The 219,760-nt window shown below is 68.3% G+C and carries 220 protein-coding genes, 4 tRNA genes and 1 other RNA gene (1 of these 225 cut by a window edge); 104 read left to right on the forward strand and 121 right to left on the reverse strand.

All coding sequences use genetic code 11. The features are described from left to right. A partial coding sequence (locus tag ACI2KI_RS09760) for a hypothetical protein (protein WP_404620245.1) occupies positions 1-99 on the forward strand: 99 nt, incomplete at its 5' end. Positions 100-175: 76 nt separating this feature from the next. Here the strand turns inward: ACI2KI_RS09760 and ACI2KI_RS09765 are convergent. Continuing rightward, on the reverse strand, positions 176-619 hold the full coding sequence (locus ACI2KI_RS09765) for a surface-adhesin E family protein (RefSeq protein WP_292085203.1): 444 nt from the start codon (positions 617-619) through the stop codon (positions 176-178). A 102-nt stretch (positions 620-721) separates the two neighbouring features. On the opposite strand from ACI2KI_RS09765, the gene ACI2KI_RS09770 reads away from it, so the two are divergent. After that, on the forward strand, positions 722-1,600 hold the full coding sequence (locus ACI2KI_RS09770) for an alpha/beta fold hydrolase (protein ID WP_404619623.1): 879 nt from the start codon (positions 722-724) through the stop codon (positions 1,598-1,600). A 4-nt stretch (positions 1,601-1,604) separates the two neighbouring features. Here the strand turns inward: ACI2KI_RS09770 and ACI2KI_RS09775 are convergent, their stop codons facing one another. After that, the gene (locus tag ACI2KI_RS09775) at positions 1,605-3,119 is read right to left on the reverse strand and encodes a peptidase S41 (RefSeq protein WP_404619625.1); all 1,515 of its coding nucleotides are present in this window, start codon (positions 3,117-3,119) and stop codon (positions 1,605-1,607) included. A gap of 85 nt (positions 3,120-3,204) precedes the next feature. Next, positions 3,205-5,079, reverse strand: coding sequence for a DNA helicase RecQ (gene recQ / locus ACI2KI_RS09780; protein WP_404619627.1), 1,875 nt, complete (start codon positions 5,077-5,079; stop codon positions 3,205-3,207). A gap of 215 nt (positions 5,080-5,294) precedes the next feature. Between recQ and ACI2KI_RS09785 the strand changes: the two genes are divergently transcribed. The 8 genes from ACI2KI_RS09785 to ACI2KI_RS09820 all read left to right on the forward strand — a co-directional run bounded on the left by ACI2KI_RS09785 (position 5,295) and on the right by ACI2KI_RS09820 (position 12,535). Continuing rightward, on the forward strand, positions 5,295-6,194 hold the full coding sequence (locus tag ACI2KI_RS09785) for a class I SAM-dependent methyltransferase (protein ID WP_404619629.1): 900 nt from the start codon (positions 5,295-5,297) through the stop codon (positions 6,192-6,194). Beyond that, on the forward strand, positions 6,195-6,932 hold the full coding sequence (locus ACI2KI_RS09790) for a pseudouridine synthase (RefSeq protein ID WP_404619631.1): 738 nt from the start codon (positions 6,195-6,197) through the stop codon (positions 6,930-6,932). 199 nt (positions 6,933-7,131) lie between these two features. Next, the gene (locus ACI2KI_RS09795; protein ID WP_404619633.1) at positions 7,132-7,782 is read left to right on the forward strand and encodes a phosphoribosylanthranilate isomerase; all 651 of its coding nucleotides are present in this window, start codon (positions 7,132-7,134) and stop codon (positions 7,780-7,782) included. Positions 7,783-7,814: 32 nt separating this feature from the next. Next, on the forward strand, positions 7,815-9,029 hold the full coding sequence (gene trpB, locus ACI2KI_RS09800) for a tryptophan synthase subunit beta (RefSeq protein ID WP_404619635.1): 1,215 nt from the start codon (positions 7,815-7,817) through the stop codon (positions 9,027-9,029). A gap of 2 nt (positions 9,030-9,031) precedes the next feature. Continuing rightward, positions 9,032-9,511 carry a hypothetical protein gene (locus ACI2KI_RS09805; protein WP_404619637.1) on the forward strand — a complete coding sequence of 160 codons (480 nt, stop codon included), beginning with the start codon at positions 9,032-9,034 and terminating at the stop codon, positions 9,509-9,511. Continuing rightward, positions 9,508-10,350, forward strand: coding sequence for a tryptophan synthase subunit alpha (gene trpA / locus ACI2KI_RS09810; RefSeq protein ID WP_404619639.1), 843 nt, complete (start codon positions 9,508-9,510; stop codon positions 10,348-10,350). Before ACI2KI_RS09805 ends, trpA begins: the two co-directional genes overlap by 4 nt. 10 nt (positions 10,351-10,360) lie before the next feature. Next, on the forward strand, positions 10,361-11,251 hold the full coding sequence (locus ACI2KI_RS09815; RefSeq protein ID WP_404619641.1) for an acetyl-CoA carboxylase carboxyltransferase subunit beta: 891 nt from the start codon (positions 10,361-10,363) through the stop codon (positions 11,249-11,251). A gap of 9 nt (positions 11,252-11,260) precedes the next feature. Further along, entirely contained in the window at positions 11,261-12,535 is a 1,275-nt protein-coding gene (locus ACI2KI_RS09820) for a bifunctional folylpolyglutamate synthase/dihydrofolate synthase (RefSeq protein ID WP_404619643.1), read from the forward strand. A 77-nt stretch (positions 12,536-12,612) separates the two neighbouring features. Here ACI2KI_RS09820 and trxA read toward each other — a convergent pair whose 3' ends face one another. From trxA to ACI2KI_RS09855, 7 genes are all read right to left on the reverse strand, one after another. Next, complete coding sequence (gene trxA, locus ACI2KI_RS09825; protein WP_404619645.1) at positions 12,613-12,945, reverse strand: thioredoxin; 333 nt, start codon at positions 12,943-12,945, stop codon at positions 12,613-12,615. 124 nt (positions 12,946-13,069) lie between these two features. Further along, positions 13,070-16,525 (reverse strand): double-strand break repair helicase AddA, encoded by a 3,456-nt coding sequence (gene addA / locus ACI2KI_RS09830; protein ID WP_404619647.1) that lies wholly within the window; start codon positions 16,523-16,525, stop codon positions 13,070-13,072. Then, positions 16,522-19,602, reverse strand: a complete 3,081-nt coding sequence (gene addB / locus ACI2KI_RS09835; RefSeq protein ID WP_404619649.1) for a double-strand break repair protein AddB — start codon at positions 19,600-19,602, stop codon at positions 16,522-16,524. The genes addA and addB overlap by 4 nt, the downstream gene beginning before the upstream one ends. Positions 19,603-19,604: 2 nt before the next feature. After that, positions 19,605-20,297, reverse strand: a complete 693-nt coding sequence (murU, locus tag ACI2KI_RS09840; protein WP_404620247.1) for an N-acetylmuramate alpha-1-phosphate uridylyltransferase MurU — start codon at positions 20,295-20,297, stop codon at positions 19,605-19,607. Positions 20,298-20,326: 29 nt separating this feature from the next. Continuing rightward, positions 20,327-21,415, reverse strand: coding sequence for an N-acetylmuramate/N-acetylglucosamine kinase AmgK (gene amgK / locus ACI2KI_RS09845; RefSeq protein WP_404619651.1), 1,089 nt, complete (start codon positions 21,413-21,415; stop codon positions 20,327-20,329). Further along, positions 21,408-21,869, reverse strand: coding sequence for a tRNA (adenosine(37)-N6)-threonylcarbamoyltransferase complex ATPase subunit type 1 TsaE (tsaE, locus tag ACI2KI_RS09850; protein WP_404619653.1), 462 nt, complete (start codon positions 21,867-21,869; stop codon positions 21,408-21,410). The genes amgK and tsaE overlap by 8 nt, the downstream gene beginning before the upstream one ends. Further along, complete coding sequence (locus tag ACI2KI_RS09855; protein ID WP_404619655.1) at positions 21,866-22,705, reverse strand: GNAT family N-acetyltransferase; 840 nt, start codon at positions 22,703-22,705, stop codon at positions 21,866-21,868. The genes tsaE and ACI2KI_RS09855 overlap by 4 nt, the downstream gene beginning before the upstream one ends. On the opposite strand from ACI2KI_RS09855, the gene ACI2KI_RS09860 reads away from it, so the two are divergent. Next, a complete protein-coding gene (locus ACI2KI_RS09860; protein WP_404619657.1) occupies positions 22,704-24,902 on the forward strand; it encodes a prolyl oligopeptidase family serine peptidase in 2,199 nt (732 codons plus the stop codon). The two genes, ACI2KI_RS09855 and ACI2KI_RS09860, sit on opposite strands and share 2 nt — an antisense overlap. Before the next feature lie 71 nt (positions 24,903-24,973). Continuing rightward, a complete protein-coding gene (locus tag ACI2KI_RS09865; RefSeq protein WP_404619659.1) occupies positions 24,974-27,079 on the forward strand; it encodes a prolyl oligopeptidase family serine peptidase in 2,106 nt (701 codons plus the stop codon). Between the two features lie 70 nt (positions 27,080-27,149). Here the strand turns inward: ACI2KI_RS09865 and ACI2KI_RS09870 are convergent, their stop codons facing one another. After that, positions 27,150-27,482, reverse strand: coding sequence for a hypothetical protein (locus tag ACI2KI_RS09870; protein ID WP_404619661.1), 333 nt, complete (start codon positions 27,480-27,482; stop codon positions 27,150-27,152). Positions 27,483-27,673: 191 nt separating this feature from the next. Here ACI2KI_RS09870 and ACI2KI_RS09875 point away from each other — a divergent pair, with 191 nt between their 5' ends. Beyond that, complete coding sequence (locus tag ACI2KI_RS09875) at positions 27,674-28,348, forward strand: alpha/beta hydrolase (RefSeq protein ID WP_404619663.1); 675 nt, start codon at positions 27,674-27,676, stop codon at positions 28,346-28,348. Here ACI2KI_RS09875 and ACI2KI_RS09880 read toward each other — a convergent pair. Then, positions 28,345-28,872 (reverse strand): SRPBCC family protein, encoded by a 528-nt coding sequence (locus ACI2KI_RS09880; RefSeq protein WP_404619665.1) that lies wholly within the window; start codon positions 28,870-28,872, stop codon positions 28,345-28,347. The two genes, ACI2KI_RS09875 and ACI2KI_RS09880, sit on opposite strands and share 4 nt — an antisense overlap. Before the next feature lie 109 nt (positions 28,873-28,981). On the opposite strand from ACI2KI_RS09880, the gene ACI2KI_RS09885 reads away from it, so the two are divergent. After that, complete coding sequence (locus ACI2KI_RS09885; RefSeq protein WP_404619667.1) at positions 28,982-30,427, forward strand: AMP nucleosidase; 1,446 nt, start codon at positions 28,982-28,984, stop codon at positions 30,425-30,427. Between the two features lie 175 nt (positions 30,428-30,602). Here the strand turns inward: ACI2KI_RS09885 and ACI2KI_RS09890 are convergent, their stop codons facing one another. Continuing rightward, positions 30,603-31,349, reverse strand: coding sequence for an SAM-dependent methyltransferase (locus tag ACI2KI_RS09890; RefSeq protein ID WP_404619669.1), 747 nt, complete (start codon positions 31,347-31,349; stop codon positions 30,603-30,605). A 101-nt stretch (positions 31,350-31,450) separates the two neighbouring features. Here ACI2KI_RS09890 and ACI2KI_RS09895 point away from each other — a divergent pair, with 101 nt between their 5' ends. Genes ACI2KI_RS09895 through ACI2KI_RS09910 form a run of 4 tightly spaced genes read left to right on the forward strand, consistent with a single transcriptional unit; the run spans position 31,451 to position 34,520 of the window. After that, positions 31,451-32,077, forward strand: coding sequence for a hypothetical protein (locus tag ACI2KI_RS09895; RefSeq protein WP_404619671.1), 627 nt, complete (start codon positions 31,451-31,453; stop codon positions 32,075-32,077). After that, positions 32,077-32,391: a winged helix-turn-helix domain-containing protein gene (locus tag ACI2KI_RS09900; RefSeq protein WP_404619673.1), complete on the forward strand. Its 315-nt coding sequence runs from the start codon at positions 32,077-32,079 to the stop codon at positions 32,389-32,391. The genes ACI2KI_RS09895 and ACI2KI_RS09900 overlap by 1 nt, the downstream gene beginning before the upstream one ends. Before the next feature lie 33 nt (positions 32,392-32,424). Continuing rightward, complete coding sequence (locus tag ACI2KI_RS09905; RefSeq protein WP_404619675.1) at positions 32,425-33,201, forward strand: tyrosine-protein phosphatase; 777 nt, start codon at positions 32,425-32,427, stop codon at positions 33,199-33,201. Next, positions 33,198-34,520, forward strand: coding sequence for an anthranilate synthase component I family protein (locus ACI2KI_RS09910; protein ID WP_404619677.1), 1,323 nt, complete (start codon positions 33,198-33,200; stop codon positions 34,518-34,520). Before ACI2KI_RS09905 ends, ACI2KI_RS09910 begins: the two co-directional genes overlap by 4 nt. On the opposite strand, the gene ACI2KI_RS09915 is transcribed toward ACI2KI_RS09910, so the two are convergent. Genes ACI2KI_RS09915 through ACI2KI_RS09925 form a run of 3 tightly spaced genes read right to left on the reverse strand, consistent with a single transcriptional unit; the run spans position 34,517 to position 36,024 of the window. Next, a complete protein-coding gene (locus tag ACI2KI_RS09915; protein ID WP_292085236.1) occupies positions 34,517-35,074 on the reverse strand; it encodes a TadE/TadG family type IV pilus assembly protein in 558 nt (185 codons plus the stop codon). The two genes, ACI2KI_RS09910 and ACI2KI_RS09915, sit on opposite strands and share 4 nt — an antisense overlap. Beyond that, a complete protein-coding gene (locus ACI2KI_RS09920) occupies positions 35,071-35,619 on the reverse strand; it encodes a TadE/TadG family type IV pilus assembly protein (RefSeq protein WP_292085238.1) in 549 nt (182 codons plus the stop codon). Before ACI2KI_RS09920 ends, ACI2KI_RS09915 begins: the two co-directional genes overlap by 4 nt. 3 nt (positions 35,620-35,622) lie before the next feature. Then, positions 35,623-36,024 carry a pilus assembly protein N-terminal domain-containing protein gene (locus tag ACI2KI_RS09925; RefSeq protein ID WP_404619679.1) on the reverse strand — a complete coding sequence of 134 codons (402 nt, stop codon included), beginning with the start codon at positions 36,022-36,024 and terminating at the stop codon, positions 35,623-35,625. A gap of 285 nt (positions 36,025-36,309) precedes the next feature. On the opposite strand from ACI2KI_RS09925, the gene ACI2KI_RS09930 reads away from it, so the two are divergent. From ACI2KI_RS09930 to ACI2KI_RS09970, 9 genes are all read left to right on the forward strand, one after another. After that, positions 36,310-36,492 (forward strand): Flp family type IVb pilin, encoded by a 183-nt coding sequence (locus ACI2KI_RS09930; protein ID WP_292085240.1) that lies wholly within the window; start codon positions 36,310-36,312, stop codon positions 36,490-36,492. Between the two features lie 133 nt (positions 36,493-36,625). Then, complete coding sequence (locus ACI2KI_RS09935; RefSeq protein WP_404619681.1) at positions 36,626-37,138, forward strand: prepilin peptidase; 513 nt, start codon at positions 36,626-36,628, stop codon at positions 37,136-37,138. 107 nt (positions 37,139-37,245) lie between these two features. After that, positions 37,246-38,199: a Flp pilus assembly protein CpaB gene (cpaB, locus tag ACI2KI_RS09940; RefSeq protein ID WP_404619683.1), complete on the forward strand. Its 954-nt coding sequence runs from the start codon at positions 37,246-37,248 to the stop codon at positions 38,197-38,199. An 11-nt stretch (positions 38,200-38,210) separates the two neighbouring features. Next, the gene (locus tag ACI2KI_RS09945; RefSeq protein ID WP_404619685.1) at positions 38,211-39,764 is read left to right on the forward strand and encodes a type II and III secretion system protein family protein; all 1,554 of its coding nucleotides are present in this window, start codon (positions 38,211-38,213) and stop codon (positions 39,762-39,764) included. Between the two features lie 5 nt (positions 39,765-39,769). After that, positions 39,770-40,462: a CpaD family pilus assembly protein gene (locus tag ACI2KI_RS09950; protein WP_404619687.1), complete on the forward strand. Its 693-nt coding sequence runs from the start codon at positions 39,770-39,772 to the stop codon at positions 40,460-40,462. 5 nt (positions 40,463-40,467) lie between these two features. After that, positions 40,468-42,024, forward strand: coding sequence for a CpaE family protein (locus ACI2KI_RS09955; protein WP_404619689.1), 1,557 nt, complete (start codon positions 40,468-40,470; stop codon positions 42,022-42,024). Positions 42,025-42,028: 4 nt separating this feature from the next. Next, positions 42,029-43,603, forward strand: a complete 1,575-nt coding sequence (locus ACI2KI_RS09960) for a CpaF family protein (RefSeq protein ID WP_292085247.1) — start codon at positions 42,029-42,031, stop codon at positions 43,601-43,603. 6 nt (positions 43,604-43,609) lie between these two features. Continuing rightward, on the forward strand, positions 43,610-44,584 hold the full coding sequence (locus tag ACI2KI_RS09965; RefSeq protein ID WP_404619691.1) for a type II secretion system F family protein: 975 nt from the start codon (positions 43,610-43,612) through the stop codon (positions 44,582-44,584). Positions 44,585-44,597: 13 nt separating this feature from the next. Next, positions 44,598-45,584 (forward strand): type II secretion system F family protein, encoded by a 987-nt coding sequence (locus ACI2KI_RS09970; RefSeq protein ID WP_292085251.1) that lies wholly within the window; start codon positions 44,598-44,600, stop codon positions 45,582-45,584. 13 nt (positions 45,585-45,597) lie between these two features. Here the strand turns inward: ACI2KI_RS09970 and ACI2KI_RS09975 are convergent, their stop codons facing one another. Both ACI2KI_RS09975 and ACI2KI_RS09980 read right to left on the reverse strand, forming a co-directional pair. Continuing rightward, positions 45,598-46,029, reverse strand: coding sequence for an SRPBCC domain-containing protein (locus ACI2KI_RS09975; RefSeq protein ID WP_292085254.1), 432 nt, complete (start codon positions 46,027-46,029; stop codon positions 45,598-45,600). A gap of 28 nt (positions 46,030-46,057) precedes the next feature. Then, positions 46,058-46,429, reverse strand: a complete 372-nt coding sequence (locus ACI2KI_RS09980; protein WP_404619693.1) for a hypothetical protein — start codon at positions 46,427-46,429, stop codon at positions 46,058-46,060. Positions 46,430-46,510: 81 nt separating this feature from the next. Here ACI2KI_RS09980 and ACI2KI_RS09985 point away from each other — a divergent pair, with 81 nt between their 5' ends. From ACI2KI_RS09985 to ACI2KI_RS10000, 4 genes are all read left to right on the forward strand, one after another. Beyond that, the gene (locus ACI2KI_RS09985; RefSeq protein ID WP_404619695.1) at positions 46,511-47,824 is read left to right on the forward strand and encodes an amidohydrolase; all 1,314 of its coding nucleotides are present in this window, start codon (positions 46,511-46,513) and stop codon (positions 47,822-47,824) included. A 66-nt stretch (positions 47,825-47,890) separates the two neighbouring features. Then, entirely contained in the window at positions 47,891-48,031 is a 141-nt protein-coding gene (locus ACI2KI_RS09990) for a hypothetical protein (RefSeq protein WP_292085258.1), read from the forward strand. A 30-nt stretch (positions 48,032-48,061) separates the two neighbouring features. After that, a complete protein-coding gene (locus tag ACI2KI_RS09995) occupies positions 48,062-48,403 on the forward strand; it encodes a RidA family protein (protein ID WP_404619697.1) in 342 nt (113 codons plus the stop codon). Continuing rightward, positions 48,403-48,612, forward strand: a complete 210-nt coding sequence (locus tag ACI2KI_RS10000) for a hypothetical protein (RefSeq protein WP_404619699.1) — start codon at positions 48,403-48,405, stop codon at positions 48,610-48,612. The genes ACI2KI_RS09995 and ACI2KI_RS10000 overlap by 1 nt, the downstream gene beginning before the upstream one ends. On the opposite strand, the gene ACI2KI_RS10005 is transcribed toward ACI2KI_RS10000, so the two are convergent. The 3 genes from ACI2KI_RS10005 to dapE form a co-directional block, all read right to left on the reverse strand. Beyond that, positions 48,609-49,514, reverse strand: a complete 906-nt coding sequence (locus ACI2KI_RS10005; RefSeq protein WP_404619701.1) for a sigma-70 family RNA polymerase sigma factor — start codon at positions 49,512-49,514, stop codon at positions 48,609-48,611. The two genes, ACI2KI_RS10000 and ACI2KI_RS10005, sit on opposite strands and share 4 nt — an antisense overlap. Further along, positions 49,501-49,965: a carboxymuconolactone decarboxylase family protein gene (locus ACI2KI_RS10010; protein WP_404619703.1), complete on the reverse strand. Its 465-nt coding sequence runs from the start codon at positions 49,963-49,965 to the stop codon at positions 49,501-49,503. Before ACI2KI_RS10010 ends, ACI2KI_RS10005 begins: the two co-directional genes overlap by 14 nt. Before the next feature lie 78 nt (positions 49,966-50,043). Beyond that, positions 50,044-51,237, reverse strand: coding sequence for a succinyl-diaminopimelate desuccinylase (gene dapE / locus ACI2KI_RS10015; protein WP_404619705.1), 1,194 nt, complete (start codon positions 51,235-51,237; stop codon positions 50,044-50,046). Positions 51,238-51,286: 49 nt separating this feature from the next. Here dapE and ACI2KI_RS10020 point away from each other — a divergent pair, with 49 nt between their 5' ends. Together ACI2KI_RS10020 and ACI2KI_RS10025 are read left to right on the forward strand one after the other, a co-directional pair. Then, the gene (locus ACI2KI_RS10020) at positions 51,287-51,763 is read left to right on the forward strand and encodes a cupin domain-containing protein (protein WP_404619707.1); all 477 of its coding nucleotides are present in this window, start codon (positions 51,287-51,289) and stop codon (positions 51,761-51,763) included. A 47-nt stretch (positions 51,764-51,810) separates the two neighbouring features. Further along, positions 51,811-53,064, forward strand: a complete 1,254-nt coding sequence (locus ACI2KI_RS10025) for an MFS transporter (RefSeq protein WP_404620249.1) — start codon at positions 51,811-51,813, stop codon at positions 53,062-53,064. Positions 53,065-53,245: 181 nt separating this feature from the next. Here ACI2KI_RS10025 and ACI2KI_RS10030 read toward each other — a convergent pair whose 3' ends face one another. Further along, positions 53,246-54,280 (reverse strand): 2'-deoxycytidine 5'-triphosphate deaminase, encoded by a 1,035-nt coding sequence (locus ACI2KI_RS10030; protein WP_312064211.1) that lies wholly within the window; start codon positions 54,278-54,280, stop codon positions 53,246-53,248. 104 nt (positions 54,281-54,384) lie between these two features. Here ACI2KI_RS10030 and apaG point away from each other — a divergent pair, with 104 nt between their 5' ends. Further along, entirely contained in the window at positions 54,385-54,792 is a 408-nt protein-coding gene (gene apaG / locus ACI2KI_RS10035) for a Co2+/Mg2+ efflux protein ApaG (RefSeq protein WP_404619709.1), read from the forward strand. A gap of 254 nt (positions 54,793-55,046) precedes the next feature. On the opposite strand, the gene ACI2KI_RS10040 is transcribed toward apaG, so the two are convergent. Then, positions 55,047-55,592 (reverse strand): GcrA family cell cycle regulator, encoded by a 546-nt coding sequence (locus ACI2KI_RS10040; RefSeq protein WP_313101283.1) that lies wholly within the window; start codon positions 55,590-55,592, stop codon positions 55,047-55,049. 231 nt (positions 55,593-55,823) lie between these two features. Between ACI2KI_RS10040 and ACI2KI_RS10045 the strand changes: the two genes are divergently transcribed. The 4 genes from ACI2KI_RS10045 to argF all read left to right on the forward strand — a co-directional run bounded on the left by ACI2KI_RS10045 (position 55,824) and on the right by argF (position 59,862). Then, positions 55,824-56,648 carry an ABC transporter permease gene (locus tag ACI2KI_RS10045; protein ID WP_404619711.1) on the forward strand — a complete coding sequence of 275 codons (825 nt, stop codon included), beginning with the start codon at positions 55,824-55,826 and terminating at the stop codon, positions 56,646-56,648. A gap of 49 nt (positions 56,649-56,697) precedes the next feature. After that, a complete protein-coding gene (locus ACI2KI_RS10050) occupies positions 56,698-57,594 on the forward strand; it encodes a M20/M25/M40 family metallo-hydrolase (RefSeq protein WP_404619713.1) in 897 nt (298 codons plus the stop codon). A 132-nt stretch (positions 57,595-57,726) separates the two neighbouring features. Further along, entirely contained in the window at positions 57,727-58,902 is a 1,176-nt protein-coding gene (locus tag ACI2KI_RS10055) for an aspartate aminotransferase family protein (protein WP_404620251.1), read from the forward strand. A 42-nt stretch (positions 58,903-58,944) separates the two neighbouring features. Further along, a complete protein-coding gene (gene argF / locus ACI2KI_RS10060) occupies positions 58,945-59,862 on the forward strand; it encodes an ornithine carbamoyltransferase (RefSeq protein WP_404619715.1) in 918 nt (305 codons plus the stop codon). A gap of 97 nt (positions 59,863-59,959) precedes the next feature. Here argF and ACI2KI_RS10065 read toward each other — a convergent pair whose 3' ends face one another. Further along, on the reverse strand, positions 59,960-60,172 hold the full coding sequence (locus tag ACI2KI_RS10065; protein ID WP_404619717.1) for a hypothetical protein: 213 nt from the start codon (positions 60,170-60,172) through the stop codon (positions 59,960-59,962). A 221-nt stretch (positions 60,173-60,393) separates the two neighbouring features. On the opposite strand from ACI2KI_RS10065, the gene ACI2KI_RS10070 reads away from it, so the two are divergent. From ACI2KI_RS10070 to ACI2KI_RS10080, 3 genes are all read left to right on the forward strand, one after another. Beyond that, positions 60,394-63,225, forward strand: a complete 2,832-nt coding sequence (locus ACI2KI_RS10070; protein WP_404619719.1) for a hypothetical protein — start codon at positions 60,394-60,396, stop codon at positions 63,223-63,225. A 117-nt stretch (positions 63,226-63,342) separates the two neighbouring features. Next, a complete protein-coding gene (locus tag ACI2KI_RS10075; protein WP_404619721.1) occupies positions 63,343-64,266 on the forward strand; it encodes a sulfite exporter TauE/SafE family protein in 924 nt (307 codons plus the stop codon). Next, on the forward strand, positions 64,266-65,087 hold the full coding sequence (locus ACI2KI_RS10080; protein WP_404619723.1) for a TIGR02186 family protein: 822 nt from the start codon (positions 64,266-64,268) through the stop codon (positions 65,085-65,087). The genes ACI2KI_RS10075 and ACI2KI_RS10080 overlap by 1 nt, the downstream gene beginning before the upstream one ends. Positions 65,088-65,352: 265 nt before the next feature. Here ACI2KI_RS10080 and ACI2KI_RS10085 read toward each other — a convergent pair whose 3' ends face one another. From ACI2KI_RS10085 to ACI2KI_RS10095, 3 genes are all read right to left on the reverse strand, one after another. Next, positions 65,353-67,527, reverse strand: coding sequence for a 3-hydroxyacyl-CoA dehydrogenase NAD-binding domain-containing protein (locus ACI2KI_RS10085; RefSeq protein WP_404619725.1), 2,175 nt, complete (start codon positions 67,525-67,527; stop codon positions 65,353-65,355). A gap of 16 nt (positions 67,528-67,543) precedes the next feature. Next, entirely contained in the window at positions 67,544-68,749 is a 1,206-nt protein-coding gene (locus tag ACI2KI_RS10090) for an acetyl-CoA C-acetyltransferase (RefSeq protein ID WP_404619727.1), read from the reverse strand. Positions 68,750-68,930: 181 nt separating this feature from the next. Next, entirely contained in the window at positions 68,931-70,151 is a 1,221-nt protein-coding gene (locus tag ACI2KI_RS10095) for a PQQ-dependent sugar dehydrogenase (protein WP_404619729.1), read from the reverse strand. A 195-nt stretch (positions 70,152-70,346) separates the two neighbouring features. Between ACI2KI_RS10095 and ACI2KI_RS10100 the strand changes: the two genes are divergently transcribed. Beyond that, a tRNA-Met gene (locus ACI2KI_RS10100) sits at positions 70,347-70,423 on the forward strand. A gap of 685 nt (positions 70,424-71,108) precedes the next feature. Here the strand turns inward: ACI2KI_RS10100 and ACI2KI_RS10105 are convergent. Then, complete coding sequence (locus ACI2KI_RS10105) at positions 71,109-71,333, reverse strand: hypothetical protein (RefSeq protein ID WP_404619731.1); 225 nt, start codon at positions 71,331-71,333, stop codon at positions 71,109-71,111. An 82-nt stretch (positions 71,334-71,415) separates the two neighbouring features. After that, positions 71,416-72,000, reverse strand: a complete 585-nt coding sequence (locus tag ACI2KI_RS10110; protein ID WP_404619733.1) for a manganese efflux pump MntP family protein — start codon at positions 71,998-72,000, stop codon at positions 71,416-71,418. Between the two features lie 292 nt (positions 72,001-72,292). Here ACI2KI_RS10110 and rlmN point away from each other — a divergent pair, with 292 nt between their 5' ends. After that, the gene (gene rlmN / locus ACI2KI_RS10115; protein WP_404619735.1) at positions 72,293-73,468 is read left to right on the forward strand and encodes a 23S rRNA (adenine(2503)-C(2))-methyltransferase RlmN; all 1,176 of its coding nucleotides are present in this window, start codon (positions 72,293-72,295) and stop codon (positions 73,466-73,468) included. Between the two features lie 18 nt (positions 73,469-73,486). Here the strand turns inward: rlmN and ACI2KI_RS10120 are convergent, their stop codons facing one another. Further along, on the reverse strand, positions 73,487-74,392 hold the full coding sequence (locus ACI2KI_RS10120) for an acyl-CoA desaturase (RefSeq protein ID WP_404619737.1): 906 nt from the start codon (positions 74,390-74,392) through the stop codon (positions 73,487-73,489). 90 nt (positions 74,393-74,482) lie between these two features. Between ACI2KI_RS10120 and ACI2KI_RS10125 the strand changes: the two genes are divergently transcribed. The 3 genes from ACI2KI_RS10125 to ACI2KI_RS10135 all read left to right on the forward strand — a co-directional run bounded on the left by ACI2KI_RS10125 (position 74,483) and on the right by ACI2KI_RS10135 (position 76,213). After that, entirely contained in the window at positions 74,483-74,803 is a 321-nt protein-coding gene (locus tag ACI2KI_RS10125; protein ID WP_404619739.1) for a metalloregulator ArsR/SmtB family transcription factor, read from the forward strand. A gap of 125 nt (positions 74,804-74,928) precedes the next feature. Further along, positions 74,929-75,372, forward strand: coding sequence for a DUF350 domain-containing protein (locus ACI2KI_RS10130; protein ID WP_292085385.1), 444 nt, complete (start codon positions 74,929-74,931; stop codon positions 75,370-75,372). A gap of 13 nt (positions 75,373-75,385) precedes the next feature. Further along, positions 75,386-76,213 (forward strand): serine protease, encoded by an 828-nt coding sequence (locus ACI2KI_RS10135; RefSeq protein ID WP_404620253.1) that lies wholly within the window; start codon positions 75,386-75,388, stop codon positions 76,211-76,213. Between the two features lie 173 nt (positions 76,214-76,386). Here the strand turns inward: ACI2KI_RS10135 and ACI2KI_RS10140 are convergent, their stop codons facing one another. Further along, positions 76,387-79,245 carry a M16 family metallopeptidase gene (locus tag ACI2KI_RS10140; RefSeq protein WP_404619741.1) on the reverse strand — a complete coding sequence of 953 codons (2,859 nt, stop codon included), beginning with the start codon at positions 79,243-79,245 and terminating at the stop codon, positions 76,387-76,389. Positions 79,246-79,363: 118 nt separating this feature from the next. After that, positions 79,364-80,251, reverse strand: coding sequence for an isoaspartyl peptidase/L-asparaginase family protein (locus ACI2KI_RS10145; RefSeq protein WP_404620255.1), 888 nt, complete (start codon positions 80,249-80,251; stop codon positions 79,364-79,366). 184 nt (positions 80,252-80,435) lie between these two features. On the opposite strand from ACI2KI_RS10145, the gene ACI2KI_RS10150 reads away from it, so the two are divergent. Genes ACI2KI_RS10150 through ACI2KI_RS10160 form a run of 3 tightly spaced genes read left to right on the forward strand, consistent with a single transcriptional unit; the run spans position 80,436 to position 82,861 of the window. Then, entirely contained in the window at positions 80,436-81,113 is a 678-nt protein-coding gene (locus tag ACI2KI_RS10150; RefSeq protein ID WP_404619743.1) for a 2OG-Fe(II) oxygenase, read from the forward strand. A 6-nt stretch (positions 81,114-81,119) separates the two neighbouring features. Then, a complete protein-coding gene (locus ACI2KI_RS10155) occupies positions 81,120-82,121 on the forward strand; it encodes an NADPH:quinone oxidoreductase family protein (protein WP_404619745.1) in 1,002 nt (333 codons plus the stop codon). Further along, the gene (locus ACI2KI_RS10160) at positions 82,118-82,861 is read left to right on the forward strand and encodes a 2OG-Fe(II) oxygenase (RefSeq protein WP_404619747.1); all 744 of its coding nucleotides are present in this window, start codon (positions 82,118-82,120) and stop codon (positions 82,859-82,861) included. The genes ACI2KI_RS10155 and ACI2KI_RS10160 overlap by 4 nt, the downstream gene beginning before the upstream one ends. On the opposite strand, the gene ACI2KI_RS10165 is transcribed toward ACI2KI_RS10160, so the two are convergent. Beyond that, positions 82,858-83,265, reverse strand: coding sequence for a YkvA family protein (locus tag ACI2KI_RS10165; protein WP_404619749.1), 408 nt, complete (start codon positions 83,263-83,265; stop codon positions 82,858-82,860). The genes ACI2KI_RS10160 and ACI2KI_RS10165 overlap by 4 nt on opposite strands. Before the next feature lie 55 nt (positions 83,266-83,320). Between ACI2KI_RS10165 and ACI2KI_RS10170 the strand changes: the two genes are divergently transcribed. The 6 genes from ACI2KI_RS10170 (at position 83,321) to ACI2KI_RS10195 (ending at position 91,584) form a co-directional block, all read left to right on the forward strand. Further along, complete coding sequence (locus ACI2KI_RS10170; RefSeq protein ID WP_404619751.1) at positions 83,321-84,103, forward strand: SDR family oxidoreductase; 783 nt, start codon at positions 83,321-83,323, stop codon at positions 84,101-84,103. A 275-nt stretch (positions 84,104-84,378) separates the two neighbouring features. After that, positions 84,379-84,453: transfer RNA gene (locus tag ACI2KI_RS10175), tRNA-Gly, on the forward strand. 250 nt (positions 84,454-84,703) lie between these two features. Continuing rightward, the gene (locus ACI2KI_RS10180) at positions 84,704-87,502 is read left to right on the forward strand and encodes a TonB-dependent receptor (RefSeq protein WP_404619753.1); all 2,799 of its coding nucleotides are present in this window, start codon (positions 84,704-84,706) and stop codon (positions 87,500-87,502) included. 205 nt (positions 87,503-87,707) lie between these two features. Further along, the gene (gene lpdA, locus ACI2KI_RS10185) at positions 87,708-89,120 is read left to right on the forward strand and encodes a dihydrolipoyl dehydrogenase (RefSeq protein WP_404619755.1); all 1,413 of its coding nucleotides are present in this window, start codon (positions 87,708-87,710) and stop codon (positions 89,118-89,120) included. A 222-nt stretch (positions 89,121-89,342) separates the two neighbouring features. Next, positions 89,343-90,476, forward strand: coding sequence for a methyltransferase domain-containing protein (locus ACI2KI_RS10190; RefSeq protein WP_404619757.1), 1,134 nt, complete (start codon positions 89,343-89,345; stop codon positions 90,474-90,476). 316 nt (positions 90,477-90,792) lie between these two features. Beyond that, complete coding sequence (locus tag ACI2KI_RS10195) at positions 90,793-91,584, forward strand: SDR family oxidoreductase (RefSeq protein ID WP_404619759.1); 792 nt, start codon at positions 90,793-90,795, stop codon at positions 91,582-91,584. Here the strand turns inward: ACI2KI_RS10195 and ACI2KI_RS10200 are convergent. The 4 genes from ACI2KI_RS10200 to fsa all read right to left on the reverse strand — a co-directional run bounded on the left by ACI2KI_RS10200 (position 91,571) and on the right by fsa (position 94,959). Further along, positions 91,571-92,590 (reverse strand): aspartyl protease family protein, encoded by a 1,020-nt coding sequence (locus ACI2KI_RS10200; RefSeq protein WP_404619761.1) that lies wholly within the window; start codon positions 92,588-92,590, stop codon positions 91,571-91,573. The genes ACI2KI_RS10195 and ACI2KI_RS10200 overlap by 14 nt on opposite strands. Before the next feature lie 77 nt (positions 92,591-92,667). Next, positions 92,668-93,597, reverse strand: coding sequence for a tyrosine recombinase XerC (locus tag ACI2KI_RS10205; RefSeq protein ID WP_404619763.1), 930 nt, complete (start codon positions 93,595-93,597; stop codon positions 92,668-92,670). After that, on the reverse strand, positions 93,579-94,280 hold the full coding sequence (locus ACI2KI_RS10210; RefSeq protein ID WP_404619765.1) for a DUF484 family protein: 702 nt from the start codon (positions 94,278-94,280) through the stop codon (positions 93,579-93,581). The genes ACI2KI_RS10205 and ACI2KI_RS10210 overlap by 19 nt, the downstream gene beginning before the upstream one ends. 25 nt (positions 94,281-94,305) lie before the next feature. Next, positions 94,306-94,959: a fructose-6-phosphate aldolase gene (gene fsa / locus ACI2KI_RS10215; RefSeq protein ID WP_105563152.1), complete on the reverse strand. Its 654-nt coding sequence runs from the start codon at positions 94,957-94,959 to the stop codon at positions 94,306-94,308. A gap of 30 nt (positions 94,960-94,989) precedes the next feature. On the opposite strand from fsa, the gene ACI2KI_RS10220 reads away from it, so the two are divergent. Further along, the gene (locus ACI2KI_RS10220) at positions 94,990-97,152 is read left to right on the forward strand and encodes a primosomal protein N' (RefSeq protein WP_404619768.1); all 2,163 of its coding nucleotides are present in this window, start codon (positions 94,990-94,992) and stop codon (positions 97,150-97,152) included. A gap of 188 nt (positions 97,153-97,340) precedes the next feature. Here ACI2KI_RS10220 and ACI2KI_RS10225 read toward each other — a convergent pair whose 3' ends face one another. Continuing rightward, positions 97,341-98,114: a glutaminyl-peptide cyclotransferase gene (locus ACI2KI_RS10225; RefSeq protein ID WP_404620257.1), complete on the reverse strand. Its 774-nt coding sequence runs from the start codon at positions 98,112-98,114 to the stop codon at positions 97,341-97,343. A 26-nt stretch (positions 98,115-98,140) separates the two neighbouring features. Then, entirely contained in the window at positions 98,141-98,968 is an 828-nt protein-coding gene (locus tag ACI2KI_RS10230) for a TerC family protein (protein ID WP_312062972.1), read from the reverse strand. Positions 98,969-99,292: 324 nt separating this feature from the next. Here ACI2KI_RS10230 and ACI2KI_RS10235 point away from each other — a divergent pair, with 324 nt between their 5' ends. The 5 genes from ACI2KI_RS10235 to ACI2KI_RS10255 all read left to right on the forward strand — a co-directional run bounded on the left by ACI2KI_RS10235 (position 99,293) and on the right by ACI2KI_RS10255 (position 104,205). After that, positions 99,293-99,847 carry a F0F1 ATP synthase subunit delta gene (locus ACI2KI_RS10235; RefSeq protein WP_404619770.1) on the forward strand — a complete coding sequence of 185 codons (555 nt, stop codon included), beginning with the start codon at positions 99,293-99,295 and terminating at the stop codon, positions 99,845-99,847. A 67-nt stretch (positions 99,848-99,914) separates the two neighbouring features. Next, a complete protein-coding gene (gene atpA, locus ACI2KI_RS10240; protein WP_105563148.1) occupies positions 99,915-101,447 on the forward strand; it encodes a F0F1 ATP synthase subunit alpha in 1,533 nt (510 codons plus the stop codon). Positions 101,448-101,477: 30 nt separating this feature from the next. Continuing rightward, positions 101,478-102,356 (forward strand): F0F1 ATP synthase subunit gamma, encoded by an 879-nt coding sequence (locus ACI2KI_RS10245; RefSeq protein ID WP_292085412.1) that lies wholly within the window; start codon positions 101,478-101,480, stop codon positions 102,354-102,356. A gap of 37 nt (positions 102,357-102,393) precedes the next feature. Further along, positions 102,394-103,932 carry a F0F1 ATP synthase subunit beta gene (gene atpD, locus ACI2KI_RS10250; RefSeq protein WP_404619772.1) on the forward strand — a complete coding sequence of 513 codons (1,539 nt, stop codon included), beginning with the start codon at positions 102,394-102,396 and terminating at the stop codon, positions 103,930-103,932. Positions 103,933-103,935: 3 nt separating this feature from the next. Further along, positions 103,936-104,205, forward strand: coding sequence for an ATP synthase F1 subunit epsilon (locus ACI2KI_RS10255; RefSeq protein WP_404619774.1), 270 nt, complete (start codon positions 103,936-103,938; stop codon positions 104,203-104,205). Between the two features lie 152 nt (positions 104,206-104,357). Here ACI2KI_RS10255 and ACI2KI_RS10260 read toward each other — a convergent pair whose 3' ends face one another. Beyond that, positions 104,358-104,840: an RNA pyrophosphohydrolase gene (locus ACI2KI_RS10260; protein WP_404619776.1), complete on the reverse strand. Its 483-nt coding sequence runs from the start codon at positions 104,838-104,840 to the stop codon at positions 104,358-104,360. A 77-nt stretch (positions 104,841-104,917) separates the two neighbouring features. On the opposite strand from ACI2KI_RS10260, the gene ACI2KI_RS10265 reads away from it, so the two are divergent. Continuing rightward, the gene (locus ACI2KI_RS10265; RefSeq protein WP_404619778.1) at positions 104,918-105,322 is read left to right on the forward strand and encodes a Tat pathway signal protein; all 405 of its coding nucleotides are present in this window, start codon (positions 104,918-104,920) and stop codon (positions 105,320-105,322) included. A gap of 52 nt (positions 105,323-105,374) precedes the next feature. Here the strand turns inward: ACI2KI_RS10265 and ACI2KI_RS10270 are convergent, their stop codons facing one another. Next, a complete protein-coding gene (locus ACI2KI_RS10270) occupies positions 105,375-106,349 on the reverse strand; it encodes an ABC transporter ATP-binding protein (RefSeq protein WP_404619780.1) in 975 nt (324 codons plus the stop codon). Between the two features lie 187 nt (positions 106,350-106,536). Here ACI2KI_RS10270 and ACI2KI_RS10275 point away from each other — a divergent pair, with 187 nt between their 5' ends. From ACI2KI_RS10275 to ACI2KI_RS10325, 11 genes are all read left to right on the forward strand, one after another. Continuing rightward, complete coding sequence (locus tag ACI2KI_RS10275; RefSeq protein ID WP_404619782.1) at positions 106,537-106,830, forward strand: hypothetical protein; 294 nt, start codon at positions 106,537-106,539, stop codon at positions 106,828-106,830. A gap of 58 nt (positions 106,831-106,888) precedes the next feature. Continuing rightward, the gene (locus tag ACI2KI_RS10280) at positions 106,889-107,125 is read left to right on the forward strand and encodes a zinc-finger domain-containing protein (RefSeq protein WP_292035349.1); all 237 of its coding nucleotides are present in this window, start codon (positions 106,889-106,891) and stop codon (positions 107,123-107,125) included. A 3-nt stretch (positions 107,126-107,128) separates the two neighbouring features. Further along, positions 107,129-107,569 carry a VOC family protein gene (locus tag ACI2KI_RS10285; RefSeq protein WP_404619784.1) on the forward strand — a complete coding sequence of 147 codons (441 nt, stop codon included), beginning with the start codon at positions 107,129-107,131 and terminating at the stop codon, positions 107,567-107,569. A 1-nt stretch (position 107,570) separates the two neighbouring features. Next, on the forward strand, positions 107,571-108,188 hold the full coding sequence (locus tag ACI2KI_RS10290) for a DUF6655 family protein (protein WP_312062990.1): 618 nt from the start codon (positions 107,571-107,573) through the stop codon (positions 108,186-108,188). A 102-nt stretch (positions 108,189-108,290) separates the two neighbouring features. After that, on the forward strand, positions 108,291-108,965 hold the full coding sequence (locus ACI2KI_RS10295) for a nicotinate-nucleotide adenylyltransferase (RefSeq protein ID WP_313101199.1): 675 nt from the start codon (positions 108,291-108,293) through the stop codon (positions 108,963-108,965). A 118-nt stretch (positions 108,966-109,083) separates the two neighbouring features. Further along, the gene (gene rsfS, locus ACI2KI_RS10300; RefSeq protein WP_292085429.1) at positions 109,084-109,515 is read left to right on the forward strand and encodes a ribosome silencing factor; all 432 of its coding nucleotides are present in this window, start codon (positions 109,084-109,086) and stop codon (positions 109,513-109,515) included. Between the two features lie 21 nt (positions 109,516-109,536). Next, entirely contained in the window at positions 109,537-110,001 is a 465-nt protein-coding gene (rlmH, locus tag ACI2KI_RS10305; RefSeq protein WP_404619786.1) for a 23S rRNA (pseudouridine(1915)-N(3))-methyltransferase RlmH, read from the forward strand. Beyond that, entirely contained in the window at positions 110,001-111,095 is a 1,095-nt protein-coding gene (locus ACI2KI_RS10310; protein WP_404619788.1) for a murein hydrolase activator EnvC family protein, read from the forward strand. The genes rlmH and ACI2KI_RS10310 overlap by 1 nt, the downstream gene beginning before the upstream one ends. A 145-nt stretch (positions 111,096-111,240) precedes the next feature. After that, entirely contained in the window at positions 111,241-112,665 is a 1,425-nt protein-coding gene (locus ACI2KI_RS10315; RefSeq protein WP_404619790.1) for a S41 family peptidase, read from the forward strand. A gap of 127 nt (positions 112,666-112,792) precedes the next feature. Next, positions 112,793-113,989: a divergent polysaccharide deacetylase family protein gene (locus ACI2KI_RS10320; protein ID WP_404619792.1), complete on the forward strand. Its 1,197-nt coding sequence runs from the start codon at positions 112,793-112,795 to the stop codon at positions 113,987-113,989. Positions 113,990-114,037: 48 nt separating this feature from the next. After that, on the forward strand, positions 114,038-114,442 hold the full coding sequence (locus tag ACI2KI_RS10325) for a hypothetical protein (protein ID WP_404619794.1): 405 nt from the start codon (positions 114,038-114,040) through the stop codon (positions 114,440-114,442). A gap of 72 nt (positions 114,443-114,514) precedes the next feature. Here ACI2KI_RS10325 and ACI2KI_RS10330 read toward each other — a convergent pair whose 3' ends face one another. Together ACI2KI_RS10330 and ACI2KI_RS10335 are read right to left on the reverse strand one after the other, a co-directional pair. Further along, positions 114,515-115,861, reverse strand: coding sequence for an amidohydrolase family protein (locus ACI2KI_RS10330; protein WP_404619796.1), 1,347 nt, complete (start codon positions 115,859-115,861; stop codon positions 114,515-114,517). A gap of 73 nt (positions 115,862-115,934) precedes the next feature. Beyond that, positions 115,935-117,419 (reverse strand): globin-coupled sensor protein, encoded by a 1,485-nt coding sequence (locus tag ACI2KI_RS10335; protein WP_404619798.1) that lies wholly within the window; start codon positions 117,417-117,419, stop codon positions 115,935-115,937. A 233-nt stretch (positions 117,420-117,652) separates the two neighbouring features. On the opposite strand from ACI2KI_RS10335, the gene ahcY reads away from it, so the two are divergent. Beyond that, positions 117,653-119,044 (forward strand): adenosylhomocysteinase, encoded by a 1,392-nt coding sequence (ahcY, locus tag ACI2KI_RS10340; protein ID WP_292085440.1) that lies wholly within the window; start codon positions 117,653-117,655, stop codon positions 119,042-119,044. 72 nt (positions 119,045-119,116) lie between these two features. Here ahcY and ACI2KI_RS10345 read toward each other — a convergent pair whose 3' ends face one another. Further along, positions 119,117-120,238: a hypothetical protein gene (locus tag ACI2KI_RS10345; protein ID WP_312064828.1), complete on the reverse strand. Its 1,122-nt coding sequence runs from the start codon at positions 120,236-120,238 to the stop codon at positions 119,117-119,119. A 101-nt stretch (positions 120,239-120,339) separates the two neighbouring features. Next, positions 120,340-122,499 (reverse strand): TonB-dependent receptor domain-containing protein, encoded by a 2,160-nt coding sequence (locus tag ACI2KI_RS10350; protein ID WP_404619801.1) that lies wholly within the window; start codon positions 122,497-122,499, stop codon positions 120,340-120,342. Between the two features lie 149 nt (positions 122,500-122,648). On the opposite strand from ACI2KI_RS10350, the gene ACI2KI_RS10355 reads away from it, so the two are divergent. Both ACI2KI_RS10355 and ACI2KI_RS10360 read left to right on the forward strand, forming a co-directional pair. Next, positions 122,649-122,852 (forward strand): twin transmembrane helix small protein, encoded by a 204-nt coding sequence (locus ACI2KI_RS10355; RefSeq protein ID WP_292085444.1) that lies wholly within the window; start codon positions 122,649-122,651, stop codon positions 122,850-122,852. A gap of 20 nt (positions 122,853-122,872) precedes the next feature. After that, complete coding sequence (locus ACI2KI_RS10360; protein ID WP_404619803.1) at positions 122,873-123,445, forward strand: cob(I)yrinic acid a,c-diamide adenosyltransferase; 573 nt, start codon at positions 122,873-122,875, stop codon at positions 123,443-123,445. Positions 123,446-123,464: 19 nt separating this feature from the next. On the opposite strand, the gene ACI2KI_RS10365 is transcribed toward ACI2KI_RS10360, so the two are convergent. Next, positions 123,465-124,259, reverse strand: a complete 795-nt coding sequence (locus tag ACI2KI_RS10365; protein WP_404619805.1) for an SDR family oxidoreductase — start codon at positions 124,257-124,259, stop codon at positions 123,465-123,467. Beyond that, positions 124,256-124,549 carry a 4a-hydroxytetrahydrobiopterin dehydratase gene (locus ACI2KI_RS10370; RefSeq protein WP_404619807.1) on the reverse strand — a complete coding sequence of 98 codons (294 nt, stop codon included), beginning with the start codon at positions 124,547-124,549 and terminating at the stop codon, positions 124,256-124,258. Before ACI2KI_RS10370 ends, ACI2KI_RS10365 begins: the two co-directional genes overlap by 4 nt. Positions 124,550-124,726: 177 nt before the next feature. Between ACI2KI_RS10370 and ACI2KI_RS10375 the strand changes: the two genes are divergently transcribed. The 3 genes from ACI2KI_RS10375 to ACI2KI_RS10385 are packed head-to-tail and all read left to right on the forward strand — an operon-like array spanning position 124,727 to position 127,559. Beyond that, positions 124,727-125,509: a class I SAM-dependent methyltransferase gene (locus ACI2KI_RS10375; protein ID WP_404619809.1), complete on the forward strand. Its 783-nt coding sequence runs from the start codon at positions 124,727-124,729 to the stop codon at positions 125,507-125,509. Next, positions 125,497-127,080 (forward strand): 2-polyprenylphenol 6-hydroxylase, encoded by a 1,584-nt coding sequence (gene ubiB, locus ACI2KI_RS10380; RefSeq protein WP_404619811.1) that lies wholly within the window; start codon positions 125,497-125,499, stop codon positions 127,078-127,080. Before ACI2KI_RS10375 ends, ubiB begins: the two co-directional genes overlap by 13 nt. A gap of 23 nt (positions 127,081-127,103) precedes the next feature. Further along, entirely contained in the window at positions 127,104-127,559 is a 456-nt protein-coding gene (locus ACI2KI_RS10385) for a hypothetical protein (protein WP_404619813.1), read from the forward strand. Positions 127,560-127,573: 14 nt separating this feature from the next. Here the strand turns inward: ACI2KI_RS10385 and arfB are convergent, their stop codons facing one another. The 7 genes from arfB to ACI2KI_RS10420 all read right to left on the reverse strand — a co-directional run bounded on the left by arfB (position 127,574) and on the right by ACI2KI_RS10420 (position 133,666). Continuing rightward, a complete protein-coding gene (gene arfB, locus ACI2KI_RS10390; protein ID WP_404619815.1) occupies positions 127,574-127,975 on the reverse strand; it encodes an alternative ribosome rescue aminoacyl-tRNA hydrolase ArfB in 402 nt (133 codons plus the stop codon). Beyond that, positions 127,972-128,430 (reverse strand): YaiI/YqxD family protein, encoded by a 459-nt coding sequence (locus ACI2KI_RS10395; RefSeq protein WP_404619817.1) that lies wholly within the window; start codon positions 128,428-128,430, stop codon positions 127,972-127,974. Before ACI2KI_RS10395 ends, arfB begins: the two co-directional genes overlap by 4 nt. Before the next feature lie 84 nt (positions 128,431-128,514). Further along, positions 128,515-129,858 carry an amidohydrolase family protein gene (locus ACI2KI_RS10400; protein WP_404619819.1) on the reverse strand — a complete coding sequence of 448 codons (1,344 nt, stop codon included), beginning with the start codon at positions 129,856-129,858 and terminating at the stop codon, positions 128,515-128,517. Positions 129,859-129,861: 3 nt separating this feature from the next. After that, on the reverse strand, positions 129,862-131,352 hold the full coding sequence (locus ACI2KI_RS10405; RefSeq protein ID WP_404619821.1) for an amidohydrolase: 1,491 nt from the start codon (positions 131,350-131,352) through the stop codon (positions 129,862-129,864). A gap of 87 nt (positions 131,353-131,439) precedes the next feature. Next, on the reverse strand, positions 131,440-131,721 hold the full coding sequence (locus ACI2KI_RS10410; RefSeq protein ID WP_404619823.1) for a DUF167 family protein: 282 nt from the start codon (positions 131,719-131,721) through the stop codon (positions 131,440-131,442). Between the two features lie 251 nt (positions 131,722-131,972). Further along, positions 131,973-132,902, reverse strand: coding sequence for an electron transfer flavoprotein subunit alpha/FixB family protein (locus ACI2KI_RS10415; protein WP_404619825.1), 930 nt, complete (start codon positions 132,900-132,902; stop codon positions 131,973-131,975). Further along, positions 132,902-133,666, reverse strand: coding sequence for an electron transfer flavoprotein subunit beta/FixA family protein (locus ACI2KI_RS10420; protein WP_404616751.1), 765 nt, complete (start codon positions 133,664-133,666; stop codon positions 132,902-132,904). The genes ACI2KI_RS10415 and ACI2KI_RS10420 overlap by 1 nt, the downstream gene beginning before the upstream one ends. A 124-nt stretch (positions 133,667-133,790) precedes the next feature. On the opposite strand from ACI2KI_RS10420, the gene ACI2KI_RS10425 reads away from it, so the two are divergent. Beyond that, positions 133,791-134,132 carry a hypothetical protein gene (locus ACI2KI_RS10425; protein WP_312064850.1) on the forward strand — a complete coding sequence of 114 codons (342 nt, stop codon included), beginning with the start codon at positions 133,791-133,793 and terminating at the stop codon, positions 134,130-134,132. Between the two features lie 75 nt (positions 134,133-134,207). On the opposite strand, the gene thrS is transcribed toward ACI2KI_RS10425, so the two are convergent. The 4 genes from thrS to ACI2KI_RS10445 all read right to left on the reverse strand — a co-directional run bounded on the left by thrS (position 134,208) and on the right by ACI2KI_RS10445 (position 137,991). After that, positions 134,208-136,148, reverse strand: coding sequence for a threonine--tRNA ligase (gene thrS / locus ACI2KI_RS10430; protein ID WP_404619827.1), 1,941 nt, complete (start codon positions 136,146-136,148; stop codon positions 134,208-134,210). Beyond that, a complete protein-coding gene (gene yidD / locus ACI2KI_RS10435) occupies positions 136,145-136,393 on the reverse strand; it encodes a membrane protein insertion efficiency factor YidD (RefSeq protein ID WP_105562548.1) in 249 nt (82 codons plus the stop codon). Before yidD ends, thrS begins: the two co-directional genes overlap by 4 nt. Before the next feature lie 81 nt (positions 136,394-136,474). After that, complete coding sequence (locus ACI2KI_RS10440) at positions 136,475-136,945, reverse strand: iron-sulfur cluster assembly scaffold protein (protein WP_404619829.1); 471 nt, start codon at positions 136,943-136,945, stop codon at positions 136,475-136,477. A 209-nt stretch (positions 136,946-137,154) separates the two neighbouring features. After that, positions 137,155-137,991, reverse strand: a complete 837-nt coding sequence (locus tag ACI2KI_RS10445; protein ID WP_404619831.1) for a tetratricopeptide repeat protein — start codon at positions 137,989-137,991, stop codon at positions 137,155-137,157. Between the two features lie 94 nt (positions 137,992-138,085). Here ACI2KI_RS10445 and ACI2KI_RS10450 point away from each other — a divergent pair, with 94 nt between their 5' ends. Then, positions 138,086-139,471, forward strand: coding sequence for a leucyl aminopeptidase family protein (locus tag ACI2KI_RS10450; protein ID WP_404619833.1), 1,386 nt, complete (start codon positions 138,086-138,088; stop codon positions 139,469-139,471). A gap of 145 nt (positions 139,472-139,616) precedes the next feature. After that, complete coding sequence (locus ACI2KI_RS10455) at positions 139,617-140,354, forward strand: C40 family peptidase (RefSeq protein WP_404619835.1); 738 nt, start codon at positions 139,617-139,619, stop codon at positions 140,352-140,354. A 130-nt stretch (positions 140,355-140,484) separates the two neighbouring features. Here ACI2KI_RS10455 and ACI2KI_RS10460 read toward each other — a convergent pair whose 3' ends face one another. Continuing rightward, positions 140,485-141,186: a cytochrome c family protein gene (locus ACI2KI_RS10460; RefSeq protein WP_292085477.1), complete on the reverse strand. Its 702-nt coding sequence runs from the start codon at positions 141,184-141,186 to the stop codon at positions 140,485-140,487. Between the two features lie 143 nt (positions 141,187-141,329). Between ACI2KI_RS10460 and ACI2KI_RS10465 the strand changes: the two genes are divergently transcribed. Next, on the forward strand, positions 141,330-142,052 hold the full coding sequence (locus ACI2KI_RS10465; RefSeq protein ID WP_404619837.1) for a 3-deoxy-manno-octulosonate cytidylyltransferase: 723 nt from the start codon (positions 141,330-141,332) through the stop codon (positions 142,050-142,052). A 183-nt stretch (positions 142,053-142,235) separates the two neighbouring features. Here the strand turns inward: ACI2KI_RS10465 and nudC are convergent, their stop codons facing one another. After that, complete coding sequence (gene nudC, locus ACI2KI_RS10470; protein WP_404619839.1) at positions 142,236-143,153, reverse strand: NAD(+) diphosphatase; 918 nt, start codon at positions 143,151-143,153, stop codon at positions 142,236-142,238. Between the two features lie 73 nt (positions 143,154-143,226). On the opposite strand from nudC, the gene ffs reads away from it, so the two are divergent. After that, an RNA gene (gene ffs, locus ACI2KI_RS10475) (signal recognition particle sRNA small type) lies at positions 143,227-143,320 on the forward strand. A gap of 103 nt (positions 143,321-143,423) precedes the next feature. Here ffs and ACI2KI_RS10480 read toward each other — a convergent pair. From ACI2KI_RS10480 to ACI2KI_RS10515, 8 genes are all read right to left on the reverse strand, one after another. Next, positions 143,424-143,885, reverse strand: coding sequence for an Lrp/AsnC family transcriptional regulator (locus ACI2KI_RS10480; RefSeq protein WP_292085483.1), 462 nt, complete (start codon positions 143,883-143,885; stop codon positions 143,424-143,426). A 47-nt stretch (positions 143,886-143,932) separates the two neighbouring features. Further along, positions 143,933-144,007 (reverse strand) — tRNA-Gly (locus tag ACI2KI_RS10485). 87 nt (positions 144,008-144,094) lie between these two features. Next, complete coding sequence (locus ACI2KI_RS10490; protein WP_404619841.1) at positions 144,095-145,042, reverse strand: TraB/GumN family protein; 948 nt, start codon at positions 145,040-145,042, stop codon at positions 144,095-144,097. 7 nt (positions 145,043-145,049) lie between these two features. Then, entirely contained in the window at positions 145,050-145,244 is a 195-nt protein-coding gene (locus ACI2KI_RS10495; RefSeq protein ID WP_105562535.1) for a helix-turn-helix transcriptional regulator, read from the reverse strand. Positions 145,245-145,254: 10 nt separating this feature from the next. After that, positions 145,255-145,713, reverse strand: a complete 459-nt coding sequence (locus ACI2KI_RS10500; RefSeq protein WP_292085495.1) for a hypothetical protein — start codon at positions 145,711-145,713, stop codon at positions 145,255-145,257. A gap of 61 nt (positions 145,714-145,774) precedes the next feature. Then, a complete protein-coding gene (locus tag ACI2KI_RS10505; RefSeq protein WP_404619844.1) occupies positions 145,775-146,992 on the reverse strand; it encodes a DNA recombination protein RmuC in 1,218 nt (405 codons plus the stop codon). Positions 146,993-147,192: 200 nt separating this feature from the next. After that, positions 147,193-147,795, reverse strand: a complete 603-nt coding sequence (gene recR / locus ACI2KI_RS10510; RefSeq protein WP_296172525.1) for a recombination mediator RecR — start codon at positions 147,793-147,795, stop codon at positions 147,193-147,195. Beyond that, positions 147,795-148,124, reverse strand: a complete 330-nt coding sequence (locus ACI2KI_RS10515; RefSeq protein WP_292085502.1) for a YbaB/EbfC family nucleoid-associated protein — start codon at positions 148,122-148,124, stop codon at positions 147,795-147,797. The genes recR and ACI2KI_RS10515 overlap by 1 nt, the downstream gene beginning before the upstream one ends. Positions 148,125-148,283: 159 nt before the next feature. Between ACI2KI_RS10515 and ACI2KI_RS10520 the strand changes: the two genes are divergently transcribed. Continuing rightward, entirely contained in the window at positions 148,284-148,898 is a 615-nt protein-coding gene (locus ACI2KI_RS10520; protein ID WP_404619847.1) for a malonic semialdehyde reductase, read from the forward strand. A 21-nt stretch (positions 148,899-148,919) separates the two neighbouring features. Here the strand turns inward: ACI2KI_RS10520 and ACI2KI_RS10525 are convergent, their stop codons facing one another. The 4 genes from ACI2KI_RS10525 to ACI2KI_RS10540 form a co-directional block, all read right to left on the reverse strand. Further along, positions 148,920-150,767 carry a DNA polymerase III subunit gamma/tau gene (locus ACI2KI_RS10525; RefSeq protein ID WP_404619849.1) on the reverse strand — a complete coding sequence of 616 codons (1,848 nt, stop codon included), beginning with the start codon at positions 150,765-150,767 and terminating at the stop codon, positions 148,920-148,922. Positions 150,768-150,823: 56 nt separating this feature from the next. Then, positions 150,824-151,225 carry a DUF3597 domain-containing protein gene (locus ACI2KI_RS10530; RefSeq protein WP_404619851.1) on the reverse strand — a complete coding sequence of 134 codons (402 nt, stop codon included), beginning with the start codon at positions 151,223-151,225 and terminating at the stop codon, positions 150,824-150,826. 75 nt (positions 151,226-151,300) lie between these two features. Next, a complete protein-coding gene (locus ACI2KI_RS10535) occupies positions 151,301-152,476 on the reverse strand; it encodes an aromatic amino acid transaminase (protein WP_404619853.1) in 1,176 nt (391 codons plus the stop codon). Further along, the gene (locus ACI2KI_RS10540) at positions 152,469-152,726 is read right to left on the reverse strand and encodes a DUF6356 family protein (RefSeq protein ID WP_404619855.1); all 258 of its coding nucleotides are present in this window, start codon (positions 152,724-152,726) and stop codon (positions 152,469-152,471) included. The genes ACI2KI_RS10535 and ACI2KI_RS10540 overlap by 8 nt, the downstream gene beginning before the upstream one ends. Before the next feature lie 785 nt (positions 152,727-153,511). Between ACI2KI_RS10540 and ACI2KI_RS10545 the strand changes: the two genes are divergently transcribed. Continuing rightward, the gene (locus tag ACI2KI_RS10545; RefSeq protein WP_404619857.1) at positions 153,512-154,183 is read left to right on the forward strand and encodes a response regulator transcription factor; all 672 of its coding nucleotides are present in this window, start codon (positions 153,512-153,514) and stop codon (positions 154,181-154,183) included. Here ACI2KI_RS10545 and ACI2KI_RS10550 read toward each other — a convergent pair. Both ACI2KI_RS10550 and ACI2KI_RS10555 read right to left on the reverse strand, forming a co-directional pair. Further along, positions 154,180-154,458 (reverse strand): hypothetical protein, encoded by a 279-nt coding sequence (locus ACI2KI_RS10550; RefSeq protein WP_404619859.1) that lies wholly within the window; start codon positions 154,456-154,458, stop codon positions 154,180-154,182. The genes ACI2KI_RS10545 and ACI2KI_RS10550 overlap by 4 nt on opposite strands. Before the next feature lie 90 nt (positions 154,459-154,548). Continuing rightward, on the reverse strand, positions 154,549-155,070 hold the full coding sequence (locus tag ACI2KI_RS10555) for a hypothetical protein (protein WP_292085510.1): 522 nt from the start codon (positions 155,068-155,070) through the stop codon (positions 154,549-154,551). Positions 155,071-155,218: 148 nt separating this feature from the next. On the opposite strand from ACI2KI_RS10555, the gene ACI2KI_RS10560 reads away from it, so the two are divergent. Further along, positions 155,219-156,421 (forward strand): threonine ammonia-lyase, encoded by a 1,203-nt coding sequence (locus tag ACI2KI_RS10560; protein WP_404619861.1) that lies wholly within the window; start codon positions 155,219-155,221, stop codon positions 156,419-156,421. Continuing rightward, positions 156,402-156,944 carry an FKBP-type peptidyl-prolyl cis-trans isomerase gene (locus ACI2KI_RS10565; protein ID WP_404619863.1) on the forward strand — a complete coding sequence of 181 codons (543 nt, stop codon included), beginning with the start codon at positions 156,402-156,404 and terminating at the stop codon, positions 156,942-156,944. Before ACI2KI_RS10560 ends, ACI2KI_RS10565 begins: the two co-directional genes overlap by 20 nt. A 158-nt stretch (positions 156,945-157,102) precedes the next feature. Here the strand turns inward: ACI2KI_RS10565 and queG are convergent, their stop codons facing one another. Genes queG through ACI2KI_RS10580 form a run of 3 tightly spaced genes read right to left on the reverse strand, consistent with a single transcriptional unit; the run spans position 157,103 to position 159,959 of the window. Further along, positions 157,103-158,218, reverse strand: a complete 1,116-nt coding sequence (gene queG, locus ACI2KI_RS10570; RefSeq protein ID WP_404619865.1) for a tRNA epoxyqueuosine(34) reductase QueG — start codon at positions 158,216-158,218, stop codon at positions 157,103-157,105. A gap of 25 nt (positions 158,219-158,243) precedes the next feature. After that, positions 158,244-158,930, reverse strand: a complete 687-nt coding sequence (locus ACI2KI_RS10575; protein ID WP_404619867.1) for a glutathione S-transferase family protein — start codon at positions 158,928-158,930, stop codon at positions 158,244-158,246. Positions 158,931-158,990: 60 nt separating this feature from the next. Beyond that, positions 158,991-159,959, reverse strand: coding sequence for a cation diffusion facilitator family transporter (locus ACI2KI_RS10580; RefSeq protein ID WP_404619869.1), 969 nt, complete (start codon positions 159,957-159,959; stop codon positions 158,991-158,993). A 115-nt stretch (positions 159,960-160,074) separates the two neighbouring features. Between ACI2KI_RS10580 and ACI2KI_RS10585 the strand changes: the two genes are divergently transcribed. After that, entirely contained in the window at positions 160,075-160,881 is an 807-nt protein-coding gene (locus ACI2KI_RS10585) for an undecaprenyl-diphosphate phosphatase (RefSeq protein WP_404619871.1), read from the forward strand. A 72-nt stretch (positions 160,882-160,953) separates the two neighbouring features. Here the strand turns inward: ACI2KI_RS10585 and ACI2KI_RS10590 are convergent, their stop codons facing one another. Both ACI2KI_RS10590 and ACI2KI_RS10595 read right to left on the reverse strand, forming a co-directional pair. Next, entirely contained in the window at positions 160,954-161,928 is a 975-nt protein-coding gene (locus ACI2KI_RS10590) for a complex I NDUFA9 subunit family protein (RefSeq protein ID WP_404619873.1), read from the reverse strand. 115 nt (positions 161,929-162,043) lie between these two features. Beyond that, positions 162,044-163,711, reverse strand: a complete 1,668-nt coding sequence (locus tag ACI2KI_RS10595; RefSeq protein ID WP_404619875.1) for an amidohydrolase — start codon at positions 163,709-163,711, stop codon at positions 162,044-162,046. Positions 163,712-164,131: 420 nt separating this feature from the next. On the opposite strand from ACI2KI_RS10595, the gene ACI2KI_RS10600 reads away from it, so the two are divergent. After that, positions 164,132-164,563 (forward strand): DUF488 family protein, encoded by a 432-nt coding sequence (locus ACI2KI_RS10600; RefSeq protein WP_292085523.1) that lies wholly within the window; start codon positions 164,132-164,134, stop codon positions 164,561-164,563. Between the two features lie 170 nt (positions 164,564-164,733). Here the strand turns inward: ACI2KI_RS10600 and ACI2KI_RS10605 are convergent, their stop codons facing one another. The 14 genes from ACI2KI_RS10605 to hppD form a co-directional block, all read right to left on the reverse strand. Then, positions 164,734-166,698: a M1 family metallopeptidase gene (locus tag ACI2KI_RS10605; RefSeq protein WP_404619877.1), complete on the reverse strand. Its 1,965-nt coding sequence runs from the start codon at positions 166,696-166,698 to the stop codon at positions 164,734-164,736. A gap of 52 nt (positions 166,699-166,750) precedes the next feature. Further along, positions 166,751-168,007, reverse strand: a complete 1,257-nt coding sequence (locus tag ACI2KI_RS10610) for a multidrug effflux MFS transporter (RefSeq protein WP_404619879.1) — start codon at positions 168,005-168,007, stop codon at positions 166,751-166,753. A 244-nt stretch (positions 168,008-168,251) separates the two neighbouring features. Continuing rightward, entirely contained in the window at positions 168,252-169,373 is a 1,122-nt protein-coding gene (locus tag ACI2KI_RS10615; protein WP_404619881.1) for an HlyD family secretion protein, read from the reverse strand. Positions 169,374-169,386: 13 nt separating this feature from the next. After that, on the reverse strand, positions 169,387-171,072 hold the full coding sequence (locus tag ACI2KI_RS10620; RefSeq protein WP_404619883.1) for an MFS transporter: 1,686 nt from the start codon (positions 171,070-171,072) through the stop codon (positions 169,387-169,389). Then, positions 171,069-171,632, reverse strand: a complete 564-nt coding sequence (locus tag ACI2KI_RS10625) for a TetR/AcrR family transcriptional regulator (RefSeq protein WP_313471920.1) — start codon at positions 171,630-171,632, stop codon at positions 171,069-171,071. Before ACI2KI_RS10625 ends, ACI2KI_RS10620 begins: the two co-directional genes overlap by 4 nt. 185 nt (positions 171,633-171,817) lie before the next feature. Beyond that, a tRNA-Leu gene (locus tag ACI2KI_RS10630) sits at positions 171,818-171,902 on the reverse strand. 65 nt (positions 171,903-171,967) lie between these two features. Then, positions 171,968-172,780, reverse strand: a complete 813-nt coding sequence (locus tag ACI2KI_RS10635) for a hypothetical protein (protein WP_404619885.1) — start codon at positions 172,778-172,780, stop codon at positions 171,968-171,970. Beyond that, entirely contained in the window at positions 172,777-173,298 is a 522-nt protein-coding gene (locus tag ACI2KI_RS10640) for a CcdC protein domain-containing protein (protein WP_404619887.1), read from the reverse strand. Before ACI2KI_RS10640 ends, ACI2KI_RS10635 begins: the two co-directional genes overlap by 4 nt. Positions 173,299-173,361: 63 nt before the next feature. Continuing rightward, complete coding sequence (locus ACI2KI_RS10645; protein ID WP_404619889.1) at positions 173,362-174,369, reverse strand: fumarylacetoacetate hydrolase family protein; 1,008 nt, start codon at positions 174,367-174,369, stop codon at positions 173,362-173,364. 67 nt (positions 174,370-174,436) lie between these two features. Further along, positions 174,437-174,727: a hypothetical protein gene (locus tag ACI2KI_RS10650; RefSeq protein ID WP_292085535.1), complete on the reverse strand. Its 291-nt coding sequence runs from the start codon at positions 174,725-174,727 to the stop codon at positions 174,437-174,439. After that, positions 174,718-175,188, reverse strand: coding sequence for a methyltransferase family protein (locus tag ACI2KI_RS10655; protein ID WP_404619892.1), 471 nt, complete (start codon positions 175,186-175,188; stop codon positions 174,718-174,720). Before ACI2KI_RS10655 ends, ACI2KI_RS10650 begins: the two co-directional genes overlap by 10 nt. Then, positions 175,185-175,553, reverse strand: a complete 369-nt coding sequence (locus ACI2KI_RS10660; protein ID WP_404619894.1) for a cupin domain-containing protein — start codon at positions 175,551-175,553, stop codon at positions 175,185-175,187. The genes ACI2KI_RS10655 and ACI2KI_RS10660 overlap by 4 nt, the downstream gene beginning before the upstream one ends. Beyond that, positions 175,550-176,629, reverse strand: coding sequence for an isoaspartyl peptidase/L-asparaginase family protein (locus tag ACI2KI_RS10665; RefSeq protein ID WP_404619896.1), 1,080 nt, complete (start codon positions 176,627-176,629; stop codon positions 175,550-175,552). Before ACI2KI_RS10665 ends, ACI2KI_RS10660 begins: the two co-directional genes overlap by 4 nt. Positions 176,630-176,956: 327 nt before the next feature. Further along, positions 176,957-178,042 (reverse strand): 4-hydroxyphenylpyruvate dioxygenase, encoded by a 1,086-nt coding sequence (hppD, locus tag ACI2KI_RS10670; protein WP_404619898.1) that lies wholly within the window; start codon positions 178,040-178,042, stop codon positions 176,957-176,959. 193 nt (positions 178,043-178,235) lie between these two features. Between hppD and ACI2KI_RS10675 the strand changes: the two genes are divergently transcribed. The 3 genes from ACI2KI_RS10675 to ACI2KI_RS10685 are packed head-to-tail and all read left to right on the forward strand — an operon-like array spanning position 178,236 to position 179,994. Further along, positions 178,236-178,817 (forward strand): YqaA family protein, encoded by a 582-nt coding sequence (locus ACI2KI_RS10675; RefSeq protein ID WP_404619900.1) that lies wholly within the window; start codon positions 178,236-178,238, stop codon positions 178,815-178,817. A 36-nt stretch (positions 178,818-178,853) separates the two neighbouring features. Then, complete coding sequence (locus tag ACI2KI_RS10680; RefSeq protein ID WP_312064642.1) at positions 178,854-179,393, forward strand: disulfide bond formation protein B; 540 nt, start codon at positions 178,854-178,856, stop codon at positions 179,391-179,393. Between the two features lie 10 nt (positions 179,394-179,403). After that, positions 179,404-179,994 (forward strand): demethoxyubiquinone hydroxylase family protein, encoded by a 591-nt coding sequence (locus tag ACI2KI_RS10685; protein WP_404619902.1) that lies wholly within the window; start codon positions 179,404-179,406, stop codon positions 179,992-179,994. Between the two features lie 160 nt (positions 179,995-180,154). Here the strand turns inward: ACI2KI_RS10685 and ACI2KI_RS10690 are convergent, their stop codons facing one another. From ACI2KI_RS10690 to ACI2KI_RS10700, 3 genes are read right to left on the reverse strand one after another with little or no spacing between them, the layout of a single operon-like run. Beyond that, positions 180,155-181,126, reverse strand: a complete 972-nt coding sequence (locus ACI2KI_RS10690; protein WP_404619904.1) for an esterase-like activity of phytase family protein — start codon at positions 181,124-181,126, stop codon at positions 180,155-180,157. Next, entirely contained in the window at positions 181,123-182,994 is a 1,872-nt protein-coding gene (cobT, locus tag ACI2KI_RS10695) for a cobaltochelatase subunit CobT (protein ID WP_404619906.1), read from the reverse strand. Before cobT ends, ACI2KI_RS10690 begins: the two co-directional genes overlap by 4 nt. Before the next feature lie 45 nt (positions 182,995-183,039). Next, positions 183,040-183,834, reverse strand: a complete 795-nt coding sequence (locus ACI2KI_RS10700) for an NYN domain-containing protein (RefSeq protein ID WP_404619908.1) — start codon at positions 183,832-183,834, stop codon at positions 183,040-183,042. A 62-nt stretch (positions 183,835-183,896) separates the two neighbouring features. Here ACI2KI_RS10700 and ACI2KI_RS10705 point away from each other — a divergent pair, with 62 nt between their 5' ends. Next, positions 183,897-184,325, forward strand: a complete 429-nt coding sequence (locus tag ACI2KI_RS10705; protein ID WP_404619910.1) for a hypothetical protein — start codon at positions 183,897-183,899, stop codon at positions 184,323-184,325. A 62-nt stretch (positions 184,326-184,387) separates the two neighbouring features. Here the strand turns inward: ACI2KI_RS10705 and ACI2KI_RS10710 are convergent, their stop codons facing one another. Together ACI2KI_RS10710 and ACI2KI_RS10715 are read right to left on the reverse strand one after the other, a co-directional pair. Then, a complete protein-coding gene (locus tag ACI2KI_RS10710; protein WP_404619912.1) occupies positions 184,388-187,240 on the reverse strand; it encodes a M16 family metallopeptidase in 2,853 nt (950 codons plus the stop codon). Positions 187,241-187,337: 97 nt separating this feature from the next. Then, the gene (locus ACI2KI_RS10715) at positions 187,338-188,066 is read right to left on the reverse strand and encodes a hypothetical protein (RefSeq protein ID WP_404619914.1); all 729 of its coding nucleotides are present in this window, start codon (positions 188,064-188,066) and stop codon (positions 187,338-187,340) included. A 170-nt stretch (positions 188,067-188,236) separates the two neighbouring features. On the opposite strand from ACI2KI_RS10715, the gene ACI2KI_RS10720 reads away from it, so the two are divergent. Then, the gene (locus ACI2KI_RS10720) at positions 188,237-188,533 is read left to right on the forward strand and encodes a DUF3883 domain-containing protein (protein ID WP_404620259.1); all 297 of its coding nucleotides are present in this window, start codon (positions 188,237-188,239) and stop codon (positions 188,531-188,533) included. 50 nt (positions 188,534-188,583) lie between these two features. On the opposite strand, the gene ACI2KI_RS10725 is transcribed toward ACI2KI_RS10720, so the two are convergent. The 3 genes from ACI2KI_RS10725 to lepA all read right to left on the reverse strand — a co-directional run bounded on the left by ACI2KI_RS10725 (position 188,584) and on the right by lepA (position 192,473). Then, the gene (locus ACI2KI_RS10725; protein ID WP_404619916.1) at positions 188,584-189,786 is read right to left on the reverse strand and encodes a helix-turn-helix domain-containing protein; all 1,203 of its coding nucleotides are present in this window, start codon (positions 189,784-189,786) and stop codon (positions 188,584-188,586) included. 77 nt (positions 189,787-189,863) lie between these two features. After that, positions 189,864-190,571, reverse strand: coding sequence for a hypothetical protein (locus tag ACI2KI_RS10730; RefSeq protein WP_404619918.1), 708 nt, complete (start codon positions 190,569-190,571; stop codon positions 189,864-189,866). Positions 190,572-190,664: 93 nt separating this feature from the next. Next, complete coding sequence (lepA, locus tag ACI2KI_RS10735; protein WP_404619920.1) at positions 190,665-192,473, reverse strand: translation elongation factor 4; 1,809 nt, start codon at positions 192,471-192,473, stop codon at positions 190,665-190,667. Between the two features lie 308 nt (positions 192,474-192,781). Between lepA and ACI2KI_RS10740 the strand changes: the two genes are divergently transcribed. From ACI2KI_RS10740 to ACI2KI_RS10755, 4 genes are read left to right on the forward strand one after another with little or no spacing between them, the layout of a single operon-like run. After that, complete coding sequence (locus ACI2KI_RS10740) at positions 192,782-193,681, forward strand: hypothetical protein (protein ID WP_404619922.1); 900 nt, start codon at positions 192,782-192,784, stop codon at positions 193,679-193,681. A gap of 54 nt (positions 193,682-193,735) precedes the next feature. Next, positions 193,736-194,116, forward strand: a complete 381-nt coding sequence (locus ACI2KI_RS10745; protein WP_404619924.1) for a hypothetical protein — start codon at positions 193,736-193,738, stop codon at positions 194,114-194,116. Then, positions 194,113-194,850, forward strand: a complete 738-nt coding sequence (locus ACI2KI_RS10750) for a C39 family peptidase (RefSeq protein ID WP_404619926.1) — start codon at positions 194,113-194,115, stop codon at positions 194,848-194,850. The genes ACI2KI_RS10745 and ACI2KI_RS10750 overlap by 4 nt, the downstream gene beginning before the upstream one ends. A gap of 5 nt (positions 194,851-194,855) precedes the next feature. Beyond that, a complete protein-coding gene (locus ACI2KI_RS10755; RefSeq protein ID WP_404619928.1) occupies positions 194,856-195,794 on the forward strand; it encodes a hypothetical protein in 939 nt (312 codons plus the stop codon). A 36-nt stretch (positions 195,795-195,830) separates the two neighbouring features. On the opposite strand, the gene ACI2KI_RS10760 is transcribed toward ACI2KI_RS10755, so the two are convergent. From ACI2KI_RS10760 to ACI2KI_RS10780, 5 genes are all read right to left on the reverse strand, one after another. After that, positions 195,831-197,228 (reverse strand): transporter, encoded by a 1,398-nt coding sequence (locus tag ACI2KI_RS10760; protein ID WP_404619930.1) that lies wholly within the window; start codon positions 197,226-197,228, stop codon positions 195,831-195,833. A 28-nt stretch (positions 197,229-197,256) separates the two neighbouring features. Further along, positions 197,257-198,012, reverse strand: coding sequence for a Crp/Fnr family transcriptional regulator (locus ACI2KI_RS10765; RefSeq protein ID WP_404619932.1), 756 nt, complete (start codon positions 198,010-198,012; stop codon positions 197,257-197,259). A gap of 188 nt (positions 198,013-198,200) precedes the next feature. Continuing rightward, a complete protein-coding gene (locus ACI2KI_RS10770) occupies positions 198,201-198,971 on the reverse strand; it encodes a sulfite exporter TauE/SafE family protein (protein ID WP_404619934.1) in 771 nt (256 codons plus the stop codon). A gap of 2 nt (positions 198,972-198,973) precedes the next feature. Then, positions 198,974-199,504 (reverse strand): rhodanese family protein, encoded by a 531-nt coding sequence (locus ACI2KI_RS10775; protein WP_404619936.1) that lies wholly within the window; start codon positions 199,502-199,504, stop codon positions 198,974-198,976. Positions 199,505-199,514: 10 nt separating this feature from the next. Further along, positions 199,515-199,835, reverse strand: a complete 321-nt coding sequence (locus ACI2KI_RS10780; RefSeq protein WP_404619938.1) for an ArsR/SmtB family transcription factor — start codon at positions 199,833-199,835, stop codon at positions 199,515-199,517. Between the two features lie 71 nt (positions 199,836-199,906). Here ACI2KI_RS10780 and ACI2KI_RS10785 point away from each other — a divergent pair, with 71 nt between their 5' ends. Beyond that, positions 199,907-200,785 carry an MBL fold metallo-hydrolase gene (locus ACI2KI_RS10785; RefSeq protein ID WP_404619940.1) on the forward strand — a complete coding sequence of 293 codons (879 nt, stop codon included), beginning with the start codon at positions 199,907-199,909 and terminating at the stop codon, positions 200,783-200,785. A 27-nt stretch (positions 200,786-200,812) separates the two neighbouring features. Here ACI2KI_RS10785 and ACI2KI_RS10790 read toward each other — a convergent pair whose 3' ends face one another. The 6 genes from ACI2KI_RS10790 to ACI2KI_RS10815 form a co-directional block, all read right to left on the reverse strand. Then, positions 200,813-201,559, reverse strand: coding sequence for a DUF4908 domain-containing protein (locus tag ACI2KI_RS10790; RefSeq protein ID WP_404619942.1), 747 nt, complete (start codon positions 201,557-201,559; stop codon positions 200,813-200,815). Positions 201,560-201,688: 129 nt separating this feature from the next. After that, positions 201,689-202,414 (reverse strand): acetoacetyl-CoA reductase, encoded by a 726-nt coding sequence (gene phbB, locus ACI2KI_RS10795; protein WP_404619944.1) that lies wholly within the window; start codon positions 202,412-202,414, stop codon positions 201,689-201,691. Between the two features lie 98 nt (positions 202,415-202,512). Then, entirely contained in the window at positions 202,513-203,583 is a 1,071-nt protein-coding gene (locus ACI2KI_RS10800; RefSeq protein WP_404619946.1) for an NAD(P)-dependent alcohol dehydrogenase, read from the reverse strand. A 77-nt stretch (positions 203,584-203,660) separates the two neighbouring features. After that, on the reverse strand, positions 203,661-204,410 hold the full coding sequence (locus ACI2KI_RS10805) for a DUF72 domain-containing protein (RefSeq protein ID WP_404619948.1): 750 nt from the start codon (positions 204,408-204,410) through the stop codon (positions 203,661-203,663). Between the two features lie 69 nt (positions 204,411-204,479). Further along, positions 204,480-205,085 carry a hypothetical protein gene (locus ACI2KI_RS10810; RefSeq protein WP_404619950.1) on the reverse strand — a complete coding sequence of 202 codons (606 nt, stop codon included), beginning with the start codon at positions 205,083-205,085 and terminating at the stop codon, positions 204,480-204,482. A gap of 21 nt (positions 205,086-205,106) precedes the next feature. After that, the gene (locus tag ACI2KI_RS10815; protein ID WP_404619952.1) at positions 205,107-205,316 is read right to left on the reverse strand and encodes a hypothetical protein; all 210 of its coding nucleotides are present in this window, start codon (positions 205,314-205,316) and stop codon (positions 205,107-205,109) included. A gap of 133 nt (positions 205,317-205,449) precedes the next feature. Between ACI2KI_RS10815 and ACI2KI_RS10820 the strand changes: the two genes are divergently transcribed. Further along, positions 205,450-206,241 (forward strand): TSUP family transporter, encoded by a 792-nt coding sequence (locus ACI2KI_RS10820; RefSeq protein WP_404619954.1) that lies wholly within the window; start codon positions 205,450-205,452, stop codon positions 206,239-206,241. A gap of 6 nt (positions 206,242-206,247) precedes the next feature. On the opposite strand, the gene ACI2KI_RS10825 is transcribed toward ACI2KI_RS10820, so the two are convergent. From ACI2KI_RS10825 to ACI2KI_RS10835, 3 genes are all read right to left on the reverse strand, one after another. Continuing rightward, positions 206,248-207,837, reverse strand: a complete 1,590-nt coding sequence (locus ACI2KI_RS10825) for an ATP-binding protein (protein WP_404619956.1) — start codon at positions 207,835-207,837, stop codon at positions 206,248-206,250. Between the two features lie 92 nt (positions 207,838-207,929). Continuing rightward, a complete protein-coding gene (locus tag ACI2KI_RS10830; RefSeq protein WP_404619958.1) occupies positions 207,930-209,291 on the reverse strand; it encodes a glutamate--cysteine ligase in 1,362 nt (453 codons plus the stop codon). 70 nt (positions 209,292-209,361) lie between these two features. Then, the gene (locus ACI2KI_RS10835; RefSeq protein WP_404619960.1) at positions 209,362-210,081 is read right to left on the reverse strand and encodes a 16S rRNA (uracil(1498)-N(3))-methyltransferase; all 720 of its coding nucleotides are present in this window, start codon (positions 210,079-210,081) and stop codon (positions 209,362-209,364) included. Positions 210,082-210,371: 290 nt separating this feature from the next. Between ACI2KI_RS10835 and ACI2KI_RS10840 the strand changes: the two genes are divergently transcribed. Beyond that, entirely contained in the window at positions 210,372-210,575 is a 204-nt protein-coding gene (locus ACI2KI_RS10840; protein WP_404619962.1) for a hypothetical protein, read from the forward strand. A 13-nt stretch (positions 210,576-210,588) separates the two neighbouring features. Here the strand turns inward: ACI2KI_RS10840 and ACI2KI_RS10845 are convergent, their stop codons facing one another. The 6 genes from ACI2KI_RS10845 to ACI2KI_RS10870 all read right to left on the reverse strand — a co-directional run bounded on the left by ACI2KI_RS10845 (position 210,589) and on the right by ACI2KI_RS10870 (position 217,432). Further along, positions 210,589-211,476: a bestrophin family protein gene (locus tag ACI2KI_RS10845; RefSeq protein ID WP_404619964.1), complete on the reverse strand. Its 888-nt coding sequence runs from the start codon at positions 211,474-211,476 to the stop codon at positions 210,589-210,591. 31 nt (positions 211,477-211,507) lie between these two features. Beyond that, on the reverse strand, positions 211,508-212,671 hold the full coding sequence (locus tag ACI2KI_RS10850; RefSeq protein ID WP_404619966.1) for an acyl-CoA dehydrogenase family protein: 1,164 nt from the start codon (positions 212,669-212,671) through the stop codon (positions 211,508-211,510). A 111-nt stretch (positions 212,672-212,782) separates the two neighbouring features. Next, complete coding sequence (locus ACI2KI_RS10855; RefSeq protein ID WP_404619968.1) at positions 212,783-214,564, reverse strand: acyl-CoA dehydrogenase C-terminal domain-containing protein; 1,782 nt, start codon at positions 214,562-214,564, stop codon at positions 212,783-212,785. Between the two features lie 2 nt (positions 214,565-214,566). Further along, on the reverse strand, positions 214,567-215,052 hold the full coding sequence (locus ACI2KI_RS10860) for a MerR family DNA-binding transcriptional regulator (RefSeq protein WP_313103457.1): 486 nt from the start codon (positions 215,050-215,052) through the stop codon (positions 214,567-214,569). A gap of 149 nt (positions 215,053-215,201) precedes the next feature. Further along, entirely contained in the window at positions 215,202-215,612 is a 411-nt protein-coding gene (locus ACI2KI_RS10865) for a DoxX family protein (protein WP_404619971.1), read from the reverse strand. 359 nt (positions 215,613-215,971) lie between these two features. Next, positions 215,972-217,432: a protein adenylyltransferase SelO gene (locus tag ACI2KI_RS10870; protein ID WP_404619973.1), complete on the reverse strand. Its 1,461-nt coding sequence runs from the start codon at positions 217,430-217,432 to the stop codon at positions 215,972-215,974. 226 nt (positions 217,433-217,658) lie between these two features. Here ACI2KI_RS10870 and nhaA point away from each other — a divergent pair, with 226 nt between their 5' ends. Further along, on the forward strand, positions 217,659-218,870 hold the full coding sequence (nhaA, locus tag ACI2KI_RS10875; RefSeq protein ID WP_404619975.1) for a Na+/H+ antiporter NhaA: 1,212 nt from the start codon (positions 217,659-217,661) through the stop codon (positions 218,868-218,870). A gap of 231 nt (positions 218,871-219,101) precedes the next feature. After that, positions 219,102-219,760, forward strand: partial view of a TonB-dependent receptor gene (locus ACI2KI_RS10880; protein ID WP_404619977.1) — the beginning only. The gene runs 1,972 nt beyond the window's last position; only the first 659 of its 2,631 coding nucleotides appear in the window; it begins with the start codon at positions 219,102-219,104; its stop codon lies off the right edge, out of view.

Here is a 219,760-nt window from a genome sequence, read left to right on the forward strand (position 1 = left end):
GTGGTCGGCAACTCCGTCGCCGCCGCCGTGGTCGCCAAGTGGGAAGGCGAGCTGGACGACATCCCTGAAGGGGACGCGCCCAAGCCCGCCGCCGCTTAAGGCGTCAGACGCACCTAATGAAAAGGCCGCCCCATCGCTGGGGCGGCCTTTTTGCTGGGCGATGATGTGCGCTCGGCTACTGGCCGCGCCCGCTGTCGATATAGGCCTTGATGGAGCTTGCGTTGGGGCCGTCCGCGCGGGCGCCCTCGCAGACGATGGGCTGGATATAGGCGCTCAGGCTGGTGGGGCGAATGTCGTCCCAGGCGGGGTCGGCCTCGGGATAGCGCTCGACTTCGGCGCCGTCGGGTCCGTACTCGATTTCGGCCAGGATGCGCGCCTGCTTGGCGGCGCAACGGATCTCGTATTCATCGATCTTGTGGCTGTAGTCCCCGGCGGGAGACTGCAGCGAGACGCGGGCCACGCGGATGCTGGACGCGTCGCCGACCGTGGCGATTCCCCCGACATCGGCGAGATAGACCAGTCGGGCGTTGCGCGAAAAGGCGTTCCATTCTTCGGCGGACGCTGCGCCCGCAGATACGGCGGCGGCGGCGAGAATGGCGGTCAATAGGATGGGCTTCATAGGATCCTCCCCAGGATGAGACGATTTCACACCCGAAACGGCGAAAATTCAACTAGCTCCCTCTGCCGACTCTTCGCCGTGATCCAAGGCTAGGTTTTTCTGATGACGCGCTTTCTTTTGAGTCTTCTGGTCCTGTTGTGGAGCCCTGCGTTGGCTCTGGCGGCGGCTCCCGGCGCCTTCCAGTCTGACCGGATCGTGGTCGAGACGCGCGGTTCCGGTCCGGACGTCATCCTGATCCCTGGCCTGGCTTCGACATCGGCCGTCTGGACGCGCACGGCCAGCGCTCTGGAGGGGCGATACCGGGTCCATCTGGTGACGGTGCGCGGTTTCGGCGACGTGCCGGCCCTGGCCAATGATGCGGGTTTGATCGGCGCTCCGGCTGCAGCCGAGATTCGGCGCTACATCGCCGAGCGGGAACTGACCCGGCCTGCCGTGATCGGTCACTCTATGGGCGGCCAAATCGCCCTGCGGGTCGCCGCCGACGCCGGGCCGCGGGTGGGCCGGGTCATGGTGGTGGACGCCTCGCCCTTTTTTCCGTCGCTGATCAGCGCGGACGCCACGACGGGGGATGTGGAGCCTCTGGCGCGGCTGGCCTATCAGGGCCTGCTGCTGTTCGGCGACGAAGCGTTGAAGACCCAGGCCCAAGGGATGGGGGCCGATATGGGCGGCGCGGCGGACAGTCTGTTCGGCACGCTCGGCTGGCAGGGCGGCGACCGACGCACCCTGGCGCAGGGCCTTTACGAGGTGATGACGGTGGACCTGCGTTCGCGCCTGCCTTTGATCACCGCCCCTGTCACCGTCGTCTATGGCTGGAGCGCCGACGACCGCAGCCCCCGCAGCCATATCGACGGCCTGTTCCGCGCCGGTTATCGCAGCCTGCCGCGCCCCGCCGCCTTCGAGCGGATCGAAGGGGCCGAGCACATGGTCATGATCGACCAGCCGCGCCGTTTCCAGGCGGCGGTCGAACGCTTCCTGCGCTGAGGCTTCAGTCCGGCTGAAGCCTGCGGATCGCGGCCAGCAGGGCCGCGTCGTCGCTCATGTCGCCTGCGATGATATACTGGGGGCGTTGCGGCTCGTTGTTGCCGCGCGCGCGGCCGCGATAGACCTTCATCGGCACGGCGATCTGGGCCAGGCCGCTGGGCAGGACGGGTTCGCGGATCTCCATGTAGACGGTGTCGGCCGAGGTCTCGCGCCCGACCTGGAGGGCGCCTGCGGTCTTCCACAGATCCACGGCGTCGAGGCAGGCGGAACCGCAGCTGGAATCGGTCAGGACATAGACCCGGCCGGCCATCAGCTGCGGCGCGGGCGGCGGGGGGGCGGCGTCGGCCGGCTTCTCGTCATTGGCGCTGCGCCAGTAGACCTGACCCGCGGCGTGGGCGGCCTTCATGCCGTTGATGGCGTCTTCGGCCCAGGCGATCAGCTCGGGTTGCCCGTTCGTGGCGCGCAGCTTGTCGAGGAAGGCGGAGATTTCGGCGATATTGCCGTCCGAGGCGCGCCACTCGACGGCCTCTATCGCCGGCTCGGGATGGGCGGCCATCCAGGCGTCGCCCCACAGAACCTGGGCCATCAGCTGGCTCCAGTGCGAGGAGCCGCCGCCGTTGCCGCGCAGGTCCAGCACCACATAGGGGGCGGCGCGCAGGGCGTCCTGTTTGGTCTTCATGTCGGCGATCAGGGCGGTCAGCTCGGCAAGGGTTTCGCTGGACGGATCGCCGTTGAACGAGGGCGTCGAGATCCAGAAGCCGCCGTCGTCGAAATGCTTCAGGCCGAAGTCGGTCGCGGCGCGCTGGGCCAGCTTGGCGCGACGGGCGTAGATGTCCTCGGGCGTGGCGCGCCAGTTCAGGGCGTAGGTCTTCGTCGCGCCGTCGGCCTCGAATCGGCACTGGCGCATCTCTCCGATCCACGGGTTTTGCGCGCTGAGGAACTGCCAGTCGCCGTAGAGGGTGCGTTGGGCTTCCAGGAACCAGCGGCCCCGGAACTGGCCGATGCGCTGTTCCGCCAGGGCCTCGGCGGCCACGCCGTCGCAGTCGATCAGTCGGGCGCCGAGGGGCGGCGTCGCGGCGTCGGCGGGTTCGCGGTCGGCCACCACCTGATCGGCGCCGCGATAGACGGTGAGGAAGCCGGGCCAGCGGGTGGGGAAGCCGTAGTTCGGCTGGGTGATGCTGATGCCGACATGGCCGTCCTCGAAGCTGGCGACATAGGCGCGCAACGCCCACCACCAGCCGCCTGCGTCGGTGGTTGTCTTGGCCCGCTCCAGGGCGACGGTCAGGCCTTCCTCCAGTCGGGGTTTGAAGGCCGGGTTGAGCGGGTCGTGCACGCCCGGGTGGCTGTCAATCATGATGTCATGCAGGCCGGTAGCGTCCTGCGTCAGGGTTGCGGACCAGTCGCGCGGCAGGTCCATAGGCTTGGGCGCGTCGGCCGGGGCGTCTTGCGCCAAGGCCTGAGTATGAACCGCGCTCGCCATCGCCAGACAGGCTGCGCCCGCCGTCAGAAACCGCTTCATGCCCAATCTCCCCTCTGAATGTAGAGGCGAGAAATGGCAGGGCGACGAGGGGTCTTCCAGTTACGCTTTGGTCATGGAACGCGGATCAGTCCGCCGCACGAAGGGCGTCCAGCACGCCCTTGCCGTAGCGTTCCAGCTTGCCGGCGCCGACGCCGGAGATGCGGCCCAGGGCGTCGAGGTTGCGCGGCTCGCTGAGGGCGATCTCGACCAGGGTCTTGTCCTGGAAGATGACATAGGGCGGAACGTGCTGCTCGGCGGCGCGGTCGCGGCGCCAGGCGCGCAGGACCTCGAAGCGGGCGCGCACGTCGGTGTCCAGCGCCTCGGCGGCCAGGTTGCGGCCGGCGTTGCGACGCGGACGTTCGGCCTCGACCACGCGGACCGGGGCCTTGCGCACCAGAACTGGGCGCTCGCCGCGATAGACGGCGCGGACGGCCTCGGGGTCGCCCAGCTGGATGATAGGCTTTCCCTCGTTCGGGTCCTCGACCAGCAGGCCCTCGAACAGCAGGTGGTCGATGACGTCGCGCCAGGCGGTCAGCGACAGGTCGGCACCGATGCCCCAGGTGGACAGGTTCGCCTCCCACGGCTGGACATCCTTGGTCTTGCCCAGCAGGTGGTCGACGATGCGGGTCCGGCCGAAGCGTTCGCCGAGGCGTTGCACCGCCGCCAGAGCCTTTTGCGCCGGGACCACGGCGTCGAAGGTGGCGGGCGGGTCGCCGCAGATGTCGCAGACGCCGCAGGGTTGGGCGTCGGTTTCGCCGAAGTAGCGGCGCACGGCCTGAGGGCGGCAGACGGCGCCGTCCAGCATGGCGAACAGCTGGCGCACCTTGCGCGTCTGGACCTGCTTGACCTCCTCGGCCATCGGCCGGCCTTCGAGGCGGCGCAGGGACCAGGCGATGTCGGACGGGCCGTAGAGGGTGATGCCCTCGGCGGGCTCGCCGTCGCGTCCGGCGCGGCCGATCTCCTGCCAGTAGGCTTCGAGGCTGCCGGGCGGATCGGCGTGGATGACGAAGCGGACGTCGGGTTTGTCCACCCCCATGCCGAAGGCGATGGTGGCGACCATGACGGCGCCGTCTTCGGCCAGGAAGCGCTCCAGCCGCTTGTCGCGTTCGCGCGCGTCGAAGCCGGCGTGATAGGCGATGGCGTTGGTCCCGGCGTCGCGCAGGGTCTGCGCCACGCGCTCGCAGCCGTCGCGGCTGCCGCAATAGACCACGCCGGACTTGCCGCGTCGCTCGCGCACCAGATCAACCACGGCGGCGTCGGTGCGCGCACGGCTGCCGTTGATCTTGCGCTCGGCGGACAGTTGCAGGTTGGGGCGGGCGAAGCTGTCGACGAAGACGCGGGCCTCGCCGAGGCGCAGCGAGGCGAGGATGTCGTCGCGGGTGCGGGCGTCGGCGGTGGCGGTGACGGCGATGCGCGGGACGCCGGGGAAGATCTCGGCCAGACGGCCCAGCGAGCGATAGTCAGGGCGGAAGTCGTGGCCCCACTGACTGACGCAGTGGGCCTCGTCGATGGCGATCAGGCTGAGGTCGATCTCGGACAGGCGCTCCAGCATGGAGCCCGCGGCCAAGCCTTCGGGCGAGACGTAGAGCAGGTCCAGTTCGCCCGAGCGGGCGGCGCGCCAGATGGCGGAGCGCTCCTCCATCGGCACGCCGGAATCGAGACGGGCGGCGGCCACGCCCTGCTGCTTCAGGGCTTCGACCTGATCGGTCATCAGGGCGATCAGCGGCGACACCACCAGGCCGACGCCGGGGTGCAGGATGGCGGGGATCTGATAGCAGACGCTCTTGCCGCCGCCGGTCGGCAGGACGGCCATGACGTCGCGCCCGGCCAGAACCTCGGCCACGACCTGGGCTTGCAGGCCGCGAAAATCGGCATGGCCCCAGACCCGGCCCAGAACCTCGCGCGCGGCGCCCAGGTCGAGCGAAGCGGGCGAAGCGGAACGGACGGGGTCTGCAAGCATCGGCGGGTTGTGCCTGATCCGTTCGGGGGTGTCACCCTCGCTCAGTCCTGCCGTCATCCCGGACGGCCGCAGGCCGATCCGGGACCCAGGCGGTGGATCATGGCGGACCCTCGCCGCAAGAGCAGGCGTCTGGTCCAGGGTTCTGCTGCGCAGCCCCGGGATGACGGAGGCGTGAGAGCTACGCGACGACGAAGAAAGCGTTTAAGGAGCGCCCCATGACCACGATCCTTTATGGCCGCCCGCCGGCGGTGTTCGACGTGCCGACCGGCGCCGTGCAGACCTCGCCCCTGATCCCCGGCGCGACGGCGCTGGAAGCCCTCGCCCCGGGTTCGGTGGACGAGGCCATGATCTACGCCCCGCCGGGCGTGGTGGAGCGGCGCTACACCTTGGCTCTGGCGCTGCGGGCGCTGAAGGTCGGCGGACGCCTGGACGTCATGGCGCCCAAGGACAAGGGCGGCTCGCGTCTGGGCAAGGAGCTGAGGGGTTTCGGCCTTGAGGTCGGGGAGACGGCCAAGGCCCACCATCGTCGCTGCGTCGTCATCCGTCCCGAGACCATCGCGGGGCTGGACGCGGCGATTGCGGCAGGCGCCCTGCAGCAGGTCGAGGGTCTGGACGCCTGGTCGCAGCCGGGCGTCTTCGCTTGGGACCGGGTTGATCCGGGCACGGCCCTGCTGGCCGGGGTCATGCCGCCGCTGAAGGGCGCGGGCGCCGACCTGGGCTGCGGTTTCGGTGCCCTGTCGCTGGTGGCGCTGCGGTCGCCGGCCGTGACGAGCCTGCGCCTGGTCGACATCGACCGGCGCGCCATCGCGGCGGCGCAGAAGAACGTCGAGGACCCGCGCGCGACCTTTGAATGGGCCGATGTGCGCACCCTGCCGACGGCGGGCGAGCTCAACTTCATCGTCAGCAATCCGCCCTTCCACGACGGCGGAACCGAGGATCGACGCCTGGGCCAGAACTTCATCCGCCAGGCGGCGGCCCTGCTGAAGACCGGCGGCGTGGCCTGGCTGGTCGCCAACAGGCACCTGCCCTACGAGGCCGAGCTGAACGCCGCCTTCAAGCGGGTGCGGATGGTCGCCGATCAGGGCGGCTACAAGATCTTCGAGGCGGTGAAGTAGGTGGCGGGCAAGGTTCCTACCTCGCGGGTGGACAAGCTGCTGGGGTCGATGGGCTACGGCTCGCGGGCCGAGATGGCGCGGCTGGGCAAGGCGGGCGGCATCGTGCTGGACGGCGCCGATCTGACCGATGTGTCGAAACGCATTCCGGTGACGCCCGACCTGCCGACGCGGATGGAGATCGACGGCGAGCCGCTGGACCCGGTGGCCGGTCTGGTCATGCTGTTGAACAAGCCGCTGGGCATGACCTGTTCGCGCAAGGAAGACGGGGCGCTGGTCTATGACATCCTGCCGGATCGGTGGAAGCGTCGCGACCCGGCCATCTCGACCGTCGGGCGGCTGGACAAGCAGACCTCGGGCCTGCTGCTGCTGACCGACGACGGCGACCTGCTGCACCGGGTGATCAGCCCCAAGCGCCACGTGGCCAAGGTCTATCGCGCGACGCTGGCGCGGCCGCTGGTCGGAACCGAGGGGGCGCTGTTCGCCTCGGGCGACCTGGTGCTGGAGGGCGAGGACAAGCCCTTGTCGCCCGCCACTCTGGAGGTGGTGTCGCCGACCGAGGCCCTTCTGACCGTGACCGAGGGGCGCTATCATCAGGTGCGCCGTATGTTCGCGGCGGCGGGCAACCACGTCGAGGCCCTGCACCGCGAGCGTCTGGGCGGACTGGTTCTGCCGGACGATCTGGGGCCGGGCGAGTGGAAGCTGCTGACGCCGGACGAGATCGAGCTGATCTTCGCCTGAAGCTCTTCCTCGCCGACATCCCGGACAAGGCTCGCTTGCGAGCCGCCGATCCGGGACCCAGGCGGCGGGTCTATCCGCCGATGTCGAACCCTGTATCTGGCGTCTGGGTCCCGGATAGCCCTGACGGGCTTCCGGGATGATGGCGTGAAAGGGAAGGGCGGCGCTTGACCTCTTCGCCCCCCTCGCGCACCTCCATCCCATGACCCAGCCGACGACCTTGGCCAAGATTTGCGGACTGACGACGCCTGAGACGCTGGACGCAGCCCTGCACGGCGGCGCGGCCTTTGTCGGGGCGGTGGTGTTCGAGAAGAGCCCGCGTCACATTCCGCCGCTGCACGCCGCGACCCTGTTCGACCGGGCGAGGAAGCGGGCCAGGATCGTCGCGGTGCTCGTCGATCCCGACGACGGCCTGCTGACCGAGGTGGGGCTGATCCTGCGGCCCGACCTGATTCAGCTGCATGGTCATGAGACGCCGCAGCGCGCCGCCGAGGTGCGGCGTCTGACGGGGGCGGGGATCATCAAGGCCCTGCCGATCCGCAGCGAGGCCGACTTCGCCTCCGTGCCGGATTGGGCGGGCGTGGCCGATCATCTTCTGTTCGACGCCAAGCCGCCCGAAGGCTCCAGCCTGCCCGGCGGCGTGGGGGCCTCGTTCGACTGGTCGCTGATGCAGAACCGGGCGCTGCCGGCACGCTGGTTCCTCGCAGGCGGCCTCGACCCGCAAAATGTCACCGAGGCGGTGCGGATTTCGGGGGCGCCCTTGGTCGATGTCTCCTCTGGCGTCGAAAGCGCGCCCGGTGTTAAGGACCCTGACCTGATCCACGCCTTCCTCAAGGCCGTATCCCGGTCCTGATTTCGTCGCCTTCCCGCGAAAGACTGCCGCTCGTGAACGCAATCCTCTCGAATTCCTACGCCTGGCCTGACGCCGAGGGCCGTTTCGGTCCCTATGGCGGCCGCTTCGTGCCCGAGACCCTGATGCCGCTCATTCATGAGCTGAATGCGGCCTATGAGGCGGCCAAGGCCGACCCCGGTTTCCAGGCCGAGCTTGACGGCTTCCTGACCCACTATGTCGGTCGCGAGAGCCCGCTCTATTTCGCCGAGCGCCTGACCGATCACTTCGGCGGGGCGAAAATCTGGCTGAAGCGCGAGGACCTGAACCACACGGGCGCGCACAAGATCAACAACTGCATGGGCCAGATTCTGCTGGCGCGGCGCATGGGCAAGACGCGGATCATCGCCGAGACCGGCGCCGGTCAGCACGGCGTGGCCTCGGCTACCGTCTGCGCCCGCTTCGGCCTGCCCTGCACCGTCTATATGGGCGCGGTGGACGTCGAGCGTCAGCAGCCCAACGTCTTCCGCATGAAGCTGCTGGGGGCCGAGGTCGCGGCGGTCACGGCGGGGGCGGCGACGCTGAAGGACGCCATGAACGAGGCGATGCGTGACTGGGTCACCAACGTCGAGGACACCTACTACATCATCGGCACGGCGGCGGGCCCGGCCCCCTATCCGGCCATGGTGCGCGACTTCCAGTCGGTCATCGGCAAGGAGATCAAGCGCCAGTCTCAGGCCCAGATCGGCCGTCTGCCCGACGCCGTGGTGGCCTGCATCGGCGGCGGCTCCAACGCCATCGGCGCCATGCACCCCTTCATCGAGGACGAGGGCGTGCGCCTGATCGGCGTCGAGGCGGCGGGCCATGGTCTGGACACCCCCGAACACGCCGCCAGCCTGAAGGGCGGCCGCCCGGGCGTGCTGCACGGCAACCGCACCTATCTGCTGCAGGACGCCGACGGTCAGATTCTGGAAGGCCACTCCATCTCGGCCGGTCTGGACTATCCGGGCATCGGGCCGGAGCACGCCTGGCTGAACGACCTGGGGCGCGGCGAATACCTGTCGGCCACCGACGACGAGGCTCTGGAGGCCTTCCAACTTCTGTCGAAACTGGAAGGCATCATCCCGGCGCTGGAGCCCTCGCACGCCCTCGCCCGCATCGGCGAAGTCGCGAACGACGTGGGCAAGGGCGGCGATGTCGTGCTGGTCCTGTCGGGCCGGGGCGACAAGGATATTTTCACTGTGGCCAAACATCTCGGCGTGGAGCTTTGAGCATGAAGACCCTTTTGATCGCGGCCCTGGTCGCCGCCGTTTCGCCGACGCTGACGATGGCCAAGACCCAGGCGGCCCCCGCCGCGCCGGCTCCGGTTCAGGCGGCGGCCACCGGACCGCAAGGCGTGCCCGCTGCCGACACCCCGCTGCTCGGAGCCGCCAAGGCCGCGCCCGACTGCGGCAACCTGCATGGACTGAACGGCCGCGCCTTCTGCGTCACCGCGCCCCTGGCTGGCGTCGGCGCCCTGGCTGAAGCCTATATCGCTCATTTCGAGAGCCAGGGCTGGTTGGCGGCGGGCGGCGACGACAACCGCGTGGTCCTGATCAAGCGCAAGGACGGCGGCGTCTGCGACGGCCTGCAGATGGTGGCCTTCTATGACACCTCGGGGCCTGCCGCGCCGGAATCGCCGGGCTATCTCGGCTTCGCCACCATCCCCGGCAATGTCTGCGCCGCCCAGCCGGCGGGAGCGACGCCCCAGTGACGACGGCCCGCATCGACGCCCGTTTCGCCGCGCTGAAGGCCGAGGGCCGGGCCGGGTTCATCCCCTATGTCATGACCGGCGATCCCAGCCGCGACGAGGCGCTGGAGATCCTGCGCGGCCTGCCCGCCGCAGGGGCGGATCTGATCGAACTGGGTCTGGCCTTCTCCGACCCTATGGCCGAGGGGCCGCCGATCCAGCGCGCCGCCCTGCGCGGGCTGGCGGCGGGGATGACCCTGCGCGGCACCCTCGATCTGGTGGCCGATTTCCGGGCGGGCGACGACGCCACCCCGGTCATCCTGATGGGCTATCTGAACCCGGTCGAGAGCTATGGCTATGAGGCCTTCGCGCACGACGCCGCTGAGGCCGGCGTGGACGGTCTGATCGTCGTCGATTGTCCGCCGGAAGAGGCTGGGCCCCTGGCGGCGGCGCTGGACGCGAAGTCCGTGTCGCTGATCCGTCTGGCCACGCCGACCTCGGACGACGACCGGCTGAAGGTCATCGCCCAGGGCACCTCGGGCTTTGTCTACTATGTCTCGGTTGCGGGCGTGACGGGCGTGAAGGAGGCGCAGGCCGCGTCCGTCGCCCCCGCCGTCGAACGGGTCCGCAAGGCTGCGAACCTGCCGGTCGCCGTCGGCTTCGGCGTCAAGACGCCCGAGCGCGCCGCCGAAATCGCCCGCGTGGCCGATGCGGTGGTGGCGGGGTCCGTCTTCGTCGATGAAGTAGCCGCCGCTTTGGCGGCGAACGAACCGACCGTCCCCCGCGTTCTGGCCAGGGTGAAGGCCCTGGCGGACGCGGTGAAAACCGCCAGAACTAGTGCTTCCGTCGCGGAAACCGTCTAAAGGCGCGCTCATGGTCGACAAGAATCCTGAGAACAAGCCGCGCGGCGGCTGGCTGTCCCGCTTCGCTCCGGGCGTGCGCAAGATCGTCAGCCGGCGCGACACGCCCGACAACCTATGGGTCAAGGACCCGGACAGCGGCGAGATGCTGTTCCGCACCGACCTGGAGGCGGCCCTGTGGGTCACGCCGTCGGGCCGTCATATGCGGATCAATGCGCCGACGCGCCTGAAGGCCACTTTCGATGACGGCGTGTTCGAGAGCATCGACACCCCGGATGTGCCGGAAGACCCGCTGAAGTTCTCGGACGGCAAGCCCTATCGCGATCGCCTGAACGCGGCGCGCAAGGCGGCGGGCCGCAAGGACACCATGGCGATCGGCTTCGGCAAGATCGACGGCGTGGCCGCGGTCGTCATCGTCCAGGACTTCACCTTCATGGGCGGGTCGCTGGGCATGGCGGCGGGCGAGGCCTTCGTCGCCGCCGCCCGTGAGGCGGTGAAGCGCGGCGTGCCCTTCGTCTGCTTCACCGCCGCCGGCGGCGCGCGGATGCAGGAAGGCGCCCTCAGCCTGATGCAGATGGCGCGCACGACCCTGGCCGTGCAGGAAGTGAAGGCGGCGCAACTGCCTTACGTCGTCGTCCTGACCGACCCGACCACGGGGGGCGTGACCGCTTCCTACGCCATGCTGGGCGACGTCCATCTGGCCGAGCCGGGCGCCCTGATCGGCTTCGCCGGTCCGCGCGTGATCGAGACCACCATCCGCGAGAAACTGCCGCCGGGCTTCCAGCGCGCCGAGTATCTTCAGGGCAAGGGCATGGTCGACAAGGTGGTGGCGCGCGGCGATTTGCCGATGACGCTGGGCCAGATCATGTCCATGCTGATGGGCGGCAAGCGCAAGGCGGCCTAAGGGCGCCTGATGGACCCGATCTCGGAACGCCTGCGCGCCCGCCATCCCCAGCGCATCGACCTGTCGCTGAACCGGATGCGGGCGCTGTGCGCGGTTCTGGGCGACCCGCAGGATCGGTTGCCGCCGGTGGTCCATGTCGCCGGCACCAACGGCAAGGGTTCGACCGTCTCCCTGATCCGGGCCATCGCCGAGGCGGCGGGCCTGCGGGTCCATGCCTACACTTCGCCGCATCTGGTGCGTTTCAACGAGCGCATCCGTCTGGCCGGGACCCTGATCAGCGACGACTATCTCAACGACGTGCTGAATCGGATCGAGGCGGTGTCGGGTGAGGCCACCGTCTTCGAAAGCACGACCGCCGCCGCTTTTGTGGCCATGAGCGAGACGCCTGCTGATCTGGCCATCATCGAGGTGGGCCTGGGCGGATCGCTGGACGCCACCAACGTCATCGACCGGCCTCTGCTGAGCGTCATCACCCCCGTCGATCTGGATCATGCGGAGTTCCTGGGCGACAGGATCGAAGGCGTCGCCGCCGAGAAGGCGGGCATTCTGAAAGCTGGGGCGCGCGGCGTCGTCGCCCGTCAGTCCGAGGCCGTCATGGCCGTGATCGAGCGACGCGCGGCCGAGGTTCGATCGCCGCTGACCGTCATGGGCGTGGATTTCGACGCCTGGGCCGAGCGCGGCGGGCTGGTCTATCAGGATCAGGAGCGTTTCCTCGACCTGCCGGCCCCGGCGCTGAGCGGCCCGCACCAGTTCGACAACGCGGGCGTGGCCGTGGCCGCCGCCCTGGAGCTGGACCTGCCCGAAGCCGCCATCGCCGAGGGGCTGAAATCCGTGCGCTGGCCCGCGCGGATGCAGCGGCTGACGGCGGGACCCTATGCCGAGAAGGCGCAAGCGGCGGACGCAGAGCTGTGGCTGGACGGCGGACATAATCCTCACGCCGGAAGGGCCTTGGCCCGGACCCTGGCCGAGCGTCAGGCGCGAGCGCCGCGGCCCACCGCCCTGATCGTGGCCATGCTGGCCAACAAGGACGCGGGCGGCTTCTTCGAGGCGCTGAAGGGCGTGGACGCCCAGGTCTTCACCGTGGCCTTCGACGGTGCGGCGGCGGACCCGGCGTCCTTGGCCGCCGTGGCGCAGGGGCGCGGCTTCGGCGCCCTGCCGACGACCTCGGTGGACGAGGCTCTGGACCGGGCCCTGGCGCTCGGCGCCGGCCGCATCGTCATCTGCGGCTCGTTGTATTTGGCCGGCGAGGTGCTGGGCGCCAGTCCCGAGACCTGGCCCGTCTAGGCGCCGGTCTGAAACGCGCATGAAAAAAGGCGGCGGGCCTTTCGGCGCCGCCGCCCGATCTCATCAACTGAGACGGACTACTCCGCCTTGACGCCGGCCTCGGCCAGCCATTCGACGATCTTGCCCTTGGGCATGGCGCCGACCTTCATCGAGGCCAGCTGGCCGTCCTTGAACAGCATCAGGGTCGGGATGCCTTTGACGCCCATCTTGGAGGGGGTCATGGGGCTGTCGTCGATGTTGACCTTTGCGATCGTCACCTGACCGGCCAGTTCGTCGGCGATCTGCTCCAGCGCGGGGCCGATCTGCTTGCAGGGGCCGCACCACTCGGCCCAGAAGTCCACCAGGACGGGGGTCGAGGATTTCAGGACGTCGGCGTCGAAGCTTTCGTCGGTGACTTTCACGGTCGCCATGAATGGCTCTCCTTAAGGGCGCTATCGCTCGGCCTGCGAGGCCTCGCTGTTTGAGCGCGTTTAGCGGCGCGCCGAATGGAAGGCTCGGCGTTCCCGGCAGATGTGGGAGCGATTTGCGCACAAATCAACGCGCATCTGAAAGCGCGGCGTCCATCAGGCCTTGTGGGATCGCCATCAGCTTCGGTCCATCGGTCCACACCAGGGCCGCCTCGACGGCGCGGTCGGGGTAGAGGCGACGCAGTACGGCCGTATAGACCGCCATCTGCAGCACATAGGCCGGGTCGGCGTCCTCGATCCTGTCTGGGGCCGGGCGGTTGGACTTGAAGTCCACCACCAGCACCCGTTCGGGCGTGACCACCAGCCGGTCGATGCGGCCCGAGATGGAGACGCCGGGCGGCAGGTCGGGCGAGGAGCCGGTCACGGCCACCTCGGCGCGGGAGCCTGCGCCGAAGACGGGGTTGAAGCGGGCATCGTCCAGCACGGCGAAGGCGGCGCCGATCATTTCGGCGCGCTGCTCGTCCGACAGGTCGCGTTCGCGGGCCAGCATCCGCACGGCGGCGTCGGGCCGGTCGGACGGGGCGATGTCGGGCAGGCGTTCCAGCAGGCGGTGGATCAGGTCGCCGCGCCGGAACCGGCCCAGACCGGCGCCGGGCCCTTCGCCACGCGCGAGCGGAGAAGGCGCCGGGATGCGTTTCTGCTCCTGCATCTGCGACGGCGAGGCGAAGCGGGCGCCGGCGTCGCGGGCGGGGGTCGTGCGGGTCCAGCCGGGGGCTTCCGGGCAGGCCTCGGTCGCGGCGGTCACGGCGGGCAGGACGTCGAGATCGACGCCGTAGCGGCGGACATTGTTGTCGAGCGTGCGGACCTCGTCGCCGAGCCGGTCAAAGGTCTCTTCGATGACCGACCACCAGTCGCCGGGCTCGGGCGACCGCTTGGAGCCGCGACCCATGACGATGACGCGGTCGCGGGCGCGGGTCAGGGCGACGTAGAGCAGGCGCAGGGATTCGTCGCTGACGCGGGCGTCGCGCGCGGCGCGGGCGGCCTCGGAGGCGGAGCAGTCCTCCTTCGACGAGCCGGGGCACATCAGCCAGGCCTCGCCCTCGCCCATGCCGATGGCGTCCAGCGCGACGGGCATCAGGCTCGGCCCCTGCGCCTTCGCCTTCATGGTAGTGTCGGGCAGGATGACGACGGGCGCCTCCAGCCCCTTGGCGCCGTGGACGGTCATGACGCGAACCTCGCCGCGCGGGCCTTCCAGTTCGCGCTTCACCTCGACGTCGGCCGCTTCCAGCAGGGCGAGGCAGGTCTCCAGATCGACCCCGCCCCGGTTTTCGGCGGCCAGGACCTGATTGAGGGTCTCGTCGATGGCTTCCTCGGCCTCGCGCCCCAGACGCGTCAGCACGCGGGCGCGGCCCGAGACGCCCATGTCGTCCACCCGGTTCAGCAGGGTGGAGAAGAAGGCGAAGGGGGCGCTGTCGCGCGCGGCGCGGGCGCTCAGGCACAGCTCCAGCGCGCGGCGCCATTCGGGGCGTTCGTCGGCGCGTTGCTTCAGCTCGCGCCACAGGCCCTGACGCTTCTCAAGCCCGGCCAGATCATAGAGCGAGGCCTCGTCCACGTCGCAGAAGGGGCTGCGCAGCACCTCGGCCAGCGACAGGTCGTCGCCGGGGAAGAGGGCGAAGCGAGCCAGCGCCTTCAGGTCGTCGAAGACGATGTGGCTCGACAGCTTCAGCCGGTCGGCGCCCGCGACGGGCACGCCCGCGCTCTTCAGGGCGCGGATGATCTCTTCGAAGGTGGCGTCGCGGCGGCGCACCAGGATGAGGAAGTCGCCATAGCCGCTGGCGCGCGGCTGGCGCGTGTTGCGGTCATAGACGGTCGCCCCGGTCTCGACCTGACGCTTGATCTCCTGGGCCAGGGCGGCGGCCATGCGCTTGCGGGCGCCGGCGATGCCTTCCTGATCGACGGGATCGTCCCAGGCGTCGCGCTCGGGCGGGGCCTCGTCCATAAACAGGGGCCAGAGATCGACGCTGCCGCGCTGGTCGACGCGGGCGGGCAGGTGGCGGGGGATGTCGCCCGCTTCGCCGACCAGGGCGCGGGTGCGCGCGGGATCATTGAAGGCGTGATCGACAAAGGCCAGCACATCCTCGGTCGAGCGATAGGAGGTCTCCAGCGGGACGCCCTCGAAGGCGGAACCGGAGGCCCGGATCAGGGCGTCATAGACTTGGGATTCCTGACGCAGCCGTTCCGGCCGGGCACCCTGGAATGAGTAGATCGACTGCTTCTCGTCACCGACGGCGAAGACGGTGCGGTCGGTTTCTTCGCCAGAGAAAAACTCGCCGGTCAGGGCGCGCATGATGGCCCATTGCTCGGGCGCGGTGTCCTGGGCCTCGTCGATCAGGACGTGGTCGATGCCGCCGTCCAGCTTGTACAGCACCCAGGCGGCGGTCGAGCGCGCGGTCAGCAGGTCGACGGTCTTGGCCACCAGATCGGAGAAATCCAGCGCCCCGCGCTCGGCCTTGGCCGCCTCGTAGAAGGCGGCGTGGGCCACGGCGAGCGTCAGCAGCTTGATGGTGTCGGCGGCGACCTTGGCGGCGCGCACCACGTCCAGCGTGGCTAGATATTTGGCCTGAAGATCGGTCAGCCAGCCGCCGGCGTCGGGCGGGGCCTGCTTGGTCGCCATCGACTTGCGCGGCGATCCCGTGCCGGTGAGGAAGACGACGCCGAGGCCGTGGAAGCTCCATTCGTGATCCAGAGCGTGGATCAGTTCGGCGGCGCGATCCTTGTCGGTCTTGCCCCCGGTCGCCATCAGCTCGGCCATGCGGCGGGCTTCGCCCCGGTCCAGCCAGCGGATGAAGTCGGCCTCGATCTCGTCGTGCGACTGTTCGGGATCGGCGCCGGTCAGGGCGTGGGGACCGGGAGCCGAGCCGTCGCCGACGCGGGCGACATAGTCGGTCAGGTCGGCGCGTCTGGCCTCGATCATGGCCAGCAGGCTTTCGAAGCGGCCCCAGTCCAGCTCGACGGCGAAATGGCTGTAGGCCTGACCCACGGGGCCGTCGGGATCGCGCAGCGCGGCGCGGGCCAGTTCTTCGCGCGCGGCGTGGCTGAGGGCGATGGCGGCCTCGTTCTCCAGCACTGTGAAGCGCGGCGAGACGCCCGCCTCGATGGGGAAGCGGCGCAGCAGCTTTTCGCAGAAGGCGTGGATGGTCTGGATCTTCAGACCGCCGGGCGTCTCCAGCGCGCGGGCGAACAGACGGCGCGCCTCGGACAGGCGGGCGGGGTTGAGGCCGGCGGGATCGCTGGCGTCCAGCCGGGCCAGTTCGGCGGACAGGGCGGCGTCGTCCATGACCGCCCACTTGCCCAGGGTCTCGAACAGGCGGGCCTGCATCTCGGCGGCGGCGGCCTTGGTGTAGGTGACGCAGAGGATGGCCGAGGCCCCGGCTCCGCCCAGCAGCAGGCGGGCCACGCGGCTGACCAGGGTGGTGGTCTTGCCCGAGCCGGCGTTGGCGGTGACGAAGACCGACAGGGCAGGATCGGCAGCGCGGATCTGGGGATCGGGCCGGGCGGTCATGCTCGGAGTGGCGATGTTCATTCGCTGTCGCCTTCTTCGCCGCCGACGACGTGCCATTCCCAGACCCGGGCCAGATGGTCGTAGTTGCCGCCGTAGTTGCCCATGAACTGGGGCGCGGCCCAGGAGACATAGGGGGTGTTCGGGTCATCGAAGCGGGCCACCCGCTTCTTCAGGCCTTCGAGCGCGGCTTCGCCCAGAGCGGCGGCTTCGGCGCCGGAGGCGCGCACCGCGACCTCGCCCGCCTTCTTGCGCCCGACGACGCGGACATAGGTCAGTTCGTCGGCAGGCACGGGACCATTGGTGTCCTTGAAGCCGCCATCGGCGAGGATGGCGGCGGTCAGGGTCAGTTGGGGCGCAAAGCCCGCCTTGACCTGTTTGCCCGACGGCACGCCGCCGGTCTTGAAGTCCATGATGGCGGCCCCGCTTGCGCCCACCTCGATGCGGTCGGCATAGGCCTTCATGGTGAAGGGGCCGGCGGGAGCGTCGAAGGTCATGGTCCCCTGCTGCTCGATCAGCAGGGTGACGCCGCGCGCCCGGCGCTCGGCCTCGAACCCGGCCAGCCAGCGGGCGCAGTTCTTCGCCAGCGGCGTCTCGCGCGCCATGGCGGCGTCCTCGAAGCCGTGGGCGGTCAGCTCCTCGATCAGCAACTGTTCGATCTGGTCTTCGCAGTCGTCGGGCAGGACATGGGGCCACATCAGGGTCATGCGCTCGATGGCCTTGTGCACCGCATTGCCGCGCGCCATCGCCTCGGCCGAGGCGCCGGGGCGGTCCATGATGTTCAGGCCCAGCACCCACTGGGCGTAGATGGCGTAGGGGTCGCGCACCCAGCGTTCGATGCGGGTGACATAGAGGCTGCGCGGACGGCGCTCGACCGGGGGCTTCGGCATGGGGCGCGGCGCGAAACGGGCGGCGCCGGGCGGCGGGGCGTCCAGCGCCCGGGTCCAGTCGGCCAGACCGGCGGCCGCGGGGATGGCGACCGGGGTGGCGGGGGCGTCGGCTCCGCGCGTCAGCATTTCCAAGCGCCACAGCCAGCGTGAGCGCACGGCGGGCTGGCCGCCGCGGCGTTCGCAGTGGATCAGGATGGCCTCGTCGGCGCAGGCGGCCTGGACGAAGTCCTGCGCCGTCTGGCCCAGACGCCGCTCGGGCGTGGGCAGGCCGAGGGTCTTGCGCATGGGGCGCGACAGGAAGGGATCGACCGGGGCGGGACGGGGCCAGACGCCTTCCTCCAGCCCGGCCAGGATCATGCGGTCGGCGCGGGTCAGGCGGGCCTCGATGGCGCCCAGAATGCGCAGACGCGGGTGGGTGGCGCCGCCGGTGCGCACCGTCTCCTCGCCCAGCAGGCCGGCGATCAGGGCGGCGAAGTCGGCGCGGCTGACCGCGCCCAGCGACCCGCCGCCGTCGATCAGGGCCGACAGCAGAGAGGCGGCGGCCTCGCCGTCGGGACCGGCCCAGGCGTTCTGGCCGGCGAGCGCCTCGATCAGGGCAGTCAGGGCGCGCGCGGCGGCGTCGGGGGCGGCGGTGGGCGTGAAGACGGACAGGGCTTCGGCGGCGAGTTGCTCAAGACGCGCGGTCAAGGCGCGGGCGCCGGACAGGCGGGCGGCTTTCCACTCGGGCAGGGGCTGGCCGCCGCGACCGGGCTCGGCGGCTTTCAGCAGGCGTTTGTGCACCTCAGCCCAGTCGCGGGGACGCGGGCCGCGCAGGGCGTGTTCTTCCAGCGCCGAGGCGGCGTCGGAGAGAGACGCGCCGCCAAGATCCAGCCGGGTCAGCGGATGTTTGATCAGGGCCAGCAGGGTCTGGGGCTTCAGCGGGGTTTCGATGAAGCGGGCGGCGAGGTCGACCAGAACCCCCGCGCTCATCCGCGACAGCGGGGCGCCGGTCGAGGCGTCGGGGACGATGCCCCAGCGCGCCAGCCGGGCCTCGACCCGCCGCGACAGGTCCAGATCGGGGGTGACGAGGGCGCAGGTCTGGCCGGGCCGTTCCAGGGCCTCGCGCATCAGCAGGGCGATGGCCGTGGCGGCCTCTTCCTCGGCGCGGACACTGAGGGAAGACAGGCCCTTCAGCCCCTCGTTGATGGGGTCGGCGGCCTGCCCCGCCTCGGCGGCGTCGGCGCGCAGGCGGGCGATCTCGGCGCGCCAGTCGTCGGTGGCCTCGGCAGGGCGCAGGGCCTCGTTGATCAGGCGCTGGCGGGCCAGACCGCGCGCTTCGATGCGCGACTCGACGGCGGGCTTGAACCAGGGGCGGACCTGATCGCGCGAGATGTCGGCGCGGGTCAGCAGGGCCTTCAGCGCGGCCTGCGGGTGCTGGTCGTCGATGCGGTCCCAGACGTCGTCGGCCAGATCGAGGTCGAGACCGGGCAGGACGACCACGCCCTGAGGCGCGCGGGCCACGGCGGCCAGGACGTCGGCGGCTGCGGGGACGGTGCCGGTCGAACCGGCGGCGATGACGGGCTGTTGCGGCGGGCGCGCGTCCCAGGCCTCGGCCAGCCGGCGCAGCAGGGTGGCGCGGCGCCAGGCGGAATCGACCAGGCCGAGCGCCTCCAGCCGTTTCGGCCAGGCCTCGACGGCGAGGCCGAGGAAGCGGGCGCTGTCCTGCCAGTGGGCAGCCAGATCCTGTTCGGCCAACCCGGCGATGCGTGACAGGTCGGAGACTTCTTCAAGCTGGCAGGAATCGAGGAAGCCGCCCAGGGCATCGGCCATTTCGAGGGCGCGCAGGGGCTTCATCCCCGGCTCGAACTCTTCGACGATCATCCGCGCCATCTCGAAACGGCGGGTCAGGGGGGCGATGGCGGGGGGCAGGTCCAGGCCCAGTTCGCCGGGAGCGAAGGGCGGCTCGTCCTCTTCCAGATCGCCGAGCGGGCGCACCTGGGGCAGCAGGACGGGGCGGTCGCCGGCCTGCTTGCCCAGCGCCGAGGAGAAGGCGCGGGCGGCGCGGCGGTTGGGCAGCAGGATGGTGGCGTCGGTCAGGGTTTCGGGCGTCTGATCGCCCAGCCAGTGGAGCACGCCCGCCGCGAGGTCTTCGAGGAAGGGCCGCCAGGCGGGCACGGCGCGCCAGCGCGGCCCGGTTCCGGCGAACGGATCGAAACGGCCCCTCTCCGACATGGTCAGCCCTCGTCCTTCAGTCGGGCCTCGGCCTCGTCGCGGGCCTGAGGGTCGCCGACGTGCATCCAGTCGCCGTCCAGCACGCAGCCGTAGAGGCGGCCTTGGGCGGCGGAAGCGCGCCACAGGGGGCTGAGCGAGAAGGGGCCGTCGGGACCCTGGTCGGCATAGTCGGGGCGGGTGATGTGGACGCCCATGTAGGCGTAAGGCGCGGAGGCGGCCTCGCCCCGGAAGGTGAGTTGGCCGTCGTCGCCGAGGAAGAAGTCGCCGCCGCCCTCGAAGCCGATCGAGCCTTCGCGTTTGGCCAGCAGCAGGGCGGCGTCCATGCGCTCGGGGTCCCACAGACGGATCAGGTCAGACAGGGCGTCGCCGCGGTCTATCCAGACGCTGTCGATATTGGCCACGAAGACGGGATCGTCGCCGAGCAGGGGCTGCGCCTTTTTCAGCCCGCCGCCGGTTTCCAGCAGTTCGGCGCGCTCGTCGGAGATGACGACCGCCGGACGGGTGCGGGCGGCCAGATGGTTTTCCAGCCGGTCGGCGAACCAGTGGACATTGACCACGGCCTTTGTGACGCCTGCCTCGGCCAGCCGGTCGAGGACGTGGTCGATCAGGGCGCGGCCGCCGACCTCGACCAGGGCCTTGGGCCGGTCGTCGGTCAGGGGGCGCATCCGCGTGCCGAGCCCGGCTGCGAGGACCATGGCGGTTGTGGGGGCGGTCTTGGGAGCGGTCATCGGCGGACGTCCTCGGGCACGTGGCGGTCCATCCAGGCGGCGACGGGCTCGAGGCCGGGGGCCTTCAGGTTGGCGTTCAGGTGGGCCCACATGCGCGGCATGAAGGCGGCGTATTTCCGCTTGGCGTCGCGGGCGATCAGGCGGGCGAAGACGCCGAGGATGCGCGCCTCGTTCAGCGCCGCCAAACCGGCGTAGGCCGCCATGAAGGCCTCGCGGTCGGTGTCGGGGCGCAGGGTGAAATAGTGGTCGAGCGCCACGGCCTCCAACTCGGGCGAGACGTCGCGGCGAGCGTCCTGCAACAGGGAGTGGAGGTCCCACGACGGGTGGGCCTTCACCGCGTCCTGGAAGTCGATCAGGCCGACCGAGGCGGCGCCGGTCCGGTCGGCCAGCCGGATCAGGTTCTCGGCGTGATAGTCGCGGTGGGCCATGACGGTGGCCCCCGCCTCGCCCGCCGCCGTGATCGGGGCCCAGACGGTGCGCCATTCGGCGACGGCGTCGTCATTGAAGGCCAGCGACGGGATCAACTTCGGCAGCCATTCGACGAACAGATCGGCCCCGCCTTGCAGCGCCGTCTGGTCATAGGTCAGCAGGGGCCAGTCGCCCGCGGCTCCGCTCAGGACCTCGGGCGTCGGGGCGGCGTGCAGGACGGCCAGGGCCTCGACGGCGGCGCGATAGAGGGGGGCTTCCTCGGCGCCTTCGTTGATGACATTGGCGAACAGGGCGTCGCCGAAGTCCTCGATCACGGCCAGGCCGTTGGGGGCGTCAACGGCGACGATCTCAGGCGCGGACAGGCCGAGCGACTTCAGGTGGGCGGCGACGGCGGCGAAGGCCTCGATGCGGCCGGCGGACAGGCGGGCGACGGCGTTCCAGCCGTGGGCGTGGCGCTGTTCCGGCGTCCACGACGGATCGCAGGGCTGGCTCTCGGCGGCGGGGGCCTGATCCATCAGCATCAGGGTCGCGCCCGAGGCCGTGGTCAGGCGCTCGTAGCGGCGCGTCGAGGCGTCGCCGGGAAGGGGCGCGCGGACGGCCTCGGCCAGCCCGGCCGAGCGCAGAAAATCGAGACGGAGGGCTTCGCGGTCAGACATGGACTTCCTTCAGTTTCGCTTCCCACGACCCTGCGCCAGAAACGGTCGCAAGGCGGCCTTCGCCGTCTTCGGCGATGGTGATCGTCAGCCGGTCGGGGCCGAGCATCCGGCCCGGATCTTCGCCCAGACGCTCGGGCCATTCGATCAGGGCGCAGCCCTCGTCCAGGGCTTCGTCCAGCCCGATCTCGAAGGCCTCCTCGGGACGGGTCAGGCGATAGAGGTCGAAGTGGGCGATGGGCGGATCGCTCTCATAGAACTGGACCAGAGTGAAGGTGGGGCTGGGCACGTCCTCGTCGGGCGAGGTCAGGGCGCGGATCAGGCCGCGCGCCAGCGTCGACTTGCCCATGCCGAGCGGGCCGTAGAGCAGGACGGCTTCGCCGGGCGCCAGCAGGGGGGCGATGGCCTGGCCCAGACGGGTCGTGGCCTCGGCGTCGATCAGTTCAAAGGTCGTCATGCGAACACTGCGTCGGGGTCGGTCGAGAGGACGCGCTCGACAAAGGTTTTCAGCGCCTCGGTGGCGCGGGCGGCGTCGATGTCGAGCCGTTCGGACGGAATAGGATGGCCGACGCTGAGGTCGAAGGCGCGCCCCTGCTTGTTCAGCAGTTCGTGGAAGAGGGTGATGTCGCGCAGTTCCTGGGAGAAGCGGTCGAACAGGTGGAAGAGGCGGCTGGTCGGCCCGGCGACGTGGATCGGGACCACCGGGGCCTCGTACTTGCGGGCGAGCGAGGCGGCGGTCGTGGCCCATTCGGGATCGGTCAGGCGACCTTGCTCGTCCACGCGGGCCAGCCGCCCGGCAGGGAACATGACGACGCAGCGCTCGGCTTCGAAGGCGTCTTTCGCCGATTGAAGTGTGGCGCGGGTCTTTTCGCGGGTGCGCTTGGCCGTGACCCATTCGACCGGGACGACGGTTTCCGCCAGGCGCGGCGAGACCCGCAGGGCGTCAGCGTTGGCGAAATAGATCAGGTCGTCGCGCACGGTGCGCAGGGCGTCGTGGACGGCCAGGCCGTCGGCGATGCCGGTCGGGTGGTTGCAGATGACCAGGCAGCGGCCCGCAGCCGGCAGACGGTTCAGATTCTGCGTCTCGACCGTCAGTTCCAGCAGGTCCGAGACATAGTCCAGCGCCTGACGCCCTCCCATCGGGCCGATGGCGTCGGCCATGCGCCGGGCCTTGGCGTAGTCCAGCAGGCCGTAGAGGGCGGGGCGGACCAGCGGCCAGGCGGCGGAGCGCGTCAGGCGCGGCGCGCGCTCGGCGATCAGCACGTCGACGATATGGGACGAGGCGGGACTCATGACCCTGCTTGTCGCCGCTCCCGGCGGCGGCGGCAAGCGGCTTGGCGCGCGGGATTCGACGGCCTATCAATCCTGCGACGCTGTTTCAGGGATGGGTTGGAAGATGCAATCACGCTGGATGCTGGCCGCCGCTTTCGGCGCCTTGATGACGGCGGCTTCGCCCGCCACCGCCCTGAGTGAAGCGGTTCAGACCGCCGCTGCGCCTGTCGCCGAGGCCCCCGCCGCCCGCGCCGGGCTCGGGGTCAAGGAACTGGCGATGATGGAGCGAGTCAGCGATCCGCGCGTCTCGCCCGATGGTCGCCGCATCCTCTACGCTGTGCGCACCACCGACTGGGACGGCAACAAGGGCGTCAACGCCCTTTGGCTGGCCGACGTCGACGGAGCGACGCCGCCTCGCAAGCTGGCGGTTTCCGAGGGCGGCGTCTCGGGCGCGCGCTGGGCGCCGGACGGTCAGGCCATCTATTTCCTGTCCTCGCGCGGCGGATCGAACCAGGTCTGGCGCGCCGATCGTGAGGGCATGGCGGCGGCCCAGGTGACGACCCTGCCGATCGACGTCTCGGGCTTCCGCATCGCCGAGGACGGGCGTTCGTTGATCCTGGCGGTCTCGGTCTTCACCGACTGCGCCACCTTGCAATGCGTCAAGGATCGGCTGGCCGAGCGGGCCAAGAGCGGGCTTCAGGCCTATGACCGCCTGCCGCTGCGGGTGTTCGACCGCTGGGCCGACGGGCGCCGCACCCACCTGTTCAGCCAGCCGCTGAACGGCTCGGGCCTGGCCGGCGGCGAGGCGCGTGACCTGATGCCGGGTCTGGACGCCGACGTGGCGGCGGGCGACGGCGACTTCACCCTGTCGCGCGACGGCAAGACCCTGATCTACAGCACCCAGAAGCAGGGCGCGGGCGAGCCCTTCACCAACAACAGCGACCTCTACCGCGTGTCGCTGGACGGCGGAGCGCCAGTCAACCTGACCGAGGGCAACAAGGGCGCGGACGGCAACCCGGCCTTCTCGCCGGACGGTCGTCGCCTGGCCTGGCTGGCCTCGCCGCGCGAGAACGTCGGGGGCGATCAGGCCGTGGTCATGATTGCCGACGCCAGCGGGGACAACGCCCGGCAACTGACCCACTGGGATCGCGGGCCGTCGGGCCTGACCTGGCGCTCGGACGGTCGCGCCCTCTACGTCACCGCCGCGGACGAGGGGCAGAATCGTCTGTTCGAGATCGACGCCCGTACCGGTGCGGTGAAGGCCCTGACCGGCGACGGCGCGGTCAACGCCTTTGACGAGGCGGCGGGCGTCCTCGCTTACGCTCAGGACAGCTTCACCGCCCCGACCCAGGTCTTCGTGTCGAAGAACGGCGGCGCGGCGCGTCAGGCGACCCAGCACAACGCCGAGGTTCTGGCGCGCCTGGATCTCCCCGAGGCCGAGCCTATCAGCTTCGCTGGCTGGAACAACGAGACGGCGCACGGCTGGGTGTTCAAACCGGCTGGCTATGTTGAGGGCCGCCAGTATCCGGCGGTCTATCTGATCCACGGCGGGCCCAAGTCGCCGTGGACCGAGAGCTGGTCCTATCGCTGGAATCCGCAGGTCTATACGGCGGCGGGCTATGCGGTGGTGATGGTCAACTTCCACGGCTCGCCGGGCTATGGCCAGGCCTTCACCGACGCCATCAACGACCACTGGGGCGACCGCCCGCTGGAAGATCTGCAGAAGGGCTGGCAGGCCGCGCTGGCGGCCAATCCGTGGATCGACGGCGACCGGGCCTGCGCGCTCGGCGCCTCCTACGGCGGCTATATGGTCAACACCATCGCGGGCAAGTGGAACGGGCCGTGGCGCTGCCTGGTCAACCACGCCGGAGTGTTCGACGTTCCGCAGCTGATGAACGCCATGGACATCGGCAACTTCATCCACGAGTTCGGCGGCCCCAGCTGGACGCGCAAGGACCTGTACGACGCCTTCAACCCCGAGACCTATGTCGCGGACTGGAAAAAGCCGATGCTGGTGCTGCACGGATCCAAGGACTTCCGCGTGCCGATGGAGCAGGGTCTGGCCACCTTCTCGGCCCTGCAGCGCGAGGGCATCCCCAGCCGCTTCGTCCACGTCCCGGACGAGAACCACTGGGTGCTGAAGCCCCGGACCTGGGTCGACTGGCAGCAGGAGATTCTGGACTGGACCGCGCGCTGGACGGCGGAGGGGCGGAACTAAAACGGGACTTTGCGGGCGGCGCATGGGGGTATAGGCCTTCTGGCAGATCGAAATCCGCTTGAGGAGCGTCCATGCGCCGCCTGCCCCATCTTCTGTCTGGCCTCAGCGCCGTCGCCCTGCTGACGGCCTCGGCCCTGCCGGCCCTGGCCGAGGCGCCCGCGCCCGCCGCAGTCTCGGCGCCGGCGGCGTCGAACGCCTTCACCTATCAAGACATGATCTCGGCCAACCGGCTGGGCGATCCGCAGGTCTCGCCGGACGGCGACTGGGTGGTCTATGCCCTGACCCAGACCGACGTGGCCGCCAACCGTCGCTCCAGCGCCCTCTACATCCTGAGCCTGAAGGGCGAGGGCGAGGCGCAGAAGCTGGCCATCTCCGAAGGCGGCGCCAACACCGCGCGCTGGGGCGCCGACGGCAAGCTCTACTTCCTGTCGGGCCGTTCGGGGTCGAGCCAGGTCTGGGTGTCTAGCGACCGGGGCGCGACGGCCACGCAAGTCACCAGCCTGCCGACCGACGTCAACGCCTACCGCGTCAACGCCGCGGGCGACGCCGTGGCCGTGTCCCTAGCCGTCTATCCCGAAGCGGGCGACCTGAACGCCTCGGTCGAGCGCGCCAAGGCCGCCGCCGACGTGAAATCGACGGGTCAGGTCTATGACCGGATGTTCGTGCGCCACTGGGACACCTGGAGCGACCACACCCAGAACCACCTCTTCGTCCAGACCATCGGCGCGGACGGCAAGGCCGCCGGCGATCCGGTCTGGGTCACCAAGGGCTTTGACGGCGACACCCCCTCCAAGCCGTTTGGCGATGAGAGCGAGTTCGTCTTCGCCCCGGACGGGCAATCGCTGGTCTTCTCGGCCCGCAAGGCCGAGAACAGCGAGCCGTGGAGCACGAACTTCGACCTCTACAGCGTTGCTGTTTCCGCCCCGGGCCAACTGACCAATCTGACTGAGAGCAACCCCGCCTGGGACACCGGCCCGGTCTTCTCGCCGGACGGCCAGACCCTGGCCTATCGCGCCATGGCCCGCCCGGGCTTCGAGGCCGACAAGTATTCGATCTTCCTGCGTGACATGGCCACCGATCAGACGCGCCAGATCGCGGCCAACTGGGATCGCTCGGCCGACGGCCTGCAGTGGTCGGCGGACGGCAAGACCCTCTACACCACCGCCGGCGACGTCGGTCAGACCCGCCTGTTCGCCATCGACGCCCGCAACGGCTCGGTCATGCCCCTGACCGGCGAAGGCCACGTCGGCGCCTTCCAGCAGACGCCCTCGGGCTTCGTCATGTCGGTCGACACCCTGACCTCGCCCGCCGACCTCTATTTCAAGACCTGGCGCGGTCGCGAGATGCCGCGTCGCCTGACCAATGTGAACCCGCAGCTGGCGAACAAGGCCTTCGGCCAGTTCGAGCAGTTCAGCTTCCCCGGCTGGAACGACGAGACGGTGCACGGCTTCGTCATCAAGCCCGCCAACTATGTCGAAGGTCAGAAGTATCCGGTCGCCTTCCTGATCCACGGCGGGCCGCAGGGCTCGTTCGGCAATAGCTGGTCCTATCGCTGGAACCCCGAGACCTATGCGGGCGCGGGCTATGCGGTGGTGATGATCGATTTCCACGGCTCGACCGGTTACGGCCAGGAGTTCACCGACGCCATCAGCCAGCACTGGGGCGACCGCCCGCTGGAAGACCTGCAAAAGGGCTGGGCCGCGGCTCAGGCCAAGTACGGCTTCCTGGACGGCAATAACGCCTGCGCGCTCGGCGCCTCCTACGGCGGCTACATGATCAACTGGATCGCCGGCAACTGGTCGGACGCCTTCAAGTGCCTGGTCAACCATGACGGCGTCTTCGACACCTTTGGCATGGGCTATTCGACCGAGGAGCTGTGGTTCACCGAGTGGGAATACGGCGGCACGCCGTGGGAAAACCCGGAGGGCTATCAGAAGTTCAACCCGGCCAACCACGTCCAGAACTGGAAGACGCCGATGCTGGTGGTCCAGGGCGACCTCGACTACCGCATCCCGACGGCCCAGGGCCTGTCGACCTTCACCGCCCTGCAACGTCGCGGCATCGACAGCCGGCTCGTCTTCTTCCCCAACGAGAACCACTGGGTGCTGAAGCCGGCCAACAGCCTGCAGTGGCACAACGAGGTCTTCGGCTGGCTGGACAAGTATCTGGCCAAGTAGCCGGACATTCGGCCATGAAGAAGGGCGCGGCCAGCGATGGCCGCGCCCTTTGTCGTTCTGCAGCGGCGGCCTAGTGGGCGGCGTAGGCCTGGGTCAGCTGGACGTAACGGCCATGCTCGCGCTCGGTCATGCAGCGCGGGGTGGCCCAGCCCTGACCGGCGGCCTTGGCCTCGACGGCTTCGCGCGCGGTCAGGAAGACCGGCTCGGCGCCGTACTGCCGGTTGAAGGCGGTGCGGGTGGCGGCGTCGGTCTCGCAAATCAGCACCACGCGCTGCGGCTGGACGGCCGAGACGCGCGTCGGCTGCGTTCTCTGGCTCTGCGGACTCTGTTCGGGCGACTGGGCCAGAACAGGCGCGGCTCCGGCGAGCAGCAGGGTCGAGACGGCGACGGCGATCAGGCGCATGCGATATCCTCCCTTGGCCGAAATTCGCTCCGGCCTCAGAGCGAATTATGCGCTCAATTTTTTCAATGTAAATATTTTACGACAAAACGATGAGTGAAACGTGACATTCGACCCGAAGGCGACCGAGTGGGATTGAGCAAACGTCTCGCCTCATGCCTAAAAGGGCGAGTTTTCCTGATCGTCGGAGCGCCATGACCCGCAGAGGCCTGTTCGTCTCCCTGCTTGGCGGTCTGCTGGTCGCGCCGTTTGGCGCGACGGCCGCAAGTCGGAACAGTCGCCTGCGCTATGGCGAGGATCCGCATCAGACGATCGAGGTCCATGCGCCGCGCGGCGCGCGGGGGCTGCCGGTTCTGGTGGTGTTCGGCGGGACACGATTCGCGGCGCTTCGACTGATGAGGGGCGGTGTCGTCGTGGTGTCGGCGGGCTTGCGGATGGCGGGGACGCCACCGCGAGCCGTAATCGCAGATGCGGCCCAGGCCACGTCATGGGTCGCCGAGCGGGCGCAGACATTCGGGGGCGACGCCGCGCGATTGGGCGTGCTGGGTCTGGGGGCGAGCGCGGACGTCGCCCTGATGCTCGCCCTTGACCGACGCTACATGGCCGCGCGGGGGCGGCCCGATCTGATCCGGGCGGTGGGGGCGATGGACCGGCCGGCGGCTTCGGCGCGGGACCTGACCGCGACGCGGCCCGAGGCCTATGTCCGGTCCGGCGGCCCGCCGCTCTGGCTGGGCGGCCGGGACCCGGCCTCGGTCATGCTGGCGCGCCGGATCGAAGCGGTCGGCGGCCAGGTGCAGAGCCTCGTCCGGTCGGACGACGCTGGTTTGACGCAGGCCGCAGCGGCCTTCTTCCGCCGCGAACTGATCTAGTCGCCGGACTCGGCGCGGGTCTTCAGATTGACCAGTTGCGCCGACAGGACACCGTCAACCGGGGCGGCCCAGGCTTCAAGCCCCCCGGGCGTATAACCGCCCACGATATAGGACCAGGTCAGGACGCTGTCTTCGCCCTCGGCCTTGAGGGCGAAGGTCAGGCCGCCGGTCGCGCCCTGACCCTGAAGCGGTCCCAGCCCCCCGCGCAGCACCAGCCTGGCACCCGGCTCGACCAGGGCCGTCTCCAGATGGCGCGAGGTCCGGCCGTCCGCAGCCTTCTCGCACCAGCAGCCGCCGGGCGCCAGGTCCAGGGACAGGACCGAGTGACTGAACCAGCGATGGTCGCGGCTCCACCAGGCGTCGGGCGTGCTCAGCACGGCCCAGACGCGGGCGGGCGGGGCGCTGATCGTCACCGACCCGCCGACTTCGAATCCGCCGGGCGTCGCCGACTTCACCTCGGCGATGGCGGGCGCGGCGCTCAGCGTCAGCAGGGCGACGGCGGCCGAAATCAGGCGTCTGGACATGGGTTCCTCCCGGGTGACAGCGGAACGCCTTCCGCGCCGTCCGGTCAACAGTCGTGTCCTTGTGTTTCCCCCGTCTCGCCATGGTCACGGTTTTCCGCTAGAGGAAATCATGACAGACAAGATGACCCCCCATGCGGCGCTGGACCGCCTCGAAACCCTCTACAATCAATCCGTCGCCAACCTGCGCACCGCAGTGAAGCGCTTCCTCGAGACCGGCGAGCGCGCCGATCCCGAAGCGCGGGCCGCCGGCCTGTTCGCCTATCCGCGGCTGACCGTCAGCTGGTTCGGCGACCGCCCCCATGATCTCGAGATGCGGGCCTTCGCCCGCCTGTCGCGCCCCGGCGTCTATACGACCACCGTCACCCGTCCCGACCTGTACCGAGACTATCTGCTGGAGCAGCTGACCCTGCTGACGACCGAGTTCGGCGTCACCATCACGGTCGAGCCTTCGGATCAGGAAATCCCCTTCCCCTATGTGCTGGACGGCTCGGGCGTGGCGCTGGACAGCACCATGACGGCGGCTATCGCCCGCTGGTTCCCGACCACGGATCTGGCCCACATCGGCGACGAGATCTCGGACGGCCTGTTCGCGCCGGGCGAGGACTTCCCCCTGGCCCAGTTCGACGGTCTGCGCACCGACTTCTCGCTGGCACGCCTGCGCCACTACACCGGCACGCCGGTCGAGGACGTGCAGTCCTATGTCCTGTTCACCAACTATCATCGCTACGTCGATGAGTTCGTGCGCTGGGCCTGCGCCCAACTGGCCGATCCGACCAGCGTCTATCAGACCCTGTCGTGCGCCGGCGGCGTGGTCATCGACCGCGAGACCCCCGACCCGGAACGCGCCATCATGGACGCGGCCTGGCGCCGCCATCAGATGCCCGCCTATCACCTGACGCGGGCCGACGGTCAGGGCATCACCCTGGTCAACATCGGGGTGGGACCGTCGAACGCCAAGACCATCTGCGACCATCTGGCCGTCACCCGTCCGCACGCCTGGATGATGATCGGCCACTGCGGCGGTCTGCGCGCCAGCCAGACCATCGGCGACTACGTCCTGGCCCACGCCTATCTGCGCGACGACCACGTGCTGGACGCGGTCCTGCCCGCCGACATCCCGGTGCCGAACATCGCCGAGGTGCAGCGCGCCCTCTACGACGCGACCAAGCTGGTGTCCGGCGCGCCGGGCGAAGAGGTCAAGAAGCGACTGCGCACCGGCACCGTCGTCACCACCGACGACCGCAACTGGGAGCTGCGCTATTCCAAGTCGGCCCTGCGCTTCAACCAGAGCCGCGCGGTCGCCATCGACATGGAATCGGCCACTATCGCCGCCCAGGGCTATCGCTTCCGCGTGCCCTACGGGACCCTGCTGTGCGTCTCGGACAAGCCGCTGCACGGCGAGATCAAGCTGCCGGGGCAGGCCAACCGCTTCTATGAAGGCTCGATCTCGGAGCACCTGCAGATCGGCATCCAGGCGGTCGACCTGCTGCGGGCCGAGGGCGCCAAGCTGCACTCGCGCAAGCTGCGCGCGTTTGATGAGCCGCCATTCCGGTAAGAAGAGAAGGGCGCGCTTTCTCCCTCCCCTTCATGGGGAGGGTGGTCGCGTCAGCGACCGGGTGGGGAGGGCGTGGCGAAACGGGCGCGGCGCTTGAACGGCCGAAGCGCCCCCACCCGTCTGCCGCTTCGCGTCAGCCACCCTCCCCATGAAGGGGAGGGAGAGATGATGTGCGTCAGCCCTTACGGAACAGATAGAGGCCGAAGCCGAGGTAGTCGGCGCCGAAGTCCAGCATCATCTTGATGCGATGCGCCGTGGCCGCCACCGACGGGGCGTCGGCGTGGTCGGGGCAGGCGTCCAGCCAGTCGGCGATCGCCGTCTCCATGCCGGTGCGATAGGCGGCCCATTCGGCCTCGCCGCTGATCTCAGCGACGACGACCTCGAGCCCCGCCTCGCGCGCGGCGGCCTGCCATTCGTCATGGCTGACGTAGTAGCCGCCGGTCTCGACCAGTTGCCGCAACGGCGCGGGCGGCTCCTCCTTCCAGAACAGGTCGCCCCACAACAGGGCGCCGTCCGGCGTCAGATGCCGGCTCAGGGCGGCGAAGACGGCGGCGGGCTCGCGCAGGCCCTTGCCCGCCGGTTCGGTCGAGCCGATGGCGACGATCAGATCGAACGGGGGCAGGGCGGCCAGCGCCGCCGCAGAGGTCTCGCGCCGCACGGCGACCCGCTCGGACAGTCCCGCCGCCTGGACCCGCGCCTCTGCGCCTTCGGCCATGACAGGATCCAGTTCGACGGCCGTGACGCGCGCGTCCATGGCGCGGGCCAGATGTATCGACACCTCGCCATAGGCGCAGCCGATGTCCATGACCGCCGCGCCGGGTTTGAGCCCGGCTCGACGCACGGTTGCTTCCAGCCGGTCGATCGACAGGGCGTTGCAGACGGACAGGGGCTGATAGGCGATGTGATGAAAGGCGACGCGCATGGCCAAGGCCTGCCATGCGTCGCGCGCCTCGTCCTAGAAAAAGAACTTTACAACATAAAGTTCTTGTCGCACTATCCGTTCAACAGGCAGGGAGAAACGCCATGACCCGCGATCAAGTGCAGTCCGTCCACGACGACATCGCCTATATGAAGGCCCTGGCCCAGGAAGGGCGTCAGGCGCCGCTTCTGGGTGGTCGAATTCTGATTTCGGCGGGTCTGATCTTCGGCCTGGCCTCGGTCGTGGCCTATGGCATCGACAGCGGAATTCTCGCCGTGCCGCCCGTCGCCTACGCGGTCCTGTGGGGCGGAGCCATGCTGGCCTTCTGTGCAGTTCTGATCTGGCAGATCCGCCAGACTGACGGTAAGCCCGGTGCGCAGTCGGCGGCCAATCGCGCCTCGGGCGCCGGCTGGATGGGCGTCGGCCTGGGCGTCTTCGTCATGTCGTTGTCGATGGCCGTCATCGGCTGGAAGACGCAGAGCGCGATTCCCTCGCTGATCTTCCCATCGCTCATCTTCGCCCTCTACGGCTCGGGCTGGGCCGTGTCGGCGACCATGAGCGACCAGAAGTGGCAGTGGAAGCTGGCCATCGGCTGCTGGATCGCGGCGCCCCTGATCGCCTTCCTGACGGGCAGCCCGCTGATGTGGCTGGGCTATGCGGCGGGCCTGTTCCTGTTCGCCCTTGTCCCCGGCGTCCTGCTGGTGCGTCAGGAACCCTCGGAGGTGATCTGATGGCTTCGGATACGGTTGACGCCTTTGACATCGGCCGCATCGACGAGGTCATCCATGGGCGGGTGCGTCTGGGGATCATGGCCTATCTGTCGGGCGTCGGGACGGCGGACTTCAACGAGTTGAAGGTCCGCCTGCAGACCACGGACGGCAATCTGTCGGTGCACCTGCGCAAGCTGGAGGAGGCGGGCTTCGTCGAGGTGGCCAAGACCTTTCAGGGGCGCAAGCCGCTGACACGCGCGACCATGACCGATGCCGGGCGCGACGCCTTCGTCGCCTATCTGGACGCCATGTCCGATCTGGTCGGCGCCCGTTAGCCTTGGCGCGTGAATAGTCCTAGGAAGGCGGTCATGAGCGACCGCCTTTCGCCGTTTCAGGCCATCGACAATTTCCGCGACTATGGCGGCTACGCTGTCGGCGACGGCCGGATTGCGTCTGGGCGTCTCTATCGTTCGGCGCATCAGGCGCGGGCGACCGCGGCGGACCTGGAGGCGCTGGCGGCGCTGAATCTCGCCACGGTGGTGGACCTGCGCCGTCCCGGCGAACGCCGCGACCAGCCATCCCGCCGGCCGGCCGGCTGGGCCGGGCGGGTGATCGAGAGCGTCCACGACGACGGCGGCGAGGCCCCGCACATCACCTTTCTGAAGACCAGCGACCTGACCGAGGCTTCGGGCCGCGCCTTCATGACCGACACCTATCGCCGCCTGCCGTTCGAGGCGGCGCATGTGGACCTGTTCGCCCGCTACTTCCGCACCCTGGCCGAGGGCGAGGGGCCGGTTCTGATCCACTGCGCGGCGGGCAAGGACCGCACCGGCCTGCTGGCGGCCCTGACCCACAGTCTGCTGGGGGTTTCGCGCGACGACCTCATCAACGACTATCTTCTGACCAATGTCGCCGTCGATCTGGAGGGGCGGGCCGACGGCATCGCCAGGAAGCTGACCGAGATGACGGGCCGGCCTGCGTCGCACGGGGCCGTGGTCGCCTTCCTCGGCGTCGAGGCCGACTATCTGGACGGCGCCTTCGCCGAGATCGCGGCTCGGCATGGCGCGATCAACGGCTATCTGGAGCAGGTTCTGGGCGTGGACGCAGCTCTGGCCGAGCGCATCCGGGAACGATTGACGGCATGAGCAGCCCTGTCGTCCATGTTGAGCGATTGGACTGGCGCGAGCCGCTGGCCGCCGCCGCCGGGCTGAACCGGCGCGACGGGGCGCTGGCCTTGTTGGCCGGGGCGGGCGATCCGACGGCGCACGGCGGGCGCTGGTCCTTCGTCGCCTGCGAGCCGGACCGGGTGTTCGTGGGGGCGGTTGGCGAGTCAGCGCCGTTCGAGGCCCTGCGCGACCGCGATTTCGCGGGCGGCGGCGTCGTCGGACTGATGAGCTATGACGCGGGGGCGCGTCCGGCGACGGGGGCGCGGGCCGAAGTCTGGCCGGACCTGATGCTGGCCCGCTATCCGGCCCTGCTGGCGTTCGACCATGTGGCGGGCGAGGTCCTGGCGGTGGGCCGCGGCGCGGATGCGGCCGAGGCGGAGGCTCAAGCACGGCGAGCGGCCGACTGGCGAAGCGACGCGGTCGAACTCTCGATGCCGTCTGCGCCCGCTGCCGCCTTCGCCGGCGAGGCGTCGCCCGAAGCATATGATGCCGCCGTCGCCGACGTGGTGGGCCGCATCGCGTCGGGCGAACTGTTCCAGGCCAATATCGCTCGCGCCTGGGAGGGGCGGCTGGAGGCCGGGCGTGATCCGTTCGATGTCTTTGTGCGCCTGTCGGCCGAGCGGGGCGCGGCCTATGGCGCCTTCTGGCGGCTGGGGAGACGGGCCCTGGTGTCCAACTCGCCGGAACTGTTCCTGACCTTCGATCCCGCGTCAGGCCGGATCGAGACCCGGCCGATCAAGGGCACGCGGCCGCGCCACGCCGATCCCGCGCGCGACGCCGACCTGGCCGCCGAACTGGTCGCCAGCGCCAAGGACCGGGCCGAGAATCTGATGATCGTCGACCTGATGCGCAACGACCTGGCGCGGGCCGCGGTCCCCGGTTCTGTGCGGGTCGAGCGGCTGTTCGAGGTCGAGAGCCATCCGACCGTGCACCACCTGGTCTCCACGGTCATGGCGACTGCGCGGCCCGGCGTCGGCGCCGCCGAGGTGCTGGAGGCGACCTTTCCGCCCGGTTCGATCACCGGAGCCCCCAAGCATCAGGCCATGAAGGTGATCGCGGGACACGAGGCGCCGCGAGGGCCGTGGTGCGGCTCCCTGTTTGGTCTGGGCCTGGCGGGGGACGGCGTCCTTACCGCCTCGGTGCTGATCCGCACCGCGTCGTTCGAGCGGGAGACGGACGCTTGGCTTTTCCGCGCCCTGGCAGGCGCCGGCATCGTCGCCGATAGCGATCCTCGCGCCGAGCGCGAGGAGACCGAGGCCAAGATTAGAGCGCTCCGGGACGCCCTGATCGGCGGCTAGCAGTCAGTGCAGGCGATCCGGTCCTGGGTCCGCGGGCGCAGATAGTAGCTGCGCTTGAAATCGATCGGATGCTTGATGACCTGAGCGAAGGCCGAGGTGTACTTGAACTCGGTCTCGCCGAGGATCAGGCTTTCGCCGCGTTCGATCAGGCCGGGCGGCAGATCGCTCACCGTCGAGTTCTTGGTAAGGGCGACCAGGGCTTTGTCATTGCCCCGGCTCCAGTCGATGCGGGCCACGCCGTTGGCGTCCATGGTCACGCTGGACACGCGGATGGACAGGTCGGCGGCCGAGAAGGGGCGCATGATCATGTCACCGATGGCGAAGACGCTGGTCAGATCCTTGGTCGAGGTCTCGTCGGCCTGGGCCACCAGGTCGGCCACGATGGAGGCCGTGTGGCTGGCGCGACGATTGGCCATGTATCCCTGGCAGATCTCGATCAGGCCGAAGTAGATCACCAGCATGACCGGTGCGATCAGCGCGAACTCGATGGCCGAGACGCCGCGGCGATCGCGCCAGAAGCGCAGCAAGGCGCCGGACCGAAGGCGCGGGCTCATTGATAGGGCTCGTTGCGAAAGGCCAGGGAGGTCGTCAGATAGACCTTGTGGTCGCTGGTTCTCGACAGGGCCTGGGCGATGAAGGGGGTGGCGATCGGTTGCTGGTACCAGATGCGCACCAGGATGCGGTCGCCGGGGCCGCCGGGCTGATAGACCAGCTTGCTCTGGTCGAACACGCCTGAGGCCAGCGGGTCGGGGGCGATGGGGTCGCTGAAACTATCCACCACCTGGACGTCGATGAAGGATCGCGTCGGGCAGTCGGCGGCGAAGACGCTCATGTTTTCGCACAGCCTCCGCTTGATATCTTCGGCCGTCAGCGTCTGCTGCTGGGCCTGGCCAGTGCGCACCAGGCGGCCGGCGTCGGACACCGCGGTCTCCACAACGGCGTCCAGCAGCAGCAGCAGGCCGATCTCGAGGATGCCGAAAAGCAGGAGAAAGAAGGGCAGGGCGATCATGGCGAATTCGACCGCCGTGGAGCCCTCGCGCGCGCGCTTGCGACGTCGCAGCGGCGACAGGCGGCTCGAACGAGAAGACGGCCCTGCCATGGATCAGGGCGCCGGGGCGGCCCGGACGCTGGGCGAGCAACTGGCGCCGCAAGCCATTTCCGTCGCCTGGGCTCCGCGCCAGACGCGAACCGAGCCGGAGGAGCCGGCGCTCACCACCACCTGGCTCTGGAACAGGGGGCGGCCCAGGGCGTCGACGGCGACGATCTCGGTCACGCCGTAGCCCTTTCCGGTGATGAACAGGGTGTTGGCGTCCACCACGGTGACGTCGGCGATCTTGGGGTTGGCCACGATCACCGAACCGGCCGGCGCCCGCAGTTGCACGCGCGTGGCGTGGTCGATCTCGACGTTCAGCGGGCGCGCCTGGGCCTGAGCGGCGGTGACGGCGGCGAGCGCGAGCAGCGCGGAGGCCGAGCCGACGGCGAGCCTCTTGAAGGTGCTGGGCATGGGCGGCGGCTCCGATTGAGAAGAATGGGCGCGCGCGGGCGCTGAGCGTGAAATTTCACCTCGAAAGATCAAGAAATCCTGAATGTGAGGGTGAGGCGGGCAAACTGTTCGAAATCTATAGTAAACAGACCAGTAACCATCAAATAATCCGAGATGCCTTGGTCGTTTTACTCGGCCTTAATGATCGCCGGCGCATTGTCGTCATGCAAACGGGGGTCAAGCGGGCAAAGCCGGTGACCCTGGTGGTGGAACTGTTGCTCGCTTAGACAAAGAAGGAAGACAATCATGCGTAACTTCATCAAGAACTTCGCCAATGACGAATCCGGCGCCACGGCCATTGAATACGGCCTGATCGCTGCTCTGATCGCCGTCGCCATCATCGCCGCTGTCGGCACCCTGGGCGGCAAGCTCAAGGGCACGTTCGAAAGCGTGAACGACGAGATCACTGCCGCCGAAGGCGCTCAGTAATCGCATTGCTTCTCGCCTGGGATCAGGCTTGAAGGGCAGGGGCCGGAACGGAAACGTTCCGGCCTTTTCCTTGCCGGAATGTCGCGATCGGGCGGCAACGGGACCTTAAAGGTTCCCGGGGAGTGTAGGCGGCATGACTGAACTCTCTCTCGTTCTGCTGGGCGTCATGCCGGTGCTGGTGATCGTCGCCGGTCTCCACGACCTGACGACGATGAAGATCCCGAACTGGATCTCGGGGGTGTTGATCCTCGGCTTCTTCCCGGCGGCCCTGGTCTTGGGTCTTTCGCTGACGCAGGTGGCGACGGCTTTGGCCGTCGGGTTTGTCGCCCTGTTGATCGGCATGGGCATGTTCGCCCTGCGCTGGGTCGGCGGGGGCGACGCCAAGCTGATGGCGGCGGCCAGCCTCTGGTTCGGCTATTCGGGCGCGGGACCTTTTGTTCTTTACACCGCCCTGGTCGGCGGCGGTTTCTGTCTGATGCTGTTGCTGGCGCGCGCCCGGCTTCAGGTCTTCGCCCTGAACGGGCCTGGTTGGGTCGCCCGGCTGATGCAGCCCAAGGGCGACATCCCCTATGGCGTGGCCATAGCCGCCGGCGCCCTGATGGCCTATCCGTCCAGCCCCCTGGTGCGCGCCTTCATCGGCGGCTGATGCGGCGTCGGGCCGCTTAGGGGCGCGTTAACCGACGGGCCTCATTGTCGTTAACGGCAGAGGGCGAAGATCTGAATCAACGTCGCCGCGCCTGCCGGAGACCGTCGATGAAGCCCGCCAAAATCGCCGTCATCTGTATAGCCGCCCTCGCGGCCATCGGCCTGGCCCTGGTCGTGCGAGCCATGGGCTCGTCGGGCAAGCCGACCGCGACCGCCGTCGCTGCCGTCGAGGCCCCGCCCATGGCCAAGGTCCTGGTCGCCGCCAAGGACCTGGAGCCTGGCCGCCGCCTGACCGACGCCGACCTGGCGTGGAAGGACTGGCCCGTCGCCGAGGTCAATCCCGTCTTCATCACGGACGGCAGCGTGCCGGTTCCCGCCGCGCCGCCCGCCGAAGGCGACGCCAAGGCTCCGTCCAAGGCGGACGACGCCAAGCCCGCCAAGGCTGAAGGCGCCGCCGCCCGCGTGACCCGCGCCGCGACCGACCTGGCCACCGGCGGCGCCAAGGCCGACTTCATAGGCTCCGTCGTCCGCGAACCCATTCTGGCCGGAGAGCCCATTGTCGCCCGCAAGATCGTGCGGGCCGGCGACAGCGGCTATATGGCGGCCTATCTCGAGCCGGGCATGAGGGCCATGGCCATTCGCGTCACGGTCGAGACCGCCGCGGGCGGCTTCATCCTGCCGGGCGACCGGGCCGACGTGCTGCTGACCCGCGAGGTCAAGCTGCCGAGCGGCGCCGCCGGAGGGGAAACCTCGAAATTCGTCGCGGCCACCGTGATGCAGAACGTCAAGGTCCTGGCCATCGATCAGGCCACGCGCGCCGCCGAGGACGCGCAGGCCGTGGTCGGCGCCACCGCGACGCTCGAGGTCAGCGCGCGGGACGCCGAGGTTCTGGCCCTGGCCAAGTCCGAAGGCGAACTGTCGCTGGTGCTGCGCTCCTACGCCGACACCGCCGGACCGTCGGGCCGTGTGGCCGGCGCGGTGAACCGAGGAAACGCCGCCGCTTCGGGCGGCGTCGTGCGCGTCTATCGCGAGGGCCAGGCCGAAGCGGTCGCCGTCCCATGAGGAAACCCGGCATGAATCGTTTGATCGCGGCGGCCTGCGCCTCCCTGATCGTCCTGGGCGGGGCTGCTTCGGCGCCCCAGACCCAGGCTATGGCCCAGACCCGCGCCGCCGTCTCGACGGGGGCGGGACCGCAGATGGTGAACCTGCCGCGTGGCACCTCCTTCGCGGTGGACCTCCCGGCGGACGCGCGCGACGTGATCGTGTCGAACCCGCAGGTGGCCGAGGCCATGCTGCATTCGCCGCGCCGCATCACCGTGATCGGCGTGGCGGCGGGCGAGACCGACGCCGTCTTCCTCGATGCGACGGGGCGCACCATCCTCGCCTTGAGGGTGCGCGTCGACGCCGGGACCAGCGCGCTGCAGGACACGCTGAGCCGGGTCTCGCCGGGATCGAACGTCCGCGCTGAAGCCGTCAACGACAGCATCATCCTCACGGGCACCGCCGCCAGCCCGGCTGAAGCCCAGCGCGCCGCCCAGGTGGCCCGCGCCTTCGTCTCGGCGCCGGAGAAGGTGGTCAACATGATCAGCGTGGCCGGCTCTGACCAGGTAACGCTGAAGGTTCGCGTGGTCGAGGTGCAGCGCAGCGCGGTCAAGCAACTGGGCTTCGACACCCAGGCGGTGATCGGCCGGATCGGCGACACCCAGTGGCTGCTGGGCAACGCCGCCACCTGGGGCGTCAACGGCGAGCTGCTGGGCGGGATCACCGGCGGCGTGTCGCGGGACACCACCAAGAACTATCAGATGCAGATGCCCTGCGGCCCTGGCTGGCCGGCGGACGCCATGTGCCCCACGACGGTGAACGGCGGCGCTCCGGGCGATCCGTCGAACTGGGACACCGCCCAGCCGGGCACCGGGCCTGGCTCCGACGGGCTTAACAAGGGCAACGCCACGATCAAGGCCTTCGAGCGCGTGGGTCTGGTGCGCACCCTGGCCGAGCCGAACCTGACGTCAGTCAACGGCGAGGCCGCCAGCTTCCTGGCGGGCGGCGAGTTCCCGATCCCCGCCGGTCGGGACAAGGAAGGCCAGATCACGGTCGAGTACAAACCCTATGGCGTGGGCCTGTCGTTCCGCCCCGTGGTCCTGACCGGCGGCCGCATCTCGCTGCAGGTCAAGGTCGAGGTGTCCGAGCTGACGCCGCAGGGCGGTCTGACCATCGGCGCCGGCACGGCGTCGTCGATCAGCCTGCCGGGCCTGTCGGTCCGCCGGAGCGAGAACACCATCGAAATTCCCTCCGGCGGCTCGATGATGATCGCCGGCCTGCTGCAGGAATCGACGCGTCAGACAGTGGACTCGCTGCCGGGCATGACCAACCTGCCGGTCCTGGGCTCGCTATTCCGTTCGCGCGACTATCTGATGGGAGAGACCGAACTGGTGGTGATCGTCGAACCCTATATCGTCAGCCCCACGTCGCCGGGCCGGATGCAGACGCCGGCCGACGGCCTGCGCATCGCCCAGGACGCTGAAACCATCTTCTTTGGTCAGCTGAACCAGGCCTACGGGTCGCCGGCTCCCACCGCCCAGGCGGGGGCGGGGTGGCGGGGTCCTGTCGGCTATGTGATCGAGTGAGCGCCATGACCCGAACCGCCAAATCCCTCGTCACCCTGTCGACTACCCTGGCCTTCGGCGGCCTGTTGCTGGGGAGCTGCGCGGGCGGCCCCGCCAGCCTGGGCGGCGAGGCCCCGCTGACGCCGACCTCGCGATACAGCCTGCAGGTCGAGCCGGGCCTGGACCGTATCGCCCTGGCCGTGCACGAGACCGGGCTGTCCGGCGCCCAGCAGGCCGCGCTGGCCGATCTGGTGGCGCGCTTCGCCGTCGAAGGCGCTTCGGCTCTTGTGGTCGAAGCTCCGGCCGGAGGCGATCCCGTCGCCCAGCAAGCGGCGTGGAACGTCAAGGCGGGGCTGGTGGCCGCCGGCGCGCCGGACCACATGATCCGCGTCGTCAGCTATGCCGGACCCGATCCCCGGGCGCCGATCCTGGCCGGGTTCGAGACCGTGCGCGCCGCTGTGCCGCAATGCGGAACCCAGTGGGGCAGCCTGACCCGCACCGGCGACAATCAGTCGGCCGCGAACTTCGGGTGCGCGGTTACCGCCAATCTGGCGGCTCAGATCGCCGATCCTCGCGACATCGTTTCGCCGAGGGCCATGACCCCCGCCGACGCTCAGCGCCGCGCCGTGGTGTTCGATAAGTACGTCAAGGGCGAGCCCACTGCGGCCGGTCGCGAAGAACTGGTCATGGGAACGCGTGTTTCCCGCGCTGTGGAGTGATGCAGATGACCAAGCCCTTCGCCGCACAGGATTTCGATTCGCTGGACGCGTTCGAGATGGATGACGAGTTCGTCGATGCCGTCGCGGCGACGCCGGTCGAGTCCTTGCCGTTCGCGCCGCAGTTCGACGCGGTCGAGCCGTCTGCGGATGCAGCGGCTTCCTATAATCCCGTCGGCCAACTGGTGGCCGAGACGGAGACGGCGGCGGCCGCTGTGGTCGTGGCGTCGGCGTCGCAGGTTTCTCTGGAGGAAGCGGCCGTTCCGGTCGCGCCCTCGTCCCCCGTTCTGGCGACCTATGAGCCGTCCAGCCTGTCGATCGCATCGGGCGCCTCGGTCGAGGTGTCGATCCCGCGCATCGCCGTTCACGTCTTCGCGGAGCGTCAAGACACCCTGGCTTCGGCAGAGCGCGCGGGACAGGACCGCCGCATGTCGCGGGCCACGACCCAGATCCGGGTCGGCGGCGTGGCCGCCGCCATCGAAGCCTATCGGTCGGAGCCAACCCCGCCGCTGATCGTCGTCGAAAGCATGAAGGATGCCCAGACCCTGCTCTGGGAGATCGACCAGCTGGCCGAGGTCTGCGACGCGGGCACCAAGGTGGTGATCATCGGCGCCACCAACGACATCCTTCTGTTCCGCGAGCTGATGCGGCGCGGCGTCAGCGAGTATCTGGTCGCGCCGGTCCAGCCGCTGCAGCTGATCTCGGCCATCGGCGGCCTGTTCGCTGACCCGGCCCAGCCCTTCGTCGGGCGCTCCATCGCCTTCGTCGGCGCGCGTGGCGGGGCCGGGGCCTCGGCCGTGGCCCACAACACCGCCTACGCCATGAGCGAGCGGATCGGCGTCAACACCGTCATCGTCGACTACGACCTGCCGTTCGGCACCGCCGGTCTGGACTTCAATCAGGATCCGCTTGGCGGGGTGGCCGACGCCTTGAGCCAGCCGGACCGTCTGGACGCCACCTTGCTGGACCGGATGATGGTCCGCTGCACGGACAAGCTGAGCCTGTTCGCGGCCCCCGCCACTCTGGACGCTGACTGGGATATTCAGCCGGACGCCTTCGAGGAGGTGACCACGCGGATCCGTTCGACAGCGCCCTTCGTGGTGCTGGACCTGCCGCACCTGTGGTCGGGCTGGATGCGCAAGACCCTGATCTCGGCCGACGAGGTGGTGATCGTGGCGACGCCCGATCTGGCGAGCCTGCGCAACGCCAAGAACATGATCGACCTGATCAAGCAGGGCCGTCCCAACGACGCCCCTCCGCGTCTGGTGCTGAACCAGGTCGGCGTGCCGGGACGTCCCGAAATCCCGGCCAAGGACTTCGGCTCGGCCCTGGGCATCCATCCCAGCCTGATTATTCCCTTTGACGCCAAGGTGTTCGGCGCGGCCGCCAACAACGGTCAGATGATCGTTGAGGCCGGCGCCAAGACCAAGTCGGCGGAGGCCTTCGAAACCCTGGCTCAGATTGTGTCTCGGCGCGAACTGCCGACCTCGCCCGTCAAGGGCGGGGGGGCGCCGGCCAAGAAGGGCGGCTCTCTGCTCGCCTCTCTGTTCAGCAAGAAGCGCTGAGGCCATGTTCGGCAAGCGCACCGCCCAGCCCGGCGTCGCGGTCGCCCCGCGACCCGCGCCGGCTCCCCAGCCGGCGGCGGCGGTTACGCGCCCGCTCGAGCCGGTCGACGGATTTTCGCTTGAAGAACTGGAAGCGCCTGCGCGCGCTGCGCCTGAAAGCGGTGATCGGCTGGACGCCCTGGCCGCCCGCCCGCAGCCCGCGCCCGCCGCGCCCGCGCCGGGCGGCCCGGTCAAGGGGCCGCGCGCCACGGCCGGTCTGGAGCAACTGAAGAAGGCCCAGGCGGTCGCCGAGATCGTCCGCGAGCAGTCCGACTATTATCACGCCACGAAGACGACCATCTTCAACGCGTTGATGAACACCATCGATCTGTCCCAACTGGCCCAGCTGGACCAGAAGACGGCGTCCGAGGAAATCCGCGACATCGTCGCCGAACTGGTGGCGATCAAGAACGTCTCCATGTCGGTGGCCGAGCAGGAGCACCTGGTCCAGGACATCGTCAACGATGTCCTCGGCTACGGCCCGCTGGAGCCTTTGCTGGCGCGCGACGACATCGCCGACATCATGGTCAACGGCGCCGGGCGGGTCTTCATCGAAGTCGGCGGCAAGGTGCAACTGACCAACGTCCGCTTCCGCGACAACACCCAGCTGATGAACATCTGCCAACGGATCGTGTCGCAGGTCGGCCGTCGCGTCGATGAATCCAGCCCGATCTGCGACGCCCGCCTGCCCGACGGCTCGCGCGTCAACGTCATCGCCCCGCCGCTGGCCATCGACGGTCCTACGCTGACGATCCGTAAGTTCAAGAAAGACAAGCTGACGATGAAGAACCTGGTGGAGTACGCCTCCATCAGTCCCGAGGGCGCGCGTGTCCTGGGCGTCATCGGCGCGGCGCGATGCAACCTGGTCATCTCGGGCGGTACGGGTTCCGGCAAGACGACCTTGCTCAACACCCTGACGGCCTTCATCGACCCGACCGAGCGCGTCATCACCTGCGAGGACGCCGCCGAGCTTCAACTGCAGCAGCCGCACGTCGTGCGTCTGGAAACCCGTCCGCCCAACCTGGAGGGTCAGGGCCAGATCACCATGCGGGATCTGGTCAAGAACTGTCTGCGGATGCGTCCCGAACGCATCATCGTCGGCGAGGTCCGCGGCCCGGAGGCCTTTGACCTGCTGCAGGCCATGAACACCGGCCACGACGGCTCGATGGGCACGCTTCACGCCAACTCGCCCCGCGAAGCCATCAGCCGTATGGAGTCCATGATCACCATGGGCGGCTACGGTCTGCCGTCCAAGACCATCCGCGAGATGATCGTCGGTTCGGTCGACGTCATCATCCAGGCGGCGCGTCTGCGCGACGGCTCGCGCCGCATCACCCACATCACCGAGGTGGTGGGCCTGGAAGGCGACGTCATCGTCACCCAGGACCTGTTCGTCTATGAGATCACGGGCGAGGACGCTCACGGCAAGATCACCGGCCGTCACCGTTCGACCGGCATCGCCCGTCCGCGCTTCTGGGACCGCGCGCGCTATTACGGGCTGGAGCGCGAACTGGCCGAAGCCCTGGACGCGGCGGAGTAGGGCCTGATGCTTCCCATTCTCGCGGCGTTCCTCGCCTTCATCACCATCGGCGGCGTGGGCTGGGTTCTTGTCGGCGGGGACGATACGTCGGCCCAGGCGGTCAAGCGCGCCAAGTCCATCGGCGCGGCCAAGGCTGAACCGGCCGGCAAGCGCGCCGCCGTGGTCAACACGCCCGAGGCGCGCCGCAAGCAGATCATGCAGCAGCTGCAGGAGGTTGATCGGCGCGACCGCAAGGCGCGCATGACCCTGAGCGCCAAGCTCAAGCAGGCCGACCTGCCGATCAGCCTGCGCACCTTCATCATCATCAGCGTGGTCCTGGGCGTCATCGGCGCCGCCGCGGCCTTCGTGCTCGGCCTCAATCCCCTGCTGGCGCTGGGCGTCGGCGTGGCCATGGGGCTGGGCATGCCCCGTTGGGTCGTGAGCATGAGGGGCAAGAAGCGGATGAAGCAGTTCTCGCTCGCCTTCGCCGACGCCGTCGACATCCTGGTGCGCGGCATCAAGACCGGCCTGCCCGTCCACGACTGCTTCAAGATCATCGCGCGCGAGAGCCCGCAGCCCCTGGCTGGAGAGTTCCAGCTTCTGGTCGAAGGGCTTGGCGTCGGGATGACGCTGAGTGAGGCGCTGGACAAGATGTTCGAGCGCATGCCGGTTCCTGAACTGAAGTTCTTCGCCATCGTCATCGCCATCCAGCAGAAGAGCGGCGGCAACCTGGCCGAGGCGCTCGGCAACCTGACGTCGGTGCTTCGGGCGCGGCGGATGATGGGTGAAAAGATCAAGGCCATGTCGTCGGAAGCCATCGCCTCGGCCGGCATCATCGGCTCCCTGCCGCCGGTGGTCATGATCCTCGTGATGATCTCCAGCCCGGCCTACATGATGCTGCTGTTCACCGACATGCGCGGTCAGGCGATGCTTCTGGGGGCGGGGCTCTGGATGGGCTGCGGCATCTTCATGATGAAGCGCATGATCTCGTTCAAGTTCTGAGGGGGAGGACGCCGTGGACAGCTTTTTGCGATTTATCACCGACCCTCAGAACCTGCTGAGCATCGGCGTGGGCGTCGCCGTCTTCGCCAGCGTTCTGACGCTGCTGAGCTCCTTCACGGGGGGGGCGCGTCTCGACAAGCGCATGAAGGCGGTGGGCGAGCGCCGCGAGGAGCTGAAGCGCCGTTCGCGGCAGGCCATGAAGGGCGGCGCCGGCAGCCCGGCCACGCTGCGTCACTCGGATGAAGGCTTCAAGAAGCGCGTCGTCGACCGTCTGAACCTGACCCAGCTGCTGGAAGACCCCAAGGTCGCCGAGAACATGATCCAGGCGGGGTTCCGTGGGCCCCGTCCTCTGACCACCTTCTACTTCTTCCGCTTCGCCACGCCTTTTATCTTTATGGTGCTGACGGGCCTCTACCTGTTCGTGGTCAACGACTTCGGCATGACCCTGACGCTGAAGCTCTGCGTCCTGGTGTTCGCAGCGGCGGCGGGCTTCTACGCCCCGAACATCTATGTCCAGAACCGCATCGCTTCACGGCGTCAGTCGATTGTGGCGGCCTTCCCCGACTCCCTCGACCTGCTGCTGATCTGCGTGGAGTCGGGCATGTCCATCGAGGCGGCGATTCAGAAGGTCAGCCAGGAGGTCGGCGGCCAGTCGATCGAACTGGCCGAGGAACTCAGCCTCTTGTCGGCCGAGCTTTCCTATCTGCCCGACCGGCGCATGGCCTATGAGGGGATGGCCAAGCGGACCAATCATCCCGGCATCCGCGCCGTCGCCACGGCCATGACCCAGGCCGAGACCTATGGCACGCCGCTGGGCTCCGCCCTGCGGGTGATGGCCAAGGAAAATCGCGAACTGCGTCTGGCCGCCGCAGAGAAAAAGGCCGCCGCCCTGCCGGCCAAACTGACCGTGCCGATGATCGTCTTCTTCCTGCCCGTGCTGTTCGTGGTCATCCTGGGACCGGCGATCATCAACATTCAGGACATGATGAAGGGCGGCTGAGCCGCCCGCGTCTTCATCCCTCGGCGGCGCGCTTGAGCGCTTCGGCGATGTCCTCATAGGCGCCGCGGATCAGCTTGCGATGCTTGTCGTGGAACAGTTCGCCGCGCAGGCCCGAGAAGATCACGCCGTTGGCGACGATGCAGTTGCCGCGCTCCAACTCCTCGATCTCATAGTAGCGGATGGCGTTGAACATGAAGCCGCGCTTCTCGGCCCAGACCAGCTGGGCGTAGGGCTGCCAGTCGCCGAGGCGGGCCTGGACCTGGCGTTCCGCCATGCCGGGCAGGGCCTCGGTCAGGCTGATGCCGGCGCCAAAGGCCAGGGCGCCGGCGACCCCGGTCTCATAGGGGTTCCAGCTATGCCAGTTCTCGAGATCGCTGAGGATCTCCCAGATGCGGTCCGACGGCGCGTTCACGCCGATACGCTTCTCGATACGGGTCGTGTCCATGATCTGCCTCTGACACGGCTTTTCGACTTTAGGAAGTCGTCTCGGCGGCGGGCGCGGGCAAGGGCGGCTTGAGGCGGCGTCCGTCGTCCAGACCCAGCCGCGCCTTGACCTCGAACAGGTCGGCCCCGGCGGGCACGATCAGCAGTTCCTCGGGGCGGCGGGCGTTGACGGCCACCACGGCGTTCTTCGGGCAGACGTCGAAGCAGTCTGCGCCGACCACGGCCAGGTCGGCCTTGCGCCCCTTGCCCGCATGCAGATAGCGGCGCAGGGCCTTCTTCAAGGTCTTGTCGCCGTCGGGACCAAAGCCGCCGTCCAGCTTCTTCGAGCATTTTCGACACACCAGAACCACCTCGTTCCAGCGGGTTTTCGACACCTTGAAGGTTTTGGGCGTCTTGCTCATGGCCTGAAGATCGGCGTTCGCGACGGCTTGCACAAGCAGGGTTCGCCCGCGCAACATGATCTTCACAAAGAGGAGCCCGCCATGACCGTCCGCCCATGCTTGAGCCTGTCCGCCGTCCTGGTGCTCCTGTCGGCGGGCGCCGCCGCCGCCCAGGTCCCGCAGGCGACGGTTTCGGCGGCGGTGGATCGGGTCATGCCCGAGGTCGTGGCCTGGCGGCGCGACCTGCATCAGCATCCTGAACTGGGTTTCGCCGAGACACGCACCGCCGGCGTGGTCGCCGACCATCTGCGGTCGCTGGGGATGGAGGTCCGCACCGGGGTCGGCAAGACAGGCGTGGTCGGCGTGCTGCGCGGGGCGCGCCCCGGCCGCACGGTGGCGCTGCGCGCCGACATGGACGCCCTGCCGGTCAAGGAGGCGACGGGGCTGGCCTTCGCCTCGACCGCCACGGGAACCTACATGGGCGAAACCGTGCCGGTGGCCCATGCCTGCGGCCATGACGCCCACGTCGCCATGCTGATGGGAGCCGCCGAGGTTCTGGCCGGCATGAAGGAACAGATCAGCGGCACGGTCGTCTTCATCTTCCAGCCGGCCGAGGAAGGCGCGCCTCCGGGCGAGCCTCTGGGCGGGGCCGCCCTGATGATCCAGGAGGGCGCGCTGAAGGACCCGGCGCCCGAGGCCATTTTCGGCCTTCATGTCGTGCCCGGCGCTCCGGGCACCATCTTCTATCGACCGCAGGGCTTCATGGCGGCCTCGGATCGGGTCGACATCGTCCTGCACGGCAAGCAGACGCACGGGGCCTGGCCGTGGAAGGGCGTCGACGTGATCTCCGCCGCCGCCAATGTCGTTCAGACGGTCAACACCCTGACGGCGCGCACCATCGATCCCACCACAACGCCGACGGTCTTCACTATCGCGACGATGGACGCGGGCGTGCGCTACAACATCATTCCCGACCGCGCGACGCTGAGCGGCACCTTGCGCACCTTCGATGTCGCCCAGCGCGACACCCTGGTGGCCAGGGCCGAGGCGGCCATCGACCATGTGGCCGAAGCCTACGGCGCGACCGCCGACTTCTCCGTTCGGCAGAATGCGGCTCTGGTCTTCAACGACGAGGCGCTCTCGGCCTGGCTGGCGCCGGTGCTGGAGGAGGCTGCGGGGGTCGGCAAGGTCAATCCCGCCACGCCCGCGACCACGGTGGCCGAGGACTTCAGCTACTTCCAGCGCGCGGTTCCCGGCGTCTTCTACCACCTGGGCGGCAGCCCGGACGGCGTTGATCCGGCGACAGCGGCGCCCAATCACTCGCCGGAGTTCGACGTCAATGAGAAGGTGTTGCCGCTGGGCGTGAAGGCCCACGTCTTCAGCGCGCTCCGCTTCCTGGAGCGACAACAAAACTGATTGTTTCTGTTTATCAAGGGGTAAGCATGGGCGGCGCATCCTCGGGCGTCTGACGAGGAAAAGCCGATGTCGCGCCTGCCGGTTAAACTGCCGCCCGCCGCCAATCAGCCCGCACGCGGCCGACCGCGCGACCTCGTCTTCTTCTGCATCGCCTTTGCGGCGGTCTTCCTCGCGGCCCTTCTGGTGATGGAGATGATGCTGGGTTAAGCCGGTGGCCTGATTTCAAGAGGCCTCCCCATGATCACCCGCATCCAGCCCGGCGCCCGCATGAGCGAGGCCGTCATCCACGGAAACACCGTCTATCTGGCCGGTCAGGTCGGCGAGCCGGGCGACGACATCACGGCCCAGACGAAGACGACGCTGGCCGAGATCGACGCCCTGCTGGCCCAGGCCGGCACCGACAAGTCCAACATCCTGATGGCCACCATCTGGCTGGCCGACATCGCCGACTTCGAGGCCATGAACGCCGTCTGGGACGCCTGGGTCGACAAGGCCAATCCGCCCGCCCGCGCCACCAGCGAAGGCAAGCTGGCCTCGCCCGACTACCTGGTTGAGATCATCGTCGTGGCGGCGGTCTGATGACCCTCGACAAGGACAGCGAACTGGAGCGCTTCAAGGCGACGCGCGTCACCGCCCTGTACCGCCTCGATCTGATCGAGAAGGGCGCGCAACTGACCTATGAGGACGGCACGCCCGTCGATATGGCCTCGGAAAAGCAGCGCCTGAAGGATCAGGTCGCCGACATGGATCGCCGCATCGCCCGGCTGGAGGCGGCGGGCGAGGCCTAGTTCGCCGCTTCGCGGCCGGGCAGGTCCAGCAGGGCGGCGACGCGCGCCAGCTTGTCCGGGTTGCGGGTGATGAAGATGTCGACGATCCGCCCGTCCTCGATGGCCAGGGCGGTCGTCTGCAACACTCGGCCGCGCTCCAGGCTGACATAGCCGGGCAGGCCGTCGATCCACATGGGGCGGATCATCTCAAAGGCCTCGGCGCCGTATTTGCGGTTCAGGCCGGCAAAGAGGCGCAGCAGCTTGCGGGCGCCGTGGATCGGGTTGTGGAAGGCGATGACCTTGCCGCCGCCGTCGGCTCTCAGGGTCGCCCCTTCCGCCAGCAGGGCGCCCAGGGCCGCCAGGTCGCCGGACCGCGAGGCGTCGAAGAAGGCGCGAGCGATCCGTTCGCCCTCCTCGGGTTCGACGGCGTAGCGGGGGCGCGCCTCCTGCACATGGCGACGGGCGCGGCTGGCCAGTTGCCGCACCGAGGCGGGATCGCGGTCCAGGGTCGCCGCCACCTCGTCGAAGCCGACCTCGAACACGTCGTGCAGCAGGAAGGCGGCGCGCTCCAGCGGCGACAGCCGCTCCATGGCGGTCATCAGCGAGAGGGTCAGGTCGTCGGCGAAGGTCTCGGCGTCCGCCTCTGGCCCCGTGATCAGGGGCTCGGGCAGCCAGGAGCCGACATAGGTCTCGCGCCGCGCGCGGGCGGATTTCAGCAGGTCGAGCGCCAGCCGCGTCGTGGTCCGCGTCAGCCAGGCGGCGGGTTCGCGGATCTCGGCCGGATCGATCCGGCTCCAGCGCAGCCAGGCATCCTGCACCACGTCTTCCGCCTCGGCCAGCGAACCCAGCATGCGGTAGGCGAGGCGCGCCAGCCGGGGCCGGTGCGCCTCGAAGACCTCGGTGGCGGGATCAGGCCGCGACACGCGCCGGTTCCGCAGGATGGGCCAGGCGGAAGCCGACCGCCAGACGGTTCCACACATTGATCGCCCCGATGGCGAAGCTCAGGTTGACCTGTTCGGCCTCGCTGAACTCGGCCTTCAAGATTTCATAGTCGGCGTCCGGGGCCTGGGTCTGTTCGATCCGGGTCAGGCTCTCGGCCCAGGCCAGGGCGGCGCGCTCGCGCGGGGTATAGAGCGAGGCCTCGCGCCAGGCGGCCAGCAGATGCAGCCGGACTTCGCTCTCGCCAGCCTTGCGGGCGTCGGCGGTGTGCATGTGCAGGCAGAAGGCGCAGCCGTTGATCTGCGAGACGCGGGTCTTCAGCAGTTCCAGCAGGCTGTGTTCCAGGCCGCTGGCGCCGATGGTCTGCTCCAGCTTGATCATGGCCTGATAGGCGTCGGGGGCGACCTTGAAGGGGCTGGCGATACGCGGGGTCATGTCATCTCTCCTCAGCGCCTGATTGCGCGTCGCCTCCATGACGAGACAGGCCGCCCGCCTGTGACATGACCCGTCGAATTATTGCTCCAGCCGCTCGAACACCGTGGTGATGACGGCCTGGTAGGCGTCGGTCAGGGCGCGCAACTCGGCCTCGGGCACGCGCTCGTCGATCTGGTGCATGGTCTGGCCGACCAGGCCCAGTTCCAGCACCGGGCATAGGGCGCGGATGAAGCGGGCGTCCGAGGTGCCGCCCGTGGTCGAGGCCTCGGGGCGACGGCCCAGCGTCGCCTCCACCGCGTCCTGCACCGCCGTGACGAAGACGCCCGGCTCGGTCAGGAAGGCTTCGCCCGAACACATGTGCTCCAGTTCGATGCGCAGGCCGGTCTCGGCCTGCACGAGGCCCGCCTCGCGGTTCAGCCAGTCGATCAGCCCGTCGCCGGTGTGGGTCGGGTTGAAGCGGATGTTCAGGCGGGCCTTCGCCTCGGCGGGGATGATGTTGGTCGCCGGATTGCCCACGTCGATGGTGGTGATCTCGAGGTTCGACGGCGGAAATTCCGGGTAACCCGTGTCGAGGACGTGGGCGTCGAGGCGGGCCAGCAGCTTGGCCACGACCGGGGCCGGGTTGGCGGCGCGGTCGGGATAGGCGACGTGGCCCTGCTTGCCGTGGACGGTGATCCAGGTGTTGAGCGAGCCGCGCCGTCCGACCTTGATCATGTCGCCGAGATGGTGGGCCGAAGAGGGTTCGCCGACCACGCAGGCGTCGATCACCTCGCCCTCGGCGGCCAGGGCCTCGACCACCCGCTTGGTGCCGTGCAGGGCCGGGCCTTCCTCGTCGCCGGTGATCAGGAAGGAGAGGGAGCCGGGCACGTCGCCGTCTGTCAGCACGCGCGAGACGGCGGCGACCCAGGCGGCGATGCCGCCCTTCATGTCCACGGCGCCGCGTCCGTAGAGGATGCCGTCGCGGGTCTCGCCCTCGAAGGGGGCGGCGGTCCAGGCGGCGACGTCGCCGGTCGGCACCACGTCGGTGTGGCCCGCGAAGCAGAGATTAGGCGAGGCCGTGCCGCGTCGGGCGTAGAGGTTCTCGATGCGGGCGTCATGACCCACGCCGGTAGGGCCCTCGAACACCATGCGACGGCAGGTGAAGCCCAGGCCGGTCAGGGCGCGTTCCAGCACGTCCATCGCCCCTTCGTCGGCGGGGGTGACGGAGGGAATGCGGATCAGGTCGCGGGTCAGTTCGACAGGATCAATGACGGAATGTGATGCGGCGCTCATGGGCTCTATGCTTTAGGCATATCCCGCATCCGCGAGAAGGCCCGAAACCGTGCCGAAGATCGACATCGAAACTGCGCCGACCGGGCATGGCACCGGCTACCCGGAGGAATTCGCCGCCCCGTGCAAGTCGCGGCGGCGCTGGCGGCTGGGCGACGCGGTCGGCCTGGACCAGTTCGGGGTCAATCTGCTGCGCCTGCCCGCCGGCGCCTGGTCCAGCCAGCGCCACTGGCACAGCGCCGAGGACGAGTTCGTCTGGGTGGTCGAGGGCGAGGTGGTTCTGGTCGAGGAGGACGGCGAGACGGTGCTGCGTCCCGGCGACTGCGCCGGCTTCAAGGCGGGGGTCGCCAACGGCCACAAGATCGAGAACCGCAGCGACCGTGACGCGGTGCTGCTGGAGGTCGGTTCGCGCTGCCCGGCTGACGACGCCTGCGACTATCCCGACATCGACATGATCCTCCCCAAGGGCGCCGACCGCTACTTCCATCGCGACGGAACGCCCTATCCGAAGACGCCCCGAAGAACGTGACCACTGAATCCGTAGACACCGCCCCGACCGTTCCGCCCCAGCCGCCGTTGCCCCCTGGTTCGCACGACGGCGGCCCGTCCAGCCCCTGGGCCATTCGCGATTTCCGCCTGTTGTGGGTCGGGCGCGTGGCGGCGGTCCTGGGCATCCAGATCCAGTCCTCGGCCCTGCTGTGGCAGGTCTATGAGATCGCCCGTCGCGACCATCCTATCGCCGAAGCCAGCCTCTATCTGGGGCTGGTGGGCCTGTGTCAGTTCCTGCCGCTGCTGGCCTTCACCTTGCCGGCCGGGGCCATGGCCGACCGGCGCGACCGCAAGCACACCGTCACCCTGTCCATCGTGATCGAGAGTCTGTGCGCCCTGGCCTTTCTCGCCATGGCCCTGCACGGCGCGCCGCCGCTGTGGGGGCTGCTGGCGGTGGCCGCCGTCTTCGGCGCGGCGCGCGCCTTCCTCGCCCCGGCCAGCCAGGCCTTCCTGCCCATGGTGGTGGGGCGCAAGGCCCTGCCGCCGGCCATCGCGGCCCAGTCCATCGCCTTCCAGACAGGGGCCATTGCCGGCCCGGCGCTGGGCGGGGTCATCGTCGGGTTTGCGGTGCCCTGGGCCTACGCCTCGGCCATGGCTCTTTTCCTGGTCGCCATCGGCTGCTTCTTGCTGATCCGCACCCGGGGCAAGCCGCAGTTCGTCGAGACGGGCGTGGGGCCGCTGGATCTGGTCAAGGAAGGCCTGGCCTATGTCTGGAAGACCAAGATCGTCCTGGGCGCCATCTCGCTGGACCTGGTCGTGGTCCTGTTGGCGGGGGTGGCCCTGCTGACGCCGATCTTCGCGCGCGACATCCTGCACGTCGGGCCGCAGGGCTTCGGCCTGCTGCGCGCCGCCTTCGGAGTCGGGGCCCTGCTCATGGCCCTCTACCTCAGCCGCTTTCCCATCGTGCGGCACGGGGGGCGCTGGATGTTCGCGGCTGTGGCTGTGTTCGGGATCTGCACCCTGATCTTCGGCCTGTCCAAGAGCGTCTGGCTGTCGGGCGCGGTTCTGTTCATCGGCGGGGCCGCCGACATGATCAGCGTCAACATTCGCCAGACCCTGATCCAGCTGGCCACGCCGGATCACATGCGCGGACGGGTATCGTCGGTGTCCATGCTGTTCATCGGCGCCTCCAACGAACTGGGCGAGGCCTATTCCGGCGTCATGGTGCGCCTGCTCGGTCCCATCGGAGCGGCGGTGTTCGGCGGGGTCGGGGCTCTGGCCGCGACCGGCATCTGGGCCAAGGTCTTCCCCAGCCTGAGGAAGGCGAACCGGCTGACCTAAATCCTTCTCCCCTTGAGGGAGAAGGTGTCGTGCGAAGCATGACGGATGAGGGGTGTCGGCGCCGCCGCTCTGTGGCTAGGCAGGCAAAAGAAAAGCGCCGCGATCCTTCGACCGCGGCGCTCACACCCCTCATCCGAGCGCCTCCGGCGCCCACCTTCTCCCTCAAGGGGAGAAGGGCAGATCAGCCCCAGGGGCGGAAGTGTTTCGACAGCTTCAGGCCCTGGCTCTGATAGTGGCTGCCGCCTTCGCCATAGAGGCGGGTCGGGCGTTCCGTCAGCGGCTCATAAACCAGGCGGGCGACGATCTGGCCGTGTTCCAGCAGGAAGGGGGTGTCGTGGGTGCGAACCTCCAGCACGCCCTTGGAGCCGGCGCCGTGGGCCTCGTCCGTGCCGAAGCCGGGGTCGAAGAAGCCGGCGTAGTGGACGCGGAATTCGCCGACCGAGGGGTCGATCGGGGTCATCTCGGCGGCCTGATCAACCGGGATCTCCACATCGTCCGACGAGGCCAGGATGTAGAACTCGCCCGGATCCAGCAGCAGTTCGCCGCGACGCAGGGTCAGGGGTTCCCAGAAGTCGCGCGGGTCGTGGCCGTCGATGTGGTCCATGTTGACCACGCCTGCGTGGCGGCGGCCGCGATAGCCGACGACGCCGTTGTCGCCCGCGCGCAGGTCGACGCCGACGCTGCGGGTCTCCAGCTTGGGCGGCTCGCCGGCCTTGAGGCGCAGCTGGTTCAGACGGGTGCCCGGCTTGACCAGGATGGAGAAGGTCTGGGGCGCGATCTCCAGATAGAGCGGGCCGTCATAGCCCTCGTCCACGTCGTCGAAGCTGCCGCCCTTGTCGGTCAGCAGGCGCACGAAGACGTCGACGCGGCCGGTCGAGCTTTTCGGGTTGGCGCGGGCGTTCAGGCCCTTGGGCAGACTGAGGCGCTCCTGCAGGCGGGCGATGTAGACGCAGCCCTTTTCCAGCACGACGCCGCCCGACAGGTCGATGGCGTGCATCTCCACGTCGTTGATGCGGTCCTCGACCTTGCGCTGGCCGGGCAGGAAGGAGGCGCGCACGCGCCAGGCCTGGTTCGAAAGGCGCAGGTCCAGGCTCGCCGGCTGCACCTGGTCGTGGTCGAAGGGGGTGTCGGACTTGATCGCGCCGACAGCGATCAGGGTCTCGATGCCCTGGAAGGGCAGAATGCCGGGCTGGGCGGGAATCTCGAAGATGCTCATGCCGTCCTGTCTCACACGGATTTTTCCATCTGTCTCGCTTCGGAATGCGACATCCGCAGCGCCAGACGGGTTGAACCCCGAGGTCGGCGGGCTGCATATAGCCTATGCACGCGCCTCCTGCCTATACCGCCGAAACCGAAGGCGTCGTCGTCCGCGTCCGCCCCTCCTATCTGGCGGCCCAGTCGGATCCGGCGGCGGGACGCTGGGTCTGGGCCTATCAGATCGAGATCGTCAACCTGACCGGATCGCCGGTGCAGCTGGTGGCGCGGCGCTGGACCATCACCGACGCCTATGGCCACGTCGAGGAAGTGCGTGGTCAGGGCGTGGTCGGCGAACAGCCGGTGATCGAGGCCGGCGACAGCTATTCCTACGCCTCGGGCTGTCCGCTGGGCGCGCCGTCCGGGTCGATGGTCGGCGCCTACTACATGACCGACGTCGACGGGCGAATGTTCGAGGCGGCCATCCCGGCCTTCAGCCTGGACGTGCCGGATGCGCGGCGGACGCTGAACTAAGGAGCGGCGCGGCCCTCAAGCAGCGCGAAGCGCGGTAGGGCCAATAAAAAACCCCCGCCTTGCGGCGAGGGCGATAGGGCTGCGTCAACCCGGATGAACCGCAGCCCCCTGATTTCATCCGGCAAGCCGGACGAAATCAGTTTCTTTGCGGGCCGCGGTCAAAAGGCTCCGCCTTTTCGACCCGACGCGGCCTGGCGCTTCGCGCGCGCTCAAGCAGCGAGCCGCCGCGCGGCGAGCGATAGCGCCCTTAAGTCTTAGATATAGCGACGCAGGCTGCGGGCCAGTTCGCTGGCGCCGTCCTTGGATGCGCCCTTGCGGATCTGGGGCTGGTAGGCGACGCGGGCGTGTTCGCCGCAATAGACGCCTTCCGAGGCGCGACGGCCGCAGAAGCTGAACTCGCGCGACGACGGGTCGCCGATCGGCCATTTGCACATGTGGGCGCCGAGGGTCAGCACCGTGGCCGTGCCGGGCAGTTCCGGGGTCGGGGCCGGAGCGACCGGCTGGGCGACCATGACCGGACGCGGGGCCGCAGCCTCGATGCGGCGCGGGGCCGACGGGGCCTGGGCCGGAGCGGCCGGAGCCGCCGGGCGCGGACGGGTGGCGGCGCGGGGGAAGGTGGTGCGGGCCGGTTGCGACGGCGCGGCGCGGCCCGACAGGCCCAGGCGGTGCACCTTGCCGATCACGGCGTTGCGGGTCACGCCGCCGCCCAGGGTCTTGGCGATCTGGCTGGCCGACTGGCCTTCCAGCCAGAGCTTCTTCAACGCGCCGACGCGGTCTTCAGTCCAGCTTGCTGCGGTCATGGCCACCCTCCCGGGGATCGGATTCAATATCTTGGGTCATCGACGAATTTCCCCGCCTCGACCTGCTACTAATCGTAAAGCAGGGCTTAAAACACGCAAGATGTGGCAATTCAGCTGTCCACAGAAACCAGATGTAGTGTGGTTAACGTCCCGTTTTGAATCAGTTTTGCGTCTCTTCATCGAACGCCGGGCGCCTTGCGAAACCAGCTTTGCGGGCGCATCTGGGCGCCTATGAAGACCGATCTCGCCTCCACCGCTCCCTCGGGCCTGCCTCAACCGCGTCGCTATGACGGGATCAACTGGGTCGGCCTGCGCACCCTCTACCTGCGCGAGGTGCGCCGTTTCTGGAAGGTGGGCGCCCAGACCGTGGCGGCGCCCGTGGTGACGACCCTGCTCTACATGCTGGTCTTCGTGGTGGCCTTGAAGGGCGCGCGGCCGCCGTTGCACGGCACCCCCTTCGCCGAGTTCGTGGCGCCCGGCCTGATCATGATGGCCATTCTGCAGAACGCCTTCGCCAATGCTTCGTCCAGCCTGATCCAGGCCAAGATCATGGGTACGGCGACCGACTTCCTGACCCCGCCGCTCAGCCCGCTGGAGCTGACCATCGGCTTCACCCTGGGCGCGGCGACGCGCGGGGTGGCGGTCGGACTGGTGACGGCCCTGTGCGTCCTGCCCTTCGCCAAGCTGGGCGTGGCCAATGTCGCGCTGATCGTCTGGTTCGGCCTGATCGCCTCCCTGCTGATGGGGATGACCGGCGTGCTGGCGGGCCTGTGGTCCGAGAAGTTCGACCACCTGTCGGCGGTGCAAAACTTCGTGGTCATGCCCATGACCTTCCTGTCGGGCACCTTCTACTTGATCGACAGCCTGCCTGAGCCCTTCGCCAGCATCAGCCGTTTCAACCCCTTCTTCTACCTGATCGACGGCTTCCGGGCGGGCTTCATCGGCCACGCCGAGGGGAGTCTGATGATCGGCGTGGTCATGAGCGCTGTTCTGACGGTTCTGATGGGCGCGGCCTGCTGGCTGGTGTTCCGTTCGGGCTGGCGCCTGAAGAGCTGAGCCGTTAGGCAGGATCGAACGCCCCCGGGGAGGGGCTTGGGAGGTCCTCATGCTGTTTCGATCCGCTCTGGCGTCCGCTGTCGCCGCCGTCGCGTTCCTGTCCACGCCCGTCGTGGCGCAGGACGCCGAGGCGCTGAAGGCGCAGGTCGCCGCCTACGTCCAGCCGTCGAATGCCGAGCGGATGAATGTGCTGCTGACCCAGCTGCGCGCCGCGGGCTTCAACCCGACCGTCGAGACCTTCGAGGGCGGCGGGCGCGCCGGCCCGATGCAGGGCTCCAACGTCGTCGTGACGATCGGGGATGGTCCCAAGGAAATCCTGCTGACCGCCCACTATGACGCGGTGAAGCTGCGCGACGGGACCATGTCGCAAGGCGTGGTCGATAACGCCGGGTCGGTGGTGGCCCTGATCGAGGCCGCCAAGATCCTGAAGGACAAGCCGCTGTCGCACCGCGTGCGAGTCATCTTCTTCGACCAGGAGGAGCTGGGCCTGGTCGGCGCGCGCAAGTGGATCGAGGCGCACGGCGTCGCCAATGTCGCCGCCGTGGTCAACTCGGACGTCGCGGCCTATGGCGACGCCATGATGTACGGCCAGAACAACGGGGCGCAGTCGGCCTTCGTCACTCGCGCCGTTCAGGAGCTGTGCGCCGAGCGCGCCATGCAGTGCGTCGGCTTCCCCGTCTATCCGCCGTCGGACGACCGCGCCTTCTCGGCGGCGGGCGCGCCGGTGGTGTCGCTGGGCTTCCAGGACGAGATCGGCGCCCACCAGATGTGGCTGGCCTTCAACGGCGGTGAGGAGAAGGGGCTGGCCGAGGGCTTCACGCCCAAGGTCTTCCGCGTGATCCACACCAAGGATGACGCTATCGAGGCCGTCGAGGGCGCGACCATCGCCACGGCCGGCGCGACCTATGCCGCCCTGATCCAGAAGCTGGACGCGCAGCTGCGCTGAAATCGCGCCCGGCGTGGTGTTGACTAAGCCGGAATAGCGCCCGACAAGTTCGTCGCCTTTTTCAAAGCGGTCCCGCAGCCAAGGTTGCGGGACCGTCGCTCTTTATGGAGTCTGCCTGTGTCCGGTCATCTGATGGGTGTCTACAATCGCGCGCCGCTGGAAGTGGAGCGCGGCCAGGGCGTCCGACTGTGGTCGACCGACGGGACCGAATACCTGGACTGCGTCTCGGGCATCTCGACCAACGCCCTGGGCCATGCGCATCCCAGGCTGGTGCAGGCGGTCAAGGATCAGGCCGAGAAGCTGTGGCACGTCTCGAACATCTTCAAGATTCCGGGCCAGGACGCCCTGGCCGACGCCCTGTGCGAGAAGTCCTTCGCCGACGTGGTCTTCTTCACCAACTCGGGCACCGAGGCCGTCGAGTGCGCCCTGAAGACGGCGCGCAAGTTCCACTCGGCCAACGGCCAGCCGGAACGCATCGACATCTACGGCTTTGACGGCTCGTTCCACGGCCGCACCTATGGCGCCATCAACGCCGCCGCCAACCCTAGCTACACCGAGGGCTTCGGGCCCAAGATGGAAGGCTTCCATCAACTGGTCTGGGGCGACAAGGCGGCCCTGACGGCGGCTTTTGAAAACCCGAATACGGCGGCCATCATTCTGGAGCCAGTGCAGGGCGAGGGCGGCTGCCGCTCGACGCCCGAGGCCGACCTGCGCTGGATGCGCGACATGGCCGACCAGTACGGCGTCCTGATCATCTTCGACGAGGTCCAGTGCGGCATGGGCCGGACCGGCAAGCTGTGGGCGCACGAATGGGCCGGCATGACCCCGGACATCATGGCGGTGGCCAAGGCCCTGGGCGGCGGCTTCCCCATCGGCGCCTGCCTGGCGACGGCCGAAGCGGCCAAGGGCATGACGGTCGGCGCCCACGGCTCGACCTTCGGCGGCAACCCCCTGGCCATGGCCGTCGGTCAGGCCGCCTTCGCCGAGGTGTCGTCGGACGCCATCCTGGCCAACGTCAACGAGGTCGCCGGCTACCTGAAGCAGCAGCTTCACGGCCTGCAGGAACGCTTCCCCGACGTGATCGTCGAGGTCCGCGGCAAGGGTCTGCTGGTGGGCGTCAAGCTGGTTCCCAACAACCGCGACTTCATGGGCTGGGCCCGCGACGAGGCGAAGTTGCTGGTCGCCGGCGGCGGCGACAACCTGGTCCGCATCCTTCCGCCGCTGAACATCACCCTCGAAGAGGCCCGCGAGGCCGTCGAGAAGTTTGAAATCGCCTGCGAGTTCGCCCGCGGCAAGCTGACGGCCTGATCGCCCCAGCCCGGCTGACGCCCTTGACCACGGAGACCTGAGATGGTCCGTCACTTCCTCGACATTCACCGGCTGGATGCGGTCGATCTGCGCGCCATCCTGGACGACGCCCACGCTCGCAAACAGGCGCGCAAGGGCTGGCCCCAGGGGCGTCCCGACGCCGATGCGCCGGGTCAGGACCGCGTCCTGGCCATGATCTTCGAGAAGAACTCGACGCGCACCCGCTTCAGCTTCGACGCCGCCATCCGTCAGCTGGGCGGCTCGGCCATCATCGCCACCGCCTCGGACATGCAACTGGGCCGCGGCGAGCCGGTCGAGGACACGGCCAAGGTCCTGTCGCGCATGGTCGACGCCGTGATGATCCGCGCCAACAACCATGAGGACGTCGAGCGCTTCGCCCGCGTCTCAAGCGTGCCGGTGGTCAACGGCCTGACCGACCGCAGCCACCCGTGCCAGATCCTGGCCGACCTGCTGACGATCGAGGAGCACATGGGGCCGGTGACGGGCAAGACCATCGCCTGGGTCGGCGACGGCAACAACGTCTGCCACAGCTTCATGCACGCGGCGGCCAAGTTCGGCTTCCGCCTGAACGTGGCCTGCCCGGCGGAATACCACCCCGACCTGCGCGATCTGGAGAAGGGCGGCGCCCACGTCCACCTGACTAGCGACCCGCGCGAGGCCGTGGTCGGCGCCGACGTGGTGGTCACTGACACCTGGGTCTCAATGGGCGATCAGGACTATGAGGCGCGCCTGGCGGCCTTCGAGCCCTATACGGTCGACGAGGCTTTGATGGGCCTGGCCAACGGCGACGCCGTCTTCCTGCACTGCCTTCCCGCCCACCGCGGTGAAGAGGTGGCGGACGAAGTCATCGACGGCCCGCGCTCGTTGATCTGGGACGAGGCCGAGAACCGCATCCACGCTCAGAAGGCGGTGCTCGCCTGGTGTTTCGGCGGCGAGTGAACCTCGCCTTCTATTTGAAGAGGCCCTAGCGCCTCGCCCGCGGGGCGAGGCTGCTTGAGGCCCACACGCCTGCCTTCCTCCTCGTGAGGGGCGCGCCTCAGTAGGGCGTCGGGAAGGTGCGTCCGCTCAGCACCGTGGCCAGGTGGATCAGCAGCAGGAAGGTCAACGCCCCAGCGACCAGCATGATGAACCGCCACGGCATCATGCGCGGTCCTTTTGACAGGTCCGGCGGCCGTGCGCCGCGCCAGCCGGAGAAGACGGCGACAGCCGTCGAGAAGGCCAGCAGGGCCAGGGTCAGTGAAGGGCTCATGGCGAGGGCAGTTGGCGCCTGGGGCGCCGCTTCGCAAGGCGGGAATTCGCAAGGCGATGAATCTAAACGCAACGTTAACCATGTCGGCCTGAAAAGCGCTCGGTCGCGATCAAGCGTCGCCGGTGATTCCCTCGCCCAGGCGCCAGATATTGCGGTTAACGACACGTTTACACGCTTGATCTGGAGCGGTAGCGTCCCACAAAGGCTCGGGAGGCGAATCAGTGAGCGCAGCAGCGCCGTGGAGCGTGAAGGGGATCGACCCCAAGGCTCGCGAGATCGCCAAGGACCTTGCCCGCCGCTCAGGCATGACTCTGGGCGAGTGGCTGAATTCCATGATCATGGACGATCCCGACGAGGACGAGGGCGTCACGCCCTTGCCCCGCCGCACGCCTATTCCCGACCCCTATGACCGCCGCAGCCGCTCGCGTCGTCTGGACGACGTCTATGGCGTCGAGGAGGACAACCGGCGCGTCGGCGCCTCGCTTGAAATCATCGCGGGGCGGCTGGAAGCCGCCGAGCGTCGCTCGACCGTCGCCATCCAGGGCATCGACCAGGCCGTGGCCGGTCTGGTTCGCCGGATGGAAGCTCAGGACGAGATCGGGCTGGGCTATGCACGGCGCATCGACGACATCGCCGATGAACTGCGCGAAGGCCATAAGCGGCTGCGTCGCTTCGAGCAGGAAGTCGGTCCCAGGACCGAGGAGGGCCTGGCCAAGCTGGACGCCGCCCTCGGCGCCGTCTCCAGTCGTCTGTTCGATCTCGACGAGCGTCAGCGCACCACCATCGGCGACCTGCGCGCGCGCATGGAGGCGGTCGAGCAGGCCGCTGGACCCGGACCCGGCACGGACGTCCTGGCCCAGGTCGGCGCCCGTCTGGACGAGGCTCAGGCCCGGACCTCGGAGGCCCTGAAGGGGCTGGAGCGCTCCTTCGCCGCCCTGGATCTGCGCCTGCGCGAAGCCGAAAGCCGCATCGAGCCTGAACACGCCCGCGAATCCGCGCGCTTCGAAAAACTGGCCGAGACCCTGACGCGTCAGGTCGAGGGCAGCCGGGTCGAAATGATGCGTCGACTCGACGTGGCCGAAACCGAAGGCCGGGTGGACCGCATCGAGCGGGCTCTGGCCGCCGTCGGCGACCAGACGCGCGCTTCCGAGCAGCGCTCGGCTGACGCCGTCGAAGCCATGGGCCGCGAGGTCCTGCGTATCGCCCAGAACCTGAACTTGCGCGTCGAGAAGGTCGAGACCGGCGACGCGGCGGCGGCTGTGGCGACGCTCGGGCGCGAACTGAACGAGAAGCTGGATCGCGAGATGCAGCGTCACGTCCAGGCGATGGATCATCGGATGACGCGGTCCGACGATCAGCACGCCCTGGCGCTGGAGCGTCTGGGCGGTGAGATCACCCGCATCTCGGATCGCCTCAGCGAGCGCATCGCCCAGTCCGAGCGGCGTTCGGCCCAGGCTCTGGACGACATCGGTCGTCGTCTGACGGAGAGCGCCGACAAGATCGAGCAGCGCCACGACCGCGCCTCGGGCGAACTGGGCGAGCGGATGCGCCAGAGCGAGGAGCGCACGGCTCGCCTCCTGGCCGAGGCGCGTGACAGCATTGAGCAGCGCGGCGCTCGCAGCGGTCGGCGCGAGACGCCGCTGGAAAGCCCGGAGCCTACGCCCTGGAGCCCGGCGGAGAGCCCCGTAGGCGACTGGCGCGCCGCCGCTTTCGCCGATACAGCCGCTGAAATCTGGTCCGACGACACCCTGGGCGGCCTGCTGGACGCGGCCCCTTTCCCGACGCCGTCGGTTCGTGATCCCGAGCCGGTTTTCGCCGACCCGCTGGATGTCGAGCTGAACGCGCCAAGCGAGGAGATCGAGACCCCGGCGGCCCTGTTCGGCTCCAGCCCTGAGCGCGCGCGCTTCGGCATGGCGTCGCTGGATGCGATGGATGAGGTCGAGCCGGCGCTCGCTGATCCGATCTTCGCCGATACGGCCGAGGACTTCGGCGGCGCCGACGTCAGCGATATCCTGGCCGAACCCGATCAGACGGCCGTCGGCGGCTTGCCGCCCCTTGTCGATGGGCCTGAGAGCGAGGATGACGGCTTTTCGGCGGAGATAGATTTTATCGATCCCGGCGCCTTGAAGGCCGGCGCCGCTGCAGGGCGCGCCTCGACCCGCGATGCTCTGGACGCCGCGCGCGCCGCGATGTCCGGCGCCGACGAAGCCCCCCGCAAGGGTTTCGGCCTGAAGCGCGGGGGCAAGTCCAAGCTGCAGGAACGCCTGGACAAGCAGGCCAGCCGCGAAGGCTCGACCATGCGCAAGGCCCTGGGCGCCTCGGCCGTGGCGGCCCTGGTCATGGGCGGCGGCTACGCCTCGCTGCAACTGGCTGAAGGATCGGGTCTGATCCTGCCGGACCTTACGACCCTGGCGGGCGGTCAGGCGCCGGAAGCTGAAACCTCGACGGCCCCGATCGCCGCTGTCGCTCTCAGCACCACCCCGACCGAGGCCGTGCCGTCGCCCGACGTGGCGGCGACCGAGGGCGCGGCCCTTTATGAGCGTGGCGTGCAGTTGATCGACAACGGCGATGACAGTGGTCTGGAAACCCTGAAGCGGGCGGCCGACCTGGGCTATGGCCCGGCGCAACTGCGTCTGGCCGGCCTCTATCAGGACGGCGGCGCCGGCTTGGTCCCTGATCCGGTCGAGGCTCGCGCCTGGGCGCGCCGCGCGGCCGAGGGCGGGGAGCCTCGGGCCATGCACTACTACGCCATGCAGCTCTATGACGGTGAAGGCGGGGCGCGGAACCGAGTCGAGGCCCTGGCCTGGCTCAAGAAGGCCGCCGAGGCGGGCCGCGTCGACAGTCAGTACAATGTCGCCCGTCTGTACGAGAAGGGCGACGAGGGCGTGGCCCCCAATGCGACCGAAGCCTTCAAGTGGTACATGATCGCAGCCCGGCGTGGCGACCAGCAGGCTCTGGCGGCGGTGCAGCGGCTGACGCCTCTGACCCCGGCCGAGACGCGCCGCGCGGCGCGCGAGGCCGCCGACGCTTTCACGGCCGATCCGGTCGCGTAACGCGACGTATCGAAACGGCGGCGGGGGTGGCGGTTCGTCGCGGCGCTCGCTAAGACCAGAAGTCTAGTCGCCTTACCGGCGCTGTTCTGCGTTCCCTTCCAGCCGAAGGCGCGTGCCGTGGATATTTACCTGCCGATCGCCGAGGTTTCGGTGAACTGGCCGTTCCTGGTGATGCTGGGCGCGCTGGTCGGCTTTGTCTCGGGCCTGTTCGGCATCGGCGGCGGCTTCCTGATGGCGCCGGTTCTGGTCTTCATGGGCATCCCCCCGACCGTGGCCGTCGCCAGCCAGGCCAGCCACGTCGTCGCCTCCTCGACCTCGGGCGTGATCCGCTATTCGGGCATGAAGGCGGTCGATTACCGCATCGGCGGCATCATGGCCGTGGGCGGGGCCCTGGGCGCGCTCGCGGGGGTCGAGCTGTTTCGCTACCTGCGCCTGCTGGGGCAGGCCGATCTGGTCGTGGCCCTGTCCTATCTCATCTTCCTCGGCTCGATCGGCAGCATGATGCTGTACGAAAGCCTGACGCAGATCCTGCACCGGGTGCGCGGCGAGACGCCGCCGCGCAAGGAGCGCCGCCGCCCGCTGTGGCTGTACGGCCTGCCCTTCCGCATGCGCTTTCCGCGTTCGGGTCTCTATATCAGCGCCATTCCGCCCTTCGGCCTGGGCGTCTTTGCGGGCGTCCTGTCGGCCATCATGGGGGTGGGCGGCGGCTTCATCCTGGTGCCCGCCATGCTCTATGTGCTGCGGATGCGGGCCAGCGTCGTGGTGGGCACCAGCCTGTTCCAGATCATCATCACCACTGCCATCACCACCATCCTGCAGGCCGGGCGCAACCAGACGGTGGATATCGTCCTGTCGACCATCCTGCTGCTGGGCGGGGTGGTCGGCGCCCAGTTCGGGGCCAGGTTGTCGGGCCGCTTCCGCGCCGAGGAGATGCGTGCGGCGCTCGGCCTGATCGTCCTGCTGGTCGGCATTCAGATGGGGCTGGAGCTGTTCGTGCGGCCCAGCGACCTCTTCCTGCTGGCGCCGGGAGTGGGGGACTGATGTTCCAGGCCCTGCCGCCCGAACCCGCGCCCGTCGTCGCACCCGCGTCGCCCGGAATGATCGAGCGCTCGGTCGCCACCGAGGGCGAGGTGCGCGTCGCCGCCGCCCTGACCGACGCCCAGGTCAAGGTGGACTCCGGCTTCCGCGGCGCCTCCATCGTCCTCTATGGCGCGGTCTTCAATCCGACCGACAGCCCAGCCGACGTGGTGGTGGTGGTGCGCGGGCCGGATGCGCCGGTGCGTCTGGTCAAGAAGACCCGCAACATGGGCGTCTGGCTGAACAGCCGCCCGGTTCTGTTCGAGGGCGCGCCCGGCTTCTACATGACCGCCTCGACCCGGCCGCTGAGCGACATCGCAGACTTCGGCCAGCTGCGCCGTCTGGGCGTCGGCGTCGATCACCTGCGCATCGACGCCCCGCAGGAAAGCCGCACCGTCACCCGCTATGGCGTGCGCGACGTGGTGGTCAGCCGCCTGGGCGAGAACTATCTCGACTGGCGTCGGGCCGTGATCCGTCTGAAGGAGGCGGCTGCCCTCTACAACACCGATCCCGACGGGGTGCAGTTCGTCGACAAGGGCCTGTTCCGCGCCGAGGTCGAGTTGCCGGCCGTGGCCCCGACCGGCAAATACTACGCCGAGGTCTGGCTGTTTCAGGAAGGGGCGCCGGTGTCGGTGTCCAACCTGACCCTGACGGTCGAGAAGGTCGGCCTGGAGCGCGACATCTATGAGTTCGCCCACCGCCGGCCGTGGTCCTACGGCGTGCTGTGCGTCATCCTGGCGGCCCTGACGGGCTATGCGGCGTCGCGGGTGTTCAGGAGCCGGTAGAACATTTAGAGCGCTATCGCTCGCCGCGTGGCGGCTCGCTGCTTGAGCGCCTTACTTACTCCGTCATCCCGGCCGCAGCGTAGCGGAGAGCCGGGACCCAGGCGGCGGCTCTATATCCGGGCACGCTTCAAGCACTTCCAACGTCTGGGTCCCGGATAAGCGCTGCGCGCTTTCCGGGATGACGGCAGGGAGTGAGCGTGGCACCCAAAGAAAAGGGCGGCCCGCGAAGGCCGCCCTTTCCGTCTTTAGTTCGAAGTCAGCCCGATCAGGCCGCCTTCTTCGCCGGGGCGAAGCGGCCGTAGAAGGTCTCGTTCTTGGCGGCCATGTCGCGCAGCAGTTGCGGGACTTGGAAACGCTCGCCGTAGCGGGCGGCGTAGTCGTCGGCCTTGGCCACGAAGGCCTTGAGGCCGGTCTGGTCGATGAAGGTGATCGGCCCGCCGGTCCAGGGCGCGAAGCCCCAGGCCAGAATGGCGCCGACGTCGGCCTCGCGCGGGTCGTCGATGACGCCTTCTTCCCAGCAACGGGCGACCTCGATGGCCTGACGATACAGTAGGCGGTTCTTCTGATCCTCGACCAGTTCGGGCGTCGAGTCCTTGATCGTGACCGGGGCCAGATCGGACAGGCCCGCCCACAGGGTCTTGGGCTTGCTGTCGTAGTCATAGAAGCCCTTGGCGTTCTTGCGGCCGTAGCGGCCCAGGTCCTCGACCATCTTCTGCACGATATGGGCGCCGGGCAGCGGCACATAGGCGTCGCCCAGGTCGGCCTGGGTCTGCTTGGCGACCTTGACCGACAGGTCCAGCGCCACGTCGTCGTGCATTTCCAGCGGGCCGCGCGGCATGCCGGTCATGCGGCCGATGTTGTCGATCAGGGCCGGCGCATAGCCTTCTTCGAGCATGGCCAGGCCTTCGGCCACATAGGTGGCGAAGCAGCGCGAGGTGTAGAAGCCTCTGGAGTCGTTGACGACGATCGGAGTCTTCTTGATCTTCAGCACATAGTCGAGCGCCTTGGCGAGCGCCGTCTGGCCGGTCTTCTCGCCGAGGATGATCTCGACCAGCATCATCTTATCGACGGGCGAGAAGAAGTGGATGCCGATGAAGTCCTCGGGACGCACCGAGGCCTCGGCCAGGCCGGTGATCGGCAGGGTCGAGGTGTTGGAGCCGAAGACGGCGCCTTCAACCAGTTGCGCCTCGGCGCGCTTGGTCACGTCGGCCTTGATCTCGCGGTTTTCGAACACGGCCTCGATGACCAGGTCCGACCCCTTGATGTGATCATAGTCCGTCGTCGCCGTGACCAGGGCCAGGGTGGCGTCGAACTTCTCCTGGGTCATCTGACCGCGCGACAGACGCTTCTTCAGCAGTTCCTCGACGTGGGCCTTGCCCTTGTCGGCGGCTTCCTGGGTCTGGTCGATCAGGACGGTCTCGATGCCGGCCATGACCTGCACATAGGCCACGCCTGCGCCCATCATGCCGGCGCCCAGAACCGTGACCTTCTTGGCGTCCGACTTGGGCACGCCCGCCGGGCGCACGGCGCCCTTGTCCAGTTCCTGCTTGGACAGGAAGAGGCTGCGGATCATGGCCTGGGCCTGCGGCGTCATCAGGGTCTTGATGAAGTAGCGGGTCTCGATGCGCAGGGCGGCGTCCATCGGCACCTGAACGCCTTCATAGACGGCCTTCATCAGGTTGGTGGCGGCCGGATAGTTGCCGTAGGTCTGCTTGCGGATCATGGCGTTGCCGACCAGGAAGTTCTGGATGCCCGCCGGATGGTAGGGGCCGCCGCCGGGCAGTTTGAAGGACTTGTCGTCCCACGGCTGCACGGCCTTGCCGCCGGCCTTGATCCAGGTCTTGGCGGCCTCGACCGACTGACCCTTTTCTACCACCTCGTGGACGATGCCGGCGCCCTTGGCGTCGTTCGGACGGAAGGACTTGCCCTCGGTCATGGCCATCATGGCGGCCTGAACGCCGACCAGACGCGTCAGGCGCTGGGTGCCGCCGCCGCCGGGGAAGAGGCCGACCTTGATCTCGGGCAGGCCCAGCTGGATCTTGTTGTCGTTCTCGACCACGCGATAGTGGCAGGCCAGGGTGAGTTCGAGCCCGCCGCCGAGCGCCAGGCCGTTGATGGCCGCGGCCACCGGCTTGCCGCAGGTTTCCAGCGCGCGCAGGGCGCCGTTCATCTTCCAGCCGGCGTCATAGGCGTCCTGCAGGCTGGCGCCGCCGATCATGCCGCCGGCGATGTCGCCCAGGTCGGCGCCGGCGCAGAAGCCCGACGTCTTGCCCGAGGTGATGACCGCGCCCTTGATGGCGTCGTCGGTCTTGATGCGTTCCACCAGCTGCGGAATCTCGGCCATGACGGACGAGGTCAGGGTGTTCATCGAGCGCCCGGGGACGTCGAAGGTGATCAGGGCGACGCCGTCGGCGTCCACATCGATCTTGAAGTTTTCCATGGTCAGTCGCTCCCGATCAGACGCGTTCGATGACGGTGGCGGTGCCCATGCCGCCGCCGATGCACAGGGTGATGAGGGCGGTTTCCTTGTCCGAGCGTTCCAGCTCGTCCAGCACCACGCCGGTGATCATGGCGCCGGTGGCGCCCAGCGGGTGGCCCATGGCGATGGCGCCGCCGCAGACGTTGATCTTGTCGTGCGGGATGTCGAGCGCCTGCATATAGCGCAGTACGACGGCGGCGAAGGCCTCGTTCAGCTCATAGAGATCGATGTCGGTGGACTTCATGCCCAGACGACCCAGCAGCTTGTTGGTCACGAACTCCGGGCCGGTCAGCATGATCGACGGCTCCGAGCCGATCGAGGCGGCGCCGCGGATCTTGGCGCGCGGTTTCAGGCCCAGGGCCTTTCCGGCTTCCAGCGACCCGATCAGGACGCCCGCCGAACCGTCGACGATGCCCGAGGAGTTGCCCGGCGTGTGGACGTGGTTGACGCGTTCGACCTCGGGGTAGCGCTGGTTGATCACGCTGTCGAAGGCCATTTCGCCCATCATGGCGAAGGAGGCGTTCAGCGCGCCGAGCGTCTGCATGTCCGTGTTCGGACGAATGGTCTCGTCATGATCCAGGCGAACCAGGCCCAGCTGGTCCAGAACCGGGATGACCGACTTCTTGAAGCGACCCTCGGCCCAGGACTTGGCCGAACGCTTGTGGCTCTCGACCGAATAGGCGTCCACGTCGGCGCGGCTGAAGCCCCACTTGGTGGCGATCATGTCAGCCGAGACGCCCTGGGGCACGAAATAGGTGGGGAAGGCGCTGGAGGGATCGACCGGCCAGGCGCCGCCGTCCGAGCCCATCGGCACGCGGCTCATGGCCTCGACGCCGCCGCCGACGGCGAAGTCGGCCTCGCCGGATTTCACCTTGGCGGCGGCCATGTTCACGGCTTCCAGACCCGAGGCGCAGAAGCGGTTGATCTGGACGCCCGCCGTGGTCTGGGCCCAGCCGGCGTTCAGCACGGCGGTGCGGGCGATGTCGGCGCCCTGCTCGCCCACCGGCGAGACGCAGCCGAGGATGACGTCGTCCACCTTGGAGGTGTCCAGGTCGTTGCGGTCGCGGATCGCCTCCAGCACCTGGCTGGCCAGCGACAGGGCGGTGATCTCGTGCAGGGACCCGTCCTTCTTGCCCTTGCCGCGCGGGGTGCGCACGGCGTCGTAGATGTAGGCGTCGGCCATGAAGCGTCTCTCTTTGTTTCTAGGGTCCCTAACGCTTGGCGCGCGGCGCCTCGCTGCTTGAGGGACGGGTCTGGAATTGAAACTTGGTGCGTAGAAACCCGACGTTTACGTCAACGTCAAGTAACAAGGCGCGTGAGGCCCTTGGCGGACGGAAGCGGGGCCTCCGTCCGCCGCTCAGTCCCTACTGTTTCGCCAGCCTGACCAGCTTGCCGTCTTCCTCGTCGGTGATGACCCAGACGGCGCCGTCGGCGGCGACGGCCACGTCGCGGATGCGGGCGTTCAGGTCGGTCAGCAGGCGCTCCTCGCCGACGACGCGGTTGTTCTCCAGCACCAGTCGCGCCAGTTGCTTGCCGCCCAGACCCGTGACCAGCAGGTTGCCCTGCCAGCCGGGGAACATGGCGCCGCTGTAGAAGGTCATGCCGCCCGGCGCGATGACCGGGTCCCAGTAATAGACCGGCTGCTCCGTGCCTTCCCTGGCCGTCACGGCCTCGGGAATGGCCTGGCCGTTGTACTCGATGCCGTAGGCGACGCCGGGCCAGCCGTAGTTCTTGCCCGCCTGATCCAGATTGATCTCGTCGCCGCCGCGCGTGCCGTGCTCGACGGTCCAGATGGCGCCCGTGCCGGGCTGGACGGCGACGCCCTGCATGTTGCGGTGGCCCAGCGACCAGATTTCGGGCTTTGCGCCCGGTTGACCGACGAAGGGGTTGTCGGACGGCACGCTGCCGTCGGCGTTGATGCGGATGGTCTTGCCCATGTGCGAGTCCAGGTCCTGGGCCTGGGGCCGTATCGGCTTGTCGGAGCGTTCGCCAAGCGTAATGAACAGCTTGCCGTCCGGGGCGAAGGCCAGGGACGAACCGAAATGCTTGTCGCCGTCATAGGTAGGCAGGGCGTGGAAGATGACCTGCACGTTCTCGACCTTCGACAGGTCTTCCGACAGGCGACCGCGCGCCACGGCGGTGCCGTTGCCGCCGTCTCGCGGTTCGGCGTAGGACCAGTAGATCAGCCGGTCCTGAGCGAAGGTCGGGCTGAGGATGACGTCCAGCAGTCCGCCCTGGCCGCGCGCGGCGACGGCGGGCAGGCCGGCGATCGGCTCGCCGACCTGACCCTGGGCCGAGACCACCCGCATCCGGCCGGGTTTCTCGGTCACCAGCCACTGACCGTCCGGCAGCAGGGCCAGGCCCCAGGGATGAACCAGGCCGGTCGCCACGACGCTGTGGCTCAGCGGCGCCTCGGTGCGCACGCCCGGCGCGCGGGTCTGGCCTTCAAAGGCCGGCTTCTGATCAGGGTTATTGGCCGGGCGGGTCTCTACCGGCGCGCCGGGGGCGGCGTCTTGGCCGTTGGCCCCGCAGGCGGCGGCGAGAACGAGGAGTGAGGCGGAAGCGGCGAGGACGATCGGGCGCATGGGGCTCTCCTGAACAGCAGATTGTGCAATCCAGAATGAAGCCTTGCCGTTCCCGGCGCGAGCCGAAACCGCCCGCGACCGATCGTCCCGTGCGATTTCCGTGCTTAAGCGGCTTGAACCCGAGGGAAGGCGGCGATATACGCACGCCTCTCGCGCCTCCCGGTCGGTCACGACCCCGCGCGAGGTCCCGTAAGGGGTTGGGTAGCTCAGATGGTTAGAGCGGTGGATTCATAACCCACAGGTCGGCGGTTCGATCCCGCCTCCAACCACCACTGGTTTCTCTGTAAAATCAGTGAGGTGCGGTTTTTCGGGGGAACTGCAGCTTTAGACTCATACAGGCCGAGCGTTTCGTTCTGTACTCGAGGCTGCGGCCACCTGCCTGGCGCCGAAAGCAGGCTCGCGAAATGTCCGCTAAGGGTGGGAAGCGGACGTTGGCGAGCGTTTCACAGAACGCTAACGTCGGGTCGGGCCGCTACCATCTCGGCCAGCCCTAAACGCGGAGACACCACGCATGTTTGGTTGGTTTGGACGAAAGCAGCCAAAGCGGCCTTTGGCGCGGACCGCCGAGTCTGAGGCCAGCCAGATGTTTAGGTTTCAGCCACGCTGGAAAGAAGAACTGATTGTCGAGGTTGTTGGCGGCACGGAGGGGTCGTTCATGCTTGAGATAGTCGGCAGCCCCGCAACGGTTTACCTCCCGACCGAACCGGTTTGGCGAGCCCGCGTGCCCCGCTGGGCGCAGGAGCTATGGCCGCAGCTTCATATGGAGCTTCTGAGTTGGTGCGCCGGGAACAGGATAACTCTGGTCGTAGAGGCAAACGCGCAGGTCTACTGAGTGTCCGCTATGGGTCGGAAGCCGACATTGGGTAATGCGCCGGAATACGCCTCAGACGGCGATCCTCACGGCATGGCCCGGTGTGGGTCCAAGGAGGTAGCTGCCTCCAACCACCACGGATATTCCTAGTTCCGCGGAATACGCGTCGGGCTGCCGATGATCTTGCAGACGTAGTCTGTCTGCGGGCGACCGGTCTGGGCTCCGGACGTGGTCAGAATGCCGCCGCCCTTCGTGCACTCGGCGCTCAGTCGGTCGTATTCCTGCTGATAGGTCGGGAAGGTCTTGTTGCTGGCGCAGGCCCCCAGAATCAGGGGGGCGACGAAGACGACCGGGATGAGGGCGGCGCGCATGACAACTTCCTTGCGACGGTGGTGAAACGACGGGGCGATAGAGAACGTTCCGCCACCTGACGCGCGGATGCAAGGCCAGGCTTCAGATCGCCAGCACGCCCAGATGCTCCATCAGGATTTTGAGCCCCAGCGCGATCAGGGCGAGCCCGCCGATCAGTTCGACGATCTTGCCCAGTTGCGCACCGGCCGCCTTGCCGATCAGCAGGCCGAGCGTCGCCAGGGCGAAGGTGGTGGCGCCGATGCAGGCGGCGATCAGCCAGATGTTCTCGCCCAGCAGGGCCAGTCCCACGCCGACCGCGCCCGCGTCGATCGAGGTGCCGACGGCGGTGGCGACCAGGGCGATCAGGCCGCGCGACGCCGCCTTCTTCGCCTCGGCCTCCTCATCGGCGCCGTCGTCGGGCTTCAGCGCCTCCCAGATCATCTTGCCGCCGACCGCGCCCAGCAAGCCGAAGGCGATCCAGTGATCGACCGCCTCGACGAAGCCGGCGGCGGCGACGCCCAGGGCGAAACCGATCAGCGGGGTGATGGCCTCGATCACGCCGAAGACCAGGCCCGAGCGCAGGGCCTGGGGCAGGGTGGGGCGATGCTGCGCTCCCCGGCCGATGGCGGCGGCGAAGGCGTCGGCGGACATGCTCAGCGACAGGATGACGATGGCGACAGGGGTCATGGACGATGGACTCAGCCGGGCGCGTGACAGCACGTCCGGGCGCAGGCCGGCGCGGCCCCCGGATCGTGCTGGTCTCGCTAGGCGGATGAGATCCGCTGATCGCGCCATGCCCCCTGCGGAGACAAGTGTGTTGACGCGATCCCGACTGGCAGACGCCGGAAGCTACTCCCCAACGCGGCCCCTCTAGCGTCTGGGGACGGCGGGTTCAACCCTGCCGGACTGGCTGGAGGCGACAAGAGGTCCCATCTGTGCTAGACGCCGCCGCTTCACCCCCGCCGCAGGATATTCAGCCTTGAGCATCACGCTCGACCTTTCGCGTGCTTCCGCCGCAGCTAAAGCCCCCGTCAACCTGTCCGGTCTGACGCGCGAGGGCCTGCGCAATGCGTTGATCGAAGCGAAGATCTGCCCGCCTGAGAAGGCCAGGATGCGCGCCTCGCAGGTCTGGCGCTGGATCCACCACTACGGCGTCACCGACTTCGCCCTGATGAGCGACATCGGCAAGGAGACCCGCGCGGCCTTAGGTGAGGCCTTCACCCTGGCCCGCCCCGAGATCGTCGAGCGTCAGATCTCCAAGGACGGCACCCGCAAGTACTTGATCCGCACTGCCCCGGGCATCGAGGTCGAGGCCGTCTATATTCCCGACGTGGGCCGGGCCGGCGCCCTGTGCGTTTCCAGCCAGGTCGGCTGCACCCTGAATTGCACCTTCTGCCACACCGGCACGCAGAAGCTGGTGCGCAACCTGACCGCCGCCGAGATCGTGGCCCAGGTCCAGGTGGCTCGCGACGACCTGGGGGAATGGCCCTCGCCCAAGGAAGACCGCCAGCTGACGAACATCGTCTTCATGGGCATGGGCGAGCCGCTCTACAATCTGGACAATGTCGCCGACGCCATCGACATCATCTCGGACAATGAGGGCATCGCCCTGTCGCGCCGCCGCATCACCGTCTCGACCTCGGGCGTGGTGCCGCAGCTTCAGGCTCTGGGCGACCGCACGGCGGCCATGCTGGCCATCAGCCTGCACGCCACCAACGACGCCCTGCGCGACGTCCTGGTGCCGCTGAACAAGAAGTATCCGCTGGACCAACTGATGGCCGCCATCCGCGCCTATCCGGGTCTGGCCAACACCCGCCGGGTGACGTTCGAATACGTCATGCTGAAGGGCGTCAACGACAGCCCCGACGAGGCCCGCGCCCTGGTCAAGCTGATCGAGGGCATCCCCTCCAAGGTCAATCTGATCCCGTTCAACCCCTGGCCCGGCACCGACTACGAATGCTCGGACTGGAAGACCATCGAACGCTTCGCCGCCATCCTGAACAAGGCCGGCTACGCCTCGCCCATCCGCACCCCGCGCGGCCGCGACATCCTGGCCGCCTGCGGCCAGCTGAAGTCCGAGAGCGAGAAGCAGCGGGCCTCGGCGCGGATCAAGGCTGAGCGCGAGGCGGGCTCGGACGACGTCGCGGCGGCATAAGGCGGAGTTTATCTTGGGCTAGCCTGCATTAGTGCCGTCGCCCTTTTGCTCATGCTCGCCGGCGTCCGTACGTTCCAGGCCAGGCCCAGCCGTTCCAGAAGCTGGATGAAGCGGAAGCCCCAGTCGCTCTGTCCGGGATAGAGGCCGATCCGCGCCGAGCCGGGCCAGGCGTGGTGGTTGTTGTGCCAGGCCTCGCCCATGGTGGGGATGGCGGCACAGCGCACGTCGTGGGCCTGGACCCCCCGCCTCGCGCACCAGCCAGGTCTGCAGCCCGCGTCGGTGGGCCAGGTGGCCGACGAACCAGTGGCCGATGACGCTGATCGACACGCGGGCGCAGACGCCCCAGACCACAAATCCCCAGCCGCCCATCAGCCACAAGACCGCCGCGACCGGCGCCTGCTGCAACATCCAGGTGCGCTCCAAAAACCGATAGAAGGGGTCGCGCCCGATGCGGCCCAGATCGAAGGTCGGCGGATGATCCAGCACCAGCCGGCCATGCATCTGCCAGACGGCGTCGACCGCCATCGGCCGCCGATGCGCCAGATAGTCGTGGCAGTCGTTCTGGCGTTGCGCCCAGTCGCGCAGGTCGTGGGTGCGGATCATCCAGAAGGGGCCGCTCATGCCCACGACCGTCCCGAACCAGACCAGCGTCCGTTCCAGCCACAGCGGGCAGTCGAAGCTGGCGTGGATCAGTCGCCGGTGAAACCCGACCGAATGGCCCAGCAGCAGGGTCGCGCCCGTGGTGACGACCAAGACGGCCAGGGCGCCGAGGCTGAAGGTCGCCGCGCCAAGGCTCAGCGTCGTCGCCAGCATGACGCTGTTCCACAGCGAGTGGACGGGGTCCCAGACGACGCGGCCGCTTACGGGGCTGCTGTGCGGCGTTTCGATCAGGCTGTTCACCGCGCAGGGATCGTGCTCGTCCATCGGGCCGCTCTGATAAGGTATTTAAGCAATAACTTAAACATTGAAGCGTCGGGCTGGCAAGCCCTTAGCAAATCACTTAAATAGCGAACCATGCAGCGCGTCTTTGAAGCCCTTTCCAGTCCTGTCCGGCGCAAGATCCTGGCCTATCTGGCCCACGCCGATCTGACGGCGGGCGAGATCGCGGCCAAGTTCGAGATTTCCAAGCCGGCGGTGTCGCAACACCTGTCGGTGCTGGAGGTCGCCGGTCTGGTGACCAGCGAGAAGAAGGGGCAGTACGTCCATTACAGTCTGGCGCCCGATCATCTCGCCAATACGCTGAACGGCTATGTTCAGGAGGTCTGCCCGGTGTCCAAGCCGTTGAAGCGGGAAAGCGCCGAGATCGCCAAGGGGCGACGGTCCGATGCTTCCTGACTGCAGCGTAACGCTGTTTTCCTGATCTGGTGTGGCCCCGGCGCCCTTGCGGAAGGGGCGGCGGATCGGGCAAGGCTTGTTTTGCTTTCGTTCTGTTTCAGCTGGAGGTTGCGGGCTCGCACATCATGGACGCGTCGTCTTTGCCCAGCGTGCTGTCGAGTCCCGAGGTTCAGGCCTTCGCCACCGGTTTTCCGATTCTGGTGCTGCATCTGGTCGTGACCTTCGGCCTGCTGGCGATCGGGGCGACGGTCTATGCCCTGCTGACGCCGTGGCGCGAGGTGGCGCTGATCCGTCAGGGCAATCCGGCCGCCGCCGTGGCCTTTTCCGGGGTGCTGGTCGGGCTGGCCATTCCGCTGGCCGTCTCCCTGTCGATCTCGACCTCGATCCGCGACATCGCCATCTGGGGCGTGGCGACGGTGGTGCTGCAACTGCTGGCCTTCCGCGTGGTCGACCTGCTGCTGACCGGCCTGCCGCAGCGCATCGAGAAGGGCGAGGTCGCCGCCGCCGTGGTGCTGGCGGGCGCCAAGCTGGCCACGGCCCTGATCCTGGCCGCCGCCCTGACGGGTTGAGGGCGGCGCCATGATGCGCTTTCCCCGTCTTCCCGACTGGACCATCTATGCGGCGGTGGTCGGCGCCTTGCTGATCGTGTCCCTGGGCCGACGTGAAAAGGCCGACGCCCCGCACCTGCCCGAGGACGATGAGGCCCATGGCCCCCTGCTGGGGCCGGTGACGCCGTTTGATCCCGCCGTCACCGTTTTCGCCCCCGAGGAGTCCGAACAGCCGACCTCCGGCACCGCCTTCTCCATCGCCGGCGACGGGCGGTGGGTTACGGCGCGCCATGTGGTCGAGGGCTGCCGGCGCCCGGCCCTGGTGATCGGCGGCGGGCGCGCCCTGGCCGCCGATGTGCGGCTGGCCGAACGCGCCGACGTGGCCTTGCTGCTGACCGAGGGCGGCCCGCCCGCCCTGCCGGTCGCCGTTCAGACCCCGTTGCGCAAGGGGCAGCGGGCTTTCCATCCGGGCTTCCCGCAGGGCAATCCCGGCGAGGTGGCCTCGCGCCTGCTGGGCCGCGAGACGCTGAAGGTCCGGGGGCGGGGCGAGCGCGATGAGCCGGTCCTGGCCTGGGCCGAGGCCGGGCGCACCAAGGGCCTGAAGGGAACGCTGTCGGGCCTGTCGGGGGCGCCGGTGCTGGACGGTCGGGGTCGGGTTCTGGGCGTGACCATCGCCGAGGCGCCGCGTCGCGGCCTGATCTACACCACGGCGCCCGACACCTTCGTTCCCGCCATTCGCGGCGAGCAGCGGGCCGATGAAAAGGCCCTGGGCGAAGAGGTTAACACCGACAACTACGGCAAGGTCGCTGACCGTCTGCGGCGCGACCTGCGCGTGGCCCAGGTGGTCTGCCTGACGGCGTAAAGCCTCTCTCGATCCTCCCCTGCGTAGTTGGGGGGGGCCATGCGCAGCATGGTGGAGGGGGCGGCTTGGGGCCGCGGTTTGTTCAATCAAGCGCGGTGAGAAGGTTCGCCCCTTCCACCGCTACGCGGTCCCCCTCCCCCGTCGCGATGCGACAGGGGAGGAAAGAGGCTGCCCTACTTCAGCGTCGCGCTGTTCAGGTTCAGGTCGGTCAGGGGGATGACCTCCACGTTGGGGTACTTGGCCCGCAGGGCGTCGATGAACTTGGATGCGTCCCCGACGATAACCAGGCTGGCGCGGTCAGTGGGCAGGTGTTCGGCGAAGGCGGCCTCGACCTGTTGCGGGGTGACCGAACGGACGCGCCCGGCGTAGTCGGCCAGGTCGCTCATCGGCAGGTCATAGAGAGCGAGGTTGGCGACCAGACCGCCCAGACCGTCCACCGTCTCCAGCGAGCGTCCGAAGCCGCCGATCAGCGCGGCGCGGCGCGGGGCCAGTTCGGCCTCGGTGGCCGGGGCGCTCCCCAGCTTGCCGACCTCGGCCAGGATCAGGTCGGCCACCTCGGTCGCCGTCTCGTTCTTGGTCTGGGTCGAGGCGGTGAAGACGCCGACGTCCTGCTGGGCGCCGACCGAGGAGCGGGCGCCGTAGGACAGACCGCGCTTGATGCGGATTTCCTGATTGAGGCGCGAGGAGAAGCCGCCGCCCAGCAAGGTGTTGCCGAGCGTCAGCGGGAAGTAGTCGGCGTCGGCGCGCTTGATGCCGCGGATGGCGGCGGTGACTGCGGCCTGACCTGCGCCCGGCTGGTCGATGACGACGATGCGCGGCGCCAGGGTCTGGCCGGCCTTGGCGACCGGAGGAGGGGCGGCGGTCGCCGGATCACGCCAGTCGCCGAAGGCGGCCTGAGCCAGTTCACGGGCCTCGGCGGGGGTCACGGCGCCCGAGAAGACGATGGTGGCCTGCGACGGGCGATAGCGGGCGGCGTGGAAGGCGGCCACGTCGTCGCGGGTGATGGCCGGCACGCTGGTCAGGGTGCCGCCGCCGGGCGCGCCGTAGGGGGCGTCGCCGTAGACGACGCGGCCGACCGACTGGGCGGCGATGGAGCCGGGCTGGCTGAGGGCCACGCGCAGGCCGTCCAGGGTCTGCGACTGCTGACGTTCCAGCTCCTCGGCGGCGAAGGCCGGGTTGCGCACCAGATCGGCCATCAGGGCCAGCGAGCGGCCGAACACGTCCTTGGGGGCGTTGGCGTAGACATTGGTGAAGTCCGCGCCCGAGCCCGCGCCGATGTTGGCGCCCAGCTGTTCGATGGCGGTGGCGATCTCGGGCGCCGACTTCGTCTTGGTGCCCTGGGTCAGCAGGCTGGCGGTCATGGAGGCGACGCCCGGCTTGCCCGCCGGGTCGTTGGCTGAACCGGCGTTGAAGTTCAGGCGGGCCGAAACCAGGGGCAGGCCCTCGGTCGGGGCGACCAGAACCCGCATGCCGTTGTCCAGGCGGAAGTCGGCGACGGCGGGGGTGGCGGGGGCGACTTCCGCGCCCGGCTGGGGCAGGCGGGCGCGCTCGGCTTCCGGCAGCAGGACGGCGACCGGGCCGGCCGGGGCCAGTTCGGCCACGGTGACGGGGGCGTCGACGTTCATCTTCTGCACGCTGGCCGGATGGGCCTCGTCGGCGGGCAGGTAGTTGATGGTGATCTGGCGCTGCGGCGTCAGGTAGCGGCGGGCCACGCGCTGCACGTCGGCGGCGGTGACGGCCTGGATCTCGGCGATCTCGCGGTCGGCGGCGGTGGCGTCGCCAGTCATGATCAGGGCCATGCCCAGCGTCGTGGCGCGGTCGTCGATGCTCTCGCGGCCACGCAGCGCATTGGCGACCAACTCGTTCTTGGCCTCGCTCAGTTCGGCGGCGGTGACGGGGGCGTCACGCAGGCGGGCAATCTCGGCCTCGAGGGCCGTCTTGCCAGCCTCGACCGTCTGGCCGTCGGCCATGATGGCGTAGGCGGTCAGATTGCCGGCCTGCTGGGCGAAGTCGGGGTTGGAGCCGATCGAGGCGGCGATCTGCTTGTCGTAGACCAGCGAGCGGTAGAGACGGCTCGATTCGCCGGTGGACAGCACCCCGTCCAGCACGGTCAGGGCGGCGCGGTCGGCGTCGCGATAGGCGACCGTGTTCCAGGCCAGCACGACGGCGGGCAGGGGCACGTTGGGCGCGTAGTAGGTGGCGGTGCGCGGGCCGGTCGGCTCCGGCTCTTTCACATCATTCACGGGCATAGGCGTCGTCGGACGTTTCAGCGGGGCGAAGTATTCGTTCACCCAGCCGTCCAACTGGGCCTCATCGAAGTTCCCCGCCACGATCAGCATGGCGTTGTCGGGCCGGTAGTAGGTGGCGTGGAAGCGCAGCACGTCGTCCAGGGTCGAGGCGTTCAACTCCTCGATCGAACCGATGCCCGGACGGCGGTAGGGGTGGTCCTGATAGATGGTCTCGGGCGTGAACAGGCCGAACAGGCGGCCATAGGGGCTGGCCAGAATCCGCTGGCGGTATTCCTCCTTCACGACGTCGCGCTCGGAGACGAAGGTGGCTTCATCGACCACCAGCGACCCCATGCGGTCGGCCTCGGCGAAGAGGATGCGCTGCAGGTGGTTGGCCGGAACGACCTCGTAATAGGCGGTGACGTCGTCGGCGGTGAAGGCGTTGTTCATGCCGCCGACGTCCTCGGTCAGACGGTCGAAGGTCTCCGACGGCATGTTCTTCGTCGCCTTGAACAGCAGGTGTTCGAACAGGTGGGCGAAGCCCGAGCGGCCGGCCGGATCGTCCTTGGACCCGACGCGGTACCAGACCTGTACCGTGACGTTCGAGGTCGAGGCGTCGCGCGCCGTATAGACCTCCATGCCGTTGGCCAGCACGCGCTTGGTAAAGCCGAGCGGCGGCACGGCCACCCCGCCCTGGGCGGCGGCGGTTGCGGTCGCGGGCGCCGCGCTTTCGGCGAAGGCGGCGGCGGGCAGGCCCAGCAGCAGGGCCGAGGCGCAGGCGGTCAGGATCAGGCGGGTCTTCATGGGCGTCAGGTTCCGGTCGCCCCTCAAGCAGCGCCGGGGGCAGGTTGACCGGACCCTATCAGCGTCAAATCCCGCCGCGCACCTTACGGCTCTGTAATGAAGCGCGGCGGGTGCGGCCTCAGGCCGGCTGGTCGAAGACCTGAACCCCGATCGCGCCATCGGTCGTCAGCCAGGCGCGTTTCATGCCCTGGCTGTTGTAGGGCTGGGCGATGTTGCCCTCGCGGTCCAGGGCGATCAGGCCGCCGTCGCCGCCCAGACCGCCGATGCGGTCGATGGTCGCCTGCGACGCCTCGGCCAGCGACTGGCCCGCGGCCACGCCGAAGGCGGTGCGGGCGGCGGCGGCGACGCGGATGAAATACTCGCCCTGGCCGGTGCAGGAGACGGCCGCATGGTCGTCGGCCCAGGTCCCGGCGGCGGGGACGGGGGTGTCGCCGACGCGGCCCGGCATCTTGCCGAAGACGCCCGCGGTCGATGTGGCGGCGGCCAGGCGGCCCTGGCTGTCCAGAACGCAGCAGCCGACGGTGCCGTGGCTGAGGCCGCCGGGCGGGTGGTTGTCCTCGCCCTTGCCGGCGCGGGTGAACCAGGCCTCTTCGTCGCCGATCGGCTCCAGTCCCTGATCATGGGCGAACAGGGCGGCGCCTTCTCCGGCCAGCATGACGTGGGGGGTGCGGTCCATGACGGCGCGGGCGGCGACGACCGGGTTGCGGAAACCCTGCAGGGCCGCGACGGCGCCGGCCTTGCCCGAAGCGCCGTCCATGAGACTGGCGTCCAACTCATAGGCGCCCGCCAGGTTGGGCGAGGCGCCGCGTCCGGCGACATAGAGGCCGGAGTCTTCCAGCATGACCACGGCCTCGACGGCAACGTCGACGGCGGAGGCCCCGGCGTCCAGCCGCGCCTTCATCGCCTCGACCACCTGGCGCATATGGGCGACCTCGGCGTCGTAGTTGCGCTCGCGCCGGGCCCCGGCGCCGCCGTGGAGGATGAGGGCGGTTTTGGCAGTCATGATCTTTACCTCGGCGAAGCGAGCCTGTTAGCGTTATCGACAGGGGAGGCGCAACCATGACCGACGCTCGTATCGGCACGCACCAGTGAACAGTCTTGCAACAGGCGCGGTCTGGCGACCGCGTATTGATCCAGCCTTGCGTGCGAATCAACTCGGGCCTGCGTTTCGTCGCTTTGGCCGGATACACGTGCCGGGCTTTCTGAGCCCCGAGGACGCCGTGAGGCTTCATCAGGCTCTTGCGACCGAAAAGCTGTGGCTGCGGAGCACCATGAGCGGCCGGCAGAATGTCGATATTCCCGTCGAGGCTATCAATGGCATGCGCCCAGAGCAGCAGGCGGGGCTTATGGCTGCGTCCCATGACGAAGCGGCTGCGGTTCTCGGCCAGCCAGGCAGCCTGCACTACATGTTCGACACGGTTCGGATCGATACGGCGATCGTCCGCGGCGATTGGGTCAATCCCCTCTATAACGCTTTCTACCGCTTCCTGAACGGACCTGAGTTCCTCGGTTTCATCCGCGATCTGACGGGGACGAACGAGGCGCGGTACGTCGATGCGCGAGCCACCAGGTTTCTGCCCGGGCATTACCTGACAGAGCATGACGACTATCAGCCGGGCCGGGCGAGGCTGTTCGCCTATGTTTTGAATCTCACGCCGCACTGGCGTTCTGACTGGGGCGGTCTGCTTAACTTCATTGATGAAGACGGCCATCTGGCGGAGGCCTACGCCCCGCGCATGAACGCCCTCAATCTGTTCAGCGTACCGCAAAACCACTCGGTCAGCTTTGTGACCCCCTTTGCGACAGCGCCACGCTACTCGATCACGGGCTGGATCCGTGCCGACGAGCCCTCCCCCAGCAAGGATTAAGAGAATATGCGCGCAGTCCTGTCCAGGGCCGTCGGCGGCCCTGATAGCCTTGTCGTCGAGGAGATCATGGACCCCACGCCCAAGCCGGGCGAGGTGGTGATCGAGGTCAAGGCGGTGGGGATCAACTACCCCGACACCCTGATCATCGAGGACAGGTACCAGTTCAAGCCCGAGCGCCCCTTCTCGCCGGGCGGCGAGGTGGCGGGCGTGGTCGATGCGGTGGGCGAGGGCGTCAAGGGCGTGTTCAAGGGCGACCGCGTCATCGCCGTGCCCGGCTGGGGCGGCCTGGTCGAGCGTCTGGCGGTCCCGGCCAGCAGCCTGATCCCCATGCCCGAGGGCATGAGCTTTGAGGAAGCCGCCGCCCTGACCATGACCTATGGCACCAGCTATTACGCGCTGAAGGACCGGGCGAACCTGCAGCCGGGGGAGACCCTGCTGGTGCTGGGGGCCGCCGGGGGCGTCGGGGCCGCCGCCGTCGAACTGGGCAAGGCCATGGGGGCGCGCGTGGTCGCCGCCGCCTCGACCAACGACAAGGTGGAGTTCGCCCTGGAACTGGGGGCTGACAATGGCCTGATCTATCCGTCCGGGCCCATGGACAAGGCGGCGCAGAAGGCGCTGTCGGGCGAGTTGAAGTTGGCCACCGGCCGCGACGGCGCCGACGTGGTCTATGACGCGGTCGGCGGCGACTACGCCGAGCCGGCCCTGCGGGCGATGGACTGGAACGGCCGCTATCTGGTGGTCGGCTTCCCGGCGGGCATCCCGTCCCTGCCGCTGAACCTGACCCTGCTGAAGTCGGTCTCCGTGATCGGGGTCTTCTGGGGCGCGGCGGTGGGGCGCGATCCCAAGGCCCACGCGGCCAACATGGCCGAGCTGATGCAGTTGTGGAAGGACGGCAAGATCAAGCCGCGCGTCAGCCGCACCTACCCGCTGGAGGACGCCCACGACGCCATCAAGGCCCTCGGCGACCGGACGGCCATGGGCAAGATCGTCGTGACGACCGACGAATGAGCAGGCTTCTCGATCCGGCTTTGAAACTGGCGGTAGGCGAGGCGGACGTCGCCGCCGCCGCCGAGCGTCTGGCCCGCACCGGCCGCACCCGCGTGCCCGGCCTGTTCGGCGACGGGGCCGAGGTCCTGCACGCGGCGGTGCTTGCGCCCGAGCAGCCCTGGGTTCGCACCTTCCTCAACCCGCTGGGGGCCGACATTCCGGTGGCGACGCTGGATGCATCCTCGCCCGAGGACCAGGCCCATGTGACGCAACAAGCCTACGCCGGGGCGACCGAGGGGCTGCAGTTCCTGTTCGATCGCCTGCGGTTGGGGCCCGCGCGCGAGGCGGGGGCGGCGACGCCCCAGGTTCTGTTCGACCTGCTGGACCTGTTCAACACCAAGGCCTTTCTGGACTTCGCGCGCCGCCTGACCGGCGACGACCGCATCGCCTTTTCCGACGGCCAGGTGACCCGCTATCTGCCGGGGCATTTCCTCAACCGCCACAGCGACGCCAATCCGAAGACCGAGCGGCTCTACGCCTATGTGCTGAACCTGTCGCCGGGCTGGCGGGCGGAGTGGGGCGGCCTGCTGCAGTTCCTCGACGCGGGCGGCGACATCACAGAGACCTTCGTCCCCAGCTTCGGCGCCCTGAACGTCTTCGCCGTGCCGCAGATGCACGCGGTCTCGACGGTTGCGCCGTTCGCAGGCGGGCCGCGTTACTCCGTCACCGGCTGGTGGCGGGCCAAGCCGCTGGATCGCTAGGCCTTCGCTTCGTCACGCACCTTTTTCAGCGCGGCCTCGGCCTGGTCGTGGTGCTTGCGCTTCACGTGGGCGCCGAGGGTCGCCAGGACGGCGGCGATCACCGCCGCGTCGTCCGTGAAGCCGATCCCGGCGAAGACGTCTGGAATGGCGTCCACCGGCATGACGAAATAGGCCAGGGCGCCCAGCATCACGCCCTTGGCCGCCATCGGGGTCTGCGGGTCCTGGGTGGCGTACCAGGCGGCCAGGGCCTGCCCTGCGAAGGGGATGCGCGAGGCGGTGCTGCGAAGCTTGGGCCAGAAGCCCTTCCGGACACGCATTTCATTGACCCTCTGAACCGTGGGGACCAAGGCCTTTTCAGGGTTGATCGCCTCGGTGGGGGAAGCGGGTTTGGCTTTGGCGGTCATGGCCGCTAAATCCTCGCGCAGACACTCGGTTCACCAGAATATAGGGACGATCTTCATGAAACTCGACGGTTCGATTGCGGCGGTGGTGACGGGCGGGGCTTCGGGCCTGGGCGAAGGCACGGCGCGGGCCCTGGCGGCCAAGGGCGTCAAGGTCGCCCTGTTCGACCTCAACGAGGAGCGCGGCGAAGAGATCGCCAGGGAGATCGGCGGCGTCTTCTGCAAGGTGGACGTGACCTCGGACGAGAGCGTCGCCGCCGGCTTCGTCAAGGCCCGCGCCGCCCACGGCCAGGAGCGCCTGACGGTCAACTGCGCCGGCATCGCCACGGGCCAGAAGACCGTGTCGCGCAACCGCGAGACGCAAGAGCCGCGCGCCCACGACATGGCCCAGTTCGAGCGCACCGTCTCGATCAACCTGTTCGGCACCTTCCGCGTCCTGTCGCAGTCGGCGGCGGGCATGGTGACGCTAGAGCCGATGGAAGACGGCGAGCGCGGCCTGATCGTCAACACCGCCTCGGTCGCGGCCCAGGACGGCCAGATCGGCCAGGCCGCCTATTCGGCCTCCAAGGGCGGCGTCTACGCCATGACCCTGCCGGTGGCGCGCGACCTGATGAACGAGGGCGTGCGGGTCAACACCATCCTGCCCGGCATCATGTGGACGCCGATGATGGCGGGCATGGACCAGAAGGTGCAGGACGCCCTGGCCGCCATGATCCCCTTCCCCAAGCGTCTGGGCACCCCGGCCGACTATGCGGCCCTGGCCCTGCACCTGGCCGAGAACACCTACATCAACGGCGAATGCATCCGTCTGGACGGGGCCATTCGGCTGGCTCCGCGCTGATCCTCAGCGCGGCTGAAGCCGCTATCGCCCGCCGCGCGGCGGCTCGCCGCTTGAGCGGGTTGGTGCGGAGCGATCATCCGTAGCGGTCATTTTGAACGGCCCTCGCAGCCTTCCTTTCGGGGATGTTGCGGGGGCCGTTTGCGTTTGAAATTTCAGAGCTATTCGAAAAAATGCAGCGGAAAAGCGGAAAATGAAAAAAGGGGGTTGCGCGTTCTGAGAAGGGTCGGCTAAAAGCCCCTCCTCGACGGGGCGCAGCACACTGTTCCCTACGGAGTGCGGGCGTAGCTCAGGGGTAGAGCACAACCTTGCCAAGGTTGGGGTCGGGCGTTCGAATCGCCTCGCCCGCTCCATGTCGAGACTGGAACACGGGGTCCGATCGAAAGATCGGGCCCCGTTTCGCGTTCAGGCTCCGACGTTCCCGTGACGATCTGATTTCTCCGAAATGACAGTCCCTCCGTTTCTGGAGGATTTGTCGCGTCTCTGTGGTCCGTTCGCAGATTCCTTTTCGTGAAACCGTCGCGGCCGCGTCGCCGCACGTCGTTAGCCAGCCCACCCCATGGACCGGAGCGTGACGCGCCCCGGCGAACGGGGATGACTGAAATGAAACTTCGCCTTCTGCTGAGCGCCGCTATTTTGCCGCTCACCTTCGCTGTGGCCGCCCAGGCCGCCGAAGTCGCGCCCAGCGCCGCGATCGAGCCGGCGGGCGACGGCCTGTTCGGCCGCGTGGTCTCCGCTGACGGCTCGCCCCTGCCGGGCGCCGAGATCATCGTTCGCGGCTCGGGCCGCCGCGCCGTCTCCAATACCCAGGGCGAGTTCAGCCTGCCGGGCCTGACCGGCGATGTGGTGCTGGACGTGCGCTATATCGGCCTGCCGCACGCCAGCCAGTCGGTGGTGCTGACCCCGGGCCGCGCGGCGCAGGTCACGGTGACCCTGGGCGGCGACGATGTGACCACGGTGGCCGACGTGGTGGTGACGGGCGTCATCACCGACGGCGTGGCCCGTTCGCTGAACCAGCAGAAGAACGCCGACGGCACGATCAACGTCCTGTCGTCCGACGCTATCGGCCGTTACCCCGACCCCAACGTGGCCGAGTCGCTTCAGCGCGTCCCCGGCATCGCCATCCAGCGCGACCAGGGCGAGGGCCGCTACATCAACGTGCGCGGCGCGCCCTCCGCCTTCACCGCCGTGTCGGTGGACGGCGTGACCGTGCCGGCCGTCGATCCCGGCACCCGCGCGGTCGACCTGGACACCCTGCCGAGCGACATCGTCTCCAACATCGAGGTCTCCAAGACTCTGCTGCCCAGTCAGGACGCCGACTCCATCGCCGGCGCCGTCAACATCAAGACCCGCTCGCCCTTCGACACGCGCCGTCTGGCCTTCAGCGGCTACGCCGGCGGCAGCTACAATGACTACGGCGGCGACGATGTTCGCGCCGGGGCCACGGTCTCGAACATCTTCGGTCCGAACCAGACCTTCGGCGCTCTGCTGTCGCTCAGCTACTCCGAGACCAACCGCCGTCCCGAGAACATTGAGAACGCCTGGGTTGAGGAAGACGGCGTCTTCGTGCTCGAGGAGACCCTGTTCAAGCAGTATGAGACCCAGCGCACCCGTCAGGCCCTGACCGGCGCCCTGGAGTGGCGTCCGACCGACCAGACCCGCCTTTATGTCCGCGGGTCCTACGCCGACTTCGAGGACGACGAATACCGCAACACCCTGATCCTGGGTTACGCCGACGGCGCCCTGCAGCCGGGCGCGACCAATACGACCGCGACCTATACCGGGGCCCGCATCTATCGGGGCCTGCGTCACCGCACCCAGAACAACGAGATCACCACCCTGGTCCTGGGCGGCGAGCACAGCTTTGACAACGGCATGGTCTGGGACGCCGACCTGTCCTGGGCCAACAGCGAGCAGACCTATCCGCACCGCGATGAACTGATCTATCGCTCCAGCGCGACCACGCTGAGCTACGACACGCGCAACCACTACGCCCCGAGCTACTTCTATGCGCCGGGCAATCCGATCTTCGGCGACACGGCGAGCGGCTTCTTCGCCACGCCCGGCAACTTCTCGTTCCGCGAGAACACCTTCCGCTCCAACACGACCCAGCAGGAAGACGTCGCCTTCCGCACCAACCTGGAAATCCCCAGCCAGTTCGCCGGTCGCGAGGTCGCCTGGAAGTTCGGCCTGAAGTACGCCTCCCGCGAGGTCGACGCCGATGAAGAGCGTCAGCGCGACCGCGCCGCCTCGGCCAACCCGGGCACGCTCGCCTCTCTGTGGGGCGACGCCCAGGGCAGCAACTTCGGTTATCGTCTCGGCGCCCAATACGACAAGGGACTGGTCGACGCCTATCTGGCTGCCGCCAAGGCCGCCTCGCCGCGCCGGATGCCTGACTCGCTGACGGCGGACTACACGGCCCAGGAAGACATCCTGGCCGGCTATGGTCAGGCCCGCTTCGATGTCGGCGCGACCAACATCACCGTCGGTCTGCGTGTCGAACAGACGAACTTCGACGGCTCGGCCCCGACCGTGATCGACGGCGCGCTTTCGACCGCCGCCGTCAGCCGCGACGACACCGAGTTCTTCCCCAACCTGACCGTCCGTCACGCCTTCAACGACAACCTGATCGGTCGTGTCGCCCTGACGCGCTCGATCTCGCGTCCGGAGTTCAGCCAGATCGTTCCGCGCCGCGTCGAGGAAACGGACGGCCTGGACATCTCCTACGAGATCGGCAACCCGGACCTTCAGCCGACCCTGTCGAACAACTTCGACGCGGGTCTGGAGTACTACTTCGCCTCGCTGGGCGTGGTGTCGGCCAATGTCTTCTACAAGGACCTCAGCGACTATCGCTACATCTTGAACTACACCGAGGATCTGGCGAGCGGCGGCGAGGCTGACTTCGAGACCCCGATCAACGCGCCCGAGGGCCACCTGATGGGTCTGGAGCTGAACTGGCAGCAGAAGTTCGGCTTCCTGCCGGGCTGGATGTCGGGCTTCGGCGTCTTCGCCAACTTCACGGTCACGGACGCCGAGATCAAGACGGCCCAGAACTACGGCGGTCGCGACACCTTCGCCCTGCCGGGGCAGTCGGACACCAACTACAACGCAGCCCTCTTCTACGAGATGGGCGGCTTCTCGGCTCGCCTGTCCTACACCAAGCGCAGCGACTATCTGGAAGAGATCAACGCCGACACGGCCGACCTCGACCTCTATGTCGAAGGCCGCGAGCAGCTGGACTTCACCGCCAGCTACGACTTCAGCAACGGCGTCGAGGTCTTCGGCGAGGCCAAGAACCTGACCGACTCGGCCGGGATCAAATACTACGGCTCGCGCGAGCGGACCTATGAGTACGAGAAGTTCGGCTACAACGCCTTCGTCGGCGTGCGCTTCAAGTACTGATCGCTTCGGTCAACGAACCACGGAGGGCCGGGCGGCGACGCCCGGCCCTTTGCCGTGCGGAACGGGGCATTGCAGCTTTGGCTTTCGTCGGCATGGCCCCGGGTGCAATCCGGTCCTATATGGAGCCTGGCGGTTGACCCCGCCGGGGTCGGCGCTAGTGTCCGCGCCGTTTCCTTCCCAGCGCCAGACCGATCAGAGGATATCCATGGCCGACGCCGCTCCCCAGACCTACGACGTAGTGATCATCGGCGGCGGGCCGGGCGGCTACAACGCCGCCATTCGCGCCGGTCAGTTGGGTCTGAAGGTCGCCATCATCGAAATGCGCGCCACGCTTGGCGGCACCTGCCTGAACGTCGGCTGCATGCCGTCCAAGGCCCTGCTGCACGCCTCGGAGCTCTATGAGGCCGCCAACACCGAATTCGCCGGCATCGGCATCGAGGTGAAGCCCAAGCTGAACCTGGCCCAGATGCACAAGGCCAAGGACGACAGCGTCGAAGCCCTGACCAAGGGCATCGAGTTCCTGATGAAGAAGAACAAGGTAGTCTGGCTCAAGGGCCGCGGCCGCATCGCCGGACCGGGCAAGGTCGAGGTCGAGGCCGCCGACGGCGCCAAGACGACCTATGAGACCAGGAACATCGTCATCGCCACCGGCTCCGAGCCGACTCCGCTGCCGGGCGTCGCCTTCGAGGACGGAAAGGTCATCGACAGCACCGGCGCCCTCTTCCTGCCCAAGGTGCCCAAGAACCTGATCGTCATCGGCGCGGGCGTCATCGGTCTGGAGCTGGGTTCGGTCTGGCGTCGTCTGGGCGCGCAGGTGACGGTCGTCGAGTTCCTCGACAAGGTCGGCGCCGGCATGGACGCCGAGGTCGCCACCGCCTTCCAGCGCGGCCTGACCAAGCAGGGCATGACCTTCCGCATGGGCACCAAGGTGACCGCTGCGACCTCGACCAAGGACGGCGTCGAGCTGACGATCGAGCCGGCTGCCGGCGGCGCCGCTGAAACCCTGAAGGGCGACGTGGTTCTGGTGGCCATCGGCCGTCGTCCCTACACCGCCGGTCTGGGTCTGGAGACGGTCGGCATCGAGACCGACAAGCGCGGCGTCATCCCCAACGACCACTTCAAGACCACGGCGCCGGGCGTCTGGGTCATCGGCGACGTCACCTATGGCCCGATGCTGGCGCACAAGGCCGAGGAAGACGCCGTAGCCGTGATCGAACTGATCGCCGGCAAGCCCGGCCACGTCGACTACGACCTGGTCCCCAGCGTCATCTACACCGGCCCCGAAGTGGCCTGGGTCGGCAAGAACGAAGAGCAGCTGAAGGCTGCGGGCGTCGCCTTCAAGAAGGGCAAGTTCCCCTTCGCCGCCAACAGCCGCGCCAAGATCAACCACGAGACCGAGGGCTTCGTGAAGGTCCTGGCCGACGCGACGACCGACAAGGTCCTGGGCGTCCACATCTATGGCCCGCAAGCCGGTGAGCTGATCGGCGAGGCCTGCATGACCATGGCCTTCGGCGGTTCGTCGGAAGACATCGCCCGCACCTGCCACTCCCACCCGACCCGCTCGGAAGCCGTCCGCCAGGCGGCCATGGCCGTCGAAGGCTGGGCCATGCAGGCTTAAAACTAGGCCCTCAGCCCGAACGCATCACGGCGCGCTCCGCAAGGGGCGCGCCGTTTTCGTTGGGGGGCTCTCGATGGTGAGACGAAACGTCGCAGGCGCCGGGTCGCAACGACGCGGCCGGGCCCGCGCTTACGTCCTGATCGCATAGGTCGCCTCAAGGCCTTGCGTTCCCATCATCCGGTTTCATCCCGCCCTGACGGCGGCGCGCATAGGAGCAGGCTCATGGGCCGGTCGGCGACCGTCGCCCCAGCCGATGAGGCGTGGACATCGACGCAGCCGGGGCGGCGTCGTGCGGCTGTTGATGCGCCGCCGGCTCTGGCGAGCCTGTGGCGCTGTCCGCGGTGTCGTGGCGGACTGGCTCGTGTCGCCGAGCGACTGGACTGCGTCGCCTGCGGCCATCGCTATGGTCAGGTCGACGGGATCCCCGATCTGAGGGTTCCCGGCCCCAGCTGGATCGACATCGAGGAGGATCTCAGGACGGCGCGTGAGATCGCGGCGCTGGACCTGGACGTGGAGGATCTGGTTCGCGCGGTCTACGCGCGGCGGTCCGCCTGGAGCGAGGATCTGGTGCGAATGAGGACGCGGCAGGTTCTGGACGCGCCGCGACGGCTTCAGAAGGATGTCGAGAGTTGGCTGGGCGAAGCGGTGTCTCAAGATGCGTGGCTCGATCTGGGCTGCGGGCCCGGCATGTTGCTGGCCGCCGCCGCCGGCCTGAAGGGGCCGGGGGCCGGCGTGGGCGTGGACGTGTCGATGACCTGGCTGGTGGTGGCCAAGCGGTTGATCCAGGCCCATGGCGGGACGCCGATTCTGGCCGCCGGGCTGGCTGAGGCTCTGCCTTTTTCAGACGGCGCCCTGTCGGGTGTGGTCTCCCTCGACGTGATCGAGCACGTCGACAGGCCCGATGCCTTTCTGAGCGAGATCGACCGCGTCGTGCGCCCCGGCGGACGACTGGCGCTCAGCACCCCCAACCGTTTCAGCCTGTCGCCGGAGCCCCACGTCATGGTCTGGGGGGTGGGTCTGCTGCCGCGCCGTCACCAGGCCCGCTATGTCGCCTGGCGCAGCGGCAAGGCCTATGTCTCGACCTGTCTGATGAGCAGCGCCGAACTGGGCCGAAAGCTCAGGCGATGCACCCGCTTCGCCGCCCGCATCCTCATCCCGCCTGTGCCTGACGAGGAGGTGGCGCGCTTTCGTCCGCTCAAGGCCCGGCTGGCCCGGCTCTACAACAGCATCGCCGCCGCGCCTGCCCTGCGGGCCGTCTTCCTGACCATAGGGCCCTTTTTCCAGATAGTCGGGGTCAAGGTCCATGCGCCGGGGTCTCAGCGGGGCGTTCGAGGGGCGCGGCCTTGGGTCGCATAGCGGCCCTACGCCGTTCATAGATCAATACGCGCTCCTTGGAAGGAGCCTCCGAATGAAAGCCATGACCCTCAAGGTCGTGATCGGCATTGGCGCGGCGGCGTTGATGGCTGGATTGGCGCTCATGATCTGGGCCGGCTTCGCCATGTCGGTTCATGGCGGCTGAGCAAAGGCTGTCGCCGGGACCAAGGCTGCCAAAGCGTAAACCGGCGCCGGCTCTGGACCGCCTGACCGTAAAATCGTCTCCTGCCCGCTCGTAATCGGCGGCGGTCGCGCCCATGTCCGGGGGCGACCCCGTCAACGGCATCGGATCATCGGCATGGACCTGCAACTCACCGGCAAGCGCGCTCTCGTGTGCGGCGGCTCCAGCGGCCTGGGACGGGCCGTGGCGACGGCCCTTGTGGCCGAGGGGGCGCATGTGGCCCTGCTGTCGCGCGATGCGGTCAAGCTTCAGGCCGTGGCCGATGAGCTGAACGCCATGGGGCCGGGCAAGGCGGTGATCGCCCCCGCCGATCTGGCCGACCATGAGGGCTTGCTGAGGGCGGTGGAGGAGGCCGAGGCCGCCCTGGGCGGACCGATCCAGATTCTGCTGAACAACACCGGGGGCCCGCCGCCGTCGGGCGTGGCGGGTCTCGAACCGGTGCTGTGGCGCGAGCAGTTCGAGGCCATGGTGCTTTCGGTCTTCCGCCTGACGGACCGGGTGCTGCCGGGCATGCGGGCCATGGGTTGGGGGCGGATCCTGAACGTCGCCTCCACCTCCGTGATAGAGCCCATCGGGACGCTGGGCGTGTCCAACACCCTGCGCGCCTCGGTCGCGGCCTGGGCCAAGACCCTGGCGGGCGAGGTCGCGATCAACGGGGTGACGGTCAATACCCTGCTGCCGGGCCGGATCGACACCCCGCGCATCGAGCGTCTGGACGCCGCCCGCGCCGCCGCCACCGGGGTCGAACCCGCCGAGGCGCGCGCTGAATCGGTGAAGTCGATCCCGGCGGGCCGCATTGGCGCGACCGAGGAGTTCGGCGCCGTGGCCGCCTTCCTGGCCAGTCCTCTGGCGGGCTATGTCACCGGGTCCCTGATCCGCATCGACGGCGGCGCCGTCAGGGCGATCTGAGCGGCGGAGGTTTGATCAGTTCGCCCAGGCTGATGCGCGACTGGCCGTAGTCGAGGGTGATGCGACTGAACCGGGTCAGAATGTCGGCCCCCAGCAGAAGCGCAGGCTGGTCGGCCAGGCCCAGCACGCGAAAGGCGTGGAGGTCGCCGAACAGCAGGGGCGTGGCGCCCAGCTCGCGGCGCGCCAACCGCAGGTTCGACACCGCGCCGCTATCGACCATCAGCGACTGGCCAATGACGCCATAGACGCGGATGGATTGCCGCGCGGCGGGGCCGATCCGGGCGTCGATGGCCCGCATCAGGGCCAGGTTGCCGATCGAGTACTGAGCCCCGCTGTCCACGAACGCCACGGTCGGGACACCCTCGACCTGGACATTGGTCAGGAACAGCTGGCCGAAGCGCCCGCTGCGCGCTGGGGTGATGTTGGAGGGCATTCGGCTGGCCACGCCGTTGAAGAAGAACCCGCGTTCGTCCACGTCGGGACCCGACGGCGTCATCATGGCGCGACGTCGGCGCACCTCCAGCGTCAGGCGAAAGCGTGACAGGACGTCAAGACCCAGCAGCCCGTCGGCGCCCAGCACCGCGAAGGGGAAGACCGGAGGCGTCAGGTTGGTGAAGCGCCGGCCCGAAAAATCCAGCCTGGGCAGACGTACGGTCCGCACCACCTCCGCCGCCGTGATGCCGTGGACCAGTACAGGCGGCCCGGGCGCCAGGTCCAACTCGTCCGCCAGGCGATCCGAAATCGCCGTCCGCTCTGCGCCGGTGTCGATGACGAACACGGGGTCGCGCAAACTGCCGACGTCGACCCTGGCTCCCAGCCGTGTCAGCAGGTTTTCCAGCAGGCGTGCGGCTTCCTGGGCCTCAGGCGGAGGCGGTTCAGGCGGGAGTGAAGCAGGCGGCGGCCGGGTTTGAGCGTCGGCTTTGACTGGCAGCCACAGCGCCGCGGCGCCGCCCGCTGACAGGGCGAGGGCGGTGCGACGGGACGGAACGGGATCTGGTCGGCGCACAGGCCTGTCTCCACACCGTAATCGATCCCCGTTCGGACAATAGGCGCTGTTCGTCGTCGTTGGATAGCCTTGCTGCGTCAGCCCTTGGGATGGGCCTCGGCGTAGGCGGCCAGCAGGCGGGCGGCGTCGACCTGGGTGTATTTCTGGGTGGTGGACAGGCTGGCGTGGCCCAGCAACTCCTGGATCGAGCGCAGGTCGGCCCCGGCCCCCAATAGGTGGGTGGCGAAGCTGTGGCGCAGGGCGTGGGGCGTGGCCGATTCGGGCAGGCCAAGGCGCCCGCGCAGCCGCTGGACCGTGGCCTGGACGTGTCGGGGGCTTAAGGGCCCGCCGCGCTTGGCGCGAAACAGGGGCTGGTCGGCCTCCAGGACGAAGGGCTGTGCGGCCAGATAGGCGTCCACCGCTTCGCGCACCTGGGGCAGGACCGGGGGCAGCCGCATCTTGCCGCCCTTGCCGGTGATGCGCAGGGCGTCGGGCAGGGGGGCGTCGGACCGTTTCAGCGACAGGGCCTCGGAGATCCGCAGCCCGCAGCCGTAGAGCAGGGTCAGGACCGCGCGGTCGCGCGCGGCCTCCCACGGCTCCATGTCGGGGTCGGCCTCGGGTTCGTGCAGCAGGCCCTTGGCCTGATCCTCGGTGACGGGGCGGGGCAGGGAGGGCTTGACGCGCGGGCCACGCACCAGGGCCAATTGCGGCGCGGGCGTGCCGCAGCGTCGGTCGAGGAAGGCGTGGAAGCCCCGGATGGCGGCGAGCGTCTGGCTCAGCGAGCGGGCGTTCAGGGGGCGGTCGCCGCTGCGGCGCTCGGCCAGATGGGCGCGGACCTCGGCGGCGGTGACGGCGCCGAGATCAGTCGGTGTCTGCGACCCGCCGCGATGGCGTTCGAGGAAGGCGACATAGAGCCGGCCTATGTGGCCATAGGCCTCCAGCGTGCGGGGCGACAGGCGACGCTCGTGCGCCAGATGCTCGAGCCAGGCGAGGAGGGCCTCTGACGCTGTCAGGCCTGCGTCGGCCATCGCTCGGCCATGCGTTCCACCACGCGGGTGATGAAGGCCACCAGTTCGCAGCCCATGGCCGGGGTGAAGCCGTCGTCCTCAAACGAGCCGAAGGCGCACAGGGCCGGGCGTGCGCCGTTGGAACCGGGCAGATGCAGGCTCATGCGGACCAGAGCCACCGACTTCACCTCGCCCTCGGCGGGGCCGAACAGGTCGAGGCCGGTGAAGTTGGGGCCGAGCCATTCCAGACCGTCGTCGCCCAGCAGGGCGTCGACGCGGCCCGGCTCCAGCGCCTTCCAGCCGAAGGGCACGACACCGGGTTTTTCCATGGCGATGGCGCCGCCCGCCAGACCGAAGCGGGCCTGGGCCGTGGCGTCCAACTGACGCGACAGTTCGGCGTGGCTGGTCGCCTCCATCAGGTCCAGGGCCGAGACGTGCGTCTGGGTCTGGGCGGCGAAGTTGGCGCGGGCGATCTCTTCGATCTGCTTCCTCGCGCCAGCCTCGCGCTGGACCACGGCCTCCAGTCGGGTCAGGGCCGCGCGGCCGAAATCGACCACGTTGCGGCCCGTGGCGCGCAGGCCCAGTTCTTCCAGCAGGGTGCGGTCGTCCAGCAGACGATCGGGATGGGCGTTCAGCCAGGCCCGCACCTCGGGCCAGTGAAGGCCCTCGGCGGCGTCGGAAGAGAGGTCCAGGGAAGTGCTCAAGCGGACCTCTTTTGCGGGTCGGGATCTACAGAATGGACTGACCGGTCTTGCCCCAGTCCGCCAGGAAGGCATCAAGCCCCTTGTCGGTTAACGGGTGCTTTACCAAGGCCTTGAAAGTGTCCGCCGGCAGGGTGGCCGCGTCAGCGCCGGCGATAGCCGCAGCGGTGACGTGGTCAGGGTTGCGCAGGGACGCGGCCAGGATCTCGGTGTCGAAATCATGGATGTCGTAGAGGGCGCGTATTTCCTCCAGCAGGCCCACGCCGTCGGCGCCGACGTCTTCCAGACGGCCGACGAAGGGCGAGATGAAGGTGGCGCCCGCCTTGGCGGCCAGCATGGCCTGGGCGGCCGAGAAGCAGAGGGTGACGTTGGTCTTGATCCCCTTGTCGGCGAAGGCCCGCGTGGCGCGCAGCCCGTCCCAGGTCAGGGGCAGTTTGACGACCACGTTGGGGGCGATGGCGGCCAGCTTGTCGCCCTCCTTCACCATGGTCTCGAAATCGGTCGCCACGGCCTCGGCGGAAATCGGCCCCTCGACGAGGGCGCAAATCTCAGCGATGACCTCGGCGATGTTCCGACCCGACTTGGCGATCAGCGACGGATTGGTGGTGACGCCGTCCACCATCCCGGTGGGCAGCATGTCCTTGATGACGGCGACGTCGGCGGTGTCGAGAAAGAGTTTCATGCCTGGGATGCTAGCCCTTTGGGACGCGCGGTGAAAGTCGCCTCCGTCCTCATTCCCCTGCCGGTGCCCGAGGCCTTCGATTACGAGGTCCCGGAAGGCCTGACGGCGGTGCGCGGCGATCAGGTGACGGTGCCGCTGGGGCCGCGTCTGATCCGGGGCGTGGTGGCCGAGGTGTTCGAGACGACCGGCTCCAACCGCAAGCTGAAGGCGGTCGAGCAGGTGCTGGCCGATCCGCGCCTGCCGGAACGGACGCTGGACTTCGTCGAATGGGCGGCGCGCTGGACCCTGAGCCCGCCGGGCGAGATGGCGGCCACAGCCCTGAAGGGCCTGCGCGCGCCGCGCCCACGGCCCGAGCGACGGGTCAGGCGCGTCGAGGGGCGCAGCCCCGCCCGTCCCACGGCGACGCGGACGGCGGTGCTGGAGGCTCTGGGCCAGAGATCGATGACGGCGGCCGATCTGGCGCGCGCGGCTGATGTCTCGGCGGGCGTGGTGAAGGGGCTGGTCGACGAGGGCGTGCTGACGGTGATCGAGATCGAAGCGGTCGCCGCCTTCGACGCCCCTGATCCCGACCATGCCCCCGCCAGCCTGAACCCGGATCAGGCGGCCTCGGCGACGGCCGTCGCGGACGCCGTGGCTAAGGGCGGCTTCGCGCCCTTCCTGCTGGACGGGGTGACAGGCTCGGGGAAGACCGAGGCCTATCTGGAGGCGGCGGCGCGGGCGCTGCGGCATGATCCGACCGCGCAAATTCTGATCCTGCTGCCCGAAATCGCCCTGACCCAGGCGGTGATCGAACGCATCGCCGCCCGCTTCGGCGTCACCCCCGCCGAATGGCATTCGGGCGTCGCCCCGCCCAGGCGCCGCCAGGTCTGGGAGGCGGTGGTCGCCGGGCGCTGCAACATCGTGGTCGGGGCGCGCTCGGCCCTCTTCCTGCCCTACGCCAATCTGAGGCTGGTGGTTGTGGACGAGGAGCACGACGGCTCGTTCAAGCAGGAAGAGGGTCTGGTTTATCATGGCCGCGATCTGGCTGTGGCCCGCAGCCGCATCGAGGGGGCGACCGTGGTCCTGGCCTCGGCCACCCCGTCGCTGGAGACGTTGTGGAACGCGCGTCAGGGCCGCTATGGCTGGCTGAAGCTGGCGGCGCGGCACGGGGCGGCGGTCCTGCCGGACATCGAACTGGTCGATCTACGGACCTGTCCGCCCGACCCGCAGACCTGGCTGTCCCAGCCGCTGCGCGACGCCATCGGCGAGACCTTCGCCAGGGGCGAACAGAGCCTGCTCTTCCTCAACCGGCGCGGTTACGCCCCCGTCGTCCTGTGCCGCGCCTGCGGCCACCGGCTGACGGCGCCGGATACGGATTCATGGCTGGTCGAGCATCGCTACACCGGGCGGCTGGTCTGTCACCTGACGGGCTTCTCGATGATTAAGCCCAAGCTCTGTCCGTCGTGCGGGGCCGAGGATTCGCTGGTGCCGGTCGGGCCGGGCGTCGAGCGGGTCGAGGAGGAGGTGCGTCGGCTCTTCCCCGAGGCGCGCACCGCCATCTTCAGCTCCGACACCTTGCCGGACGGTCAGTCGGCGCGCGCCCTGATCCAGTCGATGGCCGAGGGCGAGATCGACATTCTGGTGGCCACGCAGGCCGCAGCGAAAGGCCACAACTTCCCGCGCCTGACGCTGGTCGGCGTGGTGGACGCGGACCTCGGCCTGCGCGGCGGCGACCTGCGGGCCGCGGAACGGACCTATCAACTGTTGGCCCAGGCCACGGGGCGAGCGGGGCGGGCGGACAAGCCGGGGCGCGCCCTGTTGCAGACCTGGACGCCGGAACACCCGGTGCTGATGGCCCTGGCGGCGGGCGACCGGGACGCCTTCGTCGAGGCCGAGATGGGCGAGCGCGAGGCGGCGTCGCTGCCGCCGCACGGGCGTCTGGCGGCGATCATCCTGTCCAGCGAGAACGCCATGGCGGTCGAGAAGGTCGCCCGCGATCTGGCCGAGGCCATCCCCAACACCGAGCGGCTGGAGGTCTATGGCCCCGCCGATGCGCCTCTGGCCCTGGTGCGCGGACGACGGCGGAAACGGCTGCTGGTCCGGGCCGACCGGGATGTGAACCTGCAGGCCTTCCTGCGCGCCTGGCTGGCGCGGGTGAAGGTCCCGGCCTCGGTGCGGCTGACGGTGGATGTGGATCCATATAGCTTCTTGTAGGGCGCTAACGCTCGCGACGCGGTCGCTCGCTGCTTGAGCGAAGAGCCGCTCCATATCCGCCGTCATCCTTGGGCTTGACCCGAGGATCGGATTGTCCGCCTGCGCGACAAGGGAAACAGTTGAGTGCACCGTTTCGCTCGATCCTCGGGTCAAGCCCGAGGATGACGGAGAGGTAGGGGGGGGGCGGTTTAGCGCGGTCCGGTCAGCCTGATCTCGAACAGGCTGGGCCAGTTCTTGCCGGTGACGAACAGGCGGCGGCTCGCCGCGTCCCAGGCGATGCCGTTCAGGACTTCGTCGCGCGGGTCCTTCACCACGCCAGCGGGCAGCAGGCCGCGCAGGTCGATGATCCCGACCACATGGCCCGAGGCCGGGTCGATGCGGACGATAAAGTCGGTCTGCCAGACATTGGCCCAGACCTCGCCGTCAATCCATTCCAGCTCGTTCAACTGGCGCACGGGGCGACCGTTCAGGGTGACGGTGATGCGGCCGGTCTCGGCGAAGGTGTCGGGGTCGAGGAAACGCAGATTGGGCGAGCCGTCTGACAGGATCAGCCGCGATCCGTCGTGGGTCAGGCCCCAGCCCTCGCCGGCATAGGCGAAGCGCGAGACGGGGCTGAGGTCGGCGGCGTTCCAGACGAAGCCGACGCCGTTGTTCCAGGTCAGGCTGACGAGGCGACCGTCGATCTCGGTCAGGCCTTCGCCGAAATACTCGGGGGCGAGCTCGTGCTTCTGCAGCACGACGCCGTCCTCCAGCCGCACGCGGCGGACGCTGGAGGGGGCGCGGCCGGTGCTTTCCAGCAGGACGCCGTCGCGAAGGACCAGGCCTTGCGTGAAGGCGGTCGGGTCGTGGGGGAAGGTCCGCACCACCCCATAGTCATAGATCGGGACGGCGGCGGAGGGAGCAGAGGGGGCCGGCCCCGACGACTGCGCCGCCACCGACGCAGGAAGCGCCAGCAGGAGCATCGCCAGAACCGGCCAGAGACGCACGATCAGACGCCGGGCTCGGCGGTTTCGGCCTTGTTCAGCGCGCGCTGGGCGGCTTCCTCGGCCTGGTTCTTTCTGATCTGGGCGTTGCGCGACCACATGTTCAGCCCCTCGACCAGGGCCGAGAAGGCCATGGCGGCGTAGATGTAGCCCTTGGGCACGTGGACGCCGAAGCCGTCGGCGATCAGGACCGCGCCGATCATCAGCAGGAAGCCCAGGGCCAGCATGACCACGGTCGGGTTCTTGTCGATGAAGTTGGCCAGCGGGTCCGAGGCCAGCAGCATGACGACGACGGCCACGACGACCGCGACCATCATGATCGGCACGTGATCGGTCATGCCGACGGCGGTCAGGATGGAGTCGATCGAGAAGACCAGGTCCAGCATGATGATCTGGATGATGGCCGAGCCGACGTTGTTGATGACGACGTCCTTCTTGTCCTTCTCCAGCATGTCGTTCGACGGGGTGGTGTCGACAGCGTGGTGGATCTCCTTGGTGGCTTTCCACACGAGGAAGAGACCGCCGGCGATCAGGATCAGGTCGCGCCAGCTGAAGGCGGTGTCGAAGGTTTCGCCGTGGAAGCCCAGGTCGAAGACGGGGGCGGTCAGGCCGACGATCCAGCCGATCGTGGCCAGCAGGCCCAGGCGCATGATCAGCGCCAGACCGATGCCGATGCGGCGGGTGCGCTGACGATGCTCGGGCGGCAGCTTGTTCGACAGAATCGAGATGAAGATCAGGTTGTCGATGCCGAGGACGACTTCCATGACCACGAGGGTCACGAGGGCCGCCCAGGCGGCCGGATCGCTCAGCAGGGGGGTTATGCTTTCAAGCATCGGGGTTCCAGAATGTGATGATAGCCATAAGCGGTAACGGGACCGTGAGGTTGCATCAAGCTTCCGGACGCGGCGTTGTCGTCGCACCCGACGCCGTCGCGAGGGTCTGGAGACCGGCAAATGAGCGCAGGTGCGACCTTATCGTTCCGTTCCCGTCGGTTGCGACCGGGGACCTTGCGTGCTATCAGCCGCGCGGCTTTAGCGAAGGACGCATCGAAAGATGTGTCCCAAGCGTGCTTTCTACAAGCAAATCAAGCCCTTGCCTGGCGCGAGCGATCGCAGCCGGACTCGACCCAAACGCTTCAAATCGCGGACCTTAATTACGTGGCGGACGATTTCAGAACGACGGAAGCCGGCGAACGGTATGCTCAGGCGCTGTTCGACCTCTCGCAAGAGACGGGGGCGCTCGACGCCGTGCGCGGCGATCTCGCCTCGCTGAAGGCCGCCTGGCTGGACAGCGCGGACCTGCGCCGCCTGGCTCAGTCGCCGGTCATTTCGGCCGACGACCAGGTCAAGGGCCTGTCGGCCATCGCCGACAAGGCGAAGTTCAACGCCACGACCAAGAAGTTCCTCGGCCTGCTGGCCCAGAACGGCCGCGCCCGCGACCTGCCCGGCGTGATCGCCGGCTTCCAGGCCCTGTACGCCAAGGCGACCGGCGTCGTCGCGGCCGAGGTCGTTTCGGCCCTGCCGCTGTCGGCGGCCCAGACCAAGAGCATTCAGTCGGCCCTGCGCGCGTCGCTGGGCCGCGATCCCGAACTGACCGCCCGCGTCGATCCGTCGATCCTGGGCGGACTGAAGGTCAAGGTGGGCTCGAAGCTGTTCGACGCCTCGCTGAAGACCAAGCTCGACCAGATGAAGTTCGCGCTGAAACGCGCCTAAGCCCCGAATTCCAAGTTCAAGCCGGGCCAGCGGGCCCGCACCGAAGACGAAAGCCAGAGAGCCCACCATGGACATCCGCGCCGCCGAAATCTCGGCCATCCTCAAGTCGCAGATCGCCAACTTCGGCGTTGAAGCCGACGTTTCCGACGTCGGCCAAGTGCTGTCGGTCGGCGACGGCATCGCCCGCATCCACGGTCTGGACAATGTCCAGGCCGGTGAAATGGTCGAGTTCCCCAAGGCCGGCGTGAAGGGCATGGCCCTGAACCTCGAGCGCGACAACGTCGGCGCCGTGATCTTCGGCGCGGACGCCGCCATCGCTGAAGGCGATGAAGTCCGCCGCCTGGGCGAGATCGTGGACGTGCCGGTCGGCAAGGGCCTGCTGGGCCGCGTCGTCAACCCGCTGGGCGAGCCGATCGACGGCAAGGGTCCGATCCAGTTCACCGAGCGCCGCCGCGTCGACGTCAAGGCGCCGGGCATCATCCCGCGTAAATCGGTTCACGAGCCGATGCAGACCGGCCAGAAGGCGATCGACACCCTGATCCCCGTCGGCCGCGGCCAGCGCGAGCTGATCATCGGCGACCGTCAGGTCGGCAAGACCGCTATCGCCATCGACACCATCCTGAACCAGAAGAACGTCAACAAGTCGGAAGACGAGTCGGCGAAGCTTTACTGCATCTACGTCGCCATCGGCCAGAAGCGCTCGACGGTGGCCCAGATTGTGAAGACGCTCGAGGAGTCGGGCGCTCTGGAATACACCATCGTCGTCGCCGCCACGGCTTCGGAACCGGCCCCGCTGCAGTTCCTGGCTCCGTTCGCCGGCACCGCCATGGGCGAGTTCTTCCGCGACAACGGCATGCACGCCCTGATCGTCTATGACGACCTGTCGAAGCAGGCTGTGGCCTATCGCCAGATGTCGCTGCTGCTGCGCCGTCCGCCCGGCCGTGAAGCCTACCCGGGCGACGTCTTCTACCTGCACAGCCGCCTGCTGGAGCGTTCGGCCAAGCTGAACGAAGACAATGGTTCGGGCTCCATGACGGCCCTGCCGATCATCGAAACCCAGGCCAACGACGTCTCGGCCTACATCCCGACCAACGTGATCTCGATCACCGACGGCCAGATCTTCCTGGAATCGGACCTCTTCTATCAGGGCATCCGTCCGGCCGTGAACGTCGGCATCTCGGTGTCGCGCGTGGGCTCCTCGGCCCAGATCAAGGCCATGAAGCAGGTCGCCGGTTCGATTAAGGGCGAGCTGGCCCAGTATCGTGAAATGGCCGCCTTCGCGAAGTTCGGCTCGGACCTGGACGTCTCGACCCAGAAGCTGCTGGCGCGCGGCGCCCGCCTGACCGAGCTGCTGAAGCAGCCGCAGTACTCGCCGCTGGCCGTCGAAGAGCAGGTCGTGTCGATCTACGCCGGCACGCGCGGCTACCTGGATAACGTGGCGGTGTCGGACATCGGCCGCTTCGAAAGCGAGCTGCTGGCCCGCGTCCACTCGAACCACGCTTCGCTGCTGGAAGGCATCCGCACCAAGAAGGCCCTGACGCCGGAACTGGAAGCCGAGCTCAAGGACGTCCTGGCCGCCTTCGCCAAGACCTTCGCCTAAGATCTGACCAGAGAGCGAGAGTAGCGCCGGATGGCCAGCCTTAAGGAAATGCGCAATCGGATCGGAAGCGTCAAGGCGACGCAGAAGATCACGAAAGCCATGCAGATGGTCGCCGCGGCCAAGCTGAAGCGCGCCCAGGAGCAGGCCGAGAACGCCCGCCCCTATGCGACGCGGATGGCCTCGGTCATCGCCAACCTGGCCGCCGGCGTCTCGGGCGACGGCGCGCCGAAGCTGCTGGCCGGCACGGGCGCCGACCAGCGTCACCTGATCGTGGTCGCCACGGCGGACAAGGGTCTGGCGGGGGGCTTCTCGTCCAACGTCGTCCGCGCCGCCCGCGACCGGATCAACAGCCTGATCGCCCAGGGCAAGGACGTTCGCGTCATCGCCGTCGGCAAGAAGTCGCGTGATCCCCTGACCCGCCTGTTCGGCGACAAGGTGGTCAAGTCCTTCGAGCTGAGCGAGCACAAGGTCCTCGGCCTGCCGGCGGCGCAGCCGATCGCCGAACTGATCGCCGAGAGCTTCGAAGACGGCCAGGCCGACGTGGTCACTCTCTTCTATAGCCAGTTCAAGTCGGTGATCTCGCAGGTGCCGACCGCCAGTCAGCTGATCCCGGCCGTCGTCGAAGGCGACGCCGAACCGATCGACCTGAACGGCGCGGTCTATGAGTATGAACCCTCGGAAGAGGAAATCCTCGAGACCCTGCTGCCGCGCAACCTGACGACGCAGATCCTGGCCGCTCTCTACGAGAACCAGGCCGGCTTCTTCGGCGCGCAGATGGCCGCGATGGACAACGCCACGCGCAACGCGGGCGACCTCATCAACAGCCTGACCCTGCAGTACAACCGTAAACGCCAGGCCCAGATCACCACCGAGCTGATCGAGATCATCGCCGGCGCTGAAGCGCTCTGATCCCGACCGACACGACATTCCGAACCGGACGCACCCCATGACCGACGCCACCGCCACCAAGAAACCCGCCGCCAAGAAGCCGGCCGCTCCCAAGAAGGCCGCCGCTCCGAAGGCCGCCGCCGCCGTTGCTGGCTCGGGCCGTATCGCCCAGGTCATCGGCGCCGTCGTCGACGTTGAGTTCGACGGCGCCCTGCCGGCCATCCTGAGCGCCCTGGAGACGCAGAACGTCGACCAGAAGACGGGCGAGCCCTTCACCCTGGTTCTGGAAGTCGCCCAGCACCTCGGCGAGAACATGGTCCGCGCCATCTCGATGGACACGACCGAAGGTCTGACGCGCGGCCAGCCCGTCGTCGACACCGGCAAGTCGATCATGGCGCCGGTCGGCCCGGGCACCCTCGGCCGCATCATGAACGTCGTCGGTCAGCCGATCGACGAAGCCGGCCCGATCCAGACCACCGAATACCGCCCGATCCACAAGGAAGCCCCGACCTTCGACGAGCAGTCGACCTCGGCGGAAATCCTGGTCACGGGCATCAAGGTCATCGACCTGATCTGCCCCTACACCAAGGGCGGCAAGACCGGCCTGTTCGGCGGCGCCGGCGTGGGCAAGACCGTGACCATGCAGGAACTGATCAACAACATCGCCAAGGCTTACGGCGGTTACTCGGTTCTGGCCGGCGTGGGTGAGCGCACCCGCGAAGGCAACGACCTGTATCACGAGATGATCGAGTCCAACGTGAACGTGGACCCGGCCAAGAACAACGGCTCGACCGAAGGCTCCAAGTGCGCCCTGGTTTACGGCCAGATGAACGAGCCCCCCGGCGCCCGCGCCCGCGTCGCCCTGACCGGCCTGTCGATCGCCGAATACTTCCGCGACGAAGAAGGCAAGGACGTGCTGCTGTTCGTCGACAACATCTTCCGCTTCACCCAGGCCGGTTCGGAAGTGTCGGCTCTGCTGGGCCGCATCCCCTCGGCCGTGGGTTATCAGCCGACGCTGGCCACCGAGATGGGCAACCTGCAAGAGCGCATCACCTCGACCAAGAAGGGCTCGATCACCTCGGTCCAGGCCATCTACGTTCCCGCCGACGACCTGACCGACCCGGCGCCCGCCGCCTCGTTCGCTCACCTGGACGCGACGACCGTTCTGAACCGCGACATCGCGGCCCAGGCCATCTTCCCGGCCGTGGACCCGCTGGACTCGACCTCGCGCATCATGGACCCGCTGGTCATCGGTGAAGAGCACTACACCGTCGCCCGCCGCGTTCAGGAAACCCTGCAGCAGTACAAGGCGCTGAAGGACATCATCGCCATCCTGGGCATGGACGAGCTGTCGGAAGACGACAAGCTGGTCGTGTCGCGCGCCCGCAAGATCCAGCGCTTCCTGTCGCAGCCCTTCTTCGTGGCCGAGCAGTTCACCAACTCGCCCGGTAAGTTCGTCGAGCTGAAGGACACCATCCGTTCGTTCAAGGCCATCTGCGACGGCGAATACGACCACCTGCCGGAAGCCGCCTTCTACATGGTCGGCGCCATCGAGGAAGTCGTCGAGAAGGCCGCCAAGATGGCTTCGGAAGCCTAAGTCATGGCCGGTAAGCTGAACTTCTCCCTCGTCGCCCCGGAACGCGAAATCTTCGCCGGTTCGGTCGATCAGGTCGATGCGCCGGGCGTCGAGGGCGACTTCGGCGTCCTGCCGGGCCACGCGCCCTTCATGACCACCCTGCGCGAGGGCGTCGTGACCGTCTATGAGGGCGCTGTGCGCCGTCAGTTCGCGGTCAAGGGCGGTTTCGCCGACATCAACGCTCAGGGTCTCAGCATCCTGGCCGAAGAAGCCTCGGAGATCGTCGAGGGCTAAGCCTTCTGCGACGCAGACAAGATCAGGGCCCCTCGCTTCGGCGGAGGGCCTTTTTCTTTGGGGCGAACCCGATCCGAGATGAGCGCTCTTCCTGCCGCCGTCATCCTCGGGTCAAGCCCGAGGATGACGGCGGAACAGGCGGCTGGGCGGCCTCAGCTCTTCGGCAGGTCCTCGAAGGCGGCCACCACCTGCTGATAGACCTCGCGCTTGAACGGCACGATCAGGTCAGGGGCTTCCTCCAGGGCGCCCCAGCGCCAGGTGTCGAACTCGGGCTCGCCGTGGGCGGACAGATCGAACTCGCTGTCCTCGCCGGTGAAGCGGAAGGCGAACCAGACCTGCTTCTGGCCCTTGAAGCCCTGCCACGACTTCGGCCCGCCCATGCCCTCCGGGAAGTCATAGACGATCCAGCCGCCGGTGCGGCCCAGCAGCTCGACCGAGCGGACCCCCGTCTCTTCCTGAAGTTCGCGCAGGGCGGCGGCTTCCAGATTCTCGCCCTCATCGACGCCGCCTTGCGGGAACTGCCAGTTCCACGGCTCGGGCGTCTTCGCCCGGCGGCCCAGCCAGACCTGACCGGCGGTGTTGAACAGCACCACGCCGACGTTGGGGCGGTAGGCGGAAAGATCGATCTGGCTCATCCGTTCCGATTACGCCTCGGCCGGGCGGCCCGCCAGCCGTAACCGGGCCTTAAGCGGAGGAGGGCTAGGGGAAGGGTATGGATCGTCGCGCACTGATCGGCCTCGCCGCCCTGGGTACAGCTCTCGTCGCCGCCGAGGCCGACGCCTCGGGCAAGAGCGAGGGCGGGGGCGCGCCCGCCAACGCCTATATCCCCCTGCCCACGGCCACGGCCACCATCCTGCGTCGCGACGGGCGCCGGGGCGTGATGACGGTCGAGGTCGGGGTGGACGTGGCCGACCCGGCCCTGCGGACCCGGGCCGACCAGTCCAAGCCGCGCCTCAGCGCCGCCTACAACGAGGTGGTGCGGTTGGCGGGCGAGCGGATGCTGCCCAGCGCCCCGCCGGACGTGGAATGGCTGAGCCGCGCCCTGCAGGCCGCCACCGACCGCGTGCTCGGCAAGCCCGGCGGCAAGCTGCTGCTGGGCACGGTGATGGTGGTCTGACGCTGCCGCTCGCCTTAATCCTCCCCAGCTACGCAGGGGAGGATTGAGTGCGTCAGTCCTGCGTCGGATCGGGCCGGCTGGCGTCGCCGTAGGTCATGGCCAGGAAGACGTCTTCCAGATCCGGGTCCTCGGTGGCGATGTCCTTGATAGTCACGCCCGCCGCGCGCACCGCCGCCAGCACCTGTTCGACGCTGGATTCCCCGGTGCGATAGGTGACGACGAAGGCGCCATGCGGGCGCGGGGCGACGGCGAAGCCGTGCAGGTGCGGCGGGACAGCTTGCGGGGTTTCCGGCGTCACCACCACGTTGCGGGTGTCCAGCCGCTTCAGCAACTGATGCGTCGGCTCGCAGGCCACGACCTCGCCCCGGTTGATGATGGCGATGGTGTCGCACAGCTCCTGGGCTTCTTCCAGGTAGTGGGTGGTCAGGATGACGGTGACGCCTTCCTCGTTGATCTTGCGCACATAGTCCCACAGCTGGCGGCGCAACTCGACGTCCACGCCCGCCGTCGGCTCGTCCAGGATCAGAACCGGCGGATTGTGCACCAGGGCCTTGGCCACCATCAGGCGGCGCTTCATGCCGCCCGACAGGGCGCGGACATAGGCATTGGCCTTGTCCGACAGGCCGAGCGCGGCCAGCAGTTCGTCCGAGCGGCGCTCGTCGGCGGGAACGCCATAGAAGCCGGCCTGGACCTCCAGGGCCTCGCGCGGGGTGAAGAAGACGTCGGCGACGATTTCCTGAGGCACGACGCCCAGGGCCGCACGGGCGTCGCGGGCTTCATGGTCGATGTCGCGGTCCCAGATGCGGACGCTGCCCTCGGACTTGTTCACGACGCCGGCGATGATGTTGATCAGGGTCGACTTGCCGGCGCCGTTGGGACCCAGAAGCCCGAACATGGAGCCGCGCGGCACGGTCAGATCGACGCCGCGCAGGGCGGTCTTGGCCGGCGACTTCTTGTTGCCCGCATAGGTCTTCTTCAGGCCCCGCACCTCGATGGCGTTGACGGGCAGGGCAGGGGTCTCGGTCATGCGGGCGTTCACTCGGAGGGGCGGAAGCGTGCGGCATAGGTAGGGGGCGCAGGCCGGTTCGCCAAGGCGCTGTTGCGTCCGATTTCGACAAGCGTGCACGTCTTTGTGTAAATGGTGCTTGACGTTGCGCGGCGCGTTGTCTAGGTTCCTTGTCATAAAGACAACCTGCCTTGATGGAGAGACGCTCATGACCGCCCTGCAAGCCCAGATGAAGAAGCCTCTGACCAAGACTCGCCTGATCGGTTTCGCCGCCCTGGGCGTCTGCGCCGTCGGCTACACCGGCATGGGTCTGGCCCTGCTGGCGGGCAAGCTGGGTCATCTGGACATGACCTATGCGGCCCTGTTCGCCGCCATCGCCGCCCTGATCGGCGAAATCGGCCTGTGGGTCGGCGCCGGCTGCCTGGGCCTGACCCTGTTCAAGAAGCGTAAGGCCATGCTGGACAAGCTGTTCGGGCGCAAAGCGCAACCTTCGGAAGTTTGACCTAGCGGGCCGGTCCTTCTAGGAACGGCGCGAGCCTTCCAGACCCGGACCGGACCCCATGCCTCCCCGCCATACCGACGCTGTCATCCCCGCCCCCGAAGAGATCGTGGTCTCGTCCAAGCGTGTCGCCTGCGACGGCGGCGGCGTCCTCGGCCACCCGCTGGTCTATCTGGAGATGGGCGAGGACGACTTTGTCGAGTGCGGCTATTGCGACCGTCGCTTCGTCCTGTCGGCGCACTCGCACCCCGAGAACGAGTACCTGGACCCGGCGGCCCGCCCGCCCGAGGCCCACTGAGCCATGCGCTATCTGCACACCATGGTCCGCGTGAAGGACCTGGAGGCGTCGCTGCACTTCTATCGCGACCTGCTCGGCCTGGCGCAGACGCGCCGGATGGACAGCGAGAAGGGCCGCTTCAGCCTGATCTATCTGGCCGCGCCCCAGGACACGGCGCGCGCCGCGGCCGAGAAGTCGCCCGAGGTCGAGCTGACCTTCAACTGGGATCCTGAGGACTATCAGGGCGGCCGCAACTTCGGCCACCTGGCCTTCGAGGTCGAGGACATCTACGCCGCCTGTCAGCGTCTGATGGACGGGGGGGTGACGATCAACCGCCCGCCGCGCGACGGCCACATGGCCTTCATCCGGTCGCCCGACGGCATCTCGATCGAACTGCTGCAAGGCGGCGAACGTCTGGCCCCGGCCGAGCCCTGGGCCTCCATGCCCAACGTCGGAGCCTGGTGATTTGACCACGGCGCGTCTGATCGTCCTGTTCGCGGCCACGGCTGTGCTGGCCGGCTGCGCCTCGGTGACCGAGACCAATCCGGCGCGGACGGCCACCGACATGCTGCTGGTCAACCGCGCCGCCGACCGCGCGGTCGAGGGACTGACCCTGCCGATCCCGCAGGGCGCGCGGGTCTTTATCGACGAGACCTATTTCCAGGCTGAGAACGCCCGCTATGCGCTGAGCGCCATCCGCGCTGCCCTGTCGGACGCGGGCTACGCCATCAGCCGCGACCGCGACAGCGCCGACGCCATCTTCGAGGTCCGCGCCGGCGCCCTGTCGCTGGAGCAGATGCGTCGGGTCTTCGGCATCCCCGACATGCGGGTGCCGATCAATGAGACGCTGAACGTCGTCTCCATCCCCGAGCTGTCGATCTATTCCAACCGCGACCGCATGGGCGTGGCCGAGTTTTCCGGCTTTCTCTACGACGGCCGCACCGGTCTGCCGCTGGGCGCCGTGGCTCCCATGATCGGCCAGTACAAGATCCGCAGCCACAAGGCCTTCATGGTCGTGACCTGGGGCCAGCAGCTGGCCCAGCCGGGTGAGCGCGATCCGGGCTCGAGCTGGAAAGAGTTCTGAGACTTTCGTCCGTCCGCTGACGCGAGACAGAGCCGTCGCGGCGTGTTAGGGCGCGGATGAGCATAAGTCCGCCCTCTCGTCGTCGCCGCCAAAGAGCCGCCCTTGTCCTTCTTCCACGCCGGTCCCGCGCCGAAAGGCCTCGGCCCTCGACCCGGTGCCCTGCGCGACGGTCTGGGGCTGCAGCCCGGCATGAAGGTCGGCCTGTTCGGCGGCTCCTTCAATCCGGCCCACGACGGCCACGCCCATGTGGCCGAGACGGCGATGCGTCGCCTGGGACTGGACCGGGTGGTCTGGCTGGTCTCGCCGCAGAACCCGCTGAAATCGCACCACGAGACCGCGCCGCTGGCGGACCGAATGGCCTCGGCGCGCGCCGTCGCCGCCACCGTCGGCCCGGCCATGATCGTCTCGGACGTCGAAACCCGCATCGGCACGCGCTGGACCATCGACACGGTGCGGGCGCTGAAGGCGCGCTATCCGGGCGTGAAGTTCGTTTGGCTGATGGGGTCGGACAATCTGGCCAGCTTCCATCGCTGGCGCGGCTGGACCGACATCATGCACCAGATGCCGGTGGCGGTGATCGCCCGACCGGGCAGCCAGTTGGACAGCCGCACGGCGCCAGCCGCCGCGCGTTACGCCCGTTTTCGCATCCCGGCGGCCCAGGCGGGGCTGCTGGCCAGCCTTGAGGCGCCGGCCTGGACCTATCTGACGGCGCCGCTGAATCCCCGCTCTTCCTCGGCGATCCGGCGGGGCGAGGCGATGATTCCCGCCAACGGGTGACCTTTCTGGCGGGACGTGCTAGGTTGCCGCCTTTAGTAATCTCCCCTGGAGCCCTCCGCTGACCCCCTCGCCCGCGCACGATGCGCAAGACGCCGCCGTTTCCAACGCGGCCCATGAAATGGACCCGATGGATTCCGTCCATTCCGAAGATGGTCAGGCCGAAGGCCCCAGTACCGGCGATCAAGCCCCGCTTCCGGTCGGCCTGACTGAGCTGGAACGCGCCATCATCGCCAAGCTCGACGAAGACAAGGCCCAGGACATGGTCCTGATCGACCTGCGCGGCAAAAGCCCGATGTCCGACGCCATGATCGTGGCTTCGGGCCGGTCGCACCGCCACGTCGGCGCCCTGGCCGACCACCTGCTGCGCCTGTTCAAGGATCTGGGCCTGGGCAAGGTCAAGGTCGAGGGCCTGCCGCACTGCGACTGGGTGCTGCTGGATGCGGGCGACGTGATCGTCCACCTGTTCCGCCCCGAAGTGCGCACCTTCTACAATATCGAGAAGATCTGGGCCATCGACAGCGCCCACCGCGGCGGCGCCGGCGTCGCCTGATCCTCGGACTGAGCTGACCCCATGAAGCTGGCGATCGCGGCCATCGGCAAGCCGGGCCGCGGTCCCGAGGCCGCCCTGGCCGACGACTACGCCCGGCGGGCGACCCTGGCGGGTCGGCCGCTGGGGCTCGGTCCGCTGGAACTTCTGGATATCGAACCCCGCAAGTCCGGCAAGGCCCCCGAGGCCGAGCTGATCCTGGCCGCCGCCGAGGGCGCGCACCTGATCGCCTGCGACGAACGCGGCAAGACCTATTCATCCCGCGCCTTCGCCGACCACGTGGCGACCCTGCGCGATCAGGGCGAGCGGCGGCTGGTCTTCGCCATCGGCGGGGCGGACGGGCTGGACGAGAGCGTGCGCCGCGCCGCCCGCTCGACCCTGGCCTTCGGACCCCAGACCTGGCCCCACGCCCTGGCCCGCGCCATGCTGGCCGAACAACTGTACCGCGCCGTGACCATCCTGTCCGGCTCCCCCTATCATCGCGACTGATGCGCCGGGGGGCGGGGCTTCTTCTTCTGTCGTCGGGGCTGGCGCTGATCCTTGCCGGTCCGGCGTCCAGCCAGCGCGCGGCCGCGCCCAATCCTGAACTGACCCGGCTTCAGACCGAGTATCGCGACGAGACCGCGCGCGCGCGGCGCCTGCGCGCCGAAGCCGCCGCCGCCGGCGACGAGGTCGTCGATCTGGACCGGCAACTGGTCGAACTGCGGCGCGCCGAGGCGGCGGACGACGTGCAGCTGGAATCCCAGCGCGCCCGCCTCAAGGAGCTGGGCGACCGCGAGGCCGCCCTGGTCGCCGCGCTTTCCCGGGAGCGGGCGGGGCAGGGGCGTCTGCTGTCGGCCTTGCAGATGATGAGCCGCAAGCCGCCGCCGCCCTTGCTGATCCCGGCGGACAAGGCGGTCGACACGGTGCGCGCCTCCATCCTGATCCGCGCCATGACGCCCGAGCTGCAGGCGCGGGCGAAGACCTTGGTCGAGCGTCAGGCCGAGGTCATCCGCATCCGCCGCCTGGCCGCCCTGTCCAGCGAACGCCTGTTCACCGTCGAGAGCGCCCAGGGCGATCGCCGCGCCGAGATCGAGAGCCTGTCGGCAAGGAAGATCGCCCTGCGCGCCGTGCTGCGCGCCGAGGCCTCTCGTGCGGAGCGAGCGACCCGGTCGCTGGAGGCCCGCATCCGCGAACTGGGCGGACAGGCGCCCCTCGTGGCCGAGGCTGTGACGGAGGCCCCCGCCGCGCGCCTGCCCGCCGGACGCAGCCGCCTGACCGCGCCGGTGCAGGGCGCGCCGTCGCAGCGGTTCGGCGGCGGCTCCAGCGGCTGGCGCTGGCGCTCCAGCCACGAGGTCATCGCGGCGCCTGCCCCCGCCCGCGTCGCCTACGCGGGGCCGCTGAAGGAGTGGGGCGAGGTGGTCATTCTGGACCTCGGACCAGGCTGGCGCGTCGTTGTCGCCGGCCTGGATCAACTGTCGGTCGACACCGGCCAGCGGGTCGCCGACGGTCAGGCCCTGGGCCGCACCGGCGAGGACGGCGAGGCCTATTTCGAGCTGCGCCGCGACGAGCGTCCCATCGACCCCGCGCCCTGGCTGCAATAGGGCTGCAATAGGCCGCGCCTGTGCGCGAAAGTCCTTTCAAATCCGCGCCGAGGCTGATTGTATCGGCTGATCTGACGCTGGCGTGCGAACGCTCGCGCCTCCCTGGACGACCGGAGCCCGAGCGGGTCCGATGGAAAGACACCGAATGCGTAAACTGCTTCTCATCGGTTGCGCCGCCCTGGCCCTGGGCGGATCGGCGGCGGCTGTGGCCAGCCAGACCCCGCGCAACGAGACCTTCCGCATGCTGCAGATGTTCGGCGACGTCCTGGGCATCGTCGAGCAGGCCTATGTGGTGCCGGTCGACAACAAGAAGCTGATCGAGGCCGCACTGCAGGGAATGATGACGGCGCTCGACCCGCACTCCAACTACCTGCCGCCCAAGTCCTATGGCGACCTGCGCGAGCGCACCACGGGCGAATATTCCGGCGTCGGCCTGACCATTACCTCCGAGGGGGGGCTGGTGAAGGTCATCTCGCCGATGGACGACAGCCCGGCCGGCCGCGCGGGGGTTCAGGCGGGCGACGTCATCAGCGCCATCGACGGCCAGAACGCCGCCGGACTGACGGTGTCAGAGGTGTCGGACAAGCTGCGCGGCGCCATAGGAACCAGTGTCACCGTCACCTTCCTGCGCGACGGCGAGGAGCCGCGCGAGGTGGTCCTGACCCGCGAAGTCATCAAGGTGGAATCCGTCACGGGCCGTCTGGAAGGCGACTTCGGCTATCTGCGCATCTCGACCTTCAACGAGAACACCGGCCGCGAACTGACCGAGACCATCGAGCGGCTGAAGCGCGAGAAGCCCGGCATCAAGGGTTATGTCCTGGATCTGCGCAACAACGGCGGGGGTCTGCTGACCGCCGCCATCGACGTCTCCGACACCTTCCTGGAACGCGGCGAGATCGTCAGCCAGCGCGGCCGCAAGCCGGATCAGATCGAACGCTACGCCGCCAAGCCCGGCGACCTGACCGGCGGCCTGCCGGTGGTGGTCCTGATCAACTACGGTTCGGCCTCTGCGTCCGAAATCGTGGCCGGCGCCCTGAAGGATCAGGAACGGGCGACGGTCGTCGGCCTGACCAGCTTCGGCAAGGGCTCGGTGCAGACGGTCATTCCGCTGCGCGGCGGTTCGGACGGCGCCCTGTCGATCACCACGGCGCGCTACTACACGCCCTCGGGCCGCTCGATCCAGAAGATCGGCATCGAGCCGGACCTGGAGGTCGCCCGCTCCGAGGCCGAGGCCCGCATCGTCTCGCGTTCCAGCTTCATCTATTCCGAGGCCGCCTACGCCACGGCGCTGGACTCCTCCATCGGCGCCGAGCGCAAGGGGCCGCACACCCCGCACGAGGCGCCGGGCGAGGGCTTCGACAAGACCAAGGACTATCAGCTGCAGCGGGCGCTGGACGTCCTGCGCGCAGGCGGCGACCTGACGAAACTCGCCGCCGCTCCGGCCGACGTCGTGGTCACCGCGCCCGGCTCCAAGCCGGTCGAGACGGCCCAGGCCGACACGGACGCGCCCTCCGACCGTCCGGCGCGCGGTCCCGAAGTCACGCCGGGCAATGAGCCGAAGAAGGACTGACCGACTTCGGCGACGTGGTGAACGGCCCGTTAGGGTTTCTTAACCGGCGCTGGGGATAAGTGAGGGTCGAGGGAGACCGCATCGTGCGGTCTCCGCCCTCTCACCGTCGTTCGAGCGCCGTCCGTCCATGTTCGCCAAGCGCCAGTCCGCCCTCGCCGCCGCCGCCGGTATGCCGCCGGAGGAGCGGTCGCGCCTGGGCCTCGACGCCGTTCTGGGGGCGCTGAAGAAGCCGCCGGTCGCCGTGGGCGCGGCGGGCGCCTTCCTTCTGGCCGCCGGGGTCCTGTTCGTCGCCGTCATGGGCGACCCGCGCGCCGGCGCGCCCTCGGCCCGTGTGGCCCTGCAACGCCCGGCCGCCGTGGAAACCGCCCCGACCGGCGCAGACGCCTTCGCCATGAGCGGGCTCGACCTGTATCAGGATCTGGGCGATCCGGCCCTGCTGGACCCCAATGGCGCCGCCGGGGGCGAGGCCCTGATCACCCTGCCGGACGGCGCCAGCGTGGCGGGCGGATCGGCCATCGCCGCCCCGGTGCGCGCGCCGTCGAACCCCCTGCCCAAGGCGCCGATCGCGGGCCTGTTCTCGCCCGGCCCCAACGGCCCCTTGCCGCGCATCGCGCCCGACGGCCGCGTCCCGGCCCAGGCCTACGCGCGCCCGTTCCGTTCGAACGGCAAGCCCATGGTGTCGCTGGTCGTCGGCGGTCTGGGCCTGAACGCCGTGACCACCCGCGCCGCCATCGAACGCCTGCCCGCCGAGGTCACGCTCAGCTTCGTGCCCTACGCCGAGGGCCTGCAGGCCTGGATCGACATGGCCCGCGCCCAGGGCCACGAGGTGATGATCGAACTGCCGATGGAGCCGACCGGCTATCCCGACAATGATCCCGGCCCCTACACCCTGCTGTCGAGCGGCGGCGCCGACGACGTCGAGGCCAAGCTGGACTGGCTGCTGGGTCGCGCTACCGGCTACTTCGGCGTGACCAACTATCTGGGCGATCGTTTCGCGACCTCGGACGAGGGCATGGGCGCCATGCTGGCCGTGCTGCGCCAGCGCGGCCTGGCCTTCCTCGACGACGGCTCGATGCGCAGGAAGCCGGGCGCCTTCGCCCGCGCCAGCGCCGATCGCATCATCGACGAGCAGCAGAGCCCGGCCGCGATCATGGGCCAGCTGACCGCCCTGGAAGCCGCCGCCAAGACGCGCGGCGCGGCGCTCGGAACCGGCTTCAGCTACCCGGTCACCGTTGAGGCCGCCGCCCGCTGGACGGCGGGCCTTGAGGCGCGGGGCCTGCAACTGGCCCCGGCCTCGGCCATGACCCGGCGACCGGGGCGGTAAGCGGCCGCTTTGGGGCGTTTGATCCGCTCAACCGCAGTCGTAGCCCTGATGGTCGCAGGTTTGAGCGGCTGTCATTCGGGACCTGAGCAGCCTGTCGTCACCGGAGCCCTGAACGCGGCGCCCGATTGCCGACCGATGGTCGCCTCGGTCTATCTGATCTGCTGGTACGGCGGCCGCGACGAGCCCTTGTCTCAGTGCGAAGTCGGCCTGGAAGACCCCGTCGGCTGCGGGATCGGGCCAGAGGCGGTGGCGCTCTTCAACGGCGGGGTCGATGTGGCGGGGACCTTCTCCTCGCCGGGCAGGCCTGAGCAGCCTCGATGGGTTCATATCCGCGCCTATCGGGACGTCGCAGGTCGCATCGGACGGAAATGGTATCCGCAGGGCGGAAGGGAAAAGGACGCCTTCATTCTGGAAGAAAAGCGGTTCCAATCGCCGCCCGCTGCTCCCGAATAGACTGGCGCCCTGACCGGATACGCCCCCGCATTTGCGCCCTGTGCAGCGCTGGCGTCGAAGCCTTCCCGGCGCTTAGCGCTCGTCCTTATAGATCCGCCCGTCGCGCATGACGAAGGCCACGGTCTTCAGCTTCGTCACGTCGGTCAGGGGATCGCCCGCCACGGCGATGACGTCGGCGCGCTTGCCCGGCTCTAGCACGCCCACCTCCTCGGACAGGCCCAGCAGGTCGGCGGCGTTGACGGTGGCGGCCTCGATGGCGGTCATCGGGGTCATGCCGTTCTTGACCATCAGCTCGAACTCGTCGGCGTTGCGGCCATGCTTGGACACGCCGGCGTCGGTGCCGAAGGCGATGCGGACCCCGGCGGGCACGGCGCGCTGCAGCGACTGGCCGGTGATCTCGATGCGCCAGCGGATCTTGGGCAGGACCTCCGGGGGATAGGCCTCGGGGTCGGCGGCCAGGCGTTCAGTGTAGCCGTTCACGACCGACAGGGTCGGGACATAATAGGCGCGGGTGCGGCGCAGCAGCTGCAGGGTCTCGTCGTCGAAGATGGTGCCGTGCTCGATCGAATCGGCGCCCATGCGCAGGGCCAGGTTGATGCCCTCGACGCCGTGGGCGTGGACCGCGACCTTCTTGCCGTACAGATGGGCTGTGTCGATCAGGGCCTTGGCCTCGTCCTCGAACATCTGGGCGCCGAGGCCGGCGCCGATGCGACTGTTGACCCCGCCGGTGGTGGCGATCTTGATCAGGTCGACGCCGCGTCCGACCTGCAGGCGCACCGCCTCGCGGCAGCTTTCGGCGCCGTTGCAGACGTTGTCGTGGGCAATGTGTTCGCGGAAGTCGTCGTTGAAGCCGAGACGACCGTCCATGTGGCCCGAGGTGGTCGAAATGCTGTTCCCGGCGTCGATGATGCGGGGGCCGGGCAGGCGGTGAGCGGCGGTTTCCTCGCGCAGGGCCAGGGTGACCCCGCCCGTGTCGCCCAGGTTCCGCACGGTGGTGAAGCCGGCCATCAGCGTCTTGCGCGCGTTCATGGCGGCGCTGTAGGCGCGCGTCGGCAGGTTGTCGGCGACCCCGGCCAGGAAGCCCGCCTGACCGGCCACGTCCGAGACCAGGTGCACATGGCTGTCGATCAGGCCGGGCAGGACGAAGCGGTCGCGCTGATCCACCACGGTCGCGCCGGGATAGGCGGCGGCGTCGACGAAGCCGTCGCGGATCTCGGCGACCTTGCCGTCGCGCACGACGATGGTTGAGGGGCCGCGCGGCGCGCGGCCGGGATGATCCAGCAGACGACCGGCCTGGACCAGGGTCACGGCCCCTGACGTCGACGTGGGCTCAGCGGTTTGGGCCGAGGCGGGCGGGGCCGCGGCCAGGGCTGCAGCAAGCGCCAGGGCGCAGACGGCGCCGGTCAGCATGGTCTTCATGGTCGAAACTCCCCCTCGATCCAGGGGGAGTTAAGCCGGGCCTTGTCCGCTACGCCAGTCTTTAAACGGAAGGTCAGCCGACCGCACGAAGGTGCGGCGCGCCGGATGCGCCGCGATCCAGACGGAAGCGGCCGACCTGCTGGTTCAGGCTGACGGCCTCGTTGGCCAGCTGACGGGCGGCGGCGGTGGCCTCTTCGGTCATGGCCGCATTCTGCTGGGTGATGTCGTCCATCTCGCCCATGGTGCGACGGACGCGGGCCAGGCCTTCAGCCTGATCCTGGGCCGAGCCGGCGATGCCGCCGGCCAGGCCGTCGATGGCCACGACCCGGCCGCCGATACGCTCCAGGGCCTCGCCGGTGCGTTCGACCAGATCGACGCCGCGCGCCACCTGGGCCGAGGAGGTCGAGATCAGGGTGCGGATCTCGCCCGAGGCTTCCGACGAGCGCTGGGCCAGGGCGCGGACTTCCTGGGCCACGACGGCGAAGCCCCGACCGGCGTCGCCGGCGCGCGCCGCCTCGACCCCGGCGTTCAGGGCCAGCAGGTTGGTCTGGAAGGCGATCTCGTCGATCAGGCTGGTGAAGCGGGAAATCTCGTTCGAGGATTCGGCGATGGCGTGGATCGCGGCGACGGCCTCGCCGACCACCTGGCTGCTGGCTTCGACGTCGACGCGGGCGGCGGCCAGGGCCTCGGCCGTCTGGCGGGCGTTGTCGGCGGTCGAGGCCACGGCGCGGGCGATGGCGTCGGCCTCGTTGACCGTGCGCTCCAGGTTGGCGGCCTGACGCTCGGTGCGGCTGGCCAGGTCTTCGGAGGCGGTGGCCAGCTGGTTGGAGCCGGCGCTCAGGCTCTGCACGCTGTCGGCCACGGCGCGGACGGCGGTGCGCAGGGCGCGGGTGGCGGCGTGGAAGTCGTTCTGCAGGCTGCGGTACTGCTCGGGGAAGACGCCGGGAATGGTCGTCGACAGATCGTTCTCGGCCAGGTCGTGCAGGGCGGCGCCCAGGGCGCGAACCACCTCGGTCTGACGGGCTTCGGCCTCGTCGTGGGCGGCCTGGACCTTGTCGCGCTGCTCTTGCAGGACGTCGAGGTAAATGGAGATGGCCAGGTCCATGTCCAGCATGACGCGCTGGGTCAGCTCGGACACGGCCTCGGCTGTGACGCGGTCATGCTCGCGCTTGTTGGCCCAGAACTTCCGGGGGCGCTCGGCGATGGCGCGGGTCAGGTGAGCCAGGATGACGCTGTAGCCGCCGATGTACCAGCGCGGCTCCAGGCCGATGCGGGCGTGGACATGGCCGATGGTGCGCACGGACTTGGCGTAGTCCTCGTCGGCGCGACCATCGATGATGGCGTCCCAGTGGCGCTCCTGCGCCTTGCTGGCCGCGGCGATGTGCGCCTCTTCGCGGAAGAAGCGACGCGTGGTCGGCTCGGCCCGCACCCGGTCGTAGAAGGCGGCCAGGGCCACGGGCGTTTCGCGGCGCAGCAGCGGTCCCATGGCGCGATAGCTCGCCGAAGCGGAGCCCAGGCCCATGAATTTCATGCGATGTTCGATGTCGACGCCCGCCATGTTCGAGGTTTCTCTACGCAACGCTACAGCGAACGCAGGGGAGCGCGTCCACTTGTCCCTTTGAACCCTAGGGGTATTGGGCCCCTTAAGAAGCAAATGAGTAGAATCCCTTACGCTGGCGGTCCGGCGCGAGGCGGGGTGTCATATAAAGATATCCTTATGCCTTGATTGCCCCGGCGTCGGGGCCGCGCTATAGCGACGGCTCAGAAAACCGCGCCGCGAGAACCCTCCGTATGACCGACTACATCGTTCGCGACATTTCCCTGGCCGATTTCGGCAACAAGGAAATCGCCATCGCCGAAACCGAAATGCCGGGCCTGATGGCGCTGCGCGAGGAGTTCGGCGCCGCCAAGCCGCTGAAGGGCGCCCGCATCGCCGGCAGCCTGCACATGACCATCCAGACGGCGGTTCTGATCCAGACGCTGGAAGCCCTGGGCGCCGAAGTGCGCTGGGCCTCGTGCAACATCTTCTCGACCCAGGACCACGCCGCCGCCGCCATCGCCGCCAACGGCACGCCGGTCTTCGCCACCAAGGGCGAGACCCTGGTGGAATACTGGGACTACGCCCACAAGATCTTCGAATGGGCTGACGGCGGCTACCCGAATCTGATCCTCGACGACGGCGGCGACGCCACCCTTCTGTGCGTGCTCGGCCCGAAGGCCGAGAAGGACATCTCGGTCCTGTCGAACCCGCAGAACGAGGAAGAAGAAGCCCTCTTCTCCGTCATGAAACGCTACATCGCCGAGAAGCCCGGCTTCTATTCGGCCATTCGCGACGCCATCGGCGGCGTGTCGGAAGAGACGACTACGGGCGTGCACCGCCTGTACCAGATGGCCGAGCGCGGCGAGCTGCCCTTCCCGGCGATCAATGTCAACGACAGCGTCACCAAGTCGAAGTTCGACAACCTGTACGGCTGCCGTGAGAGCCTGGTCGACGCCATCCGTCGCGGCACCGACGTCATGCTGTCGGGCAAGGTCGCGGTGGTCTGCGGCTACGGCGACGTGGGCAAGGGCTCGGCCGCTTCGCTGCGCAACGGCGGCGCCCGCGTCATCGTCACCGAGATCGACCCGATCTGCGCCCTGCAGGCCGCGATGGAAGGCTATGAGGTCCAGACCCTGGAAGACGTCGCCGACAAGGCGGACATCTTCGTCACCACGACGGGCAACAAGGACGTCATCCGCGTCGAGCACATGCGCGCGATGCGCAACAACGCCATCGTCTGCAACATCGGCCACTTCGACTCGGAAATTCAGGTCGCCGGCCTGAAGAACTTCAAGTGGGACAAGATCAAGGATCAGGTCCACCACGTCGAGTTCCCGGACGGCAAGAAGATCATCCTGCTGTCGGAAGGCCGCCTGGTGAACCTGGGCAACGCCACGGGCCACCCGTCCTTCGTGATGTCGGCTTCGTTCACCAACCAGACCCTGGCCCAGATCGAACTGTGGACCAACGCCAAGTCCTACGAGAACTCGGTCTACACCCTGCCCAAGCATCTGGACGAGAAGGTCGCCTTCCTCCACCTGGCCAAGCTGGGCGCCAAGCTGACCCAGCTAACCAAGGAACAGGCCGACTACATCTCGGTCCCGGTCGAAGGCCCGTTCAAGCCGGAACACTACCGCTACTAAGACCTGATGGTCTGAAAGCCGAAACCCCGCGCCGTCGCCGGCGCGGGGTTTTTCTTTGGTCGGAAGGGCGCTTCAGGCCGCGTCGCGCGGGTCGTAGGCCTCGATCTCGCGGCCCATCAGGCCGGTCTCGAAATCCATGAAGATGTCGATCAGTTCGTCGACCCCGACCGGCGGCGCCTTGGGCCCGAAGCGGAAGCGCCAGAAGCTGACGATGTGCTGCACGGCCCCCAGCTGATCACCCAGCCGCGCGAACAGGGTCGGGGCCTCCAGCAGGAAGTCGCGGAAGGCGATGGGATTGCCCTCGCGCGTCAGCCCCGCATAGGCGTCGTCGTAATAGCGCAGGGTCCGGCTGACCTCTTCGCAGGTCTTCATGATGCGGCCGCGCAGGACGGCGCGGCCGCGGTCGATGTATTCCTTGGCGGCGCGGTCGCTGGGGCCGACGGGCTTCACCGTCCCCACGTCGTCGGCGACGTTGACGATGTCCGCCATCAGGCTGGCGAGGGTCCACTTGTAGTAGAGGAAACCCTTCCAGCAGAAGACGCCCTCCTGATACTGCTCGGGCTCCAGCCGAAGCGTGGCGCGAAGGGCCTCCAGCCGGTCGCCGGGCGCGTTGGACAGGATCTTGGTGGCCATGCGGGCCGTCGATCCGACCGCCGCCACCCCGCCACCCATGCTGAGGGTGACCAGGGGTTCGATCTCGGCCTGGACGAAGGTCAGCATCTTCTCAAGGTCGGCTTCGCTGAGCGCGAAGTAGCAGGGGGCCGCGTCCACCTCGCCGCGACGCAGTTGCTCGCGCAGCAGGAAGGGGTCCAGCGACGGCAGCTGATCCATCAGCCGCAGGGTCTTCAGGTCCGGGTGATCGGCGGCGATGCCGAACGCCTCCTGCATGGCCCGCTCGAAGCCGATCTGGTTGACGAAGACGAAACGGCCTCCGGTCTTCAGGTCGGTGCTGTCGATGGGCACCACCACCTTGGTCGCCACCTGGCGGCGTCCGGGGAAGGAGTCCGTCTCGTTGCGCCGCAGCCGGTGCTTGATGATCAGCGAGGTGTTCAGCGCCGGGGTGCGGAACATGGGGCGCTCGGCCCAGTCGTCGGTCTCGCCGTGCTCGTCAAAGACCTTGAGCAGGTTCAGCACGCGCGCCGTGGAGGCGGTGCGGCGCAGGTGTTCCAGATTGCGGACGGCGCGATCAGTCATGGCGGCGACACTGCCCGGCAAAGATGACTAACGGCTTAGCTGCAAAGAAAGAGGGCCGCCTCGGAGGAGACGGCCCTGTCAGTTTGGGGAGGAAACCGAAATCAGAAGGTCGTCGTCACCGACACCCATAGGCGGCGCGGCTCCTGGTTGTTGGCGTATTCCGGCGCATAGGCGACGGGCGTGCCGTAGGGCTTCAGGCTGACGAAGTCCTTGTTGAACAGGTTGTAGATGGTGGCGTTGATCGTGACGCGCTCGGTCACGTCGTACGATCCGCCCAGGTGGAACAGTTCATAGGCCTTGTAGTCGCCCCAGGCGTCGCGGGCGGCGCCCAGACCGCGGAAGCGTTCCGAGCGATACTCGCCGCGCAGCCACAGGTTCATCTTGTCCGTGGCGTTCCAGCGCAGGCTGGCGTTGACCATGTGCTCGGGGGTGTCGGTCAGGGGCTGACCCTTGGCCGCGCCCGACTTCTGCTCGCTGTCGGTGTAGGTGTAGTTGCCCGACAGGGTCCAGTCGGGGGCGAAGCGCCAGCGTGCCGCCGTCTCGACGCCGCGCGTCACGGCCTCGTCGACGTTCACCTGCTGGCCGAAGGTGGCGTAGTTGGCCCAGAAGCCGACGTCGGTGCAGCCGGTCTTGTTGTAGGTCCCGGCGTCGTACTGGGCCTTGGTCAGGCCGAAGGTGCAGTTCACGACCGGCGTGCCGGCGGCGATCTTGTCCTGGAACTCGTTGTTGAAGACGGTGACGTTGGCGCGGAAGGTCGAACCGTTGTCATAGAAGACGGCGATCTCGCTGGAGGTCGAGGTCTCGGGCTTCAGGCCCGGCGAGCCCAGCAGGGGCAGGCGGCCTTGCGAGCCGAAGCCGTTGATGCCCTCGGCCAGTTGCTCCAGGCGCGGGGTCTTGAAGCCCTGGCTGACGCCGCCCTTGATGGTCCACTCCGGCGAGGCGTTCCACACCAGATAGGCGCGCGGGCTGAAGTGGGCGCCGAACTTGGAATGGTCGTCGTGACGTGCGCCGAGCGTCAGGGCCAGGCTGTCGGTGAAGCGCCACTCGTCCTCAGCGAACAGGGCCCACTGGGTGTGCTCGAACGTCGTCGGGGCCACGCCGTCGACCATCTCGGCGTCCCAGTACTGGCCGCCGACGGTAAAGGTGTGGTTGCGCCACTGCGAAAACAGCTTGGTGTCGAAGATGGTGTTTTCCGACACCAGGTCGCGCGCGCCGCCGGCGCCGGCCACCCCGTTGGGGATGATGCGGCCGATGGTTTCGGTCTTGCCGAACGACAGGTTGGATTCCAGCACGCCGAACGGCAGGCGCCAGTTATGGGCCAGGGCGTACTGGTCCCGGTTGAACTCCAGCGCATTTCCGTAGCCGCCGGCGGTGGTGTTGGTGCCCATCTGGCCCTTGGCGTTGTCGTACCACTGGCGCGAGACGTCCACGTCCAGCCACAGGTCGTGATCGGCGTGCGGCGTCAGGGTCAGGCGGCCGCCCAGGGTCCAGATCTCGCTCTCAGTCGAGCTGCGGCCAAAGCCGGTGACGGGGGTCTCGACGCCGCCGACGTTCTCGAACTTCAGGTTCGACTGCTCGCGCGTCAGGTAGGAGCCGCGCACCGCCAGACCCATCAGGTCCTTCACCAGCGGGCCGTTGGCGTAGAAGTCGCCGCCCCAGATGTCGCCGAAATCGTCGTCGCCTTGCAGCGTATAGTTGGCCGAGGCCGAACCGCCCCAGACGTCGCCGACCTTGCGGGTGATGATGTTGACCACGCCGCCCATGGCGTCAGACCCATAGAGGGTCGAGACCGGGCCGCGCACGACCTCGATGCGCTCGATGGCCGAGACCGGCGGCATGAAGCTGGACGAGGTTTCGCCGAAGCCGTTCGGGGTCACGCTGCCGGCCGTGTTCTGACGGCGGCCGTCGATCAGGATCAGGGTGTAGTCCGAACCCATGCCGCGGATGTTGATGGTCTGGCCGCCGGTCTTGCCGACGGCGGCGCCGACATCGACACCTTCGATATTGGTCAGGATCTCGGCGATCGAGGCGGCGCGCATCTCCTCGATCTCCTGGCGCGGCACCACGCTGATCGAAGCCGGGGCCTGGGTGATGCGTTGTTCGAAGCCCGAGGCGGTGACGACGACGTCGGCGACGGTGGTGGTCGCCTGGCGCTGTTGCTCGGTCAGTTCCTCAGCCGTGGCGGCCTGACCCGTGGCGAGAACGGCCAGGGCGGATGCGGCCATAAGGGTCGAGCGGCGAGAAACGGCGAAGAAAGACATGAACAGCCCCGGTTGATTTGCGAGCGCTTCTCAACATCAAGGGCGGCGGCGTGGCAACGGGGGTGTGCGAATAGGTCGCAATCGCGTCGGGGCGGGATGCGACCGCCGGGACGCTGGCGCGCGGCGTGCAGCGGGCCTAGAAGGCGGAGATGGAAATCTTCGACATCCTGATCCTGATCGCCATTGCGGCGGTGACCATCACCCTCGGTTTCGGGGTCTACAGTCTGTATCGCGGCGGCGACTTCGCCCGATCGCACTCCAACAAGCTGATGCGGCTCCGCATCGTCCTGCAGGCGGTGGCGGTGCTGTTGCTGATGGGCGGGATGTGGTGGAAGGCCACGCACGGCGGCTGATTATTCGAGGGGACTGACCGATGGTCACGCTGAACAAGATCTACACCCGCACCGGCGACGCTGGGCAGACCCGCCTGGCGTCAGGTGCGCCCGTGTCCAAGACCGACCTGCGGGTCGAGGCCTATGGGTCGGTCGACGAACTGAACGCCGTCATCGGCGTGGCTCGTCTGAACAGCGGCCAGAACGACCGGATCGACGCCATGCTGGGCCGCATCCAGAACGAGCTGTTCGATCTCGGCGCCGATCTGGCCACGCCGCTGGAGCCGGCCCCGAAATGGGAGGCGCTGCGCATCATCGCTTCGCAGGTCGAGCGGATCGAGACCGAGATCGACTGGATGAACGAGAGCCTGAAGCCGCTGGACAGCTTCATCCTGTCGGGCGGTTCGCCCCTGTCGGCGCATCTGCATCTGGCGCGCACCGTCTGCCGCCGGGCCGAGCGCGACGCCATCCGCCTCATGGAATCTGGCGAGCAGGTGAACCCGGACGCGGTCCGCTATCTGAACCGGCTGTCGGATCACCTGTTCGTCGCCGCCCGCCGGGCGAACGCCAACGGCGCCGCCGACATCCTGTGGAAGCCCGGCGCGACGCGCTGAGGCGGGCAGGATAGGGGCCTTACTGCGCCGTCAGGCCCCCGTCGATCTTGAACTCGGCGCCCGTCACGAACTTGGACTCGTTCGAGGCCAGGTAGAGGACGCAGTAGGCCACGTCGTCCGGTTCGCCGATGCGCTTGAGCGGAATGCCGCGCGCCAGCTTTTCGTGCGCCGTTGTCTCGTCGCCGCCGGCCATGGCGACGAAGGGATCGAGGATCGGCGTCTTGATGAAGACCGGGTGGACCGAGTTGGCGCGTACGTTCCAGCCCGCCTTGGCCGCCTCCAGCGCCACCGTCTTGGTGTAGAGCCAGACCGCCGCCTTGGTGGCGTTGTAGGCCCCCATGCCCGGCGCCGCCGCCAGCCCCGCGATCGAGGAGATGTTGACGATCGAGCCCGCGCCAGAGGCCCGCAGATGCGGCATGGCGTGCTTGCAGCCCAGCATGACCGACTCGATGTTGACCGCCTGAACCAGCCGCCAGTTGTCCAGCGTGTCCTGCTCGGCCCAGGCCAGATGGCCGCCGATGCCGGCGTTGTTCACCAGGATGGACAGGCCGCCCATGTCCTCGGCGGCGGCGGCGGCCACCCGAACCCAGTCGTCCTCGCGCGTCACGTCGTGCTCATAGGCGAAGGCGGAGCCGGGGGTTTCGGCGTTGATGCTGTCGGCCAGGGCTCTGGCCCCGTTCAGGTCGCGGTCGGAGACGGCGACCATGGCGCCCTCGCGCACGAGCATCCGCGCCATGGCCTGACCCAGGCCGCCCGCCGCCCCGGTGATCAGGGCGGCCTTGCCGGCGACGCGCCCAAGACGAGGGGCGCTCACTCGACCAAGCCTTTGACGGCCTCGTCGATGAAGCGAGCCATGGCGACATCGCGCTCGGTCACCCCGCCCGCGTCATGGGTGGTCAGCAGCACCTCGACCCGGTTGTAGACGTTCGACCATTCGGGGTGGTGGTCCGCCTTGTCCGCCAGCAGGGCGACGCGGGTCATGAAGCCGAAGGCGGCGTTGAAATCCTTGAAGCGCAGGCTGCGGGCGATGGCCGGGCGCGGGTCGTCTGCGCGGCGCCAGTCGGGCAGGCCCTGAAGCACGGCGTTGACGTCGAGGGCGGTCATGGGCGTCTCCTTGATTTTGTTCAGGCGTATCGTGCCCCCGCAAGGGCGACAAGCCGTGACGCCGCGTCAACACAGACGCTCTCCTCCCCCGCTTGCGGGGGAGGATCGAATCTCACCCTGTCATCTGCGACGCTTCCCCGGATGACGCCGACCGCGCGAGGCGTTACACCCGCATCCATGACCCAGGCCGATCCCTCCCCCTCCTCCGGCAAGACCTCCTCCTTCGGCTTCCGCGACGTGGATGCGAAGGAAAAGGTCCAGATGGTGCGCGGCGTCTTTAACTCCGTCGCCTCCAACTACGACCTGATGAACGACCTGATGAGCGCGGGCGTGCACCGCCTGTGGAAGGACGCCACGGCGGCCAAGCTGAACGCCCGTCCCGGCGAGCTCATCCTCGACATGGCCGGCGGCACCGGCGACATGGCGCGGCGCTATTCCAAGATGGCGCGCGCGGCCCAGGAACGACGCGGCGGCGAGGACGCCACCGTTATCGTCATGGACTACAACGCCGAGATGATCCTGAACGGCGTGGCCAAGGGCGGCGAGCCCGAGATGGCCTGGGGCGTCGGCGACGCCATGAACCTGCCCTTCCCCGACGCTTGCCTGGACGCCTATTCGATCAGCTTCGGCATCCGCAACGTGTCCGACGTGGCGGGCGCCCTGAAGGAAGCGCGCCGCGCGCTGAAGCCCGGCGGCCGCTTCATCTGCCTGGAGTTCTCGCACCCCACGACCGGCGCGCTGAGGAAGGCCTATGACGCCTGGTCCTTCCGCGCCATTCCGCGCATCGGCGAGTGGGTCGCCAAGGACCGCGACAGCTATCAGTATCTGGTCGAGAGCATCCGTCGCTTCCCGGATCAGGCTACCTTCAAGCGGATGATTGAGGACGCCGGTTTCAGCCGCGTCAGCGTCACCAACCTGTCGGGCGGCATCGCCGCCATCCACCACGGGTGGGCGATCTGAGCCGGCTGTCCGTCAAGACCCCGCCCGCCGCGCCGACGCCGGAGCCCGTCCGCGACCCGCTGGGCGCCGCCTTCCGCCTGATCGGCTGGGGCTGGGTGCTGGCGCGTCACGACGCGCTGATTCCGCGCGAGGTCAATCCGCTGCTGCCCGCCTGGACCCGCCCGTTCGCGCAACTGGTGCAGATGACGGCCAGCCGCAAGCATCGCGCCGGTCGCCCCGGTCAGCGCGTGGGGCAAGCCTTCGAGCACCTCGGCCCCGTGGCTGTCAAGCTGGGTCAGGTTCTGGCCACGCGCGCCGACATCTTCGGCATCCAGTTCGCTCAGGATCTGGGTCGACTGAAGGACAAGCTGCCGCCCTTCCCCCTGGAGGAGGCGCGCGCCGAGATCGAGCGCTCGCTGGGCCGCACCGTAGAGAGCCTGTTCATCGACCTGGGCCAGCCGGTCGCCGCCGCCTCTCTGGCCCAGGCGCATCCGGCCTACCTGGCGGACGGTCGCAAGGTGGCGGTCAAGGTGCTGCGTCCCGGAGTCGAGCGCCGCGTGGCGCGCGGGCTGGATTCCATGCGTCTGGGCGCCAAGCTGGTGCAGAAGTTCGTCGAGCCCGCCCGGCGGCTGGAGCCCCAGGCCTTTGTCGAGATCATCGCCCGCGCCCTGTCGCTGGAGCTGGATATGCGGCTGGAGGCCGCCGCCGCCTCGGAACTGGCCGAGGTCATGGCCAAGGACGACTTCATGAGCGCGCCCGCCGTCGTCTGGGACGGGGTGGGCAAGCGGGTGCTGACGCTGGCGTGGGCCGACGGCCTGCCGATGACCGACCCGGCGCTGGAAAGCCTGCCCGGTCTCGACAAGGACGCCCTGGCCGACAAGGTGGTGCGCGGCTTCCTGGTCCAGGCGCTGGACCACGGCGTCTTCCACGCCGACCTGCACGAAGGCAATCTGTTCGCCGACGCTCCGGCCCAGGTCACGGCCATCGACTTCGGCATCGTCGGGCGGCTGGGCCCGGCCGAGCGGCGCTACCTGGCCGAAATCCTGTGGGGCTTCATCAGCCGCGACTACGACCGCATCAGCCGCGTCCATTTCGAAGCCGGCTACGTGCCGCCGCACCATTCGGTCGACACCTTCGCCCAGGCCCTGCGCGCGGTCGGCGAGCCGGTCATCGGCCGTCAGGCCAGCCAGGTGTCGATGGGCCGACTTCTGGGCCAGCTGTTCGAGATCACCGCCCTGTTCGACATGCATATGCGGCCCGAACTGGTGCTGCTGCAAAAGACCATGGTCTCGGTCGAAGGCGTCGCCCGTCGTCTCAACCCTGACCACGACCTGTGGGAGGCGGCCAAGCCGGTGGTCGAGCGCTGGATCAAGCGCGAACTGGGTCCGCAGGCCCAGATCAAGGAGACCATCGAGGAGGCTCTCGCCACGCTGAAGGCTCTGTCGCATCTGGCGCAGAACCCACCGCAATCTCAGACGTTAGTGATCGAGAAGGCCGGAACCCGGCCCTGGGTGGTCGCCGCCGTCACCGTCGCCGTCTGTGCCTCGGTCGCCGCCCTGGTCCTGACGCTCTGGCCGATGATCGTCGCCTGACGTTTCTTCGGAGCCTGCCGCCTATGAAGACCCGGATCTTCGCAGCCGCCGTGATGGGCGCGAGCCTGCTGGCCCTGCCTGTGACGGCGCAGACGGCGGCGGCCACGCTCCCCAACAGCTTTGGCGAACCCGACGCCGTGCAGGCGCCGCCGCCGCCGGCCCCGGCCTCCGGCGAGGCGCCCGACATCGCCCGCACGCAAGGCGCGCTTCGCGCTGTGATCGCCTCGCTGCAATCCGACGAGATCGACTATTCGGTGTTCAGCCCCAGTCTGGCCGAGCAGATCCGCAGCCGGGCCGCCGAATTCGCCCCGCGCGTGCGGCAACTCGGGGCCGTGCAGGTCATGGAGTATCGCGGCCAGCAAGACGGGGCCGAACTGTTCCGCGTGGTGTTCGAGAAGCAGGCCACCGATTGGGTTATCGCGTTCGACAACGAGGACCGGATCAACGCCCTGCTGTATCGCCCGGCGCGCGGCGACTGACGCGGATCTGAGCCTCAGTCCAGCGACGGCTTGCCGCGTCCGCTCTTGATGCTTGAGCGGGTGGACTTGGCCTGCAATCGCCGTTCCTTGGACGCCCGCGTCGGTCGGGTCGGCACGCGATAGACCGGCTTGATCGAGGCCTCGGCCACCATCTCGTCCAGGCGGGCGATGGCGTCGGCCTTGTTGCGCTCCTGGGTGCGGAAGCGGACGGCGGTGATCAGGATGACGCCGTCCATCGTCAGACGACTGCCCGCCAGCTTCATCAGCCGCGCCTTGACCGGCTCGGTCAGGCTGGGCGAGTTCCTGACATCGAACCGCATCTGGACGGCGGTCGACACCTTGTTGACGTTCTGGCCTCCGGGGCCGCCTGCGCGGAAGAAGCGGAACTCCAGCTCGTCCTCGGGAATACGGCTCAAGGCGCAGCCTTCCGTGCACGGACGACCGCCGTATCAAGGGCTTGCAGGAAGCGCGAGCGGTCGGCGTTGGAGAAGGGCGGTGGGCCGCTGGTGGCCACGCCGATGGAGCGCAGATGTTCGCCCACCATGCGTCCGGCCAGGGCCGAGCCGATGGAGTCGGGGGTGAAGGGCTGCCCGTTGGACTTCAGCGCCTGGGCCCTGGATTTCAGGCAGCGGTCGGCCAGGGGAATGTCGGCGGTGACGACAATGTCGCCCGTGGTTGCGCGCTCGGCGATCCAGTCGTCGGCTACGTCAGGCCCGGCGTCGACCACCACCTGCTCGATCAGCGGTTCGCGCGGGACATTGATCCAGGCGTTCGACACCACGAAGACCTTGAGCCCGTAGCGGCGGGCCACGCGATAGACCTCTTCCTTTACGGGACAGGCATCGGCGTCGATGTAGAGGGTGGTGGGCATGGGCCCCTTCTATCCGGCCTGAGCCGCATACGAAAAGGGCGCCGGTCCTGCGACCGACGCCCTCAACCTCATAAGGCTCGCGCCCTACTGCGGGTAAGCCACCGGCATGGCCCCTTCGCCGCCGGTGCGATAGCGGTCGCGCAGCAGCAGGTTGCGGGCCTGCAGCGGCTGCTCCACGCCGTCGATGAAGACGGCCGAGGGCTGGCTCAGCGGCTCCAGCGGATCGCCCGACCAGACCACGACGTCGCCGGCCGCGCCCGGCTTCAGCTCGCCGAACTGGCCGTCGAAGCCGAAGATGCGGGCCGGATTGACCGTGATCGCCTGGATGGCGGCCGCGAAGGGCAGGCCGTGCGAGACGGCGTTGCCGGCGTTGTAGCGGATGTCGCGGGCGCGATGGGTTGAGCCCTCATTGCCCTTGATGGCGATGACCACGCCCGCCGCATTCAGCGCCGCCGCGTTCTGCATCCGCGCCGCCCGCATCTCGAAATTGCCGGGCAGGTTGGTGATCGGATGCAGCAGGACCGGGACCTTGGCGGCCGCGATCTCGTCGGCGACCAGCCAGCCTTCGGCGGCCCCGTCGAGGATGACCTTGACGCCCTCCTCGCGGGCCAGACGCAGGACCTGCTGGATGTCCGAGGCGCGGTTGACGCTGACGATCAGCGGCATGGAGCCGTTGGCCACCGGGATCAGGGCCTCCAGGTCCGCGCGCGACAGCGACAGGTCGCGCAGGGCGGCGCGGTCATAGGCGGCCTTGTTGCGGGCGTAGAGGCGGACCTCGGCCAGGGTCTCCTTGAACAGGACGAACTCGGCCCCGCGCGCGCCGCCGGCGACGCCCTTGCCGGCCTCGCCGAAGGGCGCGACCATGGCCACGCGCGGCTTCACCAGAATATCGGCGCCGCCCAGCTTGATGACCGCCGCCTGGCCCGCGAACAGGCCCGGCGACTGATAGCCGCCGTGACCGGCCCCGGCGAAGTCGCTGTCGTCATGGCTGTGGCCGCCGCCCGAACCGGCGTGCTGGGGCGTGACCACGGCGCGAGTGACGCCGCCGAGGCGGGCGACCGGCAGGGTGAAGGACCAAGGGTCCAGACCATAGGACAGGTCGAAGGCCGCGCTCAGGGTGTTGGCGTTGTTCGACAGGTCGTTGGAGCCGCGCACCGAGCCGACTTCCGAACCTCCGAGGCCGGAGTCCACGGCGACGAAGCCGGGGGTCACGATCTTGCCGCGCGCGTCGATGGCGCGCATGCCGGCCGGGGCCGCGCCGGTCCCGACGGAAACGACCCGGCCGTTGCGCACGACGACCGTGCCGTTCTCGATCACCGAGGTGCCGGTCAGGACCCGGCCGCCGGTGATGGCGACGTCCTGGGCCGCTGCGGGACCGGCGAGAGCGAGGGCTGCGACAGCGCCCGCCAGAAGGGTTTGGATGCGCATGGTTCAGCGAGCTCCCTGGGCGACGCCGGCGGCGGACTGGCCGAAGCCGGGCTGACCCAGTTCGAAATCGGATACGGGCTGGAAGGCGGGGTTGGACCGGTCAAAGGTCAGACCGCCGTCGATGAAGACCTGATCGGCGCGGGCGTAGACCGAGAAGGGATCGGCGCTCCAGATCACCACGTCGGCGCGCTTGCCGGGCTCCAGCGATCCGGTCTCCTTGTCGATGCCGATGGACCTGGCGGCGTTCAGGGTGATCCAGCTGATGGCGTGCTCTTCCGAGATGTTCATCCCGGCGCGACGACCGGCCGACAGGGCGGCGGCGGCTTCCTGATTGAGGCGCTGGGTCAGTTCGGCGTCGTCGGAGTGGATGACGGCGCAGGAGCCCTCGGGCGCGTCGGTCAGGGCGGCGTTCTCCTCGATGCCGTCCAGGGCCTCCATCTTGAAGCCCCACCAGCCGGTCCACATGGCGGCGCAGACGCCTTCACGGGCCAGCATCGGCGCAATCTTGTAGGCCTCGACCGCGTGGTGGAAGGTGGTGACCTTGTAGCCGAACTCCTTGGCCACATCGAGCATGACCGCCATCTCGTCGGCGCGGTAGCAGTGGTTCTGGACCAGGATCGAGCCGTCCAGCACGCCGGCCAGGGTTTCCAGCTGCAGGTTGCGGGTGGGGGGCGTGCCTTGACCGGTCTCGCGCCACTTGTCCCACTTCTCCTTGTAGTCCCGAGCCGAGATGAAGGCGGCGCGATAGCCGGCGACATTGCCCATGCCGGTGGCCGGCGACTGGTTGCGGCCGCCATAGACGCGCGACGGATTCTCGCCGCAGGCCATCTTCAGGCCATAGGGAGCGTTCGGGAACTTCATGCCCTGCATGGTCACCGACGGCACGTTGCGCACCGTCACGCCGCGCCCGCCGAACAGGTTGGCCGAACCGGGCAGGATCTGGAGCGTGGTCACGCCGCCCGCGCGGGCGGTGTTGAAGCCGGGGTCCTGCGGCCAGATCGAATGCTCGGCCCAGACCTGGGCCGTATTCGGATTGGTGGCCTCGTTGCCGTCGCTCATGCCCATGACGCCGGGCGAGGGATAGACGCCGAGGTGGCTGTGGATGTCGATGACGCCCGGCGTGACGTAGCGGCCGCGCGCGTCGACCACCTTGTGGCCCGCCGGAACCGGCGTGCTCGCCCCGCCGACGGCGGCGATGCGGCCGTCGGTGACGATGACCACGCCGCCTTCGATCTTCTGACCCGTGCCGGTCAGGACCGTGGCGCCGACCAGGGCCAGGTTCTCGCGCGGCAGGCCGCGATAGGTCGAGGGATAGGGGTCCGTGTTGGCCCAGCCGTCCAGGCCGGGGGCCATGGTGCGGTCTCTGGGCGCGGCCGAGGCCGTCTCGGTCTTCGGCTTGGCGTCGCCGGTCGTGGCGCAGGCCGACAGGGCCAGGGCGCCGAGCGCGCAGGTGAGGACAGCGAGGCTTGGGCCCCGCAGACGGTTAAGCAACATGGGCGAGACCCCCTCGCGCCCGCATGCGGCGGGCTGACAACGGGACGGCATACAAAGGGGGTTCAGCGTCGCCGTAAAGGGGAATTGTCAGGAGCCGGACAAGCGGTCGCGGACCTCGGCCTCGTCCAGCCCCTCGATCTCGATCATCTTGAGCCGCGACTGGCCGCCGCGCGCCAGGGTCACGTCGCGCTTGGGCACGCCCAGGGCCTTGGCCAGAAAGGCGGTCAGGGCGGCGTTGGCCTCGCCCTCGACCGGCTGGGCGCGGACGCGGACCTTCAGCACCGGGCGCCCGTCGGGGTCCACGTCCCAGCCGTCGATACAGTCGGCGGCGGCGCGGGGCGTCAGCTTGATGGCGAGGCGGGCGGTCATGAGAGGTGTTTGGCCCATTCGAGCCCTGCGGCCAACTCCCTGACGTCATCCCGGACGAAGGCTCGCCTGCGAGCCGAAGATCCGGGACCCAGGCGGTGGAACCTTGACTGGAGATGTCGCGTCTGGAGCCGGCGCCTGGGTCCCGGATCGGCCTGACGGCCGTCCGGGATGACGGCAGGAATGGAACGCCAATTAAAAACGCGCCGGACGGTTTCCCATCCGGCGCGCTTCAGGTTCAGCGTGCGAACCGATCAGCCCAGGGCGGCCATCAGTTCCGGCACGGCGGTCTTGTAGTCGGCGACCAGGCCGTAGTCGGCGATCTGGAAGATCGGGGCGTCGGCGTCCTTGTTGATGGCGACGATGACCTTGGAGTCCTTCATCCCGGCCAGGTGCTGGATGGCGCCGGAGATGCCGATGGCGATGTAGAGGGCCGGGGCCACGACCTTGCCGGTCTGGCCGACCTGATAGTCGTTGGGGGCGTAGCCCGCGTCGACCGCCGCGCGCGAGGCGCCGATGGCGGCGCCCAGCTTGTCGGCCAGGGGCTCCATGACGGCGTGGAACTCTTCGGCCGAGCCGAGAGCGCGACCGCCCGAGACGATGATCTTGGCGGCGCCCAGTTCGGGACGGTCCGACTTGACCATTTCCTCGGAGACGAAGGCGGTCTTGGGCGCTTCACCGGCGGCGACGGCCTCGACCGAGGCCGAGCCGCCTTCACCAGCGGCGGCGAAGGCCGTGGGGCGCACGGTGATGACCTTCTTGGCGTCGGCCGACTGCACGGTTTCCAGGGCGTTGCCGGCGTAGATCGGACGCACGAAGGTATCGGCCGAGACGACCTCGACGATGTCCGAGATCGGCGCGACGTCCAGCTTGGCGGCCAGACGCGGGGCGAAGTTCTTGCCGTCCGTGGTGGCGGGCGACAGGACGGCGTCGTAGTTGGCGGCCAGCGGCAGGACGGTGGCCTCGACGGCCTCGGCCAGGCCGTGAGCGACGGCGTCGCCCTCGGCCAGCAGGACCTTGCGCACGCCCGAGATCTTGGCGGCGGCGTCGGCCACGGCTTGAGCGCCTTGGCCCAGGACCAGAACATCCACGTCCGACGACAGGGCCAGGGCCGCCGTCACGGTCTTGTGGGTGGTGTCGCGAACGGCCGAGCCGTCGTGGTCGGCGATGACGAGAACGGCCATTACAGAACCCCTGCGTCTTTGAGCTTGGAAACCAGTTCGGCCGCGTCGGCGACCTTGACGCCCGCCGAACGCTTCGGCGGCTCCGTCACCTTCAGGACCTTCAGGCGATCCGCGACATCGACGCCGTAGTCGGCGACCGCCTTGACCGCGATCTCCTTCTTCTTGGCCTTCATGATGTTGGGCAGGCTGGCGTAGCGGGGGGTGTTCAGGCGCAGGTCCACGGTGACCACGGCCGGCAGGGTCGCCGCCACGGTCTGCAGACCGCCGTCGACTTCACGCGTCACGGTCGCCTTGCCGCCGTCAATGACCAGCTTGCCGGCGAAGGTGGCTTGCGGCCAGTCCAGCAGGGCGGCCAGCATCTGACCCACGGCGTTGTTGTCGCCGTCGATGGACTGCTTGCCCATCAGGACCAGATCGGGCTTCTCTTCATCGACCACCGCCTTCAGCAGCTTGGCGACAGCCAGCGGCTCCAGGTCGGCGTCCGACTGGATCAGGACGCCGCGATCGGCGCCCATGGCCAGGGCCGTGCGCAGGGTTTCCTGGGCCTGGGTCACGCCGATGGAGACGACGACGATTTCCGTCGCCGTGCCGGCGGCATGGTGTTCCTTGCCTTCCTTCAGACGCACGGCCTCTTCGACGGCGATCTCGTCGAAGGGGTTCATGCTCATCTTGACGTTGGCCAGATCGACGCCGGTCTGGTCCGCCTTGACGCGGGCCTTGACGTTATAGTCGATCACCCGTTTCACCGGGACGAGTACCTTCATGAGCCTATCCACTTGGTCATCGAAATATGGCCCGAGGGATTGGACCGGGGAAACCGGCCTGTCAACGTAACGCTACGTGAACTGCGGTCGTGTCGCGGACGCATTTTTGATCTATGAGACCTGCATGAAACGCTTCCTGACCAATAGCCGCCTGAACATCCTGTTTTTCAGCCTGTTCGCCGTCATGGTGGCCGGGGTCTTCGTCTTCCAGCACTTCTGGATGGAGCCGGGCGAGCGCTGCGAAGCCCAGGGCAAGTGGTACGACATGGAAAGCCGCATCTGCGCCCAGCCCATCTCGATCGCCGAGATCACCGGCCGCCCCATCGGCGTCAGCCGCGCCGAGGCCTCGGCCGAGAAGAACAGGGAGCTGGTCGAGATCGAGGATCAGCTGAACGCCCAGAAGCGCGCCCGCGACGCCGCGACCGAAGCCGAGCGCGCCCGCGTCGCCGCCCTGCAACAGCGGTAACCCCTCTTCCCCGAGGGCGGGGAGGGATAGGTCAAAGAAAAACGCCCCGGCCTTTCGACCGGGGCGTTTTCATGTTCAGGCCTGACCGTCGCGGATCCGCTTCAGGTCCGGCGCCAGGGCCTCGTCGGTCAGGATGGCGATGGCCTCCTCGACGGTGACGATGGTCTGGGCCTGGCTGCCCAGGCGGCGGATGGCGACCTTGCCTTCCTCGGCCTCCTTGCGTCCGACGACAGCGATGGCGGGCACCTTGCCGACCGAGTGTTCGCGGATCTTGTAGTTGATCTTCTCGTTGCGCAGGTCGATCTCGGTGCGCAGGCCCGCAGCCCGGAACTTGGCGACGACCTCTTCGGCATAGCCGTCGGCGTCCGAGGTGATGGTGGCCACCACGGCCTGGGTCGGCGCCAGCCACAGCGGGAAGGCCCCGGCGTAGTTCTCGATCATGATGCCGATGAAGCGCTCGAACGAGCCCAGGATTGCGCGGTGCAGCATGACCGGGCGGTGCTTCTGGCCGTCCTCGGCGATGTAGGTCGCATCCAGACGGTCGGGCAGGACATAGTCCAGCTGGATCGTGCCGCAGGTCCATTCGCGGCCGATGGCGTCCTTGACGATGAAGTCCAGCTTGGGCGCGTAGAAGGCGCCGTCGCCCTCGGCGATGACCGGCTCGACCCCGGCGGCGCGGGCGGCTTCGGCCATCTGGGCCTCGGCCTTGTCCCAGAACTCGTCCGAACCGGCGCGGACGTCGGGGCGGGTGGCCAGGTTGATGTAGGCCGTCTCCATGCCGAGGTCGGCATGGACGCTCTTGGCCAGCTTGATGAACTCGGCCGTCTCGTCGACGATCTGGTCTTCGCGGCAGAAGATGTGGGCGTCGTCCTGGGTGAAGCCGCGCACGCGCATCAGGCCGTGCAGCGAACCGGACGGCTCATAGCGGTGGCAGGCGCCGAACTCGGCCATGCGCAGCGGCAGTTCGCGATAGGACCGCTGGCCCTGATCGAAGATCTGCAGGTGGCCGGGGCAGTTCATCGGCTTCAGCGAAAGGGTCTCGCCCTCCACCGTCTCGCAGACGAACATGTTGGGACGGTACTTCTCCCAGTGGCCCGAGGCCTCCCAGAACTTGCGGTCCAGCACCTGGGGCGTCTTGACCTCGACGTATCCGGCCGCGTCCAGGCGGCGGCGCATATAGGCCTCCAGAACGCGCCACAGGATCCAGCCCTTGGGGTGCCAGAAGACCATGCCGCGGCCCTCTTCCTGCATGTGGAAGAGCTCCATGGCGCGGCCCAGCTTGCGGTGGTCGCGCTTCTCGGCCTCCTCGATGCGCAGCAGATAGGCGTCCAGGTCGGCCTGGGTCGCCCAGGCGGTGCCGTAGATGCGCTGCAACTGGGCGCGGTTCGAATCCCCGCGCCAGTAGGCGCCGGCCAGCTTGGTCAGCTTGAAGGCCTTGCCGACAAACTTGGTGGTCGGGAAGTGCGGCCCCCGGCACAGGTCGGCCCATTCGCCCTGCTTATAGACGGTGATGGTCTCCGTCCCCGGCAGGTCGCGGATCAGCTCGGCCTTGTAGGTCTCGCCGATCTTTTCGAAGTGGGCGATGGCCGTGTCGCGGTCCCAGACCTGACGCTCCAGCGGGGCGCCCCGGTCGATGATCTCGCCCATCTTCTTTTCGATTTTGGCGAAGTCGTCGGTCGAGAAGGGCTCATCGCGGGCGAAGTCGTAATAGAAGCCGTCCTCGATGGCCGGGCCGATCGTCACCTGGGTGCCGGGGAAGAGCTCCTGCACCGCCTGGGCCAGGACGTGGGCGGCGTCGTGGCGGATGGTCTCCAGCGCCTCGGGATCGTCACGCATCAGCAGGCGGAAATCGCCGTCGCCGTCGATGACGCGGTCCAGGTCGCGCTGCTCGCCGTTCCAGACGACCAGGGCCGCCTTCTTGGCCAGAGAAGGCGAGATGGCGGCGGCCACGTCGCGGCCCGTCGAGCCGGCCGGATACTGACGCACGGCGCCGTCGGGGAATTTCAGTTCGATCATGACGGTCGTTCTTTTTCGATCTTGGCGGGCGGCACGGGATCATAGCCCGAACCGCCGAAGGGATGGCATTTACAGAGACGGCGCACGGTGAGCCATCCCCCCCGAACCGGACCATGCTGGAGCAGGGCGTCGCGCCCATAGTCCGAACAGGTCGGCAGAAACCGGCACGACTGGCCGAAGAAGGGGGACAGCGTGACCTTGTAGCCCCGATGGGCCGCGCGGACGCTGCGTTCGTAGAGAGACATCTGTCCCTTCGCCGGGGGCTCTGTTTCGGGTTCGCGCCGCTTATCCCTCTTCATCGCAGGGGGATCAACCGGACGAAGCCTTCAGGCCGCGCCGGCGAGGCGAGTTCGCGTATCGCTGTGGTGTTTCGCCAACGCCTGATTGACGGCTTCGAGCACGGCTTCCAGCGCCACCATGGTCGAGGCGTGCCGCGCCGGATAGTCGGCGACCTGCTTGAGCACCCGCAGACCTTCGAAGCGGCCTTCGGGGCCGTCGCCGCCCGATTTCAGCATGGCCAGCATGGCGTCTCTAGCCTCAGCGATTTCTTGGGCCGTGGCGCCAAGGATGCTCTCGCCCACCACGCCCGCCGCCGCCTGCCCCAGGGCGCAGGCCTTCACCGTCTGGGCGAAGTCGCTGATGCGGCCCTCATCGTCGAGAATTACGTCTACGGTCGCCTTGGACCCGCACAGCTTGGCCACGCGCTCGGCGGTCCCTTCAGGGGCGTCCAGCCGCCCGCTGTGCGGCAGGTTGGCCGCCAGCGACAGGATGCGCGCGCTGTAGAGGTCGTCAATCATGGGCGGAAGATAGGGCTTTCGAGGCGGGGAGAGAAGAGCGCGACGCCTCTCCCTCCCACTTGGGGGAGGGTGGTCGCGTAGCGACCGGGTGGGGAGGGCGCGGTGATAGAGGGGCGTAGCGGCTGATTTGCCTTGCCGCCCCCACCCGTCTGACGCTGCGCGTCAGCCACCCTCCCCCAAGTGGGAGGGAGAGGCGCCATGCTTGTTGCTCAGCCGCCCTGCACCGAGGACCAGGTGCGGGCCGGGCCGGCGGTTTCAGCCGCCGCGACGGGCGCGGCGCCGGACGCCGCCGCCGTCCGCTCCGCCAGCCAGCGCAGGTTGGCGTCGGCGGCCTCGGGCGGCAGGTCGCGGCGCAGGATGGCCTCGGCCTCGGCGGTCTTGCCCTGCAGGCCCAGCGACAGGGCCAGGTTCTGGCGCACCTTGAGCGTCGCGGTCGGCTGGGCGGCGGCGCGGCGCAACAGGATTTCGGCCGACGGCGCGTCGCCTTCGCCCATACGGGCGATGGCGGCGTTGGTCAGGACGTCGGGATTGTCGGGCGACAGGCGTAGGGCCTCGGTCCATGCCGCCTTGGCGTCGTCGGCGCGGCGCACCTGCTGATAGGCCACGCCCAGCAACGACAGGGGCCGCCAGTCGCGCGGCGCGGCGGCGCGGGCCTGCTCCAGCGTCGCGATGCCGTAGAAGGCCTGACCCCGCGCGATGTGGGCGCGGCCGACCTCCAGCATGGCCTCAAGATTGGCGGGCTGGACGGTCAGGACGTTCTGCGCCGTCTCGGCGGCCTGATCGAACTGACCCATTTCGCGCAGGGCCTGGGCCATCCGGACCCCGGCGACGGGGTCCATGGGATTGATCTGCTGTTCGTTGGACCAGAAGACCGAGCGGCTGAGGGCGTCGGCGCGGTCATAGCTGGCCCGCGTCGCGGCGTCGGCGGGCTTGCGCGCCGGAGCGGCGGCGGTCGTCGGGGCAGGGGAGGTCTGGGCCTGAACGGCGCCCGACAGAGCCCAAAGAGCCAGCGTCATGGTTGCGGCGGCGGCGGCGGTGCGCGACATGGAGAGGGTCCGGACGGTTTCCTGCGGCCCCAGGGTCGCGCCTTCGGGTCAAGGTTTGGTTAATCGGCCTTAACGGCCGGAAAGGCTCGCCCCCATGTCCGTCGTTCACTCCGACCTGCTGATCGCCGCTTCCGACAGCGCCCGCCCGGTGCGCGTGGTCAAGACCGGGCAGGCGCTGACCGGCAAGTCCGCCGTCTGGGCCGAGGCCAACGGCTTCACCGGCAAGGCGGGCCAGTTGCTGATCGTCCCCGGCGACGACGGCGCGGCGGCCGAGGCCCTGTTCGGCGCCGGCGAGGCCTTCGAGCCGATGAGCGCGCGGTCGTTGCCGACGCGCCTGCCTGCCGGCGACTGGCGCCTCGACGGCGTCGAGGGCGAGACGGCGACGCAGGCCGCCCTGGCCTTCGTCCTCGGCGGCTATCTATTCGACCGTTACAAGGCCCGGCCCGAGCGCGGCCGCGCCCGTCTGGTCGCCCCCGCCGGGCTCGACCTGACCGAGACTCTGAACATCGCCGCCGCTGCCGCCCTGGCCCGCGAAATGGTCGACACCCCCGCCGCCGACATGGGACCGCTGCAGATCGAGACCATCGCCCGCGAGATCGCTGAAGCGGCCGGCGCGACCCTGACCGTCACGACCGGCGACGCCTTGCTGGAAGACAACTACCCGGCCGTCCACGCCGTCGGCCGGGCCGCCGCCCCGCACCGCGCCCCGCGCGTCATCGAGATCGGCTGGAAGCTGGACCGGACCGACCTGCCGCTGGTGGCCCTGGTCGGCAAGGGGGTGGTGTTCGACACCGGCGGTCTGGACCTCAAGCCCGCCGCCGGGATGCGCAACATGAAGAAGGACATGGGCGGCTCGGCCCATGCCCTGGCGCTGGGTCGTCTGATCATGCAGGTCGACGTGCCGGTGCGGCTGGTGGTGCTGGTCGCCGCCGTCGAGAATGCGGTGTCCGCCGACGCCTTCCGCCCCGGCGACATCCTGTCCAGCCGCAAGGGCCTGACCATCGAGATCGGCAATACCGACGCCGAAGGCCGCCTGATCCTTGCCGACGTCCTGACGCGGGCGGGCGAGCACAATCCTGACCTGACACTGGACTTCGCCACCCTGACGGGCGCCGCACGGATGGCGCTGGGGCCCGAACTGCCGCCGCTTTACACCGACGACGAGGCCCTGGCCGAAGGCATTCTCAGCGCCGGGCGCGCCGTGAGCGACCCCCTGTGGCGGATGCCGCTCTGGGCCGGCTATCGCGCCTCGCTGGACAGCGAGATCGCCGACATCAGAAATGATTCCGCCGCCTGGGCCCAGGCCGGATCGGTGACGGCGGCCCTCTTCCTGCAAAAGTTCGCGCCGACGACCGGATCATGGGCGCACATGGACATCTTCGCCTGGAATCCGCGCGCCCAGCCGGGGCGCCCGGAGGGCGGCGAAGCCCAGGCCCTGCGCGCCTGCTACCGCTACCTGCGCGACCGATTCGCGAAATAGCCAAGGCTGTTAACGCCCGATTTGGCTTCGGAGTTTACATATGACGGTTCACCCGCGTGAACCGACGCCGAGGCCCTGTTTGTCCGACCTTCTGGCCCTTCTCCCGCCTGGCCCGCCTTTGATCCTTCGGGACGGAGAGCGGATCGTGCTGGCCGAACAGGCGCTGGAAGGCCTGATGCCGGCCGAGGCCTATGTGCGGCTTGAACCCATGCATTGCCGCGTGCCGGTCGCCGACATCCTGTCGGACGCGGATCAACGCATCGACCAGCTTCTGCACGGCGAGGCCTTCGACGTCCTGCATCGTCAGGACGACCGGGCCTGGGGGCGCGCCCGTCGCGACGGCGTCGTCGGCTGGGTGGCGCTGGAGGTCCTGGCGTCCGGCGCGCCCCTGGCCCGTCGTCGGGTTTCCTCCGTGTCCGCCGCCCTGCCGCTGAACGCCCTGGTGGGCGAGGCCGCCGAAGGCGTCAGCGAGGCCGATCTGCAAGCCGTCGGCGACTTCGAACGCGAGCCGGTGGCCGTGGCCGAGCGTCTGCTGGGTCGCCCGCACGCCCTGGGCGCCCGCTCCTCGTTCGAGACCGATTGCTCGGGCCTGGTGCAGCAGGCCTTGCTGGCCTGCGGTCTGCCCGGCCCGCGCCGCTCCGATGGCCAAGCCGACCTCGGTCGCCCCATCGCGCGCGCAGAGGCCCGGCGCGGCGATCTGGTCGTCTGGATGGCGCCGAACCGCGACCATGACTGGACTGGCCACTCGGCCATCATGGTCGACGCCGATCAGGTCATTCACTCCACCGGCGTGCGCGGCGGCGTCGTCATCGAGAGCCTGGCCGAGGTCGAGACCCGCCTGACCGGCGAAGGCTTCGCGTCTGCGGTTTTCCGGCGGATCTGATTTTCTAGATTCCGCTCATCCCCGCGGAGGCGGGGACCCAGTCCTTTGGCCGCATTCGCCTGCGCCGACCCCCAAACGCAGAAAAGGCGGCCCGAAGGCCGCCTTTCCCGTGGTCTTGAGTATCTGACGCTTAGGCCGTCGGAGCGCTGGTCGCGGCCGGCGGGGCGGCCGGGGTGGCCTGGGTCGTGGCCGGAGCCGCGCCCTCGGCCGCCGGAGCGGCGGCGCCTTCGGCCGCAGCCGCGCCTTCAACCGCCGGAGCCGCTGCCGCGCCCGGTTGACGGGCCGGGTCCGAAGCCGGAATGGCGACGCCGCCCGAACCTTGGGTGCGCAGCCAGGCGATCAGGTTGATGCGGGTCTTCTCGTCGCGGATGCCGGCGAAGGACATCTTGGTGCCCGGGACGTAACGGCCCGGCGCGGTCAGGAAGTGATCCAGCTCGTCATAGCCCCAGGTCGGAGCCTCGGCCTTGTGCTTGGCCATGGCGTCCGAGTAGGCGAAGCCGGCGCGGTGCATGACCGGACCGCCGAGGACGCCGTTCAGGTTCGGACCAATGCCGTCGGCGCCGCCCGCATTGGCGGTATGGCAGGCCTGGCAGCGCGCGAAGGCGGCTTCACCGGCAGCCAGGTCGGCGGTCGGCAGGACCGTGCCCCAGTCGATCGGGAGGGCGGCGGGCTCGGCGCCCGCGGATTCTTCCGGCGCGTCCACAAAGTAGCCCATCTTTTCAGGCTGCTTGGTGTGATAGACCATGCCCGAAACTTGCTGGACCACCAGGATCACAAAGGCGGTGCCCAGGCACGCGCCCATAATCTTGTTCCACTTCAGATCGCCGCTCATGCGCGTCGTCGCTTCCCGTCTCTAATGAGCCCCCCAACCGCGAAGCGGCCTCAGGCATTCTTGCGTCGGCGTCTCTTACACGCTAGCGCGACCTTCGCAACCGGCCCGGGCGTTTCCGGGCGTCGCAGGACGTCGTCAAGTCGATGAATCCGCTGATAATGATACCCGCTCGCATGGCGGCGACCCGTTTGCCGAACAAGCCGCTGGCCGATATCGGCGGCAAGCCCATGATTGTGCGGGCCTGGGAACAGGCGGCCCTGTCCGGCTTCCGCGTGGCCGTGGCGGCGGGCGATCCCGAGATTGTCGAGGCGGTCGAGGCGGCGGGCGGCCTGGCGGTCCTGACCGATCCGGCCCTGCCCAGCGGCTCCGACCGTATCCGTGCGGCGGTCGAGGCGGTCGACCCTGACGGCACCCATGACCTGGTCATCAACATCCAGGGCGACATGCCCTTCGCTTCGCCGGATCTGGCGCGGGCCTGCGCCGATCTGCTGGCGCGCGAATCGGCCTGCGACATCGCCACCCTGGTCGCGACCGAGGCCGAGGCCTCGGACCGGACCAATCCCGACGTGGTGAAAGCCGTTCTGGCCTTGCCGGAAGGGCAAACCAGCGGCCGCGCCCTCTACTTCACCCGCTCGACCCTCTACGGGGACGGCCCCGTCTGGCGCCACGTCGGCATCTACGGCTACCGCCGCGAGGCCCTGATGCGCTTCTGCGCCGCCCCGCCGTCGCCGCTGGAGAAGCGCGAGAAGCTGGAGCAGCTGCGGGCGTTGGAGATGGGCCTGCAGATCTGGGCCTCGGTCATCGACGAAGCCCCGCTGTCGGTCGACAATCCGGCGGATCTGGAAGCGGCAAGGAAGCTGGTCTGATCCAACCTTCCTTCTCCCCTTGAGGGAGAAGGTGGGGCCGAAGGCCTCGGATGAGGGGTATCGACGCGACGCTTGAATTCAGCGTCGCCCAGCCGTCGAAGTCATTTGTCGGACGCCGAAGCGCTCGCACCCCTCATCCGTCTCGCTGCGCGAGCCACCTTCTCCCTCAAGGGGAGAAGGTCTCTATTCTTGCGCCCACGCCTCCAGCAGCCGCCGCGCGATCGCGAACGGCGGCGGAGCGTGGATCGTCCCGTGCGTGCCCGCCAGCACCGCCCGCGCCTCGGCCCGCGTCAGCCAGGCCACGGCCTCCAGCTCGGTCTGGTCCGGCGCGGCGTTGTCGTCCGTGACCTCGGCGATCAGGCCGATCATCAGCTGGGCCGGGAAGGGCCAGGGCTGACTGGAATGGTAGGCGACGCTCGACACCGTCAGACCCGCCTCCTCCATCACCTCGCGGGCGCAGGCTTCCTCGATGGATTCGCCGGGCTCCATGAAGCCGGCCAGGGCCGACATCCGGCCCTCGGGCCAGATCGCCTGGCGCCCCAGCAGGCAGCGAGGTTCCGCTTCGCCCTTGTAGACCGGCAGCATGATGACGACCGGATCGACGCGCGGGAAATGCTCGACCCCGCAGGCCGGGCAGACGCGTCGCCACCCGCCCGAGGCCTGATCCGTCGCCTTGCCGCAGGCGGCGCAGAATCCATGGCGGCGGCGCCAATCGAACAGGCTCTTGGCCGTGCCCGCTATCGCGACATCGGCTTCCGGCAGTGCGGCGGCCGCCGCGCGCATCTCGATGAACTGGCCCAGGCCCCCGGCAGGGCCGGTGGTCGGGTCGATCGAGCTTTCGAACTCGACCGCAAAGACCGGCGCGCCCTTCCACAGGCCCAGGAAGACGTCGCGGTCGGGAACCAGATCGCGTCCATGCCCCAGCGAGAGCCAGACCAGGCGCTGCCCGCCCTCATGATCCTCGACCAGAGGCCGGCCCTCCCACAGCACCATGGCCAGGGCCTCGGGATTGGCCTCCTGCTCGCCCAGCCAGGTGGCGTCGTTGCGAAGGTCGCCCGAGCGGTCGAGCGGATTGCCGGAGAAGACGTTGCGATAAGGCATGGCGCTTCATACCCCCGACAAGACGACGCGGGGAGGGGTCTTGATTCCCGCGTCGCCAACCGTCATATCCCTCCTCGGAGATCGCGGGCGAAGGCTTCGCCAATCTGGTCAGGGCCGGAAGGCAGCAGCCACAACGAATTCCCCTTCGGGTCGCGGTCTCCACCCTCTCATGAAATTTGGCGCTATCGTCGATCACGCGGTGATCGGCTGCTTGAGCGCGCAATGACGGCTAACGTTCGTCGTGCGGCGGCGCGCCGCGTGAGCGCGGCCTCAGATCGGCAGCGCCGTGGTGCACTTGATCTGTTCCATGGCGAAAGAAGAGCTGACGTCCACCAGCGGGGCGATCTGGATCAGGCGTTTGTAGAAGCGGTCATAGGCGGCGATGTCGCTGACGACGACCTTGAGCAGATAGTCGGTCTCGCCGCTCATCCGATAGAATTCGACGACTTCCGGCATGGCCGACGCGCCCTGGGCGAATCGCTCCAGCCATTCGCCGTCGTGGTGGCGGGTGCGGATGGCGACGAAGACAACCAGCACCAGATCCAGCTTGTCGCGGTTGAGCAGAGCCACCCGGCGCTCGATGAAACCCTCGTCCTCGAGGCGACGCACCCGTTTCCAGCACGGGGTCTGGGACAGCCCGACCCGCTCGGCCAGCTCGGCGATGGTCAACGACCCGTCGGCCTGCAACTCGCGCAGGATGCGAAGATCGGACGGATCGAGAGAATGTTTCACCGGACAGCCCCGCTAAGCCCGCCGCCGGCAAATCATCGGCGCGGAACTGGAGCGGCCGGCGGGAATCGAACCCGCGACATTCAGCTTGGGAAGCTGACGTTCTACCTCTGAACTACGACCGCGCTGGAAGGGACCATAGAGGTCGGGGGTGAAAAGAAAAAGCCCGGCGCGGGGCCGGGCCTGGGGAAAATCGAGTGGTGCGGACCTCGTCAGTCGCTGAGCCGTTCGACCCGAATTCCACGCTGTTCCAACTGGGCCTGCAGGCTGTCGGCGCCAGCCAGGTGGCCCGCGCCGACCGAGATGAAGGCCGTGCCCGAACCGGCGAGGAGCGTCTGGATCTGGTCGGCCCAGGCCTGGTTCCGGCGCGTCAGCATCACGGCGTACATTTCCGGCGATTCCGCCTTCATTTCCTGGCCGATCAGACGGTCCAGCGTCTCGACGTCGCCGGCGGACCAGGCGGCGACCATGCGGCCGAGCATGGCGTCCGCCTGATCGAACTCCTTGAGGCCCGAGCGCAGCAGGGCCAGTTGCGCGTCCTCCGACATGTCGGCGACGAAGCCGATCTGCTGGGGCGCGGTCTCGAAGCCCTTGATGGGCTTGCCGGTGGCGGCGGCGCGCGCGTGCAGGATCTGATCCCCGCCGTTGGCCGCCACGTAGCCGGCCTTCTGGATCGAGGCGAGGGCCAGTTGCAGACTGGCCAGCCAGGGGCGCAGCGGATCCAGCTGGGCCGCTGTCGCGCCGACGGTGCGGGCGGCCGCGTCGAGATCGGCCATCTCTTCCGCCGTCAGCAGGCTGGACAGGGGGCGGTCGGGCGAGACGCCCTTGGCCTGGATGATCGGCATGACGCCCGACTGGTCGCTCAGGTCGGCGATCTCGAACCAGTATTCGTCGGCGCTGGCGAAGGCGCGGTCGACCCGTGCGGTGCCCCAGGGCGTGTCGGGCTTCAGCACATGGACCGTGCCGAACAGGTAGAGGGTGGAATCCTCGTCCTTGACCACCCACAGGCCCGGACCCGAACCGGCGGGCGCGGCGACGACGGCGGCCGGGGCGGCGGACGGGGTCTGCGCCATCGCCGAGGGCACCAGCAGCAGGGCGGACAGCGCCGCCCCGACCGTCAGGGCTGATTGAATGCCGTCAGACAGTCGGGCGATACGCATGGCGGAACTATTCCTCGTCCGAGAAGATGGATTCGATCGGCAGTTGAAACAGGCGCGCGATCTTGAAGGCCAAGGGCAGGGAGGGGTCGTAGCGCCCCGTCTCCAGCGCATTGACGGTCTGGCGCGAGACGCCCAGCTCGGTCGCCAGGTGGGCCTGGCTCCAGTCGCGTTCGGCGCGCAGGACCTTGAGGCGATTGTTCATGCGAGCCTCCTCAGCGCCGCGCCCACCACCACCATGCCCAGGCGACGCCGTAACCGATCAGCATCAGGGTCAGCATGGCGAAGGCGCCCGTGGCGGCGTAGGCGGCGGGATCGACCCGGTCGGAGTACCAGGCGGGAATATTGATCGCGGCGGCCTGCGGAAGCGAGGCCATGATGACCAGGGCGCCGCCCACGGCCATGCCGCTGGATCCGCCCCAATACCAGGCCCACTTGTGCGCTTCCTGCGCCGCCTCGTCGATGGAGGACATCCACTTCAGACTGACCCACATCGCGATCAGCATGGTGATCACGGCGAAAACGCCGACGGTCCAGAGCGCGGCTGAACTGGACATGACGTCCTGACCGCTGGCCTTCATGAAGCCCAGCACGCCGCCGGTGACGAAGGCCGCCAGAACGACCAGCCCGAGCCCCACGGCGGACTGGATGAGAAGTTTACGCTTGCCGGCCACGCCGCCCCTCCAAAGTTGACAAGTGTGTTTTACACCAGCCTCGTGCGCCGTCAAGCAAGCCCTAATCGGCGGGCGCGTTCAGCAGTTCGGGGCGGCTGAGGGCGCGCGGCGACTGTTCGACGGGCGGCAGTTCCGGCAGGTCCTTGCCCTCGTGATCGACTTTCAGGTCCTCGAACCGGCGCGCTGACACCATGACCTGGCTTTCCAGCGAGCCGACGAACTGGTTGTAGCGCCCGACGGCCGCGTCCAGGGCCTTGCCGACCGAGGCGGCGTGGCCGCCCATGACCGAGAGGCGCTTGTAGAGCTCCTTGCCCAGCTTGGCGACGTCCTCGGCGTTCCTGGCCTGCTCCTCGGCGCGCCAGCCATAGGCGACCGCCTTGCACAGGGCGAACAGGGTGGTGGGCGTGACGATGACCACGCGCGAGGCCATGGCCTGGGTCATCAGGTCCGGCTCGTGGTCCAGAGCGGCGGCGAGGAAGGCGTCGCCGGGCACGAACATGGCGACGAAGTCGGGGCTGGGCTTGAACTGGTCCTGATAGGCCTTGGACGACAGTTGGCGCACGTGGGTCTTCATGCTGGCGGCGGTGCGCAGCGACATGGCCTGGGCCTGGGCTTCGTCGTCGCCGTCCGCCTCGTCGGCGAAGGCCAGGGACACCTTGGCGTCGATGACGAACATGCCGCCGCCGGGCAGTTTGACGATGAAGTCGGGGCGCTGCTGACGGCCCTCGTCATTGGCCGAGGAGTTCTGCTCCTCGAAGTCGAAGCGCCCCGCCATGCCGGCGGCTTCCAGCACATTGCGGCAGGTCTGCTCGCCCCAGCGGCCGCGACGGCCGGTATTGCCCTTCAGGGCCTCGGTCAGGCGGCGCGCCTCGTCGCGGGTGGCGGTCGAGGCGGTCATCAGGGCGGCCAGTTGCTCCTTCAAGCCGCCGGTGTCCTCGGCGCGGGTCTTCTCCAGCGCCGCGACATGCTCCTGGAACTTGGCGAGGGTTTCGGAGACCGGCTTGAGCTGGGCCTCCATGCGCTCGCGGGCGACGCGGTCCTGGGCCTGGAAGGTCTCGGTGGCGCGGGCCACCAGCTTGGTCGCCACGGCCTCGGCCGACTGCGAGGCCTGGGCCTTGAGGAACTCAGCCATGGAATCACGGCTCTCCTCCATCAGCTCAAGCCGGGCGTCGGCGGCGTCCAGCGCCCCCTTGGCCTTCTGCCAGCCCATGAAGGCCCAGAAGAAGCCCGCGACAGCAGCGACGGCGACGACCAGCAGGATGAGTTCGAGCGTGTTCATGCTCCGTTCCTAGCCGGAGTCGCGGGCGGTTGAAAGCGCAGCCGCAGACGCTGCCTTCCGTCATCCCGGACGGCCGTCAGGCCGATCCGGGACCCAGGCGGCGACTCCAAGCAGAGAAGTAGCCTACAAATCTCCACCGCCTGGGTCCCGGATCTTCGGCTCGCCAGCGAGCCTGCGTCCGGGATGACGGAGGTTGGGGGTTAAGCGGGTCGGCGCGCCCGCAGGGCCTGGACGATGGTGCCGTCGTCCAGCCAGTCCAGTTCGCCGCCGACCGGGACGCCGCGCGCCAGGGACGTGACTTCGACTCCCGCCGCCGACAGGCGCTCGGCGAGGTAGTGGGCCGTGGTCTGGCCGTCGACGGTGGCGGGCAGGGCCAGGACGACCTCGCGCGCCTCGCCGCCTTTCGCTCTGCCGATCAGTTCGGCGATGCGCAGCTGTTCGGGCCCGACCCCGTCCAGCGCCGAGAGCAGCCCGCCCAGAACATGATACTTGCCGCGAAAGGCGCCCGAGCGCTCCATGGCCCACAGGGCGCCGGCCTCCTCGACCACGCAGATCAGAGCGTTGTCGCGGCTCTGGTCCGAGCAGACCGAGCAGGGGTCGCGCGTGTCGGGCGAACCGCAGACTGAGCAGTTGACGACCTTGTCCGCTGTCTCGGCCAACGAGGCGGCCAGCGGCACGAGAAGTTGCTCGCGCCGTTTCAGCAGGGCCAGGGCCGCGCGACGGGCCGAGCGCGGACCCATGCCCGGCAGCTTGGCCAGAAGGCTGATGAGCCGTTCGATTTCCGGCCCGGCGGAGGCGGCCATCAGAAGAGTTTCGGCATTCCCGGGATGTTCATCCCGGCCATGGGGCCGGCGGCCTCGCGCATCAGGGCGTTGTTGACCTCGTCCAGCTTGCGCTTGGCGTCGGCGTGGGCGGCGACGATCAGGTCGGCCAGAATCTCGCCCTCGCCGGGGGTCATCAGGCTGTCGTCGATCTTCACCGAGGTGATCTCGCCAGGGCCCTTCAGGGCGATGGAGACAAGGCCGCCGCCCGAGGTGCCCTCGGCGGTGGTTTCGGCCATTTTGGCCTGGGCGTCCTGCAGCTTTTGCTGCATGGCCTGGGCCTGTTGCATCAGGGCGTTGAGGTCTTTCATCCCCCCTAGATAGGGCGATCCGCAGTCCGGCTCCAGACCCTCTTGCAGAACAGGGATTCAAATCAGCAACAGATTTTGTAGCAGTCCCCTTGACGGCGGCGCGCGACAGGCCATATTCGCCACAATTGAAGTTGCTAATCCTGTTCAGGAGCTTTTTCCATGGCCTTCGACGCCCTTGCCGCCCGCGACGTTCCGGTTTCCGATTCTGTCCTGGCCCAGCTGTTCACCGAGGCGCGCACGCGCAACGGCTGGAGCGACCGGCCGGTGTCCGAGGACCTGATCCGCCAGCTCTACGACCTGACCAAGTTCGGCCCGACGGCGGTCAACATGACCCCGGCCCGCTTCGTCTTCGTCACCTCGCCCGAGGCCAAGGCCCGCCTGTCGGTCCACATGAGCGAGGGCAACCGCGCCAAGACCCTGGCCGCCCCGGTCAATCTGATCATCGCCCAGGACATCGATTTCCACGAGACCCTGGGCAAGCTGTTCCCGCACGCGCCGGGCGCCCGCGACTGGTTCCTGGACGAGGCCGGTCGTCGTGAGGCCGCCTTCCGCAACGCCTCCCTGCAGGGGGGCTATCTGACCATCGCCGCCCGCGCCCTGGGTCTGGACGTGGGGCCGATGTCGGGCTTCGACGCCGCCGGCGTGAAGGCCGAGTTCTTCCCCGACAGCAATGTCGAGCCGAACTTCATCATGAACCTGGGCTACGGCACCGACGAGAACCTCTTCCCGCGCTCGCCCCGCCTCGACTTCGAGGAAGCCGCGCAGATTTTGTAAGCACGAAGACGGCGAGGACGATCAGTCGTCCTCGCCCGCCTCGTCGTCTTCCGGGATGGCGGGCATTTCGACCGCCGGGGCCAGGGTCTTGATCTCCTTGATCTCGGCGCCGGGGAAGGCCTGCATGATGGACACCACGAAGGGGTCCGCCTCGACCGCCGCACGGCGGGCGGAGCGGGCCTTTTTCTCGATCTCGATCAGGGTCTCGCCGCCGCCCTGGCCGTTGGCGGCGATCAGCCAGGTCCGGCCGGTCCACTCCTTGAGCCGCGAGGCCAGACGCCGCGCCAGATCGACGGGCGAACCCGCCGCCGGCTCATAGACGATGGCGCCCGGCTTGAACGACACCGGCTTCACATAGCGCTCGACGTCCATCTGCAGCGTGATTTCACGCTTGTCGCCGATCAGGGCGACCACGGCCTCGAAGGTTTGAGGATCGGGAAAGGCCGGCTGGGCCACGGGCCGCGCCGCCAGCATGGCCGAGGCGCCGCCGCCTCCGCCGCCGCCGCGCGGGCCGCCCGCGCCGCCGCCGCCCGGCAGGGTCCCGCCCGACTGGATGGCCTTCAGCGCCTCTTCCGGTCCCGGCAGGTCGGCGGCGTAGGCCAGGCGCACGATGGCCATTTCCACGGCGTCGGCCGGGTTGGGCGCGCGCCGAACCTCGTCCAGGGCCTTGAGCAGCATCTGCCAGGTGCGCGACAGGGTTCCGGCGGAGATGGCCGCGCCGAGCGCCGTCAGCTTCTGCGCCTGATCATTGGGCAGGCGGGTGGCGTTGGGACCCAGCATCTTGGCCACCGAAGCCGCGTGGCAGTGCTCCAGCAGGTCGTTGGTGACCTGCACCGGATCGGCGCCATAGCCGTAGAGGGTGCGGAAGTTTTCCAGCGCCTCGGCCGTGCGCCCGGCCATGACGGATTCGAACAGGGCGATGGTCTGGGTGCGGTCGGCCAGACCCAGCATGTCGCGCACGGTGGCGGTCTGCACCGTCGCCCCGCTTTCGGCCTGAACCAGGGCCTGATCCAGCAGGCTGAGGCCATCACGGACCGAGCCTTCGGCCGCGCGCGAGATCAGCGCCAGGGCCTCCTGCTCGATCTTCATGCCTTCGCGGTCGGCGATGCGGCCCAGATGGCCGACCAGAACCTCCGGCTCGACGCGGCGCAGGTCGAAGCGCTGGCAGCGCGACAGGATGGTCACCGGGACCTTGCGGATCTCGGTCGTCGCGAAGATGAATTTGGCGTGGGGCGGCGGCTCTTCCAGCGTCTTCAGCAGGGCGTTGAACGCCTGCGTCGACAGCATGTGGACCTCGTCGAGGACATAGACCTTGTAGCGGGCCTCTACGGGAGCGTAGCGGACGCTTTCCAGGATGTCGCGGATGTCGTTGACGCCGGTGTGCGAGGCGGCGTCCATCTCCATGACGTCCATGTGCTGGCCGGCCATGATGGCGGCGTCGTGCCGGCCGTGGGCGGTCAGGGCCAGCGACGGCTTGTCGATGCTGTCCGTCTCGTTGTTCAGGGCGCGGGCCAGCAGGCGGGCGGTCGTCGTCTTGCCGACGCCGCGCACCCCGGTCAGCATGAAGGCGTGGGCGATGCGGCCGGTAGCGAAGGCGTTGGTCAGGGTCCTGACCATGGCCTCTTGCCCGATCAGGTCCTCGAAGGCGCGCGGACGGTATTTGCGGGCCAGAACCTGATAAGCGCCGTCGCCGGCGGGTTCGTCCGCGAAGGGTTCCGCCTTGGTCGGCGTCGGCGCAGCAGCCACGGGCGCCGCCACAGGCTCAGGCGCAGCGGCGGGCGCGCCGAACATGTCGTCGGTGTTCTCGTCCCGCTCGGGAACGTCCTCCTCCCAGGGAGGGCCATCAAGACTCGGATCGACGTCGCTCATGATCCTGTCTTAGCGCGAGAGGGCGCGTTCGCGCACCCCCTCGCGAGAGACGGACCTCAGAGATCGGTGGGCAGACGCCCGCCGTTGTCCCGGATCTTCTGAATCACCTGGGCGTGCAGCCAGATGTTCATGCTGGCGCTGTCCGACTTGTCGCCGGTGTAGCCCAGTTCTTCGGCCAGCTCCTTGCGTTCGGCCAGCGTGGATTCCAGCCCGACCAGCTTCATCAGGTCGACGATGGAGGTGCGCCAGTTCAGCTTCTGCGCGCGCTGGTCGTTCATGAAGTCGAGGATGCCGGCGACATCGACCTCGGGCGGCGGGGCTGCGGCGGCGGGCGCAGCGGGCGCGGCCTGAGGCGCGACAGGCGCCGCAGTCGGCGCAGGCGCGGGCGCCGCCGGGGCGGCGGGCTCGTCCTTCTTCTTCTTGAAGATGCCGCCGAGGATGGACCCGAGAACGCTCATTCGCCTGCTCCTGAAAGGGTGAAGTCCTTTCAGCGGGTCAGGGCGTTTCCGGTTCCGTGACGCTTGCGCGACGCCTCAGTCCAGCGAGGCGAGCGCTGTCGCGAACCGCTCGAAATTGCCCGCGTTCAGCCCCGCGACATTGATGCGGCCCGAGGCGTCCACATAGACGGCGTGGTCCTGGCGCAGGCGATCGACCGAGGCTTCCGACAGGGGCAACAGGGCGAACATGCCGCGCTGACGCGACAGGGCGGACAGGTCCAGTCGGGGCAGGGGCAGGGCGGCCAGTTGCGCCCTCAGCGCATTCACGCGCAGGCGCATGGCGTCGAGTTCGGTCCGCCACAGGCCGGTCAGCTCGTCCGACGACAGGATGATCCGCACCAGGGCGGCGCCGTGATCCGGCGGGTTGGACCACAGCAGGCGGGCGTGACCGGCGGCGACCTGGGCCAGGTTGGCGGCGGTGGCCTCGGCCTGGCTGAGCATCAGCAGGGCGCCGGTCCGGTCGCGATAGAGGCCGAAGCTCTTGGAGCAGGACAGGGCGACCAGGGCGTTCTCGCAGCCTTCCAGCAGGATGCGAACGCCGGCCACGTCGTCTTCAACGCTGTCGCCGAGGCCGGGGTAGGCCAGGTCGATCAGGGGCAGAAGGCCCTTGGCGGTCGCGATCTCGGCCACCGCGCGCCAGGCGTCGGCGTCCAGATCGACGCCCGTCGGGTTGTGGCAGCAGCCGTGCAGCAGGACGACATCGCCCGGCGCCGCCTGGGCCAGGGCCTCGTCCAGCGCCTGACGGTTCAGCCCGCCGTCCGCCGTCAGGTGATCGAAGGTCCGCGCGGTCAGGCCGCAGGCGGCGATGATCGGCAGGTGGGCGGGCCAGGTCGGCGTGCCGATCCACACCTGGGCCGCCGGATTGGCCTGGGCGATGATCTGCAGCGCCAGGCGCAGGGCGCCGGTCCCGCCCGGCGTCTGGATGCGCGACATCCGGGCCTGGAGCGAGGGCGAGAGGTTGGGGAAGGTCGCGGCTTGAAGGCCGAGCGCGAAGGCCGCATCGCCGGCCGGGCCGACATAGCCCTTGGAGGTCTGCTCGGCGTGCAGGAGGGCCTCGGCCGTCTTGACCGCCGACATGATCGGAATGGCGCCGGTCTCGTCGCGATAGGTGCCGACGCCCAGGTCGATCTTGTCGGCGCGCGGGTCGGCCTGCATCAGTCGGCCCAGCATCATGAGGCTGTCGGTTCTGGCTGTCGGCAGGCGATCAAACATCGGCGGCCGCCGGGGCTGCGGTGGTCTGTTCGGCGCAGGCCGACTTGTTGCGGTGGGTGACCATGCGGTGATGCAGGTCGCTGACCACGCCGCTGCCGGTGCGGACGCAGAGGCCGGGGATCAGGGCGTGAACAAAGCAGGCCGCGGCCCCCTTGAACATGGCGGCCCCGAAAGAGGCCGACATGCCCATGTGCTCGAAATAGCTTTCGCCGACGGACCTGGGGTGTTCGGTGAACAGGCTCTTGAACATCTCATCCTCCGGCTGAAGGCGTGAATGTCTCCCCGTTTGGCGAGAAATAGTTTCCGAAATCGCGCGCGCCTGGCGCGAGGCGCGATGTCAATTTTCTCAATAATGGCGAAGATCGCGAAGAAATATCCGAGCGCCGGGCGCAGGCCTGGCGCTTCGGCGACGACTCCAGTCGGGCGGAACGCTGGGGGGGCGTGCGATTCCGCGGTGAGGCCGTCGCGCCGAAGCGCCCATGTTTGAGCGAAGCCGTGGATGCGTCTTCGCCCGGCCCGCCCTTTGGCGCGCCGATCCCGCTAGCGCGGTGGTGGCGATCGGCGTGTCAGGGTCTGGATGGCGTGCGAACCCGGGGGAGGAGGGGGCGTGCGCCGTGGACCTGGCGTGCATTGGCGGCGCGACAGGTTTCAACTCGGGGAGAAGTCTAGCGGAGGCTTTTCAGCGTCGATCCGGGGGCCGCTAGGGGGAGGTGTTCTGGGCGATCCTGAAAAAACTTCGTTATTTCAGCAATTTATATTATTAACCTATTGTTAGTAATCGTTGTTTCACTTCATTTTGTGCATATACTTCTCCAAGTATTGATTACGTACTTCTTGTAACAGTATTCAATGGGACAAATACATGGGAGCACCGGTGGAAATTACGTTGCGTCATGTTCTTTGGCATCACCAATCTGTGGGATGTAGCCGAGAATATTTTGAGGTATGGTGGAATCCGTCAGGATTGTGGCGTTGCGTGAAACGGGTGGTGCAACAACCGGTCGGATGGGGGCGGCCTGAGCTTGGAGTGTCGGTGTGAGACAGGGTTCAGTTGAGACCGGCTTCGCCCCTGAGGCGTCGCAGGAGCCGTTCTGGTTTTCGGCCGACCGTCGTGTGTCTGGCGATCGACGCCGTGTGATTCCGACCGATGAGGGCGAACCGACTGCGCTTTGCGGGCGCGCCCTGGCCAACTGGGTCGACGGCGAGCGTCGCGCCCGTCTGATCGTCACGCGCGAGCTGGACGTCATGTGGATGAACGAGGCGGCGCGGGCGCTGCGCGACGACGGCGAGGCCTTCGAGGTCTGCGACGGACGTCTGGCGCCGCGCTCGCCGATCATCGCGGGCCTGGTGGCTGCGGCCCGGCCCGAGGAGGCGGGTTGCGCCGTCGTGCCGGGCGAGGGCGGACGTCACTGGGTGGCCTGGGCGCGGGAGGTCTGCGCCCCGCCCAGCGCCCTGATCGGTCTGACCCTGCAGAGGGCGCGCAGCGAAATCCGCTTTCAGGCCCTGATCGAGAACCATCTGCTGACGCCGTCCGAGGGACGGATCATCGAGATGTTGCTGGCGGGGGTCGAGACCGGTCGTATCGCCCAGGCGCTGGACATCTCCATCGAGACCCTGCGCACCCACCTGAAACACGCCTATCAGAAGCTGGGCGTGCGCAGCCGCGGCGAACTGTTCGCCGAGGCCTTGAGTTTCGTCGGTCCCTAGGACGCCGGAGCGGCGACCGGCGTCGATACGCCCTGCAGGGCCGGCGTGGGCGCGGCGACGGCGGCGGTCGCCGCGTCGGCGGGCTGCACCAGCAGGGGGCCGAGCGCGAAGGCGGCGACGGCCGCGCCGGCCGACAAGGCCAGAATCGCGACGATGACATAGGCCATGGCTGATCCGGAACGACGGCGACGGATGCCGCCTGCCTTGACGCCGCGAAGGATGACGAACGGGCGCCGGCCGAAGGCCTCGGAGCCGATGATATTATGCTGGGACAAGAACGCGCTCCCCGACTGTCCAGGAATGGATCAGTTCAGAGAGCGGCCCGATAAGGCCAAAGGATGGCGAACGCCGGTCCCCTGGTCGGTTCAACTTCCGAGGGTGACGCTGACCATGCGCCCGCCGCGCGTCTGGACGCGCTTCATGACCACCATGATGTCGTCTCCCGCCTTGACCGGCGAGATCAGGAACCAGCTGCCGTCCGGCAGGCCGGTGAAGCGGAAGGCGTCGGCGGCGCAGGGCTGGGCGCGTTCGAAGGCGCGATAGTCGGCGGCCTGCTCGCCGGCCGAACGAGCGCGCACCACGGCGGCGGGGACCGCGGCGCGGTCGGTCGAGCCGTAGAGGCGCTGCATGCGGGCGCGGGTATAGCCGGTGTCGGGGATCAGGCCGACGTTGCCGACGCAGTGAAAGCTCTTGCCGTCCTGGGCGAATGCGACCCGGCCCTCGATCGAGGCCTGGCCCGCACGGGCCGACCAGGCGAAGGCGTCGGCGCTGAAATCGGTCGAACCGGCGCCGGTCGCGCCGCCCATGGGCGTGGTGGCGCAGGCGCCGAGCGTCAGGGCGCCGGCCAGAACGGCGGCGAGGGCGAGGGAAGGGCGACGGATCGACATGGAGGGAGCTCCCGGAACGCGTTTCAAGCTCCACGGGAATGACGCCCGAAGGTGAGACGAGTCAAGGTTGCCCGGCGTCGCGGGCTGGGCCAAAAGGGCGCCGGAGACCGGACGCAGAGACCGGCCGAGAAACGTTTTCAGGGGCTTCATGACCGTCACCATCGACGACATCCGCGCGGCGCAGTCACGCATCGCCGGTCAGGTCGACCGCACCCCCGTCCGCTATTCGCGTCGCCTGTCCCAGCTGACCGGCGCCGAGATCTGGATCAAGTACGACAACCTGCACTTCACCGGCAGCTTCAAGGAGCGCGGCGCCCTGAACCGGTTGCTGCAGCTGACGCCGGACGAAATGAAGCGTGGCGTGGTCGCCGCCTCGGCGGGCAACCACGCCCAGGCCCTGGCCTATCACGGCGGCCGCCTGGGCGTGCCCGTGACCATCGTCATGCCCGAGGGCACTCCCTTCGTGAAGGTGGACGGCACCCGCGCCCACGGCGCCAATGTCGTCATCCACGGTCTCGATTTTTCCGGCTCGACCGAGGAGGCCAGGCGGCTTCAGGCCGAGCACGGCTACGTCTTCGTCTCGGCCTTCGACGACGAGGGCATCGTGGCGGGCCAGGGGGTCTGCGGCCTGGAGTTCGTCGAGGACGCGCCGGACCTCGACGCCCTGATCATCCCCATCGGCGGCGGCGGTCTGATCGCGGGCAGCGCCATCGCCGCCAAGGCGCTCAAGCCGGACATCAAGATCTTCGGCGTCGAGGCCGCCCGCTATCCGTCCTTCACCGCCCGTCGTCGCGGCGAGCCGGCCAGGTGCAGCGGGCAGACCATCGCCGAGGGCATCGCCATCAAGGCCGTGGGAGAGATCCCGTTTGCTCTGGCCGACAGCCTGATCGACGAGGTCTTTGTCTGCGAGGAGGCCGACTTCGAAAAGGGCGTGGCCCTGCTGGCGACGCTGGAGAAGACGGTGGCCGAGGGCGCCGGGGCCGGCGGTCTGGCCGCCATCCTGGCCAACCCGGAACGCTTCAAGGGCATGAAGGTCGGCATCGAGCTGACCGGCGGCAATATCGACGCCCGCATGCTGGCCGTGGTGCTGAACCGCGAAATGGTCCGCGAGAAGCGCCTGATCGTCTATCGCATCCTGGGCGACGACCGCCCCGGCATGCTGTCGGCCATGGCCGCCGTGATCGGCGGATTGGGCGGCAATATCATCGACGTCGTGCACAACCGGCTGGCGCTGGACGTGCCGGCCAAGGGGGCGGAGTTCGACATCATGGTCGAGACCCGCGACGCCCGTCATGCCGAGGAAATCGGCGAAGCCCTCAAGGAACGTGGCTATGAACTTCGCATGGGCTAAGCCCGCACTCGTCGCGGCCTCGGCCGCCGCCCTGCTGGCGGTCGCCGCCTGCAATCGCCAGCCCGCCATGTCCGGCGCGGATCTGGCGAAGAACGCGGAAGAGGCCGCCGCCTTCATGAAGACCAACGCCTCGGCGGAGGGGGTCAAGACCCTGCCGTCGGGCCTGCAGTACAAGGTCGTGGCCAGCGGCCCGGCGGGCGGCGTCCATCCCGACCGCAACGATCTGGCGCGCGTCGATTATGAAGGCAGCCTGACCGACGGCACCGTCTTCGACAGCTCGTTCAAGCGCGGCTCGCCCGCCGTCTTCAGCCCTGAACAAGTCGTGCCCGGCTGGACCGAGGCCCTGCAACTGATGAAGCCCGGCGACGAGTGGCTGCTCTATGTCCCGCCGGAACTGGGCTACGGCGAAGCGGGCGGCCCGCCGATGATCCCCGGCAACGCGGTTCTGGTCTTCCGGCTGAAGCTGCTGGACGTGGCGCCTGTGCCCGGCGGCGGTCGCGGCGTGGGCGAAGCCGCGGTCTAAGACCCTTCTCCCCTTGAGGGAGAAGGTGGGCGCCGAAGGCGCTCGGATGAGGGGTGTCAGCGCTGCGCTCGAAACGCGCGGCGCTGACATCGATCTCTTCTATCAGGGGGCGCCGTCGTCACCCCTCATCCGTCATGCTTCGCACGACACCTTCTCCCTCAAGGGGAGAAGGACCATTCGGCTTTGACGCTCTCGTCCTCTTCGCTCGCCAGTCGCGTCTCGCGCAGCATGGCGAACCGCCCGCCATCCAGCCGTGACAGCGCCCAGACCGCCGCGCCGCGCACCACGGGCGCCGGGTCGTCGAGCAGGGCCTCGACCGGAGTGATCAGCGCGGCGTCGCCAGAGTTCCCGGCCGCATACAGCACGTTTCGGATGAAGCGATCGCGCCCGATGCGCTTGACCGGGCTCTTGGTGAACAGGGCGCGAAAGGCGGGATCGTCCAGCGCCAGCAGGTCGGCCAGGCGCGGCCCCTTCAGGTTGTCGCGGGCGTGCAGCCGCGCCTCCGACGCGCCTTGCGCGAACTTGTTCCACGGACAGGCGCCCAGACAGTCGTCACAGCCGTAGATGCGCGGCCCCGCCGCGATGCGGAACTCGACCGGCCAGGGCTCGGCGTATTCAATGGTGAGGTAGGAGAGGCAACGCCGCGCGTCGATCTGGAAGGGTGCGGGAAAGGCCTTGGTCGGGCAGGCGTCCAGACAGGCGGTGCAGCGGCCGCAATGTTCGGTCTCGGCCTCGTCCGGTTCGATCTCGGCGGCGGTCAGGATGACGCCGAGGAACAGCCAGTTGCCGTGGGTGCGGCTCAACAGATTGGTGTGCTTGCCCTGCCAGCCCAGACCGGCGCGCTGGGCCAGGGGCTTCTCCATCAGGGGGGCGGTGTCGACAAAGACCTTCACCTCCTGCCCCAGCCGCGCGGCCATCTGACCGGCCAGGATCTTCAGCCGACCCTTGATGACCTCGTGATAGTCGTCGCCGCGCGCATAGACCGAGATATAGCCCGCTGAGCGATCCTGCAGCTCCGGCAGGGGATCGACCTCGGGGCCATAGTTCATGCCCAGGACGACAGCCGTCTTCGCCCCGTCCCACATGGCGGTGGGGTGGGCGCGGCGCTCCAGCGTCGTCTCCATCCAGCCCATGTCGCCGTGACGGCCCGCTTCGACAAAGTGGGCCAGCTTCTCGCCCGCGCTCCACGGCTCGCTGGCCGAGGCGAAGCGGCACACGCCGAAGCCCAATTCGGCGGCGCGTTGTCGGATGAAGATGCGGGGATCGGCCGCCATGACGGGGCCTTTGCCCCTGTTAGCCTCAGAAGTCGAGGTCGGCGTACCAGGTCGCCGGATGGACGCCGGGGAAACGGTCGCTCAGCAGGGTGCGGAAACAGGGCCGCGACTTCAGCTTGGAGTACCAGGTCTTCAGCGACGGATAGGAGGCCCAGGTGATCTCGCCGAAATAGTCCAGCACCGACAGGTGGCCCGCCGCGATCAGGTCGGCCTGGCTGAGCCGACGCCCGGCCAGCCATTCACGCCCGGCGGCCAGGCCTTCCAGCATGGCCAGATGAACGCGAAGCGCGTCGCGGCCCTCGCGCAGCATCCGCGCCTCGGGCGGGCCGAGGCGAAGCAGGGGCTTTTCCATCCGCTCATGCAACAGGACGGCGTCCACCTCGTCGATGAAGCGGCGGTTGAACCAGGTGGCCAGCCGCCGCGCCTCGGCGCGCTCGGCCAGATCGGCGGGCATCAGGATGTCGCCCTTGGACCGGTCCTCGATCCAGCCGAGGATGGCGTCCGTCTCGCAAAGGGTCAGGGTCTTGCCCTTTTCGGCCACGCTCAGGACCGGCGGCATCCCTGAGGGGTTGAGGTCGAAGACGGGGCAGTCCTCTTCCCACGGCTTGACCGGTTCTTCGCTGAAATCGATGCGCGCCTCGCCCAGGGCCAGACGCGCCGTGCGCGAGCCGGGATGGAAGGCGAAATGATAGAGGACGGCGGGCGCGGACATTGTTCCACCCATGCGCCTATGCACGTTAAGGCTCCGTTTACCGCGACCCCGCGTCGCAGCCTATGACCAGGGGCCGGGGCGGGTCGCCAGGGGCTCGACCGGGGCCTCAAGCGCGGCGACGGAGGGGGCGGCGGCGTGGAGTTCGGCGCGGCCGCGCGGGTCGGCGTGGATCAGGATGTCGGCGTGGGGGAAGGCGGCCTGGATGCGCTGCTCGGCCTCGACCACGATGGCGTGAGCGGCCTCCAGCGTCAGTTGCGGGTCCAGATCGACATGCATCTGCACCATCAGCACCTGCCCGGCCATGCGGGTGCGCAGCTGGTGCAGGCCCGAGATGCGCGGATCGGCCAGGACGGCGGCGGCGATGGTCACGCGCGCCTCCTCAGGGCCGGCATGGTCCAGCAGGTGATCGGCGGACTCGCGCAGCAGCGAGATCGCGCCCCAGAACAGCCAGACCGCCACCACCAGACCCGCCGCCGCGTCCAGCCCGGGCGCGCCGAGATAGGCGCCCGAGATCACCCCGATCAGCACCACCACATTGGCCGCCAGGTCGGCGGCGTAGTGGGCGCGGTCGCCCGCCACGGCCAGAGACGCGGTCTTCTTCAGCGCCTGGGTCTGCATCCACACCAGCCACAGGGTGACGGCGATGGAGATCACGACCACGCCGACGGCCCAGCCGCCCGCGGCGACCGGCCGGGGATCAAAGATGCGCTGCACCGCCTCCCAGCCGATGAAGACAGCGGAGGCGAAGATCAGGCCCGCCTGCACCAGACCGGCCAGAGCCTCGGCCTTGCCGTGGCCGTAGCGGTGCTCGGGGTCGGCCGGCGCCGCCGCCCAGCGCACGGCGAAGAAAGTCGCCAGAGAGGCGATCAGGTCCAGCGTCGAATCCGCCAGGGTCGCCAGGATCGACACCGATCCCGAGGCGCCCAGCGCAAAGGCCTTCATCACGATCAGGATTGTCGCCGTCCCCACCGACAGGGTGGTGATCCGGCGGGTCGTGGCGTGAGCGTCGTCGAGGGCGGAGGCGGTCATCCCCGCCCTTGTCGCGCAAAACCGCGCATCCGCCAATGGCGGCGTCTTGTCCGGGGCGCTAAGGAAGAAGCCTGCCCGGGGCGGACGAACCGTCGCCGGTCGAGACGGAGTTTCCATGGCGGACTGGCTGACGGCGATCCTTCTGGGTCTGGTCGAGGGATTGACCGAATTCATACCGGTGTCGTCCACCGGGCACCTGCTGCTGCTGGGGCATTTTCTCGGCTTCGAGAGCACCGGCAAGACGTTCGAGATCGTCATCCAGCTGGGCGCCCTGCTGGCCATCATCAGCGTCTATTTCAAGCGGTTGTGGACCCTGGTCACGCGCTGGCCCTTCGATCCGGCCGCGCGGCGCTTCCTGATCGGCCTGCTGGTCGCCTTCCTGCCCGCCGCCGTCATCGGCTTCTTCGCCTACGGCTTCATCAAGACGGTGCTGTTCGAGACGCCCCTGGTCATCTGCATCGCCCTGATCGTCGGCGGGCTGCTGCTTCTGTGGCTGGATCGCGTGGACAAGTTCCCGGTCTATCTGGACGCCGATCGCTATCCGATGCGGATCTATTTCCTGATCGGCCTGTTCCAGTGCCTGGCCATGATCCCCGGCGTGTCGCGCTCGGGCGCCACCATCGCCGGCGGCCTGCTGCTCAAGACCGACAAGCGTTCGGCGGCCGAGTTCAGCTTCTTCCTGGCCCTGCCGACCATGGGGGCGGCGGTGGCCTATGACCTGTTCAAGAACCGCGACGTTCTGGACTTCAGCGACTTTGGCCTGATCGCCGTCGGCTTCATCGCCGCCTTTCTTACGGCCCTCGTGGTGGTGCGCTTCCTGCTCGACTTCGTATCCAAGCGCGGCTTCGGCCCCTTCGCCTGGTGGCGCATCGTGGTGGGCGTGGCGGGGATCGTCGGTCTGGCCGTGACCGGGGCGCTGTAAACCGGCGACATCGCAGACAAAGAAAAGCCCCTCGGGACAGCGTCCCGAGGGGCTTTTTGTAACTGGCCCTGATCAGGCGGCGGCGGGGCCTTCGGCGTACTGGCCGCCGACGCGGTAACGATAGAGGTAGTCCGGAGCGATGGCTTCCAGACCCGTCGGCTCGACGCCCAGTTCGGCCAGACCCTCGGCGCCCGGCGAGACGAGGTTGTCGTTCTCCAGCAGCAGGACCTGGTCCTTGGTCAGGGCGGGCTTCAGGCCGATCGCCGCCGGAATCTGCACCAGCGACCCCAGGATGCGGGCGGCGAAGAAGGGCACGGGGATCAGGAAGCGATCGCGGTTGGTCTCGCGCAGAATGAACTTGAGGATGTCCTTGAAGGTCCAGACCGACGGTCCGCCCAGTTCGAAGGTCTTGCCTTCGGCTTCCGGTGAGACGGTGGCGCGGGCGATGGCCTCGGCCACGTCGCCGACATAGACCGGCTGGAACTTCGTCACGCCGCCGCCGATCAGGGGCAGGGCGGGCGAGAAGGTCGCCATGGCGGCGAACTTGTTCAGGAAGGCGTCTTCCTTGCCGAAGATGATCGAGGGACGGATGATCACGGCGCCGGGGAAGGCGGCGCGTACGGCGGCCTCGGCGGCGCCCTTGGTGCGGGCGTAGGCGGCCTTGCCGTTCACGTCGGCGCCGATGGCCGACATATGGGTCAGGCGCTGGACGCCCGCGGCCCTGGCGGCCTCGGCGACATTGACGGCGCCTTCGACGTGCAGGGCCTCGAACTTGCGGCCGCCGGTCTCGAACAGGATGCCGACCAGGTTGATCACGGCGTCGGCGCCCTTGATCGCCTCGGCCACGGCGGCCTTGTCGGTGATGTCGCAGCGGACGGTCTGGATCTGGCCGACGTCGCCGGCCATGCGCAGCTCATAGGCCAGGGCGGGCTTGCGAACGGCGACGCGCACGCGCCAGCCGCGCTTGGCCAGGGCTCGCACCACCTGGGTTCCGACAAAGCCCGAGCCGCCGAAAACGGTGACCAGTCCGGGGGCGAAATCAGCCATCTGAGCGCTCCAACGCCAAACCCCGGCCGCAACGGGCGACCGGAGGAGAATTCCATGGGCGGGGCTTAACCGATGCGCCGCCCCGCCGCAACGCACAGCGGGGCGAGTTGGGCCTTTAGTCCGCCCTGTAAACCACCTGGCCGTCGACCACGGTCAGGACCGCATGACCCTTGGGGATGTCGGCGGCGGGCACGGTCATCAGGTCGATGTTGAAGGCGGAGAAGTCCGCCCGCTTGCCGACCTCGATGGTGCCCAGTTCCTTCTCGCGGAAGCTGGCGTAGGCGGGCCACAGGGTGAACATCTTCAGCGCCGTGGCCCGGTCCACGGCCTCGTTCGGGCGCCAGTCCGGCCCCTGGAAGCCGTTCAGGTCGCGCCGCGCCACGGCGGCGTAGAACTCGATCAAGGGATCGCCGCGCTCGACCGGGGCGTCGGAACCGCCGACCACGATCACGCCCCGGTCCACCAGGGTATGCCAGGCATAGGCTCCGTCCAGTCGGGCGTCGCCCAGTCGGTCCGCCGCGAAATGCAGGTCGCCGATCGCGTGGCTGGGCTGCATGGAGGCGATGATCGGCAGTTCGTCGAAGTAGTGATAGTCGGCGGGCCGGATGATCTGGGCGTGCTCGATGCGCCAGCGCGGATCGACCAGCTTCCACTCGGCCTTGGGCACGGACCGCAGCGCCTCCTCGTACCAGGCCGCGACGTCGTGGTTGCCCTGATCGCCGATGGCGTGGGTGGCGATCTGGACGCCGGCGCGCAGGGCCTCTTGATAGAGAGGCATGACCGTCTCGCGCGACGCCAGCATCAGGCCGGACGTGTCGGGGCGATCCGAATAGGGCTGAAACAGCTTGGCGCCGCGCGAGCCTAGGGCGCCGTCGGCGTAGAACTTGACGGCCCGGGTGATGATCCGCCCGTCGCCCGCGTCGCGCGGTCCGCCCGCCATCAGGGCGCGGGCGTCGCCCATGTCGATGCTGTTATAGACCCGCAGCGGCGCCTCGCCCTCGCGCGCCATCGCCTCCATCAGGGGCACGTCCTTCCACGGCGCGCTCATGAAGTGGACCCCGGTCCAGCCGTAGCGGGCATAGACGCCGAAGCCGGCGCGATAGGCCGCGCGCGTCGCTGTCGCGTCGGCCTGCGGCGTCAGCGGCTCGACCAGAACCATGGCTCCGTCCACCAGCAGGCCCGTCGGCTGGCCGTCGGCGTCCTTGAGGATCTCGCCGCCCGAGGGGGCGGGCGTCGCCGCATCGATCCTGGCGGCGCTCAGCGCGGCGCTGGAGACGGCGACCGCGTGGCCGTCGGCGCGGCTGAGCAGCACCACGCGACCGGGGGCGGCGGCGTCCAGATCGGCGGCGGTCAGGAAGCGCTTCTCGGGCCAGTGGGTCTCGATCCAGCCGCGCCCGACGATGACGCCCTCGGGGTGCGCCCTGGCCCAGTCGGTCAGCCTTTGCATGGCCTCGACGACCGAGGTCGAGCCTTCCAGGTTCAGCGTCATCTCGCGCCAGCCGATGCCGTCCAGATGGGCGTGGCCGTCGGTGAAGCCGGGGAAGAGGGTTGCGCCCTTCAGATCCACCACCTCCAGTCCCTCGGCCGAGGGGGCACCGGCCGCCGCGCCGACATAGGCGATGCGCCCGTCGCGCACGGCCACCACCTCGGCGGTCGGAGCGGTCTCGACGCCGGTGTGGATGGTCCCGCCCCGGATCAGCAGGTTCTGGGCGAAGGCAGCGGGCGCGGCGGCGGCCATCAGGGCGGCGGCCAGCGGAAGGGTCGTCTTCAGGGAGCGGATCATGGGCTGTCCTCCAACGGCAACGCACAACATGGACGAAATTTCGCTCCTGGACATTCAGTCGTCGTGAGCCTGAACGAGCCAACCTTCTGGTGTCAGCTCCGACAAATGACTTCGGGGCATCTTGAGCATAGCTTCACCGAGCTCGGGCCGATCATTGACTATATGATGGATGTGCACCGGTCGCATCGTGGCGCCCTCTGGAGAATGATCATATTCCCCGCATGTGAGTTGCCACATGCCGTCAGAGTGATGAACGATCAGACGAATTGGACGATCCGAGGCTATGACATGGTCACAGGCCAGAACTAAGGGCGACGTTTCGTCCGTCATTTTTTCTCCGCCAACGCGCTGTGCGCCGTGCGGTCCAGAGAGCTTGCTGCAAGGCTTGGCGTCAAGCGATCCGACGCGCATCATCGCCGCATGAAGCTGTTCACTATCGGCTATGAAGGCTCCACCCAGCCCGAGGTCATCGAGCGGCTGAAGGCGGCGGGGGTCGAGCTGGTCGCCGACGTGCGGGCCGTGGCCTCGTCGCGCATCGCGGGCTTTTCCAAGACGGTGCTGGGCGAGAGCCTGAAGGCCGAGGGGGTGGACTATCTGCAGCTGCGGGCGCTGGGCACGCCCAAGGCCGGGCGCGATGCGGCGAGGAAGGGCGACGTGGCGACCATGCACGCCGTCTTCAACGCCCATATGCAGGAGCCCGACGCCGAAGCCGCCTTCCAGCAGCTGCGCCATGTGGCGAGCGAAAAGCGCGTCGCCCTTTTGTGTTTCGAAGCCGAGGCCTGCGGCTGCCACCGCGCCGTCCTCGCTGACCGGCTGGCCCGCGAGGACGGTGTCGAGGTGGTGGATCTATAACTGATCCTCCCCTGCGCAGCGGGGGAGGGGGACCATGCGCAGCATGGTGGAGGGGGCGAGATCATGGCCCCGCAGCTTGGAATTTTGGACCTCCGACAGCGGCGATCCAGGGGCTGAGGGTGGCGGGGCGCGGTCCCTCTCCCCCGCCTGCGGGGGAGGATCGTTTTTCGTTACGGGCGGCCCACCAACTGATCGACCGACCCGGTCGTGACCGGGTGATAGAGCGGTCGGGCCTTGGCGTAGATGCGCGTGGCGATGGGGCGGCCCCAGTCGCCTTCGCCCCACAGGGTCTGGAACAGGGGCAGGACGAACTTGCGACGGCCCTGACTGGTCAGGAAGCGGTCGGCGGTGGCGACAGCCGGTTCATAGCGGTGCGCCAGGGCGATCTGCAGCCAGGCGAAGGTCAGCTCGGCGTTGCCTTCATTGGCCAGGTTCAGCGTCTTCTCCAGATCAGCCAGTTGCGCCGTGGTCAGCCAGTCGGCGCCCGCCGCCAGACCCTCTGGACGCCAGGCCAGGAAACGCTGGCGCTGCTGGGTGTTCCAGTTCTTCCAGTCGATGGCCGAGGCCGGGCCCTTGTCGGCGAAGAAGGCCTTGGCCTGTTGGTCCACGGCTTCGAAGGCGTGCGACACCGGCGGCACCCAGTTCGACGGCATCCCCGGTTGGTAGATCCAGTTCTCCAGCTGCAGCTGGGCCTCCAGCGCCGCATCGCCCTTGATCAGGTGCTCGCGGATGTCGGCCAGGAAGCCGACGTCGGTCATGGGCTGGAAGGCGTGGCGGTCGAAGTAGCCGCGCAGCCAGGCGTCGAACGTCTCACGGCCGACGATGCGCTCGATGGTGCGCAGCATGGCCGCGCCCTTCTCATAGGGCACGCCCGACAGGCCGTCGTCGGGGTCGCGTCCGGTCAGGTCGATGTGCAGCCTGGTGTCGTCGGGCGCCGTGGTTGCCAGCTCGGCTGACAGCTCGCCCCAGCCCAGAACCTGCTCCTGCATGGCGCGGTCGCGACCATAGAGGGCCTCCATGATCCGGTTCTCGAAATAGACCGTGGTGCCTTCGTTCAGCCAGATGTCCGACCAGGTGGCGTTGGTGACCAGATTGCCCGACCAGCTATGGGCCAGTTCGTGCGCCACCAGCGAGACCAGCGACTGATCGCCGGCGATGATGGTCGGGGTGGCGAAGGTCAGGCGCGGGTTCTCCATCCCGCCGAAGGGGAAGCTGGGCGGCAGGACCAGCAGGTCGTAGCGGCCCCAGCGATAGGGGCCGTAGAGGGCCTCGGCGGCGTCCACCATGCGCGGGGTGGACTGCAGTTCTGCGCGGGCGGCTTCCAGACGGCTCGGCTCGGTCCAGACCCCGGTGCGACCGTCGAAGGAGGCGAAGGCGATGTCGCCGATGGCGATGGCCATCAGATAGGGCGGGATCGGACGATCCATGTCGAAGCGCCAGGCCTTCTGACCGGCAGCGGCGGCTTCGCCGGCCGGCGTCAGGTGCTCGGCGGACATGACCACGGTCAGGTCGGCGGGCGCGACCACGCGGGCCGAATAGGTCTGGCGGATGCCGGGGCTGTCCTGGGTCGGGACCCAGGTGCGGGTCAGGATGGCCTGGCCTTGGCTGAACAGATAGGGCTTCTGGCCGCCCGCCGTCTGTTGCGGGGCCAGCCACTGCAGGGCCGCCGCGTCGGGACGGGTGGAATAGTCGACGACGACCTTCTGGACTTCGCTACCGGCGAAGGCGGGCAGGTGGACGGTCAGGGCCTGACCCTTGATGGCGTCCACGGCGCCCAGCTCATAGCGCAGCGGGCGGCCCTGCGCGTCGCGCACGCCGCTGATGTTCAGGTTCTTGGTGTCCAGCACGACCTCGGTCGCGCCGACGCGGCCGGTGATGTCCAGCGTCGCCGAGCCCGACAGGGTCTTGGCCGCGAAGTCAGCGGTCAGGTCCAGGGCCACATGGCCGACGCGGGCCTCGGCCGGGCGGGCGTTGGAGTGGATGTCGTCAGCATAGGCGAAGGCGGGCGTGGCAGGCGTGGCGGCGGGCGCGGTCATGTCCGATCCTCCGGGCGCGGTGGCGCAGGCGCCGAGGGAAGAGACAAGGGCGGCGGCGAGGGCAAGGGCGGAAACCTGCCCAACCAGCTTCAGGGTCATCGAACGCTCCGTATTCAGATGCGTGCGAAAAGGCTCCCTCGCGCCGGAAAGATCAAGCCTTCGCCGGCATCGGCCGCAGGTGGTGGGCCTTGAACAGGCGTCCCTTCTCGGCGGCCAGGACCAGCAGCAGGGCGACGACGCCCAGGACCGCGAAGCCGACCGTCATCGGCACGGTGGTGCCGTCGAAATGCTGGCCGATCCAGAAGCCCAGCAGGGCCCCGCCGATGGTCGAGATGAAGCCCTGGGCCGAGGCCGCCGTTCCGGCGATATGACCCATGGGCTCCATGGCCATGGAGCCGAAGTTGCCGGCGATGAAGCCGAAGCAGAACATCTTGCAGGCCTGAAGCGAGGCGAAGACCCACAGGCTGTCATGCCCCGCATAGGCGATGGCCGCGTGCAGCAGGCTGAAGCCGATGAAGCCGAACAGGGCTGTGTGGGCGATCAGACGCGAGCCCAGCCTTTCCACCATGCGCGAGTTCAGCACCGAGGCCAGGGCGATGCCGCCGGCCACCATGGCGAAGACGGTGGTGAACAGGCCGGGCGACTTGAAGACGTCGAAAAAGATCTGCTGCGACGAGTTGATGAAGGCGAACAGGGCGCCGCTGATCGCCGTCATGGCCAGGGTGTAGCCCATGCCGATGCGGCTGCTCAGGGCCTGACCAAAGGCGCCGGCGATGCGCTTTACCTTGATCGGCATGCGGTCTTCGGGGTGCAGGGTCTCGGGCAGGCGCAGGGCGGCCCACAAAAGGAAGCTGCCGCCGAACAGGGCGAAGAAGCCGAAGATCCAGCGCCAGGGCGCCACCAGCATGATCAGCTGGCCGACGGTCGGCGCCAGGATGGGCACGCCCAGGAAGACCAGGAAGCTCAGCGACATGACCCGCGCCATGGTCCGCCCGGAATAGCGGTCGCGCACGATCGACACGGCCAGCACCCGTGTCGCCGCCGAGCCCAGTCCCATGCCGATGCGCGACAGGATCAGCCACTCGAACGAATGGGCGAAGGCGGCCAGGATGCTGAAGCCGACATAGAGGCCGATGCCGATGAAAAGGATGGGCCGCCGACCGAACCGGTCCGCCAGCGGGCCGTAGAACAGCTGCGCGCCGCCGAAACCCAGCAGATAGGCGGTGATGACCCACTGACGGGTGTTCTCGTTGACCACGCCCAGGTCTTCGCCGATGTGCGGCAGGGCCGGCAGCATGGCGTCGATGGCCAGGGCGTTCAGCGCCATCATGATGGCGATCAGGCAGACGAATTCGGCGAACCCCGGCCCCTTGGAGGCGGCGGCTGTGGTGGGCGGGGTGCTGGTCATCGGGACCAGATGCGGGCTGCGTCAGGCTGACGCAACCCCGCATCGTCATGAATTTTGCGTTGCACCATGACAGGGCGGGGCGCGGGCTGAGCCATTTGGTCATGCCCTTTCGTCTCCCTGCCGTCATTCCGGGGCGCGCAGCGAACCCGGAACCCAGGCGGTTGCTTAGTCTGCGTCCTGCCCGGGGCTGGCGCCTGGCCCCCGGATCGCCCCTGCGGGGCGTCCGGGGTGACGGCGAGGAGGCCTACTCCCGCACCTGAATCCGCGCCACGACCGACATGCCGGGGGCCAGTCGGGCTGCGGCCTCCTGACCCGGATCGATGGAGATGCGGACCGGGATGCGCTGGGCCACCTTGGTGAAGTTGCCGGTGGCGTTGTCGGGGCGGATGACGCTGAACTCAGACCCGGCGGCGGGCGAGATGCGTTCGACCTTGCCCTTCAGGGGTTGCCCGCCCAGGGCGTCGACCGAGATCTCGACGGACTGGCCGACGCGGATGTCGCGCATCTGCGTCTCCTTCATATTGGCCGTGACCCAGACCGTATCGGGGACGAGGGCGGTCAGTTGCGTGCCGACCGCGACCTGCTGGCCGACGCGTACCGCCACCTCGCCCAGACGTCCGGCGCGCGGAGCCTTGATGCGGGTATTGTCCAGATCGATCTGGGCCAGACGGACCTGGGCGCGGGCGTTCTCGACGGCGGCTTCCAGCGAGCCCTTGCTGACGACCGCCGAGGTGACGCCGGTCTGGGCCACGCCCTCGGCGGCGCGGGCGGCGGCCAACTGGGCCTCGGCGGCGCGCAGGGCGTTCTGAGCGGTGTCCACCTGGGCCTGGGCCACCCAGCCGCCGGCGAACAGAGTGCGCACGCGCTGGGCGTCGGCGCGCGCCTTGGTCACGGCGGACTCGGCGCCGGCGATGGAGGCGCGGGTCTGGGCGACCGAGCCGCGCGCCGACGCCTGGCTCTGGGCCGAGTTGGCCAGGGCCGCTTCAGCTGAATGCAGGGCCGCCTGCGCCTGCTCCAGACGCTGGCGATAGATGCGGTCGTCGATGGTCGCCAGCAACTGGTCGGGCTGCACCGTCTGGAAGTCCTGCACCTCGACCGAGGTCACATAGCCGCTGACCTGGGGACTGATGACGGTCACCTGGCCGCGCACATAGGCGTTGTCGGTGGTCTGCGGGCCCCCGTCGAACGGCGGCAGGCGCCAGGCGTGCAGGATCAGACCGACCCCGACCAGGGCGATCAGGACCAGCACCACGCTGATCATGACCCGGCGTCCGCTGGACGGTTGCGGCGCGGCGGCGGGCGGCGGGGGCGCGGCCGGAGCCGGTGCGGCGGGGGCTTGAGCAGGGGCGGGTGTGGCGTCGGTCATGGTCGGATCCGGGTCATTCGACAGCGGCGGCTGCGGCGGCCTCGGCCGCCTGGCGGTTGGCGGCGCGGCGCGCCTCGATACGGGGGCGGAAATGGTTCGCGGCGACCCAGAGCGCGCCGACGGCGGCGGCGCCCGAGATCAGCAGGAAGACGTCGTTGTAGGCCAGCACCTGGGCCTGCTGGCTGACCTGCTGTTGCAGCAGCTTCAGCGCCGCGCCCTGGCGCTGGGCCGCGTCGCCGATGGTGTGCGCGTAGGCCCCGCCCAGCTGCTGCAGCCGCAGCACCACCTCGGGATCGCCCAGATCGATGTGCTCGGCCAACTGGTTGGAGTGATACTTCTCGCGGATCGTCTGGATCGTGCCGATCAGGGCCGAACCCATCAGGCCGCCGATGTTCTGGCCGATCGAGAAGACGACGATGAAGCTGATCAGGTTCTTGCCCCCGCCCTGCAAGACCTTGCCGAAACCGATGATCATGGTCGGGCCGATGAAGAAGGCGGCGGCGAAGGCCAGCAGGGCCTGGCTGAAATAGAGGTTCACCGGCCGCGTCAGCACCGTCGCATGGCTGTCCATGAAGGCGCCGACGGCGATCAGGGCGAGCGCGATGGAGATGGGCTTCCACAGCTTCATGGGATTCAGGGTCAGGGCGCTGGTCAGGGTCCCCGCCGCCGTGGCCAGTAGCATGACCCAGAACAGGCCATGCATCTGGTCGATGCCAAGCCCCATCTGTTGCAGGAAGCCGACCGCGCCGGTCGTCTGTTCCGACAGGACGATCCGCACCAGCAGGATGGCCAGCAGCAGCCGCACGATGTCGCCGCCCGCCAGCCATTTCAGGTCGATCAGCGGGTTGGCGCGGTTGTATTCGATGACGGCGGCGGCGGTCAGCAGGACCAGGGCGCCGACCAGGGCCCAGCCGATCCAGGCCGCCTCGGTCCACCAGACGATTCGACCCAGCCCCAGGACGGCGGTCAGCAGGGCCACGCCCGGCGCGAACAGGGCGAAGGTGACAAAGTCCAGCTTCTCGAAGGTCTTCACCCGCTGCGACGGCGGCATCTTCAGCGCGAAGACGGCGGGCAGGGCGATCAGCACCAGCCCCAGGTCGAACATGTAGACCGCCCGCCACAGGTCATGGTCCAGAAGCGGCCCGACCCCCAGCCGCGCCAGGGGGATGGCCAGGCTCGACAGGCCCACGCCGATGATGATGCCCTTCAGCCGGTGCTGCGCCGGGAAGGCCTGGATGATGTAGAGGATGCCCAGGGTCGACATGCCCGCCGCCGCGATGCCGGCGATGCCGCGCACCACAAGGGTGGAGCCGAAGTCCTCCAGAAACAGGTGCGCCGCCGCCGTCGCCAGGAAGACGATCAGGATGATCTCGGTGAACAGCCGCAGCCCGTACTGCATCCTGAACTTGACCAGCAGCAGGTTCATGCAGGCGTTGGTCATGACGAAGATGACAGGCAGCCAGGTCGCCTCGGCGATGGTCACGCCCAGATCGCCCGCCAGCTGCGGGATGTTGGCCGTCACCGCCGCATTGCCGAGGCTGCCGGTCAGGGCGACCAGAATGCCCACGGCGGCATAGGCCCAGCGCATCGGCGTCGAGTGGTCTGGCGTGGCGGGCGAACCGGGCAGGGCCGGCCGCTCGTGCGGCTTCAGAGTCGCCAGATACTCGTCCCAGGGCAGGTTCCAGTCGCGGCGGCTCATGTGAGCGGCTCCGGCCGGGGCCGTACGGCGTCCAGCACCAGCTCCAGCGCCCGGCGACTCAGTTGATCCCGATCGGCCGCCCCGACCGTGCGCGACGGCGCCCCCAGCATCAGGGCCAGGACGCGCGTGTCCTCCACGCTCAGATCGGGGCGCACCCGTCCCGCCGCCTGCGACACCGCCAGCGCTTCGGCCCCCGCGCGTTTCAGCCCGCTGCGGATCGGGGCCAGGGCTTCGTCCTTCAGATCGCGGATGGCGCTGGCCAGGCCCGCGCTCTGGATCATCAGCTCGACCATCTGGCCGAGAAACCACAGGAAGACCTCGGGATCATCGAGGCGGGCCTGGGTGCGTTCGTGCAGGTCGTCGATCTGTCCCACGAAAACCGCCAGGGCCAGCTCGGACCGGTCGGCGAAGTTGCGATAGAGCGTCGCCCGGCCCACGCCCGCCTGCTCGGCGATGACGTGCAGCGGCGTGTCCAGCCCGTCGCGTGCAAAGGCTTCAGCGGCGGCCGTCAGCAGGGCCTCGCGGCGTTCGGCGGCGTCTTTTCGCAGGGGACGGGTCATGAAGATCGCCAAGTGGACACTTGTGTCCGCTTAATCAAGAGCGGTCGGACTCATTCTTTGTTTCGCCGTGTGCGGGCGCGGGCGAATCCCTCCTTGCACAGCGGAATGCGCCAGAACGGCTAAGGCTGCGTTCCGGGCGATGATGATGACGGAAGGGGGCGCGCCTTCAGGCGCTCATCCAGATGTGGTGCCGGTGGCCGGGCTCGAACCGGCACTCCTCTCGGAACAGGATTTTGAATCCAGCGCGTCTACCAATTCCACCACACCGGCACAGGTCTGGGAGGCCGCGCAATCTAGCGAGGGAATGCGCCGGGTCAATCGCCAGGCCTGGAAAATCAGCGCATCATGAAGTTGGTGCGAAACACGATGAGCCGAGGCGTGATCGGCGCGCCGTCCGACGCCTTGAGACGGGCGTCGCGCACGCTGCTCAGCGTCGCGCGGCCGAAGCCGCCATCGGCGGGAAACTCGCTTTCGACCACGCAGTCGTTCACCCGCCCGTCCGGCAGGGCCATGCAGGACAGCATGGCGAAACCGGCGCTGTAGCGGGCGAGGGCCGGGTAGTTGGGGCGAGGCGGCCGTTCCCAGGTCACGCCCGCCGACAGCCCGCCCTCGCCGAGGTCGGGCAGGAGGGCGTCGCGCGGATCCTCCAGAGGCTTCTCGCAGGCCGTCAGGGTTTCATCCACAGCCGTCGAGGAGGCCGGCAGGTGCAGATGATGCGTCAGATTGCGCCCCGGCCCGGCCCCGTCCGGCGTCATGATGGAGAGCATGCCACCGTCGCGCAGCTTGCGGGCGAAGGGCGCCGGCAAGGCGCTCATGGCCACGGTGGGACTGGTCGCGACGTTCCAGGTCTCGGGATGGGAATGGTCGCCATAGGACAGGTGCAGCACCCGCGTGTCGCCCAGGGCTCCGGGCAGGCCGGCCACCAGGGCGTCATAGACCTTGTTGGTGCAGCGCAGGATCACGCTGACGCCGCTGTCGAGGCTGACATAGGCGGCGACCGTCTTCTTGGCAGGGTCGCGAATCATGTCCCAGTCGTCCGCAGACGCTGTGGCGGGCGCGGTCGGCGCCTTGTCCTGGGCTGCTGCGGCGCTGGGCAGGATCACGCTGAAGAAAAGCGCGGCGGCCGCGCCCTGTCCAAACCGGCTCATGCTGCAACCTCCACATGGCTGTCGGTTCCGCCCATGAGGATGCGACGGGCCCGGATGTACATTTCAACGCGCTGCATGACGATCAGGCCGATCGCGAACAGCATGAAGGCGTCGGTGACGACCACGGCGTCCAGATGCCAGGCGGCCGCATTGGTCTGCATGACTTCCCGCAGGCCCGCCCGCGCGGCGAACAGGCCGATCACCAGAATCAGTCCCAGGGGCGAGGCCTGGGCCTTCAGCGACCCGTCCGGCTCCTTCTCGATGGTGATGGTCTTGCCCCGCCACCAGCCGGCGAAGCCGCCCAGGCCCAGGGCGACCACGAAGGCGAGCCAGGCCAAGGGGCCGAAATGCGGGTGCTGGGTATTGGCCCACAGGCCGAAGCCGATCGCTGTGGTGACCAGCAGGGGCATGACCCACAAAAGATGCGGCCGCAGGGTCCGTTTGCGCCTGTTGCGCAGCAGGATGATGATCAGGGCCACGGCGATGCCGATCAGCGGGCCCATGGTTTGCGGCGACATGCGGAAACTCCCCCTCCGAGCGCCCTCAGCCTAGCCCGACGAACGGCGCTCGAAAAGCTGAGATCAGGCGGGCGCGACCGTCTGTTCGATGGCGCCGAAGATGGTGTGGTGCCTGTCGTCCAGCATCTCGATGCGGACGGTGTCGCCGTGCTTGAGGAAGGGCGTTTTCGCCTCGCCGGTCAGGATGGTCTCGACCGTGCGGACCTCGGCGATGCAGGAATAGCCCAGACCGCCCTCGGCCACCGGCTTGCCCGGACCGCCGTCGGCGTCCTTGTTCGACACCGTGCCCGAACCGATGATCGACCCGGCGATCAGGGCGCGGGTCTTGGCCAGGTGGGCGATCAGCACGCCGAAGTCGAAGGTCATGTCCACGCCCGCGTCGGCCTGACCGAAGTCCTTGCCGTTCAGCTGCACCGACAGGGCGCCCGACAGCTTGCCGTCCTTCCAGCGGTCGCCGAGCGCATCCGGCGTGACGAAGACCGGCGACAGGGCGCTGGCCGGCTTGGACTGGACGAAGCCGAAGCCCTTGGCCAGTTCGCCGGGGATCAGGTTGCGAAGCGAGACGTCGTTGACCAGACCGACCAGGCGGATCGAGGCCAGGGCCTCGTCGCGGCTGGCGCCCAGGGGCACGTCGCCGGTCACGACCACGATCTCGGCCTCCAGGTCGCAGCCCCAGGCCTCGTCCTTCAGCGGGATGGCGTCGCGCGGACCCATGAAGTGGTCGGAGCCGCCCTGATACATCAACGGGTCGGTCCAGAAGGTCGCCGGCATCTCGGCGTTGCGGGCTTTGCGCACCAGTTCGACGTGGTTCACATAGGCCGAGCCGTCGGCCCACTGATAGGCGCGGGGCAGGGGGGCGGCGGCGTCGCGCTCGTGGAAGCGGCCGCGCGGAACGGCCTCGTGCTCCAGGCTCTCGGCCAGGGCCCGCAACAGGGGCTCGCAGCGGTCCCAGTCATCCAGCGCCGCCTGCAGCGTCGGGGCGATCAGGAAGGCGTCCGTGAACCAGTTCAGGTCCTTGGAGACGACGACGAGGCGGCCGTCACGGCCGTGCTTGAGCGAGGCGAGTTTCATGGGGTGAAGCTAGTCTTGGGCGAGGGGATTGGGAAGCGGAGACATGACCGGCGCGGACGCCGTTCGATCAACTGTTCGGGGGCGCGATGACGGCGCGGGCCTCGGCGCCGGTGCGCAGGGCGGGATCGCGCACCTCGACCTCGACGGCGATGGCGCCCGCGGGCTCGTGCGCCCACAGGTAGCGGCGCTCGATCTCGACCGCGCGGCCGGACGGGGCCATGCCCTCATAGACATCACCCCAGGGGGTGACGGCTTTCATCTCAACCCACAGAAGGCCGCAGGCGGCGTCCAGTTCCTCGATGGCCATTTCCGACAGTTCGTCGGCATGCGGGGCGGGACGGTTCGGGGTCACAGCCATCGGCGGACCTTTCCTTGATAGGCTTGATATTCAGCGCCGAACTTGCTCGCCAGATAACGCTCCTCGCGGGCGATGACGAAGCGGTCGACGACGATCAGGCAGGGGGCCAGCATGGCCAGGGCGACGGGGCTGTCCATAGCCAGGGCGAAGCCGGCGTAGGTGATCGCGAACCCCAGATAGATGGGGTTGCGGCTGTATTGGTAGAGGCCCCCGGTCGCGAGCGCCGTGGTCGGCTTCCACGGCTCGGGCGCGGTGCCCAGACGACGGAAGGTCCCCGCCGCGATCCCGTCCAGCAGCAGACCGCCGATCACCAGAACAAAGGCCAGGCCGCGCCGCCAGTCGACGTCGAGGCCGAACGACGGCTCGCTGACCAGCCGCCCGATCCCGAACCCGGCCAGCAGGAAGCCGAGATAGATCAGCGGCGGCGGGGCGATGACGCCGGGGTGGTCGGGTTTGCTCATATCGTCTGCCCCGAGGGCGCGGTGAATTCCGAGGTCGGGGCGTCGCCGGTGTTGATCACTTCCGAGGGCTCGAAGATCATCACCTCGGCCTCCTCGTCGGCTGCGGTGCGGTGTTCGACGCCGCGCGGCACGACGATGAACTGGCCGGGCTCCAGCGTCTCCACGCGATCGCGGAACTCGACCCGGAAGCGCCCCTTCCAGACCAGGAACATCTCCTCGGCCTCGGGGTGGCTATGCCAGGGGAAGACCCCCTGCACCTTGACCAGCCGCACGTCCTGTCCGTTCAGCTGCGCCGCGACGCGCGGCCGCCAGTGATCGGAAAAGCCGCCGAACTTCTGCTCCAGATCGACGACCTGCCCGGTCATCGCGAGGCGTCCTCGTCGGCGTAGATGGCGACGCGCGACGCGCGGCCCGACCCCGCCTCGCCGCGATACATGCCCGAGGTGTTCATCGAGAAGGCGACCGTCCCGTCCTTGCCCATGACGATGACCCCGCCGTCGCCGCCGATCGAGGCGACGTCCGCGATCTCGGCGTCGGCGGCGACCTGAACGCCCATGCCTGCGGCGGTGCGGTGGCAGATGTCGCGGGCCACGGTGGCGCGGATGAAATACTCGCCCGAGCCGGTGGCCGAGACGGCGCAGCCGTCGGCGTTGGAGGCGTAGGTCCCCGCGCCGATCACCGGCACGTCGCCGACCCGGCCCCACTGCTTGGCGGTCATGCCGCCGGTCGAGGTGGCGGCGGCCAGACGCCCCTGGCTGTCCCGGGCCACGGCGCCGACCGTGCCGAACTTGCGCTCGTCCAGCGGGGCTTCATTCAGCGAGGCCAGCGGGACGGGCCGGGACAGGGTGGCCGGTTCCGGCGGCGCGCCTTGCGGGCGCGGCGGCAGGGGCAGGCCCTTGTCGCGCAGGGCCTTCAGCAGGGCCTGCCAGCGGCTCTCGGTGAAGAAGAAGCCCGGCTCGACCTGTTCCAGCCCGACCGAGGCGGCGAAGGTCTCGGCGCCTTCGCCGATCAGCATGACGTGGGGCGAGCGCTCCATCACCGCCCGCGCCGCCGCGATCGGGTGACGAGTGCGGGTCAGACCGGCCACGGCCCCGGCGCTGCGGTCGACGCCGTTCATCACGGCGGCGTCCAGTTCATTCTGGCCGGCGGCGGTGAAGACCGCCCCGCGCCCGGCGTTGAACAGGGGGTTGTCCTCCATGGTCTCAACCGCGGCCTGGACCGCATCCAGCGACGAGCCCCCGCGCGCCAGCACCGCCGAGCCGGCGTCCAGCGCCGCCTGCAGACCGGCACGATAGGCCGCGTCGCGTTCCGGGCTCAGGTTGGCGCGCTCGATGACGCCCGCCCCGCCGTGTATGGCCAGCGACCAGGTCGGCGCCTCCTGCGCAAGGGCAGGCGACGCCAGCAGGATCAGGACGGCTGCGGCGGTCAGGGCGGATTTCATCAGCGGTTTCCCCTCGTTTCTCCTCCCCATGAAACGGGGAGGTGGCGCGGCGCGCAAGCGCCGTGACGGAGGGGCTGCTTTCGAGCAGGCAAGCCCCTCCACCGCTACGCGGTCCCCCTCCCCATTATCATGGGGAGGAAATCATCATCGGTGGTGCAGTCGTTTCCACACGCGGTAGGCCACAATGGGGGCGAAGCCGCAGATGAGGGCGACCAAGAGGATTCCCCAGAACCCGCCCTCCGGCCATCGGCTTGCAGTCAGACCCGCCGCTATGCCCGCAAACGCCGGGCCCAGAAACGGAATCCAGTGCGGCGGCCGCATCTTCATTCAGGCGTCGACCTTGATGACGCCGCGACGGATCTGGTCCAGCTCGATCGAGTCGAACAGGGCCTGGAAGTTGCCGTTGCCGAAGCCCTCGTTGCCCTTGCGCTGGATGATCTCGAAGAAGATCGGGCCGAAGGTGTCCTGGGTGAAGATCTGCAGCAGCAGGCCTTCCTCGTCCGAGCCGTCGATCAGGATGCGGTTCTTGCGCATCCGCTCCACGTCCTCGCCGTGACCCGGCAGGCGCTTGTCGATCAGTTCGAAATAGGTCTCGATCGTGTCCTGGAAGTCCACGCCGCGCGCCTTCATGGCCTCGACCGTCTCGTAGATGTTCTCGGTGGTCAGGGCGATGTGCTGGATGCCTTCGCCGTTGTAGCGACGCAGGAACTCCTCGATCTGCGAGTTGTCGTCCTGGCTCTCGTTCAGCGGGATGCGGATGGCGCGGTCGGGCGCGATCATGGCCTGCGAGAACAGGCCGGTCGCCTTGCCCTTGATGTCGAAATACTTCTGCTCTTCGAAGTTGAACACCGAACCATAGAAGCCCGACCAGGTGCGCATCTCGCCGCGACGCACGTTGTGGGTCAGGTGGTCGAGGATCTCGAGACCCATGGAGTTCTTGCGCTCGGCCTCTTCCCAGCCCTCGACCTCGTCCCAGGCGTCATACAGCGAGCCGTGCTCGCCATACTGGTCGATGACGTACAGCAGGCTGCCGCCGATGCCCTGCAGGATGTAGGGGTAGTCGTTGCCCAGCGCCCCGCCGTGCACGCCCTCGGCGGCGCGGGCGCCGCGCGCCAGCGCGCCCTCATAGGCCGCCTTGGCGTCGGCGACGCGGAAGGCCATGCCGTTGGCCGAGGGACCGTGGTCCCTGGCGAAGTCCGCCGCCTGGCCCTTGGGGCTGCGGTTGACCAGCATGGTGATGTCGCCCTGTTTCAGGCGCACCGCGTCCGTGGTCGGGTTCACATGGGTCTGGGTGAAGCCCATCAGCTCCAGCCGGGCGATCATGGCTTCCGGCTCGGGACCGGTGAATTCGACGAATTCGAAACCGTCCACGCCCAGCGGGTTTTCCTGGTCGAGTTTGGCGGCGTCCATCATGGCGCGTCTCCTCATACTGTCTTTTAGGGCGACCTCTGCCGCCGATTGGGGCGGAACCTAATGGGCGGCCCCGGTCGGGCGCAAGGCGGGGCTGCATCGAAACAGGACACGTTGCGGTGTCGCAGCCGCCGATCAACGGGTGCGCGCGGGCCTTCATCCTGCTAGGAGCCGCAGGCTCAACCGGGACGCCTGTATGCTTCGCAAGCTTTATGACTGGGTCTTCTCCCTGGCCCGCCACCGTCACGCGACCCGGTCGCTGGCCGTGGTCTCCTTCGCGGAGAGCTCCTTCTTCCCCATTCCCCCCGACGTCATGCTGGCGCCCATGGTGCTGGCCAAGCCGGAGCGCGCCTATTTCTACGCCACGGTCTGCACGATCGCCTCGGTGCTGGGAGGCCTGCTGGGCTACGCCATCGGCTATTTCCTCGAGCCGGTCGGCATGTGGATGCTGGCTGTTCTCGGCAAGGCGGATGCGTTCGAGGCCTCCAAGGCCCTGTTCCAGCAGCACGGGGCCTGGGTCATCCTGATCAAGGGGCTGACGCCGATCCCGTTCAAGCTGATCACCATCGCCTCGGGCATCTTCCAGTTCAACCTGGCCCTGTTCGTCGCCCTGTGCGTCGTCACGCGCGGCGCCCGCTTCTTCCTGGTGGCCTTTGTGCTCAAGCGCTGGGGCGAGCCCATGCTGGCCGTGATCGAGAAAAGACTGGCGCTTTTCACCGTGCTTTTCGTGGTTCTGCTGGTCGGGGCCTTCTTTGCCGTCAAGCTGATCGGACACTGATCGACGCGGGCCTCGGCTGAGGCTAAGAAAGGCGCCATGACGCGCCTGTATCAACGCCTGACCCGCTGGTGGACCGCCTTTGCTCTGGCGGCCTCTCTGGCCATGCTGGGCGCGGCCCACGCCTTCGAGCGGTTCGCGGGCCTGGCGCCCTGCAACCTCTGCCTCAAGCAGCGCGAGGTCTATTGGGCCGCCGTGGCCATCGCCGGGGCCGCCACCTTCTGGGCCGTGTTCAGCCGCGCCAGCCGCGGCACGCCGCGCATCGCCTCCTTCCTGTTGGCCGCCGTCTTCTTCACCGGGGCGATCACCGCCGGCTTCCACGCGGGCGGCGAGCTGAAGTGGTGGGACCTGCCGGCCACCTGTTCGGCCATCCCCTCGACCACCATCGACCTCAGCGCCCTCAGCGCCCTGGCCGACGGCACCGCCGAGATGAAGCCCATCGTCGGCTGCGGCGACGTGCCGTGGAGCCTGTTCGGAATCTCGATGGCGGGCTGGAACTTCTTCGTGTCCCTGGCGCTGGCGATCTTCAGCCTGCTGGCGGCGAAACGTCCCAAGGACGCGCGCGCGCCGAAGGCGTAAGGAAGCAGTCATGACCGAGGCATCCGACACCGTCGCCGCCGCCCGCCGCGTCCCCCTGGCTCGCCCCGGCGTGGGCCAGACCCGCGCCCGCATGGCCGAAATGCTGCGCGTCGATCACGCGGGCGAGTTCGCCGCCGTCCACATCTACCGCGCCCAGCGCGCCGTGCTGGAAGGCCGCAAGGGCAAGGCCGCCATCGCCGCCGACCTGACCGAGATGGAGGGCCACGAAGCCGTCCACCTGGCCCGCTTCGAGGCCCTGCTGACCGAAAACCGCGTCCGTCCCACGGCCATGATCCCGCTGTGGAAGCTGGCCGCCACGGCCCTGGGCGCCGGCACCGCCCTGATCAGCGAGAAGGCCGCCCACGCCTGCACCGAGGCGGTCGAGAGCGTCATCGAGAAACACTATGCTGACCAGATCGAGGAGGTCCGCGAGCGCGACCCCGAACTGGCCGCCGAACTGACCAAGTTCCGCGAAGAAGAACTGGCTCATCACGACCACGCCATCGAGCACGGCAGCCGCGAAGCCCCGGCCTATCGTCTGCTCTCAAGCGTCATCAAGGTCGGCTGCAAGGCGGCGATCAAGATCAGCGAACGGATCTAGGACAAGGCCTCTCCCTCCCCGTTCGGGGAGGGTGGTCGCGAAGCGACCGGGTGGGGAGGGCGCGGCGATACGGAGCGCTGCGGCTGTCTTGCCTTGCCGCCCCCACCCGTCTTCGCCTTTCAGGCTCAGCCACCCTCCCCGAACGGGGAGGGAGAATTCTTCACCTCACGTCAAACGCCAGCATCATGGTCCGCTGCACGGCGTTGAAGTTGTCGTCGGACAGGATGTAGAGCCGCGTCCGGTCGCCGCGCCGCTCGGCTGCGATCCCCTCGAAATTGTCCGTCGTCCCCGGCAGCTTCAGCTCGATCAGCACCGGCCCCAGGGTCCCGTCCGCCGCCATCCGCCGCACCCGCGCCCGCACGTCGATGGGCGCGCGATAGGCGCGCTGCACCACGAACCAGCCTCCGGCCGGATCGCGGTCCATGCCGGTGATGCGATAGTCGCTGTCGGCCAGAGGCGTCTCGGGCGGCGCGGTCACGACGACGCAGCGTGCGGGGATGCAGTCCCAGACCCCGCCGGACTCGCCCGCGACCCGCCAGCCGTCGCCGGAGGCCGCCAGCCCCTCCATTCCGTCATTCTCAGCAAAGGGGAAGTCGGGCCGTCGCACGGCCTGCGGGTTTCGCATCGCGGTCAGCGGGCCATAGTTCCAGATGCGGTGGTCGCGCTCGAGGCTGACCAGAAGATCGCCGCCCGTGGTGACCGCCAGTCCCTCGGCGTCGCCCTCGATCTTCTGGCTGATCGGCGTCCCGTCGGTCAGGGTCAGGCGGCGCACACGCAGGCCTTCCAGCCCGATCAGCCGGCCGCGCCCGTCCAGCGCCAGCTTGCCGCGCGCCAGATCGCCCACGTCGGAGACGCTGATGAAGCCGCCGTCGCCGGTCAGCTTCAGGTCGGACAGGCTGTGCAGGGGCGAATCCATGCCCGCCAGCACGGTCACGCCCCCGGCGAAGCGCACGCCTTGCCCCAGCGCCGCCGCGCCGGGCAGGCCCAGCCCGACCGTCCGTGTGGAGGCGCTGACCGGCGTCCAGCCGTCGGCCTCGGGCGTGGGCGACCACGGCTGCGAGGTGACGACCGCGCCGGCGCAGGCCGCCAGGGTCAGCGCCGCCAGGGCCGCGACATAGATTCGCCGGTTCACGCGGCGTGTTTCTTCGCCGACCGGGCCACCGTCTTGGGCTTGGCCTCGAACAGCTCGGCGAGCTTCTCGGTCATGACCCCGGCCAGTTGCTCGACATCGACGATGGTGACGGCGCGGCGATACCAGCGGGTCACGTCGTGGCCGATGCCGATGGCGATCAGCTCGACCGGCGACTTCGTCTCGATCTGCTCGATCACCTGCCTCAGATGCTTGTCCAGATAGAGGGCGGCGTTGGCTGACTGGGTCGAGTCATCGACCGGCGAGCCGTCGGAAATCACCATGAGGATCTGGCGCGACTCGGTGCGCCCCAGCAGCCGCTCATGCGCCCAGGTCAGGGCCTCGCCGTCGATGTTTTCCTTCAGCAGGCCCTCGCGCATCATCAGGCCCAGGTTCTTCTTGGCCCGGCGCCACGGCGCATCCGCCGACTTGTAGATGATGTGGCGCAGGTCGTTCAGACGGCCCGGATTGGCGGGCTTGCCGGCGCTGATCCAGGCCTCACGGCTCTGCCCGCCCTTCCAGGCGCGGGTGGTGAAGCCCAGAATCTCGACCTTGACCCCGCACCGCTCCAGCGTCCGCGCCAGGATGTCGGCGCAGACCGCCGCCACCATGATCGGCCGCCCGCGCATCGAGCCGGAGTTGTCGATCAGCAGGGTCACGACCGTGTCCCGGAACGGGCTGTCGCTTTCCATCTTGAACGACAGGGGGCTGGTCGGATCGGTGATGACGCGGGTCAGGCGCGCGGTGTCCAGCACGCCTTCTTCCAGATCAAAGGCCCAGCTGCGGTTCTGTTGCGCCATCAGGCGGCGCTGCAGCTTGTTGGCCAGACGCGACACCACGCTCGACAGGGTCGCCAGCTGAGCGTCCAGCAAGGAGCGCAGCCGGTCCAGCTCCATGGGATCACAGAGCTCTTCTGCGCCGATGGTCTCGTCATAGGCGCTGGTAAAGACGCGGTAAGCGTCGATGACCCGCCCGTCGTCCACGCTGTCCTGACGGTTGGGCAGGGCGCCTTCGTTCAGTTCGGGGCCGTCGTCGCTGGCCTCGCCGTCGGGCTCGGCGGGGGCGCCGTCGGGGCGGGTCTGGCGCTCGTCCTCGGCGGACTGGTCGTCGGCCGTGCCTTCCAGCGACTGGCCGCCTTCGCCGCCGTCCTCTTCTTCCTGTTCCTGCTCGTCGGGCTGATCCTGCTGCGAGGCGTCGGGCTCGTCCTCGCCCTGTTCGTCGTTGGCGTCCTCAGCCTGACCGTCGCCGGGATCGAGGTCCAGCGCCCGCAACACGTCCTTCAGCCGGGCGGCGAAGGCCGTCTGATCGTCGGCCACGGCGGCCAGGGCGTCCAGTTCGGCCCCCGCCTTCAGCTCCATGTTGGAACGCACCAGATCGAGCATGGACTTGGCGCCGTCCGGCGCGGCCTCGCCCGTCAGCCGTTCGCGCACCAGAAGCGCCGCCGCCTCGGCCACCGGCACCCGTTCGGCCTCGGCCCTCAGGGCGCCCGACTTCTCCAGCCGGGTCAGAAGCGCGGCGTTCAGATTGTTGCGCACCCCCTTCAGCTCGCGCGCGCCGACGGCCTCGACCCGTGCCTGTTCGACGGCGTCAAAGACCTCGGCCGCCGTCTGGTCGATGGGGCGCAGCTGGGCGTTCAGCCCCTCGTCATGATTGGCCAGCCGCAGGGCCAGGCGGTCGGCCTGACCGCGCAGGGTCGCGCTCTCGGGCGCGCCCGGATCACGCGGCGGATGGGGCAGGGTCAGGACGCCGTTCGACAGCCGCGGTCCGTCCGAACCAAAGTGGACCTCCAGCTCGGCCTGCTCGGCCAGGGCGCGCGCGGCATTGGCCAGTGCGCGTTTGAAGGTCTCGGTCGGGGTCTCTGCGGCGGCCATGGCCCACACATAGACCACCCCGCGCGCGGGGGAAGGGGGCGGGCGCTACTTCGCCTTGCCGCCGGCGTCCTTCTTCGGCTTCGCGCGGACTCGCATGGCGCCGCCGGCTGCGGCTTCCACGTCGAATCGGCCGGTGGCGCGGATCAGGTCCGACAGCTTGGCGTGTCCGTAGGTGCGCTGGTCGAAGTCGGGATAGGCGTTTCTCAGCCGATTGCCGATGCCGCCGATATTGACCCAGCCGTCGCCGTCCTCGTCCATGTCGGCGATGGCGGCGGCGATCAGGCGCACGGCGTCTGCGGGTTTCTTCTCCGCGACCGGCGCAGGCGCCGGCTCTCCGCCATCCTCGTTCCCTCCGCCCCGTCCGGTCAGGTTCTCGGTATAGATGAAGCGGGTGCAGGCCTGGCGGAAGCTCTCGGGCGTCTTGCGCTCGCCAAAGCCGTAGACCGGCACGCCCTGCTCGCGGATGCGCGCCGCCAGCCGGGTGAAGTCGCTGTCCGACGACACCAGGCAGAAGCCGTCGAACCGTCCGGAGTGCAACAGGTCCATGGCGTCGATCACCAGGGCGATGTCGCCGGAGTTCTTGCCCTTGGTGTTGGCGAAATTCTGCTGCCACTGGATCGCCCAGCGCGGCAGAACCTCGACCCAGCCTTTCAGCGAGGGGTTGGCTGAGTCGCCGTAGATGCGTCGGGCCGAGGCCTCGCCCAGGGTGGCGATCTCGGTGAACAGGGCCTCCGCGATTCGGGCCGAGGCGTTCTCGCCGTCTATCAGGACGGCCAGGCGCGGGGCGCGGGCGGCGGTGGGCAGGTCGGTCGGCATGGACGAGGCCTTCTGGATTGACACGCCGTCAGCCTCGACCCGCAGGCGGGCGCGGTCAACCGGCGTCGGGCGTGCTACAGCAGGCCATGACCAATGCATCCCTGCGCCGCCTGATCGACCTGCCCGGCGTCGATGATCTGGAACTGAAGGCGCTGATGAAGCCGCGCTACGCCGATCCTGACGCCCGCGACGAGTTCCCCGAGATCGATGCCCTGACCGGCGCCCTGTTCGGCCTGAGCGGCGATGAGGCCGAGGCTGTCGCGCTGCCGGACGACTGGGACGATATCCATCGCCTGTCCGGCGCCGATCTGGCCGAGGCCTTCGAGGCCCTGGGCTGGGACGTGACCGACAAGCGCAGGAAGCCGCTGCGTCTCATGCCCCATTACGCCCTGCCTCTGGCTCTGGCCATTCGCGGCGTCGCCGGCGAACTGCCCTTCGTGCCCGAGCCCGATCACCCCACGACCGACTGGGGCGCGGGTCTGGCCGCCGACGCGGCGCGCTTCCGCAAGCGCTAGCCCAACGAAAAAGGCCGGCGGGTCGCCCCGCCGGCCTTTCCGTTCGTGTCGACTGAAAGGCCTTACTGGGCCGTCGTCGGGGCCGGAGCCGAGCGGACCTCGACCGGCAGACCCAGGGCGTCCAGCTGCGGCTTGACCACCGAGGCGTCGCCGACCACCACCCAGACGAACTTGGCCGGGTCGATGGCTGCGCGGGCGGCGGCATCCATCTGCTGGGCCGTCAGGGCGTTGATGCGGCCGGCCAGGGCTTCCTGATAGCCGTCGGGACGGCCGTACAGGGCGTTGGAGCGCAGGGCGCCCAGGACCTGGAACGAGGTCTCATAGCTGCCCGACAGGCCGCGCGTGTCGCCCAGCACGGTGCGGTCGCGCTCGGCCTGGGTCACGCCGTCGGCGCTCAGGAAGCGCTCGTACTGACCGATCAGGGCGGCGATGGATTCGCCCGTGCGGTTGGCCTGGACCGGGGCGTTGACGATGTAGGGCGAGCGGTTCTGCAGGGTGCTGACATTGCCGCGCACCCCGTAGGACCAGCCCTTGGTCTCGCGCAGGTCGGCGTTGATCCGCGACAGGAAGTCCGCGCCCAGCACGGTGTTGGCCGTGGTCAGGGTCAGGATGTCGTCGGTGCCCGACACCGGCAGGACCTGACCGCCGTAGATCAGCGACTGCGGCGATTGCGGACGGTCGATCAGGACGATCCGCGCCGAGGTCTGGGGCAGGGCGGCGTTGAAGGCCTTGGTCCCCTTGGCCGTCGTCGGCGCGCGCCAGTCGCCGAAGGCGGCTTCTAGCTGCGGCTTCAGTTCGGCCAGCGGCAGGTCCGACACGACGAACAGCTTGGCGTTGTCCGGACGGATCCAGGCGGCGTGCTCGGCGACCAGATCGGCGCGCGTCAGGCCGCGAACGACGGCTTCGTCGCCCGAGCCGCTGAACGAACGGCCGTAGGGGTGGCCCTCGCCATAGATCAGCGGCGGCAGGGCGCGGCCGGCGATGGCGGCCGGTTGGGTCTTCTCATTGGCCAGGCCAGCCAGACGCTGGGCGCGCAGGCGCTCGACCTCGGCCGGAGCGAAGGCGGGGTTGCGCACCACGTCCGACAGCAGGGTCAGCGACGGTTGCAGGTTGGTGGTCACGGTCGACAGGCTGGCCGTGGTGCGGTCCATCGACGAGCCGACCGAGACGCTGGCGCCCAGACGTTCCTGGGCCTCGGCCAGGGCCTTGGAGTCGCGCGTCGTGGTGCCTTCCTGCATGACGTTCAGCATCAGGGTGTGGGCGCCCAGCCGGTCGGCGCGGTCGGCGGCCACGCCGGCGTCGAACTCCAGGGCCACGCGGGTCACCGGCACGGTGGTCGAGCGGGCGTAGACCACCTCGATCCCGTTCGACAGGGCGGCGCGCTCGACGGCGGGGAAGTCGACGTTGGAGACCTGGCCGATGGCCGGAGTCGCTTCGCGGGCCACGCGCTGGATCGGCGCGGCCGGGGTCGGGGTCGCGCCCGACGGGGCGGCGGCGGCGTCGACATAGGCCTCGCGCTCGCCCGGCTTGACGATCTGGCTATAGACCGGGCGGCTCAGCCACTTCTTCAGCGCGGCCTGAACCTGGGCCGGGGTCACCGCCGCATAGGCCGCCAGCTCCTTCTTGTAGAAGTCGGGATCGCCCGAATAGAGCTGGCCCTCGGCCAGGACCGAGGCCTTGCCGTTGGCCATTTCCAGACCCTGGATGCGGCGCGAGGCGTACTGCGTCACCACGCGGTCGATCTCGTCCTGGGTCGGGCCGTTGGCGATCAGGTCGGCCAGGACCTCGTCCATGCGCCTGGCCACGGCGTCGGCGTCGGCGCCCGGCTTCACCATGGCCGAGTAGCTGAACATGCTGACGCGCTGGAAGGTCTGGTTGCCGGCCGAAACGCTGGAGGCGATCTGCTCGTCGCGCACCAGGACATTGTCCAGACGCGAGCTGGCCAGGCCGCCCAGCACCGAGGCGCCGACGCTCAGCGGCACCGAGTCCGGGTCGTTCAGGCCCGGCGTCGTCCAGGTGCGGCTGATGCGGGTCTGGGCCACGCGGTCATGCAGCACCTGCTCGACCGGGGCCGCCAGGGTCGGCACGTCGGCCGGAACCGGGGTGTGCACCGGGCCGCGCGCGATGGCGCCGAAGTAGCGCTGGCTCAGTTCGCGGGCCTTGGCCTCGTCGATGTCGCCCGACAGGACCAGGATGGCGTTGTTGGGGCCGTAGTTCTGACGGAACCAGTCGCGCACCGTCTCCATGCTGGCGGCGTCCAGGTCGGCCATCGAGCCGATGGTCGAGTGGCGATAGGGGTGACCCTCGGGGAAGAGGGCTTCCAGGGTGGCGTAATAGGTCAGGCCGTAGGGCTGGTTGTCGCCTTGGCGCTTCTCGTTCTGGACGACGCCGCGCTGCAGATCCAGCACCTCCTGGCTGACCTGCCCCAGCAGATAGCCCATGCGGTCGGATTCCAGATACAGGGTGTAGTCCAGCGCCGGGGTCGGCACCGTCTGGAAGTAGTTGGTGCGGTCGAACCAGGTCGTGCCGTTCAGGCCCGTGGCGCCGGCCGCGTTCATCGTCTGGATGTGGCTGGACGGCGAGTTCTCCGACCCGCCGAACATCAGGTGCTCGAACAGGTGGGCGAAGCCGGTCGAGCCCTTGGGCTCGTCCTTGGAGCCGACATTGTACCAGACCGACACCGCCACCACCGGCGCCTTGCGGTCCTCATGGACCAGGACGGTCAGGCCGTTCTCCAGCTGGAAGCGCTTCCACGGAATGTCGACGCGGGCGACCAGTTCGGACACCGGCGCCCCGCGCAGCGGCGTGGCCGAGGGCGCGCTCACGGCCGTCGCGGCGGCGGGCGCATGGGCCAGAACGGGCGAAGCGACGGCCACAAGGGCGGCCAGCGCGACGGAAGAGGCGGCAAGACGCATGGATTTCAGTCCCCAACAGATAATGCTGGGGGCGGACCTTAACTGTGCATCACCGAACGGCAACGCGACACATGCGTCCATGAACGATTGTTCATGTTCAGGTCGCCGCCTTCAGCGCCTCCAGCGCCGCCTGCGCCTCACGCATCTCGCGCCGGGCCTCGGCGGCCTCGCGCTGGGCCTCCGTCACCACGTCCCGGTAGACGTCCCTCTCCAGCTTCAGCTGATCCCAGTAGAGGGCCTTCAGCTCATACTGGGGGTCGTCGTGTTTCGACTCCGGCGTCAGGGCGAAGCGCGCGCTCATCATTTCCGCGTTGAAGCGCGCGGCCAGCAGCACCTCCAGCGGCGTGTTCTCGAAGCTGTGGGCCTTCTCCTGCCGATCCATCAGCCGCACATAGACCTCGGCCAGCCGCGCCAGCCCCTGGGCCTCGGGCAGCCGCCGCATCAGCATGGCCCGGCCCGAGGCGATCATCGCTGTCGAGGCCAGCACCGCCGCCTTGCCCTCATGCGCGTCCTCGGCCGTCAGCGGCCCGAACAGGGCCTGGGCCAGCGCCGCCTCGGCCGCGGCTTCCTGCTCCACCCTGGCCTTTTCGGCCTCGCCTTGCGCCGCCTCTCGCGCCTTGGCCGTCTCGATGGCGATCTGGTCGCCCCAGTCGCGCTTGGTCGCGCCGTGCACCGTGATCCGCTTCCTCAGCGCATGGCCCGACACCCGCCACCGCTCGCTCAGCTCCGGCACAGTCGCCCCGTTGCGATACTCGTCGAGAATGATCTCCCACGTCGCCCCCGACAGCCGATAATGGGCCGGCCCGCCCTTCAGCTTCCCGCTCATGCGCCCATCATGGCGCCGTCGGCGACCAGGGCGCGCCGATCGCCCCGATCCGCCCCCAAGCCCCTGAAAACCCACAACCCTCAATGCGAGAGGTAACGCCTTCTCCCTCCCCTTCATGGGGAGGGTGGTCGCGCAGCGACCGGGTGGGGCGGGCCAGGTGACCCATCCGCCTGCCCCACAAGGTCGAATGGACGTCCCCGGAGCACGGCGACGGCGCCGGCTATGACATCCGCAGCTTCGACCCAGCGGGCAAGGAGCGCCTGATCGAGGTCAAGGCCACGCGCGGCGGCCCCGCCACCGACTTCTTCCTGACCCGCACCGAGCGCGAGGTCTCAACCGAACGCCCCGACGCCTGGCGCCTCTACCGCCTCCACGACCTCGCCGCCGCCCCCGCCCTGTTCCAGCTCAAGCCCCCGCTCGAAGCGGCGGTGACGCTAACGGCGGAGACGTGGCGGGCGGGGTTTTGACGGTCGACAACGTACAGCACTCGGCATCTACGAACGCTTCAGCGGCCTTATCAGCGGCGAATGGGAAACGGTATGATCTCTCCAGACGCCGAGCGCTCGGGCCGAGGGCCTTCCGCGGATTTCAAGGATACTACCTCCGCGGCCTCGCGCTCAAACCAACCCTTGGGAAGGCTACACAGGGCCTCCAAATCCGCTGCCGACACAGTGAATTCTGTGGCGAGCAAGTCCTCTTTTTGTCGAATTCCATTATCAACGATAAGGTTTAGGCTATCCCGAAGCGCTCTAGGAGCAGTCAGTGGCCATTGTTGATCAAGAGGTTCGCCTTTCGACCAACCTTTTGCAGAGTAAAGCTTGTATAGTTGTCGGGCGTAATCCTCTGGAATGATGTCGAGATCGGATAGCCGTTTAATCTGTGCCTTGATTGAGACACGCCACCGTTCTTTTAGAGTGGTGAACATCGCCAGAGAGGGGCGCGTGACCTCATGCGGGTATGTGGTTGACGGCATAAGGAAGGCGCTTCCTAGGCGGAAAGCTTGCTGCTCAATCATGCGCAGATTGGCTTCAAATTCCTCCTCAGGCACGTCTCGATGCAGAACGGCATGGGCAAGCTCATGCGCCGCATCCATTTGTCGGCGCGGAAACGACATCTTGTCCGTTGCCAACAGAACGTGGGGGCGACCATCAACTGGGGACCAACTGCAGAGCCCATCTAGTTTGGTGGTGTTCATTGCTATGGTCGAGGTCACGATCCCGATCCGCTCCATCAGGGCGACCATGTCACCGCTAGGACCCTCGCCGAGTTTCCAGTGATCCCGAAGCCGGAGCGCGATGGCCTCGATATCGTCGTCTCGCAGATCGGTATAGCTTCTACCTTCCAGTACATCGGGGATATCGAGCGTCGGCAGATCTACGTAATGGCCTAGTACGAAGCTGACTTCTTGAAGCCAGTGCATCTGGGCCTTTTGGTAGTTTAGGTCCCTTGCCAACGTACTGGCGAGCGATCGCAGGAAGGTTGGCCGATCACTCCTAAATGGCTCGCGCAGAAAGAACTCCGGACGAACTTGGAGTTCGCCGGCTAGACGGACCAGAGTGGTCGGGTCTGGACTCTGATCCGCATACTCGTCTTCCCATCGGGATACTGAGGTCGGGCTCACGCCAAGGCGGCGTGCTAGAGCAGACTTAGTCGCGATGCGCCGAGCCTCGCGCAACTCGGTCAGTCGTGCCGGGATAAAACCCGGGGTGCCAATACGCATGATCTTGGAATCCCGTCAGCTCCGCGTTCCTAGAACGCGGAGCAACTTGCCTTAGTGCCTTGATGCGGTGTGGCGACCTAATCGTCGCCGTCGGCTACATCCGTGTCTGGCACGCTTTCCGGCGGGATGAACAACCGTCGATTTTCGCGAAGTTTGACAACCTTGCCGTCTTGCTCAGCCGAGGGTGCTTCGTCGATTTTTTCCGGGCTCGCTTCGTAACCCGAAATGAAGGCTTCAAGCGACTGATAGAAGACATAGTCCTTATAGTCGGCACTGATTACACCGACGGCGATCTCTTCGATTAGGCCGGCCCGCTCACGGTCACGCGCGGTCGGGAAGAGAGCGAAGATGTCGGTCGGCCTAGGCGTCGTTTCGTCAATGAACAGGCCTGGCTGAAGTGTCAGATTGAGCGTGACGCCCGCCGCTCTCGACATGTTCTTCACTGGAAGCTTTCGGGGCTCAGGCATAGCCGCGAAACCGAGAACGATACCGACTTCTGGACCCGCGAAACGGGCGAAGGGCTGAAACACCTTCAGGTCAGTTCCAATCATCACACCATCTATGATGAGCGTTCCACCGTGAAGTTGGACAACTTCCTCGTAACCTTGTTCCTGAAGCCGAAACCGAATCTGTCCCTCGGCCTCACGACTGCGCTTGGCGTTCAGCGGCAATTCGCGTTGGACCACCTCGTGGGCTTTGAGGGCTTCGGCACGCAGCCGGTCCTCAAGGTCCAGCAATAGCCCCTTCGGAAGGGCTTCAAGAATGGCGCGGCGCGGGTCGACCATGACGAATCTCCTCGTTCAGGAGGAAATACACCATCAAATTTTGCGTTTAGCAATGCTTCGCCCAAATTTTGGCTCGTATAGGCGCTGTTGCCCTCAATCCTCATCCATCTTCAGGGCGGCGATGAAGGCTTCCTGCGGGATCTCCACCTTGCCGAACTGGCGCATGCGCTTCTTGCCGGCCTTCTGCTTCTCCAGCAGCTTCTTCTTGCGGGTGGCGTCGCCGCCGTAGCACTTGGACGTCACGTCCTTGCGCAGGGCGCGGACGGTTTCGCGGGCGATGATCTTGCCGCCGATGGCCGCCTGGATCGGGATGACGAACATGTGGGGCGGGATCAGCTCCTTCATCTTCTCGACCATGCCGCGGCCGCGCGTCTCGGCGCGGGCGCGGTGGACCAGCATGGACAGGGCGTCGACCGGCTCGGCGTTGACCAGGATGCTCATCTTGACCAGGTCGCCGACCTTGTAGTCGGTGATCTCGTAGTCGAAGCTGGCGTAGCCCTTCGAGATCGACTTCAGGCGGTCGTAGAAGTCGAAGACGACCTCGTTCAGCGGCAGCTCATAGACCACCAGGGCGCGGCTGCCGACGTAGGACAGCTCGACCTGGGTGCCGCGGCGGTCCTGACACAGCTTGATGACGCCGCCCAGGTATTCGTCGGGGGTCAGGATGGTGGCCTTGATCCACGGCTCGCTGATGGTCTCGATCTGCATCACGTCGGGCAGGTCGGCCGGGTTGTGCAGGTCGATCTCGCGGCCGTCGCGCAGGCCGATCTTGTAGACGACCGAGGGGGCCGTCGCGATCAGGTCCAGGTTGAACTCGCGGCTCAGGCGCTCCTGGATGATCTCCAGGTGCAGCAGGCCGAGGAAGCCGCAGCGGAAGCCGAAGCCCAGGGCGGCGCTGGATTCCATCTCATAGGTGAAGCTGGCGTCGTTCAGGCGCAGCTTGCCGATGGCGGCGCGCAGGTCCTCGAAGTCGGCGGCGTCGACCGGGAAGAGGCCGCAGAAGACCACCGACTGGACTTCCTTGAAGCCCTTCAGCGGTTCGGCGGTCGGCTTCTTCTCGTCGGTGATGGTGTCGCCGACGGCGGCGTGGGCCACTTCCTTGATCTGGGCGGTGATGAAGCCGACCTCGCCGGGGCCAAGCGCCTCGACCGGGGTGTTCTTGGGCAGGAAGACGCCGACGCGGTCGACCAGGTGGGTCGAGCCCGACTGCATCATCTTCACCCGCATGCCGGCCTTCAGCACGCCGTCGAAGACGCGCACCAGCAGGACCACGCCCAGATAGGGGTCGTACCAGGCGTCGACCAGCATGGCCTTCAAGGGGGCGTCGATGTCGCCCTTGGGCGCGGGCAGGCGGGTGACGATGGCCTCCAGCACGTCCTCGATGCCGATGCCCGACTTGGCCGAGCACATGACGGCGTCGGAGGCGTCGATGCCGATGACGTCCTCGATCTGGGCCCTCACCCGTTCCGGCTCGGCGGCGGGCAGGTCGATCTTGTTGAGGACCGGCACGATCTCGTGGTTGTTGTCGATCGCCTGATAGACGTTGGCCAGGGTCTGCGCCTCGACGCCCTGCGAGGCGTCCACCACCAGGATCGAGCCTTCGCACGCGGCCAGCGAGCGCGACACCTCATAGGCGAAGTCGACGTGCCCCGGCGTGTCCATCAGGTTCAGAACATACTCCAGCCCGTCCTGGGCCTTGTAGTTCAGGCGCACGGTCTGCGCCTTGATGGTGATCCCGCGCTCCTTCTCGATGTCCATGTTATCAAGGACCTGTTCCGACATTTCTCGCGCGGACAGGCCGCCGGTGTGCTGGATCAGTCGGTCCGACAGCGTGGACTTGCCGTGGTCGATGTGGGCGACCACCGAGAAGTTGCGGATGCGTTCGATAGGGGGCGTCGTCATGGTCCGCGCGCTTAGCATCCGGCGCGCTCAAACGCCATGCGTCGGGTGTGCGCGGCGATTTTCTGGTCGAGCGCGGCGAGGGGACGAGTTTATTCCGGGTGGTCGCCTGATCAAATGACCCGATCTGCTGCACGCAGTCGCTCGGCGCCATAACAAATGAGGTCCGGCGTCGCGGAGGCGCCTGAAGAATGTACGTTTTTGGGCCAATTCTCCTGCCGCGAGAACGGGGAACGAGGGTCTTTCAGAACGATTGGGTTGTCCGGAGGTGGAGGAACCTCCGTATCCAATATGATCTGGAGGCTAATGATATGCGTGCCAAATTGATGAGTTCGGCAGCAGTTCTCTTGGGGGTGCTGGCGTTTGCAACCGCGTCACAGGCGCATGATCCTGTCCACCCGGACCCCAGCGGGACCGACGACTCGTATAACAGCCAGTCGCAGAACGATCTGGATGACTCGTTCAACACCAAGGTCGATGACTCCTTTAACAGCGACGCGTCGACCAACACCAAGGTCGATGACTCGTACAACAGCGACGCGTCGACCAACACCAAGGTCGATGACTCGTACAACAGCGACGCTTCGACCAATACGAAGTACGATGATTCGTTCAACGACAATTCGAAGACCGACAATTCAGTGAACACAAAGTACGACACTGATATTGACGACTCTTACAACACCAAGACCGACTACGACGATTCGTTCAACACGAAAACTGATTACGACGACTCGTTCAATACCAAGACTGACTACGACGACTCGTTCAATACCAAGAACGAAGACTCCTATAACACGGACAATTCGACCAATACCAAGATCGAAGATTCCTACAACACCGACAATTCGGTCGATAACTCGGTCGATATCGACGATTCGTTCAACACCAAGGTGGATGATTCCTACAACACCAAGGTGGACGACTCCTACAACACCGACAACTCGACCACGACCTGGAATGTCCACCTCTCGCTGACGAACCAGGACCTCGACGCCACCGTGAGCGGCCAAAGCTTCGCGGCGGGCGGCAGCGATCACCACATCGGCTCGCTGACCACCGGCAATATCGGCCAGGACGGCGGCGCCTTCGCCGGCTTCGCCGGCATCCAGACGGTCAGCAACAACACCGGCATGGGTTCGATCGGTCAGGCGGCGACGGCGGTCAGCGCCAACGCCAACGTCACCTTCGGCAATGGTGGCGCACACTAGGCCTACAGTCGGCGGCCGGGTTTCCCGGCCGCCGATCTCTTTTGGGAGGAAGCCATGCTTATCGTACTAACAGCCGCGCTGCTGTTCGCCGGCTCGGACCCCGCTCCCCCGACGCCAACCGTACCGCCCGTCGTGTCGCAGACTCCCGCAGCGGCGGCGCCGTCCACCGTCGAGACCCTGGACCTGGCGCAACTGCATGACCTCAACGGCCGTCAGGGCGTCGTAGTCGTTGTCGCCAGCGATCAACTGCTGAAGGCGACCAACAGCGGCAACAGCGTCACCGCCAACACGGTCGGCTCCGGCGGGATCACCTTCGCCGGCGGGGCCTTCGCGGGCTACAACGGCATCGGCAACTTCGTGATGAACACCGGGCACAATAACAATCTGCAGGGCGCCATCACGATCAACATCGTCACGACGGGACCGACGCCGTGAAACGTACGGGGGGTCGTGGTTTGAGTTGCGGCGCGGGCCTGACGCTCGCGGTCCTTTGTTCGGCCTGGCTGGGCGCTGCGCCGGCTGGCGCAGAGGTGATCCTCAGCAACGGGCCGGCGCCGGCTCGGCTCAACGTCGTCAGCTACCGTGACATTCCGTTTCGCACGGTGGTGCGCCAGCGTTACGACTTCAGTTGCGGCTCGGCCGCCCTGGCCACGCTGCTGCGCTATCACTACAACCGCGATGTCGGCGAGGAGCAGGTGTTTCGCGCCATGTACGCCGCCGGTGATCCGAGCGTGATCCAGCGCGTCGGCTTCTCCTTGCTCGACATGAAGAAGTTTCTCGAAGCCAACGGCTATCAGGCGGACGGCTTCCGGCTGAGCCTGAAAGACCTCGAAGACATGAACCGACCCGCGATCGTGATGATCGACACGGCCGGCTACAAGCATTTCGTGGTGTTCAAGGGGGATGATGCGGGACGCGTCCTGGTCGGCGATCCCGCCTTGGGGCTGAAGATCTATACGCGCGAGCAGTTCACGGCGATGTGGAACGGCGTCGCCTTCGTGCTTCGCGAGCCCGCGGACAAGTTCAACCAGGCGGCGGAATGGACGCCCTGGAACCGGGCGCGGCCCGGGCAGGCCCTGCCGAACAGCTCCCTGGCGGAGCTGACGCGGGAACTGCCCCCGCTCTATCAGGTCACCACGCGCTTCCCTCTAGATCCGTTCCTGAGGTGATGGTCATGCGACGCCCATATTCTCTCTCTCTGTTGATGGCCCTGACGGCCCTCGCGCCGGTCGTCCCGACGACGACCTCGATGGCCAGAGCGCCGACCTGGGTCCAGCCCGTGGTTCCGGAAGACGGATTGCGGTCCTATGTCCCTGGACCGGAGCACGCGCCCCAGGCCGAAGCCAAGGGCCCCCAGGCGCTGTCCGATGATGAACTGTCGGGGCTGCGTGGCGGCTTCGTCACCACCAATGGCTTCACTTTCGGCTTCGGCGTCGTCATTCGCTCTTACATCAACAACGAGTTGGCGCTGAAGACGCAGCTGACCTGGACGCCTGCGGGGCCTGTGACCACGCAGGTGCAGGGCAATGTGCCCGGCGTGACGGATCTGGCCAGCGCCGTGACCGCCTTGGTGAGCAACGGCATTGATCTGACCGCGATCACCGGCGGCGTGCCTAGCGCGGGTGGTGCGGGCAGCGCGGGCGGTGCAGCTAGCGCAGGGGCTGGCGGCGCTGGCGGCGCAGGTGGTGCAGGAACGCCAGGCGGTGCGAGCGGCTCAAGCGGTGCGGGCAGCGCAGGCAGCGCAGGCGGTGCGGACAGTGTGGGCGGAGCAGGCAACGCAGCCGGCGCAGGCGGCACAGGCAGCGCAGCCAACACGGGCAACGCAGCCAACACAGCCAATACGGCCAACACCGTCGTCGCCGGAGGAATCATCGGCGGCGTCGCGTTGGTGGACGGCAATGGCGCGACGGCCCTGATCCACAGTGTGACGGCGGGCCAGTTGCAGAGCCTGATCGTCAACAACGCCAACAATCGCAATCTGCGTCAGGACATGGAGCTGAATCTATTCCTGCCCGATCTGGCGACGATTCAGGCCAACAGCGTCGCCCAGCAGCGTGTTTCCCAGTTGACCTACGACCTCAACACATCCCTGGTGGGGGCCTTGGGCCGCTGACGACCCCCGCTCTTGCGAGCGGAGGTCTGGGCGCGGCTAGAAGGCGATCGGCAGCCGCAGGACGAACCGCATATCCGGCGCGTCTTCCGTCACCCCGAACTCGAAATTGCCATTCAGGCTGAAACGGTCAGTCAGCAGATAGGACATACCGAACTGCAGGGCGCCGACCTGCAGGGAGTCGGACTTCTCGACGATGTCGTTCAACTCGCTCGAGGTCGGGCGAATGTAGCTGTGCTTGTAGCCCAGGGAGAACGAGAACTTCGGATTGAGCGAGAAGCCGAAGCCGATGGACATGCCGATGGCATCGCCCGGATCGACCTCTCCAATGCGGACGCCGCCTTCAGTCTTGTTGATGTCGCGCGGCAGGTGGGCGAAATAGCTGACACTGCCGAAGATGACCGCCGGATCGCTGGGATAGAGGAAGCTGAGGCTGGGCTCCACGCCCCAGAAGCCCGAGCCGGTGGCCAGGCGAGTGGCGACCCCGAACTCGTCGCGCGGAATGTCGAACGGCCCTTCGCCGGTGTCGCTCTTGGCGCGCAGGCCGGCGATGAAGATCGGACGACCGCGTTCGCCGCCATTGATCTGATAGCGGACGGAGGCTTCCACGTCGCCGATGCCGTCGCCGCTCAGGTCGATGGTGCGGGTCACGGCCTCATCGCGCTGCTGGACGGTGGTGATGGTGTCGTTGCGGCGGATGTAGCTGGCGCGCAGGTCCACTTCCATGCGCGAGGTCAGGCCGTACTTGGCGGCGATGTTGACCGCGCTGGTGTCGCGGTCGGCCTCGTTGGCCTCGATCACGCCGATCTGGACGCCGGGCACGATCTCGATGCCGCGGAAGACCAGGCGGTTGGCGCTGGAGCGCGTGTATTCCGTCGACAGGTCCAGGGACAGCTTGCCAGCGCGGCTGAGCACCGCGATGCCTTCCGGAATGGCCGCCAGTTGCTCGCGTCGGGCCTCCATTTGCGCGGGGGCGACCGGCGGAGCGCCGGACGGCGCCGGGGTGGGCTGGATCTGGCCGTTGGGGTTCACCTGGCTGGCGACCTGGGTCGGCGGCGCGGCGCCGGTCTGGCCGGGCGCCTGACCGGCGCGCAGGGCCGCCATGTCGCGGTCGGCGAAGATGGCGCGCCCCGAAGCATCGGTCTGGACGCGCCAGCGGCTATCGACCTGAGATGCGGCGTCTCCGGCGGTCGGGATCGTTCCGGAGGCGCGCTCGGCCAGGAGCGCTTCCTGGGCCTCTATCCGTTTCTGTTGATCGAGCACCAGAGCTTCCAGCCGGGCCACCCGCGCGGCCAGATCGGCGTCCTGGGCAAAGGCGGCGGCGGGGCTGATCAGGGCGACTGTCGCGACCGAGGCCAGCAAAAGGCTGGATCGGACTCCCTTTCGACGAGAGCCGCGCAGGTCGCGCTGCCGAGGCGAAGGACGATGCAGGATCATGACGCTCTCTTTCTCTTGCTACAGGGGATCAATGAAGGACGGGGTAGTCGGCGCCGTAGTCGCAGGCGGTCCGCAGGTAGGCTTCGTCCAGAATGGTCAGCCAGCCGTTCTGCATGGAGATCAGGCGGCTGCGCTTCATCTGGCCAAGCGTTCGGCTGACGTGCACCAGGCTGAGTCCGAGGGCGTCGGCCAGGGTCTCCTGGGTCAGCGGCAGGTGCATCCGATCAGCGCTGCACAGCCCCGCGCGCTGCAGGCGGTCGCGCAGTTCCAGCAACAGATGTCCGATGCGGGCCAGGGCGGACTGCCGGCCCAGCCGCACGACATGGTTCAGCAGGCAAACGTCCTCATAGCGACGGGCGGCCACCAGCGCGCGGCGCAGCCGATCATGACGCGGGTCCTGAAGACTGAGGATTTCGCGCAGCATGACCGCATCGACGCATTCGACGCGCGTCAGGGCCACGGTGGTGGTTTCATCCAGCGGGCGAGGCTCCGCGCCCAGGCCCAGGCCGTCCCCCGGCAGCAGGAAGCCGAAGATCTGTCGCTGGCCGTCCGCCAGGGTGCGCTGACGGCAGGCCCAGCCGCTGAGGATCAGGCGCGGGGTCACCGCCCGACCTTCGGCGCTGAAGGCTTCACCTGCCGCTATGACTTCCTGGAAGACGCACAGGCGACGCACCAGGGCGCGTTCCTCTTCGGACAGGCGGGCGACGGTGTTGAGTATGCGCAGGGCCGCCGTGTCCGTGGGCACGGTCGCGGTGCGTCGCACGCTGAGCGTTCGCGACGTCATGTTCGGCATGCCTTCCTGCGCGGCGACGGCCCTCCAGCCGTGCTGCGCCCCTCCTTCGCCAAATGCATATCCGGCGCTCCTCCGTCCGGCCAAACGGCCGCCGAACGCCGGTGTTCCGTTAAGTACGTAGAAACACGTATTTCCGCGCCAGGGCGTAACGGCGAGGCTTCGGTCGGCAGGCTGCGCGCCTAGAGCAGAGCTTTCCCCGCCACATAGACAGCGACCAGGATGATCAGTCCGGCGAACAGGCGACGGCCAAGGGCGGCGTTGGCCCCGAGATGTCGGGCCAGGGGCAGGCCGAGCAGGGTTCCGATCACGCCGCCAGCGGTCATGGCGCCCACCAGGGGCCAGGACACCAGGCCCGACAGGCTGTAGTTGACCGCCGTCGTGGCGCCGAAGGCGGCGACGCTGACCAGCGAGGAGGCCTGCGCCAAAGCCAGGGTCATGCCCGTCGCGCCCATCGGGCCCGGCACGATCAGAAAGCCGCCGCCGATGCCGAAGAAGCCGGCGGCGGCGCCGACGCCGGCCCCCGACAAGGCGACGCGGGGCGCCAGGCGGGGCGACAGGCGCACCGCCGCCGAGCCTTCGCCGCGGGCCGGGCGCAGCATGGCCAGACCCACCGCCGCCATGGCGAGGGCGAAGAAGAGCAACAGACGCTCGCCGTCTATCGCCTTGGCGACTGACGAACCGAACCAGGCGCCGGTCGCGCCGAACAGGGCGAAGGTCAGGGCGCAGGGCCAGCGCACGCGGCCGGCGCGCGCCTGACCGGCCAGGGCGGTCAGCGCGTTCAGCGACACCCCGGCCGCCGAGACGCCGATGGCGACATGCGGATCACGTACGCCGACGACATAGAGCAGCAGGGGCACGGCCAGCACCGATCCCCCGCCGCCGAAGACGGTCAGTAACAGGGCGACCACCCCGCCGCTGAGGGTGGCGAGCGCGAGCTGGACGGTTTCCACGGTCAGCTCCGCTTCAGAGCCCGGTTCCAGGGGGCGAGCAGAAGCAGACGCGCCATGCCGCAAAACCCGGTGGCCCCGGCCACGAACAGACCCGCGCCGACGAAGGCGCTCAGACCCCAGAAGGCGGGATGGATCGTCACGCCCAGAAGCCCGCCGAGCAGAATCAGCCCGCCCGCCGCCATCTGCACCTGACGCATCAGCTCCAGCGGGGCCTTGGCGTTGATCCGGGTCGGCAGCCCGGCCTTCTTCCAGGCGTCCAGACCGCCGTCCAGGACATAGGCCGGGCCTGCCACGCGGTCGGCCAGGCGCTGGCAGTTGACGCCGGTGCGGTTGCCGGAGCGGCACATGAAGACCACGTCCTGACCCGCCTTGAGGGTCAGGTCGGCGGCCTCGAAGGCTGACAGCGGCGCCGGCAGGGCGCCGGCGATGTGGTCGCGGGCGTATTCATCCGGCTCACGGATATCGATCAGACGCGCCGCGCCGGACTTCAGTCGGGCGGCCACATCTGCAGGGGACAGGGGGATCAGGGTCATGGCGGGGTCCTCAGGCTTGCGGGGGGCAGTAGATGTCGGCGAGCACGGCGATCACCTTCAGGGCGGCCGGGTCGTGGATACGGTAGAAGACGGCGGTGCCGTCCCGACGCGTGGCCACCAGTCCGTCTTCGCGAAGGCGGGCCAGATGTTGCGAAAGGGCGGACTGGGACAGACCGGCCAGCAGTTGAAGCTGCGACACCTGCAGTTCGCCGCCGCCGAGCTGGCACAGGATCATCAGTCTGTGCTCGTTCGACAGCGACCGGAGCAGTCGCGTCGCCTCGCCGGCGCTTTGCTGGAACTGCTCCAGTCCTATGGATTTGTGTGTGATCATGGCGGGCAATATATGCGTCATTGCTAAATTAGCAATTGCTAATATATAAGGCGCTGCAAGGAGATCGTTTCATGACCCAGGCCGCACCTTCCGTTCCTCACGTCGTCGGCGTTTTCGATCCGGCGACCCACACGATCAGCTACGTGGCGGCCGATCCCGTCACCGGGGCGGCGGCGATCATCGATCCGGTGCTGGACTTTGATCCGGCGGCGGCGCGCACCTCGACAGGATCGGTGGACCGCCTGCTGGCCATCGTGGCCGAGCGCGGCTGGCGTCTGGAACGGGTGCTGGAGACCCACGCCCACGCCGACCACCTGACGGGCGCTGACGTTATTCGCATCCGCACCGGAGTCCCCATCGGCATCGGCGAGCGGATCAAGCAGGTTCAGAAGACCTTCGGCGACCTGTTCGAGGCCCGCGACGTGACGCCGGACGCCGGGGTCTTCGACGAGACCTACGCCGACGGCGACCGCTTCCGTCTGGGTGAGCTGGAGGTCGAGGTCCTGCACACGCCGGGGCATACGCCAGCCTGCGTCAGCTATCGGATCGGCGACGCCCTGTTCGTCGGCGACACCCTGTTCATGCCCGATTACGGCACGGCGCGCTGCGACTTTCCCGGCGGCGACGCACGGACCCTGTATCGTTCAATCCAGCGGCTGCTCGCCCTGCCAGATGAGACCCGCGTCTTCGTCGGTCACGACTATCTGCCGAAAGGACGCGAGGTCTTCGCCTGGGAGACGACGGTGGGCGCCCAGAAGGCCGGCAACATCCATATTGGCGGGGGGCGGTCCGAAGACGACTTCGTCGCCATGCGTGAGGCCCGCGACGCGACGCTCAGCCCGCCGCAGCTGATCCTGTCGGCGCTGCAGATCAACATTCGCGCCGGCGCCATGCCGCCGGCCGAGCCGTCGGGGCGCCGCTTCCTGAAGACGCCGCTGAACGCCCTCTGAGGGTTCGGCTCGCGCCGGCCCTGGTCGTCAGTCCTGCGGGATCACCGCGCGGATGACGCGGGCGGAGGACGGGCGGCCGGCGATGCCGCGCTTGGGATCGACCACGACACGCAGGTCGCCGTTGGAATAGCTGACCGAGGCGCGTGTGCCCTCGATCACGGTGATGCTGCGCAGGCGATCCAGGAAAGGGCGGGCGCTGGGCGAGCGGGCGATACGGACCACGGCGTCGGTGGTGACGATCAGGGCCTCGATGCACAGGGCTTCGGACTCCTGGCCGTCCAGATTGATGCGGACCAGCCGGCCCAGAGCCTCGCTGACCAGGCTGCTGCGCCGGGTCATCAGGTTGAACATCTGCACCGGACCAAGGCTGGTCGGCTCCAGGCTGACGGCGGGGCCGGTTTGGGAGACAGGCGAGCCGCCGGGATTGCGCGTCGTATAGACGGTGATGCCGCCCGAGGGGGTGACGCGCAGGACCTGCTCGCCGGCGTCGTTGCGATAGATGGTGTCGCCACGCGGCGCCGAGGTCGGACGCAGGGCCCAGGTCTCGGTCGAGCGCTCGAAACGAAGCAGGGTCAGGTTGCCGGCCCGGTCCAGCATGAAGGTCTGGCCGGCTTCGGAGGAATAGCGGCCGGGCGGCGGCAGGGTGCGGGTCACCGACTGGTCGCGAATGACCCGGCTCTGTTCGGTCTGGACGTTGGAACGCAGTTGCGCCGCCGCCGGGGTCGCCGACAGGCAGGCGCCGAGCGCCATCAGGGCGGCGAGTTCGAGGCGCACGCCTCCGACCGTCCTGGCGCGGGGCGCCGGGACGGCGAAGCATGGCGGATTCTCCGCCGCAACCTCGACCGTAGTCATCATGGTTGAAGTCGTGGAACGCCCGAACGGCGGATTTTAGGCAAAGCCGGTTCAGCCAACCAGGTACTGGCCGCCGTTCAGCGAGAGGGTGCAGCCTGTGACATATCCGGCACGTTCGCCCGAAAGCCAGGACACCATGTCGGCGATCTCCTCGCCCTTGCCCAGGCGGCCGACCGGGATCTGGGCGATGATGCTGTCCAGCACCTTCTGGTCCATCGCCCCGACCATTTCCGTGTCGATGTAGCCGGGCGCGATACAGTTGACGGTCACGCCCTTGCGCGCGTTTTCCAGGGCCAGGGCCTTGGTGAAACCGATCATTCCTGCCTTGGCGGCGGAATAGTTGGTCTGGCCGATCTGCCCCTTCTGACCGTTGATCGAGGAGATGTTGACGATCCGGCCGAAGCCCCGGTCGCGCATGCCGTTGATCACCTGCCGCGTCATGTTGAAGACGCTGTCCATGTTGACGCGGATCACGTCCGACCACTGATCGGCGCTCATCTTGTGGAAGAAGCCGTCGCGGGTGATGCCGGCGTTGTTCACCAGGACGTCGATGGGGCCCAGTTCGGCCTCGACCGCCTTCACCGCCCGCTCGCAGTCCTCGAACGAGCCGACATTGCCCTTGACCACCATCACGCCCAGTTCGCGGGCGGTGGCCTCTGCGGCCTCGTCATTGCCGGAATAGCCGGCGGCGACGGCCAGGCCGTCTTCTCTCAGCCGCTGAACGATCGCCTTGCCGATACCTCGGGTTCCCCCGGTCACCAGAGCCACACGCGCCATGATCCCTCCCCTGTAGTGACGACGCCGCATCGACGTCGCCCTACCCTCGGCAACCCGCCCTGGATTGGCAAGGGGGAAGCGGCGGCGTGGAGGCGTCGTTACGCGGCTTGATCAATCTGCGCCATGTCGATGACGAAGCGATAACGGACGTCGGACTTCTCCATACGCGCATAGGCCTCGTTGATCTGATGCGGGGCGATGGTCTCGATGTCGCAGACGATGCCGTGGGCGGCGCAGAAGTCGAGCATCTCCTGGGTCTCGCGGATGCCGCCGATCAGGCTGCCGGCGACGCTGCGACGACGCCACAGCAGGGGCATGGCGAAGACCGGCAGGCCCTCGGTCGTCAGGCCCAGCATGACCATGGTTCCGTCGCGCGCCAGCAGGTTCAGGTGGCTGGCGATCTCGTGGGTGGCGGACACGGTGTTGATGATCAGGTCGAACTTCTCGGCCGCCGCCTTCATGGCGGCCTTGTCGGAGTTGATCAGAAAGTGTCTGGCGCCCATGCGCTCGGCGTCGGCCTTCTTGCGGTCCGAGGTCGACAGGACGCTGACCTCCGCCCCCATGGCCACCGCCAGCTTGACCGCCATATGGCCCAGGCCGCCCAGACCGACGACCGCCACCTTCGATCCCGGCCCCACCTTCCAGTGACGCAGGGGGCTGTAGGTGGTGATGCCGGCGCACAGCAGGGGCGCGGCGGCGTCCAGCGGCAGGCTGTCGGGAATGGACAGGACATAGTTCTGATCGACCGTGATCCGGTCGGAATAGCCGCCCTGGGTGATCGTCTGGCCGACCGCCTCGCCCTTGGGATCGGGCGAGCCGTAGGTCTGGGTCATGCCGGGAACGCAGTACTGTTCCTCACCCGCCTGGCACGAAGGGCAGGTGCGGCAGCTGTCGACCATGCAGCCGACCCCGACCCGGTCGCCTTCCTTGAAGCGCGTGACATTGGCGCCGACCGCCGTCACGACGCCGGCGATCTCGTGGCCCGGCACGATGGGATAGCGGGTGCCGCCCAGGTCGTTGTGCACGACGTGCAGGTCGGAATGGCAGACGCCGCAATACTTGATCTCGATGGCCACGTCGTCCGGCCCCGGGTCGCGGCGGTCGAAGCTGTAGGGGCTCAGGGGCTGGTCGGCGGCGGTGGCGGCGAAGGCGCGCGTGGCGATCGGCATGGGGGCATCCTCAAGCTTGGCAGGTGGGCGCGCCGCAGATGGGACGCGCTCCGCATCGCCGCAAGACGACCCGGCGGCTATTTCAGCTTTGCGATCAGCGCCTGGGCCGCCGCCGGGTTCCGCACCTTGGCCCCGGAAATGAAGTAGGCGAAGACGTCGCCGCGCTCGGCCCATTGGCGGGTCTGGGCCGCCACGGCGTCCAACTCGGCCGAGGTCATGCCTGTCGGCTCGTCATCGCGGCTGGACATCAGCCGGGCGTAGGTGAAGTCGGCGGTGGCCTGGTCGATCTGCGGCCAGGTCGGCTCCTCGTCGTCGATGGCATAGACGATGGCCGCGCCGTATTGGCGCGCCAGGTCATAGAAGGCCTCGCAGGCGAAGGTCGGGTTTCGCACCTCCAGCGCGTGACGCAGCCGCACCCCGTCCTTTTCCTGGGGCAGCAGCTTGAGGAAACCCTCGAAGTCCTCGGCGTCGAACTTCTTGGTCCCCATGAACTGCCAGTTGATCGGCCCCAGCTTGTCGCCCAGCAGGGTCAGGCCCTGCGACAGGAAACGGTCGAAGCTCTCGCCGCCCTCGGACAGCACCTTGCGGTTGGTGCAATAGCGGCTGGCCTTGACGGCGAAGACGAAGCCTTCGGGCGTCTCGTCGCGCCACTTCATCCAGCTGTCGGGCTTGAAGGTGGAATAATAGGTGCCGTTGATCTCGATCGAGGTTAGCGCCCGGCTGGCGAACTCCAGTTCGCGCTTCTGCGTCAGACCCTCGGGATAGAAGACCCCGCGCCAAGGCTCGAAGGTCCAGCCGCCGACGCCGATGTGGATGGAACCTGTCATGGCCGAGCCTCCTGGGATGCCAGTTTCTTCATGCACCCGACGCGGGTCGGCGGGCAACCGCGCGCGGCGTCAGGACGCGCCGACCGCCGCCGCCGCCATGACGGCGGGGTTCATAATGCTGAGCCCGGCCAGGAAGAGGTAGAGGGCGATGTGCAGGCCGACGGTGAGCGCGAACACCCAGGCCCGTCGCGTCAGGGCGGCCGGAATGACCAGGACCAGATAGATGGCCAGGTTGAGCCCGTAGCTGGCGGCCACTTGCAGACCGCTGCTCTTGGATAGGTTCACGCAGACCGCGCCGACCAGCATCATCAGGTTGGCCAGGATCAGCAGCAGCATGACGGCGCGCTTGTTGGCCCAGAAGTGGGCGTCCAGATCCTGCACCTCGTCGTCCGGCTCGGGGAAGATCAGGCTGGTGGCGACGAAATAGACCGTGGCCACGACCAGGCCCGCGATCAGAAGACCATAGCTGTAGGGGGCGGTGCTGAAATTGGTCCAGGCCGCGTCCCAGAAGGTGGCGATGTCCAGGGCGACGAAGGCCGCCAGCACCGGCGTCTTCCAGCCGACCTTCACGGTCTTGCGGTGCTTGAAGGCGCGCGCGGCCCCGGTGGCGATCACCGCCACCGAAAGGCCCAGCACCAGACCATAGAAGCTGAAGAAGAATTCGAATGCGCTCACGTCGGCCCCCCGCTGTACCGCTTAGGGCTTGGGCGCTTTCTCGTCCATGTCGCGGGGCGGCGAGGCCTCGCCTTCGTCGGCCGGCTTCTTGCCGCCCCCGAACTTGATGACGCCGAAACCGAGCGCCAGGCCCAGCAGCAGGCCGATCGCCATGTTGTCGATCAGGGCGCCGAGGATGACGCCGATGATCAGTCCCATGGGAAGGCCCACGACCACGGTTTTCTTCATCACGCATCCCCCTGCGATTCCGGCCGAGCCGAAGAGGTCGCATCAACGGCGCGACGGCGCCTTTCGTCAAGCGCGCAGGAGTGGCGTGCTGCGAAGCCGGGGTCTATAGCGCCGCTGTCGTGGGAGAACTGTGCGCGTGCCGGAACTGACGCCTGAGATCATCGCCCTTCTGGGGCTGGCGTCGGTGATCGCCGGCTTCATCGACGCCATCGCGGGCGGCGGGGGGCTGATCTCCCTGCCGGCCCTGCTGTCGGTGGGGCTGAACCCGGTGGCGGCTATCGCCACCAACAAGGTGCAGGGCAGCGTCGGCACGGCCAGCGCCCTGTGGAACTTCTGGCGAAAAGGCCGCGTCGATTTCCGCCTGATCCGCTGGCCTCTGGCCCTGGTGGGCGTCGGGGCGGGGCTGGGCGCCTTCGCCGTGACCCTGGTGGACACGCGCTGGCTGATGATTGTCCTGCCGGTGCTGCTGATCGGCATAGCCCTCTATTTCCTGCTGGGGCCCAAGGCCTCGGACGAGGACGCCCACGCTCGGCTGACGCCGCTGGCCTATGCCGTCGTGGCGGGCGGGATCGGCTTCTACGACGGCTTCTTCGGGCCGGGGACCGGCTCCTTCTTCGCCCTCAGCCTGGTCATGTTGCTGGGCATGGGGCTGACGCGCGCCACGGCCCATACCAAGGCGCTGAACCTGATGAGCAATGTGGTCGGCATCGTGGTGCTGGCGGCGGGCGGGCACGTGGTCTGGGCGCTGGCGGGGATCATGGCGGTGGGGCAGTTCATCGGCGGGCGGATGGGCTCGCATGCGGCCATGCGCTTCGGCCCGCGTCTGATCCGGCCCCTGCTGGTGATCATCTCCCTGGCCATCACCGCGCGGCTGCTGTCCGACCCGGCCAATCCGCTGCGGGTCATGGTGACGGGCTGGCTCGGCTAAGCCGGCTTAGCCCGAAGAGAGCATCTCTAGAGCGCCCAGCAGGTCGCGCGCGGTGACCGGCTTGGCCAGGTGCAGGTCGGCGCCGGCCTCGCGGGCGGCGTCGCGGTGCTCGGCCATGGCGTTGGCGCTCAGCATCAGGATCGGGGTGCGCGGCGCGCCCGGTCGGGTCGCCTCCAGCGCGCGGATGGCGCGGGTGGCGCTCAGCCCGTCCATGCGCGGCATCTGCATGTCCATCAGCACCACGTCGAAGCTTCCGGTCTCGCAAGCGGCGACGGCCTGGGCGCCGTCCTCGACGGTGACCAGTTCCGCCACATGATCGGCCAGGATCAATTGCACCACGCGCTGGTTGACCGGGTGGTCTTCGGCCAGCAGCACGCGCAGGCGTCGCGAGGGCTGCGGCCCGGCGGCGAGGGCGGCGCCGTCGCGCGCGTCATAGGTCTGCAGGCTCTCGGCGCGGGGCAGGGGCAGCTCGACCCGGAAACGGCTGCCGACGCTGGGCGTGGAGGTGCCCTCGATGCGCCCGCCCATCATCTCGGTCAGGGATCGGCAGATCGACAGGCCCAGGCCGGTGCCGCCGAAACGGCGGGTGATGCTGCTGTCGGCCTGGCTGAAGCGCTGGAACAGCTGGGCGGCGTGGTCGGCGTCAAAGCCGACGCCTGTGTCCTCGACCTCGAAGCTCAGCAGGGTCGGGGCCCCGTCGTCCTCGGACAGGGCGAAGCGGACGGCGACCGACCCCTCATTGGTGAATTTGACGGCGTTGGACAGCAGGTTGCCCAGGATCTGGCTGATGCGGACGCTGTCGCCGATGAAGGCGCCGCGCGCGTTCTCGGCGCGCTCGACGTGGAAACCCAGCCCCTTGTCCTCCGCCCGCATCCGCAGGGTGTCCAGCGGGGCGGCCAGGGCCTCGTCCAGATCGAACGGCCGCAGTTCCAGCTCCAGCTTGCCGGCCTCAATGCGCGAGACGTCCAGCATATCCGAGACCAGCCGCTCCAGCGTCACGCCCGAGGTGCTGATCAACCCCACCATCTCGGCCTGCTCGGGCGCCAGATCGGTGCGCGACAGGGCGTCGACGATGCCGATCACGCCGTTCAGAGGCGTGCGGATCTCGTGGCTCATATTGGCGAGAAAGTCGGACTTGGCGCGGTTGGCGGCTTCGGCGGCGGCCTTGGCCTCGATCAGGGCCTGTTCGGCGGCGATCTTGGCGGTGACGTCGCGGGCCACGGCGTAGATGCGGTCGCCGAACTTGCGCGCCCGCCACTCCAGGGTGACGTAGTGGCCGTCGCGGTGATGGTAGCGGTTGACGTGGCCCTTGACCGGGGCGTCGGGGCGGCGGTTCTCGACCTCGGTCGCGCTGTCTAGCGTGGCGGCCAGATCGTCAGGATGGACCAGACTCAGGATGGCCCGGCCGATCAGATCTTCCGGTTTATAGCCGAGGGTCGCGGCCCAGGAGGCGCTGACCCGTACGATGATCCCCTGCAGGTCGCGTATGACCAGCAGGTCCAGGGAGACGTCGAAGAAGGTCGCCAGGTCGGCGGCCTCGTCGCGGGTCGACTGCGGCTTTCCCGTCATGGAGGGGGCGGCCGTGGCGATGGTCATGGGCGATCCTTGCGTACTCGCCGTCATGTCTAAAGGTCGCCGGTTAAGGCCGCATTTCCATCGTGTGACAGGGGGGGGCGCGGGCAGGCGCCTCAGTAGGCGAAGTCGCGATAGATGCGGCTGACGTCGCCCTGCCATTCGCCGTGGTACAGCTCCAGCAGACGGTCGGCCGGGGTCACGCCGCTGTCGGCGATGTCTTCCAGTTCCGACAGATAGCCGCGCTCGTCGACCATGCCGCCCGAGAAGCGGGCGCGGTTCTTCAGCCCGTGCTTGGCGATCTCGACCAGATCGACGGCGATGTCGCGCACGCTGCGGCCCGCCACCTCGGCCTTGAGACCCAGACGGGTGACGTCGCGGCGCAGGCGCTCATGGTCGGCGATGTCCCAGTCCTTGCACAGGTCCCAGGCGGCGGCCAGAGACGGCGCGTCGTACAGGATGCCGGCCCACAGGGCGGGCAGGGCGCAGATGCGGCTCCACGGTCCGCCGTCGGCGCCGCGCATCTCCAGATACTGTTTCAGCCGGACTTCGGGGAAGAGGGTGGTCAGGTGGTCGGCCCAGTCCTTGGCCGTGGCGCGCTCGCCGGGCAGGGCGTCCAGACCCTCGGTCATGAACGTGCGGAACGACTGGCCCGACAGATCGACATAGGTCTCGCCGCGCTTGGCGAAATACATGGGGGTGTCGAGCGCATAGTCGGCGTAGCGCTCGTAGCCGAAGCCGTCGGCGAAGACGAAGTCCAGCATGCCGGTGCGGTCGGGATCGGTGTCGGTCCAGACATTGGCGCGCGCCGACAGGAAGCCGTTGGGCTTGCCTTCGGTGAAGGGCGAACAGGCGAACAGGGCGGTGGCGATGGGCTGAAGCGCCAGCGAGGTGCGGAACTTCATCACCATGTCGGCTTCTGAATCGAAGTCGAGATTGGCCTGGATGGTGCAGGTGCGCAGCATCATGTCGAGGCCCAGCGAACCCTTCTTGGGCATGTAGGCGCGCATGATGCCGTAGCGGCCCTTGGGCATGACCGGCACGTCCTCGCGCCGCCACAGGGGGTCGAAACCGGCGCCGAGGAAGCCGAGGTTCAGCTGGTCCGCGACCTGCTTCACCTCCATCAGGTGCTGGCCGGTCTCCGAACAGATGTCGTGGATGGTCTGGAGCGGGGCGCCCGACAGCTCGAACTGGCCGCCCGGCTCCAGGCTGATCGAGGCAGTGAAGCCCTCGGCGTTCTTGCGCTCCAGAGCGATGACGTGGCCGGCCTCCTCCACCGGCGACCAGCCGAAGCGTTGCAGGCCGGTCAGCATGGCCAGGATGCCGTTCTCGCCCTCATAGGCGGGGCGGCGCAGGGTGGACTTGTCGAAGCCGAACTTCTCGTGCTCGGCACCGATGCGCCACTGGTCGGCGGGCTTCTCGCCCTTCGACATGGCGTGGATCAGTTGCTCTCTGGAAAGCGGCGCCGTGTCGGTCATCTGTAACCCCTGCTGTCGCGGCTAGATGGGCGAGGATACGGCCCCGCTCAAGAGGCAAGGCGATAAACTTCTATCGCTCCCAGTCGCCGACAGCCGCCTGCCACAGGGTCAGGGCGGCGATGGCGGCGGTGTCGGCGCGCAGGATGCGCGGGCCCAGAGAGACGGCGGTGGCGAAGGGCAGGGCCCGCAGCCGGGCGCCTTCCTCGGGCGAGAAACCGCCCTCGGGACCGATCAGGATGGCCCACTTGCCCCCGCCCGCAGCGGTCAGGGCGCCGATGGCGGGCGCGCCGCCGGTCTCGTCGCAGAACATCAGGCGGCGCTCGGCGTCCCAGCCGTCCAGCAGGGCGTCCAGCTTGATCGGATCATCGACCAGGGGCACGTCCAGACGCCCGGTCTGCTCGGCGGCTTCCTCGGCGATGGCGTCCAGCCGGTCCAGACGCAGCCGGTCGGCGTTGGTGCGATGGGTCAGGACCAGACGCACGCGCGCAGCGCCCAGTTCGGTCGCCTTTTCGACGATGGTCTCGACCCGCGCCTTCTTCACGACGGCCACGATCAGTTCGAGGTCAGGGCCGAGGGTCTGTTCGCGCACCAGCTCCTCGGCGCGCAGGATGACGCCCTTCTTCAGCACCTCGGCGACGCTGGCGCGCCATTCGCCGTGACGGCCGTTGAAGACCAGCAGGTCGTCGCCCGCCTTCAAACGCATCACCTGGGTCAGGTAGCGCGACTGGTCGAGGGTCGGAGCGACGGCGAGGCCGGGGGCGAGGTCGCCCTGAACGTGCAAACGGATCATGTTAGGGATTTAGCGGGCGCGCGGGCCGCCGTCATCCCGGACTGATGCGCCAATCCGTCTTGCTGTCTGATGCGATCCTGTCCACATATCGATGGTATCGATATGGAGTGCGCGAATTGCTGCGAGCGTTTGAGCGTCGAGCGGGTCCCTTTGCGGCGGTCGCCGTGGCTGTGATTGTTTCCATCGGGACCTATGCGCAACTTGCTCTGCCCTACCCCCGAGGAGGGCCTTGGCCAGCAGGGTGCTATTTTGGGGATGCCCTCATCGTCTTCATTCGATGCGACGCTAGCGTGCCCGGATTTATCGAGCCGGTTCTGACCTGGAGCTGGTACCTGACCTGGGGGTGGTTCTGGCTGGTGGCCTTCTTTGTCCCGCTTGCGCCCTACCTGGGCCTGCCGGTGCTGGGGGTATGGATCACCACGCTGGTCATTGCGGCCCGCTGGGTCTGGCGAAAATGCCCGTGGCGCCCTCGCGGGGATGAGCGGGCAATATAGCCTAGGTTTGCATTTAGCTCAGCCGGTCGCGTTGGGCGGGCCAGACGGGGGGCAGGTCGGTCTGTCCCTGGGCGTGGCGCAGTTCGCGTTCCAGCATCCGGCTCATGGCGTCCAGCGGCAGGTCGTTGGGATCGTCGCCGAAGGGGTCTTCCAGTTCGTCGCCGAGCGCATCCAGCCCGAAGAAGGTGTAGGCGACCAGCAGCGACACCGCCATCGTCCACCACCCGAGGGCCGGGGCCAGGGCGAAGGGCAGCATCAGGCAAAACGCATGGGCCGTCCGGTGCAGCAGCAGGGCGTAGGCGAAGGGCAGGGGCGTGGTCTTGATCCGCTCGCAACCGGCGAGAACATGGCTCATCTCGGTCAGCCGCAACTCCAGCACTGAGTAGCGGATCGGGTCAATCAGGCCGTCGCGCAGCAGTTCCGCGCACTGGCGCCCCACGCCGGTCAGAGCGGCGTCGACAGCATGGGGCGCGGGCTCGACCGGCGTCCAGCGGGCGATCTCGCCTGCCTCGTCGCGGTCGCGCAGGCGGGCGGCCAGGCCGAAGACGAAGCCGCCGACCCCGTTCAGCATGGGCGTGCGGCGCTCCTCGGGCAGCAGGGCCGTCTGGCGAATGAAAGAGCGGACGGCGATGATCAGCTCGCCCCACAGCTTTCGCGCCTCCCACCAGCGGTCGTAGCAGGCGTTGTTGCGGAAGCTCATGAAGATGGACAGGGCCAGCCCGATCAGGGCGAAGGGCGCCGCCGCCAGATGCACCGGCAGGTCGGGCCGTTCCCGGTGCAGCATGACCGCCGCCACGGTGATGACGACGGTCAGGGCCAGCCGCCCGACCACGCGCGGCAGGATGGACCCGTTGATGGCGAACAGGATTTCCAGCGGGCCGGGGCGGGAGCGGACGATCATGCGCCACCCCTTACCCCTGCGCCCGATGGTTTTACAGGGTGCGTGCGATCAGCAGCTTCATGATCTCGTTGGTGCCGCCGTAGATGCGCTGGACGCGGGCGTCCTTGTAGAGCTGGGCGATCGGGTACTCGTTCATGTAGCCGTAGCCGCCGAAGAGCTGCAGCATCTCGTCGATGGTCTCGCCCTGGATGTCGGTGACCCAGTACTTGGCCATGGAGGCGGTGGCGGCGTCCAGCTGGCCCTTCAGGTGTAGGCCGATGCAGTGGTCGACGAAGACCTTGGCCACGGTCAGCTTGGTCTTGACCTCGGCCAGCTTGAACTGGGTGTTCTGGAAGTCGATGACGCGTTTGCCGAAGGCCTTGCGCTGCTTGACGTAGTCCAGCGTCGCCTCAAGGCCGCGCTCGGCGGCGGCCACGCCTTGCACGGCGATGTTCAGGCGCTCCTGCGGCAGCTGCTGCATCAGCTGGACGAAGCCTTGGCCCTCGCCGCCGCCGACGATGTTCTCAAGCGGGACCTTGACGTCGTTGAAGAAGAGCTCGGAGGTGTCGTTGGCCTCCATGCCGATCTTGTGCAGGTTGCGGCCGCGCTCGAAGCCTTCCGCGCCGTCAGTTTCGAGGCAGATCAGGCTGGTGCCCTTGGCGCCCTCGGCCGGGTCGGTCTTGGCGACGACGATGATGAAGTTGGCCAGCTGGCCGTTGGTGATGAAGGTCTTGGAGCCGTTCAGGACGTAGTGGTCGCCCGACTTGATGGCGGTGGTCTTGATGCCCTGAAGGTCGGAACCGGCGCCCGGCTCGGTCATGGCGATGGCGCCGACCAGTTCGCCCGAGGCCAGGCGCGGCAGCCAGCGCGCCTTCTGCTCGGCCGTGCCGTAGTGCCAGACGTAGGGCATGACGATGGCGTTGTGCAGCGAGATGCCGAAGTGGTCCGCGCCCTTCCAGCCCAGCTGACGCATCAGCACGACTTCGTGCCGATAGTCGCCGCCGAAGCCGCCGTCTTCTTCCGGTAGGCTGAGGCCCAGCAGGCCGGCGTCGCCCGCGTCGTTCCACAACTGACGCGGCACCGAGGAGGCGGCGATCCACTGCTGGAACTTCTCGGGCGGGGCGTGCTCGTCGATCCATTTGCCGACGCTGTCGGAGAAGAGGGTGATCTCCTCATCAAGCATGAAGTCGGGTTCGGGCGTGTTGAGCACGTTCATGGTCGCGTTTCCTGCGGGCGCGGTTCGGACTCTGGCGGTCGTCTGGGCGCGGTCGATAGAGAAAGGGCCTCCCCCGCGTCGGCGAGAGAGGCCCTGTGGTTCACTGGCGGATCAGAAGGCCTCGGCGGGCATCTGCATCAGCACCTCGGCGCCGGTCTTCAGCTTGGCCAGATGGGCGGCGGCGTCGGGCAGGATGCGCTCGACGAAGTACTGCCCGGTCTGCAGCTTGGTGACGTAGTAGGGATCGGCGTCGCCGGCGGCGATCTTGGCCTGGGCCGACTTCGCCATCTGCGCCCACATATAGGCCAGCGCCGTCAGGCCGAAGATGTGCAGGTAGTCGGTCGAGGCGGCGGCGGCGTTGTCCGGGTTGGCCATGCCGTTCTGCATCAGCCACATGGTGCCGTCCTGCAGCTTCTTCTTGGTGTCGGCCAGGCCGTCGACGAAGGGCTTGATGGCCTCGTCGGCGCCGTTCTCGGCCACGAAGGCGTCGATGTCGGCGAACCAGCTCATGATGGCGCGGCCACCGTTCGACGGCAGCTTGCGACCCACCAGGTCCAGCGCCTGGATGCCGTTGGTGCCCTCATAGATCATGGTGATGCGCGCATCGCGCAGATACTGCGAGGCGGGGAAGTGCTCGGTATAGCCCGAGCCGCCGTGGACCTGCATGGCCAGGCTGGCCACGTGGAAGCCCTTGTCGGTCAGATAGGCTTTCAGCACGGGCGTGATCAGGCCCATGTAGTCCTTGGCCTTGGTCGCCGTGGCCTCGTCCGAGGACTTCTGCAGGTCGGCCTGCAGGGCGGTCCACAGGATGAAGGCGCGGCCGCCTTCGACGAAGGCTTTCGATTCCAGCAGCATCCGGCGCACGTCGGGGTGGACCATGATGGGGTCGGCCGGGCCGTCCGGGTTCTTGGCGCCGGTCAGGGCGCGGCCTTGCAGACGGTCGTTGGCGAACTCGACGGCGGCCTGATAGGCGGCGTCGCCGATGGCCAGGCCTTGCAGACCAGTGCCGAGGCGGGCCTCGTTCATGACCACGAACATGTTGTTCATGCCCCGGCCTTCTTCGCCGATCAGCCAGCCCTTGGCGTTCTCATAGGCCATGACGCAGGTGGCGTTGCCGTGGATGCCCATCTTGTGTTCCAGGCCGGCGCAGGCGACGCCGTTGCGCTCGCCCGGCGCGCCATCGGCGTTGACCAGGAACTTGGGCACCACGAAGAGGCTCAGGCCCTTGATGCCCGGAACCGCGCCTTCGACGCGGGCCAGGACGGTGTGAATGATGTTGTCGGCGAAGTCGTGCTCGCCCGCCGAGATCCAGATCTTCTGGCCGGTGATGGAATAGGAGCCGTCGCCGTTCGGCACGGCCTTGGTGCGGACCATGCCCAGGTCGGTGCCGCACTGCGGCTCGGTCAGGTTCATGGTGCCGGTCCATTCGCCGGTCGCCATCTTGGGCAGATAGGTCTGCTTCAGCTCATCCGAGGCCGAGGCCTCGATGCCGTGATAGGCGCCCGCCGTCAGACCGGGATACATGGAGAAGGCCGCCGAGGCCGCCGCCGTGAACTGGCCCACGGCCATGGACACGATCGAGGGCAGGCCCTGACCGCCGTATTCCGTGCCGAAGGCCAGGCTGGTCCAGCCGGCCTCGACCATCTGATGATAGGCTTCCTTCCAGCCCTTGGGCGTCGTCACGACGTCGCCTTCGATATGGCAGCCTTCCTGATCGCCCGGACGGTTGATCGGGGCGATGACCTCCTCGGCGAACTTGCCGCCTTCCTCGATGATCTGGTCGATCAGGTCGCGCGACAGATCGGCGTCGGCGAAGTGGTTGGCGTAGCGTTCGACCTCCAGCACGTCGTGCAGGACGAAGGACAGGTCGCGGACAGGCGCCTTGTAGGCCATGATCAGGCTCTCGCTTTGAAGGGCTGGAATTGATTGTCGGGGTTGAGCCGTTCGCTCAGCAGGTTGGCGTATTCGTCCGCCCCCGGCAGCAGGTCGGGACGGTGTTCGCCCAGCTTGGACTCCATCCAGGCGCAGGCCTCTTCGGCCGTCTGGATGGCGCCCTCGATGTCTTCGAGTTGTTGCTTCAGCGCCTCGACCTGGGCGCGGTGACGGCGCAGGGCCACGGCCATCTGATGGACGTTGTGGTCCTTGCGGTCATACAGATCCAGCATCTCCTGGATCTCCTGCAGGGTGAAGCCGATGCGGCGGCCCCGCAGGATCAGCTTCAGCCGGGCGCGGTCGCGGCTGTCATAGACGCGCGTCTGGCCCTTGCGGGCCGGGGTCAGCAGGCCCTTGTCCTCATAAAAGCGCAGGGCGCGCGCGGTCGCCCCGAACTCGCGGCACAGGTGCCGGATGGAATAGGTGCGGTGATCGTCTGCGGTCGCCATGCGTCATTCATAACTTGACGCGGACGTAAAGGGAAGCTTCTCGCTCGCTCCCTCGACAAGTTGTGAACGCGGCGGGAGGCCAAACGCAAATCGGCCGCGGAGAGCTTGCGCCCGCCACGGCCGATCCGGGAAGAAAAATTGTCAGGCGATCAGTGGCGGCGGAACCAGAAGACCGGCGCCGTGATGGCGATCAGGAAGAGGTTGGTCAGGGCCAGGCCGACGTTCAGTTCCATGCCGTGCAGGATCAGCATGATGCTCTGCAAGGCCAGCAGGCCGACGCTGGCCGTCAGCAGCAGGGGACGACCAAAACGCCACGACACCAGGGGCGCCAGAACCATCAGAGCCAGGACGATCTCGACCACGCCCAGGCCGCGCACGAAGTTGACGCTGGCCATGGCGGGCCAGTGCATCAGCACGGTCAGGTTCTCCATCGACTCCGTCAGCTTGGCGTAGCCGGCGGCTATGAAGAACATCGCGATCCAGCCCTGGAAGGTCCACAGGGTCAGGTTCAGGTAATCGGCTTTTGCGCGGGATCGGGGCGTCAAGGTGGTCGAGGTCATGGTCGAAACCGGGGAGGTTTGATTGGTAACAGTTGCTAGATCAGATTGCGGGGTCCCATCGTCAAGGAACTGTAACAATCTGTGAACCGGGGTAGGCGCGACCTGCGGCGACGGCGTGGCTGAAACCACAATTCCCCGTAATCCGACGGTGATCGTCAAAAGGCACTAGGCCGCGCGAAGCGGCCTGTCAACGTCTGATGACATCAACTGATGACATGAGGTGTAGGTGTAACAAAATCCGCTCATCCCCGCAGAGGCGGGGACCCAGTGGGAGCTTCACGCGCAGCCCGCGACCGAGAACTAAGCGTCACGCCCTCGGCCAAAGATCTGGGACCCCGCCTCCGCGGGGATGAGTGGAATTATAGGGCCCAAGCGATCCGCGCCGCCTCCAGGCGGGCCAGCTTGGCGTACAGCGGCGACCAGTCGTCGCCCTGATCGATCGCCGACCAGATAGCCTCGACCTCGTCGATCAGCATTTCCTCGGGTTCGGGCGTGGCGAACATCGGATGCTCCAGCCGCTCGGGCCGGTCGGGCTCGTGCTCCAGCAGGGCGAAGCGGAAGGCGTCGAAGGCCTCACCCTGATAGACCTTGCCGCGCACGCCGCCCAGCGCCCGCGCGCCGGAGCTGAAGCCGCCGAACCAGTCGAAGAAGAGCGGCTCCCAGCGCAGGGCCTCGCCCTTGTCGCGTAGCAGGGCCAGGGTGGCGTCCAGCAGCCTCTGGTCCGCCGCCTCGCCCAGGCTCTTGACCCCCAGCCGGTTCAGGAAGGCGGCGCGCAGGTGGCGGATATAGGCGGGGCCGAAGCCGTTCAGGGCCTCGGTCAGGGCCGCGACCTGCGGCTCGGCGATCAGCTTCAGGCAGCCGGCCAGCTGGGTCAGGTTCCAGAACACGGCCTCGGGCTGGCGCGCGAAGGCGTAGAGGCCGGAGGTGTCGAAGTAGGCGGCGGTGAAGGCCGGATCATAGTGCGGCAGGAAGCGCCACGGGCCGTAGTCGAAGCTCTCGCCCGTCACGTTCAGATTGTCGGTGTTCAGCACCCCGTGGACGAAGCCGGCGGAAATCCACTTCGCCGTCAGCCGCGCCGAGGCCTCGACCACGGCTGCCAGGAAGCCGGGCGCGTCGCCGAGCGTGACCGAGGGATGATACAGGCTGCGGGCGTGCTCCAGCAGGACCTCGATCTGGCCCTTGCGGCCATAGTAGGCAGCGCGCTGGAAAGTGCCGAAGCGCACGTGGCTGTGCGACAGCCGCACCATGACGGCGGACCGGGTGGGCGAGGGCTCGTCGCCGCGCTCCAGCGCTTCGCCGGTCTCGATCAGCGACAGGATGCGGCAGGTCGGCACGCCCAGACTCTCCAGCATGGCGGCGGCCAGCACCTCGCGCACGCCGCCCTTCAGCGTCAGCCGTCCGTCGCCGCGCCGCGACCAGGGCGTCTGGCCGGAGCCCTTGGTGCCGAGGTCCAGTAGGCGACCTTGAGGGGCGCTATCGCTCGCGACGCGGTCGCTCGCTGCTTGAGCGCTGCCCACCTCCCGCAGCTGCGCCGCCAGAAACCCGCGTCCGTCGCCGAGGTCGGGGTTGTAGGTACGGAACTGGTGGCCGTGATAGCGCATGGCGACGGGGCCGGGCTGGCCGGGCAGGGGATGGAAGCGGCCAAAAGAGCTCAGCCATTCGTCGTCGCTCAGAGTCTCCAGCCCGACGTCCGCCGCCGCACGGTCGTTGCGGACTCGCAGGATCGTTTGGGGGAAGTCCGCCGCCGACACCGGATCGCCGAAGTCGGGGCCGAGATCGAAGAAGCGCGGGTCGGGACGATAGGCGGGGGAGACGGGCATGAACTGGCAGATGCGCGCTCGTCGCTCGGTTCGCAACCGCAACATCGACGGTCGAGTTTGTCTTGAACCTGTGGGTGGGTCCGCTATTTTCAGCAGCAGAGATCAGGTCCCGCTTCGCTTGTCGTGCGTCGGGGCCAGGCCGGCGCCGTCCTTTGATGTGCGAATCCGGTCCGGCGTCCGTCGATAACCTGACGCCACGACAGTCCTTTTGATTTCGGAGACCGCCGTGGCCAAGAAGCTCACGCTCGACTTTCTCAAGACCGAAGCCGGTTCCGGCGCGGTGCTCGGCCTCGCCGCCGTCGCCGCCCTGATCGTCGCCAACTCGCCTCTGTCCGCCGACTACTTCGCCTGGCTGAAGAGCGTCCACGTACTTCAAGTCGGCCCGCTGCGGCTGGAAGAGACGATCTCCGGCTGGATCAAGGAAGGCCTGATGGCGGTCTTCTTCCTCGTGGTGGGGCTGGAGATCAAATACGAGATCCTCAGGGGCGAGCTGAGCAATCCCAAGAAGCTGGCCCTGCCGATCATCGCGGCCCTGGGCGGCATGGCGGTTCCGGGCCTGGTCTATCTGGCCGTCGCCGGGGCGCTGGGAGGGCCGTCGCAGGGCTGGCCTATCCCCCTGGCCACCGACATCGCCTTCGCCCTGGCCGTCTTCGCCATGGTGGGCAAGGGCCTGCCGTCATCGCTGCGGGTCTTCCTGCTGACCCTGGCCATCGTCGACGACCTGGGGGCCATCGCCCTGATCGCGGTCCTTTTCAGTCAGGGCGTGCAATGGCTGCCGCTGCTGGGCGTGGCCGGGGTTCTGGCCGCGCTGGCCCTGATCGGCCGTCGCCGTCTGGCCGGCCCCTTCTGGGTCCTGGGCTTCGGCGCGGTCTGGTATCTGACGGTGATGTCGGGGCTGTCGACCTCGCTGACGGCGGTGGCCTTCGCCATGATCGTGCCGGTCGCGCCGCGTCCCGAGACGTCTCAGAGCCCGCTCAAGGAGGCGATGCACGACCTGCACCCCTATGTCGCCTTCCTGGTCCTGCCCCTGTTCGCCTTCGCCAAGGCGGGCGTGTCCTTCGCCGGTCTGTCGCTGGAGCAGGCCTTCGCGCCCCTGGTCATCGCCATCGCGCTTGGCCTGTTCGTCGGCAAGCAGGTCGGCGTCTTCGGCGCCGCCTGGCTGGCCGCCAAGCTCAAGATCGGCGACAAGCCCTCGGGCGCCAGCTGGCTTCAGCTTTACGGCGTCAGCCTGCTGTGTGGCATCGGCTTCACCATGAGCCTGTTCATCGGCGTCCTGGCCTTCCCCGGCGCGGTGGATTCGCCCGTGCAGATCGAGGTCAAGCTGGGCGTTATCGGCGGATCGGTGCTCTCGGCCCTGGCGGCGGCGTTGATTCTGAACCTTGCGGCGCGACGTCAGCAACAAAGGCAAGCCGCCTCAACTGCCAAGATCTTGCAGTGAACGTTGATAATATTGACCTTGCGTAATCGATTTTTGTCGCTTTCTCGCCACACGTAGAGCGACGTTGGCTGAAATCGCCATTCGCAGCTTTGCGGCTTCTTGTCGCTTTCCCGACCCTGGCTTACCCCTGTTCATGGAGAATTCACGCCGTTCAATGAGCGTGGATCGACAGGGACAGGAATCGCCACGGTCGCCGCGGGCGGCCGGGCCACAGAGCCGGGGAGCCGCCATATGCGTTTCAACAACATCCTTCGCTGCACCGCGTCGGCCGCCGTCGTCGGCGTCGTCGCCTTCGGCTTCGCCGGCGCCGCCTCGGCCCAGGAAGGGCCGACGACGATCGACGACATCATCGTCACCGCGCAGAAGCGTGAACAGAACCTGCAGGACGTGCCGATCGTGGTCACGACCCTGTCGCAGGAGGCGCTGGACGGCGCGGGCGTGCGCGACATCAAGGATCTGCAGATCCTGACGCCGGGCATGACCGTCACCTCGACCCAGTCGGAAGCCTCGACCACGGCCCGTATCCGCGGCGTCGGCACGGTCGGCGACAACCCCGGCCTGGAAAGCTCGGTCGGCGTGGTCATCGACGGCGTCTATCGCTCGCGCAACGGCGTCGGCTTCGGCGACCTGGGCGAACTGAGCCGCATCGAGGTTCTGAAGGGCCCGCAGGGCACCCTGTTCGGCAAGAACACCTCGGCCGGCGTCATCAACATCATCACCGAGGCGCCTTCGTTCACGCCGGGCTTCAACGCCGAGGCCACCTACGGCAACTTCAACGCCTGGGGCGTGGCCGGCTCGGTCACCGGCCCGATCACCGACCAGATCGCCGGTCGTCTGTATGTGGCCAAGCGGGAGCGCGACGGCTTCTATGACGTGGTCACCGGCGCCGG

It is taken from the genome of Brevundimonas sp. NPDC046655, assembly GCF_044901625.1.
GTDB lineage: Bacteria > Pseudomonadota > Alphaproteobacteria > Caulobacterales > Caulobacteraceae > Brevundimonas.

Excerpts from the sequence above, each read along its gene's own strand:
- ACI2KI_RS09765 (WP_292085203.1), bottom strand. The coding sequence starts at position 619 with ATGAAGCCCATCCTATTGACCGCCATTCTCGCCGCCGCCGCCGTATCT.
- ACI2KI_RS09770 (WP_404619623.1), top strand. The coding sequence starts at position 722 with ATGACGCGCTTTCTTTTGAGTCTTCTGGTCCTGTTGTGGAGCCCTGCG.
- ACI2KI_RS09775 (WP_404619625.1), bottom strand. The coding sequence starts at position 3,119 with ATGAAGCGGTTTCTGACGGCGGGCGCAGCCTGTCTGGCGATGGCGAGC.
- recQ (WP_404619627.1), bottom strand. The coding sequence starts at position 5,079 with ATGCTTGCAGACCCCGTCCGTTCCGCTTCGCCCGCTTCGCTCGACCTG.
- ACI2KI_RS09785 (WP_404619629.1), top strand. The coding sequence starts at position 5,295 with ATGACCACGATCCTTTATGGCCGCCCGCCGGCGGTGTTCGACGTGCCG.
- ACI2KI_RS09795 (WP_404619633.1), top strand. The coding sequence starts at position 7,132 with ATGACCCAGCCGACGACCTTGGCCAAGATTTGCGGACTGACGACGCCT.
- ACI2KI_RS09805 (WP_404619637.1), top strand. The coding sequence starts at position 9,032 with ATGAAGACCCTTTTGATCGCGGCCCTGGTCGCCGCCGTTTCGCCGACG.
- ACI2KI_RS09815 (WP_404619641.1), top strand. The coding sequence starts at position 10,361 with ATGGTCGACAAGAATCCTGAGAACAAGCCGCGCGGCGGCTGGCTGTCC.
- ACI2KI_RS09820 (WP_404619643.1), top strand. The coding sequence starts at position 11,261 with ATGGACCCGATCTCGGAACGCCTGCGCGCCCGCCATCCCCAGCGCATC.
- trxA (WP_404619645.1), bottom strand. The coding sequence starts at position 12,945 with ATGGCGACCGTGAAAGTCACCGACGAAAGCTTCGACGCCGACGTCCTG.
- addA (WP_404619647.1), bottom strand. The coding sequence starts at position 16,525 with ATGAACATCGCCACTCCGAGCATGACCGCCCGGCCCGATCCCCAGATC.
- addB (WP_404619649.1), bottom strand. The coding sequence starts at position 19,602 with ATGTCGGAGAGGGGCCGTTTCGATCCGTTCGCCGGAACCGGGCCGCGC.
- murU (WP_404620247.1), bottom strand. The coding sequence starts at position 20,297 with ATGGTCCTCGCAGCCGGGCTCGGCACGCGGATGCGCCCCCTGACCGAC.
- amgK (WP_404619651.1), bottom strand. The coding sequence starts at position 21,415 with ATGTCTGACCGCGAAGCCCTCCGTCTCGATTTTCTGCGCTCGGCCGGG.
- tsaE (WP_404619653.1), bottom strand. The coding sequence starts at position 21,869 with ATGACGACCTTTGAACTGATCGACGCCGAGGCCACGACCCGTCTGGGC.
- ACI2KI_RS09860 (WP_404619657.1), top strand. The coding sequence starts at position 22,704 with ATGACCCTGCTTGTCGCCGCTCCCGGCGGCGGCGGCAAGCGGCTTGGC.
- ACI2KI_RS09855 (WP_404619655.1), bottom strand. The coding sequence starts at position 22,705 with ATGAGTCCCGCCTCGTCCCATATCGTCGACGTGCTGATCGCCGAGCGC.
- ACI2KI_RS09865 (WP_404619659.1), top strand. The coding sequence starts at position 24,974 with ATGCGCCGCCTGCCCCATCTTCTGTCTGGCCTCAGCGCCGTCGCCCTG.
- ACI2KI_RS09870 (WP_404619661.1), bottom strand. The coding sequence starts at position 27,482 with ATGCGCCTGATCGCCGTCGCCGTCTCGACCCTGCTGCTCGCCGGAGCC.
- ACI2KI_RS09875 (WP_404619663.1), top strand. The coding sequence starts at position 27,674 with ATGACCCGCAGAGGCCTGTTCGTCTCCCTGCTTGGCGGTCTGCTGGTC.
- ACI2KI_RS09880 (WP_404619665.1), bottom strand. The coding sequence starts at position 28,872 with ATGTCCAGACGCCTGATTTCGGCCGCCGTCGCCCTGCTGACGCTGAGC.
- ACI2KI_RS09885 (WP_404619667.1), top strand. The coding sequence starts at position 28,982 with ATGACAGACAAGATGACCCCCCATGCGGCGCTGGACCGCCTCGAAACC.
- ACI2KI_RS09890 (WP_404619669.1), bottom strand. The coding sequence starts at position 31,349 with ATGCGCGTCGCCTTTCATCACATCGCCTATCAGCCCCTGTCCGTCTGC.
- ACI2KI_RS09895 (WP_404619671.1), top strand. The coding sequence starts at position 31,451 with ATGACCCGCGATCAAGTGCAGTCCGTCCACGACGACATCGCCTATATG.
- ACI2KI_RS09900 (WP_404619673.1), top strand. The coding sequence starts at position 32,077 with ATGGCTTCGGATACGGTTGACGCCTTTGACATCGGCCGCATCGACGAG.
- ACI2KI_RS09905 (WP_404619675.1), top strand. The coding sequence starts at position 32,425 with ATGAGCGACCGCCTTTCGCCGTTTCAGGCCATCGACAATTTCCGCGAC.
- ACI2KI_RS09910 (WP_404619677.1), top strand. The coding sequence starts at position 33,198 with ATGAGCAGCCCTGTCGTCCATGTTGAGCGATTGGACTGGCGCGAGCCG.
- ACI2KI_RS09915 (WP_292085236.1), bottom strand. The coding sequence starts at position 35,074 with ATGAGCCCGCGCCTTCGGTCCGGCGCCTTGCTGCGCTTCTGGCGCGAT.
- ACI2KI_RS09920 (WP_292085238.1), bottom strand. The coding sequence starts at position 35,619 with ATGGCAGGGCCGTCTTCTCGTTCGAGCCGCCTGTCGCCGCTGCGACGT.
- ACI2KI_RS09925 (WP_404619679.1), bottom strand. The coding sequence starts at position 36,024 with ATGCCCAGCACCTTCAAGAGGCTCGCCGTCGGCTCGGCCTCCGCGCTG.
- ACI2KI_RS09930 (WP_292085240.1), top strand. The coding sequence starts at position 36,310 with ATGCGTAACTTCATCAAGAACTTCGCCAATGACGAATCCGGCGCCACG.
- ACI2KI_RS09935 (WP_404619681.1), top strand. The coding sequence starts at position 36,626 with ATGACTGAACTCTCTCTCGTTCTGCTGGGCGTCATGCCGGTGCTGGTG.
- cpaB (WP_404619683.1), top strand. The coding sequence starts at position 37,246 with ATGAAGCCCGCCAAAATCGCCGTCATCTGTATAGCCGCCCTCGCGGCC.
- ACI2KI_RS09945 (WP_404619685.1), top strand. The coding sequence starts at position 38,211 with ATGAATCGTTTGATCGCGGCGGCCTGCGCCTCCCTGATCGTCCTGGGC.
- ACI2KI_RS09950 (WP_404619687.1), top strand. The coding sequence starts at position 39,770 with ATGACCCGAACCGCCAAATCCCTCGTCACCCTGTCGACTACCCTGGCC.
- ACI2KI_RS09955 (WP_404619689.1), top strand. The coding sequence starts at position 40,468 with ATGACCAAGCCCTTCGCCGCACAGGATTTCGATTCGCTGGACGCGTTC.
- ACI2KI_RS09960 (WP_292085247.1), top strand. The coding sequence starts at position 42,029 with ATGTTCGGCAAGCGCACCGCCCAGCCCGGCGTCGCGGTCGCCCCGCGA.
- ACI2KI_RS09965 (WP_404619691.1), top strand. The coding sequence starts at position 43,610 with ATGCTTCCCATTCTCGCGGCGTTCCTCGCCTTCATCACCATCGGCGGC.
- ACI2KI_RS09975 (WP_292085254.1), bottom strand. The coding sequence starts at position 46,029 with ATGGACACGACCCGTATCGAGAAGCGTATCGGCGTGAACGCGCCGTCG.
- ACI2KI_RS09980 (WP_404619693.1), bottom strand. The coding sequence starts at position 46,429 with ATGAGCAAGACGCCCAAAACCTTCAAGGTGTCGAAAACCCGCTGGAAC.
- ACI2KI_RS09985 (WP_404619695.1), top strand. The coding sequence starts at position 46,511 with ATGACCGTCCGCCCATGCTTGAGCCTGTCCGCCGTCCTGGTGCTCCTG.
- ACI2KI_RS09990 (WP_292085258.1), top strand. The coding sequence starts at position 47,891 with ATGTCGCGCCTGCCGGTTAAACTGCCGCCCGCCGCCAATCAGCCCGCA.
- ACI2KI_RS09995 (WP_404619697.1), top strand. The coding sequence starts at position 48,062 with ATGATCACCCGCATCCAGCCCGGCGCCCGCATGAGCGAGGCCGTCATC.
- ACI2KI_RS10000 (WP_404619699.1), top strand. The coding sequence starts at position 48,403 with ATGACCCTCGACAAGGACAGCGAACTGGAGCGCTTCAAGGCGACGCGC.
- ACI2KI_RS10010 (WP_404619703.1), bottom strand. The coding sequence starts at position 49,965 with ATGACCCCGCGTATCGCCAGCCCCTTCAAGGTCGCCCCCGACGCCTAT.
- dapE (WP_404619705.1), bottom strand. The coding sequence starts at position 51,237 with ATGAGCGCCGCATCACATTCCGTCATTGATCCTGTCGAACTGACCCGC.
- ACI2KI_RS10030 (WP_312064211.1), bottom strand. The coding sequence starts at position 54,280 with ATGAGCATCTTCGAGATTCCCGCCCAGCCCGGCATTCTGCCCTTCCAG.
- apaG (WP_404619709.1), top strand. The coding sequence starts at position 54,385 with ATGCACGCGCCTCCTGCCTATACCGCCGAAACCGAAGGCGTCGTCGTC.
- ACI2KI_RS10040 (WP_313101283.1), bottom strand. The coding sequence starts at position 55,592 with ATGACCGCAGCAAGCTGGACTGAAGACCGCGTCGGCGCGTTGAAGAAG.
- ACI2KI_RS10045 (WP_404619711.1), top strand. The coding sequence starts at position 55,824 with ATGAAGACCGATCTCGCCTCCACCGCTCCCTCGGGCCTGCCTCAACCG.
- ACI2KI_RS10050 (WP_404619713.1), top strand. The coding sequence starts at position 56,698 with ATGCTGTTTCGATCCGCTCTGGCGTCCGCTGTCGCCGCCGTCGCGTTC.
- ACI2KI_RS10055 (WP_404620251.1), top strand. The coding sequence starts at position 57,727 with ATGGGTGTCTACAATCGCGCGCCGCTGGAAGTGGAGCGCGGCCAGGGC.
- argF (WP_404619715.1), top strand. The coding sequence starts at position 58,945 with ATGGTCCGTCACTTCCTCGACATTCACCGGCTGGATGCGGTCGATCTG.
- ACI2KI_RS10065 (WP_404619717.1), bottom strand. The coding sequence starts at position 60,172 with ATGAGCCCTTCACTGACCCTGGCCCTGCTGGCCTTCTCGACGGCTGTC.
- ACI2KI_RS10080 (WP_404619723.1), top strand. The coding sequence starts at position 64,266 with ATGTTCCAGGCCCTGCCGCCCGAACCCGCGCCCGTCGTCGCACCCGCG.
- ACI2KI_RS10085 (WP_404619725.1), bottom strand. The coding sequence starts at position 67,527 with ATGGAAAACTTCAAGATCGATGTGGACGCCGACGGCGTCGCCCTGATC.
- ACI2KI_RS10090 (WP_404619727.1), bottom strand. The coding sequence starts at position 68,749 with ATGGCCGACGCCTACATCTACGACGCCGTGCGCACCCCGCGCGGCAAG.
- ACI2KI_RS10095 (WP_404619729.1), bottom strand. The coding sequence starts at position 70,151 with ATGCGCCCGATCGTCCTCGCCGCTTCCGCCTCACTCCTCGTTCTCGCC.
- ACI2KI_RS10105 (WP_404619731.1), bottom strand. The coding sequence starts at position 71,333 with ATGCGCGCCGCCCTCATCCCGGTCGTCTTCGTCGCCCCCCTGATTCTG.
- ACI2KI_RS10110 (WP_404619733.1), bottom strand. The coding sequence starts at position 72,000 with ATGACCCCTGTCGCCATCGTCATCCTGTCGCTGAGCATGTCCGCCGAC.
- ACI2KI_RS10120 (WP_404619737.1), bottom strand. The coding sequence starts at position 74,392 with ATGGACGAGCACGATCCCTGCGCGGTGAACAGCCTGATCGAAACGCCG.
- ACI2KI_RS10125 (WP_404619739.1), top strand. The coding sequence starts at position 74,483 with ATGCAGCGCGTCTTTGAAGCCCTTTCCAGTCCTGTCCGGCGCAAGATC.
- ACI2KI_RS10130 (WP_292085385.1), top strand. The coding sequence starts at position 74,929 with ATGGACGCGTCGTCTTTGCCCAGCGTGCTGTCGAGTCCCGAGGTTCAG.
- ACI2KI_RS10135 (WP_404620253.1), top strand. The coding sequence starts at position 75,386 with ATGCGCTTTCCCCGTCTTCCCGACTGGACCATCTATGCGGCGGTGGTC.
- ACI2KI_RS10140 (WP_404619741.1), bottom strand. The coding sequence starts at position 79,245 with ATGAAGACCCGCCTGATCCTGACCGCCTGCGCCTCGGCCCTGCTGCTG.
- ACI2KI_RS10155 (WP_404619745.1), top strand. The coding sequence starts at position 81,120 with ATGCGCGCAGTCCTGTCCAGGGCCGTCGGCGGCCCTGATAGCCTTGTC.
- ACI2KI_RS10160 (WP_404619747.1), top strand. The coding sequence starts at position 82,118 with ATGAGCAGGCTTCTCGATCCGGCTTTGAAACTGGCGGTAGGCGAGGCG.
- ACI2KI_RS10165 (WP_404619749.1), bottom strand. The coding sequence starts at position 83,265 with ATGACCGCCAAAGCCAAACCCGCTTCCCCCACCGAGGCGATCAACCCT.
- ACI2KI_RS10170 (WP_404619751.1), top strand. The coding sequence starts at position 83,321 with ATGAAACTCGACGGTTCGATTGCGGCGGTGGTGACGGGCGGGGCTTCG.
- ACI2KI_RS10180 (WP_404619753.1), top strand. The coding sequence starts at position 84,704 with ATGAAACTTCGCCTTCTGCTGAGCGCCGCTATTTTGCCGCTCACCTTC.
- lpdA (WP_404619755.1), top strand. The coding sequence starts at position 87,708 with ATGGCCGACGCCGCTCCCCAGACCTACGACGTAGTGATCATCGGCGGC.
- ACI2KI_RS10190 (WP_404619757.1), top strand. The coding sequence starts at position 89,343 with ATGGGCCGGTCGGCGACCGTCGCCCCAGCCGATGAGGCGTGGACATCG.
- ACI2KI_RS10195 (WP_404619759.1), top strand. The coding sequence starts at position 90,793 with ATGGACCTGCAACTCACCGGCAAGCGCGCTCTCGTGTGCGGCGGCTCC.
- ACI2KI_RS10205 (WP_404619763.1), bottom strand. The coding sequence starts at position 93,597 with ATGGCCGACGCAGGCCTGACAGCGTCAGAGGCCCTCCTCGCCTGGCTC.
- fsa (WP_105563152.1), bottom strand. The coding sequence starts at position 94,959 with ATGAAACTCTTTCTCGACACCGCCGACGTCGCCGTCATCAAGGACATG.
- ACI2KI_RS10225 (WP_404620257.1), bottom strand. The coding sequence starts at position 98,114 with ATGCTCCTGCTGGCGCTTCCTGCGTCGGTGGCGGCGCAGTCGTCGGGG.
- ACI2KI_RS10230 (WP_312062972.1), bottom strand. The coding sequence starts at position 98,968 with ATGCTTGAAAGCATAACCCCCCTGCTGAGCGATCCGGCCGCCTGGGCG.
- atpA (WP_105563148.1), top strand. The coding sequence starts at position 99,915 with ATGGACATCCGCGCCGCCGAAATCTCGGCCATCCTCAAGTCGCAGATC.
- ACI2KI_RS10245 (WP_292085412.1), top strand. The coding sequence starts at position 101,478 with ATGGCCAGCCTTAAGGAAATGCGCAATCGGATCGGAAGCGTCAAGGCG.
- atpD (WP_404619772.1), top strand. The coding sequence starts at position 102,394 with ATGACCGACGCCACCGCCACCAAGAAACCCGCCGCCAAGAAGCCGGCC.
- ACI2KI_RS10255 (WP_404619774.1), top strand. The coding sequence starts at position 103,936 with ATGGCCGGTAAGCTGAACTTCTCCCTCGTCGCCCCGGAACGCGAAATC.
- ACI2KI_RS10260 (WP_404619776.1), bottom strand. The coding sequence starts at position 104,840 with ATGAGCCAGATCGATCTTTCCGCCTACCGCCCCAACGTCGGCGTGGTG.
- ACI2KI_RS10265 (WP_404619778.1), top strand. The coding sequence starts at position 104,918 with ATGGATCGTCGCGCACTGATCGGCCTCGCCGCCCTGGGTACAGCTCTC.
- ACI2KI_RS10270 (WP_404619780.1), bottom strand. The coding sequence starts at position 106,349 with ATGACCGAGACCCCTGCCCTGCCCGTCAACGCCATCGAGGTGCGGGGC.
- ACI2KI_RS10275 (WP_404619782.1), top strand. The coding sequence starts at position 106,537 with ATGACCGCCCTGCAAGCCCAGATGAAGAAGCCTCTGACCAAGACTCGC.
- ACI2KI_RS10280 (WP_292035349.1), top strand. The coding sequence starts at position 106,889 with ATGCCTCCCCGCCATACCGACGCTGTCATCCCCGCCCCCGAAGAGATC.
- ACI2KI_RS10285 (WP_404619784.1), top strand. The coding sequence starts at position 107,129 with ATGCGCTATCTGCACACCATGGTCCGCGTGAAGGACCTGGAGGCGTCG.
- rsfS (WP_292085429.1), top strand. The coding sequence starts at position 109,084 with ATGGACCCGATGGATTCCGTCCATTCCGAAGATGGTCAGGCCGAAGGC.
- rlmH (WP_404619786.1), top strand. The coding sequence starts at position 109,537 with ATGAAGCTGGCGATCGCGGCCATCGGCAAGCCGGGCCGCGGTCCCGAG.
- ACI2KI_RS10310 (WP_404619788.1), top strand. The coding sequence starts at position 110,001 with ATGCGCCGGGGGGCGGGGCTTCTTCTTCTGTCGTCGGGGCTGGCGCTG.
- ACI2KI_RS10315 (WP_404619790.1), top strand. The coding sequence starts at position 111,241 with ATGCGTAAACTGCTTCTCATCGGTTGCGCCGCCCTGGCCCTGGGCGGA.
- ACI2KI_RS10320 (WP_404619792.1), top strand. The coding sequence starts at position 112,793 with ATGTTCGCCAAGCGCCAGTCCGCCCTCGCCGCCGCCGCCGGTATGCCG.
- ACI2KI_RS10325 (WP_404619794.1), top strand. The coding sequence starts at position 114,038 with ATGGTCGCAGGTTTGAGCGGCTGTCATTCGGGACCTGAGCAGCCTGTC.
- ACI2KI_RS10330 (WP_404619796.1), bottom strand. The coding sequence starts at position 115,861 with ATGAAGACCATGCTGACCGGCGCCGTCTGCGCCCTGGCGCTTGCTGCA.
- ACI2KI_RS10335 (WP_404619798.1), bottom strand. The coding sequence starts at position 117,419 with ATGGCGGGCGTCGACATCGAACATCGCATGAAATTCATGGGCCTGGGC.
- ahcY (WP_292085440.1), top strand. The coding sequence starts at position 117,653 with ATGACCGACTACATCGTTCGCGACATTTCCCTGGCCGATTTCGGCAAC.
- ACI2KI_RS10345 (WP_312064828.1), bottom strand. The coding sequence starts at position 120,238 with ATGACTGATCGCGCCGTCCGCAATCTGGAACACCTGCGCCGCACCGCC.
- ACI2KI_RS10350 (WP_404619801.1), bottom strand. The coding sequence starts at position 122,499 with ATGTCTTTCTTCGCCGTTTCTCGCCGCTCGACCCTTATGGCCGCATCC.
- ACI2KI_RS10355 (WP_292085444.1), top strand. The coding sequence starts at position 122,649 with ATGGAAATCTTCGACATCCTGATCCTGATCGCCATTGCGGCGGTGACC.
- ACI2KI_RS10360 (WP_404619803.1), top strand. The coding sequence starts at position 122,873 with ATGGTCACGCTGAACAAGATCTACACCCGCACCGGCGACGCTGGGCAG.
- ACI2KI_RS10370 (WP_404619807.1), bottom strand. The coding sequence starts at position 124,549 with ATGACCGCCCTCGACGTCAACGCCGTGCTTCAGGGCCTGCCCGACTGG.
- ACI2KI_RS10375 (WP_404619809.1), top strand. The coding sequence starts at position 124,727 with ATGACCCAGGCCGATCCCTCCCCCTCCTCCGGCAAGACCTCCTCCTTC.
- ACI2KI_RS10385 (WP_404619813.1), top strand. The coding sequence starts at position 127,104 with ATGAAGACCCGGATCTTCGCAGCCGCCGTGATGGGCGCGAGCCTGCTG.
- ACI2KI_RS10395 (WP_404619817.1), bottom strand. The coding sequence starts at position 128,430 with ATGCCCACCACCCTCTACATCGACGCCGATGCCTGTCCCGTAAAGGAA.
- ACI2KI_RS10400 (WP_404619819.1), bottom strand. The coding sequence starts at position 129,858 with ATGCGCATCCAAACCCTTCTGGCGGGCGCTGTCGCAGCCCTCGCTCTC.
- ACI2KI_RS10405 (WP_404619821.1), bottom strand. The coding sequence starts at position 131,352 with ATGTTGCTTAACCGTCTGCGGGGCCCAAGCCTCGCTGTCCTCACCTGC.
- ACI2KI_RS10410 (WP_404619823.1), bottom strand. The coding sequence starts at position 131,721 with ATGACCGCCCGCCTCGCCATCAAGCTGACGCCCCGCGCCGCCGCCGAC.
- ACI2KI_RS10415 (WP_404619825.1), bottom strand. The coding sequence starts at position 132,902 with ATGGCCGTTCTCGTCATCGCCGACCACGACGGCTCGGCCGTTCGCGAC.
- ACI2KI_RS10420 (WP_404616751.1), bottom strand. The coding sequence starts at position 133,666 with ATGAAGGTACTCGTCCCGGTGAAACGGGTGATCGACTATAACGTCAAG.
- ACI2KI_RS10425 (WP_312064850.1), top strand. The coding sequence starts at position 133,791 with ATGAAACGCTTCCTGACCAATAGCCGCCTGAACATCCTGTTTTTCAGC.
- thrS (WP_404619827.1), bottom strand. The coding sequence starts at position 136,148 with ATGATCGAACTGAAATTCCCCGACGGCGCCGTGCGTCAGTATCCGGCC.
- yidD (WP_105562548.1), bottom strand. The coding sequence starts at position 136,393 with ATGTCTCTCTACGAACGCAGCGTCCGCGCGGCCCATCGGGGCTACAAG.
- ACI2KI_RS10440 (WP_404619829.1), bottom strand. The coding sequence starts at position 136,945 with ATGATTGACGACCTCTACAGCGCGCGCATCCTGTCGCTGGCGGCCAAC.
- ACI2KI_RS10445 (WP_404619831.1), bottom strand. The coding sequence starts at position 137,991 with ATGTCGCGCACCGCCGCCGCCGCCGCAACCATGACGCTGGCTCTTTGG.
- ACI2KI_RS10450 (WP_404619833.1), top strand. The coding sequence starts at position 138,086 with ATGTCCGTCGTTCACTCCGACCTGCTGATCGCCGCTTCCGACAGCGCC.
- ACI2KI_RS10460 (WP_292085477.1), bottom strand. The coding sequence starts at position 141,186 with ATGAGCGGCGATCTGAAGTGGAACAAGATTATGGGCGCGTGCCTGGGC.
- ACI2KI_RS10465 (WP_404619837.1), top strand. The coding sequence starts at position 141,330 with ATGAATCCGCTGATAATGATACCCGCTCGCATGGCGGCGACCCGTTTG.
- nudC (WP_404619839.1), bottom strand. The coding sequence starts at position 143,153 with ATGCCTTATCGCAACGTCTTCTCCGGCAATCCGCTCGACCGCTCGGGC.
- ACI2KI_RS10490 (WP_404619841.1), bottom strand. The coding sequence starts at position 145,042 with ATGCGTATCGCCCGACTGTCTGACGGCATTCAATCAGCCCTGACGGTC.
- ACI2KI_RS10495 (WP_105562535.1), bottom strand. The coding sequence starts at position 145,244 with ATGAACAATCGCCTCAAGGTCCTGCGCGCCGAACGCGACTGGAGCCAG.
- ACI2KI_RS10505 (WP_404619844.1), bottom strand. The coding sequence starts at position 146,992 with ATGAACACGCTCGAACTCATCCTGCTGGTCGTCGCCGTCGCTGCTGTC.
- recR (WP_296172525.1), bottom strand. The coding sequence starts at position 147,795 with ATGGCCGCCTCCGCCGGGCCGGAAATCGAACGGCTCATCAGCCTTCTG.
- ACI2KI_RS10515 (WP_292085502.1), bottom strand. The coding sequence starts at position 148,124 with ATGAAAGACCTCAACGCCCTGATGCAACAGGCCCAGGCCATGCAGCAA.
- ACI2KI_RS10520 (WP_404619847.1), top strand. The coding sequence starts at position 148,284 with ATGGCCTTCGACGCCCTTGCCGCCCGCGACGTTCCGGTTTCCGATTCT.
- ACI2KI_RS10525 (WP_404619849.1), bottom strand. The coding sequence starts at position 150,767 with ATGAGCGACGTCGATCCGAGTCTTGATGGCCCTCCCTGGGAGGAGGAC.
- ACI2KI_RS10530 (WP_404619851.1), bottom strand. The coding sequence starts at position 151,225 with ATGAGCGTTCTCGGGTCCATCCTCGGCGGCATCTTCAAGAAGAAGAAG.
- ACI2KI_RS10535 (WP_404619853.1), bottom strand. The coding sequence starts at position 152,476 with ATGTTTGATCGCCTGCCGACAGCCAGAACCGACAGCCTCATGATGCTG.
- ACI2KI_RS10540 (WP_404619855.1), bottom strand. The coding sequence starts at position 152,726 with ATGTTCAAGAGCCTGTTCACCGAACACCCCAGGTCCGTCGGCGAAAGC.
- ACI2KI_RS10555 (WP_292085510.1), bottom strand. The coding sequence starts at position 155,070 with ATGTCGATCCGTCGCCCTTCCCTCGCCCTCGCCGCCGTTCTGGCCGGC.
- ACI2KI_RS10560 (WP_404619861.1), top strand. The coding sequence starts at position 155,219 with ATGACCGTCACCATCGACGACATCCGCGCGGCGCAGTCACGCATCGCC.
- ACI2KI_RS10565 (WP_404619863.1), top strand. The coding sequence starts at position 156,402 with ATGAACTTCGCATGGGCTAAGCCCGCACTCGTCGCGGCCTCGGCCGCC.
- queG (WP_404619865.1), bottom strand. The coding sequence starts at position 158,218 with ATGGCGGCCGATCCCCGCATCTTCATCCGACAACGCGCCGCCGAATTG.
- ACI2KI_RS10575 (WP_404619867.1), bottom strand. The coding sequence starts at position 158,930 with ATGTCCGCGCCCGCCGTCCTCTATCATTTCGCCTTCCATCCCGGCTCG.
- ACI2KI_RS10580 (WP_404619869.1), bottom strand. The coding sequence starts at position 159,959 with ATGACCGCCTCCGCCCTCGACGACGCTCACGCCACGACCCGCCGGATC.
- ACI2KI_RS10585 (WP_404619871.1), top strand. The coding sequence starts at position 160,075 with ATGGCGGACTGGCTGACGGCGATCCTTCTGGGTCTGGTCGAGGGATTG.
- ACI2KI_RS10590 (WP_404619873.1), bottom strand. The coding sequence starts at position 161,928 with ATGGCTGATTTCGCCCCCGGACTGGTCACCGTTTTCGGCGGCTCGGGC.
- ACI2KI_RS10595 (WP_404619875.1), bottom strand. The coding sequence starts at position 163,711 with ATGATCCGCTCCCTGAAGACGACCCTTCCGCTGGCCGCCGCCCTGATG.
- ACI2KI_RS10600 (WP_292085523.1), top strand. The coding sequence starts at position 164,132 with ATGAAGCTGTTCACTATCGGCTATGAAGGCTCCACCCAGCCCGAGGTC.
- ACI2KI_RS10605 (WP_404619877.1), bottom strand. The coding sequence starts at position 166,698 with ATGACCCTGAAGCTGGTTGGGCAGGTTTCCGCCCTTGCCCTCGCCGCC.
- ACI2KI_RS10610 (WP_404619879.1), bottom strand. The coding sequence starts at position 168,007 with ATGACCAGCACCCCGCCCACCACAGCCGCCGCCTCCAAGGGGCCGGGG.
- ACI2KI_RS10615 (WP_404619881.1), bottom strand. The coding sequence starts at position 169,373 with ATGACCGACGCCACACCCGCCCCTGCTCAAGCCCCCGCCGCACCGGCT.
- ACI2KI_RS10620 (WP_404619883.1), bottom strand. The coding sequence starts at position 171,072 with ATGAGCCGCCGCGACTGGAACCTGCCCTGGGACGAGTATCTGGCGACT.
- ACI2KI_RS10625 (WP_313471920.1), bottom strand. The coding sequence starts at position 171,632 with ATGACCCGTCCCCTGCGAAAAGACGCCGCCGAACGCCGCGAGGCCCTG.
- ACI2KI_RS10635 (WP_404619885.1), bottom strand. The coding sequence starts at position 172,780 with ATGAGCCGGTTTGGACAGGGCGCGGCCGCCGCGCTTTTCTTCAGCGTG.
- ACI2KI_RS10640 (WP_404619887.1), bottom strand. The coding sequence starts at position 173,298 with ATGTCGCCGCAAACCATGGGCCCGCTGATCGGCATCGCCGTGGCCCTG.
- ACI2KI_RS10645 (WP_404619889.1), bottom strand. The coding sequence starts at position 174,369 with ATGAAACTCGCCTCGCTCAAGCACGGCCGTGACGGCCGCCTCGTCGTC.
- ACI2KI_RS10650 (WP_292085535.1), bottom strand. The coding sequence starts at position 174,727 with ATGGCTGTGACCCCGAACCGTCCCGCCCCGCATGCCGACGAACTGTCG.
- ACI2KI_RS10655 (WP_404619892.1), bottom strand. The coding sequence starts at position 175,188 with ATGAGCAAACCCGACCACCCCGGCGTCATCGCCCCGCCGCCGCTGATC.
- ACI2KI_RS10660 (WP_404619894.1), bottom strand. The coding sequence starts at position 175,553 with ATGACCGGGCAGGTCGTCGATCTGGAGCAGAAGTTCGGCGGCTTTTCC.
- ACI2KI_RS10665 (WP_404619896.1), bottom strand. The coding sequence starts at position 176,629 with ATGAAATCCGCCCTGACCGCCGCAGCCGTCCTGATCCTGCTGGCGTCG.
- hppD (WP_404619898.1), bottom strand. The coding sequence starts at position 178,042 with ATGATGGACGCCGCCAAACTCGACCAGGAAAACCCGCTGGGCGTGGAC.
- ACI2KI_RS10675 (WP_404619900.1), top strand. The coding sequence starts at position 178,236 with ATGCTTCGCAAGCTTTATGACTGGGTCTTCTCCCTGGCCCGCCACCGT.
- ACI2KI_RS10680 (WP_312064642.1), top strand. The coding sequence starts at position 178,854 with ATGACGCGCCTGTATCAACGCCTGACCCGCTGGTGGACCGCCTTTGCT.
- ACI2KI_RS10685 (WP_404619902.1), top strand. The coding sequence starts at position 179,404 with ATGACCGAGGCATCCGACACCGTCGCCGCCGCCCGCCGCGTCCCCCTG.
- cobT (WP_404619906.1), bottom strand. The coding sequence starts at position 182,994 with ATGGCCGCCGCAGAGACCCCGACCGAGACCTTCAAACGCGCACTGGCC.
- ACI2KI_RS10705 (WP_404619910.1), top strand. The coding sequence starts at position 183,897 with ATGACCAATGCATCCCTGCGCCGCCTGATCGACCTGCCCGGCGTCGAT.
- ACI2KI_RS10710 (WP_404619912.1), bottom strand. The coding sequence starts at position 187,240 with ATGCGTCTTGCCGCCTCTTCCGTCGCGCTGGCCGCCCTTGTGGCCGTC.
- ACI2KI_RS10715 (WP_404619914.1), bottom strand. The coding sequence starts at position 188,066 with ATGAGCGGGAAGCTGAAGGGCGGGCCGGCCCATTATCGGCTGTCGGGG.
- ACI2KI_RS10725 (WP_404619916.1), bottom strand. The coding sequence starts at position 189,786 with ATGCGTATTGGCACCCCGGGTTTTATCCCGGCACGACTGACCGAGTTG.
- ACI2KI_RS10730 (WP_404619918.1), bottom strand. The coding sequence starts at position 190,571 with ATGGTCGACCCGCGCCGCGCCATTCTTGAAGCCCTTCCGAAGGGGCTA.
- lepA (WP_404619920.1), bottom strand. The coding sequence starts at position 192,473 with ATGACGACGCCCCCTATCGAACGCATCCGCAACTTCTCGGTGGTCGCC.
- ACI2KI_RS10740 (WP_404619922.1), top strand. The coding sequence starts at position 192,782 with ATGCGTGCCAAATTGATGAGTTCGGCAGCAGTTCTCTTGGGGGTGCTG.
- ACI2KI_RS10745 (WP_404619924.1), top strand. The coding sequence starts at position 193,736 with ATGCTTATCGTACTAACAGCCGCGCTGCTGTTCGCCGGCTCGGACCCC.
- ACI2KI_RS10755 (WP_404619928.1), top strand. The coding sequence starts at position 194,856 with ATGCGACGCCCATATTCTCTCTCTCTGTTGATGGCCCTGACGGCCCTC.
- ACI2KI_RS10760 (WP_404619930.1), bottom strand. The coding sequence starts at position 197,228 with ATGATCCTGCATCGTCCTTCGCCTCGGCAGCGCGACCTGCGCGGCTCT.
- ACI2KI_RS10765 (WP_404619932.1), bottom strand. The coding sequence starts at position 198,012 with ATGACGTCGCGAACGCTCAGCGTGCGACGCACCGCGACCGTGCCCACG.
- ACI2KI_RS10775 (WP_404619936.1), bottom strand. The coding sequence starts at position 199,504 with ATGACCCTGATCCCCCTGTCCCCTGCAGATGTGGCCGCCCGACTGAAG.
- ACI2KI_RS10780 (WP_404619938.1), bottom strand. The coding sequence starts at position 199,835 with ATGATCACACACAAATCCATAGGACTGGAGCAGTTCCAGCAAAGCGCC.
- ACI2KI_RS10785 (WP_404619940.1), top strand. The coding sequence starts at position 199,907 with ATGACCCAGGCCGCACCTTCCGTTCCTCACGTCGTCGGCGTTTTCGAT.
- phbB (WP_404619944.1), bottom strand. The coding sequence starts at position 202,414 with ATGGCGCGTGTGGCTCTGGTGACCGGGGGAACCCGAGGTATCGGCAAG.
- ACI2KI_RS10800 (WP_404619946.1), bottom strand. The coding sequence starts at position 203,583 with ATGCCGATCGCCACGCGCGCCTTCGCCGCCACCGCCGCCGACCAGCCC.
- ACI2KI_RS10805 (WP_404619948.1), bottom strand. The coding sequence starts at position 204,410 with ATGACAGGTTCCATCCACATCGGCGTCGGCGGCTGGACCTTCGAGCCT.
- ACI2KI_RS10825 (WP_404619956.1), bottom strand. The coding sequence starts at position 207,837 with ATGACCATCGCCACGGCCGCCCCCTCCATGACGGGAAAGCCGCAGTCG.
- ACI2KI_RS10830 (WP_404619958.1), bottom strand. The coding sequence starts at position 209,291 with ATGACCGACACGGCGCCGCTTTCCAGAGAGCAACTGATCCACGCCATG.
- ACI2KI_RS10835 (WP_404619960.1), bottom strand. The coding sequence starts at position 210,081 with ATGATCCGTTTGCACGTTCAGGGCGACCTCGCCCCCGGCCTCGCCGTC.
- ACI2KI_RS10845 (WP_404619964.1), bottom strand. The coding sequence starts at position 211,476 with ATGATCGTCCGCTCCCGCCCCGGCCCGCTGGAAATCCTGTTCGCCATC.
- ACI2KI_RS10850 (WP_404619966.1), bottom strand. The coding sequence starts at position 212,671 with ATGAACGTGCTCAACACGCCCGAACCCGACTTCATGCTTGATGAGGAG.
- ACI2KI_RS10855 (WP_404619968.1), bottom strand. The coding sequence starts at position 214,564 with ATGGCCTACAAGGCGCCTGTCCGCGACCTGTCCTTCGTCCTGCACGAC.
- ACI2KI_RS10860 (WP_313103457.1), bottom strand. The coding sequence starts at position 215,052 with ATGGCGACCGCAGACGATCACCGCACCTATTCCATCCGGCACCTGTGC.
- ACI2KI_RS10865 (WP_404619971.1), bottom strand. The coding sequence starts at position 215,612 with ATGACCTCGACCACCTTGACGCCCCGATCCCGCGCAAAAGCCGATTAC.
- ACI2KI_RS10870 (WP_404619973.1), bottom strand. The coding sequence starts at position 217,432 with ATGCCCGTCTCCCCCGCCTATCGTCCCGACCCGCGCTTCTTCGATCTC.